Annotated in this window: 197 protein-coding genes, 9 tRNA genes and 1 other RNA gene (2 of these 207 cut by a window edge); 99 read left to right on the forward strand and 108 right to left on the reverse strand. The window is 35.4% G+C overall.

The window, feature by feature from the left end; all coding sequences use genetic code 11:
* From M2373_RS09745 to tuf, 14 genes are all read right to left on the reverse strand, one after another.
* Window positions 1-615: the 5' portion of a DUF5777 family beta-barrel protein gene (locus M2373_RS09745; RefSeq protein WP_259110137.1), read on the reverse strand. Its footprint begins 228 nt before the window's first position; the window shows 615 of its 843 coding nt (coding positions 1-615); it begins with the start codon at window positions 613-615; the stop codon falls past the left edge of the window.
* Window positions 616-747: 132 nt separating this feature from the next.
* The gene (locus M2373_RS09750; protein ID WP_259110139.1) at window positions 748-1,392 is read right to left on the reverse strand and encodes a Crp/Fnr family transcriptional regulator; all 645 of its coding nucleotides are present in this window, start codon (window positions 1,390-1,392) and stop codon (window positions 748-750) included.
* 171 nt (window positions 1,393-1,563) lie between these two features.
* Entirely contained in the window at window positions 1,564-1,869 is a 306-nt protein-coding gene (locus tag M2373_RS09755) for a DUF3467 domain-containing protein (RefSeq protein ID WP_027375539.1), read from the reverse strand.
* Window positions 1,870-1,953: 84 nt separating this feature from the next.
* On the reverse strand, window positions 1,954-6,219 hold the full coding sequence (rpoC, locus tag M2373_RS09760; protein WP_259110142.1) for a DNA-directed RNA polymerase subunit beta': 4,266 nt from the start codon (window positions 6,217-6,219) through the stop codon (window positions 1,954-1,956).
* An 82-nt stretch (window positions 6,220-6,301) separates the two neighbouring features.
* Window positions 6,302-10,123, reverse strand: coding sequence for a DNA-directed RNA polymerase subunit beta (rpoB, locus tag M2373_RS09765; RefSeq protein ID WP_259110145.1), 3,822 nt, complete (start codon window positions 10,121-10,123; stop codon window positions 6,302-6,304).
* 510 nt (window positions 10,124-10,633) lie between these two features.
* Window positions 10,634-10,999 carry a 50S ribosomal protein L7/L12 gene (gene rplL / locus M2373_RS09770; protein WP_259110148.1) on the reverse strand — a complete coding sequence of 122 codons (366 nt, stop codon included), beginning with the start codon at window positions 10,997-10,999 and terminating at the stop codon, window positions 10,634-10,636.
* A 45-nt stretch (window positions 11,000-11,044) separates the two neighbouring features.
* Window positions 11,045-11,638 carry a 50S ribosomal protein L10 gene (gene rplJ, locus M2373_RS09775; protein WP_259110150.1) on the reverse strand — a complete coding sequence of 198 codons (594 nt, stop codon included), beginning with the start codon at window positions 11,636-11,638 and terminating at the stop codon, window positions 11,045-11,047.
* A gap of 17 nt (window positions 11,639-11,655) precedes the next feature.
* Window positions 11,656-12,348: a 50S ribosomal protein L1 gene (gene rplA, locus M2373_RS09780; RefSeq protein ID WP_027380917.1), complete on the reverse strand. Its 693-nt coding sequence runs from the start codon at window positions 12,346-12,348 to the stop codon at window positions 11,656-11,658.
* 11 nt (window positions 12,349-12,359) lie between these two features.
* Window positions 12,360-12,806, reverse strand: a complete 447-nt coding sequence (gene rplK / locus M2373_RS09785; protein ID WP_027375531.1) for a 50S ribosomal protein L11 — start codon at window positions 12,804-12,806, stop codon at window positions 12,360-12,362.
* Between the two features lie 296 nt (window positions 12,807-13,102).
* A complete protein-coding gene (locus tag M2373_RS09790) occupies window positions 13,103-13,978 on the reverse strand; it encodes a hypothetical protein (protein ID WP_259110156.1) in 876 nt (291 codons plus the stop codon).
* Window positions 13,979-14,505: 527 nt separating this feature from the next.
* Window positions 14,506-15,048, reverse strand: a complete 543-nt coding sequence (gene nusG / locus M2373_RS09795; RefSeq protein WP_259110158.1) for a transcription termination/antitermination protein NusG — start codon at window positions 15,046-15,048, stop codon at window positions 14,506-14,508.
* A gap of 21 nt (window positions 15,049-15,069) precedes the next feature.
* Window positions 15,070-15,276, reverse strand: coding sequence for a preprotein translocase subunit SecE (gene secE / locus M2373_RS09800; protein WP_002976410.1), 207 nt, complete (start codon window positions 15,274-15,276; stop codon window positions 15,070-15,072).
* Window positions 15,277-15,288: 12 nt separating this feature from the next.
* Window positions 15,289-15,359, reverse strand: a tRNA-Trp gene (locus M2373_RS09805).
* Between the two features lie 57 nt (window positions 15,360-15,416).
* Complete coding sequence (gene tuf / locus M2373_RS09810; protein ID WP_202088548.1) at window positions 15,417-16,628, reverse strand: elongation factor Tu; 1,212 nt, start codon at window positions 16,626-16,628, stop codon at window positions 15,417-15,419.
* A 331-nt stretch (window positions 16,629-16,959) separates the two neighbouring features.
* On the opposite strand from tuf, the gene M2373_RS09815 reads away from it, so the two are divergent.
* Entirely contained in the window at window positions 16,960-18,459 is a 1,500-nt protein-coding gene (locus tag M2373_RS09815) for a DUF4394 domain-containing protein (RefSeq protein WP_259110164.1), read from the forward strand.
* Between the two features lie 86 nt (window positions 18,460-18,545).
* On the opposite strand, the gene M2373_RS09820 is transcribed toward M2373_RS09815, so the two are convergent.
* The 16 genes from M2373_RS09820 to rpsU all read right to left on the reverse strand — a co-directional run bounded on the left by M2373_RS09820 (window position 18,546) and on the right by rpsU (window position 29,757).
* Window positions 18,546-21,644, reverse strand: a complete 3,099-nt coding sequence (locus M2373_RS09820; protein WP_259110166.1) for an efflux RND transporter permease subunit — start codon at window positions 21,642-21,644, stop codon at window positions 18,546-18,548.
* A 240-nt stretch (window positions 21,645-21,884) separates the two neighbouring features.
* Window positions 21,885-22,970, reverse strand: a complete 1,086-nt coding sequence (locus tag M2373_RS09825; protein ID WP_259110168.1) for an efflux RND transporter periplasmic adaptor subunit — start codon at window positions 22,968-22,970, stop codon at window positions 21,885-21,887.
* A 9-nt stretch (window positions 22,971-22,979) separates the two neighbouring features.
* The gene (locus M2373_RS09830; protein WP_259110170.1) at window positions 22,980-24,236 is read right to left on the reverse strand and encodes a TolC family protein; all 1,257 of its coding nucleotides are present in this window, start codon (window positions 24,234-24,236) and stop codon (window positions 22,980-22,982) included.
* 198 nt (window positions 24,237-24,434) lie between these two features.
* Complete coding sequence (locus M2373_RS09835; protein ID WP_259110173.1) at window positions 24,435-25,799, reverse strand: HAMP domain-containing histidine kinase; 1,365 nt, start codon at window positions 25,797-25,799, stop codon at window positions 24,435-24,437.
* A 3-nt stretch (window positions 25,800-25,802) separates the two neighbouring features.
* A complete protein-coding gene (locus M2373_RS09840; RefSeq protein WP_259110176.1) occupies window positions 25,803-26,483 on the reverse strand; it encodes a response regulator transcription factor in 681 nt (226 codons plus the stop codon).
* Between the two features lie 150 nt (window positions 26,484-26,633).
* Window positions 26,634-27,203, reverse strand: a complete 570-nt coding sequence (gene aroQ, locus M2373_RS09845) for a gamma subclass chorismate mutase AroQ (RefSeq protein ID WP_259110179.1) — start codon at window positions 27,201-27,203, stop codon at window positions 26,634-26,636.
* A gap of 112 nt (window positions 27,204-27,315) precedes the next feature.
* Window positions 27,316-27,387 (reverse strand) — tRNA-Thr (locus M2373_RS09850).
* Between the two features lie 42 nt (window positions 27,388-27,429).
* Window positions 27,430-27,502, reverse strand: a tRNA-Gly gene (locus M2373_RS09855).
* Between the two features lie 86 nt (window positions 27,503-27,588).
* Window positions 27,589-27,669, reverse strand: a tRNA-Tyr gene (locus M2373_RS09860).
* 21 nt (window positions 27,670-27,690) lie between these two features.
* Window positions 27,691-27,764: transfer RNA gene (locus tag M2373_RS09865), tRNA-Thr, on the reverse strand.
* Window positions 27,765-27,857: 93 nt separating this feature from the next.
* Window positions 27,858-27,930: transfer RNA gene (locus tag M2373_RS09870), tRNA-Gly, on the reverse strand.
* Window positions 27,931-28,017: 87 nt separating this feature from the next.
* A tRNA-Tyr gene (locus M2373_RS09875) sits at window positions 28,018-28,098 on the reverse strand.
* 19 nt (window positions 28,099-28,117) lie between these two features.
* Window positions 28,118-28,191: transfer RNA gene (locus M2373_RS09880), tRNA-Thr, on the reverse strand.
* A gap of 111 nt (window positions 28,192-28,302) precedes the next feature.
* Window positions 28,303-28,593, reverse strand: a complete 291-nt coding sequence (locus M2373_RS09885) for an HPF/RaiA family ribosome-associated protein (protein ID WP_259110182.1) — start codon at window positions 28,591-28,593, stop codon at window positions 28,303-28,305.
* The gene (locus tag M2373_RS09890) at window positions 28,590-29,477 is read right to left on the reverse strand and encodes a tyrosine-type recombinase/integrase (RefSeq protein ID WP_259110185.1); all 888 of its coding nucleotides are present in this window, start codon (window positions 29,475-29,477) and stop codon (window positions 28,590-28,592) included. The genes M2373_RS09885 and M2373_RS09890 overlap by 4 nt, the downstream gene beginning before the upstream one ends.
* Window positions 29,478-29,559: 82 nt before the next feature.
* Entirely contained in the window at window positions 29,560-29,757 is a 198-nt protein-coding gene (gene rpsU, locus M2373_RS09895; RefSeq protein ID WP_062697349.1) for a 30S ribosomal protein S21, read from the reverse strand.
* Window positions 29,758-29,981: 224 nt separating this feature from the next.
* Here rpsU and ssrA point away from each other — a divergent pair.
* Window positions 29,982-30,382: a transfer-messenger RNA gene (gene ssrA, locus M2373_RS09900) on the forward strand.
* A 140-nt stretch (window positions 30,383-30,522) separates the two neighbouring features.
* Window positions 30,523-31,935 carry a hypothetical protein gene (locus M2373_RS09905; RefSeq protein ID WP_259110193.1) on the forward strand — a complete coding sequence of 471 codons (1,413 nt, stop codon included), beginning with the start codon at window positions 30,523-30,525 and terminating at the stop codon, window positions 31,933-31,935.
* Between the two features lie 63 nt (window positions 31,936-31,998).
* Here M2373_RS09905 and M2373_RS09910 read toward each other — a convergent pair whose 3' ends face one another.
* Genes M2373_RS09910 through M2373_RS09920 form a run of 3 tightly spaced genes read right to left on the reverse strand, consistent with a single transcriptional unit; the run spans window position 31,999 to window position 34,245 of the window.
* Window positions 31,999-32,478: a thermonuclease family protein gene (locus M2373_RS09910; RefSeq protein WP_259110197.1), complete on the reverse strand. Its 480-nt coding sequence runs from the start codon at window positions 32,476-32,478 to the stop codon at window positions 31,999-32,001.
* Between the two features lie 6 nt (window positions 32,479-32,484).
* Window positions 32,485-33,294, reverse strand: coding sequence for an AraC family transcriptional regulator (locus tag M2373_RS09915; RefSeq protein ID WP_259110199.1), 810 nt, complete (start codon window positions 33,292-33,294; stop codon window positions 32,485-32,487).
* Window positions 33,295-33,348: 54 nt separating this feature from the next.
* The gene (locus M2373_RS09920) at window positions 33,349-34,245 is read right to left on the reverse strand and encodes an oxidoreductase (protein ID WP_259110202.1); all 897 of its coding nucleotides are present in this window, start codon (window positions 34,243-34,245) and stop codon (window positions 33,349-33,351) included.
* Window positions 34,246-34,473: 228 nt separating this feature from the next.
* Here M2373_RS09920 and M2373_RS09925 point away from each other — a divergent pair, with 228 nt between their 5' ends.
* The 7 genes from M2373_RS09925 (at window position 34,474) to pyk (ending at window position 40,677) form a co-directional block, all read left to right on the forward strand.
* Window positions 34,474-35,298 carry an SDR family NAD(P)-dependent oxidoreductase gene (locus M2373_RS09925; protein WP_259110205.1) on the forward strand — a complete coding sequence of 275 codons (825 nt, stop codon included), beginning with the start codon at window positions 34,474-34,476 and terminating at the stop codon, window positions 35,296-35,298.
* A 20-nt stretch (window positions 35,299-35,318) separates the two neighbouring features.
* A complete protein-coding gene (locus M2373_RS09930; RefSeq protein ID WP_259110207.1) occupies window positions 35,319-36,209 on the forward strand; it encodes an AraC family transcriptional regulator in 891 nt (296 codons plus the stop codon).
* A 286-nt stretch (window positions 36,210-36,495) separates the two neighbouring features.
* A complete protein-coding gene (locus M2373_RS09935) occupies window positions 36,496-36,735 on the forward strand; it encodes an acyl carrier protein (RefSeq protein ID WP_002976354.1) in 240 nt (79 codons plus the stop codon).
* Window positions 36,736-36,769: 34 nt separating this feature from the next.
* Entirely contained in the window at window positions 36,770-38,014 is a 1,245-nt protein-coding gene (gene fabF / locus M2373_RS09940) for a beta-ketoacyl-ACP synthase II (protein ID WP_259110208.1), read from the forward strand.
* 9 nt (window positions 38,015-38,023) lie between these two features.
* Window positions 38,024-38,788 carry a ribonuclease III gene (rnc, locus tag M2373_RS09945; RefSeq protein ID WP_259110209.1) on the forward strand — a complete coding sequence of 255 codons (765 nt, stop codon included), beginning with the start codon at window positions 38,024-38,026 and terminating at the stop codon, window positions 38,786-38,788.
* On the forward strand, window positions 38,766-39,239 hold the full coding sequence (locus M2373_RS09950) for an IPExxxVDY family protein (RefSeq protein ID WP_259110210.1): 474 nt from the start codon (window positions 38,766-38,768) through the stop codon (window positions 39,237-39,239). Before rnc ends, M2373_RS09950 begins: the two co-directional genes overlap by 23 nt.
* Window positions 39,232-40,677 (forward strand): pyruvate kinase, encoded by a 1,446-nt coding sequence (pyk, locus tag M2373_RS09955; RefSeq protein ID WP_259110211.1) that lies wholly within the window; start codon window positions 39,232-39,234, stop codon window positions 40,675-40,677. Before M2373_RS09950 ends, pyk begins: the two co-directional genes overlap by 8 nt.
* A 161-nt stretch (window positions 40,678-40,838) precedes the next feature.
* Here pyk and M2373_RS09960 read toward each other — a convergent pair whose 3' ends face one another.
* From M2373_RS09960 to M2373_RS09980, 5 genes are all read right to left on the reverse strand, one after another.
* Window positions 40,839-42,134 (reverse strand): aldehyde dehydrogenase family protein, encoded by a 1,296-nt coding sequence (locus tag M2373_RS09960; protein WP_259110212.1) that lies wholly within the window; start codon window positions 42,132-42,134, stop codon window positions 40,839-40,841.
* Window positions 42,135-42,272: 138 nt separating this feature from the next.
* Window positions 42,273-43,187, reverse strand: a complete 915-nt coding sequence (gene hutG, locus M2373_RS09965; protein WP_259110213.1) for a formimidoylglutamase — start codon at window positions 43,185-43,187, stop codon at window positions 42,273-42,275.
* Between the two features lie 19 nt (window positions 43,188-43,206).
* Window positions 43,207-43,602, reverse strand: a complete 396-nt coding sequence (locus M2373_RS09970) for a hypothetical protein (RefSeq protein ID WP_259110215.1) — start codon at window positions 43,600-43,602, stop codon at window positions 43,207-43,209.
* A gap of 8 nt (window positions 43,603-43,610) precedes the next feature.
* Window positions 43,611-44,834, reverse strand: a complete 1,224-nt coding sequence (gene hutI, locus M2373_RS09975) for an imidazolonepropionase (protein WP_259110217.1) — start codon at window positions 44,832-44,834, stop codon at window positions 43,611-43,613.
* 40 nt (window positions 44,835-44,874) lie between these two features.
* Entirely contained in the window at window positions 44,875-45,240 is a 366-nt protein-coding gene (locus M2373_RS09980; RefSeq protein WP_259110219.1) for a four helix bundle protein, read from the reverse strand.
* A 173-nt stretch (window positions 45,241-45,413) separates the two neighbouring features.
* On the opposite strand from M2373_RS09980, the gene ruvB reads away from it, so the two are divergent.
* Genes ruvB through coaE form a run of 5 tightly spaced genes read left to right on the forward strand, consistent with a single transcriptional unit; the run spans window position 45,414 to window position 49,017 of the window.
* The gene (ruvB, locus tag M2373_RS09985) at window positions 45,414-46,436 is read left to right on the forward strand and encodes a Holliday junction branch migration DNA helicase RuvB (protein WP_259110220.1); all 1,023 of its coding nucleotides are present in this window, start codon (window positions 45,414-45,416) and stop codon (window positions 46,434-46,436) included.
* A 27-nt stretch (window positions 46,437-46,463) separates the two neighbouring features.
* Window positions 46,464-46,841 (forward strand): four helix bundle protein, encoded by a 378-nt coding sequence (locus M2373_RS09990; protein WP_259110221.1) that lies wholly within the window; start codon window positions 46,464-46,466, stop codon window positions 46,839-46,841.
* Window positions 46,842-46,869: 28 nt separating this feature from the next.
* Window positions 46,870-47,481 (forward strand): FMN-binding negative transcriptional regulator, encoded by a 612-nt coding sequence (locus tag M2373_RS09995; protein WP_259110223.1) that lies wholly within the window; start codon window positions 46,870-46,872, stop codon window positions 47,479-47,481.
* 24 nt (window positions 47,482-47,505) lie between these two features.
* A complete protein-coding gene (locus M2373_RS10000; RefSeq protein WP_259110225.1) occupies window positions 47,506-48,372 on the forward strand; it encodes an MBL fold metallo-hydrolase in 867 nt (288 codons plus the stop codon).
* A 9-nt stretch (window positions 48,373-48,381) separates the two neighbouring features.
* Window positions 48,382-49,017 (forward strand): dephospho-CoA kinase, encoded by a 636-nt coding sequence (gene coaE / locus M2373_RS10005; protein WP_259110228.1) that lies wholly within the window; start codon window positions 48,382-48,384, stop codon window positions 49,015-49,017.
* Between the two features lie 114 nt (window positions 49,018-49,131).
* Here the strand turns inward: coaE and M2373_RS10010 are convergent, their stop codons facing one another.
* The 12 genes from M2373_RS10010 to lpxB all read right to left on the reverse strand — a co-directional run bounded on the left by M2373_RS10010 (window position 49,132) and on the right by lpxB (window position 70,996).
* Complete coding sequence (locus M2373_RS10010) at window positions 49,132-53,601, reverse strand: GEVED domain-containing protein (RefSeq protein ID WP_259110231.1); 4,470 nt, start codon at window positions 53,599-53,601, stop codon at window positions 49,132-49,134.
* Between the two features lie 169 nt (window positions 53,602-53,770).
* Window positions 53,771-56,719, reverse strand: coding sequence for a reprolysin-like metallopeptidase (locus M2373_RS10015; protein WP_259110234.1), 2,949 nt, complete (start codon window positions 56,717-56,719; stop codon window positions 53,771-53,773).
* A gap of 192 nt (window positions 56,720-56,911) precedes the next feature.
* Window positions 56,912-59,803 (reverse strand): reprolysin-like metallopeptidase, encoded by a 2,892-nt coding sequence (locus tag M2373_RS10020; protein WP_259110236.1) that lies wholly within the window; start codon window positions 59,801-59,803, stop codon window positions 56,912-56,914.
* Between the two features lie 202 nt (window positions 59,804-60,005).
* Entirely contained in the window at window positions 60,006-60,665 is a 660-nt protein-coding gene (locus M2373_RS10025) for a DUF6048 family protein (RefSeq protein ID WP_259110239.1), read from the reverse strand.
* Complete coding sequence (locus M2373_RS10030; RefSeq protein ID WP_259110241.1) at window positions 60,631-61,107, reverse strand: DUF6452 family protein; 477 nt, start codon at window positions 61,105-61,107, stop codon at window positions 60,631-60,633. The genes M2373_RS10025 and M2373_RS10030 overlap by 35 nt, the downstream gene beginning before the upstream one ends.
* Window positions 61,108-61,140: 33 nt before the next feature.
* Window positions 61,141-62,553 (reverse strand): 23S rRNA (uracil(1939)-C(5))-methyltransferase RlmD, encoded by a 1,413-nt coding sequence (rlmD, locus tag M2373_RS10035; RefSeq protein ID WP_259110243.1) that lies wholly within the window; start codon window positions 62,551-62,553, stop codon window positions 61,141-61,143.
* Between the two features lie 109 nt (window positions 62,554-62,662).
* On the reverse strand, window positions 62,663-64,213 hold the full coding sequence (locus M2373_RS10040; protein WP_259110245.1) for a TlpA disulfide reductase family protein: 1,551 nt from the start codon (window positions 64,211-64,213) through the stop codon (window positions 62,663-62,665).
* Window positions 64,214-64,348: 135 nt separating this feature from the next.
* Entirely contained in the window at window positions 64,349-65,116 is a 768-nt protein-coding gene (locus M2373_RS10045; protein WP_039365171.1) for a succinate dehydrogenase/fumarate reductase iron-sulfur subunit, read from the reverse strand.
* 24 nt (window positions 65,117-65,140) lie between these two features.
* Window positions 65,141-67,153, reverse strand: a complete 2,013-nt coding sequence (locus M2373_RS10050; protein ID WP_259110252.1) for a fumarate reductase/succinate dehydrogenase flavoprotein subunit — start codon at window positions 67,151-67,153, stop codon at window positions 65,141-65,143.
* A gap of 15 nt (window positions 67,154-67,168) precedes the next feature.
* Window positions 67,169-67,831 (reverse strand): succinate dehydrogenase cytochrome b subunit, encoded by a 663-nt coding sequence (locus M2373_RS10055; protein WP_259110254.1) that lies wholly within the window; start codon window positions 67,829-67,831, stop codon window positions 67,169-67,171.
* Between the two features lie 144 nt (window positions 67,832-67,975).
* Entirely contained in the window at window positions 67,976-69,745 is a 1,770-nt protein-coding gene (locus tag M2373_RS10060; RefSeq protein ID WP_259110257.1) for a ComEC/Rec2 family competence protein, read from the reverse strand.
* Window positions 69,746-69,892: 147 nt separating this feature from the next.
* The gene (gene lpxB, locus M2373_RS10065; protein ID WP_259110259.1) at window positions 69,893-70,996 is read right to left on the reverse strand and encodes a lipid-A-disaccharide synthase; all 1,104 of its coding nucleotides are present in this window, start codon (window positions 70,994-70,996) and stop codon (window positions 69,893-69,895) included.
* A 167-nt stretch (window positions 70,997-71,163) separates the two neighbouring features.
* Here lpxB and M2373_RS10070 point away from each other — a divergent pair, with 167 nt between their 5' ends.
* The gene (locus tag M2373_RS10070) at window positions 71,164-71,673 is read left to right on the forward strand and encodes a DUF2480 family protein (protein ID WP_259110262.1); all 510 of its coding nucleotides are present in this window, start codon (window positions 71,164-71,166) and stop codon (window positions 71,671-71,673) included.
* A 121-nt stretch (window positions 71,674-71,794) separates the two neighbouring features.
* A complete protein-coding gene (locus tag M2373_RS10075; RefSeq protein ID WP_259110264.1) occupies window positions 71,795-72,454 on the forward strand; it encodes a DUF937 domain-containing protein in 660 nt (219 codons plus the stop codon).
* Window positions 72,455-72,519: 65 nt separating this feature from the next.
* Here M2373_RS10075 and M2373_RS10080 read toward each other — a convergent pair whose 3' ends face one another.
* Complete coding sequence (locus M2373_RS10080; RefSeq protein WP_259110266.1) at window positions 72,520-72,636, reverse strand: 30S ribosomal protein THX; 117 nt, start codon at window positions 72,634-72,636, stop codon at window positions 72,520-72,522.
* 186 nt (window positions 72,637-72,822) lie between these two features.
* Window positions 72,823-74,217: an MATE family efflux transporter gene (locus M2373_RS10085; RefSeq protein ID WP_259110268.1), complete on the reverse strand. Its 1,395-nt coding sequence runs from the start codon at window positions 74,215-74,217 to the stop codon at window positions 72,823-72,825.
* A 110-nt stretch (window positions 74,218-74,327) separates the two neighbouring features.
* On the opposite strand from M2373_RS10085, the gene M2373_RS10090 reads away from it, so the two are divergent.
* The 4 genes from M2373_RS10090 (at window position 74,328) to M2373_RS10105 (ending at window position 77,833) form a co-directional block, all read left to right on the forward strand.
* The gene (locus M2373_RS10090) at window positions 74,328-74,765 is read left to right on the forward strand and encodes an ankyrin repeat domain-containing protein (RefSeq protein ID WP_259110270.1); all 438 of its coding nucleotides are present in this window, start codon (window positions 74,328-74,330) and stop codon (window positions 74,763-74,765) included.
* 139 nt (window positions 74,766-74,904) lie between these two features.
* Window positions 74,905-76,659, forward strand: coding sequence for an aspartate--tRNA ligase (aspS, locus tag M2373_RS10095; RefSeq protein ID WP_259110272.1), 1,755 nt, complete (start codon window positions 74,905-74,907; stop codon window positions 76,657-76,659).
* A 32-nt stretch (window positions 76,660-76,691) separates the two neighbouring features.
* Window positions 76,692-77,219 (forward strand): hypothetical protein, encoded by a 528-nt coding sequence (locus M2373_RS10100; RefSeq protein ID WP_259110274.1) that lies wholly within the window; start codon window positions 76,692-76,694, stop codon window positions 77,217-77,219.
* A complete protein-coding gene (locus tag M2373_RS10105; protein ID WP_259110276.1) occupies window positions 77,216-77,833 on the forward strand; it encodes a hypothetical protein in 618 nt (205 codons plus the stop codon). Before M2373_RS10100 ends, M2373_RS10105 begins: the two co-directional genes overlap by 4 nt.
* An 88-nt stretch (window positions 77,834-77,921) precedes the next feature.
* Here the strand turns inward: M2373_RS10105 and M2373_RS10110 are convergent, their stop codons facing one another.
* Together M2373_RS10110 and M2373_RS10115 are read right to left on the reverse strand one after the other, a co-directional pair.
* Complete coding sequence (locus tag M2373_RS10110) at window positions 77,922-79,232, reverse strand: hypothetical protein (protein ID WP_259110278.1); 1,311 nt, start codon at window positions 79,230-79,232, stop codon at window positions 77,922-77,924.
* Window positions 79,233-79,556: 324 nt separating this feature from the next.
* Window positions 79,557-80,327, reverse strand: coding sequence for a hypothetical protein (locus tag M2373_RS10115; RefSeq protein ID WP_259110280.1), 771 nt, complete (start codon window positions 80,325-80,327; stop codon window positions 79,557-79,559).
* A gap of 177 nt (window positions 80,328-80,504) precedes the next feature.
* Between M2373_RS10115 and M2373_RS10120 the strand changes: the two genes are divergently transcribed.
* The 3 genes from M2373_RS10120 to ligD all read left to right on the forward strand — a co-directional run bounded on the left by M2373_RS10120 (window position 80,505) and on the right by ligD (window position 83,826).
* Window positions 80,505-81,290 (forward strand): Ku protein, encoded by a 786-nt coding sequence (locus M2373_RS10120; protein WP_259110282.1) that lies wholly within the window; start codon window positions 80,505-80,507, stop codon window positions 81,288-81,290.
* Window positions 81,290-81,892 carry a DNA polymerase ligase N-terminal domain-containing protein gene (locus tag M2373_RS10125; RefSeq protein WP_259110284.1) on the forward strand — a complete coding sequence of 201 codons (603 nt, stop codon included), beginning with the start codon at window positions 81,290-81,292 and terminating at the stop codon, window positions 81,890-81,892. The genes M2373_RS10120 and M2373_RS10125 overlap by 1 nt, the downstream gene beginning before the upstream one ends.
* Window positions 81,893-81,969: 77 nt before the next feature.
* Window positions 81,970-83,826, forward strand: a complete 1,857-nt coding sequence (gene ligD / locus M2373_RS10130; protein ID WP_259110287.1) for a DNA ligase D — start codon at window positions 81,970-81,972, stop codon at window positions 83,824-83,826.
* Window positions 83,827-83,857: 31 nt separating this feature from the next.
* Here the strand turns inward: ligD and M2373_RS10135 are convergent, their stop codons facing one another.
* The 5 genes from M2373_RS10135 to M2373_RS10155 all read right to left on the reverse strand — a co-directional run bounded on the left by M2373_RS10135 (window position 83,858) and on the right by M2373_RS10155 (window position 88,229).
* Window positions 83,858-85,384: a T9SS type A sorting domain-containing protein gene (locus M2373_RS10135; protein ID WP_259110291.1), complete on the reverse strand. Its 1,527-nt coding sequence runs from the start codon at window positions 85,382-85,384 to the stop codon at window positions 83,858-83,860.
* A gap of 42 nt (window positions 85,385-85,426) precedes the next feature.
* A complete protein-coding gene (locus tag M2373_RS10140) occupies window positions 85,427-86,158 on the reverse strand; it encodes an SDR family NAD(P)-dependent oxidoreductase (RefSeq protein WP_259110293.1) in 732 nt (243 codons plus the stop codon).
* A gap of 270 nt (window positions 86,159-86,428) precedes the next feature.
* Entirely contained in the window at window positions 86,429-86,797 is a 369-nt protein-coding gene (yajC, locus tag M2373_RS10145; protein WP_259110296.1) for a preprotein translocase subunit YajC, read from the reverse strand.
* Between the two features lie 9 nt (window positions 86,798-86,806).
* On the reverse strand, window positions 86,807-87,322 hold the full coding sequence (locus M2373_RS10150) for a DUF1573 domain-containing protein (protein ID WP_259110298.1): 516 nt from the start codon (window positions 87,320-87,322) through the stop codon (window positions 86,807-86,809).
* 1 nt (window position 87,323) lies between these two features.
* Window positions 87,324-88,229 carry a transcription antitermination factor NusB gene (locus M2373_RS10155; protein ID WP_259110301.1) on the reverse strand — a complete coding sequence of 302 codons (906 nt, stop codon included), beginning with the start codon at window positions 88,227-88,229 and terminating at the stop codon, window positions 87,324-87,326.
* A 91-nt stretch (window positions 88,230-88,320) separates the two neighbouring features.
* Here M2373_RS10155 and M2373_RS10160 point away from each other — a divergent pair, with 91 nt between their 5' ends.
* Entirely contained in the window at window positions 88,321-89,982 is a 1,662-nt protein-coding gene (locus tag M2373_RS10160) for an ABC transporter ATP-binding protein (RefSeq protein WP_259110303.1), read from the forward strand.
* Window positions 89,983-90,081: 99 nt separating this feature from the next.
* Window positions 90,082-90,417 carry a DUF3276 family protein gene (locus M2373_RS10165; RefSeq protein WP_034701927.1) on the forward strand — a complete coding sequence of 112 codons (336 nt, stop codon included), beginning with the start codon at window positions 90,082-90,084 and terminating at the stop codon, window positions 90,415-90,417.
* Window positions 90,418-90,668: 251 nt separating this feature from the next.
* Here M2373_RS10165 and M2373_RS10170 read toward each other — a convergent pair whose 3' ends face one another.
* The 13 genes from M2373_RS10170 to M2373_RS10230 form a co-directional block, all read right to left on the reverse strand.
* Window positions 90,669-95,705, reverse strand: a complete 5,037-nt coding sequence (locus tag M2373_RS10170) for a DUF4132 domain-containing protein (RefSeq protein ID WP_259110305.1) — start codon at window positions 95,703-95,705, stop codon at window positions 90,669-90,671.
* Window positions 95,706-95,796: 91 nt separating this feature from the next.
* Entirely contained in the window at window positions 95,797-96,231 is a 435-nt protein-coding gene (locus tag M2373_RS10175) for a hypothetical protein (RefSeq protein ID WP_259110306.1), read from the reverse strand.
* Window positions 96,232-96,554: 323 nt separating this feature from the next.
* Window positions 96,555-96,630: transfer RNA gene (locus M2373_RS10180), tRNA-His, on the reverse strand.
* A 35-nt stretch (window positions 96,631-96,665) separates the two neighbouring features.
* A complete protein-coding gene (gene bshB1 / locus M2373_RS10185; protein WP_259110309.1) occupies window positions 96,666-97,385 on the reverse strand; it encodes a bacillithiol biosynthesis deacetylase BshB1 in 720 nt (239 codons plus the stop codon).
* Window positions 97,386-97,467: 82 nt separating this feature from the next.
* Window positions 97,468-99,120, reverse strand: coding sequence for a tetratricopeptide repeat protein (locus M2373_RS10190; protein ID WP_259110312.1), 1,653 nt, complete (start codon window positions 99,118-99,120; stop codon window positions 97,468-97,470).
* Window positions 99,121-99,211: 91 nt separating this feature from the next.
* Window positions 99,212-100,087: a PstS family phosphate ABC transporter substrate-binding protein gene (locus M2373_RS10195; RefSeq protein WP_259110314.1), complete on the reverse strand. Its 876-nt coding sequence runs from the start codon at window positions 100,085-100,087 to the stop codon at window positions 99,212-99,214.
* On the reverse strand, window positions 100,077-100,274 hold the full coding sequence (locus tag M2373_RS10200; RefSeq protein ID WP_259110316.1) for a DUF308 domain-containing protein: 198 nt from the start codon (window positions 100,272-100,274) through the stop codon (window positions 100,077-100,079). Before M2373_RS10200 ends, M2373_RS10195 begins: the two co-directional genes overlap by 11 nt.
* Before the next feature lie 79 nt (window positions 100,275-100,353).
* Window positions 100,354-101,196 (reverse strand): energy transducer TonB, encoded by an 843-nt coding sequence (locus tag M2373_RS10205; RefSeq protein ID WP_259110318.1) that lies wholly within the window; start codon window positions 101,194-101,196, stop codon window positions 100,354-100,356.
* A gap of 24 nt (window positions 101,197-101,220) precedes the next feature.
* Window positions 101,221-101,790 carry a biopolymer transporter ExbD gene (locus M2373_RS10210; RefSeq protein ID WP_259110320.1) on the reverse strand — a complete coding sequence of 190 codons (570 nt, stop codon included), beginning with the start codon at window positions 101,788-101,790 and terminating at the stop codon, window positions 101,221-101,223.
* An 11-nt stretch (window positions 101,791-101,801) separates the two neighbouring features.
* Window positions 101,802-102,404, reverse strand: a complete 603-nt coding sequence (locus M2373_RS10215) for a biopolymer transporter ExbD (protein WP_259110322.1) — start codon at window positions 102,402-102,404, stop codon at window positions 101,802-101,804.
* Between the two features lie 59 nt (window positions 102,405-102,463).
* Window positions 102,464-103,327, reverse strand: a complete 864-nt coding sequence (locus M2373_RS10220; RefSeq protein WP_259110324.1) for a MotA/TolQ/ExbB proton channel family protein — start codon at window positions 103,325-103,327, stop codon at window positions 102,464-102,466.
* A 240-nt stretch (window positions 103,328-103,567) separates the two neighbouring features.
* Window positions 103,568-106,381 (reverse strand): leucine--tRNA ligase, encoded by a 2,814-nt coding sequence (gene leuS, locus M2373_RS10225; protein ID WP_259110325.1) that lies wholly within the window; start codon window positions 106,379-106,381, stop codon window positions 103,568-103,570.
* A gap of 183 nt (window positions 106,382-106,564) precedes the next feature.
* Window positions 106,565-107,032 (reverse strand): lipocalin family protein, encoded by a 468-nt coding sequence (locus tag M2373_RS10230; protein WP_259110327.1) that lies wholly within the window; start codon window positions 107,030-107,032, stop codon window positions 106,565-106,567.
* A 198-nt stretch (window positions 107,033-107,230) separates the two neighbouring features.
* On the opposite strand from M2373_RS10230, the gene M2373_RS10235 reads away from it, so the two are divergent.
* From M2373_RS10235 to M2373_RS10245, 3 genes are read left to right on the forward strand one after another with little or no spacing between them, the layout of a single operon-like run.
* On the forward strand, window positions 107,231-108,214 hold the full coding sequence (locus tag M2373_RS10235) for an acyltransferase (RefSeq protein ID WP_259110329.1): 984 nt from the start codon (window positions 107,231-107,233) through the stop codon (window positions 108,212-108,214).
* Window positions 108,215-108,232: 18 nt separating this feature from the next.
* On the forward strand, window positions 108,233-108,991 hold the full coding sequence (locus tag M2373_RS10240; RefSeq protein ID WP_259110332.1) for a glycosyltransferase: 759 nt from the start codon (window positions 108,233-108,235) through the stop codon (window positions 108,989-108,991).
* Complete coding sequence (locus M2373_RS10245) at window positions 108,991-109,617, forward strand: deoxyuridine 5'-triphosphate nucleotidohydrolase (RefSeq protein ID WP_259110335.1); 627 nt, start codon at window positions 108,991-108,993, stop codon at window positions 109,615-109,617. Before M2373_RS10240 ends, M2373_RS10245 begins: the two co-directional genes overlap by 1 nt.
* Here M2373_RS10245 and M2373_RS10250 read toward each other — a convergent pair.
* The 5 genes from M2373_RS10250 to M2373_RS10270 form a co-directional block, all read right to left on the reverse strand.
* Window positions 109,609-110,835 (reverse strand): 3-deoxy-D-manno-octulosonic acid transferase, encoded by a 1,227-nt coding sequence (locus tag M2373_RS10250; RefSeq protein WP_259110337.1) that lies wholly within the window; start codon window positions 110,833-110,835, stop codon window positions 109,609-109,611. The two genes, M2373_RS10245 and M2373_RS10250, sit on opposite strands and share 9 nt — an antisense overlap.
* Entirely contained in the window at window positions 110,832-111,308 is a 477-nt protein-coding gene (locus tag M2373_RS10255; RefSeq protein ID WP_259110340.1) for a DUF1648 domain-containing protein, read from the reverse strand. Before M2373_RS10255 ends, M2373_RS10250 begins: the two co-directional genes overlap by 4 nt.
* A 2-nt stretch (window positions 111,309-111,310) precedes the next feature.
* On the reverse strand, window positions 111,311-112,027 hold the full coding sequence (locus M2373_RS10260; RefSeq protein WP_259110343.1) for a C40 family peptidase: 717 nt from the start codon (window positions 112,025-112,027) through the stop codon (window positions 111,311-111,313).
* Window positions 112,028-112,110: 83 nt separating this feature from the next.
* The gene (locus M2373_RS10265) at window positions 112,111-112,758 is read right to left on the reverse strand and encodes an O-methyltransferase (RefSeq protein ID WP_259110345.1); all 648 of its coding nucleotides are present in this window, start codon (window positions 112,756-112,758) and stop codon (window positions 112,111-112,113) included.
* Between the two features lie 378 nt (window positions 112,759-113,136).
* On the reverse strand, window positions 113,137-113,970 hold the full coding sequence (locus M2373_RS10270; protein ID WP_259110347.1) for an OmpA family protein: 834 nt from the start codon (window positions 113,968-113,970) through the stop codon (window positions 113,137-113,139).
* A gap of 87 nt (window positions 113,971-114,057) precedes the next feature.
* On the opposite strand from M2373_RS10270, the gene tilS reads away from it, so the two are divergent.
* The 6 genes from tilS to M2373_RS10300 all read left to right on the forward strand — a co-directional run bounded on the left by tilS (window position 114,058) and on the right by M2373_RS10300 (window position 120,758).
* The gene (gene tilS / locus M2373_RS10275; RefSeq protein WP_259110349.1) at window positions 114,058-115,386 is read left to right on the forward strand and encodes a tRNA lysidine(34) synthetase TilS; all 1,329 of its coding nucleotides are present in this window, start codon (window positions 114,058-114,060) and stop codon (window positions 115,384-115,386) included.
* Window positions 115,387-115,392: 6 nt separating this feature from the next.
* Window positions 115,393-117,459 (forward strand): thioredoxin family protein, encoded by a 2,067-nt coding sequence (locus tag M2373_RS10280; protein WP_259110351.1) that lies wholly within the window; start codon window positions 115,393-115,395, stop codon window positions 117,457-117,459.
* A gap of 261 nt (window positions 117,460-117,720) precedes the next feature.
* Window positions 117,721-118,245, forward strand: a complete 525-nt coding sequence (locus tag M2373_RS10285; protein ID WP_259110353.1) for a biopolymer transporter ExbD — start codon at window positions 117,721-117,723, stop codon at window positions 118,243-118,245.
* A 59-nt stretch (window positions 118,246-118,304) separates the two neighbouring features.
* Window positions 118,305-119,087: an alpha/beta fold hydrolase gene (locus M2373_RS10290; RefSeq protein ID WP_259110355.1), complete on the forward strand. Its 783-nt coding sequence runs from the start codon at window positions 118,305-118,307 to the stop codon at window positions 119,085-119,087.
* A gap of 9 nt (window positions 119,088-119,096) precedes the next feature.
* Complete coding sequence (locus tag M2373_RS10295) at window positions 119,097-119,918, forward strand: hypothetical protein (RefSeq protein ID WP_259110357.1); 822 nt, start codon at window positions 119,097-119,099, stop codon at window positions 119,916-119,918.
* A 48-nt stretch (window positions 119,919-119,966) separates the two neighbouring features.
* Window positions 119,967-120,758 (forward strand): patatin-like phospholipase family protein, encoded by a 792-nt coding sequence (locus tag M2373_RS10300; RefSeq protein ID WP_259110360.1) that lies wholly within the window; start codon window positions 119,967-119,969, stop codon window positions 120,756-120,758.
* A gap of 23 nt (window positions 120,759-120,781) precedes the next feature.
* Here the strand turns inward: M2373_RS10300 and M2373_RS10305 are convergent, their stop codons facing one another.
* Together M2373_RS10305 and M2373_RS10310 are read right to left on the reverse strand one after the other, a co-directional pair.
* Window positions 120,782-122,071, reverse strand: a complete 1,290-nt coding sequence (locus M2373_RS10305; RefSeq protein ID WP_259110363.1) for a WG repeat-containing protein — start codon at window positions 122,069-122,071, stop codon at window positions 120,782-120,784.
* 19 nt (window positions 122,072-122,090) lie between these two features.
* Complete coding sequence (locus M2373_RS10310) at window positions 122,091-123,095, reverse strand: bifunctional oligoribonuclease/PAP phosphatase NrnA (RefSeq protein ID WP_259110520.1); 1,005 nt, start codon at window positions 123,093-123,095, stop codon at window positions 122,091-122,093.
* A gap of 226 nt (window positions 123,096-123,321) precedes the next feature.
* On the opposite strand from M2373_RS10310, the gene rpmH reads away from it, so the two are divergent.
* Together rpmH and M2373_RS10320 are read left to right on the forward strand one after the other, a co-directional pair.
* Window positions 123,322-123,480 carry a 50S ribosomal protein L34 gene (rpmH, locus tag M2373_RS10315; RefSeq protein ID WP_039365072.1) on the forward strand — a complete coding sequence of 53 codons (159 nt, stop codon included), beginning with the start codon at window positions 123,322-123,324 and terminating at the stop codon, window positions 123,478-123,480.
* A gap of 153 nt (window positions 123,481-123,633) precedes the next feature.
* Window positions 123,634-124,344 carry a cell division ATP-binding protein FtsE gene (locus M2373_RS10320; protein WP_259110373.1) on the forward strand — a complete coding sequence of 237 codons (711 nt, stop codon included), beginning with the start codon at window positions 123,634-123,636 and terminating at the stop codon, window positions 124,342-124,344.
* 85 nt (window positions 124,345-124,429) lie between these two features.
* Here M2373_RS10320 and M2373_RS10325 read toward each other — a convergent pair whose 3' ends face one another.
* From M2373_RS10325 to M2373_RS10335, 3 genes are read right to left on the reverse strand one after another with little or no spacing between them, the layout of a single operon-like run.
* Window positions 124,430-125,131, reverse strand: coding sequence for a tRNA1(Val) (adenine(37)-N6)-methyltransferase (locus tag M2373_RS10325; RefSeq protein WP_259110376.1), 702 nt, complete (start codon window positions 125,129-125,131; stop codon window positions 124,430-124,432).
* Window positions 125,131-126,585 carry a HAMP domain-containing sensor histidine kinase gene (locus tag M2373_RS10330; RefSeq protein WP_259110379.1) on the reverse strand — a complete coding sequence of 485 codons (1,455 nt, stop codon included), beginning with the start codon at window positions 126,583-126,585 and terminating at the stop codon, window positions 125,131-125,133. Before M2373_RS10330 ends, M2373_RS10325 begins: the two co-directional genes overlap by 1 nt.
* Entirely contained in the window at window positions 126,575-127,171 is a 597-nt protein-coding gene (locus M2373_RS10335) for a riboflavin synthase (RefSeq protein ID WP_259110382.1), read from the reverse strand. Before M2373_RS10335 ends, M2373_RS10330 begins: the two co-directional genes overlap by 11 nt.
* A 48-nt stretch (window positions 127,172-127,219) precedes the next feature.
* Here M2373_RS10335 and pdxA point away from each other — a divergent pair, with 48 nt between their 5' ends.
* From pdxA to M2373_RS10400, 13 genes are all read left to right on the forward strand, one after another.
* Window positions 127,220-128,311, forward strand: coding sequence for a 4-hydroxythreonine-4-phosphate dehydrogenase PdxA (gene pdxA, locus M2373_RS10340; RefSeq protein ID WP_259110385.1), 1,092 nt, complete (start codon window positions 127,220-127,222; stop codon window positions 128,309-128,311).
* An 84-nt stretch (window positions 128,312-128,395) separates the two neighbouring features.
* A complete protein-coding gene (locus tag M2373_RS10345; RefSeq protein ID WP_259110388.1) occupies window positions 128,396-128,917 on the forward strand; it encodes a DUF177 domain-containing protein in 522 nt (173 codons plus the stop codon).
* A gap of 65 nt (window positions 128,918-128,982) precedes the next feature.
* Complete coding sequence (gene rpmF / locus M2373_RS10350; protein WP_034678990.1) at window positions 128,983-129,186, forward strand: 50S ribosomal protein L32; 204 nt, start codon at window positions 128,983-128,985, stop codon at window positions 129,184-129,186.
* Window positions 129,187-129,312: 126 nt separating this feature from the next.
* Window positions 129,313-129,795, forward strand: coding sequence for an acetyl-CoA carboxylase biotin carboxyl carrier protein (accB, locus tag M2373_RS10355; protein ID WP_259110393.1), 483 nt, complete (start codon window positions 129,313-129,315; stop codon window positions 129,793-129,795).
* A 151-nt stretch (window positions 129,796-129,946) separates the two neighbouring features.
* Entirely contained in the window at window positions 129,947-131,302 is a 1,356-nt protein-coding gene (accC, locus tag M2373_RS10360) for an acetyl-CoA carboxylase biotin carboxylase subunit (RefSeq protein ID WP_259110395.1), read from the forward strand.
* 96 nt (window positions 131,303-131,398) lie between these two features.
* Window positions 131,399-133,204 (forward strand): WG repeat-containing protein, encoded by a 1,806-nt coding sequence (locus M2373_RS10365; protein WP_259110397.1) that lies wholly within the window; start codon window positions 131,399-131,401, stop codon window positions 133,202-133,204.
* 98 nt (window positions 133,205-133,302) lie between these two features.
* Complete coding sequence (locus tag M2373_RS10370) at window positions 133,303-133,560, forward strand: hypothetical protein (protein ID WP_259110399.1); 258 nt, start codon at window positions 133,303-133,305, stop codon at window positions 133,558-133,560.
* Window positions 133,561-133,609: 49 nt separating this feature from the next.
* Window positions 133,610-134,860: an ornithine--oxo-acid transaminase gene (gene rocD / locus M2373_RS10375; protein ID WP_259110401.1), complete on the forward strand. Its 1,251-nt coding sequence runs from the start codon at window positions 133,610-133,612 to the stop codon at window positions 134,858-134,860.
* 2 nt (window positions 134,861-134,862) lie between these two features.
* The gene (locus tag M2373_RS10380; protein ID WP_259110403.1) at window positions 134,863-135,624 is read left to right on the forward strand and encodes a glycosyltransferase family 2 protein; all 762 of its coding nucleotides are present in this window, start codon (window positions 134,863-134,865) and stop codon (window positions 135,622-135,624) included.
* A gap of 4 nt (window positions 135,625-135,628) precedes the next feature.
* The gene (locus M2373_RS10385) at window positions 135,629-136,609 is read left to right on the forward strand and encodes a hypothetical protein (RefSeq protein WP_259110405.1); all 981 of its coding nucleotides are present in this window, start codon (window positions 135,629-135,631) and stop codon (window positions 136,607-136,609) included.
* A 23-nt stretch (window positions 136,610-136,632) separates the two neighbouring features.
* Complete coding sequence (locus M2373_RS10390) at window positions 136,633-137,622, forward strand: hypothetical protein (RefSeq protein WP_259110407.1); 990 nt, start codon at window positions 136,633-136,635, stop codon at window positions 137,620-137,622.
* The gene (locus M2373_RS10395; RefSeq protein ID WP_259110409.1) at window positions 137,619-138,566 is read left to right on the forward strand and encodes a hypothetical protein; all 948 of its coding nucleotides are present in this window, start codon (window positions 137,619-137,621) and stop codon (window positions 138,564-138,566) included. Before M2373_RS10390 ends, M2373_RS10395 begins: the two co-directional genes overlap by 4 nt.
* Before the next feature lie 3 nt (window positions 138,567-138,569).
* Entirely contained in the window at window positions 138,570-139,781 is a 1,212-nt protein-coding gene (locus tag M2373_RS10400) for a glycosyltransferase (protein ID WP_259110411.1), read from the forward strand.
* A 6-nt stretch (window positions 139,782-139,787) separates the two neighbouring features.
* Here the strand turns inward: M2373_RS10400 and M2373_RS10405 are convergent, their stop codons facing one another.
* From M2373_RS10405 to M2373_RS10420, 4 genes are read right to left on the reverse strand one after another with little or no spacing between them, the layout of a single operon-like run.
* The gene (locus tag M2373_RS10405; RefSeq protein ID WP_259110415.1) at window positions 139,788-141,026 is read right to left on the reverse strand and encodes a glycosyltransferase; all 1,239 of its coding nucleotides are present in this window, start codon (window positions 141,024-141,026) and stop codon (window positions 139,788-139,790) included.
* A 3-nt stretch (window positions 141,027-141,029) separates the two neighbouring features.
* Window positions 141,030-142,058, reverse strand: a complete 1,029-nt coding sequence (locus tag M2373_RS10410; protein ID WP_259110417.1) for a glycosyltransferase — start codon at window positions 142,056-142,058, stop codon at window positions 141,030-141,032.
* A 5-nt stretch (window positions 142,059-142,063) separates the two neighbouring features.
* Window positions 142,064-143,311 carry a hypothetical protein gene (locus M2373_RS10415; protein WP_259110419.1) on the reverse strand — a complete coding sequence of 416 codons (1,248 nt, stop codon included), beginning with the start codon at window positions 143,309-143,311 and terminating at the stop codon, window positions 142,064-142,066.
* Window positions 143,312-143,334: 23 nt separating this feature from the next.
* The gene (locus tag M2373_RS10420) at window positions 143,335-143,679 is read right to left on the reverse strand and encodes a phosphomannose isomerase type II C-terminal cupin domain (protein WP_259110420.1); all 345 of its coding nucleotides are present in this window, start codon (window positions 143,677-143,679) and stop codon (window positions 143,335-143,337) included.
* Window positions 143,680-143,800: 121 nt separating this feature from the next.
* Here M2373_RS10420 and gltX point away from each other — a divergent pair, with 121 nt between their 5' ends.
* Together gltX and M2373_RS10430 are read left to right on the forward strand one after the other, a co-directional pair.
* Window positions 143,801-145,306 carry a glutamate--tRNA ligase gene (gene gltX, locus M2373_RS10425; RefSeq protein WP_259110422.1) on the forward strand — a complete coding sequence of 502 codons (1,506 nt, stop codon included), beginning with the start codon at window positions 143,801-143,803 and terminating at the stop codon, window positions 145,304-145,306.
* A 48-nt stretch (window positions 145,307-145,354) separates the two neighbouring features.
* A complete protein-coding gene (locus M2373_RS10430; protein ID WP_259110423.1) occupies window positions 145,355-146,311 on the forward strand; it encodes an acetyl-CoA carboxylase carboxyltransferase subunit alpha in 957 nt (318 codons plus the stop codon).
* A gap of 59 nt (window positions 146,312-146,370) precedes the next feature.
* On the opposite strand, the gene M2373_RS10435 is transcribed toward M2373_RS10430, so the two are convergent.
* Window positions 146,371-147,096 (reverse strand): DUF6759 domain-containing protein, encoded by a 726-nt coding sequence (locus tag M2373_RS10435; RefSeq protein ID WP_259110425.1) that lies wholly within the window; start codon window positions 147,094-147,096, stop codon window positions 146,371-146,373.
* Between the two features lie 147 nt (window positions 147,097-147,243).
* Between M2373_RS10435 and tsf the strand changes: the two genes are divergently transcribed.
* The 10 genes from tsf (at window position 147,244) to M2373_RS10485 (ending at window position 165,360) form a co-directional block, all read left to right on the forward strand.
* Window positions 147,244-148,071 carry a translation elongation factor Ts gene (tsf, locus tag M2373_RS10440; RefSeq protein WP_259110427.1) on the forward strand — a complete coding sequence of 276 codons (828 nt, stop codon included), beginning with the start codon at window positions 147,244-147,246 and terminating at the stop codon, window positions 148,069-148,071.
* A 254-nt stretch (window positions 148,072-148,325) separates the two neighbouring features.
* The gene (locus M2373_RS10445; protein ID WP_259110429.1) at window positions 148,326-151,670 is read left to right on the forward strand and encodes a gliding motility-associated C-terminal domain-containing protein; all 3,345 of its coding nucleotides are present in this window, start codon (window positions 148,326-148,328) and stop codon (window positions 151,668-151,670) included.
* A gap of 78 nt (window positions 151,671-151,748) precedes the next feature.
* A complete protein-coding gene (locus M2373_RS10450) occupies window positions 151,749-154,838 on the forward strand; it encodes a gliding motility-associated C-terminal domain-containing protein (RefSeq protein WP_259110431.1) in 3,090 nt (1,029 codons plus the stop codon).
* Window positions 154,839-154,973: 135 nt separating this feature from the next.
* Window positions 154,974-157,802 carry a gliding motility-associated C-terminal domain-containing protein gene (locus M2373_RS10455; protein ID WP_259110433.1) on the forward strand — a complete coding sequence of 943 codons (2,829 nt, stop codon included), beginning with the start codon at window positions 154,974-154,976 and terminating at the stop codon, window positions 157,800-157,802.
* A 113-nt stretch (window positions 157,803-157,915) separates the two neighbouring features.
* Window positions 157,916-161,314, forward strand: coding sequence for a T9SS type B sorting domain-containing protein (locus M2373_RS10460; protein ID WP_259110434.1), 3,399 nt, complete (start codon window positions 157,916-157,918; stop codon window positions 161,312-161,314).
* A 129-nt stretch (window positions 161,315-161,443) separates the two neighbouring features.
* Complete coding sequence (locus M2373_RS10465) at window positions 161,444-162,232, forward strand: hypothetical protein (RefSeq protein ID WP_259110436.1); 789 nt, start codon at window positions 161,444-161,446, stop codon at window positions 162,230-162,232.
* 203 nt (window positions 162,233-162,435) lie between these two features.
* Complete coding sequence (locus M2373_RS10470) at window positions 162,436-163,218, forward strand: DUF6759 domain-containing protein (RefSeq protein ID WP_259110438.1); 783 nt, start codon at window positions 162,436-162,438, stop codon at window positions 163,216-163,218.
* Window positions 163,219-163,314: 96 nt separating this feature from the next.
* Window positions 163,315-163,992, forward strand: a complete 678-nt coding sequence (trmB, locus tag M2373_RS10475) for a tRNA (guanosine(46)-N7)-methyltransferase TrmB (protein ID WP_259110439.1) — start codon at window positions 163,315-163,317, stop codon at window positions 163,990-163,992.
* A 199-nt stretch (window positions 163,993-164,191) separates the two neighbouring features.
* The gene (locus tag M2373_RS10480; protein ID WP_259110441.1) at window positions 164,192-164,914 is read left to right on the forward strand and encodes a DUF6759 domain-containing protein; all 723 of its coding nucleotides are present in this window, start codon (window positions 164,192-164,194) and stop codon (window positions 164,912-164,914) included.
* Window positions 164,915-164,922: 8 nt separating this feature from the next.
* Window positions 164,923-165,360, forward strand: a complete 438-nt coding sequence (locus M2373_RS10485) for a DUF6759 domain-containing protein (RefSeq protein WP_259110443.1) — start codon at window positions 164,923-164,925, stop codon at window positions 165,358-165,360.
* Window positions 165,361-165,441: 81 nt separating this feature from the next.
* Here the strand turns inward: M2373_RS10485 and rpsB are convergent, their stop codons facing one another.
* From rpsB to rplM, 3 genes are all read right to left on the reverse strand, one after another.
* Window positions 165,442-166,203 (reverse strand): 30S ribosomal protein S2, encoded by a 762-nt coding sequence (rpsB, locus tag M2373_RS10490; RefSeq protein WP_259110445.1) that lies wholly within the window; start codon window positions 166,201-166,203, stop codon window positions 165,442-165,444.
* 207 nt (window positions 166,204-166,410) lie between these two features.
* The gene (gene rpsI / locus M2373_RS10495) at window positions 166,411-166,797 is read right to left on the reverse strand and encodes a 30S ribosomal protein S9 (RefSeq protein ID WP_034678948.1); all 387 of its coding nucleotides are present in this window, start codon (window positions 166,795-166,797) and stop codon (window positions 166,411-166,413) included.
* Window positions 166,798-166,803: 6 nt separating this feature from the next.
* Entirely contained in the window at window positions 166,804-167,259 is a 456-nt protein-coding gene (rplM, locus tag M2373_RS10500) for a 50S ribosomal protein L13 (protein WP_007843275.1), read from the reverse strand.
* Between the two features lie 342 nt (window positions 167,260-167,601).
* Here rplM and M2373_RS10505 point away from each other — a divergent pair, with 342 nt between their 5' ends.
* Window positions 167,602-168,699 carry a DUF3667 domain-containing protein gene (locus M2373_RS10505; RefSeq protein WP_259110447.1) on the forward strand — a complete coding sequence of 366 codons (1,098 nt, stop codon included), beginning with the start codon at window positions 167,602-167,604 and terminating at the stop codon, window positions 168,697-168,699.
* Here M2373_RS10505 and M2373_RS10510 read toward each other — a convergent pair.
* Window positions 168,696-169,028 carry a hypothetical protein gene (locus M2373_RS10510; protein ID WP_259110449.1) on the reverse strand — a complete coding sequence of 111 codons (333 nt, stop codon included), beginning with the start codon at window positions 169,026-169,028 and terminating at the stop codon, window positions 168,696-168,698. The two genes, M2373_RS10505 and M2373_RS10510, sit on opposite strands and share 4 nt — an antisense overlap.
* A 186-nt stretch (window positions 169,029-169,214) precedes the next feature.
* Here M2373_RS10510 and M2373_RS10515 point away from each other — a divergent pair, with 186 nt between their 5' ends.
* Together M2373_RS10515 and M2373_RS10520 are read left to right on the forward strand one after the other, a co-directional pair.
* Complete coding sequence (locus tag M2373_RS10515) at window positions 169,215-172,562, forward strand: methylmalonyl-CoA mutase family protein (RefSeq protein WP_259110451.1); 3,348 nt, start codon at window positions 169,215-169,217, stop codon at window positions 172,560-172,562.
* A 170-nt stretch (window positions 172,563-172,732) separates the two neighbouring features.
* Entirely contained in the window at window positions 172,733-173,398 is a 666-nt protein-coding gene (locus tag M2373_RS10520; RefSeq protein WP_259110453.1) for a hypothetical protein, read from the forward strand.
* A 78-nt stretch (window positions 173,399-173,476) separates the two neighbouring features.
* On the opposite strand, the gene M2373_RS10525 is transcribed toward M2373_RS10520, so the two are convergent.
* Window positions 173,477-176,209 carry a pitrilysin family protein gene (locus M2373_RS10525; protein ID WP_259110455.1) on the reverse strand — a complete coding sequence of 911 codons (2,733 nt, stop codon included), beginning with the start codon at window positions 176,207-176,209 and terminating at the stop codon, window positions 173,477-173,479.
* A 124-nt stretch (window positions 176,210-176,333) separates the two neighbouring features.
* On the opposite strand from M2373_RS10525, the gene M2373_RS10530 reads away from it, so the two are divergent.
* The 5 genes from M2373_RS10530 (at window position 176,334) to M2373_RS10550 (ending at window position 181,729) form a co-directional block, all read left to right on the forward strand.
* Entirely contained in the window at window positions 176,334-177,047 is a 714-nt protein-coding gene (locus M2373_RS10530; protein WP_259110457.1) for a diphthine--ammonia ligase, read from the forward strand.
* Window positions 177,048-177,227: 180 nt separating this feature from the next.
* Entirely contained in the window at window positions 177,228-177,719 is a 492-nt protein-coding gene (locus M2373_RS10535) for a T9SS type A sorting domain-containing protein (protein WP_259110458.1), read from the forward strand.
* On the forward strand, window positions 177,716-179,965 hold the full coding sequence (locus M2373_RS10540; protein ID WP_259110459.1) for a carbohydrate-binding domain-containing protein: 2,250 nt from the start codon (window positions 177,716-177,718) through the stop codon (window positions 179,963-179,965). The genes M2373_RS10535 and M2373_RS10540 overlap by 4 nt, the downstream gene beginning before the upstream one ends.
* Before the next feature lie 102 nt (window positions 179,966-180,067).
* A complete protein-coding gene (locus tag M2373_RS10545) occupies window positions 180,068-181,198 on the forward strand; it encodes a serine hydrolase (protein ID WP_259110460.1) in 1,131 nt (376 codons plus the stop codon).
* A 3-nt stretch (window positions 181,199-181,201) separates the two neighbouring features.
* Window positions 181,202-181,729, forward strand: coding sequence for a 2'-5' RNA ligase family protein (locus M2373_RS10550; protein ID WP_259110461.1), 528 nt, complete (start codon window positions 181,202-181,204; stop codon window positions 181,727-181,729).
* Window positions 181,730-181,787: 58 nt separating this feature from the next.
* On the opposite strand, the gene M2373_RS10555 is transcribed toward M2373_RS10550, so the two are convergent.
* Together M2373_RS10555 and M2373_RS10560 are read right to left on the reverse strand one after the other, a co-directional pair.
* Window positions 181,788-183,152 (reverse strand): M64 family metallopeptidase, encoded by a 1,365-nt coding sequence (locus M2373_RS10555; RefSeq protein WP_259110462.1) that lies wholly within the window; start codon window positions 183,150-183,152, stop codon window positions 181,788-181,790.
* 2 nt (window positions 183,153-183,154) lie between these two features.
* Window positions 183,155-183,643 (reverse strand): hypothetical protein, encoded by a 489-nt coding sequence (locus M2373_RS10560; protein WP_259110463.1) that lies wholly within the window; start codon window positions 183,641-183,643, stop codon window positions 183,155-183,157.
* Window positions 183,644-183,744: 101 nt separating this feature from the next.
* On the opposite strand from M2373_RS10560, the gene ruvC reads away from it, so the two are divergent.
* Window positions 183,745-184,299 carry a crossover junction endodeoxyribonuclease RuvC gene (ruvC, locus tag M2373_RS10565; protein ID WP_259110464.1) on the forward strand — a complete coding sequence of 185 codons (555 nt, stop codon included), beginning with the start codon at window positions 183,745-183,747 and terminating at the stop codon, window positions 184,297-184,299.
* Between the two features lie 16 nt (window positions 184,300-184,315).
* Here ruvC and M2373_RS10570 read toward each other — a convergent pair whose 3' ends face one another.
* The 3 genes from M2373_RS10570 to M2373_RS10580 form a co-directional block, all read right to left on the reverse strand.
* A complete protein-coding gene (locus M2373_RS10570) occupies window positions 184,316-184,726 on the reverse strand; it encodes a hypothetical protein (RefSeq protein WP_259110465.1) in 411 nt (136 codons plus the stop codon).
* Between the two features lie 77 nt (window positions 184,727-184,803).
* Complete coding sequence (locus tag M2373_RS10575; protein ID WP_259110466.1) at window positions 184,804-185,265, reverse strand: hypothetical protein; 462 nt, start codon at window positions 185,263-185,265, stop codon at window positions 184,804-184,806.
* A 54-nt stretch (window positions 185,266-185,319) separates the two neighbouring features.
* On the reverse strand, window positions 185,320-187,215 hold the full coding sequence (locus tag M2373_RS10580) for a zinc-dependent metalloprotease (RefSeq protein ID WP_259110467.1): 1,896 nt from the start codon (window positions 187,213-187,215) through the stop codon (window positions 185,320-185,322).
* Window positions 187,216-187,441: 226 nt separating this feature from the next.
* Between M2373_RS10580 and M2373_RS10585 the strand changes: the two genes are divergently transcribed.
* The 13 genes from M2373_RS10585 to M2373_RS10645 all read left to right on the forward strand — a co-directional run bounded on the left by M2373_RS10585 (window position 187,442) and on the right by M2373_RS10645 (window position 194,935).
* Window positions 187,442-188,512 carry a DUF4407 domain-containing protein gene (locus M2373_RS10585; protein ID WP_259110468.1) on the forward strand — a complete coding sequence of 357 codons (1,071 nt, stop codon included), beginning with the start codon at window positions 187,442-187,444 and terminating at the stop codon, window positions 188,510-188,512.
* 138 nt (window positions 188,513-188,650) lie between these two features.
* Window positions 188,651-188,986 carry an RHS repeat-associated core domain-containing protein gene (locus M2373_RS10590; RefSeq protein ID WP_259110469.1) on the forward strand — a complete coding sequence of 112 codons (336 nt, stop codon included), beginning with the start codon at window positions 188,651-188,653 and terminating at the stop codon, window positions 188,984-188,986.
* On the forward strand, window positions 188,902-189,330 hold the full coding sequence (locus M2373_RS10595; RefSeq protein WP_259110470.1) for a hypothetical protein: 429 nt from the start codon (window positions 188,902-188,904) through the stop codon (window positions 189,328-189,330). Before M2373_RS10590 ends, M2373_RS10595 begins: the two co-directional genes overlap by 85 nt.
* A gap of 73 nt (window positions 189,331-189,403) precedes the next feature.
* The gene (locus tag M2373_RS10600) at window positions 189,404-189,892 is read left to right on the forward strand and encodes a hypothetical protein (protein WP_259110471.1); all 489 of its coding nucleotides are present in this window, start codon (window positions 189,404-189,406) and stop codon (window positions 189,890-189,892) included.
* 83 nt (window positions 189,893-189,975) lie between these two features.
* Complete coding sequence (locus M2373_RS10605) at window positions 189,976-190,257, forward strand: hypothetical protein (protein ID WP_259110472.1); 282 nt, start codon at window positions 189,976-189,978, stop codon at window positions 190,255-190,257.
* A gap of 60 nt (window positions 190,258-190,317) precedes the next feature.
* Window positions 190,318-190,800: a hypothetical protein gene (locus M2373_RS10610; protein ID WP_259110473.1), complete on the forward strand. Its 483-nt coding sequence runs from the start codon at window positions 190,318-190,320 to the stop codon at window positions 190,798-190,800.
* Window positions 190,801-191,304: 504 nt separating this feature from the next.
* Window positions 191,305-191,481: a hypothetical protein gene (locus M2373_RS10615; RefSeq protein ID WP_259110474.1), complete on the forward strand. Its 177-nt coding sequence runs from the start codon at window positions 191,305-191,307 to the stop codon at window positions 191,479-191,481.
* Entirely contained in the window at window positions 191,481-191,759 is a 279-nt protein-coding gene (locus M2373_RS10620) for a hypothetical protein (RefSeq protein ID WP_259110475.1), read from the forward strand. The genes M2373_RS10615 and M2373_RS10620 overlap by 1 nt, the downstream gene beginning before the upstream one ends.
* Before the next feature lie 248 nt (window positions 191,760-192,007).
* Window positions 192,008-192,595 (forward strand): hypothetical protein, encoded by a 588-nt coding sequence (locus tag M2373_RS10625; protein ID WP_259110476.1) that lies wholly within the window; start codon window positions 192,008-192,010, stop codon window positions 192,593-192,595.
* A gap of 31 nt (window positions 192,596-192,626) precedes the next feature.
* On the forward strand, window positions 192,627-193,022 hold the full coding sequence (locus M2373_RS10630) for a hypothetical protein (protein WP_259110477.1): 396 nt from the start codon (window positions 192,627-192,629) through the stop codon (window positions 193,020-193,022).
* A 154-nt stretch (window positions 193,023-193,176) separates the two neighbouring features.
* Window positions 193,177-193,365 carry a hypothetical protein gene (locus M2373_RS10635; protein WP_259110478.1) on the forward strand — a complete coding sequence of 63 codons (189 nt, stop codon included), beginning with the start codon at window positions 193,177-193,179 and terminating at the stop codon, window positions 193,363-193,365.
* A 227-nt stretch (window positions 193,366-193,592) separates the two neighbouring features.
* Window positions 193,593-194,036, forward strand: coding sequence for a hypothetical protein (locus tag M2373_RS10640; RefSeq protein ID WP_259110479.1), 444 nt, complete (start codon window positions 193,593-193,595; stop codon window positions 194,034-194,036).
* Between the two features lie 308 nt (window positions 194,037-194,344).
* Window positions 194,345-194,935, forward strand: coding sequence for a hypothetical protein (locus tag M2373_RS10645; RefSeq protein ID WP_259110480.1), 591 nt, complete (start codon window positions 194,345-194,347; stop codon window positions 194,933-194,935).
* A gap of 113 nt (window positions 194,936-195,048) precedes the next feature.
* On the opposite strand, the gene M2373_RS10650 is transcribed toward M2373_RS10645, so the two are convergent.
* A complete protein-coding gene (locus tag M2373_RS10650) occupies window positions 195,049-196,932 on the reverse strand; it encodes a zinc-dependent metalloprotease (protein ID WP_259110481.1) in 1,884 nt (627 codons plus the stop codon).
* 232 nt (window positions 196,933-197,164) lie between these two features.
* Here M2373_RS10650 and M2373_RS10655 point away from each other — a divergent pair, with 232 nt between their 5' ends.
* Together M2373_RS10655 and M2373_RS10660 are read left to right on the forward strand one after the other, a co-directional pair.
* A complete protein-coding gene (locus M2373_RS10655; protein ID WP_259110483.1) occupies window positions 197,165-197,632 on the forward strand; it encodes a redoxin domain-containing protein in 468 nt (155 codons plus the stop codon).
* A gap of 2 nt (window positions 197,633-197,634) precedes the next feature.
* Entirely contained in the window at window positions 197,635-198,153 is a 519-nt protein-coding gene (locus M2373_RS10660; RefSeq protein ID WP_259110484.1) for a DsbA family protein, read from the forward strand.
* 99 nt (window positions 198,154-198,252) lie between these two features.
* Here the strand turns inward: M2373_RS10660 and guaB are convergent, their stop codons facing one another.
* The 5 genes from guaB to M2373_RS10685 form a co-directional block, all read right to left on the reverse strand.
* The gene (gene guaB, locus M2373_RS10665) at window positions 198,253-199,713 is read right to left on the reverse strand and encodes an IMP dehydrogenase (RefSeq protein WP_259110485.1); all 1,461 of its coding nucleotides are present in this window, start codon (window positions 199,711-199,713) and stop codon (window positions 198,253-198,255) included.
* Window positions 199,714-199,868: 155 nt separating this feature from the next.
* Complete coding sequence (locus M2373_RS10670; protein ID WP_259110486.1) at window positions 199,869-200,369, reverse strand: DUF4252 domain-containing protein; 501 nt, start codon at window positions 200,367-200,369, stop codon at window positions 199,869-199,871.
* A 10-nt stretch (window positions 200,370-200,379) separates the two neighbouring features.
* The gene (locus M2373_RS10675) at window positions 200,380-201,645 is read right to left on the reverse strand and encodes a DUF4252 domain-containing protein (protein ID WP_259110487.1); all 1,266 of its coding nucleotides are present in this window, start codon (window positions 201,643-201,645) and stop codon (window positions 200,380-200,382) included.
* A gap of 67 nt (window positions 201,646-201,712) precedes the next feature.
* The gene (locus tag M2373_RS10680; RefSeq protein WP_259110488.1) at window positions 201,713-202,387 is read right to left on the reverse strand and encodes a hypothetical protein; all 675 of its coding nucleotides are present in this window, start codon (window positions 202,385-202,387) and stop codon (window positions 201,713-201,715) included.
* The gene (locus tag M2373_RS10685; protein ID WP_259110489.1) at window positions 202,362-202,871 is read right to left on the reverse strand and encodes an RNA polymerase sigma factor; all 510 of its coding nucleotides are present in this window, start codon (window positions 202,869-202,871) and stop codon (window positions 202,362-202,364) included. The genes M2373_RS10680 and M2373_RS10685 overlap by 26 nt, the downstream gene beginning before the upstream one ends.
* A gap of 291 nt (window positions 202,872-203,162) precedes the next feature.
* On the opposite strand from M2373_RS10685, the gene M2373_RS10690 reads away from it, so the two are divergent.
* Together M2373_RS10690 and M2373_RS10695 are read left to right on the forward strand one after the other, a co-directional pair.
* Complete coding sequence (locus tag M2373_RS10690; RefSeq protein ID WP_259110491.1) at window positions 203,163-204,569, forward strand: hypothetical protein; 1,407 nt, start codon at window positions 203,163-203,165, stop codon at window positions 204,567-204,569.
* 18 nt (window positions 204,570-204,587) lie between these two features.
* Window positions 204,588-205,079, forward strand: coding sequence for a hypothetical protein (locus M2373_RS10695; RefSeq protein WP_259110492.1), 492 nt, complete (start codon window positions 204,588-204,590; stop codon window positions 205,077-205,079).
* 177 nt (window positions 205,080-205,256) lie between these two features.
* Here the strand turns inward: M2373_RS10695 and M2373_RS10700 are convergent, their stop codons facing one another.
* On the reverse strand, window positions 205,257-206,417 hold the full coding sequence (locus M2373_RS10700) for a GlmU family protein (protein WP_259110494.1): 1,161 nt from the start codon (window positions 206,415-206,417) through the stop codon (window positions 205,257-205,259).
* A gap of 213 nt (window positions 206,418-206,630) precedes the next feature.
* Window positions 206,631-206,882, reverse strand: coding sequence for a type B 50S ribosomal protein L31 (locus tag M2373_RS10705; RefSeq protein ID WP_027375398.1), 252 nt, complete (start codon window positions 206,880-206,882; stop codon window positions 206,631-206,633).
* 182 nt (window positions 206,883-207,064) lie between these two features.
* On the opposite strand from M2373_RS10705, the gene M2373_RS10710 reads away from it, so the two are divergent.
* From M2373_RS10710 to M2373_RS10720, 3 genes are all read left to right on the forward strand, one after another.
* Complete coding sequence (locus tag M2373_RS10710) at window positions 207,065-208,477, forward strand: hypothetical protein (protein ID WP_259110495.1); 1,413 nt, start codon at window positions 207,065-207,067, stop codon at window positions 208,475-208,477.
* The gene (locus tag M2373_RS10715) at window positions 208,477-208,803 is read left to right on the forward strand and encodes a nucleotide pyrophosphohydrolase (RefSeq protein WP_259110496.1); all 327 of its coding nucleotides are present in this window, start codon (window positions 208,477-208,479) and stop codon (window positions 208,801-208,803) included. Before M2373_RS10710 ends, M2373_RS10715 begins: the two co-directional genes overlap by 1 nt.
* 81 nt (window positions 208,804-208,884) lie before the next feature.
* Window positions 208,885-210,108, forward strand: a complete 1,224-nt coding sequence (locus tag M2373_RS10720; RefSeq protein WP_259110521.1) for a 3-phosphoshikimate 1-carboxyvinyltransferase — start codon at window positions 208,885-208,887, stop codon at window positions 210,106-210,108.
* Between the two features lie 86 nt (window positions 210,109-210,194).
* Here M2373_RS10720 and M2373_RS10725 read toward each other — a convergent pair whose 3' ends face one another.
* From M2373_RS10725 to M2373_RS10735, 3 genes are all read right to left on the reverse strand, one after another.
* Window positions 210,195-212,024, reverse strand: coding sequence for an alkaline phosphatase (locus M2373_RS10725; protein ID WP_259110497.1), 1,830 nt, complete (start codon window positions 212,022-212,024; stop codon window positions 210,195-210,197).
* A 76-nt stretch (window positions 212,025-212,100) separates the two neighbouring features.
* Complete coding sequence (locus tag M2373_RS10730) at window positions 212,101-213,609, reverse strand: RagB/SusD family nutrient uptake outer membrane protein (RefSeq protein ID WP_259110498.1); 1,509 nt, start codon at window positions 213,607-213,609, stop codon at window positions 212,101-212,103.
* A 25-nt stretch (window positions 213,610-213,634) separates the two neighbouring features.
* Window positions 213,635-216,526: a TonB-dependent receptor gene (locus M2373_RS10735; RefSeq protein WP_259110499.1), complete on the reverse strand. Its 2,892-nt coding sequence runs from the start codon at window positions 216,524-216,526 to the stop codon at window positions 213,635-213,637.
* Between the two features lie 402 nt (window positions 216,527-216,928).
* Here M2373_RS10735 and M2373_RS10740 point away from each other — a divergent pair, with 402 nt between their 5' ends.
* From M2373_RS10740 to M2373_RS10775, 8 genes are all read left to right on the forward strand, one after another.
* Window positions 216,929-217,717 carry an SDR family oxidoreductase gene (locus tag M2373_RS10740; RefSeq protein WP_259110500.1) on the forward strand — a complete coding sequence of 263 codons (789 nt, stop codon included), beginning with the start codon at window positions 216,929-216,931 and terminating at the stop codon, window positions 217,715-217,717.
* Window positions 217,718-217,826: 109 nt separating this feature from the next.
* A complete protein-coding gene (locus M2373_RS10745) occupies window positions 217,827-219,404 on the forward strand; it encodes a hypothetical protein (RefSeq protein ID WP_259110501.1) in 1,578 nt (525 codons plus the stop codon).
* Between the two features lie 188 nt (window positions 219,405-219,592).
* The gene (locus M2373_RS10750; protein WP_259110503.1) at window positions 219,593-222,733 is read left to right on the forward strand and encodes a SusC/RagA family TonB-linked outer membrane protein; all 3,141 of its coding nucleotides are present in this window, start codon (window positions 219,593-219,595) and stop codon (window positions 222,731-222,733) included.
* Between the two features lie 17 nt (window positions 222,734-222,750).
* Entirely contained in the window at window positions 222,751-224,226 is a 1,476-nt protein-coding gene (locus tag M2373_RS10755) for a SusD/RagB family nutrient-binding outer membrane lipoprotein (protein WP_259110504.1), read from the forward strand.
* Between the two features lie 83 nt (window positions 224,227-224,309).
* On the forward strand, window positions 224,310-226,655 hold the full coding sequence (locus M2373_RS10760) for a phosphocholine-specific phospholipase C (protein ID WP_259110505.1): 2,346 nt from the start codon (window positions 224,310-224,312) through the stop codon (window positions 226,653-226,655).
* 234 nt (window positions 226,656-226,889) lie between these two features.
* Complete coding sequence (locus tag M2373_RS10765) at window positions 226,890-227,468, forward strand: hypothetical protein (RefSeq protein ID WP_259110507.1); 579 nt, start codon at window positions 226,890-226,892, stop codon at window positions 227,466-227,468.
* A gap of 101 nt (window positions 227,469-227,569) precedes the next feature.
* A complete protein-coding gene (locus tag M2373_RS10770) occupies window positions 227,570-228,370 on the forward strand; it encodes a DUF3324 domain-containing protein (protein WP_259110509.1) in 801 nt (266 codons plus the stop codon).
* Window positions 228,363-230,686: the 5' portion of a hypothetical protein gene (locus M2373_RS10775; RefSeq protein WP_259110510.1), read on the forward strand. 418 nt of this gene lie beyond the right edge of the window; only the first 2,324 of its 2,742 coding nucleotides appear in the window; it begins with the start codon at window positions 228,363-228,365; the stop codon falls past the right edge of the window. The genes M2373_RS10770 and M2373_RS10775 overlap by 8 nt, the downstream gene beginning before the upstream one ends.

The following is a 230,686-nucleotide window of genomic DNA, read 5'->3' on the forward strand; positions in this document are numbered from 1 at the left end:
GATTTTATAACGTCCGCCTAATCCTGTTAAAAATTGATTTTTGTCTTCAATGGTTGGTTCGTAAAGATTTTTATGAACGTACGAAGGTGTTAACTGTAGCGAAAACTTATCGCTAAATCTTCTTGAAATCAACGCCTGAGTCAGATAAGAAAGCCTGTCACCAAACTTCAGATAAGGATAGTTATCTTTATCCAGATCTGTATTCAGAGCCATCACATTATAGCCCACAATATCTACCGGAAAGTTTTCATTTTGTCTTACCAGCCTGTATTTGGCTCCTCCTTCAAAGGTTTTCATATTGGTTTCCCGTGAAAGGCTTAATGAAAGCCAGTCTTTAACGCCGTAAATAACCCCTAACTTTGTAGAAGCATCATCAAGGCCGAAGAAGTCTTTAAAGCCTTTGCTTACATCTCCAAAACGGTGTGCCACGACAATATACCATTCATTTTTTGCTGATAATTTCGTGGATTGCCCGGTAACGATCTGTAATGCTTTAAAAGCCGGTGGCTGTATGTTTTCAGTTGTTTGTAAAGTGTCAATATCCTTCAGCAGATCTTCCTGAGAATAGGCAAGACCTGAAGCTAACATTGACAAAAATAAGAGAGTTTTTGTCATATAAATTATTTATTAAAATATTTCTATGACAAACTTATAGACTTATGAATTCAAAAGTGTGTGATAAAAGTCACCGACTAAATTGTTTTTATCAATAACTTTTATTAAAGCTATTAAACTTTTTTATTAGATTCATCTAACACTCTCTTTTACAAGAGTTCCGATCCCACTTTTATTCTGAAAAATCTGACCTTCATTTTCAATTTTTTTCAGCACACGGCTTACCACTTCTCTCGAAGTTCCCAAATTATTGGCAATTTCTTTATGAGTAAGCTTAACGGGATTGTTGCCTGTAATCGAAATCTGTTGTTTAATATAATTTAAGACGCGGATATCCAACTTGTGGAATACCGCATCATTGACCATATTCATGACATCCGAAAATCTTCTGTGATATTCGCTGTAGAATACTCTGTTGATCTCCGGATATTTGATCAGCCATTCATGAATTACCGAAACCGGAATAAGCAGAACCTCGGAATCTTCTTCACACACAGCATATACTCTGCTTGTATAGTCTGTAAAAATCGAAGAAAAAGTCATCAGACAGCTGTCGTTTGGTCTTACATAATAGTAGATCAATTCTCTGCCGTCATTTAATGAAAAAACTTTAATAGAGCCACTGATCAGGAAAGGGACAAATTTATTTTTTTGTCCTTCTCTGATGATTTCAGTCTTTGCTTTTATATTCGTAAGGATCGCGTGTTTTTGAATTTCATCTGAAAAATCGCTACCCAGAAATCCGAATTTATTAAGAATAAATTGATTACTTATCATATCTGTTACCATATCCAATAAGCAAATATATAAAATTGAGCAATTGATCTGATATTTTTTTAATCTATTAAAGATATTTAATAATTATTGATATAAATATATATTCAATAAGCTTGGGGAATAAAAAAATGCCCCAAAAATTGGGGCATCTGATTTATTTAAAGAAAAATCTTACGCTTGTACGTTGTTTCCTCCTAATACGAAAGGCTCAACTTCTTTGATTTCTCCAAATTGCTGCTCATAGTTAGCAATATTTTGTTGAAGAGCAGAAAGTACTCTCTTAGCGTGAAGTGGAGCAAGAATAACTCTTGATCTTACTTTAGCTTGTTGTACACCTGGCATTAACTGGATGAAATCTACTACGAATTCAGATGGAGAGTGGTTTACTAAAGCTAAGTTAGCATAGATACCAGCAGCTACCATTTCGTTCAATTCGATGTTGATGTTTCCGTCTTGCGGATTTTGATTATTGTCCATTGTATAAATTATTTTTTTATTTGAAATTTTGAGGTTGTGAAAATATAAAAATAATTTCAAACCTCAAATTTCAAATCATTAATTTTAGTTAAGATCTTCGAATTCTTTTTTAGAACCTACGATCACATTCTGATATTCTTTAAGACCTGTACCTGCAGGGATTCTGTGTCCTACAATTACATTTTCTTTAAGACCATTCAGTTCATCTACTTTACCAGCAACTGCCGCTTCGTTAAGAACTTTAGTTGTTTCCTGGAATGATGCTGCAGACATGAATGACTTAGTCTGAAGAGCTGCTCTTGTAATACCTTGAAGTACAGGCGTTGCTGTAGCCGGTAAAGCTTCTCTTACTTCTACTAAAGCCTGATCTTCACGCTTAAGCTTAGAGTTTTCGTCTCTTAATTCTCTTGCAGTAATCATCTGACCTGGTTTGAATTCTTTAGAATCACCAGCTTCAGTAACTACTTTAAGTCCGAATACTCTGTTGTTTTCTTCTAAGAAATCAAATTTGTGTTCCAATGCTCCTTCAAGGAATTGAGTATCACCTCCATCAACGATAGATACTTTCGTCATCATCTGTCTTACGATAATTTCGAAGTGCTTATCATCAATTTTCACCCCTTGCAGACGGTAAACTTCCTGGATCTCATTTACAAGATATTCCTGAACTGCAGTTGGACCTTTAATTCTTAAGATATCGTCTGGAGTAATTGAACCGTCAGAAAGTGGCGAACCAGCTCTTACGAAGTCATTCTCCTGAACTAAGATCTGGTTTGATAATTTAACCAAGTAAATTTTTCTTTCTCCAGTTTTTGCTTCAACGATCAATTCACGGTTACCTCTCTTAATTTTTCCGTAAGAAACTACCCCGTCGATTTCAGTAACAACCGCTGGGTTTGAAGGATTTCTTGCTTCGAATAGTTCGGTAACTCTCGGAAGACCTCCGGTGATATCCCCTGCTTTTGCAGATTTTCTTGGGATCTTGATTAGGACTTTACCAGCCTTAATTTTTTCACCATCGTTTACCATTAAGTGGGCTCCTACCGGTAAGTTGTATGCTTTCTGCTCAACACCTTTAGAATCTACCACCTTCAGAGTAGGTACGGCTTTCTTATTTCTGGATTCAGAGATTACTTTCTCTTCAAATCCTGTCTGTTCGTCAATTTCTAACTGGAATGAAATACCCTGGATGATATCCTCATATTCTACCTTACCAGCAGTTTCTGCAATGATAACCGCGTTATACGGATCCCATTTACAGATAATATCACCTTTTTTCACTTTATCACCTGGTTTAACAGCTAATATAGATCCGTAAGGTACGTTAGCTACCATTAATGGAGTTCTAGACTCATTATCAGCAACCAATCTGAATTCTGTTGAACGAGAAACTACTACTTCAGCAGTATTACCGTTTTCATCTTCAGAAGTAATTGTTCTTACTTCATCCATTTCAACGATACCGTCTCTTCTTGCAACGATTGAAGGATTTTCAGAAACGTTACCTGCAGTACCCCCTTGGTGGAAAGTTCTCAACGTAAGCTGAGTACCAGGTTCCCCAATTGATTGTGCTGCAATTACCCCTACTGCTTCACCCATGTGGATTACTTTACCAGTAGCAAGGTTTCTACCGTAACATTTCGCACAGATCCCTTTCTTAGTTTCACAAGTAAGTGGCGAACGAACTTCTACTGCTTCTAATCCAGCTTGTTCAATTCTCTTAGCTAATGCTTCGTTAATTACCTGATCTGCTTCAGCGATTAATTCATCACTTTCAGGATCATAAATATTATGTAAAGAAACTCTACCTAAGATTCTTTCGGAGATTCTTTCAACGATCTCATCATTTTTCTTAAGTGCAGTAACTTCTGTACCTCTTAAAGTTCCACAGTCTGCTTCTGTAACGATAACATCCTGTGCAACATCTACCAATCTTCTCGTTAAGTAACCAGCATCGGCTGTCTTAAGAGCGGTATCCGCAAGACCCTTACGAGCACCGTGGGTAGAGATAAAGTACTCTAGAATCGAAAGACCTTCCTTAAAGTTGGCAAGAATCGGGTTTTCAATGATCTCCGCACCGGTAGAACCAGCTTTCTGCGGTTTCGCCATCAAACCTCTCATCCCTGATAACTGACGGATCTGTTCCTTAGAACCCCTCGCTCCAGAGTCAAGCATCATATATACAGAGTTGAACCCACCTTGGTCAGTTTTCATTCTGCTCATGATCATTTCAGTTAATCCAGCGTTGGTGTTTGTCCAAACGTCGATTACCTGGTTATAACGTTCTGTATCGGTAATTAGACCCATGTTATAGTTAGCTCTAATTTCGTCTACAGTTTCAATAGAAGTAGCAATCATCTGCTTTTTCTCAACAGGAACTACAATATCCCCTAATGAGAATGAAAGACCTCCTTTGAATGCATTTGAATACCCTAAGTCTTTCATTGCATCCAAGAACTTCACAGTGGTAGGGAAATCTGTATCAGCAAGGATCTTACCAATAACGTTTCTTAATGATTTCTTAGTAAGAAGCTCATTAATATACCCTGACTGCTTAGGTACGATCTGGTTGAATAAAATTCTACCCACAGAAGTTTCGATCAATCGTGTAACGATTTCTCCGTCTTCTTTAACCGGAAGTCTACATCTTACTTTAGCATTTAAAGATACTCTGCCTTCAGCATAAGCGATTTCCGCTTCTTCAGGAGAATAGAATGCAAGACCTTCACCTTTTACTTTCATTGTCTCAGTAGAGCTTAATTCTTTGGTCATGAAATAAAGACCAAGAACCATGTCCTGAGATGGTACCGTAATTGGAGAACCGTTTGCAGGGTTCAAGATATTTTGAGAACCTAACATCAATAACTGAGCTTCAAGGATCGCTTCTGGTCCTAACGGTAAGTGTACCGCCATCTGGTCGCCATCGAAATCGGCGTTGAAGGCTGTTGTTACTAATGGGTGCAGCTGGATTGCCTTACCTTCGATCATCTTAGGTTGGAAAGCCTGAATACCCAGTCTGTGAAGCGTAGGTGCTCTGTTCAGTAGAACAGGGTGACCTTTCATCACGTTTTCTAGGATATCATATACTACCGGTTCTTTTCTGTCAATAATTCTCTTTGCAGATTTTACTGTTTTTACAATCCCTCTTTCAATTAGTTTTCTAATGATAAATGGTTTGTAAAGTTCCGCAGCCATATCTTTAGGAATACCACATTCGTGAAGCTGTAAGTTTGGACCTACAACAATTACCGAACGCGCCGAGTAATCTACCCTTTTCCCTAGTAAGTTCTGACGGAAACGACCTTGCTTACCTTTCAATGAATCAGAAAGTGATTTTAATGGTCTGTTTGATTCAGATTTTACAGCTGAAGATTTTCTTGTATTATCGAATAATGAATCTACTGATTCCTGAAGCATACGCTTCTCGTTTCTCAAGATTACTTCAGGAGCTTTGATCTCCAATAATCTCTTCAAACGGTTGTTTCTGATAATAACTCTTCTGTAAAGGTCATTCAAATCGGAAGTAGCGAAACGTCCACCATCCAACGGAACCAATGGTCTTAGTTCTGGTGGAATAACTGGAAGCACACGCATAATCATCCACTCCGGTCTGTTGATCATTCTAGTATTAGCACCTCTCAATGCTTCTACAACGTTCAATCTTTTCAGAGCTTCAGTTCTTCTTTGCTTAGAACCTTCGTTGTGAGCTTTGTGTCTCAAATCGAAAGACAATGCATCAAGATCGATTCTTTTCAATAGATCTTCAACAGCTTCAGCACCCATTCTGGCGATGAATTTGTTTGGATCAGAATCATCAAGATATTGGTTTTCTACAGGAAGAGTTTCCATGATATCAAGGTACTCTTCTTCTGTAAGGAATTCCATATTGTCAAAATCAGAACCGTCTAATTTTTTAGCAATACCCTGTTGAATCACTACATATCTTTCGTAGTAGATGATCATATCTAATTTCTTAGAAGGAATTCCTAAAAGGTAACCGATTTTGTTTGGTAAAGAACGGAAATACCAGATGTGAGCGATAGGAACTACCAAATTGATATGTCCGATTCTCTCTCTTCTTACTTTCTTCTCCGTAACTTCTACTCCACAACGGTCACAAACGATCCCTTTGTAACGAATTCTCTTGTATTTACCACAAGCACATTCGTAATCCTTTACAGGACCAAAGATTTTTTCACAGAACAAACCGTCTCTTTCAGGCTTATGCGTTCTGTAGTTAATAGTTTCCGGCTTAAGAACCTCCCCTCTTGAGTCTTGTAAAATAGACTCCGGTGAAGCTAAACCGATGGTTATTTTATTAAATCTACTTGATTTATTTTTATTTGACATTTGTTAGATTTTAGATTTTGGATTATAAACTTTGGGTTATAAATTCTGAACTGATTCAAAACTCACATATCAAAATTTAAAATTATTCCTCAAGTCTTACATCAAGTCCAAGACCTTGTAACTCGTGAAGTAATACATTGAATGATTCCGGAATACCTGGTTCAGGCATAGATTCACCTTTTGCAATAGCTTCATAAGTTTTTGCTCTACCAATCACGTCATCCGACTTCACAGTAAGGATCTCTCTCAGGATATTGGATGCTCCGAATGCTTCAAGAGCCCAAACCTCCATCTCTCCGAATCTCTGACCCCCGAACTGAGCTTTACCTCCTAACGGCTGCTGAGTAATCAATGAGTAAGGTCCGATAGAACGTGCGTGCATTTTGTCATCTACCATGTGTCCTAATTTCAACATATAGATAATACCTACTGTCGCAGCCTGTGTAAATCTTTCTCCGGTACCACCATCATAAAGGTGAGTGTGACCGAATTTAGGAAGACCTGCTTTCTCGGTGTACTCAGTGATCTGATCAAGAGTAGCTCCATCGAAGATTGGCGTAGCGAACTTCATTCCTAATTTCTGACCAGCCCATCCAAGAACTGTTTCATAAATCTGTCCGATGTTCATACGAGAAGGTACCCCTAGTGGATTCAATACGATATCTACCGGTGTTCCGTCTTCAAGGAATGGCATATCTTCTTCACGAACGATTCTCGAAACGATACCTTTGTTACCGTGACGTCCTGCCATTTTATCCCCTACATTTAGTTTACGTTTCTTAGCAATATAAACTTTAGCAAGCTTCATAATACCTGCAGGAAGCTCATCTCCGATAGAAATTGCGAATTTCTCACGGTTTTTAACCCCTTGGATATCGTTGAATTTGATTTTGTAGTTGTGAATTAACTGTTTGATTAATTCATTTTTATCGTTATCAACCGTCCAGTCTGAACCGCTAACGTTTACATAATCTTCAACTGAAGTCAATAATTTATGAGTGAATTTCACACCTTTACCGATGATTTCCTCATCAAGGTCATTGGTAACTCCCTGAGAAGTTTTACCGCTTACCAGTGTATTTAATTTTTCAATTAACGTATTTCTCAACTCATCAAACTTAGCCTTGTAAGTGTTTTCAATCTCTTCAAGTTTAAGTTTTTCTTCAGTTCTTTTCTTTTTATCTTTAATGTTTCTTGAGAACAATTTTTTGTTGATTACAACACCTCTCAATGAAGAGTCTGCTTTCAATGAAGCATCCTTCACATCACCGGCTTTGTCACCAAAGATTGCTCTAAGAAGTTTTTCTTCAGGAGTCGGGTCAGATTCACCTTTTGGAGTGATCTTACCGATCATAATATCTCCAGGCTTCACTTCAGCACCAATTCTGATCATACCGTTTTCGTCAAGATCTTTAGTCGCTTCTTCAGAAACGTTTGGAATATCTGCTGTCAATTCTTCCATACCTAATTTGGTATCACGAACTTCAAGAGAATACTCGTCCACGTGGATTGAAGTAAACCAGTCTTCACGAACAACTTTTTCGTTGATTACGATTGCATCCTCAAAGTTGTATCCTTTCCAAGGCATGAACGCAACCACTAAGTTTCTACCAAGAGCCAATTCTCCTTTTTCAGTAGCATATCCATCGCAAAGTACCTGTCCTTTTTCCACTACATCACCTACTCTTACGTTTGGTCTTAGGGTAATCGTTGTACTCTGGTTGGTTTTTCTAAACTTAGTCAGGTTATATGTTTTAGTAGCAGACTCGAATTGTACTAAATCTTCGTCTTCACTTCTTTCATATTTAATAGTGATCTTATCAGCATCTACATACTCTACAGTACCTGTACCTTCAGCATTGATCAAAATTCTTGAATCTTTCGCAACTTGTTGTTCCAGACCTGTACCTACGATTGGAGCTTGTGGCTTCAATAAAGGAACTGCCTGACGCATCATGTTGGATCCCATCAACGCACGGTTCGCATCATCATGCTCCAAGAATGGAATTAATGAAGCCGAAATACCAGAAATTTGGTTTGGTGCAACGTCGATAAGGTTTACCTGAGATGGCTCAACTACCGGATAGTCACCATCCAATCTTGCAATAATTCTGTCTGTTAAGAATTCACCGTTATCGTTCAATTCAACGTTTGCCTGAGCAATTACTTTGTCTTCTTCGTCTTCAGCATTCAGATAAATAGGATCAGCTACAAGATCAATCTTGCTGTCTTCTACTTTTCTATATGGAGTTTCAATGAAACCTAGTCTGTTGATTTTAGCATAAATACCTAAAGATGAAATCAAACCGATGTTTGGTCCTTCCGGAGTTTCAATCGGACAAATTCTTCCGTAGTGAGTATGGTGAACGTCACGAACCTCGAAACCTGCTCTTTCTCTTGATAGACCTCCAGGCCCTAGTGCAGAAAGTCTACGCTTGTGCGTGATTTCTGAAAGCGGGTTGGTCTGGTCCATAAACTGAGATAGCTGGTTGGTACCGAAGAACGAGTTAATTACTGATGTTAACGTCTTTGCATTTACTAGATCTAAAGGAGTAAAGATTTCGTTATCTCTAACGTTCATTCTTTCCTTAATAGTTCTTGCAATTCTTGAAAGACCTACACCGAACTGTCCTGCTAACTGCTCACCAACAGTTTTAATTCTTCTGTTTGATAAGTGGTCGATATCATCAACTTCAGCTTTAGAGTTAACCAATTCGATCAAGTGTCTTACAATCGCAATGATATCTTCTTTTGTAAGAACCTCAGTTGTAGTCGGGATGTTTAGACCTAACTTTTTGTTTAGTCTGTAACGTCCAACTTCTCCTAATGAATATCTTTGCTCAGAGAAGAATAATTTTTCAATAATTCCTCTTGCAGTTTCCTCATCTGGCGGATCTGCATTTCTTAACTGACGATAAATATACTCTACCGCTTCTTTTTCAGAGTTAGTAGGGTCTTTTTGTAATGTGTTCTGAATGATAGAGAACTCATTGCTGTTTTCTTTGTGAATCAAGATAGATTTCACACCAGCATCCAAGATAAGATCCAAATGTTCTTTTTCAAGAATCGTCTCTCTATCCAAGATGATTTCGTTTCTTTCGATAGAAACTACTTCACCTGTATCTTCGTCTACGAAATCTTCGAACCAAGTGTTTAATACTCTCGCAGCCAATGTTCTTCCTTCTACTTTTTTAAGGGCAGCTTTAGAAACTTTCACTTCTTCAGCAAGGTCAAAGATCTGAAGGATATCCTTATCAGATTCAAAACCGATAGCTCTCAATAAAGTTGTTAATGGTAACTTTTTCTTACGGTCGATATACGCGTACATTACGCTGTTGATATCTGTTGTAAATTCCATCCAAGATCCTTTGAAAGGGATAATTCTTGAATAATAAAGTTTAGTTCCGTTTGCGTGGTAAGTCTGTCCGAAGAATACACCAGGTGAACGGTGAAGCTGCGTAACAATAACTCTCTCAGCACCATTGATGATGAAAGATCCACTAGGTGTCATGTAAGGAACCGGACCTAAATACACATCCTGAACTACAGTCTGGAAATCTTCGTGCTCAGGGTCTGTACAATACAATTTAAGTCTTGCTTTAAGAGGAACTGAATACGTCAATCCTCTTTCCACACACTCATCAATTGAATAACGTGGAGAATCTACCAAATAATCTAAGAATTCCAATACGAACTGGTTTCTTGAATCGGTAATCGGGAAATTTTCTTGGAACGTCTTATAAAGACCTTCACTTCTTCTGTCTTCAGGAAGAGTATCAAGCTGAAAAAACTCACTGAAAGACTCGATTTGGATATCCAAGAAGTCAGGAGTGATAATTTTTCCTTTCGCTGAAGAGAAGTTAATTCTCTGATTTCCCCTAGTTGTTGCTGTTGTTTTACTCATAAAACTTTTAAGAAAGGGTTAAAAAATATTTTGATTTATTACAAAAATATCAGAAAAAAGAACGAGGTCAGAATAGAAGATAAAGACTTTATAATGTTGGCGCTATTAGAAACAGTCTTTATTTTTTTCTCTTGATTCTCAGAATCTTAATCCTAACTGCAACGCTGGTATATCTTTTCACAGCGTAATGCAAAATATTTTTATTACTTTTGAGGCAGAGTCGCCGCAATATCTATAAATACGAAAGCCCTTTCATTTTAATGAAAGAGTTGATATTCAATATTTTATAGATTTACAAACAATTATTCGCGCCAAAAGAGAATGCAAATTTACAAAAATTTTTCCACAATTACAATTTTCTTATAAAAAAGAAGAACGTAAAATGCATTTATGCTTTAACTTACAGAATTCTGTGCGAACAAAAAAATAGATCCGTCTAATATTTCTTTATCCATCAACAAAAAAAGCCTGAGTAAAAACTCAGGCTTCATATTTTTAGGTAAACTAGAATTATTTCAATTCTACTTCAGCACCAGCTTCTTCTAATTGCTTCTTAAGAGCTTCAGCTTCGTCTTTAGAGATTCCTTCCTTGATAGGTGCAGGAGCTCCGTCTACGATATCTTTAGCTTCTTTAAGACCAGCACCAGTTAAATCTTTTACCAATTTAACGATAGCTAATTTAGAAGCACCTGCAGACTTAAGAATTACGTCGAATTCAGTTTTTTCTTCAGCAGCTTCTCCACCACCTGCAGCAACTACTACAGCAGCAGCAGCTGGCTCAATTCCGTACTCATCCTTAAGGATAGTTGCTAATTCGTTTACGTCTTTTACTGTTAAGTTTACTAGCGTTTCAGCTAAATTTTTTAAATCTGACATTGTTGTAATGTTTTTGTTGATTATGTATTTATTTTTTGAGTCTAATTATTCAGCAGCTGGCGTTTCGTCAGTGCTTTCTGCAGCAGGAGCTTCTGGAGCCTCAGCAGCAGGAGTTTCTTCCACAGCAGGTGCAGCTTCTTCAGCTTTAGCTTCTACTGTTTCAGGTTTGTTTTGAAGAGCAGAAACAACTCTTTGAATTGGAGATTGAAGTAATCCGATGATTTCACCGATCATTTCTTCTCTAGACTTGATGTTTGCTAACGCGTCTAGGTTGTTATCACCAACATAGAAAGTTTCCTGAACAAAAGCAGACTTCAAAGCCGGCTTATCTTCTTTCTTTCTGAACCCTTGGATTAATTTAGCCGGACCGTTTGCAGTCTCAGAAATCATTAATGCAGAGTTTCCTTTAAAAGTCTGGAACATTTCAGAGTAATCTACTCCTTCCATTTGCTCCATTGCTTTTTGCAAAAGTGTATTTTTTACAACTTTTACTTTGATATTTTGTTTGAAAGCTTGTCTTCTGAATTCTGAAGACTTAGCAGCGTTCAATCCGTCTAGATCTGCTACGTATACTACTTTTGCATCCTGAAGCAAGTCTTTGATCTCTTGTATTGCTACAACTTTTTGGTCTTTTGTCATTGTCTTAAGGATTTATATTAGTTTACAGATTTAGTATCAATTGCAATACCTGGGCTCATTGTAGAAGACAAATAAATGCTTTTTACATATGTTCCTTTAGCAGCAGTTGGCTTCATTTTGATCAATGTAGAAATTAATTCCTGAGCATTTTCTTTGATCTTAGCAGCATCGAAAGATACTTTACCAATACCAGCATGGATGATACCATACTTATCTACTTTGAAATCAATTTTACCTGCTTTTACTTCAGTTACTGCTTTACCAATTTCCATAGTTACAGTACCTGATTTAGGGTTAGGCATCAAACCTCTTGGTCCTAATACTCTACCCAAAGGTCCTAATTTACCCATAACAGCCGGCATAGTAACGATAACGTCAACATCTGTCCAACCGTCTTTGATTTTTTGTAAATATTCATCAAGACCTACATAGTCAGCACCAGCTTCTTTAGCTTCTGCTTCTTTATCTGGAGTTACTAAAGCCAAAACTTTAACATCTTTACCAGTTCCGTGAGGAAGAGATACAACACCTCTTACCATTTGGTTTGCTTTTCTTGGATCTACTCCTAATCTTACAGCGATATCTACAGAAGCATCAAACTTTGCAGTGTTCACTTCTTTTACAAGAGCTGAACCTTCTTCAAGGTTATAGATTCTTCCTTTTTCTACTTTGCTTAAAGCTTCCTTTTGCTTTTTAGTTAATTTTGCCATTTCTATTAGTTTTAAGCGTTAAAAGTTGGTTTAGTTCCTGTTACTCTTAATCCCATAGATCTAGCAGTACCTGCAACCATAGAAACTGCAGAATCCATTGTAAAGCAGTTAAGATCTGCCATTTTGTCTTCAGCGATTTTCTTCACTTGATCCCAAGATACAGAACCTACTTTGTTTCTGTTTGGTTCTCCGGAACCTCCTTTGATTTTAGCTGCATCCATTAACTGGATCGCTGCAGGTGGAGTTTTAATAACGAATTCAAAAGATTTGTCTTCGTATACTGTAATTACTACAGGTAAAACTTGCCCTGGCTTATCTTGGGTTCTTCCGTTAAATTGCTTACAAAACTCCATGATGTTCACACCTGCAGAACCCAATGCTGGACCTACTGGTGGAGAAGGGTTGGCAGCGCCACCTTTCACCTGAAGTTTTACCATTTTAAAGACTTTTTTAGCCATTTTTTGTTTTTTAAATTTGAATAATTAATGAGTTTGGAAGCATTTATTATTCAGTAGATTACCGACTCACATACAGTAAATCTACTTTTCGGATTGCAAAATTATGAAATATTTTTGAAATAGCAAATGGAATTTATTGATTTTTAGTAAGATTATGCATAAAAAAAATTCTTTGACGTAAAACAAAGGATTTCAATACAGATCCGAATCCATATCCCAGAGTTTTAGTACTAAAAAAATCCTCCCTAAAAGATATTAGAGAGGATAAAAACCACAAACTTAGAAAAAAAACTTCTTTACAGTAGCTTATTAATCAATAAGCGTGAATACTGTTTACTAATTCTTAAATCACTAAGATTCTGTACCATATTCTGTGTTCCGAAGGTCATAAACTGTAATGTTACTTTTTGTCCTGCCTTCAGCCATAAGGTTGCATTACTTATCTGAAAGAAAAGATTAGAATCACTGCTTATAGGCGAAGGATTCTTTGCTCCTCTGTAAATCACCCCGCTGGATGTAGCTACACGACCTCCATCAATAGCCAGAGTTGTAAATGCTGTTCCCGAGGTACCATCAAAAACTCCCGGTGCATTTTGTGGAGTATTAAACCCACACACCCCATACATTGAATACAGTCCGTCTCTTGGAACAGTAAATTCTCCGGTTGTAGCATCGTAGGCATTTAATGGATCATACTGTTCATTTAATTCCAGTGTTGTAAAGACATTATTTGTCCAGTCAGCAGCAGCATTCATATCTGCACCATTGGTAGCATCCAGCACTCTGTTTCCGGAATCATCAATTGAAAATAGATCTCCTCCGGCAGGTTTTATAATCCCTGAAGCATCAGTAACAAGCAATTTGTCTGATCCCGTTCCGGTAACACCGTTAAATAATCCTCTTACTCTAACACTTCCGCTGGCAATATCCAGTCTTTGTGTAGGAGAAGTAGTTCCTATTCCTAAACTTATTGAACCCGATCCCAGTCCGGAAGCAGTAACAACAGTTAAATCATTCGACTGCTGTACAATGGAAGGTGCACCAATCACTGGATTATCTTTTCCTCCATCGATATGGAAAATTCCTTGCGGATTAGTAGTATTAATCCCAACTTGGGCATTAACAAAAGAAACAACTGCTAATGCAGATAATAGTAATAATTTTTTTTTCATCTTTTTCCTTAATATTCGATCTAAAATTATACAGACAAGGAAAAAGAAGCAAAGAAAAAAGTCAGAAAATGAAAAAAAGACCAATTAAATCACAAATAAAAGAAATAAATGTAAAAACAAATTTAACCAAAGAACCCGACCAACATATATCAACAATACATGAATTAAATAAAAAGTTAAAATATATTAAAAATCACAAATAATTGATAAATATTTTTCTACATTCGATGTTTAAGGTGAAAAATAAAATAATTAACTAATACTATATTTTTAACAAAAAATAAACACTGCTTAAACGAAAAATTAATGCATATAAGAAATAAAACAAAAAAGAAAGAGTCTTGAAAAACACAAAAAAATAGCTCAAAGAGTCATATCAAATTATTTTATGCTAAAAAGCGATAATTCATAGCGTTTTATTCCTTAAGAAAAAAGAGATAAAATATTAAATTACAGAAACAGATGGCAAATTATAAAAACAAAAAAAGACCGCTAAAGCGGTCCTGATATTATTTGAGTATAATTGATTATACTTTTTCTACTTGCATATAGCTTAACTCCATTGGAGTCTTTCTACCGAAGATAAGAACAGAAACTTCAATTTTCTTTTTATCTTCAAGAATTTTTTCAATTGTACCATTGAATCCATTGAAAGGTCCGTCAATTACTTTAACGTTTTCACCTACGATATATGGAATCTCAAGGTCACTTGCAAATTCTGAAAGCTCATCCATTCTTCCAAGCATTCTGTTAACCTCAGATTTTCTCATTGGTACAGGATCACCGCCTTTTGTTAGACTTAAGAAAGAAATAACTCCCGGAATATTTTTGATAACGTGAGGAATCTCTCCCATAAGATCAGCTTCAATCATTAAGTATCCAGGATAGTAAGGTCTTTCTTTAGGAACTTTCTTACCGTTTCTAATCTGAATAACCTTTTCCATAGGAATAACCACCTGAGTAACGTACTGCTCAAACCCTAAACGTTTGATTTCTGTCTCAATATAGTTTTTCACTTTATTTTCCTGTCCGCTGATAGCTTTCAGCACATACCATTTCAATTCGCTCATTATGGGAAAATACTTTTATAATTAATTGAACAAGTTGATTAGCATTCCTATTATGTTGCTGATTGCTTTAGAAAACAATTCATCAACTCCAAAAGTAAATAAAGCCAGGATCACTGTTGCAATTGTCACTACAATAGTAGAAGACTGCAGATCAGCCCATTTTGGCCATTCAACTTTATGTCTGAATTCGTTATAAGAACCTTTTAAAAAATCGACAAATGAACTCATAATTTATATTTGCACGGGCACAAGGATTCGAACCCTGATCAACGGTTTTGGAGACCGGTATCCTACCATTGGACGATGCCCGTAGTTAAAAAAGCTTCCGTAAAGAAGTTCCTTACGGAAGCTTAATTTATTTTAAGATATTAATCTAAGATTTCAGTAACCTGACCTGAACCAACTGTTCTACCACCTTCTCTGATCGCAAATCTAAGACCTACGTTAAGAGCGATTGGTTGTAACAATTCTACAGTGATCTCTAAGTTATCACCAGGCATTACCATTTCTACACCTTCTGGTAAGAAGATCTCACCTGTAACGTCAGTAGTTCTTACGTAGAACTGAGGACGGTACTTGTTGTGGAATGGAGTGTGACGTCCTCCTTCTTCCTTAGAAAGGATATAAACAGAAGCTTTGAATTTTTTGTGTGGCTTAACAGAATCTTTCTTAGCGATTACCATACCTCTCTTGATGTCAGTTTTTTCAATACCTCTCAACAATAGACCTACGTTATCACCAGCTTCACCTCTGTCTAGGATTTTTCTGAACATCTCAACCCCTGTAATTGTAGAAGTTAATTTTTCATCACCCATACCAACGATATCAACAGGATCACCTGTATTGATAACACCAGCTTCGATTCTACCAGTTGCTACAGTACCTCTACCTGTAATAGAGAATACGTCTTCGATTGGCATCAAGAATGGCTTATCAGTATCTCTTGGTGGTTGCTCGATCCAAGTATCAACAGCATCCATCAATTCTTCAACGCTTTTGAACCACTTATCTTCAGTATCAGGAGTAGCTGCTGTAGCTGCTGTAAGAGCACCTAATGCAGAACCTTGAATTACTGGAGAGTTGTCTCCGTCAAATTCGTAAGTAGATAATAAGTCTCTAAGCTCCATTTCAACAAGCTCTAATAACTCAGCATCGTCTACCATGTCAACTTTGTTCATGAAAACAACAATTCTAGGTACGTTTACCTGACGGCAAAGTAGGATATGTTCTCTAGTCTGAGGCATAGGACCGTCAGTTGCAGCACATACTACGATAGCTCCGTCCATTTGAGCAGCACCAGTTACCATGTTCTTTACGTAATCCGCGTGACCTGGACAGTCAACGTGAGCATAGTGTCTTTTTTCAGTTTCGTATTCGATGTGAGCAGTATTGATAGTAATACCTCTTTCTTTTTCTTCTGGAGCAGAGTCAATTGCAGAGAAGTCTTTTTTCTCAGCAAGACCTTTGCTAGCTAATACAGCAGAAATAGCAGCTGTAAGAGTAGTTTTACCATGGTCAACGTGACCAATAGTACCAATGTTCAAGTGTGGTTTGTTACGATTAAACGTTTCCTTTGCCATGATTTAAATTATTTATTTATTGTTTATTCAAATTTTCGGTGTGCAAATATAATGAATTTTTAAATACCAAAAATCTTTTTATTAAAAAAAATCAATATTTAAATCCCAAAGAATTACAAACCGTACATTTTAATGTATCGAAGTGCAAATTTACACAAATTTCTTGATTGAAAAAATCCTTAGAACTCCTTTTGTATAAATTAGGGAGTATGTATTTAATTATGAATACCATAAAAAAACAGAAAAAAAAAATTTCCGAAAGAAATATCTGTAAAAAACCGCAATAAATCTTTTCTCGTAAATACTAAGTAAACCATTAAAAAATAATATTATGAGAAAATTACTACACTTGTGTTTAACATTATTTGTTATTACAACAGTTTCATCATGCAATGACTCCGAAGAATTTACCATGACCGAAAATATGGTTCAGGGTCCTGACCTTATGATTTTTGGTCTCACCTCAGCCAATGAGCTCGTTTCTTTTAACTCTAACCAACCTCAGCTGTTTACTTCTAAAACATCGGTTACAGGGATTACATCAGGCGAAAAATTATTGAGTATAGATTTCAGACCTTCTACAGGAGAGCTCTATGCGCTATCCAATGCAAGCAGATTATATATTATCAATACTTCTACGGCATCAGCGAGAGCGATAGGTACTACAGCCTTTTCTCCCTCCATTACAGGAAGTATTGCTTCTATTGACTTTAATCCTACTGTTGACAGAATCCGCTTGGTGAGTAACACCGGACAAAATCTGCGTCTACATCCGGAAACCGGTGCTGTAGCTGCTACCGACCTTAATATCAATGGAACAGGAAGTCCTTCTATAACAGGAATCGCTTATACCAACAGCAAAGCCGGAGCCTCCACCACTCTGTTATATGATATCGATCCTGCTACCGGAAAATTGTTCAAGCAGGATCCTCCCAACAACGGAACATTGGTGGAAGTGGGAAATTTAGGGACTACATTTACAGGACAGGCTGCTTTTGATATTAAACATGATAACAGTGCTGCTTTATTGGTTTTAAATAATAATCTGCATTCAGTAGATCTCAATAATGGTAAAGCCACTCATATAGGAACTCTTCAACAAGCTATTATTGACCTGGCTATTCCTACAGAAGCAGTGGCGTATGCAATTGACAATTCAAATAATCTTCAGATATTCAATCCAAACAGCCCGATGCCGGTTTCAAAAACAGTAACAGGATTGCAAAGTGGTGAAAACATTTTAGGTATTGACTTCCGCCCTCTGAATGGGCAGCTATATGCTTTAGGAAGTTCAAGCAGAATATATACCCTTAATTTAGGAACGGGTGCAGCGACTGCTGTTGGAAGCTCTCCATTTGCAACATTACTGTCCGGAACAGATTTCGGGTTCGACTTTAATCCTGTCGTTGATAAAATACGGGTAGTAAGCAATACAGGACAAAATCTTCGTTTAGATCCCGTTACCGGAGGAATCACAGCAGTCGACACAGTTATTAACCCTGTGGGAGCAATGATCAGCTCGGCAGCTTACACCAATAATTTTGCAGGAACAACAGCCACTACCCTTTTTGTTATTGATCATAATACTGATAAATTATATCAGCAAAACCCACCCAACAACGGAACTTTAGTAGAAACCGGATCTTTAGGAATCAATATTACAAGTACTAATGGTTTCGACATAGGAAGCATGAGCCAAAAAGCGTATCTGATGGCTTCCGTAAGCGGATCAACAAAAATATATTCCGTTAATACTGCCACAGGAACCGCCACGTCTGTTTCTGATTATCCAAATGCTGTAAAAGCCTTTGCAGTAGGATTAGGATTTTAAAAACTCATAATTTATTTTTTTCAAGAAGAAGCCAGAAAAACGAATGTTTTTCTGGCTTCAATTAATATAATATAAATGAAAGAAACTTAAATCTGCTGAGATTTTTTCGTTCTGTTAAAAATCCAGAAGATAATCGGGAAAATCAATAATGTCAATACTGTTGCAGTAATTAATCCACCGATAATTACGATAGCAAGTGGTTTTTGCGATTCTGAACCGATTCCTGTTGACAGGGCTGCCGGCATCAATCCGATAGAAGCCATTAAGGCAGTCATAATTACAGGGCGTGTTCTTGATTTCACTCCATTTAGTATCGCATTGTCCAGGCTCAGTCCGTTCTTAACATTCTGATGGAATTCTGTGATAAGGATCACCCCGTTCTGAATACAGATTCCCAATAGGGCAATCATCCCCACCCCTGCGGAGATTCCGAAATTCATGCGGGTTAAATGCAGTGCAATAATTCCACCGATTAAAGCAAATGGTACATTCGCCAATACCAGGAGAGAATCTTTCATGTTTCCGAAAAGGATAAACAATAAGAAGAAAATTCCCAGAATACTGATTGGTACCACCTGAGCCAGTCTTTTTGAAGCCCTCTGCTGGTTTTCAAACTGACCTGTCCATCCAATAGAATATCCGTCCGGAAGATCTATTTTAGCTACTTTTTTCTGGGCATCGGCAATTGTCCCTCCCAAATCACGATCACGAATAGAAAACTTAACTCCAATATAACGTTTAATATCATCTCTGTAAATAAATGCAGCTCCGTTGTCCTTCTCAATGGTACTGATTTCTTTTAACGGAATTTTCGCGCCGTCCTGGGTAGGAACCATTAATGAAGCAATATCGTTTTCATCTTTTCTGTATTCCTGAGAGTACCTTAATCTGATCGGAAACTTCCTTTCTCCGTCAAACATTTCTGAAGCAGTTTTACCCCCGAAAGCCATTTCCAGAACAGACTGTGCATCATCCGGCATTACTCCGTAAGCGGCCATTTTATCTCTGTCCAGCACCACACTTACTTCCGGCTGACCAATATTTTTAATAATTCCCGGATCTTTTACACCTTCAACTCCTTTTATCTCTTTCAATACTTTCTCTGCTAGTTTATCTAAAGTCTGCAGATTGTCTCCGTAAATTTTAATTCCGTTTTCAGCTTTGAAACCTGCTACTGCTTCGGCAACGTTGTCAGAAATAGGCTGTGAGTAGTTAAAGGTGATTCCCTGATACGTTCTCAGTTTTTTGTCAATTTCTTCAATCAGTTCATCATAGCTGATTTTACGTTTCCAATCATCTTTTGGTTTAAGATTAACGGCAAACTGTACGAATCCGAATCCGTTCGGGTCGGTACCGTCATTACTCCTCCCTGTCTGGGCAAGAACATCCGTAACCTCACCAAAGCTCATGATATCTTTCTTTAAAAGATCTGCGGTTTTTAAAGATTCCTTTAAAGATGAGCTCATAGGCATTTCTGCAGTAATCCACAATGAGCCTTCATTGAGCTGCGGTAAGAATTCTGTTCCTAAAAACTTTCCTGAGAATAAAGTCACCGCCAGAAAAGCAATAGAGACAATTAAACTCATTTTTTTGTGCTTAAAAGTAAAGTTGAAACCCTTTAATACAATTCGGTCCCAGAAATTAACAAAAGGATTGTTTTTTTCTTTTACATTTTTATTTAAAAGGATATGCGAAAGCACAGGAACTAAAGTCAGGGTAAAAATCAAAGCTCCCATCAATGCAAATCCTAAGGTAAAGGCTAATGGCGAGAACATCTTCCCTTCTACTTTCTGGAATGAGAAAATCGGAATTAATGAAGTAATAATAATTAATTTCGAAAAGAAAATAGCTTTTCCTAAACCGGTTCCTGTTTGCTTAATCCAACCTCCCTTAGACATTTTATTGAACTTTTCCTGTCCATATTTCAGCGCCTTATGATCCAGCATTACGAAGAGACCTTCTACCATAACGACGGCTCCGTCAATGATAATTCCAAAATCTACAGCTCCCAAAGAAAGTAAATTGGCACTCATTCCTGCAATTTTCAGACATAAAAATGCAAATAATAAGGATAAAGGAATAATAATGGAAACAATTAAAGTCGTTCTCCAGTCTGCCATGAAAATCAATACAATCACCGTTACCAGTACAATACCTTCCAGTAAGTTATGCATTACGGTTTCTGTTGTAAAGTCCATCAGATTATCACGGTCATAGAAAGTGACCATTTTTACATCTTTTGGAAGAATCTTTTCATTAAGTTCTTTAATTTTAGCTTTTACACCTACCAAAACTTCACGTGGATTTTCCCCTTTTCTCATCACGACAATACCTTCCACTGTATCTTCATGATTATTTAATCCGGCCTGCCCTACTCTAGGAAGCGATCCTTCATGCACATCTGCTACATTTTTAACTAAAACAGGGTTTCCGTTATCGTTCTCAATGGTAATATTTCCAATATCTGCAATAGATTTTACCAAACCGATTCCTCTTACGACATAGGCCTGTCCGTTTTTCTCAATAACATCACCTCCTACATTTAAGTTACTCTTCGTAACAGCATCGTACACCTGAAGCGGTGTCAGATTGTATTTATCCAATGCTCTCGGGTCAATACTTAACTCAAAAACTTTATCCTGACCTCCGAAAACATTGATATCAGCAACTCCGGGAACACCTCTCAAAGCACGGTCAATCACCCAGTTTTGTAAAGTTAATAACTCCCTGGAATCTTTGGTTTTACTTTCCAGTGTATATCGGAAAATCTCTCCGGTAGGTCCGTAGGGTGGCTGAACTTCGGGGTCTACCTCATCAGGAAGGCTTACAGTTCTCAATTGGTTATTGACCTGATTCCTGGCAAACATATCATCCACCCCATCGTCAAAAAGAATTTTCACAATAGAAAGCCCAAACATGGTGGTGCTTCTTACACTCGTTTTCTTCTGAACCGGACTCATCGCCAATTCGATGGGTGTTGTCACAAAGCGTTCTACTTCTTCTGCGCTTCGCCCATTCCATTGGGTAATGATTACAATTTGGGTATTGGTAACATCGGGAAAAGCTTCAATAGGCATGTTTTTGAAACTTATAAAGCCCGCGACCGCAAGAATAGCTACCCAAATAAAGGTAAATGCTTTATTTTTTAACGAAAAAGCAATTATATTTTTTATGAATTTATTCATGATAGATTTTTTGTGACCTAAAAAAGTCGTTGAAAGAAATTTTTAATTCTTCTTATATTAAATGCAAAGGTTCTTCTAATAATTAAATTTTCAATTGTCATCCTGAGCGCGAAGCAGTCGAAGGATCTTTATTAACAAGGCTTCGAGAACCTCAGCCTGACAACATCATTCAAAATAATTCTATTTGAAAAGAACAGTCTTTACATTTTTAAAAGTTTAATCAAATCTTAATGGTATAAATTAACTGTTCAAAGAACGATAGATCAACAACTGATTATTGGTAATTACCTGTTCTCCTTCCATCAGACCTTCAGAAACATAGGTCGTATCTCCTACCTGCTTCAAAACTTTTATTTCTTTCACTTTTACATCTGTGCGTGATTTATAAATCACTACAAAACTTCTGTTATCATCAAAAATAACCGCCTTAGAAGGCACAGTTAATGCCGTAGTATTTTCAGAACTTGACACTTTTATGGTCGCTTTACTTTCAGGAATCAGCAATCCGTTGGCATTATCCAAAACCACTCTTGCCTGCATAGCGTTGGTTTGTGGATCAATGATTTTAAATATTTTATCAATTTTTCCATCAAAAACCTTATCCGGATAGGACAAAGTAGAAACCTGAGCTTTCATTCCCAGACTTATTTTATCAATATCAGATTCATTTACGTTCATAATGGCCCAGACATTCGTTGTATTGGCCACATCAAAGATATTTTCGCTTCTGTCACTTCTGAGCTGCATATCTTTATTGATATTTTTCTGAACGATGTATCCGCTGATCGGAGCTACTACACTGTAAATATTCCCTTTCTTCACATTATAGACCGTACTTACCGCACTTGCTCTCTGCATCTGGTCCTGTGCTTTCTGCAACTGGCTTTTGGCTTCCAAAACATCTCTCTCCGTATTCAGTTTTCCTTCATACATTTCCTTTGCAACACGCAGATTATTTTGAGCAACGACCAAATCTGTTCTCGCATCACTTACATCTTTCTGAACTTCCGCCAGCTCCGTACTTCTGATGGTAGCCAAAACCTGCCCTTTCTTCACATGATCTCCCAACTCTACATTTACACTCAAAACATTTCCTCCAACCAGCGGATAAACATCTATATAACTATTTTTATCAGCCGATATTTTTCCGTAAAAATTATAATCGTCTTCTATATATTTTTTTTCAACTTTTGCTAAAGCAATAGAACTCAGCATCGTATTGCTCAGTTCAAAACCTTTTTTCGCCTGTGGTGCCTTTTCTTCCTGCTTTTTTGAGCATGATAAAATGGACAACGCTACCATTACCGGAATTATATATTTTTTCATTGTTTAAGTTTAATAGAAGATTTTCGTTTGTACTAGTTGATTTAATTGTTCTGCCGACTCCATAAGATCATTTTTCATATCATAAATCTGAAGAGCCGTTTCTCTGTAGCTGTCCATGAAATCTGCAAATTCGATAAGGCTTACATTGCCTTTTCTGAAATTAGTCAGCATTCCGTTGTATACCAGGTCCATATTATTAAGATCTGCAGATTTGATTTCTGCGAGCTGATCATATTGTTCTTTCCAGATTTTATAGGCAGATTGCACTTTGGTTTCAAGCGTTAATTTTTGAAATTCTGCATTTTTTTGATTTTGCTGAATTGCGTAATTGGCTTTTTCAACATTTCCTTTATTAGATTTCCACAAGGGCAGAGGAATTCCAAGCGTTAAATTAACTTCATTTTTAAAAGTTCCGCTGTTTTGATCATATTGCGCTCCAACATTTAAATCGGGAACGTTTAAAGATTTTTGCCACTGAGCATATAGCTTACTATTATCAATTAATTTTAAATTATATTGATAATCTGCATTATTTTCAATTGCTTTTCTTTTTAATTCAGCATCATCTCCAAAAGGCTGGGAAGCTAAAATATCTTTCGCTTCTGTTTCGGTAAGTTTTGGTTCGATATCTTCACCGGATCCTGTTAAAACTTTAAGGTTTTGTTCAAACTCAAGAATATTTTTATTAATTCCGACTTTATCATTCTTTAGCTGGATAACAATACTCTGAAGTCGTACTTCATCTTTAAGCGAAACATTTCCTTTTGCAGACTGTACTTTATAAGCTGCTAAAAGGTCGTTCATATATCCCAATTGTTTATTGGTATTCTCAAATTTCAGTTTTTCGTAATAAAGATTGAAATACGTCGTACGGAGCTGTGCTCTTAAGTCAACGAGAAGTTGGGAAAATTGGAGTTGAGCCAGCTCTTTATTAGATTTTGCAAAAGCAATTTCATTTTTCTTTTTACCGCCCATATAAATCAACTGGCTAATTTCTACTCCTTTTGCCTTTCCAACATCAAAAGCTCTTTTCCCTTCAGGATTATAAGCATTGATATATCCGCTGGCTTGTGGGAGTTCCCAGATTTTGGCCTGCAGAATATCTGCATCAGCCATGTTGATGTTATACTGTTCCGCGAGCAATTGAAGATTGTTGCTCTGAAAAGCCTGCTCACAATCTAAAAGCGACATCTGCTGTTGTGCCGCCATCAGAGAGGAAAAGACAACAAACAGCCCAGCAATTTTGTTTATTTTCTCAATTTTCATGAAACAAAAATGCCCTTCTGCTATTAAAATGCTCTTAAAGAATACTTAAAAAAAAATTAAAATTTGATTTTGGGGAATGATAATATGTTGATTTTATTAACATTGGATAAATATTCAACGTACAAACTGCTAAGTCGTATGAAATAAAATTATCATTATTTAATCGAAAAAATGATGTCTTTGATGAACTTTGTCATTTTATTTATTAAAGATCACACTGAATTTATTCAGCAGATCTCCCGGAGATGAATATCTGATTTTCGCCCCGTGGTATTCCAGAATTCTTTTAACGATTCGGAGGCCAAGTCCGGAACCTGAAATATTCTGAGAATTATTTCCTCTTGCAAAGGCTTCAAATAACTTCGTCTGCTCTTCTTTGGGAATTGTATTTCCGTGAGAAATTACATCTACCGTAAGATAATCATTGGTTTCGGTGATTAAAACATCAACTTCTGTATCATCAGAATATACCGCTGCATTTTTAAATAAGTTAATAAACACGATATCCAGTAAAGACTGAACTCCTTTTATTGTCAGCAAAGCATTTTCAGAAGTATTTTCAGAAATCAGAAAATCCATTTTAAGATTCGGATAGCTTTTTTCAACGGCTTCGAAAGATTCAAAAATAACCTCATCAATTCTTACTTCTTCATAAATAGTCTGAATGTTTTCTTTATCAAACTTGGTTAACAGGATTAATGAATTCGTAAGATCCGACAATTGATACACATCTTTCTGAATTTGCTTTAAAGAAGATAATGTTTTAGGAGAATGCTGCTCGAGTTTGATTAAATTCTCCAATTGAAAAGCCATTCTTGTAATCGGAGTCCTTATTTCATGAGAAGCACTTGCCGTAAAGTCTTTCTGGGACTGGAAAACATCATCGAGTCTTTTGATCATAGTGTTAAAAGACTGGGCAAGCACATTTATTTCATCATTGGAATCACGCACGGGAATCTGGGTCGTTAATTTATGAGCAGTAACTTCCGAAATTTCCTGATTCAACTCTTCTAAAGGTCTTAGAAACTGCCCCATAAAATAATAGCTGAAAAAACCAATCAGAAGCGTACTCATCACATAAGCCGTGATCAAAAGATATTTAAGATATTCCAGTTTTGATTTTCCATTGGTATCAAAGGCGCTTGTAAGAATATAATAGTTTTCCCCGTTGATCGTTCGGAGAGCAGCATATATTTCGGGAACTGTTTTTTCTGTATAGATAATTTTTTTCTCGTCAAGCTCTCTCAATAATGCGGTGTCCCATGTCACATTTCTGTCTTTGATGGTACTGTAGATTAATTCTTTCTGTCCGTTAAAAATTAAGATGGTTTCATTTAAAAGAATATTATCTGAGTTTTCATTAAAAAAAACAGGAGCTTCCTCTTCGAAATCTTTAGACTTAGCAATAAAATGCGATGTAAATTCCAGCCTCTGTCTGAATCTTTCTTTAAATTCATCTCTTCTGAAATCATTAAAAGACATATAGATGATCACCATCACAATACCAAAAAGCAATGAAAAGGCAATACTGAGATTGAGGGCTATCTTCCGTTTTAAAGACATCTTCTATAATGGACTTAAATAATACCCGAAACCGGAACGTGTATGAATCAGCTTCACTTTAAAATCTTTATCGATTTTCTTTCTTAAAAAATTGATGTACACTTCTACTGTATTCGTATTTGTATTAAAGTTATGTTCCCAGACATGTTCTGTGATCTGCTGCTTGGAAACCGTTCTTCCCTGCGCTTCTGCCAGATAAACCAGCAATTGAAATTCTTTCAGGGTAAGAGCAATTTCATTTCCTGCACGAAAAACCTTTTGTTCGGTTTTATTAATAATCAAATCATCGATCCTGATGATATCCTGATCTGTAGAATCCACCGGTGCTTTTCTCCTCAGCAGAGAATTCATACGCAGCAATAATTCTTCAAATTGAAAAGGCTTCACCAGATAGTCATCTGCCAGTCTGGTAAACGCATCTTTTTTATCGGAAAGATCTCCATATGCAGAGATAATAATGATGGGCGTATTTTTATCAAAAGAGCGGATGGTCTGGCAAACATCCAAACCGTTTATTTTCGGAACATTGATGTCAAGCAGATATAAGTCGTAGGTATTATTTTTAATCTGACGAAGAAAGGTCTCACCATCATAAATTTTATCACATGTAAAATTATTTGATTCTAAAAATTTACACAACTCTGCCGAGAGGATAAGGTCATCTTCTAATAAAAGAATATTCATCAATATTTATTTTATACGAATTTAACGAAATTTTCATCATAGTTTATTAAACAAAAGAGTAGTTTTAAGCTAAATTTAAGGTATAAGGTCAAATAAGATCGGGAAATTTTCTAAAGTTATACTTATTTATACGATGACATTTTAAAATCATCAGTTCCTGGTCTTACAATAATCTTCGATAGGCTTTACAGCAGTTTTCACAATATGATCATCAAATCTTATATTAATTATCTGTCTGGACTTTATTTTTAATTGATCCAAAGATTCTTGACGACAGGAATTGGGCTTGATTTTTTCAAGTTCTATCAATAATAAAGGGGTCAAACTGTCCAAAACAGGTCGTACCTGAGTTCCCAAATCAGGTACGGGATTAAATGGCATCTGATTCTGATTTTCCCATTGTTCGAGCAATTGTTTCTGAACAATTTTTCCGGCAGTAAATTGAGCCTGAAAAAAATTCCGTGCAAACTTTTTATCTACCCCAAGTTTTCCAGCTTTAACCTCCACACTATCCAATATATTTTTTTCACGTATAGGATCATCAATAGGAACTTTTGTATTCCATTTACTTTTTGCTACCAATGGAGCCACCTGTAATCTTTTGTCAATAAGTTTTAATAAAATACCTGTGTCGTATGTTTTGGAAATCCGATTTTGATTTGTACAGGAAAAAGCAGAGAAAAATATCCCCAGAGACAGGAAATAGGAAACTACTTTCATAATTTATGTTTGTTTAAAACAAAAATATAAAATATATCCCTCTTATCTCTGAATTGAGATGACGTATAAATAAAAAAAATATTACAACAATGTTGTAATATTTTTTTTGATGAGCCAACTACGGGACTTGAACCCGTGACCTCTTCCTTACCAAGGAAGCACTCTACCGCTGAGCTAAGTCGGCATTAAAACAAAAAATCACACTAAAAAAGCATGATTTTTATTGAGCGGAAGACGAGGGTCGAACTCGCGACATTCAGCTTGGAAGGCTGACGCTCTACCAACTGAGCTACTTCCGCAATTTTGTTTCCAAAACTATTGGTAAACGCTTTGCAAATTTAAGAAAACTTCTCGAAACCTGCAAGATTTTTTTTAATATAAAATGTGGGGAGAGCAGGATTCGAACCTACGAAGCCGAAGCAACTGAGTTACAGTCAGTCCCATTTAGCCACTCTGGAATCTCCCCAGATATTTTATATTAAAATTGAGCCTCCAGAGGGATTCGAACCCACGACCCCGAGATTACAAATCACGTGCTCTGGCCAACTGAGCTATGGAGGCAATTTTAATATTCTGACTGAAAGCTTTTGAGAAAATTCTACTCTGAGCTTTTCAGTAGTTTAAAAAAATTACTCTTTTTGAGTATTTTTTTTGAGCGGAAGACGAGGGTCGAACTCGCGACATTCAGCTTGGAAGGCTGACGCTCTACCAACTGAGCTACTTCCGCAATTTTGTTTCCAAAATCATTGGTAACGGTTTGCAAATCTAAGAAAACTTCTTGAAACCTGCAAGACTTTTTTTTCAAAAAAAACTGTGGGGAGAGCAGGATTCGAACCTACGAAGCCGAAGCAACTGAGTTACAGTCAGTCCCATTTAGCCACTCTGGAATCTCCCCAGGTTTTTATTTTAAAATGAGCCTCCAGAGGGATTCGAACCCACGACCCCGAGATTACAAATCACGTGCTCTGGCCAACTGAGCTATGGAGGCATTTAAATTAAAAAGAATTCAAAAGAACGCTGTTCCCTTTTTGCGAGTGCAAATATAGAACGGTTTTTTTGAATTCTCAAATATTTTAATGACTTTTTTTATCTTTTTTTTCTAAGCCAGTTCTTTTTTCTTGATTAGTAGCTTTTTAGCAGTATCAACGCACATATCCAAACTTTCTTCAAAACTCGAACTTGTCTTCTTTACGACGATATCATCGCCTGGAACCGCCAAAATTATCTCAGCTGTTTTATTCGCTCTATCCGAGTTATTTTCTACTTTTAGAAATATTTTGCATTCTTGAATTTTGTCATAAAAAGTATCAAGTTTACTTACTTTTTTTTCAATGTGTGATTCTAATGGTTCGTGTGGAGTTAAACCAATTGACTGTACTGTGATCTTCATAATTCTTCTTTTTTAGACGCTCTTGGATGAGCAAGATTAAACACTTTTTTCAATTGTTCAATATTAGCATTCGTATAGACTTGAGTACTTGCAAGACTGGAATGCCCTAATATTTTTTTTACTTTGGAGATCTCCGCCCCATTATCCAAAACGTGTGTAGCAAAGCTATGCCGAAGGATGTGAGGACTTCTTTTTTCTTTTGTTGTTATAAGACTAAGGTACTTATTAACTACCACATAAACAAATTTTTCGGTCAGTTTTTTTCCCTTTCTGTTGACAAAAAAATATGATATATCTTCTGTCTGTGGTTTCCTTATTTCTTTATAACTTGTAAGCAGATTTGACAAATCTTCAGATATGGGAATGTATCTTTCTTTATTCCCTTTTCCTATTATTTTCAATTCATTTCCGCCTAAGTTTACATTCTCAAAAGTCATACCACAAAGTTCAGCTTTACGAATCCCGGTTTGGTACAGAACTTCTACGATGCATTTGTCTAAAATATCAGTAACCTGATCAAAAACTTGATCATTAAGCACTTGCATTTCCTCTTTAGACATCGGAATCTGCTTTTCGGAATAAAATTTTAATGAAGAAATACTTTCGGTAGGCGAAATTTTTATTTCACCGATTTTCAAAAGAAAGAGATAAAAGCTCCTAAGTGAAGACAATTTTCGATTGATACTTCTTTTGGAAATATTATTTTCGCTTAATTCAACGATAAAATTCCGGATCACTTTTTTGTCGGCCTTCGCAATATCTTCTGAAGATTCTGTTTTAAGATAGAAATGAGAAAAGTCTTCAAGATCTTTTCTGTAGCTTGTAATCGTGTGAGGAGAATACCTCTTTTCGTGTTGTAAATATTCTAAAAATTTCTCCAGCATCATTTAGGTATAAAAACAAAAATTCATTCTTCAAATATAAACTATTTAAAGAATGAATTAGTATGCGATTTAAGAAAAATTCTTAAGCCTGCTCTTCTTTGCTAAGATTTCTTTGCTTGTGAGCTGCTTTAAGTCTAGCTTGTCTTAAAGTTACAGAAGGCTTAATAAACTGTTGTCTAGCTCTTAATTGACGAACTGTACCCGTTTTATCAAATTTTCTTTTATATTTTTTTAATGCTCTGTCGATGGATTCACCATCCTTTACTGGAATTATTAACATATATTACATCTCATTTTGGATTGCAAAAGTAAGAATTTTTTATTAAAATACAAACATAAATGTTCTTTTTAATGTTATTTCGTCTGAAACCTCCTGAATGAGGAGGCTTATTATTAGGTTATAAAAATACGCTATTGGTATTTTTAAAAACAAATAACAAAAAGATACAATCAATATTAATTGTATTTAAACAAAAGTAGTATCTTTGCATTCACTTTATTCACGGGGTTGACTGGTTTCGACAGCAAGGTCAGTGGGTAAGTAAGCATGCAGAGAACCGTAGCGCGATCTCTTTAATCCCTTGCTACAAAATTTTAACTGGCAACGAAGAGTTCGCTCTTGCAGCTTAATATCGAAGTATAGTAGATCAAGCGTTTTCCCGAAGATTTCAGTAGGGAAGCAAGATATTCCACAAACGCCCTGTTCTGCGGCTTTTGATTCTGGGATATAGGAATGCAGAAATAAGGTTTTAGATGCTTCGGCTAAAACACGAAAATTTAGAAGATAAGTTGGAAGTTGGGTGTCTGCTCTCTGCCTCCAGTCGAAAACCAATAGTAGAATAAGCATGTAGAAATCTTATGTATTGCTTGTTTGGACGAGGGTTCGAATCCCTCCAACTCCACTTTTTAAGCTAAAGAGAATTTGTAAATTACTTTTAAATAATTACAAATTCTCTTTTTTATTTATTAAACATTGTGGTTTCTGATCTTGTTTATAAATCCTAGGAAAATACTAACTTTACCCGGAAATTGTTAAAAAATAAAAATGGAGATTTCCCCGTTTCAGTATATTATAACGAATAAAAAAAATGATTTCCCCATAAACAATGGGGAAATATTTTATCATAACAACCTCAGCATTCAAGTACATCCTTCCAATAAAGAAAACTTAATCTGTAAGGAGGATGTTATCTTTTTTGGTGAATGTTTTGATTTTGAAAATCCAAAATTTTCAAACAAAGAGATCGTAGATTCTTTACTCCATAGAAGTATTGATCAAAAAATTGAAAAATTAAATAAACTTACAGGTTTTTTCACTTTTGTTTTTTTTAACAATGACAATATTTATATCTTCAATGATGCAGCAGGTCAGTTGGAGACTTATATTTTCAATGAGAATAATAAACTATACATCAGTGCACAGCCTAACCTTATTAAAAATGGCGAAAACATTCATGATGATAATGCACCGCGATATATTATTGACCGTAAAATAAACATATTCAGCAAAACACCTTTTAAATACATCAGTAAACTTATTCCGAACTTCTACTACGACGTAAAAAACAAAAAGTTTGTCAGATTTTATCCTGAAGATCCATTACCTCTTTTAGACAACAGCCGGGTAGCCAAAGAAGCTCTTGCCATTTTAGAAGCTTCTATTGAAAGTATGTCTCAAAGGAAAAATATCAGTATTGCCGTTACCGCAGGCTGGGATTCAAGAATTTTATTTGCTTCTTCATTAAAAAGCGCAGATAAAATAAATTATTATGTACTGAATCACAAAACTGAAGACGGAAAGCAGGATGTAAAAATTGCGGGAGAAATTACAGATACTTTCTCAAAAGAATTGAAAGTGATTGACTATGATATATCTTCTATAGAAGTAGAGGAAAAAAATACCAGCCTATGGAAAGATGATATAAAAAGCCGAAAAATGGCTAACCTTATGAATATTCATTTTTCCAACCGTTATCTGATCAACGGAAATATAAGCGAAGTAGCCAGAAATTTCTATGATCCTCTTCCCCGCTATCTTTCATTAAAAGACATCTGTTATATCTTAGGGCTAAAAGACGGAGCCTACGAAAGAGAAGCTATCAGGGAATGGAAAAACACAACTTCTCACAACATACACTTGCTGGACTACATTTACTGGGAACACAAAATGCCAAACTGGGCAGGAAGCTCAAAATCGATATCCAATGTTTACAATATCGTTATTTCACCATTCAATAACAGATATTTGCTCGGCTTATTACTTTCAACAAAAAGAAAAGACAGAGACAAATATTTTCACAAAATCTACGAGCTCATCCTGAAAAATGTAAGTGAAGGCTTAGCAAAAATCCCGATCAACCCTACAAAAAAACATCATCAGATTGAAATGATGAAAAAAGCTGGAATTTATCCGTTATACAGAAATATTTTTTTCAAACTAAGAAAACTTAAATTTTAGGGAGACTTTTCAAAAATAATATGAAACCCTCATTTAGTTTGAGGGTTTATTTATTAGTGAAAACTAAGAAACCTTCTTTTTTCTCTTACTTTTTCTGAAATCCCAAGGAGAAATCGCCTTTTTATCACTCCACAAACCTATTTTTTTTGCTCTAGCCTGAGATTCATAGGTTTTGAGATCCGTATTCTTTGAATACTGATGATACCACCATCCGAAGCCGGATTTTATAATTTCAGCAGACAAATATTTCTCATTATCATAGAAAATTTTAGCAACAGTTCTTTTATAACGGTCTTTTTTAACCCTGTAAAAAGTGATGTTTTTTCCAAAAACCTGTGAACTTGTAAATTGTTTGGCATTTTTCCCGAATGCCTGTTTGTTTTCAGGGCAATCAACATCTGCTAACCTTAGTGTTTCCTGCTTATTATTCGCCAATAAAGCTACCACGGTGTCTCCGTCTTTTACCGCTACAATTTTAGCTTTAGTCTGCGAAAAAATGACAATAGAAGAAAAAAGAAAGCTTACGTAAAAAGTTTTTATCATTATTAATCAAGTCGAAATTATTTTACTCGGTGACAAACCGTAGAGTTTTTTAAAAGCAAATGAGAAATGAGAAAGATCTTCAAAACCAAGATCCAGATAAATATCCGAGGCCATTCGTCCCTTTTCTAAAAGATAATGTGCTTCCTGAAGCCTTTTCTTCAATAACCATTTTCCGGGACTGATCCCGAATATTTTTTCAAAATCACGTTTGAAAGTAGCCAGGCTTCTTCCGGTGAGGTAAGCAAAACGGTCTAAATTGACATTGAAATGATAATTTTTATTCATAAAAGCTTCAATATCCAGTTTTCCGGGTTCATTGAAATCAAATAAAATATCTTTCAATTCAGGTTTTTCCTGAAGAAGTAAAATCAAAGCTTCTTTCACTTTCAGCTCTACAAGACGTGAATCTGAAAGCTGATCCGAAAATTGATAGATCAGTAATGTCTGCATAAAATTCTGCAACAAGGAACTGTCCGTTAACAACAGTAAAGAATGATCAAAGCACTTCTTTTCCGAGGTCAAACCATATTCAAGGCTAAAATCTTTTAAAATCTGCTGGCCAAGGTAGATAGATAATGATTTAAAATCACCACCAACTGCAGGTGGCTGTTTGATAAACTTCAGTAATTGATTTCTTCTTAAAAAACGAATCGTACCATCTGTGGCAGAATAATCATTAATTCCATCATTTAAAACCAAATCTCCGGCGATCTGATAACTCAATACATGATCAGATACAAAATGCTCTCCCTGCCGACTTACCTGTGTATAACAGGAATACACAATATTCCCAAAATCTTCTCTTTTAGATTTCATTTCAATACAAATATAATAAATGAGACTGCATTATCTACAGCCTCATTCGTTGAATTATTCTAAACTTATCCCTTTATGAGCCAAATACTGTTTTCCGTACTCCGTTTCAAAAATATTCACAGCATCGTCATGATCCGTTGAAACCGTCACATCCAGCCATTTTTCAAACTCTTCTTTTCTTTGTTCATCTGTTTTCCTTAAAATCGCCGCCGCTTCACTGCCCAACACCAAATGTAATGGCGGATTTTCATTTTCAACAATTTCAGTCATTACCTTTGCCGCTTTTGCAGGATCACCCATCGGCAGAAATTTCCCTGAGGTTAAATGAGCTTTCACTCCGCCAACAGTCGTTTCATAACCTTCAATATCTTTAGCAAAACTCATTGAAGAACCCGCCCATTCTGTACGGAAGCCTCCAGGTTCAATACAGGTCACTTTTATTCCAAGCGGAGCAACTTCTTTACTTAAAGATTCAGAAAAACCTGCCAGTCCAAATTTGGCAGCCTGATAAATCGTAAGTCCGGCATTCCCTACTCTGCCTCCGATTGAGCTGATCTGTAAAATATGTCCCGAACGTTCTTTTCTCATATAGGGCAATACCGCTCTTGTTATTTCAATAGGAGCATATAAATTAACCTCCAACTGGTTTCTGACCTGCTCTGCCGTAAATGCTTCTGCCGCTCCTGTAATTCCGAAACCGGCATTATTAACCAAGACATCGATTCTACCAAAGCGATTCACTGCTTCATCAACAGCTGAATAAATCTGATCTTTATTCTGAACATCTAGCTCCAGCGCCAGCAATTGATCCGGATACTGGTCCGCAAGATCTTTTAACTGCTTTGGATCTCGTGCTGTCGCGACAACATAATCTCCTTTTAACAATACTGCTTCTGCTAAGCTTTTACCAAGTCCTTTTGAACTTCCTGTGATAAACCAAACGTTTTTCATTTTTCATTGATTTTTATTGAGACAAAGTTCCGCCAAATCGGGAAGCATACGTTTTGTTAAAAAGCTCAAATATACTTTGTTTAAAAAGTCATCTTTCGATTATAAATAATTCTTATTTAATACGTAATTTTATAAATCGTACTTCTGTGCTGTTTTTCAGCTGAAATGAACTAACAGTCTGTTTTGCATGCCTGTAACTTTGCATCATTAATTAAACAAAATTTTAAAATGAGTAAAATAGTTTTTATCACAGGCGCATCCAAAGGATTCGGAAAGTTATGGGCAGAAGCACTTCTTCAGCGAGGAGATAAAGTAGCAGCTACAGCAAGAAATATTTCAGCACTGGCAGATCTGAAAGAAAAATATGGCGATCAGATTCTTCCCTTGAAACTTGATGTAAACAACCGCGAAGAGACATTTGAGGTCGCCGAAAAAATTGAAAAACATTTCGGAGGAATCGATGTTTTAGTCAATAATGCAGGATATGGATTATTCGGTACGACAGAAGAAACGACAGAACAACAGGCCCGGGAGCAAATGGAAACTAATTTTTTTGGTTCTCTTTGGGTAGCACAGGCAGTATTGCCGATTATGCGAAAACAAAAAAGTGGCCATATCATCCAGGTTTCAAGCTTTTTGGGATTAACGACATTACCATTATTAGGTATATATAATGCTTCAAAATTTGCTGTGGAAGGTCTTATTGAAACTATTGGAACAGAAACGGCCCATTTAGGAATCAAAACCACATTAATAGAACCCAACGGCTACGCAACAGATTGGGCAGGTACTTCTGCATTTCAGACTTCAGCAGACATTTCAGATTATAATCCCGTGCGTGAAAGTTTCTCTGAAGCAACAAACAGTCAGGACATTTGGGGGAATCCCGAAGCTACGGTACAGCCTTTTTTAGATATTATTGATACCCAAAACCCACCACAAAGATTATTATTCGGTAAAATTGCTTACCATTCTATTCATGAAATTTATACCAATCGTTTAAAAGATATTGAAAACTGGAAAGAAGTAAGCATTAAAGCCCATGGAGCATAGTATAAAGTGAAATATTACAGATGAAACATTTTAAAAATCTTACAGAATTACATTTACATAATCATTGGGATGCGCCACAGCATCCCCTTTTCAGTATGTTGGGATGCCTTTCAACCTGCACGATGGGTAATCAGGAATTTACAACAGATTGCTATGTAATCGCTTTTAAAAAAATAAAATCCGGTATTTTCATGTATGGAAGAATGCCTTATGATCATGATAACGGCAGTATGTTTTTTGCAAAACCTCGCCAGATTATTGAGATGAAAGACCTTCAGTTTGAAGAAAGAGGTTTTATGTTTTTTATTCATGAAGATTATTTAAATGGTCACCAACTGCATAAAATCATCGATCATTATGGGTATTTTGATTATGAAGTAACGGAGGCTCTTCATCTTTCACCCAAAGAAGAACTTATTATTCTTGACATTCATGATAAAATAGAAAACGAATATCAGAACAACCCTGATGAATACAGCCGCGAGATTATCTTAAGCCATATTTCTTCTATACTAACCTACGCGCAGAGATTTTATAAAAGACAATTTATAGATCGTACACAAATCGTCGGAAAAACAGCTTCTAAATTTAATGATGCTTTAAGAAAATATATTCATGACGGACAATTAAAAGAACATGGACTTCCTAATGTTACTCATCTTGCAGAACAGCTTTTTCTTTCTCCACGCTATTTAAGCGACCTGTTAAAGCAGGAAACAGGAAAAACAGCATTGGAACTCATCCACGTTTATTTGATCTCTGAAGCCAAAAATCTTTTGCGCATCGGTGAAAAAGGAGTTTCTGAAATTGCCTATGAACTGGGATTTGAAAATACATCTTACTTTTCAAGACTCTTTAAAAAACAGACAGGAATGAAACCTTTAGAATTTAGAAATATGAGACTTAATTGATGCTTAAATGCTAAATCTCATTAAATATTTAAATTAATTTCAGATCCGGCATATAAAAATATAATGAATTATCTATCAGACATAAAATCTGACCTATTCTATATTTTCAAATTATTATAAAAATAGACATTTAAAGCATTAAAACCTAACCACCTGAATATGAAAAGACTAAATACCCTGAGCACAAAATAAGGTTAGTCTACCCACAAAAAAGACTAAAAAAATGTTTTATCGTAAAGAATTTTATATATTTGCACCATCTAACAATTAAAAAAAATAATTTACTATGTCAGACATTGCATCAAGAGTAAAAGCTATCATCGCTGATAAGCTTGACGTTGAAGAAACAGAAGTAACTCCTGAAGCTAGCTTCACTAACGATTTAGGAGCTGATTCATTGGATACAGTTGAACTAATTATGGAATTTGAAAAAGAATTCAACATTCAAATCCCTGATGATCAGGCTGAAAAAATTACTACTGTAGGACACGCTATCGCTTATATCGAGGAAGTAGTAAATAAATAATATTCTTCAACAAAAAAGAAATTAAACAAAGTTTATGGAATTAAAAAGAGTAGTTGTAACCGGTTTTGGAGCAATAACACCGATTGGAAATAATGCAAAAGAATACTGGGAAAATCTTCTTAAAGGTGAGAGCGGTGCAGCTCCGATTACTCTTTTTGATGCCACAAACTTCAAAACCAAGTTCGCTTGCGAAGTAAAGGGTTTCAATCCATTAGACCATTTCGATAAGAAAGAAGCTAAAAAAATGGACAGAAATACCCAACTTGGGTTGGTTGCTGCTAAAGAAGCAGTGGCACACTCAAGAATCATGGAAGACAATGTAGACAAAAACAGAGTCGGCGTAATCTGGGGTTCAGGAATCGGAGGTTTAGAGACTTTCGAAACTGAAGTTTTAGGATGGGCTAATACAGACATTCCTAGATTCAACCCTTTCTTTATTCCGAAAATGATTGCGGACATTACTCCGGGACACATTTCTATTGAATATGGTTTCCACGGTCCGAATTATACAACTGTTTCTGCCTGTGCGTCTTCAGCAAATGCTATAATTGATTCCAAAATGCTGATCCAGTTAGGAAAAGCAGACGTGATTGTATGCGGAGGCTCAGAAGCAGCCGTTACAGCAAGTGGTGTCGGTGGATTCAATGCAATGATGGCACTTTCTACAAGAAACGATGATCCTAAAACAGCTTCAAGACCTTTTGACAAAGACAGAGATGGATTTGTGCTGGGTGAAGGTGCAGGATGTATCATTCTTGAAGAATATGAGCACGCTGTAAAACGGGGTGCTACAATTTATGCAGAATTAAAAGGAGGTGGTATGAGTGCAGATGCACATCATATGACTGCACCTCATCCTGAAGGACTGGGAGCTTACCTGGTAATGAAAAATTGTCTGGAAGATGCAGGGTTAACTGCTGATGAAGTAGATCATATCAATATGCATGGTACATCTACTCCATTAGGAGACATTGCAGAATCTAATGCAATTTCGAGATTATTGGGAGAGCACGCTTACGACATTCAAATTAATTCTACAAAATCAATGACAGGTCACCTTTTGGGTGCAGCCGGAGTTATTGAAGCTATTGCTGCGTTGGGAACGATTATTCATGGTATTGTTCCTCCTACCATCAACCATTTTACTGATGATGAAAATATCGACAGCCGACTGAATTTTACATTCAAAGATGCTGTGAAGAAAGATGTAAAAGTAGCCATGAGCAATACTTTTGGGTTTGGTGGGCATAACGCTTGCGTTCTATTTACGAAAATCTAAATTCAATGAATGGAGTTACAGAAATACTTTTCTAAATTCCTTCTCAAAAACAGAAAAAGAAAATTAACGGAGAGAGACCTCTTCCTTAGCACTACGCTTAATAAAATGCTTGGTACTGAGGTACAGAATGTTGCTCTTTACCGTGAAGCTTTTTCATTGAAAAACTCTTCTAAAAATCAAGACAGTAATTACGAAAGGCTTGAATTTTTGGGAGATTCTGTTTTGGGTACAATTATTTCTTGTCATTTGTTTCAGACCTATCCTCAGGCTAATGAAGGATACCTGACGCAGATGAAATCTAAGATTGTTAATAGGAAAAATCTTAATAAATTAGGAGAAGATTTAAAACTTACTGATCTTTTACAGAAATCGAGCGCTGCTGTAGCGCTGGGTGAGAATATCTCCGGAAATTTATTTGAGGCATTAATCGGTGCAGTATATTTAGACTTCCACTATGATACCTGTAAAAGGATCATTCTGGAAAGACTCTTAACGCCTACCGAGATTAATAAACTTGAGAACAAAATAGTAAGCTACAAAGGTCTTCTGCTTGAATGGAGCCAGAAGAAAAAAGTAAGTATAAAGTATGAAACTTGTGAAGAAATCCAGGTGAATAAAGCGATTGTATTCCGATGCCATGTATGGCTGGGAGAAGAAAAAATCGCCAACGCTACGGAGACTTCCAAGAAAAAGGCGGAAGAAAAAGCAGCACAGAGGGCATTTTATATTTTAAACAAAAAAGAAAATATACTTGGAAATCCAAAAACTTTATGATCTAGACGATATAGAATTTGAAGATATTGCCATAGGATTGGTAAGATTAGCAAAACATATACCCGATCATGAGTTTTTTTTTAAAATCAATCAAAATAACGATCTCAAGTTTTCGAGAAAGAAAGATCTGATCTTTCATGGGGATTATTATGATTATTATTTTCCAAGATTTGAAGCGTATCACAAGTTTACAAAAACATGTTTTACCTTCATTTCAAATAAATCTTCTGAAAGTAAACAAAAAAAATTACAGACTGAGCTCTTCACAGAAGAAGAAAACATTAAATTTTTATTAAATAATCAGGTTGAAGTGCAATATATTTTGCATAGTTCGGAACAGTTTCCTGATTTTTCCGTAATTTTGCTCCCTGAAAATCTTGTATTTCCAATTCAAGATTATACACTGAGTTCTGAGGAAGAACTTTATCAAATTATCCAGTATTATGAATAAGTATTTAAAAAAAACAAAAATTATCGCAACACTTGGACCGGCTTCATCGTCGAAGGAAGTGATGTTAGGGTTAATGAGAGCAGGTGTTGATGTTTTTAGAATAAATTTTTCACACGCAGACTACGACTTGGTTCGAACAAATATCGAAATTATCAGAGAACTTAATAAAGAATATGGGTACTCGGTAGGTATTTTGGGAGATTTGCAAGGTCCTAAACTGAGAGTAGGTGTTGTAAAAGAAGGTTCTTATCTAAATCCTGGAGATATTCTTACTTTCACCAACGAAAAGATGGAAGGAGATTCCACAAAGGTTTATATGACTTACCAACAATTTCCTCAGGATGTAAAAGTTGGTGAAAAAATACTAATTGATGACGGAAAACTGATGTTAGAAGTTATCGAGACCAACCAAATTGACACGGTAAAAGCAAAAACAATTCAAGGGGGGCCTCTAAGCTCTAAAAAAGGAGTAAACCTTCCGAATACAAACGTTTCTCTTCCTGCTTTAACGGAAAAAGATATTCAGGATGCCAACTTCATGCTAGACCAGGAAGTTGACTGGATTGCGCTTTCTTTTGTTCGTCATGCTCAGGATATTATTGATTTGAAAGAATTAATTGAAAAACATCCAAACGGTAAATTCAAGACTCCGATTATCGCGAAAATTGAAAAGCCGGAAGGGGTTAAAAATATTGACGAAATTCTAATGGAATGTGATGGACTGATGGTTGCCCGTGGTGACCTGGGTGTTGAAGTTCCAATGGAAGAAGTTCCTGCTATTCAAAAAACATTGGTTGAAAAAGCAAGATATTATTCTAAACCTGTAATTATCGCTACTCAGATGATGGAAACGATGATTAACAGCTTAACGCCAACAAGAGCGGAGGTAAATGACGTTGCCAACTCTGTACTGGATGGTGCTGATGCTGTAATGCTTTCCGGAGAAACTTCTGTAGGTAGATATCCTGTTCAGGTTGTGGAAAATATGGCCAAAATTGTAAAAAACATCGAAATGACCCATTTTTATCAACATAAAAATGAGCCTATTGAAAAAGATTTTGACTGTATCGACGAGAGATTCATTACCAACAGAGTATGTCTTGCTGCAGTAAGAATTGCAAAAACAACAAATGTTTCTGCTATCGTTACACTGACTCATTCAGGATATACGGCTTTCCAGCTGGCAGCTCACAGACCGGATTCTCATATTATCGTTTATAGCGGAAATAAAAGAGTGATTACAATGCTAAATCTTCTTTGGGGAGTTCATGCTTATTATTATGACATGAAAAAACCTACTGATGAGACCATCATTCAGGTGAATATGCTGACTCATAATCACGGTTATATTGAAGCCGGAGATTTTGTAATCAACATCAATGCGACTCCATCTTATGAAGGCGGAAAAACAAATACATTGAGATTGACTACGGTTTAATTAAGTAAAAAAGCAAAAAAGCTTTCTTTATAAAATAAAAAACTCACGAAAATTTTCGTGAGTTTTTTTGTTTTTATAGACTGGAAGCTAGAAGAGTGAAGCAGGAGGTTTATTAAGCAATGCTTTTGTAAACTTCCATCTTCCATCTCCCCTCCTAAAAATTAATAATTTCCTACGATCGTTCTTGCCGTCACAAATTCTTTTAAAGCCAATAAAGAAAGTTCAGTTCCATAACCTGATGCCTTTGAACCTCCAAATGGGAAACGAGGGTCAGAGCTTGTCATTCTGTTGATATTTACCGTTCCTGATTCCAGATTTTCAATGAAAAATAATTGACGGGTTTTATCTGCAGTCCAAACTGAATTTGAAAGACCAAAAGGAATATCATTAGCTATTTGTAAGGCATCTTCATCATCCTTGGCAACCATTACCATTCCAAGAGGCCCAAATAACTCCTCCTGTAAAATGGGATTACCTTTTTCCACTCTGATCAAACCAGGATTAAATTCAGTATCTGAAACTCTTTCCAAAGGAATGATGATTTCCGCGCCGTTTTCTAATGCCCTGTTGAATTGAGCTTCCAGTTCATCAGCTAGATCAGGTCTGGCCATTCCCGCTAATTTAGTTTCCTTATTTAAAGGATCGCCAATCTGATATTTTTTATATTCTTCAATGAATTTCGGTAAAAATTCGTCTTCAATTTTTTCATCTATAATAAATCTTTTTGCTGCAGTACAGGTCTGTCCACAATTCTGAAGTCTTGACTTTACTCCTGATTTTGCCGCTGCATCCAGATCTGCATCTTCGAAAATAATGAAAGCATCACTTCCTCCCAGTTCAAGTAAAGACTTTTTGATATTTAAACCTGCGATTGAAGCCACTTCTCCTCCAGCTTTTCCACTACCTGTCAGGCTTACTCCTTTTACGATATCATGCTCAAGAATTTCTTTTACATCTTTATGTCCCACTTCAAGATTCTGGAAAATTCCTTCCGGAAAACCAGCTTCCAAAAGAACCTCTACAATTGCATTTCCACTTCCGAAACAAATAGAAGCATGCTTTAAAACAACTGTATTTCCGGCCAAAATTGCAGGAACAGCAAATCTTAGTACCTGCCAGAAAGGAAAATTCCACGGCATTACACCTAAAATAACTCCTTTCGGAACATAATGAACTTCAGAATAAGTAAACTCCGAATCGACTTTTTCAGGTTTTAAAATGTTTTCTGCATCTGCATAATAATTCATCATTAAAGCACATTTTTCAACCTCAGCTATAGATTCTGAAATGGGTTTATTCATTTCTGTAGTAATGATTTTTCCAAATTTTTCAGATTGAGTTTTTAAAATTTCAGCGGCTTTTCTGATTAATCCCTGTCTTTCTTCAAACGACACTTTTCTCCACCCCGCGAAGGCCAAATCAGCTTGAATAAGCTTATTTTCAATTAATTGTTCCATAACGTAATTTTCAGTTTAAATTCAAAAAATGAATTTATAAATGCTTTTTTAGTAAAAGCATGATCAAAGCAACAAAATTTGTTCCTTTAAGTTAAATAATATAATGATTTTCTCTATCGGAAAAATATGTTTTTCTGTTTATACCATAAACCATTCATTCACAAGACATGCAGCCAATCTCGCCGTCCTATCCTGTATATCAAATGAAGGATTTACTTCTGCCACATCTAAGGCAATAAGTTTTTCGTTCTGTAAAATATGTCTGTAAAAATGCATAAAAGTAGCATCTGCAAAAATTCCGTTATAAGCAGCTGCCGAAACTCCCGGGGCAATGGAAGCGTTAAAAACGTCCATACAAATGGTCAAATATGCAAAATCCACTTCCTCCAAAAGATCATCAATACGCTGATAAATAGACGGCAGATTTTCGAAGAAAAGTTCATCAGCTAAAATATATTTCATTCCATACTGATGAGCCGTATCAAACAATTTCAAAGTATTTGAATTTCTCTGAATACCAATATGTAAAGAATTTATTTGTCCTTCCTGGGCAATTTGCCAGAATCCCGTTCCCGAGCTTGCTCCTACTCCATTTTCCGGCTGCCTGTTATCAAAATGAGCATCAATATTGATAATTCCTATTTTCTGTTCAGGAAAGGCAGTTTTTACTCCTAAATAATGGGCATAAGTCACTTCATGACCTCCACTGAGCACTAGGGATTTCCCTCCTTTTAATAAAACTTTGGAAACATTTTTGGCAAGATTATTTTGGGTATTTTCCAAATTTCCATCGTCACAGGTAATATTTCCAAAATCCAATAAAGAAAAGTCAGGAAGAATAACCGGAAAATTAGCCATATTTTTCCTGATGACATCGGGAGCATCTTTCGCCCCCAATCGTCCTTTATTTCTGCGTACCCCTTCATCAACAGCAAATCCGTGTAAAACGAAATCATTCGTTGAAATAGAATCGTAATTATTTTCTTCTTTTACTCTTTGAAATATTCTGTGGTAAAGAAGTTCTTCACCGTCTAATCTTCCCTGCCAAATCATTTGTTGTAAATTATTAAAATTATTCTCTAAACCTTCCTCTTAGAGTGGGTAATAATGTTCTGAAAAACAATACCAAAAATACTATTATTGCTGCACTTAATTTTATTCTTAAACTATTGTTATCATTAGAAAAAGTAAGTATTAAGCCCAGAACTATAATAACAATTAAATAAAGTATAGAATATAAATAACCGCCTCTATTTTCATACTTGAACTCTCCACCATTCGCTGAAAACATGTCATCCAGCATATTACTCGCTAAAGTATAATCTACTTTTCTGACATCAGAGGTTAAATTCTTTATGATAATATCTTTTTTAGTACCCGATTTTACAGCATTGAATGCGTAATCAAAATGTTTTTCGGGCAACCCTAAAGACAAATACTTTTCTTTAATTTCGATTAAGTTTTTCATATATAAACTTAATTTTCTTTCCCATCAATATAGATACTCTCTGCTTTCAGACTCCCCTGGTTATAAAGTACATTCTGGAAATTATTTGTCTTAAAAGTCACAAAATCAGCCTTAAAACTTTCTACTAATCTCCCTCTATCTTCGAGCCCTAGCGCAAATGCAGAACGGAAAGTGATTCCGGCCAATACTTCTGCTGTTGTTAATTTTTCAAATGTTGCCAAAATAGATGCCTGTGTAATTAAATTTCCCATCGGTGCAGAACCAGGGTTCCAATCACTTGCAATGGCCAAAATAGCACCCGCGTCCAATAATTTTCTTGCCGGTGTAAACTTTTCACCCAATCCTAAGCTAGCTCCCGGAAGGGCGGTAGCAACTGTATTTGACTGTGCTAAAAACTCAATATCTTCATCTATTGTTGCTTCCAGATGATCTGCAGACTGTGCTCCCGTCTCAACAGCGACTCTTGAGCTTCCCGGAGTGAACTGATCGGCATGAACCGTTATTTCAAAACCCAGTTCTTTAGCTTTAAACAGAAAATTTCTGCTCTCTTCAGGCTGGAATGCTGATTTTTCAATAAAGATATCCACACGGTTGGCAAGTCCCTCTTCTTTTACTTTAGGTAAAATTTCTGATAAAATATAGTGTAGATACTCTTCATTACTGCCTTCAAAATCTCTCGGTTTCAAATGGGCAGAAAGGCATGTCGGAACTAAAGTTGCCTTCGTCTGTTCCTGAGCCTTTTTAATCATTCTAAGCATTTTCAGTTCGTTTTCCACGTCTAAACCATATCCACTTTTCACTTCAATAGTAGTGATTCCCAGAGAAATTAAAAAATCTATTCTTTCCAAAAGGGTTTTTAGCAATTCTTCTTCCGAAGCACCTCTTGTATGCTGCACAGAGCTCCAGATTCCTCCTCCGCTCTCAGCAATTTCAAGATATGTTTTTCCAGCATTACGCATGGCAAAATCATTGGCACGATTTCCACCAAAACAGATATGAGTATGAGAATCTACGAAAGCAGGAAGGGCAATCTGTTCACCTTCAACGGTTTCAATTTCTATATTTTGATTTTCAGATTTTAATATTTCAAAATTTCCGACTTTTTGAATTTTATCATTGTTAATTAAAATTCCGCCGTCCGCGATAATTTCCAGTTGTTCGTCAGAAAGTTTTCCTCTTAAAGGAAGATTGGCAAGTGTTACCACTTGCTTGAAAGGACCAATTAATTTCATTTATTATGTTTAAGATTGAGATTAAGGTTGAGGCTAAGGATTAAGACCGAATATTATTTAGTCGGTTTGTTATTTTATTTAAATCGTGTACAACTTCACCAATCATATTTTTTATTTCTAAACACTCATTCTCTGAAAAATATTTTACCCTGTTTCCGTATATCAAATGGCTTTTCGTCTCAAATGCAGATCCTCTGGAAATATCGTAAAATCTACTTTTATCTTTTGGTGTTCTTCTTCCAAAACCTTCAGCTATATTAGCCGAAATACTTTCTGCAGATCTTCTTAATTGCGAAGCAAGTGCATAATCTTCTTTTTTGGGTAAGTTTTCAGATATATTGAAACATTTCTCAGCAATATCCATTGCTTTTTGCCAAACCGGCATTTCGGTAAAATCTTTTATCATTTGTTATTACTATTTCCCTCTCAAAAATACTTAAAATTTATCAATCTTGTAAATGATAAACTGCCTCGCTTACAATTTCAGTCTAAACCTCAACCTCAGCCTGAAATTAATCTCAACCTCAACCTCAATCTTAACCTAAATTTCCTATCTTTACGGTAAATGAAATAGAATTAATGCCAGATTTTTTACATCCAGATAAAGACAATTACTCCCGCGAAGAGCTCATGCAGGAAGAACAGATTCGTCCCCAGAGTTTTAAGGATTTTGCAGGACAGAGAAAAACTTTGGAAAATCTTGAAGTTTTCGTTACTGCTGCAAAGAAACGTGGCGGAGCTCTTGACCATGTGTTATTGCACGGGCCTCCAGGTTTAGGCAAAACAACATTAGCCAATATTATAGCCAATGAACTTGGGGTAAACTGTAAGATTACTTCGGGACCGGTATTGGATAAACCCGGAAGTCTGGCTGGTTTATTGACTAATCTGGAAGAAAATGACGTGCTTTTCATTGATGAAATTCACCGTTTGTCGCCTGTTGTGGAAGAATATCTTTATTCTGCGATGGAAGATTATAAAATCGACATTATGCTTGAAACAGGCCCGAATGCTCGAAGTGTTCAGATCGGATTAAATCCCTTTACCCTGGTAGGTGCCACTACGAGAAGTGGAATGCTGACAAAGCCAATGCTGGCAAGGTTCGGAATTCAAAGCAGATTAGAATATTATACCATTGAACTTTTGTCGATGATTATTATCAGAAGTGCACGGGTTTTAGGTGTAAAAATTTATGAAGACGCAGCCATTGAAATTGCCCGAAGAAGCCGCGGAACTCCAAGAATAGCAAATGCTCTGTTAAGAAGAGTCCGTGATTTTGCTGAGATTAAAGGAAACGGTGAAATTGAGATCAACATTACAAAATATGCTCTAAACTCATTAAATGTAGATGAATTCGGATTGGATGAAATGGATAATAAGATCATGCGTGTTATGATTGAGAACTTTAAAGGAAAACCTGTAGGGATTTCAGCTTTAGCAACATCCATTGCCGAAAATCCTGAAACATTGGAAGAAGTTTACGAGCCATTTCTTATTCAGGAAGGCTTTATCATCAGAACACCAAGAGGGAGGGAAGTAACTGATAAAGCATACAAGCATTTAAATATTACCATACCTAGAAATCCGGGAGAACTTTTTTAATAAATAATTAAAAATGAATAATTAATATTGGAAAATACAGAGAATTTTCAAGAAAAAGATAATGCTGTTCGAAATAAATCTTTTGATTTTTCAATTAGAATAATCAACTTGTATAAAGTTCTTTACAATGAAAGAAATGAAAAAACTTTATCAAAACAATTGCTTAGAAGTGGAACTTCAATCGGAGCAAATATAGAAGAAGGCATAGCTTCTTTTAGTAAAAAAGAATTCATTTATAAACTTCAAATATCATATAAGGAAGCTTATGAATCTTTTTATTGGATTAAACTTTTACATAAAACAGAATTCATCAATGACACAGAATTTAATTCTTTAAAAATAAATATTGAGGAAATTATAAAACTATTAACTACAATTTTGAAAACTTCCAAACAAAATTATTAATTATTCATTTTCACTTTTTAATTATAAAATGTTTATACCAAAATTATATAAAAGCGAAGATTACAATTTGATGAAAGAAATTATCAAAGAGAATTCTTTTGCATTATTAATTTCTTCTGTAGATAAGATAAGGGCTACTCATGCTATGATGATGCTGAATGAAGACGACAAAGAAAATATATGTATTGAAAGTCATATTTCAAAAGCAAATCCGCAAGCGAAAACCTTGAAAAGCGGAGATGAAGTTCTTTGTGATTTTCTGGGAGCACATACGTATATTTCAAGCAGTTGGTATGACCATATCAATGTTTCAACCTGGAATTATGAAGCAGTACAGATTTATGGAAAAGTTGAATTGATGAGTTCGGAAGAATTGTATCATCATTTAGAAAAACTAACAACTAAATACGAAAAATTTCAGCAATGTCCCATTATGGTAAAAGATATGGGAAGAGATTTTGTGGAAAAAGAAATGAAAGGTGCTTTTGGATTGAAAATCATTCCGACTGAGATTTTCATCAAGCAAAAACTATCTCAAAACAGAAAGGAAAATGATTTCCGGAATATTATTTCCAATCTTGAAAACGGGGATGACAATGGAAAAAAAATTGCTGAGAAAATGAAACTATTAAAAAAATAAATACATTATAAAACTTAATATTATATGAAACTATATCCAATACAATGTGGAAAATTTAAACTGGATGGCGGCGCCATGTTTGGAGTCGTCCCAAAGAGTCTGTGGGAAAAAACAAATCCGGCAGACGAAAAAAACCTGATCGAACTGGGAACACGTTCCCTTCTTGTGGAAGATGGAAAAAAACTTATCTTAATTGACTGTGGTCTTGGAAATAAGCAAGATGACAAATTCTTCGGTCACTATTCTCTTTGGGGTGATGATAATTTAGATAAAAACTTAAAAAAATACGGGTTTGTAAAAGAAGATATCACGGATGTATTCTTAACACACCTTCATTTTGACCATTGTGGCGGAGCCATTGAATGGAATGACGACAGAACAGGTTACAGACCTGCTTTCAAAAACGCACAGTTCTGGACTAATGAAAACCACTGGCAGTGGGCGACAGAGCCTAATGCAAGAGAAAAAGCAAGTTTCTTAAAAGAAAATATTATTCCGATTCAGGAAAGCGGGCAATTGAATTTTTTACCCCTTCCAACTACCGGAAATTATGGTTTTGCTCCAGATTTGAAAATGGATGTTATTTTTGTTGACGGACATACCGAAAAACAAATGTTGCCAGTTCTTCAATATCAGGATAAAACAGTTGTTTTCGCTGCAGATTTGATCCCTACAGCAGGCCATATCAATCAGGTTTATGTAATGGGATATGATACGAGACCACTTTTGACACTGGAAGAAAAAGGAAAATTCCTGAAACAGTGTATAGATAATGAATATTTATTATTCTTTGAACACGATGCTCATCATGAACTGGCCAGTCTTAAAATGACTGAAAAAGGAGTGAGACTAGATGAGACATTTAGTTTTAATGATGTTTTTGGATATTAATTTTTAAGTATGGAAGAATTACATTCGGAGACGCAAAAAGCAGACCCTGATCCGTTATCAACTCCCAAAATCATTGGATTAACGGGGGGAATCGGTTCCGGAAAAACAACAGTAGCAAAATTCATTGAAGAATTCGGATTTCCGGTATATTATTCGGATGACAGAGCGAAAGATATAGTGAATGATGACGACAATTTAAAGGCAAAAATCAAAGAACTTTTAGGTGAAGAAGCTTATGATGAAAATGGTCTTTATAATAGAAAATTTGTTGCTGAAAAAGTTTTTAACAATAAAGATTTACTTCAGCATTTAAATGAAATCATTCATCCGGCTGTTCGAATTGATTTTGAAAACTGGCTGAAGAAGCAGACCAAGTATTTAGTATTTAAAGAAACAGCGCTGTTATTTGAACTGAGACTTCATAAACAATGCTATAAATCTCTTCTGGTAACTGCTGAAGACAATATCAGAACTAAAAGAGTAATGGACAGGGACGGAAAAACCTACCGCGAAGTAGAAGCCGTCATGGAGAAACAGATGCCGGAAAAAGACAAAATAAAACTTGCAGACTGTATCATTTATAACAACACTAATGTAGAAGATTTAAAAGACCAAACGGAAAAAATAATCTTTGATATCGAATAAAAAAAACTCGTTAGAATTTATTTTCTAGCGAGTTTTTTTAGGTCTTTAAGTCTTTGAAAAAAAAATAAGCTCTCATTTCTGAGAGCTTATTCTATTAAAGTTAATTAAGAATTATTATTCTTTAATGAATTTCTTCTGAACAGTGATTTCCTCTCCATCCTGGATGTCTATAACATAAACTCCATTGATTAATGCATGAACGTCAATCTTATTATTCAAAATAATTCCGTTAGATACTAATTGTCCTGCAGAGTTGTAGATCTTATAATTTGCTCTTGGGCTAATATTTTTCACATACAATACTGAGCTAACCGGGTTAGGATAAATTACAATATCCGTCTGGCTGATCGCATTAGGTACAGGATTTTTAGAAATTCTTACTGTGTAGTCTTCAACTTCGCCATCCGGGAAGTTTGTACAGTTTACAGGGATACCGTCTTTCTGTAACGCCACTCTCATTACAACATATTTATAATCTGTCATACTGATGAATGCATCTGCCGGAACATTGAATGTTCCTGTAAGAGGCGTCGTAGAGTTTGCAGGAGAAGTATATACTCTTTCATTGATATCGAAATAGCCATTTCTGTTAAAGTCAATCCAAACTGCAATTCCTGCATTTGTACCAGACGCTAATTTTTTCTCAATCGTAATTTCATTCCCTGTAGATCCCTGGATCATTTCTATAAACTTAGCAGGATTTCCTGTGTAGTCTGTATAAGTAGAAGCTCCGGAAGCATTATCCATTACTGGTTTACCTGTAGGTTTTACAGTAACTTTTGCAATTGATGCACTTGTTGCACTCGCTGAAGACATCTGACAATAGATCACTGTAGGTGTTGTAAAGAAGTAAGGTTGAGTAAACGTACCTGTAGTATTTCCACTACAAACGTTTGCAACCATCATTTCATACTTCGTTAATTCTGTTAAACCTGTAAGTGTCAAAGTATTTGTATTTACAGCTACTGTTGTCCAGCTCGGAATTCCAACTTTTCTGTATCTCAACAAATAAGAAGCTCCCGGGAACGGATCCCAAACCACGACAGCAGATGTAGGCGTAAGGTTTGTAATTGTTAATCCCGGAGGAGGTAAATCACAAGTTCTTTCCGTTGTAAATACTTTTGGATTTGAGTATGGATTAATAACTGTATCTCCGATACATCTGTTAGCTACCTGAACTTCATACGTTGTATAAGGTGTTAAACTTGTCAAAGTATGTGTATTTCCAGGTGCCGCTACAGGATCAATTACTGTCCAAGGTAAAGTAGATCCTACAATTCTATATCTTAAAATATAGTTTGAGCTTGCTGCAATTGGTCCCCAAGATACTACAGCAGAGTTTGTTGTCACATTCGTGATGGTTACAGTCGGAGGAGTCGGATCACATTTTGTTGTGAATGTTCTCACTGCTGTAAATGTACCTGCAGTTCCACCACAAACAGCTGCAATCTGAACTTCGTACGTAGTAGCAGGAATTAATCCTGAAGCCGTAAGAGGAATATTACCCAATTGTGTTGAAGCATAAACCTCTGTCCATGGTCCAGCAGGAGGTCCCTGTACTCTGTATCTTACCAGATAGCTTAAGTTATTCGTTGCTCCGGTCCAGTTGATCACTGCAGAGTTGTGAGTAACAGTAAATGTCGGTAAGTTCGGCGTAGCGCTACTACAAGGTCTTAGCCTTACAGCATAATCTTCAACCTCACCGTTAATAGCATTCTGACACAACACAGGTGCGCTAGTACGTTTTAGTACCACTCTCATTGTTGTTGTCAAAGTACCTGTATACACTCCTGTAGCCGGTACACTGAAAGTATTGGTAACTGGAGTTGTTGTATTTGCAGGAGAGTTTAATATTTGTTCAGTCGCTTCAAAAATTCCGTTTCTATTATAATCTATCCAAGCACTTACTGCTTCATTATAAGTAGCACCAGACCAACCTTTCGCTACTGAAATTGTATTTCCTGTAGAACCAATGTCTAAATTGATCAAAGTAGCCGGTGTCGTATAACTGATATAATTGGTCTGAACTGAAGTATTATTCATTGGAAGTACTCCAGGGTTGGCAGAAGTAACTGTTACATTAGAAATATAATCAGTTGTTCCAGTACCTGTCATATTACAATATGATAATGCCGGAGTTGTAAATGTAGTCGTAGAAGAGAAAGACCCTTGTGTTCCACCACAAACTGTTGCTACCTGAACATCATATGCAGTCTGTTCTGTAAGACCTGTAATATTATAAAGGTTGATTGGCGGCGCAGTAACATTCACTGTAGTCCAAGCTCCACTTGGAGAAAGTCTGTATCTTACAACATACGTAGCACCTGTAGTCGGAATCCAAGATACCGTAGCCGTAGTAGCTGCAAGGTTAGAAATTGTAATGTTTGTAGGCGGCGCACTTGAACAAGGCTGAAGATCTATTAGTTTCACAGCATAGTCTTCTACTTCACCCCATGTGAATGTACCACAAGCTGTAGCTGCTGCAGATTCTCTTAAAACGACACGCATACGTGTTGTAAAAGTTCCTGAGTATGCACCAGCCGGAACAGTAAACGTTGCCGTTACAGGAGATGTCGTATTACTTGGTGAAGTTAATACCTGCTCGCTGGCTTCGAAAGTTCCGTTTCTGTTAAAGTCAATCCAAACACCTGTCCCAAATGAATACTGAGTTCCCGGCCAGGTTTTAGTTACAGAAATCTGATTTCCTGTAGATCCTCTTACCAAAGTCAATAATCTTGTCGCATCCGTACTATAATCTGTATAGTTACTGAAGTTTGAATTACTAGACATTACAATAGAGTTTGTAGGAACTACTGTAACATTACTGATATACCCATCAACAGTAGTACTTGTAGATGCCGCTGAACAATAAGAAATAGCAGGTGTTGTAAAGTTTACACTTGGGGAGAATGCTCCTTGTGTACCTCCACAAATTGTTGCTACCTGAACTTCATATGTTGTCTGCTCTAATAAGCTGGTTAATGTTGTATTATTAACAAGAGGTGTTGTAATATTAATGGTATTCCACGCTCCACTTGGAGCGACTCTGTATCTTACAACATAAGTAGCACCCAAAGCCGGCGTCCAGGATACAAATGCCGTAGTCGCTGTAATATTGCTTACCGCAATGTTTGCTGGTGGTGCTGTTGTACAAGGCTGTAACTGCTCTGCTACGAATTGTACTTTAGGAATAGCTGCATATCTGCTGCTTGCAGTAGGAGGTGCAGCCGGGTCAGGGTTTACACTGTCACTGTAATATAGTATACCTCTGTTTGTCCCTGCATTATAGCTTCCCCAGTATGCAGTACAAGAATAATCCGGAGCATTTTCATCAACAGCAATTACAATATTATCCGTTCCGTTCCATATGAATGGTGTCGTTAAAGGAATTTCTACCCAAGTACCGGCTGTCATAGTCGGCATAGTTCCTGAATAAACTTGTGTTAAAGTTGTTGATGGTACCCAACTCGTTGTTGTTGCGTAATTAGCCTGAGTAGTATTACCCATGTAAACTACCCACTGATTGTAATTAGCCTGAGTAGATGCCGGAGAATCTACATAAAATTTAATTTTTGTAATATAATTATTTGGACCAACAGCAGCTCCCACTTCGGCAGCAGTATAAATCTGTTGAGAATAACTATATCCAAAGCAAGAATAGACAGGAAGGTTACCTGTCGTCGTTGTACCTGTTCCAATTTGTCCCGGTGTAAATGCAGGGCCAGGTACCCAGGTACTTTTATCTGTACCTGAACATACAGATCTTACCCACCAGTAATGAGTTGTCCCTCCAGGCAGACCTCCAACAGTGGCTGTAGTTGCCGCAATTGGCGTTCCTGTCATAGTAGGACTTGGTGTCGTATTGGTTGTTGAAACATAATACTCATATCCATTTGCAGGTGCTGTTGCAGGTGCAGTCCATCCTAATGTTGCACCATTATACGTTACTGTAGGGACTACAGGAGCCGTAGGTACAAAACAGGTCGGAATAAATAATGAAATATTATCAATAGCAATCGGAGGGTTGGTTCCTACGATATCATCATTTCTCCATTCGAAGACAAGACGCATTGGTCCCCCTGCAAATGTACTGATATTCATTGTTGGCGAACTGTAAGTCTGCCATGAGTTCTGCTGGTTAAATTGCCCAACCTGTGTTCTACCCGCTGCAGGAGCAATCTGAACTCCGGGAGTTGGGGTAAAAGTAGCAGGAACTAACCAAACTCTTAAATAATCATAAGTACTTTCCCCGTAACCTTTCCAATCGAATGAAAAGCTTGCTAAAGTTGTACCCGCAGGAATCGTAATATCTCTATAGGCCTGTACCACACTTTCGTTGTTGATACCATAGCTATTAGAGACTCCATTATCATTCGAGATGTAAAGGGAGCCGCCGGGATTTCCTGTTACAGATCCATAGAACCATTGATTGGTCTGACCTGTGTTCAAAAGCGTCAAATCATTACCTGTCGTAAAATTCTGACTATAGGGTAATGTTGCTGGTGTTTGTCCGTAAAGCTTGCTGAGCAGCCCCACACTTAACAAACACAAAAGAAATAATAAAGAAGTAGAGATTTTCTTCATAATGTTCTCAAATATTATATTAATTACACAAATCTAATCATTTTTTATTACTAATTTAATAAATAAACTCATTTTTTTTGAGAAAATTTAACAAAAACAATCTTATGATTTGAAATAAAAAAAATCCCCAGACAAAGCCTGAGGATTCATTATTATTTAAAGTATTTTATTACTTTTTGATAAATTTAGATCTGAATAAATCTTTTCCTTTTTCGTCAACTGTGATAATATATGCTCCTTTGATTAATGAAGAAACATTGATTTTACCATCGTTGATATTTCCACTTCCAATTAATTGACCAGCAGCGCTGTAAATTTTGTAAGAAGCTTTATCTGTAACTTTAGTAACATTTAATACATCAGTTGCAGGGTTTGGATAGATTTGGATACCATCTTTAGGGTTAGCAAGATCACTTGTTCCTAGAGAACCTGTTATAACAACATTGTAATCTTCGAATTCACCGTATGTATTATATGTACCACAAGCAGCTCCAATATATTGTCCAGCAGTAGTAGTATATAATGAACCAACACGTAATCTAAGCCCTAATCCTGTAACAGCATTAGCAGGAACAGTAAACATTGCAGTAACCGGATTCGTAGCTGAAGTCGTTACCGTCATAATTCTTTCAGAATCTTCAAATGTTCCGTTTCTGTTGAAATCGATCCATGCTGAAGTTGCTCCAGGATAAGCAGTTCCGCCTAACCATCCTTTGGTTACTGTTAAAGTATATTGAGTACCTGCTACAAGATTTACCTGCAATGCAGAATTAGCAGCATAACTTGTATATGTACTTGCACTAGAGTTATTATTAACATTTGCTAATGTAACATTTGCGATATAGTCATCTGTAGCATTACCAGAAGCAACTGCACAATAAGTAAGTCCGGCAGTAGTAAAGTTACTTGAAGCTGAGAATGTACCAGTTGTACCTGAACATATTGTAGCTACCTGAACTTCATAAGCCGTTCCGTCAGTAAGGTTTGACAATGTTGCACTATTTGTTGTAACATTCACCTGTTGCCAAGTTGTTTCAGTTACTTTTTTGTAACGAACTACATAAGTAGCACCTGAAACCGGCGCCCAAGTTACAGTAGCACCACTAGTTGTAATATTACTTGTTGCAACACCTGTTGGAGCTGTACCATCACAAGCTGAGAATGTAGTTACCAATACAGATTTAACCGCATAGAATACATTTCCGATAGAAGAAATTCTTAACTTAATTGTCTGACCATTCAATGAAGAAGGGAAAGTAAGACTTTCTGATCCGTCATTAGCTGTAGAAGCTGTTAAAACAGTCCATGTTGTCCCGTTATCAGTTGTATAATCTATTTTAACATTAGCTACACTATAAGGAGCTGCTGCTGTATTTGCAACATCCCACTCTACCGTTGTAGCACTGTTTGAAGATGCAAACTGAGTATTTACTTTAAATGGACCATCATTACCTACAACAATTGTCTGCTCAGCAAACTGACTTTGCTGTTGAGCCGGGTCAGGGTTATTATCTCTAACAGTTACAGCAAACTTAGATGTTCTTGCTACCATAGAAACAGATTCCCAACCATTGTTTGAGTTATCTAAAACTCCTGCCAATACTGAAGATAATTTAGGGAAATATCTTGTAGGGTTTGTAGTCGGAGTAAACGATCTGAAAGAAGCACCATAGGTTGTTGTACCTAAGTTAGTCTTATTAATAGTCTGTGCAGCAGTCGTTCCACTGTCAACTTGTTCCCAAGTGTAAGTTAGAGGGTCATTTTCAGTATCAGTTGCTGATGCCGTTAATACGAATGCCGTTCCTTTAGGAATGTTATAAGTAGGTAAAGCAGCAATTACCGGAGCATTATTGTTCATTGTAGTTTCTACATCACAAGTCTTATTGATAAGGTTAGTCTGAACCTGACTAATACTTGCTTTGTGGAAATAAGCATCAGAGTGTGCCTGTACATCAGTAGTAGCACCAGTAATACCTGCATATCCCATAATTGTAGATCCAGAACCTGGCTCAACATTCACACCAGTTCCTTCGATAGCGTGAGAGAAAGTATGGTTTGCTCCTAACTGGTGACCCAATTCGTGAGCTACATAATCGATATCAAAGTTATCTCCTTGAGGAATTCCGTCAGCTGGAGAAGTGTATCCTGAACCTTTTCCTTTTGGAACAGCAGTAGTGGGGTTTATACAAACACAACCAATACATCCTGCGTTACCACCACCACCGGAAGCTCCGAATAAGTGACCGATATCGTAATTATCGTTACCTACATTGGCAGTAAGAGCCTGTTGCAATTCAAGATTCCAAGCACCCGCTGCACCTGTAGACGCAGCTGAATAAGGATCAGTACTTGCATCGGTATAAATTACATTCGGGAAACTTTGTAAAATTAATTTTAAAGCAAAGTCTTTTTCAAATACACCGTTTACTCTTGTCATGGTAGCATTGATTGCAGAAAGAGCTCCCGCAACAGTTCCTCCATGGTAAGCAGTATATTCACCCGTTACAGACATTACAAGTCTCATTGTTCTGTACTTCTTGTCAGACATTTTTGAGAAATCTGTAGGCTGGTTGGTAAATGATTTACCCTGATCATATAACTGATCAATCTGCTTCGTTGCAGCTACACCTTCATCTGTACTACAAACAAAACTTTTTGTTCCAGTTTGCTTTGTTTTAGGGTGTACACCATATACTGTTTTATCAGCATTCTGAGGTTCAATAAATTCATAGTTTCCATCTTTGATGATCATTGATTGGAAATCTATTGGAGAAACTGAAAATCTTAAATATTTCGTAGGATCATCAACTCCCACCCCAACATAAGATCCTAACTGATATTGATCAGCTAATGATTTTACAACAACCGGAGCACTGTATACAGCAAATTTTTCAATCTTACCATTTAGAGTTGGTAATGAAATTTCAACAGGCTTTGCATTAGGTCCTGTTTCCTGAGCATTCTTAAGCTGCTCTCTGATCTTATTAAGATCTAACTTGTAATAGCCACGCACCAAAGAGAATTCTGTACCTCTCTTAGGAGCCTGTGTAGGTGACCACTGCGCCATGGCAGAAGCACCTATCAAACTACAAAATAAAGTAGTAATGAGTTTTTTCATAAAAGGACTATTTTTTAACTTCTCAAAAATAACCACAGATTATCATAAAAACCAAAAAAAAAACTGATTATTTTACTTTTTTTTAAATAATATACTCAATACACCATCAAATGGACAATTTCACACACAAATAAAGCCCTGAATAATCTCAGGGCTTCATTTAATTTTAATGAAAAATTCACTTCATTTTTCTTATTTCTTTATAAATTTAATACTTTCAGAAATCGTATTATCTTTAATTGTTATAACATAAGTACCTCTTATTAAATCAAATACCATTACCTGATTATTATTAATCATTCCTTTTTTCACCAACTGCCCTACTGCATTATGAATTTCAAAATTAGCCTTAGCGGAAACTTTGCTGATATTTAAAATATCGGAAGTTGGATTTGGATACAACTGAATCTGTGTCTTAGGATTATTTAAATCCGCCGTACCTAATGAACTTGAAACAATTACTTTATAATCTTCAACTTCACCATATGTATACGAAGTACATGCATCCGGTGATGTATTATAACGTAAAGCAACTCTCATCTTTAATGATTTGTTCAATACAGCTGTTGCAGGAACTGTAAATGAAGAGCTTACTGTAGGAGTAGTATTTGCAGGAGAATTCATTACCATTTCACTTGCTTCAAACGTTCCGTTTCTATTAAAGTCTATCCAAACTTTCACTGCTTCTGAATATATTGTACCAGTCCATGTTTTGGTTACAGAAACTGAATTATTAGAAGAACCACTGATAAGGTTTATCGTTTTAGCTGGATCTGTACCATAATCTGTATAAGTTCCCGCTCCAGAAGTACTATTAACATTAGCCAATGTTACATTTGATATAAATTCATCATCTGAGTTTGAAGATGTTAATGAACAATAAGTAACAGATGATAATGTTTTGAACTGACTGTTTGTACTATAGGCCCCAGGTGTTCCTGAACAAACTGCCGCTACCTGTACATCGTACAGAGTTTCATCTTCCAGACCGCTTAAAGTAGCACTGTTAGTCGTAGAAGTTGTCTGCATCCAAGAAGCATCTGTTGATTTTTTATATCTGATTTGATAAGTAGCACCTACTACAATATTCCAACTCACCTCTGCAGATGAAGCTGTGATATTTCCAACCGTTACATTTGTAGGAGCACTTCCATCGCAACTAGAAGCTGTGGTCACTAATATTTGTTTTACGGCATAGAATACATTTCCGATTGAAGATATTCTTAATTTAATATTCTGTCCATTTAAAGCAATCGGAAAATTAAAGTTTTCTGTTCCGTCGTTTGGTGTTGATGCTGATAAAACAGTCCATGTAGTTCCGTTATTTGTAGTGTAATCTATCTTAACATTTGCCGCATTATATGGTGCTGCGTTTGTATTGGCTACATCCCACGTTACAGGAGATGAAATATTGTGATATACCTGTGTAGTATTGATTTTGAAAGGACCATCGTTACCCACAATAATTTCCTGTGTTTCAAATTCAGTCTGCTGTTGGTTGGCAGCTGGATTATTATCTCTTACTGTTACTGCAAATCCTGTAGTTCTTGGAACCATTGAAACAGATTCCCAGGTATTTCCACTATTATTCAATACCCCGTTTAATACAGATGTAAAATTAGGAAAGTATCTTACAGGGCTAGAATTTGGCACTGCAGATCGAAAAGAAGCTCCACTTGCAGTAGTTCCTAAATTATTTTTATTAACAGTAGTTAATGCGTCATCTATTTCTTCCCATGAATAGCTCAATGGATCATTTTCAGCGTCTGTCGCAGAAGCAGTTAATACAAAAGCAGTTCCTTTAGGAATATTATAACTAGGTAATGCTGCTATCAAAGGAGGATTATTGGTAATCGCAGTTTCAACATCACAGGTTGTGGATGCTAAATTCTGCTGAACCTGTACGATACTGGCAACATGGAAGTATGCATCTGAATGAGCTTGTACATCATTATTTGCACCGGTAATTCCGGCATATCCCATGATAGTAGAACCAGATCCCGGCTCCATATTAACCCCTGTTCCTTCCAGACTCATTGAAAAAGTATGATTAGCTCCAAGCTGATGTCCCATCTCATGGGCTACAAAATCGATATCGAAGTTATCACCTACCGGACTTGTACTTTGAGTAAAAGCAGATCCTTTTCCTTCTGGATCAGCCGCTGTAGGACTGGTACAGACACATCCGATACAACCAGCATTTCCGTTATTTCCGGCCGCATTAAATAAATGTCCGATATCATAGTTTGGCTCACCCACATTTGCTGTAAGTGTTTGTTGCAATTCTGAATTTAAATTAGTCGTATAAGGATCCGAAGCCGCATTGGTATATATAATCCCCGGAAAATTCTGAACATTTAAGTGCAATGCAAAATCTTTTTCAAACACACCGTTAACCCTTGTCATTGTGGCATTAATTGCTGCTAGAGCTCCCGCCACGGTTCCACCATTAAAAGCCGTGTATTCTCCCGTTACAGAAATTGCCAGTCTCATGGTTCTGTATTTCTTATCAGAAGATTTTGCAAAATTGGTAGGTTGATTTTTAAATGAGCTTCCAGCTGTGTAAAGATTTGCAATTTCCTGCTTAGATAACTTATTTTCATCGGTAGTACATACAAAGCCTCCTTTACTTTTATTCGATTTCGGATGTACTCCATATACCGTTTTATCAGTATTCTGGGGTTCTATAAATTCATAATTCCCATCTTTAATAATCATCGACTGAAAATCATTGGGAGCTACTGAGAACCTTAAGAATTTTGAAGGATCATCAATACCTACTCCTACATAAGAGCCCAATTGGTATTGATCAGCTAATTCTTTAACTACAACAGGAAAACTGTATACCGCAAATTTTTCAATTTTCCCATCTAATGTAGGCAATGAAATCTCCACGGGTTTAGCGCTTTTACCTGTTTCCTGAGCATCTTTAAGCTGTGTTCTGATTTTATTAAGATCAAGCCTGTAATAGCTGCGTATGTTGGAAGATTGCTCTGATCTTCCGTTAAATGCAGTAGGTGTCCATTGCGAAAATGCTGAAACACCGATCAAACTGCAAAATAAAGAAATAATAGTTTTTTTCATATAGGCATCATTTTTTTGTACTCAAAAATATCTATATGAAAAATTAAAAGCTAAAAAAAACGAAATAATTTAATATAAAGCATTAATTGATATCGAATAAATCATTTTTAACTAAAATTAATCATTATTAACAAAAAAAATCTTAAGAAAATTCTTAAGATTTAATCGAACATATCAACTGATTGTGAAAAAAGCTGTATTTCTAAAATTTATACCCGATATTCCATGCAAATCCCATATTGAACTTGGAAGAACTTCTTCCGAAACCCGGAATGATCATTGGCTGAATATCATCTTGTTTGGTTGTGAAAACCATATATCTAGGCTGAAGATTGACATCAATATAAAAATTGGACTCAAAAAGCTGAACCCTTCCTCCAAGAGTGCCTTCGAGCCAATAGGAAGACTGTGTAGAAGAAGGAAATGCTATAGAAGAGCTGCTTCCTCCGTATCCCCGAACCGGCACGGACATATACTCCTGTGTGTAAAAAGATCCGCCCAATTTTCCTCCTGCATAAAAACCGTTAAAAGCATTTTCTGCATCTTTTGCCAGCATATAAAATGCACCCAATTTCAAAAAAGGGCCATTCGCTTTGGCATCGTAGCCGTTTTTCTGATAAATGTTTTTATCAAAACCGGCCTCAATAACAGCATGCAAATCACCTTTTACTCTTGAAGAGATAAATCCCTGATACAGTTTTCTGTCGGAAAAGAAAGAAGCACCAAAATTAAGAACATCAAAACCTACCATAAAATTCGGTTCATACTTCCATTGTTCTTTTTTCACTTCTTTTTTATCCTGAGCAAACCCCAGCAGGCTTATAATGCTAAAAAAGAAGGTAAAGATTAGTCTTGTCTTCATTCTCTATTTGATTTAATCCTAATTCCAGCTTCTGAACCGGGCTAGGTGTTACTAATTCTGAACTTAAATTCTCATATGATTTCTTAATTCCACATCCTGGAGATACATAGGTATTTTTGGTGGAATAATTGACTCTTACTTTAGCTTCAGGGCCATTGAGCCTTGTTTTAAAATAAATATCTGTAAAAGGCGAATCGTCAACACGCAATGGTATTAATCTGGACTCATTATTAGCCGTTTTACCCAATGCAACCTTCCCGGATCCATAATCTACCGATACATACAGAGAATCAACAGTAAGAGCCTTTCCCGATTCTGCATTTTTGAAAGATATTTTCATTCTCGGAGTACCTTCTCCACTTTCGCAAATATCATCATCTCCTCCGCAAGAAATCAACATTCCTAAGGTACAGACTAGTAAAAGAAATTTAAAATACTTCATATTAAGATTTGATAAGTTTCAAATTTAAATAAATTATTTTTTAATCAACAACGCAATATTTTCCACGTGGTGTGTTTGCGGGAACATATCTACCGGTAAAATTTTCACCAGCGTATAATGATCTTTCATCAAAGCAAGATCTCTCGCCTGTGTTGCAGAATTACAGCTTACATACACTACTTTTTCCGGAGCGAGTTTTAATATCTGTTCAACTACTTTTTGGTGCATCCCATCTCTTGGCGGATCGGTAATTAAAACATCTGCTTTAGGATGATTTTCCAAAAATTCATCATTAAAGACATTTTTCATGTCTCCACAGTAGAATGTCGTATTGGTAAGACCATTTAATTCAGCATGTTCAATAGCAGCATCGATAGCTTCCTGCACAGATTCGATTCCGATTACCTGTTTTGCATTTCGAGCCACATACTGAGCGATAGTTCCTGTTCCGGTATACAAATCATAAACTACTTCATCGCCTTTCAGATCAGCAAATTCAAGGGTTTTTCTGTACAACTCCAATGCTTGCTTGTAATTGGTCTGAAAGAATGATTTTGGACCTATTTTAAATTTCAGCCCATCCATTTCTTCCATTAAAAACCCTTCTCCAAAATAGATATTCACATCCAAATCGTAGATAGAATCATTCGGCTTTGGATTAATGGCATAGACCAAAGTTTTAATCTGAGGAAATTGTCCTAACAGGAATTCAAAAAGGTTTTCTCTGTTTTCTTTTTCTTCTCTGTAAAGCTGGAAAAGAACCATCCATTCTCCCTTAGAATTCTGTCTCATCATTAGGGTTCTCAAGAATCCTTCCTGATTTTTAACATCAAAGAAATCAAGACCATGATCTACTCCGTATTTTTTTACAGCCAAACGGATTGCATTCGATGGATCTTCCTGAAGAAAACATTCTTTAAGATCCAAAATCTTACTCCACATTCCCGGAATATGAAATCCTAAAGCATCTTTACTTCCGAAATTTTCTTCAGAACTAATCTCATATTTAGTAAGCCAACGAGCGTTTGAAAAAGAAAATTCCATTTTATTTCTGTAAAAATACTGCTCTTCAGACCCTAAAATCGGAACGGTTTCAAAATCATCAATTCCCCCAATTCTTTTAATATTATTGTAAACCTCTTCCTGCTTGAAATCCAATTGTTTTTCATAGCTCATATTCTGCCATTTGCAACCGCCGCAAACGCCAAAGTGAATACATTTTGGTTCTACTCTGTAAGGGGATTTTTCAAGAACTTCAACAGCTTCGCCTTCATAATATTTAGACTTTGCTTTTTTAACTTTTACATTCACAATATCCCCGGGAATAGCTCCGGAAACGATCACAGTTTTACCTTCTTCCGTTCTTCCAACGGCTACACCTTTTGCTCCGGCGCTTAAAAGCTTTATATTTTCAAGAATTAAATCTCTCTTTTTCTTCCTACTCATTCTAAAATTTTCTATTTTTCTAATCGGAATCTTACGATTTCAGTTTGCAAAAATACAATAAAAAAAAACCTTATCCGAAGATAAGGTTTCTATATATAATCAATTTAAATTATTTTGTCTGAGCCGGTTGAGGATTTCCCTGCTGAGGAGCTGGTGCCGGAGCTACCTGAACCGCTGAAGGATCCATTCCCTGCTGCTGTAACTGAGCAGTAGGATCTACTTTCGGAGCTGAAAGCCCTGTCTGCTTATCCAATACCGTTACCAATTCAGGATCACCAAGATTTACAAATGATCTTGCTGCTATTTTTCCGTCTTTGTCTACGATAACAAAACAAGGAAGTTTAAATCCGTAAACACCGTATTTTTTAGCAATATCAGATCCTAATCCTCCATCTGCATATACATTTGTTCCAGGAATTCCTTTCAGTAAAGAATTGCTTGTTTTTGTGAATTGTTCTTTTGTATCATCTAAGTCTACAAAAATAAAATTCATTTTAGACTTATAGAAGTTAACCACTTCTTTCAAAACAGGTACAGTAGCTTCACCGATATAAGGATTCCAAGATGCATAAAATACTAACATGTATGGTTTTCCTTTATTTTCTGAAAGCTTGTATGCTTTTCCGTCTTGTTTAACCAATGATGCATCCTGAGCTAATTCTCCAACTTTAGGACCGTTAACAGCGATTTGAATTTTTTCTAAGTCACTTTTAATCGTAGCATCTTTGATATCCTCAGAAATGATTTTTTTAAGTTTATCTGTAGTTTTCGCCGGAGTTCCAGGGTGAATATCAGACTGAGCCATTACAAAAGCTAAAAGATAGTCTTTAGTAGTCTGAGAAAGATCTTTTTTACCTTTCAAAAATTCATTAAATAATTCTGAAGTGGTAATATCTGTTTTTCCTTTGCTTTTTGCTTCAGCATATTTTTGGAAATCAGGACTCATTTTTGATAAAAGGTAACTTCTGTACGCCGGGTTTTCTTTTACCATCTGATCTTTATTCTCCTGAAGTTTATTTTCATAATCTGTGAAAACTTTAGATACTTTGAAAGAAGGATTACCAGACATTTGACCTTTCATCATCTCATACTGACTCATGATTGAAAGAATAGTACTTGCAATATCATTTTTCTTCCAAGCTACCACTTCACTGTCAGGGCTGAACTTTTTAACATTTTCTTCAATGTTTTTTTCAACATCCTTTTGTACTTTCTCTACTCCCTGAACAAAAGTTTTCTCATCTTTTGTCATCAGCTCTTTCATATTTACTGTCTGAGCATAATTTGTAAGGTATTTTTGAGTAGCTGTGAAGAAATCATTGTTCTTCTTAGCATCACCCGTAATAACATATTCACTTGGGAAAGTCAAACCGTTTCCAGAAATCTCAAGAGTCTGACCACCTTTTAAATACACTAAATTTTGTTTTCCACCATAAGAAATCACATACATTCCATTTTTAGGAGCTTCAAAGCTTCCTGTAAATGTTCCGTCATTTTTCATTCCGATATTTGCCAACGGTAAAGTGGCCACACCTGAAGCTTCAATAAATTCGATTCTCTCTAATGGAGATCCGCCAGTGATTTTTCCTTTTACTTCAACTTTTTTAGAGCAAGACATCGCAAAAATCGCGATGATAAACAATAAAAGATATTTTTTCATTTTGAATTTTATAATTACGCAAAAATAAGTTTTTAGATATACTAAATGCAATTAAATAGCACTTTTATGAAAGATTTAACTAAAAAAAATCGCCATCCGGTGAGGAGACGATTTTTTATGGTATCTCAATATAGATTATCCTCTGTCAGCAAGGGCTGCCATGTATTCTCTATTCATTCTGGCGATGTTCTCAAGAGAGATTCCTTTCGGACATTCCACCTCACAAGCCCCAGTGTTTGAACAGTTACCGAATCCTTCTTCGTCCATAGCTTTCACCATGTTCAGAACTCTTCTCTTCGCTTCTACTCTACCCTGAGGTAAAAGAGCATACTGAGAAACTTTAGCTCCTACGAATAACATTGCAGATCCGTTTTTACAAGTAGCCACACAAGCTCCACATCCGATACAAGCCGCAGCATCCATCGCTTTGTCGGCATCTTCTTTAGGAACCGGAATTGCATTGGCATCCAGCGTATTACCTGAAGTATTAACTGAGATGAAACCACCTGCAGCCATTACTCTGTCGAATGCGCTTCTGTCTACCATTAAATCTTTAATAACCGGGAAAGCAGCACTTCTCCAAGGTTCAATAACGATCGTTTCACCGTCTTTGAACATTCTCATGTGAAGCTGACAAGTCGTGATACCCGTATCAGGACCGTGTGCTCTACCATTGATATAAAGAGAACACATACCGCAGATTCCTTCACGACAGTCGTGGTCGAAAGCGATAGGTTCTTTTCCTTCGTTAATGATATTTTCGTTCAAAATATCTAACATTTCTAAGAAAGAAGAATCTGTAGAAACATCTGATATTTTGTAGGTCTCAAACTGACCTTTAGTTTTGCTATTTTTTTGTCTCCAAATTTTTAGGGTAAGATGAAGGCCTTTTTTTGCACTCATAATGATTTTTTTATAGGTTGGAGATTATTTGTAACTTCTTGCTTTAACTTCAATGTTTTCGTAGATCAAGTCTTCTTTATGCAGAACTTCTGTGGTGATATCATCACTCTGATATTCCCAAGCTCCCACATATTTAAAGTTAACATCATCTCTTTCCGCTTCACCTTCAGGAGTAGCATGATCTTCTCTGAAGTGTCCACCACAAGATTCATTTCTGTGTAATGCATCAATCGCCATTAACTGTCCTAATTCAATGAAATCTGCCACTCTGAAAGCTTTTTCAAGCTCAGTGTTCATTCCATCGGCATCACCAGGAACTTTCACATCTGCCCAGAACTCTTTTTTCACCTGAGCAATTTCAGCAATAGCTTCTTTCAAACCTTCAGGAGTTCTTCCCATTCCCACCTTATTCCACATGATATGTCCTAATTTTTTGTGGAAATGATCTACTGAATGAGTTCCTTTATTATTTAAGAAGAAATCTACTTTATCTTTAATTTCTTTTTCAGCTTTGTCAAAATCTGCAGAGTTTGTAGGAATCGCACCTGTTCTGATGTCTGCAGAAAGATAATCTGCAATCGTGTAAGGAAGTACGAAATATCCGTCTGCCAAACCTTGCATCAAAGCAGAAGCTCCCAATCTGTTAGCTCCGTGATCTGAGAAGTTAGCTTCACCGATTACGAAACATCCCGGAATAGTAGACTGCAAGTTATAATCTACCCAAACACCACCCATTGTATAGTGTACTGCAGGATAAATCTTCATTGGCGTTTTATAAGGATCATCAGCTGTAATTTTCTCGTACATTACGAATAAGTTACCGTATTTCTCCTCAATCCAAGCCTTTCCTAAATCATAGATCTGCTGATCCGTAGGATTGTGAATATGTTTTTCGATAGCGGCTTCTTTACCTTTTTTGATGATCTCTGTAGAGAAATCCAGGTAAACACCTTCTTTAGTATCATTATTTTCGATTCCGAAACCAGCATCACATCTTTCTTTACCCGCTCTAGAAGCAACGTCTCTAGGCACCAAGTTTCCGAATGCAGGATATCTTCTCTCTAAATAATAATCTCTATCTTCTTCTTTGATATTTTCTGGTCTTAATTTACCTTCTCTGATCGCTACAGAATCTTCTTTTTTCTTAGGAACCCAGATTCTTCCTGAGTTTCTAAGAGATTCAGACATCAAAGTCAGTTTAGACTGCTGAGTTCCGTGAACCGGAATACAAGTCGGGTGAATCTGTACATAACAAGGGTTTGCGAAATACGCTCCTTTTTTGTGGATTTTCCAAGCCGCAGAAACGTTTGATCCCATTGCATTTGTAGAAAGGAAATATACGTTTCCGTAACCTCCAGAAGCAATTACAACAGCGTGAGCAGAATGTCTTTCGATTTCACCTGTTACCAGGTTTCTTGCGATAATACCTCTTGCTTTTCCGTCTACAATTACCAATTCCATCATTTCATGACGGTTGTACATTTTAATTCTTCCTTTACCGATCTGACGGCTCATTGAAGAATAGGCACCTAATAATAACTGTTGACCTGTTTGCCCTTTAGCATAAAAAGTTCTTTTTACCTGAACCCCACCAAATGAACGGTTATCTAACTGACCGCCGTAATCTCTACCGAAAGGAACTCCCTGAGAAACACACTGGTCGATAATATTTGCAGAAACTTCAGCTAATCTGTAAACGTTGGCCTCTCTCGCTCTGTAGTCACCACCTTTGATGGTGTCATAGAACAATCTGTAGGTAGAGTCACCGTCTCCCTGATAATTTTTAGCTGCATTGATCCCCCCTTGAGCTGCAATAGAGTGCGCTCTTCTTGGAGAATCCTGATAGCAGAATGCTTTTACATTGTATCCCTGCTCAGCCAGAGTAGCTGCAGCAGAACCACCTGCCAAACCTGTACCAACAACAATAATATCAATCTTATCTCTGTTGTTTGGTGCAACAAGGTTCATATGGTCTTTATGATTTTCCCACTTATCCTTTAAAGGACCCGCCGGAATTTTTGAATCTAATTTACTCATACTGGTATATTGATATTATTGAGTTACAAAGTGAAAAATTGCAATAAAAATAAATCCCGCAGGAACAATGATTGAAAACCATTTCCCGAAAGCTTTAATTACCGGAGTGTATTTAGGATGTCTTGCCCCGATTGACTGGAAAGAAGACTGAAATCCGTGTGCTAAGTGCAATCCTAATAAAACAAAAGAAATTACATACAAAGCCACTCTCCAGATGTCAGCAAACTTTTCGTGAAGCTCAGGCCAAAAACGTTCTGCATCAGGAGCGATTCCTTCTACATACTTATAATTGATTTCGTGTAACCAAAAATCATATAAGTGAAGCGCTAAGAAAGCCAATACAACAGCTCCGGAAATAATCATATTTCTGGACATCCATGATGAATTCACAGAAGGGTTGTTTGCTGCGTACTTTACAGGACGCGCTTTATTATTCTTAATCTCCAGAACAAATCCCATAATGAAATGAAAAAGAACTGCAAAACCAAGAATAGGCTGCATTAAGAACTGCACAAAAGGATTATAGCCCATAAAATCAGATGCCGTATTGAACGCATCCTTATTCAGAACTGATAACAAATTGGTCGTCAAATGCAGTATAAGAAAAACCAGCAAAAATAGAGCTGATAATGCCATAGCATATTTTCTACCTATCGTAGAACTCGTTAAACCTGCCATATAAGTTTAAATTTGAATTTCCCACAAAATTAAGAAATGTTAACTAAATCAAAAAGTGAGAAATCTCACAATTAGTCAGTTTGTAATCTTTCTAAATAAGAGCCCCCAGCTTTGTAAATAAGGGAAAAACAAAAAATATAACAATTAATTTATATCATAAATTTTACTATCATAAATAACCTTTCGAGCTGATTTTGAAAAAGTATTTATTTCAACATGTTTGACTCTTCTCGATGCGCAATACGGATTGATGATAAATTGTTTAATTTTTTGTTTATCAGAATTTTCATTAATCCAGAAACAGACCTTATTGCCTTTCTTCACAGAAAATATTTTACTTTTATGCCCGTTGTGAACCAGAATTTCTGTTTTTTGGTTTTCATAAAAATCAAAACCAATTCTCATGATAAAAAAGCCGAGTATTACCATTATCAATCTTGCAGAATTTTTAACATTAAATTTAATAATGGTAAACCTCAGCAGATAAATTATTAAAAACAGAAGCAGAACCTCAATAAGGTTTATTGAAATATTCTCAAAAAACAATGCATCAAAATCAGAAAACCAATGAATAATTTTCAAAAGCACCTGAATTACAAAATCATAGACCATATTAACGTAGCTAAAATCAAGTTTAAAAGCAATTAATATCGTCATCAAAAAAGAAAAAATGATAATTACTTCAGAAAAAGGAACAATGACAAGATTGGCAACAATAGAAATGAATGAAAACTGATGAAAATAGTATAATACTAACGGTAGCGTGGCTAATTGTGCAGAAACAGAAATAGAGACGGTATTAAAAATCAATTTTTTAAACCAATGATCCTGTTTTGGAAAATATTTTAAAATAGGCTGATTCAACCAGAAAATCCCTAAAACAGCCAGGAAACTTAACTGAAAACCAACATCAAAAATCTGCTGAGTATCAACAATCAAAATAATAAAAGCCGAGAGGGCCAAAGAATGTAATAAATCCGGTTTTCTCTGCAACAGCATGTAAATAAAATATACACTCAGCATAATACAAGATCGGACAACCGAATTTCCAAACCCTATAAATATTGCAAATAACCAGATAAAAAGCAAGCTTAAAACAATTGCATATTTTCTGAATTTTAAAGGTAAAAATCTAATTAGCAAAAAATAAAGCAATCCGTAAATAACAACAATATGCGTCCCCGAAATAGCAAGAAAATGCACCAATCCGGACCTGTTAAAATCCAGCACTGTCTGTGAATCTATTTCCGTACGATCGGCAAGAATAATTCCTTTCAGAAACTCCTGTGTTTTAGAAGATATCCCGGACTTGTTAATATTTTGCAGAACATTCAGTCTTCTTTGAGAAAATTTTTCACTTAAGCTCAGATCATTTCTTACTGCAAAAGAAACCCCATCATTAATATAACATTGGTATTCAATTTTTTTTCTATTTAAATATTTTGAATAGTCAAACTGAAAATTATATTGTGGCGGTTTAGGTTTTGTAATGTAAGCATTGGCTTTGTAATAATGTTTAAAATCTAACTCATCATGATCTTTTGGAATGTACAACACAGCATTAAACTGCTCCTTTCCAGCCTGTCCCAATGCCTCATATTTTTTATTTCTTTCATTTGTATTTAGTTTTTTGGAAATTTTAAACTCTATATTTTCATTTTTAGAAAGCAAGAATTTCTGTGGTGAAAAAGTATTTTGATGGTGAATAAAAATACCCATCAAAAAAAATAGACCCCCCAACAAATAAGGTCTGCTTCTAAATAGGAAATATGACTTTAAAGAAAAAGAAATTAAAATAATGACGCATATAGCCGCCATCAGAAAGTTAATATTTTCATCCAGATCAAACCAATCCTGAAAGAAAATCCCAAAGATAAAGCAGATAACGAGAATGAGAAGTGGTTGTTTATTCAATCGAATGAGTTGTGTTATTCAAAAATATTTATTGAGGCGAATATTTGCACATCAAAATTTCAGAATTTTCAAAACAGGACAACATTCATGATATAAAAGAAAAATCGCAGAAAAAACTTCTACGATTTATATAAATAATTCAATATTTTAAACCTTTAAAATAACCTCAGCGGCATGATCACTTGCCCCGCTTCCGCCAAGTTTCTCTCGTAAAAGCTCGTAATCATTTAATATCTGAGCTCTTTTTCCCCCCTCTATCACTTTCTTCAGTTCATCTACAAGATTCTTTGTATTGAGATCATTCTGAATCAGTTCTTTTACCACTTCACGATCCATAATCAAATTAACCAAAGAAATATAATTAATATTTTTAACCAACCTTTTTGCAATAGCGTAAGAAATTTTACTTCCCCGGTAGCAGACCACTTCCGGAATATTTAATAAAGCAGTTTCCAAAGTAGCTGTTCCTGAAGTTACCAATGCTGCCTTTGAACATCTTAATAAATCATACGTTCGGTTTGAGACAAAATGCACGTTTTCGTCCACATATTTTTGATAAAATTCTTTTGGAAGACTCGGAGCTCCGGCAATGACAAACTGATATTCTTTAAAATAAGGTCTTACGGAAAGCATAATTTCCAGCATCTTTTCCACTTCCTGTTTTCTGGAACCCGGTAAAAGCGCAATAATTTCTTTTTCGTTTAAACCATTTTCTGATTTAAAATCTTCTGTACTGATATCTTTCAGATTGGAGATCGCATCCAATAACGGATGTCCTACAAAATGAGAATGCACTCCATGTTTTTTATAAAAATCTTCTTCAAAAGGAAGAATAACCATCATCTCATCCACGTATTTTTTGATGATCTCGACCCTGCCTTCTTTCCAGGCCCAGAGCTGGGGCGAAATATAATACACCACTTTTATTTCAAGCTCTTTTGCAAACTTTGCAATACGTAAATTAAATCCGGGATAATCAACAAGAATTAAAACATCTGGTCGATGGTTTTTTATATCCTCTTTGCAAAACTTAATATTATTCAGGATCGTCCGCAGATTTTTTGCCACTTCCAAAAACCCCATGAAAGCGAGATCTTTGTAGTGCTTCACCAATGTTCCACCCTGTGCAGCCATCAGATCGCCACCCCAAAAACGAAATTCTGCCTGGGAATCTTTTTGTTTTAAAGCTTTTATCAAATTACTTCCGTGCAAATCTCCGGAAGCTTCACCTGCGATAATGTAATACTTCATTTTTTATGAAATGTCTTATTATTTTTATAGCTACCCAAAAACTCCTTTTTCACATTCATTCCATGAGATTATTTTGAATTATGGGAGGTTTCTATGATAGGAATAGAGAACAAATTAAACCTTTGTAAGATCTTAATTTGTAAATTTGTTCAAAGATAATGATAAAAATGTCAGAAGAATTTGAAATCCGAAATAAAGTTGCAGAAAGCGGTTTAATCAATTTTGATCTTACCGATCTCGTTCCTAAAGGTCCAAGAAAAGGGATAGATCTTAAAGATTTTCTTTTCATGGAAATGATTTTAAAAGAAAAAGATTTCCGCGAAAAAGTAGCAGCGATCAACACTGAAGAATACCAGGGGGCTTATGTTTATATTTACAATTCTGCAGATGCAATCGTTCCGCTTTGGGCTTACTTTTTAATAACAGCACAGCTCACAGGAGTAACTAAAAAAGTAGTTTTCGGAAATCGTGAAGACCTTGAAGTTCTTTTAATGCATAATGCCGTTCAGACGTATGATTTTGAAGAAATGAGAGGTAAAAGAGTCTTGGTAAAAGGCTGTTCTGATAAAGAAATTCCTGAAAATGCTTATATCGAGCTAGTAGAACAACTGCAACCGATTGTAAAGTCATTAATGTTTGGAGAAGCTTGCTCCAATGTCCCGATTTTAAAAAATTAAGCTAAAAATCAATACTTTACAGAAAACATTAAACTTTAACAGTAATTTTTGTTAAAAAAAATTATTCAGGAATATTTTTTGATAACTTTGGTTTGCTTAACAATTAAATAAACACAAAATTATGAGTTTAATCGACCTACTTACAGGAAATACCGGAAATCAGGTTGCTGAAAAGGCTGAAAATAAATTTGGGATCAGCAGAAATCAAATCCTGGCATTATTAGCTGTTGCCGCTCCGCTCATTATTTCTTATCTCAGAAATAAATCTCAGGACACTAAGGAAGCAGAAGCATTAAATAACGCTTTAGACAAAGACCATGACGGAAGTATTTTAGATGATGTTTCCCAGGCGGAATCAAGGGAAGCTGAAGGAGGTTCTATTATAAATCATATTTTCGGAAATGATAAACAAACTGTAGAAAACCAGTTATCATTAACTTCAGGTATTTCTATCGATAAGATAGGACCTATTCTTGCCATGTTAGCGCCTGTAATTATGGGTTATATTGGCAAAGAAAAACAACAGAACAATGTTGGTGCAGGAGGTTTAGGAGATCTATTGGGAGGAATTCTTGGAAACGCTTCTAATCAGGCTCAGACGCAGCAGTCAAATCCTCTGAATGACATTTTAGGCAGTGTTCTCGGCGATAGTGGATCTCAATCTTCAGGAAATCCGTTGAATGACATTTTAGGAAGTGTTCTTGGAGGTAACAACAGTCAGGAGAAGAAACAAGGCGGAGGCGGATTGGGAGATATCCTTGGAGGATTTTTTGGAAAATAATTTAATTTTGTAATATCAAAAAAGACCAAAGATTATCTCTTTGGTCTTTTTTATTTCTGTGCTAATTACTTTGCTTTTTCTTCTGAAGCTGCGTAAGATTTTGAAGCTTTCTTAGGTCTTCTTTTACCATAACTTCCATTGTTGATTTTTCCTCTTCTGGATTTTTTATCTCCTTTTCCCATAGTAATAAATTTTAGTTGATTTAATACGAATTTAGAAAATCCAGTTTAAAATTAAGGTAATTTAGGTGTTAAAATAATTATAAAAATTGGCTTGGAGTTTGAAGATGGAGGCTGGAGGTTTATCATTACACCGCAAATTTTCTTAGGTTTAAAAACTTCAAGCCTCCATCTTCAAACTTCCAGCCTTTAAACCTTCACTGTTTTCCACTTTCCTTTTCTAAACAAAATAAAGGCAACAATCGTAATAAAAGTTTCTGCTGCCGGAATTGATATAAAAACACCTTTCGGTCCCATTTCAAAATGTTTGGAAAGAAAATAAGCCAACGGAATCTGAAAAAGCCAGAACCCGATAAGATTAACCCAAGTCGGCGTCCATGTATCTCCAGCTCCATTAAACGCATTGATCATCACCATTCCGATCCCGTAGAAAATAAAACCTACACTCATGATGTGTAAAGCATTTTTAGCAAAGCTTTTAATCTCAACCTCCTGTGTAAAAAAACTTACAAGAAAATCTCCTAAAAAGAAAAATATAAGGCTTACCGTAAGCATAAAAATAACATTATACTTCACTGTTTTCATCACAGACTGCTCCGCACGCAACATTTCATTCGCTCCCATATTTTGTCCCACCAATGTGGAAGCGGCATTACTTAATCCCCAGGCCGGAAGCATAAAAAACATCATTAAACGGAGAGCCGTCTGATAACCCGCCGAAGCATTTTCACCACCCGTTGTCGCCACAAGCTGTGCCAAAAAAATCCAACTGCAGGATGCAATGACAAATTGAAAAATTCCCGGAGTGGCAATTTTTACGATTGATTTTATCATTTTAAAATCCGGAGTGAAATATTTCTGCTTAATTCTGATTTGCGAGTCGGCAACCAATAAATAATATAACTGGTATAAAACTCCGATACTTCTTCCAATTGTTGTCGCAAGAGCTGCTCCCGTCAATCCCATTGCAGGAATAGGTCCGAAACCTTTTATTAGCAAAGGGCAAAGAATAATGTTGGCAATATTGGCAATCCACAGACTTTTCATAGCAATGGCGGCATTTCCTGCGCCTCTGAAGATTCCGTTGATTAAAAACAACAGCATAATAATCACACTGCTTCCCATCATAATTCTTGTAAAATCTTTCCCAAAAGCGGCAGCTTCAGGTTTTGAACCCATGAGAATTAAAATTTCCTCAGCATATACCACGCCGATTATACTCAGAATAAAAGTCACTGCAAAAGAAACCAATATCACCTGTGCAGCACTTTTTGAAGCTTTTTCAGGATTTTTTTCACCCACCCTTCTGGCAACCAATGCCGTCGCTGCCATGCTCATTCCTATGGCAATGGAATACATGATAGAAAGTACAGATTCAGTCAGCCCAACAGTTTGTATGGCATAGCCGCTTTCTTTTAAGTGTCCCACAAAATAAAGATCTACCAAAGCAAAGACAGATTCCATTGCCATTTCCAGCATCATGGGAATTGCAAGCAAAAGAACAGCATTTCTTATGCTTACTTTGGTATAATCAACATGCTCTCCACTTAACGCTTTCTTTATAAAATCCAGATATTTCTTCATTTTAAATAAATTTTCTCATCGTTTCAAAAGTACAAATTCAAATCTTATTAAAACTTAGCAGGTTGAATCAAAAATTTACTTTAGTTTTGTATATTCATTAAAAATAGGTCATGAAAAAAACAGTATCTACAATTTTAATCTTTGGTATTTCAATTTTTGCTAATCTGTTATTGGCGCAGGAAATTTCAAAAGAACAAATGCAAGCCTTTCAAACAGATAATGTTGAAGCCTTTAAAAAGAATTTTTCGAAAGATGATTTTAATAAATGTTTTGCGGTAAAAGAAAACTCATTCAGCTTATTAAATTTAAGTGTAAAATATGATCGAAAAAACATTTTCAACTATTTACTGAACAACAATGCAGAAGTTAATAAAATTTGTGGCGGACAAAGTCCATTAATGATCGCCGGAAGATATGGAAAAGCTGATCTGGCTAAAACACTTCTAAAAAAAGGAGCCAGTAAAAATCTGAAAAATGAAAAAGGGGAAACGGCAAAAGACTTTGCGGTAAAATACAAACAAGAAGCCCTAACATCGGTTTTAAAATAAGAAAATATTCAAATACAATTTAAAAACTTCCGAAAGGGAGTTTTTTTGTTTCTAAAACCTTCAAAAATCTTATCTTTGCAAACGAAAATTAAAGGCTTAAAACTTTGGGCCTTCAACATTGAACTTTAAACAAATAATTATGTTTCGATCGCACACAAACGGAGAATTATCTCTAAAAAATCTTAATGAAGAAGTTACACTGTCAGGATGGGTACAAACTATCCGTGATAAAGGATTTATGATTTGGATAGATCTTCGAGATCGTTACGGAATTACTCAGTTGGTTTTCGATCAGGACCGTTCTACAGCGGAATTGATGGAAAATGCAAAAAAACTGGGACGTGAATTTGTAATTCAGGTTACGGGACGTGTCATTGAAAGAGTAAGCAAAAACCCTAATATTCCGACTGGAGAAATTGAAATTTTAGTTGAAAAATTAGAAGTTCTTAATGAATCTCAGCTTCCGCCTTTCACCATTGAAGATGAAACGGATGGTGGTGAAGAATTAAGAATGAAATACCGTTATCTGGATATCAGAAGAGCTCCGGTGAGAGATAAACTGATCTTCCGTCACAAAATGGCGCAAAAGGTTAGAAATTATCTTTCAGACGAAGGATTTATCGAGGTTGAAACTCCGGTTTTAATTAAATCTACTCCGGAAGGAGCGAGAGACTTCGTGGTACCAAGCAGAATGAATCCGGGACAGTTTTATGCATTGCCACAGTCTCCACAGACCTTTAAGCAGTTGCTGATGGTAGGCGGAATGGATAAATATTTCCAGATTGTGAAATGTTTCCGTGATGAGGATTTAAGAGCAGACAGACAGCCTGAATTTACACAAATCGACTGTGAAATGGCTTTCGTAGAGCAGGAAGACGTCATGAATGTTTTTGAAGGAATGACGAAAACTTTGATTAAAGATATTACAGGTCAGGAATTCGGAGCATTTCCAAGAATGACTTTCGCAGATGCGATGCAGAAATACGGAAACGACAAACCGGATATCCGTTTCGGAATGGAATTCGTGGAATTGAACGAATTGGTAAAAGGAAAAGATTTCAAAATATTTGATGAGGCTGAATTGGTTGTCGGAATCAATGTTGAAGGATGTGCAGATTATACAAGAAAGCAGATCGATGAGCTTGTTGACTGGGTAAAAAGACCACAGATCGGAGCTTCAGGAATGGTTTGGGCAAAATTCCAGAATGATGGTGTAAAAACTTCTTCTGTAAATAAATTCTACAACGAAGAAGATTTAGCAAAAATTATCGAGAAATTCGGAGCGAAAGAAGGCGATTTAATGCTAATTCTTTCCGGAAACGAACACAAAGTAAGAACTCAACTTTCTGCGCTGAGAATGGAGCTTGGAAACCGTTTGGGATTAAGAAAAGGAGATGTATTTGCTCCGCTTTGGGTAGTTGACTTCCCATTATTGGAATTTGACGAAGAAAGCGGACGTTACCATGCAATGCACCACCCTTTCACCTCTCCAAAACCGGAAGATATCCACTTATTGGAAACTGATCCCGGAAAAGCAAGAGCTAACGCTTACGATATGGTATTGAACGGAAACGAAATCGGTGGAGGTTCTATCAGAATCTTCGATAAAGAATTACAGTCAAGAATGTTTGATCTTTTAGGATTCTCAAAAGAAGAGGCTGAAGCGCAGTTCGGATTCTTAATGAACGCTTTCAAATACGGAGCACCGCCTCATGGAGGTTTAGCATTCGGATTTGACCGTTTGGTAGCTATTTTGGACGGCAATGAGGTGATCAGAGATTATATCGCATTCCCTAAGAATAATTCAGGACGTGATGTGATGATCGATGCGCCTGCAGCTATTGCTGATGAGCAGCTCGATGAATTGGAATTACAATTGAATTTAAAAGCATAAATTAGAAGCGGAGATTTTTTCTCCGCTTTTTTATGATGAGTACACTTATCTCGATACTTTCTGCCTTTGGATATATTTCTGCCGTAATCGGAGCTATATTTTTGTTAATAGCTTTCGCAAAGAAAATGCTTTACTATCCTCCTATCGTAAAAGAAAAAGTTTCAGATAAACTCTCAAAGAACTTTTATGTTGCAGGAGCTTTAATTACAATTAGTCTTACTTGCTTTTCAGGCGGAAAACAACTTATAAAATCCGATTTCAAAAACAGTTTACAGAACAATAAAATTATTTCTGCTGAAGTTAATGGTATATTTTTCAGTCAGGATGATTTGAAAGGTATTTTCAATAACTTTCAAGACACAGAAGGTCGTTACAGATGTGACCATTTTACGGGAGTTATTAATTTTGAACATAATGAAAGTATTCCTGTTGAAATAATCAGGCACTGTTATGAAAAAAACAGATATATCATTATTTCCAAAAAATATGATATGGATACCGACATTGGTGATATAAGAACATCTAAATTTGATTATCTTCAAAAAGATACAATAAAATGAGTAAATCAGAAGATAGGGAAAATTTTCCAATCCTGAAAAGTGAAAAATGGAAAACCTGGCAAATCCCAATAGGCATCCTTTGGTATACCGGACTGTTTATACTTTTTTATGGAATTGGTTATTCAAAAGACAAAGACAGCCTTGATTTTAAGGGTGGTTATTTTGTGATTGGAATTCTGATTGTCGCTCCCATTTATCTTTATATTCGATCGGTTATTGAAAGCGAAAAAGGATTTCCTCTCGAAAATTTCAATAAAAATATTGTTGTTCAGGATATAAAACGGTATAAGATCTTTGAGAATATAGATCTGACTGATGCCATGATAGAAAATTATGTTTTTGGTGTAGGCAAAAATCAAAATGATTATGCTAATATTTTTTATCATAAAAGTGATATTGAATTTGTAAAAACTAAAATCACTATTAAATATTATGATAAATCTTTACCCGCACTCACAGCATTTACAAATATTGATCAATTTAAAGTAAAGGAAATTTTTCAACAGCAAAACTCTACAAAAGTGTATTTTGATAAATATATTGCTACAAATTATTATCTTGATCTGGAGTTTTTGATTGATTTTGAGCTGAATGATAAATCTGAAATAATTTAATCTTACAAATCAAAATACTAGATAAATAAGGCTGTTGAATATACTGATAGGCATTACAAAAATACCCATCAGTATTATAAAACTTTTATTATTCTACATAACAGTCATATTTTGTCCATACTCCCTGAAAATCTCCACAATTTCTAGGTGATACATTCCAGGCTCCGGAATTATAGAACGGCTGAACCATACCAAATGATGTCGCAACTGATGAAACAATTAAATTAGAGATAGGAATTCCTGAAGTCCCAAATCCTATAACAGACGTTGTAAATCCGTGAACTTTAATAGAATTATAGTTTAAAGAAGATAACTCAGACCCTGTTCCTTCTACTCGAATACCTGTCGGATATCCTGTAATGACAGCATCATTTAAAATCAATTTTCCATTCCTTCTGATATGAATCCCATTCTCATAGACAGATCCCCAAGTAGAAGTTATATTGGTACCAGATCCTATTATGGTTAAGTTATTAATAGTCGGTTTAGTGATCAGTGAAGTCACAGTTCCTCCTGCATTATTATCAATCTCGATACCGTTAGTATCTGAAACAAAGCCGTTGTTCATACTGTGATCAGAATTATGATCCGCCAGTGCCAGTGCACAATTGATAGTTCCTGTATATCCACGGTCGAAATCAAAATTATCATCAGTAGGAGCGAAAGAAATCAAATTGGATGCATTGACAGTTCCTCCAAAAAACTCAAATGAATCGTCTAAAGCATAAGAAACCTGAATATGATTCAACGTAGTTCCAAATCCTACACCTCCTAAAGTAAGTCCATTGATTTCATTTCCTGAATTCCCGCCTACAAGATCATATCCTGCATGTTCAATCCGTACATATTTCAGAGTTCCAGCGTTGTGTCCAGGATTGTTGCCTCCAAAATAATAATCAGGACCGGATAATCCTTCTATTGGCATCCCTGCATCTTGATTAACAGGAGCATCGCCCAATATCACCACACCGCCAAAATCTCCTGAAGTAGCCCAGGTATCTTCATTGCCGTCCAACAAAGCATAGCTGGTAAAAATAATAGGTTGATTTTCCGTACCTGCTGCATTGATTCTACCTGTCTTTGCAATAACCAATACGCCTTTCGGGTCATTATTAAAATTAGGCTTCCCTTTGATAAAAGTTCCCGGCAGGATAGTTAATGTAGCTCCGTCCTTCACTGTTACGACCCCATCAAGCTCAATAACACCACTCCATGTTGTATTCGATGTAATCTGGCCACTTACAGTCGTTACAAGGGACATAGAAGCCGTTAAATACTCTCCACAATGAGATTCTCTTTTAGACAATTCAGACGATGAAGGTGAATCTGCTACCCAATCATTCTGATGACAAGATGAAAACAATAAAGTTGTAAAGGCAATTAAAATTAATTTTTTCATGGTTTTTAGATTTTTAATTTTTACAGATATCTGATATGCATACCTGTTTAATTATAAAACCGTTAAATGAAAAAAATTCCCTAAAAATCTTTTAACATTATCTTAATACTAAAAATAAATTATACCTGTTTTCTCACGAATACTCATCTAAACTTATTTTTAGTAATATACATTTAATATTCAGTAAGTTAAAATTCATATAAAAATAATGGACTTCCTTTTTATCCACATAAAAACATTTTATTTCAAAATTTATCAACAATCATAAGGTAAGGACATAAAAAAAGCGGAGAAAAATCTCCGCTTCCTATATTTAAATTTATTCTACAAATAATTATTCTGTACCAACCAAGCGGTAATTCTTTTCAGCGTAAGCAAATTGGGATCTATGCTGGAAGAAACAGAACCTATTTTATCTTTCTGCGGAATCTGAACTACTTTTCGGACACTGTCACGGGCTGTAAATAATTCAAAATTCTGCGCATTATTTCCTCCTGCAAAACTTACTTTAGCAACCATGACACCATCCGGAACGAAAAATTCATACGTATCCTGACCACCCATACTTCCTGTATAGTTAAAGAAACCTATCGTTTCCCCCTGTTCAATAGATCTGTCCTGCTTCAATTCAACCGGCCAGTTTTTATTACGGGCAACCAATGTATAATTAACAGCCGTTCTTGGAGATACTCCTTTTGAAGCAATCAATTCCGTTACTTTATTCGCGTTCAAGGTATTTCCATCAATAATTCCTCCTTTACCAATTAAATTAACGAATCCTTTTTCCATCCCTAATGTGGATAACTTAAAAATTCCAACCTGATTTGTCGGTAAGAAAGTAAAACGGTAATACATGGTCGTATTATCATTTCTGTCTCCTTCGAATTCGGTGCTCAAAACAGCGATGATCAGTTTTTCTCCTTCCATCGAATAAAGATTGAAATTTTTGGTAAGACCTAAATTTTGTTTCTGAACTTCAACTTTCCCTATTTTATTACCATCTACCGCGATGATATTATTTTTGTAATCTACCTTCTGTGCAGATAAAAAGATGTTTATTCCAAGTATAAACAAAAAAGTAAAAACTGTCTTCATTGAGTTATATTTATTTTGGCACAAATTACAAATAATAAGTTTATCCGGCTATGACTTTGTTTGATATATTTTCATCATTTTTCGGTGTTTATTTTTAATATTAATCATAAATACCACATTTAATAAATATTTTTCAATCGGCACAATGATTGCAAGTTCTTATCAAAACGTAAGACAATGAAAGCAATTTGGAACGGTGCCATTGGCTTTGGTTTAGTCAATATTCCCGTAAAAATTTATTCCGCCACAGAAACCAGCAAATTGGATTTGGATATGCTCGACAAATCCGATTTTTCGAATATTAAATTCAAAAGGGTCAACGAAAAAACTGGTAAAGAAGTCAAATGGGAAAATATCGTTAAGGGCTATCTCATGGATGATAAATACATCGTTCTCGATGAAGAAGATTACGAAGCTGCAAGTCCCGAAAAATCAAAAATATTGTCTATCGAACATTTTGTAAAGGAAATAGAAGTTGACAGTGTTTATTTTGAAAATCCTTATTTTTTGGAGCCTCAGAAAAATGGTGAAAATGCATACAGACTTTTACTAAAAGCGTTGTCAGACACCAAAATGGTGGGTGTGGGCACGTTTGTTCTTCGGGAAAGTGAAGCAATTGGGATGATAAGGCCTTATCATGATGAGATTTTAGTTTTAAACAGATTACGATTTGCTCAGGAAATAAGAGATTATAAAGATTTAAAAATTCCTGCAAAAAAATCCCCGAAACCTGCAGAGCTGAAAATGGCAAAGAATCTCATTCAGCAATTGTCTGAGAAATTCGATCCTGATATTTACAAAAATACCTATTCTGAAGAATTGCTTAAGATTATAAAGAAAAAAGCAAAAGGTAAAACAATAAAACTTAAAAAATCAGAACCTGCAAAACAGGGTAAAGTGATCGATCTGATGGCTCAATTAAAAGCCAGTTTACAAAGTCCAAAATCCAAAAATGCATCATAATGGCTCTCAAAGATTATAACGAAAAGCGCCGGTTTGATGAAACCAGTGAACCAAAAGGAAAAACAAGAAAGAGTAAAGACAAACTTATTTTTGTCATCCAAAGACATGCTGCATCGCGGCTTCATTATGATTTCAGATTAGAGATGGAGGGTGTTTTGAAAAGCTGGGCTGTACCGAAAGGACCTTCATTAAATCCAAATGACAAACGTCTGGCCATGATGGTAGAGGACCACCCATATGATTATAAGGATTTCGAAGGAAATATCCCCGAAGGAAATTACGGAGCGGGACAAGTTGAAATTTGGGATAGCGGAACCTATGAGCCTTTGGATGAAACCAGTAAATTATCCGATGAAAAAGAATTGCTGAAAGAACTAAAAGCCGGTTCCTTAAAATTTATTCTACATGGTAAAAAGCTGAAAGGTGAATTCGCATTGGTTAAAATGAAGAATGCTGAAAATAATGCCTGGCTTCTCATTAAACATAAAGACACATTCGCTGAAGAAAAATATGATGCAGAAGAAAATACAGCCAAAAATTCTTTGGTTACCCAATTTTTAGAGGAAAAAAAAAGCCTAAAAAGCAGCAAAAAGAAGTCATAGTTTCAGAAATTAAATCGAAATTTCAACGGTTTAATTCTTTAGGTGACGAAAAAAAGCTGAGAGATTTTATTAGACCGATGCTTGCAAAGCCCTATGAAAAAGCATTCGATGATGAAGAATGGATCTTTGAGATAAAATGGGACGGTTACCGAGCTGTTGCCGATCTCAGCAAAAAACAACCTCTCTTCTATTCCCGAAACGGAATTTCTTTTTTATCAAAATTTGAAAAAATTTCACAGGATTTCAAAAACCAAAAACATAAAATGATTCTCGATGGAGAAATTGTTGCCTATGATGAAAATGGAAAGCCTAATTTTCAATTGTTACAGCAGATTGGTGACAATCCCGATTTGGCTTTAACTTATCAGGTTTTTGACTTATTATGGCTCAATGGGCATTCTACAGAAGAATTGCCATTAATTCAACGGAAAGAACTTTTAAAAGAGGCCTTAACAGAAACTGAAGTTATCAAATATTGCGATCATATTCAGGCAAAAGGGACCGAGTTTTTTAATCAAATGCAAAAAATGAAACTGGAAGGAATGATTGCTAAAAAAGCAGACAGTCTTTATATTGAAAACCACAGAACTTCAGATTGGCTGAAAATAAAATTCACCAACACGGAAGAAGCTGTTATTTGTGGATTCACAGAACCCAGAGGTTCAAGAGAAGGCTTTGGTGCATTGATTTTGGGAAAGTACAGTAATGGAAAACTGATTTATGCAGGTCATACAGGAACCGGATTTAATAAAGAATCAATCGATCAGCTTCATGAAAGATTGAAAAAATTAGTTGTAAAAAATTCACCTTTTGAAACTGTTCCTAAAACCAATACGCCCGTAACATGGACAAAGCCTGAACTCGTCTGCGAAATCAAATATTCTGAAATTACAAAAGACGGAATTTTCAGACATCCTGTTTTTATGGCAATTCGCGAAGATAAAGATCCTGAAGATATTAATGAAAAACCTAGAGAAATGAAAGCTAAAACACCTCTGAAAAACACAAAATCTGCTGAAAAGGAAAAGGAAGTTACGCTGAATAAACATAAAGTAAAACTAACGAATCAGGATAAAATTTATTTTCCAAAAGATGGTATTACGAAAGGTGATGTTATAGAATATTATCAATCTGTAGCAAGTTATATTTTACCTCATCTGAAAAACCGTCCTTTATCATTAAACCGTTTTCCTAACGGAATTGAAGAACAGGGTTTTTATCAGAAAGATGCGGGAGACAGCATTCCTGATTGGATAAAAACGACGCAGGTTTATTCGGAGTCTAATGACAAATACATCGACTATATTTACTGCAATGATAAAGCAACGCTGGCCTACCTGAATAATTTAGGCTGTATTGATTTTAATCCATGGAATTCTTCCCTTCCTGATTTGGAGCATCCCGATTATCTGGTACTGGATCTTGATCCTTCAAAAAAAAATACTTTTGATGAGGTGATTGAAACCGCTTTACAGGTAAATGAAGTATTAAAATCTATAAAAATCAAAGGCTGCTGTAAAACTTCAGGAAGTACCGGAATTCATATATACATCCCAATGGGTGGACAGTATGAATTTGAGCAGGTGAAAGATTTTGCCCATATTTTAATGAAGCAGGTCAATGAAAACTTACCCAAAATAACAACACTGGAAAGAAGCTTGCAAAAACGAAATGATAAAAAAATCTACCTCGATTATCTTCAAAACCGAACCGGACAAACATTGGCAAGTGCTTACAGTTTGCGTCCCAAAGAAGGTGTTTCTGTCTCAATGCCTTTGGAATGGGATGAGTTGAAGTCTGGTGTGAAGCCCACAGATTTTAATATTTATAATGCACTGAAAAGAATTAAAGAAAAAGGAGACCTGTTTAAACCTGTTTTGGGAAAGGGAATTGATATGATGAAGACATTGGAATTATTGGAAAACAACAAATAAAAAAGCGAGAAGAATCCCGCTTTTCTATTATTTATTTCTTTATAATTTTAGTTGTTATATCATCAACTTTCAAGAAGTAAACCCCTTTTTGTAAGTTCTTAACATCTATTTTATTATTTTTAATTTCCGTTGTCAATATTATTCGTCCACTTAAATCAAGTACTTCTGCTTTTAAAAATTTATTATTTCCTGAAGTATTTATATTAATAAAGTCCTCTACCGGATTGGGATGAATCTTGAACGCTTCTTTATTGATATTATTAACAGCCAAAACATTATTATTATTTAAAATTTTAGTAATAATACCTTTATTCGGACTTTGATGATGTCCAAAAGTTATTATTTTATTATCATTTGTAACGAGTGCAGACCTTATATACTCAGAGTAGTTCAATTCAATATCGACCACTCCATTATTTCCAAAATTTTGATCCACAGTCCCGTTTGGTTTAAATTTTTTCACAAAATGATTATAATTTACCGGAGAAGCAGTCGGACTTACATTACAAGCTAAAAAGACATCATTATTTCCATCTAATAATAATTGAGGATAGAGAATATTACTATCAATTACATAATTATTATTGTTATTATAATAAGGCTCATTGACAATACCATTAGTTCCAAAACCACTATCTAATTCCCCATTTTGGTCAAGCTTCATTAGAGTAATAAGTGTCGGATTTGTTGCACTAGATGAAAAACCATATAAATAGACCATATTATTTCTTGCCACTGAAGTAATAAAATAAGTTCCATATCCCGATAAAGGTGTGTATGGAATGGATGAGTTGTTATATGTATTATCTAATACTCCATTTTCAGAATACCTTTTCTTTATAAAAGTAACATATTGCTTCTGGCCCACTATGACTAATTTGTTATCATTTTGAAGCAGCACATCTCCATTAGTACCTTCTTCCAGAATAACTCCATTATTACCAAAAGATGTATCAAATGTACCATTCTCATTTAAACGGATAACTCCAATTCTATCCTCTTGATTTTCTAAAGCAGAAAAACAAATTAAAAGTTTGTTAGAGCTACTTAATACAATATTTTTTACATTAAATGCAGATATATTTCTGGTACTAAAAAATTGGTTAAGGACACTTTTATCAATACTCCCATTACTCCCAAATGCTGTATCATAAATTCCATTTTCGTTTAAACGTATTATTTTATTAAATAACAAATCACAGAGTATGATCTTCTGATCTGATTGAATACACATTTTAGTAAATTGTGAATAGGGATGCATATTGTTTGGCGGCATCACTAATGTACTGAAAGTATTATCTATTGAACCATCGCCATTTAATCTCTGTACAACATTTGTTCTATAATTAGAAGGAGTATTTGGACTCGTATAACTACCACTTACAATTATCTTTTGCTGAGAGGTTAAAGCACCTGCATCATATACAAATCCGTATGTATTGTTTGGAGTGTAGGTAACAACTCCATTTGTTCCAAAAGTTGGGTCTAAAAATTGATTTTGCGCAGCTACTAATACTGTGGCACACGTCATTAAGCAAAGTAAAAATCTTTTCATCATATTATATTTTTTATTTATTGCAAATATAGTTCTAAAAATTTTCTAGGGAAGTTTGGCTACTAAGTTTTCCGGCAACACTTTCAAAATCAGATAAATGATTTTCCACTTAAAATTCGGAACAATCGTAAAAGAATTTCCTGCATTGACAATATGTCTGGCAACATAAGCCGGCTCCATAATTAATGACTTATTCAGCTGTAATCCTTCATTAATTTTTGTTCTTATATAGCCGATTACCAAAGCATTAACTTTAATATTTCTTGAAACCAATTCCTGTCTTAATCCGGCTAAATACGTTGTAAAAGCAGCTTTTGTACTTCCGTAAACAAAATTGCTTTTTCGTCCGCGGACTCCAGAAAGCGAAGATAATCCGATAATTCTTTCTAAATTTTTATTGTTTACATCTGTCGCAATAATATTTAAAATGGAGACAGCTCCCATATAGTTTACCAACATCATTTGCTGAGTTCCTTTAAAATCACTCAAAGCTTTTTCATTATCCACTAAAAAACCAGCAGCGTAAACAACAATATGAGGCTTTACAGGAAGATCATTGTAAAATTTCTGATGAGAATCAAAATCAACCGAATCAAAAGATAAAACCGTAACTTTTGAATTCAAATTATTTTCCTGAACAAAATGATCTAATGATTTTGTATTTCTAGAAGCCGCAATTACAGAAAATCCATTTTGAATATATTGTTTGATACATTGTTTGGCAACATCGGAATTGGCACCCAGAAGGAGAACGGTTTTAGTTGTGTTTTGATTCATAAAAGCAAAGATATTTTATTTTAATTTTTAAACACAGATTTCACAAATATTTTCACTAATTGACACTGATAATATTTATAAAGGTTTCGACTCCTCTCAACCTGGAAAATACTAATACGATCCGCCATTTTTATTCACTATACGGTTTGAGCGAAGTCGAAGCCTCCAATCCCCGATAATAGTATATTTTTACTTGAGAATGACATAAAAAAGTTCGGCGCGGTGAGCTTTGCTCACCGCGCCGAAACGTAATATTTTAAAACTAAAAAATTATTTCTTTTCAGTTTCGATTTCTTTTTTGTCTTCTGTTTTTTCGGCAGCTTTTGCTTTATCTCCAAAACGAGCTTCTGTAAACTCTCTTGAAATAGCCGCTTTCTCGAATTTCAACTTTCCGGATAATGTTTCAATAACAAAACCATCATCCTGAATCTGAGCAATTCTCCCGTGAAGACCTGAAGTAAGAACAACTCTGGTTCCGACTTTTAAAGTCTCCTGAAAGTTTTTTTCCTGCTTCTGCTTTTTCATCTGAGGTCTTATCATTAAAAAATAAAAACCTACAAACATCACCCCCATCATGATAAGCATCATAGGAGACGACGATCCCCCTCCTGGAGCTGCCTGTAAAAATATTGATAGCATATTCATAAATTATGGTTGAATATTCGCAGTGAATGTTAATTTAACAGGAGCTTTATCTACATTAGCAAAAACATCTGCATACTTGCTTACGTTTCCGTCAAAGTTTGAAGAGTCAAAATGTAATGTAATTTTTCCTTTCTTACCTGGTAAAATAGGGTCTTTTGTAAAATCAGGAGCAGTACATCCGCATCCAGGTTTTACTTCAGAAATTACTAAAGGATTAGTCCCTGTATTGGTAACTTCATATACGTGTTCTACTTTGTCTCCTTTTTTGATATTTCCAAAATCGAAATTGCTTTCTGATAATGCAATAGATGTTGTCGGCTGGTTTGAAACCGGAGCAGCACTTGCTTCAGTAGTCGCTGACGCAGCTGATGAATCAGTAGGAGCTAAATTTGTTGCAGCAGCTGTAGAATCTGTAATATTAGCAACTTCTGCACCTGCAGCTTCTTTATTTTCTTTTTTACAAGAAACTAAACCAAGGCCTATGATAGACAAAGCGATAATTGATAACGTCTTTTTCATGTTAAATTCTATTTTGATCTTTACAATATTTATCCAAAATTCCATTAATGAAGATATTAGATCTATCCGTAGCAAATACTTTTGCAACCTCAATATATTCATTAATCACAACTCTTGAAGGGGTGAAAGGAAAATTATCAAGCTCCGTAATAGAAGTAGATAAAATGACTTTATCCATTAACGAAACTCTTTCCAAATCCCAGTTTTCCAATCTTTCTGAAAGTTTTTTCTCATTAGCTTCCCAATTATTCAAAGTATCTCTCAACAATTTGGCTGCAAATGTTTTATCCTCTTCATCTTTAATCATTTTGATTAAAGTTCTGCTTTCTTCATCTTCTTTCAAAAATCCGATAGTCTTTTGTACCATTGAATTGGCAATATGAATATCATCATACCAGGACAATTCCTTATCTTCAAGATATTCATGAAAATCATCATTTTCAGCAATATATCTTAAAAATAGTTTCCCGATAAACTTTTGATCATCTTCAAAAGAATATCCATCTTCTTTCATGAAATCCTGATAGCGCTTTCCTGCAGTAATTCTTTGGAAAGTTTTCACCAATAAATCATCATGCAGATCCCATTTCAATTGCTTGTGCTGACCTGTGAAGAATAATCTTTCAGGATTTTCTTCCAGCTTACGCAAAACCTGGTTGTTGATGAATTTTTGGTTAGGGTTAATATCAGCATCGGTCTTAAGGTATTTGTTTTTCCCTATTTCGATCTGATTTTCTGCTAAATCTTTTAGTGCAACCAAAAAATTAAGCTGATAGATGTATAGATAATAGATTTTTTCTATCCCGGAGAATAGATTTTTCTCTAAAACATCAAACTTTACAGGATTCTGGTAGTAAGAATACACAGTTTGTACTACTTTTTCACGGATTTGTCGTCTTCCTAACATTCAAAGAGCTTTTTTATGGCTGCAAAGATACAAAATTTAAAATTGATGAAATTCTTAGTCTCCTTCTATTTTTGTAATTTTGCAAAACTTTATGAAAGCTTTAAAAACTCTGAACCCTTACTTCTGGAAGCACAAAATATTATTGTTTTGGGGGTTATTATTCATTATCGCCAGCAATTTCTTTAATATTTATAAAGTTCAGTTTGTAGGAAAATCGGTGGACGAACTTACGAAAGGAGGAAACCTCGGATTCAATAAACAGGTATTAATCTATGTGGCCATTATTGTCGGATGTTCCCTTCTGACAGGGTTTTTCACGTTTATGATGAGACAGACGATTATCGTAGCCTCAAGAAGAATTGAATACGAGCTTAAAAATAAAATCTACAGACATTATCAGGATTTATCTTTAACAGATTATAAGCAGACAACTATCGGAGATTTAATGAACAGATTAAGTGAAGATGTTGTGGCCGTAAGAATGTATCTGGGACCAGGTGTCATGTATGTGGTAAACTTAGTTGTTCTTCTTTTAATCACCAGTATTTATATGGTGAAAACAGATGCTTCCATGACGGTCTGGACTTTATTACCGCTACCTATTTTATCATACATCATATTTAAAGTAAGTTCGATTATTAATAAAAAGTCGAAGATCATGCAGAAAAGCCAGTCTGCCATTTCAACTTTTGTACAGGATAGTTTTTCAGGCATACGGGTAGTGAAATTTTTCGCAAAGGAAAAATATATCAAAAAAAATTATGGTATTAAAGTTACCGACTATCAGGACAAAGCTTTAGATTTAGCAAAAACTGAAGCATACTTCTTTACTATTATTTTATTCGTAATCGGATTATTAAACGTTGCTGTCATTTTAATTGGCGGACAAAAATATATTGCCGGAGAATTAAGTGTCGGGAAAATTGCTGATTTTTTCATGTATATCAATATCCTGATCTGGCCGTTTTCTATGGTCGGCTGGGTAACTTCTGTCAACCAAAGAGCCGAAGCTTCCATGCAGAGAATTAATGAGTTTATGGATAAGCAGTCTGAGATCTTCAATAAAAATTTTGAAAAATATCCTATTAAAGGAGATATTGAGTTCAGAAATGTATCTTACGTCTATCCAAATACCGGAATCAAAGCTTTAGATAATTTAAGCTTTACCTTAAAGGCAGGTGAATCTATGGCCATTATGGGGAAAACAGGAAGCGGAAAATCGACTGTAGCCCTGCTTCTTTGCCGGTTAATTGATCCTACCGAAGGTGAAATCTTAATTGATGGTAAGAATCTTAAAGAGCATAATTTGGAAAATTACCGAAATTTCATCGGATATATACCGCAGGAAAGCTATCTGTTCTCAGATTCAATTGAAAATAATATTGGTTTTGCCATTGACAATCCTACTCACGAAAAAGTAGTCGAATATGCTAAAATTGCTGATGTGGATAAAAATATCGTAGAGTTTAAAGAACAGTATAAAACACTCGTTGGTGAACGTGGAGTAATGCTTTCGGGTGGTCAAAAGCAAAGAATCTGTATCGCCAGAGCCTTAATTAAAGACCCAAAAATCATTATTTTCGATGATTCTCTGTCTGCTTTGGACACTGAAACCGAACAGAATATTCTTGAAAATATCGATACAAAAATTCATAATGCGACCTCTATAATTATCACACACAGAGAGTCTAGCGCTCAAAGGGCAGATAAAATTATTAATCTTACCGAAATTACCAATTCTGTAACTGCATAGCTCATTTGTTCACAAATGTTAAATAAATCATAAAAAAAATTTTGTGATTAAAAGAAAACTTTTATATTTGTTCTTAACAAGATTAAAAAATATCTAACAATGAGTGAATACAAGGAACGCCATGAAAATGAAATTTTCACGAAGGTGTTAAAAGCAGGAAGAAGAACTTATTTCTTTGATGTGCGCGAGACGAAAGCAGGAGATTATTATCTTACGATTACCGAAAGTAAAAAGAACTTCGGAGAGAATGGAGAGGCTACATTCGAGAAACACAAAATTTATCTTTACAAAGAGGATTTTAAAAGTTTTCAGGAGATGTTTAATGAATCCACAGATTTCATCATTAACGAAAAGGGTGAGGATGTAATATCAGAAAAACATGACAAGGACTTCAAAAGCAAATCTTTCACAATAGATTCTGACGACGAAGTCTAAGCCAAACAATACTTAAAAACACAAGCATCTGAAAAAGGGTGCTTTTTTTATAGACTAAAAAATAAAGATTCACTTATTATAACAAAACGGTACACTTTCAATAGTGTACCGTTTTTGTTTTTTAGATGGAAGATGGAAGTTTGAGACAGGAAGTGGGTTTAAGTCTTTCGATTAAAAATCAGACACGTCCCACTTCCTTTGATAACCACAATAAACTTCCAGCTTCCTTTCTTCTATCTTCCCGCCTAATATCACACAAATTCTCTCTTAATCTGAGAAAGTATCGTGGGATCCTGTATTTCATTGTCTTTAGCCAATAATAAAACTTTAGACAAAACCTCAGCAGATTTTGGATCATCGTCAGCAAAAGGTAAGAACAATCTTCCTCTATGCTGCGAATGAACAGGCAAAATAGACAGATACTTCCCCGGAACCTGATGAACGACTGCACTTCCCAAATGAACACTGTATTCCGCCATTTGACCTTTCACCAAAACATGAGAACCTTCTATTTTTACATTATCAAGCTTAAACAATCTGGCCGTTTCCTTCATCAGTACAGCGCGCATTTCAATAGATGAATGACTGGCTTCAGGATCTACTCCACCCACATGAGCCACAGAAACAACTAAGTCTATATCACGCATCACCTCCGAAAACAATCTCGGATTAATATCTTCAAAAGGAATATTTTTATAATCTTTCAGCGAATGAAACTCTATGGTTTCAAGCGTCGGGCTTTCCACATCGGCTGGTGAAAACCAATCTGCCAAAGCATATAATTTGACCTGAAAACCTTCTTTATGATATACTTTTTGTAATCCTTCTTCGTAATCGACCTTCCAGCCTCTTGTTTTTAATAGTGCTAATGTCTGCTTCGGCTGAACCTGATGCCCCGCATAACGACGCGAAACAGATTTTTCCTGCAGTTCATCCGGAGTTGGCACATACAGTTCTCTGAAAATCTGTTTAAATGGCTGAACCAATTTTTCCTTAAAGCAATAATGCTGAAAATCACTCCAGACAGAATGCTGATGCAAATCTACACAGTGGGCAATTCTTAGTGTATTATTTTCATGTAATTCATGAATTTCACCCTGAGCATCGACCAAATTTCCATCATGGAAAAATCCTATCTTATCATCGTCTGAAATAAATACCAGTTTCTCCAGATGCTTTACAATAACCGGATGCTCAAAAAGATTTTTGATTTCAGCATATAAAAACTCATCCCCTCTTATCATGGCTTCTTCCAGCCCTTTTCGGGAACGCATCCATTGCTCACGCATGATTTTACGGTTATTTCCCAATTCGATAACAGCTTTATCTTTTTTAATCTTCGGTGGAATAGATTTTAACTGTTTATCATCTCGGAAAACCACCAATTCAGCTTTTCCGTCATCTTCTATGATTAAACCTACCGTTACCCCATCAATTGTAACCTGAGTATCTTTAGACAACAGATTTTGAATTTGCTTCGTTTCCATGGCCCAGGTTAAACGGATCGGGTCCGGATATCCTGCATTTCTGGCCAGGTTTTCCAATGCCACACGAATTGCCAGTGCTTCACTAGCCTGCTTCATTGAGCCAAATTCTTTACTCTCTTTCTTGAATTGCTGAATATATTCGTATCTGCTTAATACGTCTTTTTCAGGATTTGTTTTGCTTAAAGGTACCAATCCGTACACTCGAAGATAATCCTGATCGCGCTTATCTTTTACTTTTGCCGTTACTTCTTTTATTTTCAGGCTGCCCGTTAACGTATCAGAATACAATCTTGCTCTTCGGTGACCATTTCCGTCAGAGATATATTTTGCAGAGTCATACAGCATTTCCCAACGTGTTTTCCCTAGTTCTTTATACGCCTTGGTAAACCAATCTTTATCTACAGCACCATCCTGAAACTCCTGAACATCTACCGAAGAATATTTTGCCACTTCACTTTCAAGACCTGAATTCTGCGCCTGATAAGATCCCGTTTTTGTATGGGCATGCATCCACCAAATTGCCGAATCTAAACCTTTCCAACCTAAATAATTACTGATGAATTTTTGCCATTGTGGAGCATAAACCGCCGCCTGAATTAAACGAAGCTCTGCAATTTTCTCTTTTTTCACCATTTCATTAAATGATTCCTGTGTATCGCTTTCTAACGGATAACAGTTGGATAAAAGATAAGAAAACAGTTTTTGCTTCGTCATACTGTCGCCGCTGTAGCTGTAAATATAATTGGCATACAGATTGGCTTTACCTAATCCTTTTAATATCTGAACAAAACGGTTGGCCCCGTAAATGGACTGAAATTCCTGCACAAAATAGGAAACCGAAGTATTGGCATCACCCCGAATGAGTTCTATATCCAAAAATTTATTCTGAATATCATCAATAATAGGTTTCAGGAAAGGGAAAGTATCCGGATATTTTTGGTTGTTATGATAGAATTTCGTTGTTGTAACTTCTCGGATTGCCCTTTCCGCCGTAAAAATCCCTTCATACAATTCATCTTTAGTAATAATATTAAGCTCATAGGCTTTGCAAAACAGATAAAAACCAGGAACGGTATGCTGAATATTCTCTTCCAGCCCGTTGAACTGCATCCATCGGTATAGATTCCATACTTTTTTAAACTGTTTATCATCGATGTTTTGATGATGAATCCCTTGTAAAAACACATTAAAAAATCCTAACTGCTGCCAACCATTACCATTATTTCCATAATAATATTCAGTTTGTTTTGCCTTATAATTGATGATGTCATCCGGTAGATCAGTAAATAAAGTACTGCAGGCATCAATCAGAAAATCTGTCTTTTCTTCAAATATAAATTTATATTCCAGAGACTGAAGAATGTTTTTAACAGGATTATTCCAGTAATAATCGTTTTTCAGAGGATTAGGAATTATATCTTTATGGTAGAACACATAATTTTCAAGGAAATCCCTGAATTTTTTACGATCGCAGTTATCCACAAATGTTAATAAAAACAAATCTTGAGGCTGCAATCCGGAATCCTTATACCATTGTTCCCAAACTTCATGCAAAGGATAATTGGCAGCTATTTGCTCACCTGTAAAACCATCGGTATTTCTTTTGATCTGGCGAAAACTGTTGCCCATTAATTCCTTGGTTAAAGAACCATTCCAGTCTTCCACTTCATATTCATGATCTTTATGCTGCAGAAAAAGATCATTCAGTTTTTTCAGTTCTTGTTTAATATGAACCTGTGATTGTGTAAAACCGTATTTATCCTTTACCGTTGCTTTTTTATACACTGAATCATCCTCTACTTTTGGTAAACTAAAATCTGATTTAACAGTTATGTCATAAAAACCAAAACCATTTTCAGTGGAAAGAATTTCTTTATCATCGGAAGGATTAAGCTGATCCAACAAGCCTTGCTCTCTTTCTGAAATTTTAGTTTTTTCCGAATATCGCTGTAGCCATTGACCAATCTGAGCCGGAACTCTTTTATCTTTCTGAAGCTGAAGCATGATATCTAATGAAGCGGTTCTTTGCTCCACATCCCCTTTCGTCGTTAATTCATCCACCAACGGTATCACTACTGAATCTTCCTGCTTCATCATCAGTTCAATAAGTTTTTTACGAAGATTTCCGCCTTTTCTTTTAAACAGATCATAGAAAGTCATTACTTCCTCTTTATTCAAAGGATCTTGCTGCAACACATTGATTCCTGAAGCAACTAAAGATTCTCCTCTGTCTTTGATGATTTTAAAAGCAAATTCTTTCTGGAAAGGAGTGACCGCTTTTTGCTTTTTCTCAAAATTGTAGGAGTAAGAATAGCAATAGAAATCACCGAGAAGGTTTCTTGTCAATTGTTCTCTTAAACTTAGTTCAAACTGATCAAAATATGACAGTACTAAATCTAGTTTTTCACTATCCTCACCTACCAGATAGAACATTGAGGCATACAAATCACTCTTCTTAAAGATCGCATTCTGCCATGAAAAAACTTTTCCTTCAAACTTCTTTTCTTTAACCTCTATTTTTTGTGTTAGTTCGTGAAGCTTTTCAAAGAAGTCCGGATAATCCGGATTGTTGATATAAAATTTTGACTTTACGTTGGCGCTTAACAGCGTACTTAGAGCATGACCTGCAAAAGCCAATACTTGTAGATCACCGTCCAGAACTGCTTTATAAAAAAGAGGCATTTGGATATAAGGATCTCTGGTTTCTATAGCAAATTTTACAGCCAGACATTTCTTTTCTATACTTCCTTTATCAAACAAATCATTCAGATAAGGAACGGTCTGTTCTACATCCCAAACACCCTGAACCCAAAGCGCCATGTAGACTTCATTGTTATTTTTGCTTTTTACCGCTTCGGAAATTTGTTCCGGATGATTAAAATACGTGTTCGCCAGCGAAATAATATTTTTCACGACCGATTCTTTTTCTGATTCCCAGCCAAGGCCTGTCCATGTTCCGATAGATCTTACGACAGATGAAAAACGGGTCAGTTTATTCTCTTCAATGACATTGATCATATACTGTAGTGCTTCAGTACCCGATTCATCCAAGGATTCCAGGATTGTCTGCCGCAAACCTTCCTGCCGTTGTGCCGCAAGCAAAAGTTTTTCCACAAGTTCCCAACAATGTTTTTGTTCACTGTTTAATAATGCTTTGATGATATTTCTCGACACTTTTCCTTCCGGGTGTTTATTGAAAATAATATCTTCAATCAGCTGATAAACTTCTTTATTTCCTGTATCAATAGCCGCAGCCCAAATGTAAGCCTGACTGGAATTGACTGATACCTGACCATCATAAATAATCTGCTCTTCCAATGAAAGATCATAAGACTGATAGCCCGAACCATAAGAATAAATACTTGGAAGTTCCAATAAAGTTCTTATGAAATTCACCTGATTCAGCAAAACAAACCTTTCATTATTCGGGGCACGGAATGAACGGCGATCATAGCCTTGCTGATACATTTTGAAAGGCATTTTGTTCCAGGCATATTTTACCAATTCTGCTCTATCACCAAAAAAATAGATCAGCAATTCATAATAATCTTGGTCTTCCCAAATATTAGTTTTAATATATTCTTTTATTTTTTCAGCTTGTGAAGAACCTAATGTAACTTCTTCGTAATAATCATTTTTACCAAGAAGCAGCAATCCAAATTCTGCAACTTCTTTTTTTAACTTGGATTTAGAAAAAAGTTTGGAAAACAATCCTTTTTCCGCCTGCTCTTTCAGATCTTTCTTTAAATTTTTGTGATAATCGACAACTTTTTTCGATTTTAATTTTTCGATGATATCCATTGATATTGTGATTTAGTATGATTTATGATTTTTTGGCTGGAAGATGGGTGCTGGAAGCTAGTGGTCTAGAAGATGCCTGCACAATTTGAATTTACCAATAACTTCCTGCCAGAAATGTAAGTCTGATGAAAGTAAAAGTATGTTGTGAATTTAAGTCTATGATTTGTGTAAGATTTTCGAGTTGCTCGTCATCGTAAAAGACAGTGAACATTCCATCTTTAAAAGCCTGCAAAGCATTTTCCTGTGCTTTTTCCAGATCAGCTCTTTTTTCATTGTAAATACTTCCGAATCCTGCTTTTCCAGTGTCTGTAAGAATATTTAAATAATTTTCCTGTGGAATTTTAGATACATCTTCGTCCTCAAGCTCAAATGATTTTGCATTGAAAGTCTCCACTTGTTGCTGAACGATCTGTTTTAAAAGATTTTCTAACGAAATATTATTTTCATAATGAGCAATATCAAGAATTTGCTCTGAAAGAACAGGGTGCTTCCTGCCCAGTTGCTTTACGCTAACTTTTATTTCCATATTTTGTTGATTGTGATTAAAAATAAGGAAATATTTTTTCTATTCTAATTGATATTTTTCATGTATTTGTAATAATAAACGAATATCCTAGCCCCGATTGCAGTGAAAATCCTTTTTTGAAAAAAAAGATTGCAACGAAAAGCGGGAAATAGCTTCAAAAATAAAATATAAATAATTTTTTAAGTCCACCGATCCCCAAGTTGATGTGTTGAATTGAAATTATGTCTAAAAAAATTCAGAATATTTGAAAATAAAGAAGTAAAATAAAATCTCAGATGAGTATGAAATAAAAAAGTACACTTTTTATAAAGTGTACTTTTATTGGGTGAATGAGGGGTCTCGAACCCCCGACCTTCGGAACCACAATCCGACGCTCTAACCAACTGAGCTACAATCACCGTTTTGTGAGTGCAAATATAGAGAAGATTTTTTAATTACCAAACAATTCCATCAAAATTTTTCAAAGAAATTAGCTTCTCAGACGTAAATCCCTCAGCATAAGTAACTCCCGAAAGTCTCCCTAAATCCTGAGCACGATAAGTAAGGCTTTCATAAAAGTCTTTTGATGTAATCGGAGTTTCCGGCTCCTTCGACGCTGGATCATAAAACTGAGTTTTGAATGCCATACACGCTTCAATTTTTTTATCAAGATGATTTGAGATGTCAATGACAAATTCCGGTTTAATGTCTTTCCACTGGATATAGTGAAAAATATGCTTCGGTCTCCACACTTCCTGATTCTCTCCTTCCAGAACTGTTTCAATTTTTCTCAATCCAGCTAAAAAGCATGCATCCGACACTAATTTCGCTCCTTTTGCGTGATCCGGATGTCTATCATCAATCGCATTAGCTAAGACGATTTCTGGCCTGTATTTGCGAACCATTTTTACGATCCTCATTTGATATTCTTCAGAATTTTCCAGAAAGCCATCTTTCATTCCGAGATTCTCTCTTGCCGCTACACCCAAAATTTTTGCGGAGTCTGCAGCTTCCAGTCTCCTCGTTTCATCTGTACCTCTCGTTCCAAGTTCTCCTCTTGTGAGATCTACGATAGCACAAATTTTCCCTTCCGAAACCAATTTGGCGATTGTTCCTCCACATCCTAATTCTACATCATCCGGATGAGCGCCAAAAGCAAGTATATCTGTTTTCATATTTTCAAATATAATCATAAAAACAAAAACTCCCCAAACATTACGAATGGGAAGTTTTGATATCTATAATTTAAATTTTAAATTATTTGTTGATTTCTGCATTTAATTTTACAGCATCCTGATAAGTAGGATCTAACTGTAAAGATTTAGCGACATAATCTTTTGCTTTAGCCATGTCTGACTCTTTTGATAAAAATGCTACAGCAAAATATGCATAAGAAAGTGTTTGCTTATTAGCTTCTACCTCTGCCGGTTTTACAGTCGTAATATATTTTTCGTAAGCTACTTTTGCAGCATCATTGTTTCCTGCCTGCTGATAAGCATAGCCCTGACTGTAATAAGCCGGAGCCCAATCAGGAAGAACATTGATCATTTTCTGCCATGTAAGGATTGCTCCATTCCAGTTTTTAGCATCCTGATAAGCAGTTGCCAGTTTATATAATGCATCAGAATCCTGAGCGTTTGCAGCTACCTGCTTTTTCAATGCTTCAATCGTCGGGTTTGTAGGTCCAGAATCAGCAGCAGACTGAGAAGCTCCTCCACCTCCTGCGATGTTTGCCAATTCCATATCCCATTTCATTGTTTCATCTTTTGCTGCTTTTGCAATCGCAACTTTTTGCTGAGCTTCAGTCATTAAAGCAGACTTTTTAGCGGCGTCTTTTTCATCTTTTGCCAAACCTGCAGCGATCAAACCTTGTAATCCCTGATCAGCAGGCTGCACTCTTGTCTTCTCTGCCTGAGAAACGAAAGTATCCATGCTTTGTTTAGCCTCAGCATATTTACCATCAGCATATAACTGGTATGCTCTTAATTTAAATTTAATAGGATCATCTACTTTATCAAAGATCTTATCTAAAACCTCCTTAGAGTTTGCATAATCTTCATTCGTGAAATAAAGTTTAGCAATTTCCAGTAATGTATATGGATCTTCATCAGCATATTTTGTATAGTTGATCAAATCTTTAGTCGCTTCAGCATTTTTCTGATATTTAATATCGAAAGCAGCTAAAGCTTTATATGCAGGAGCATAGGTCGCATCTGCTGCAATTGCCTGATCTATACTTTTTTTCGCCTGCTCCCATCTTTGAGCTGCCATCCATAAAGTACCCATTCTTGTGTAAACAGATGCTTTATTTTTAGCTAAAGGAAGTGCATTTTCGTAAGCACTCATTGCATCCCCAGGGATCTTTTTGATTCTGTATGCATCCCCTAATGTATAATAATAGTTTGCAGGAACTCCTTTTTTCTGAGCTTTTTCAATTGCCTTGTTTAAGAACTGAATAGCAAGGTCCGGAGCATTGTTCTTTTCAAATAATGTTAAAGCTTCTGCTGCTCTGAAAAGTACTTCTGCATCTTTCTCTCTTGAATCAGTTACTATTTTCTGAATTTCAGCAACAGCTGATTTATCCCCTTTACCTAGTTTTACAGCCGCTAAACCAATTTTGTTAAGATAGCTTTTTCCGTCTGCAGCAATACCTTTGTTAAAGCTTTCAGTAGCTTTAGCATAATCCGGCTCTACCTGCTTAAGATACGTATTTCCTAAATAGAAATAATTTTCTGCAGTAGGAGCTGTAGCAATCATATTTGTGAAATTTGTTTTTGCTTGAGCAAACTTATCACTGTCAATACTGTTAATCCCATCTTGCACTGTTTGCGCAAAGGCAAAGTTGGTAAAAAATACCACCGCTGCTCCAAAAGCAATCTTCTTTACATTCATAATCATTATATCTTTCATTTTATATTTTCTAAATCGAATTTTATATTGTACGCAATTTTTAGACCAAAATACTGTATTTATTTGGGGTATAACGTTAATTTAATATTTTTTAACGCATCTGAACCTCTCTTTTGTATATATTATAGGGTTGAAGACCTTCCTTCTGGACAATCATCTGTCCGAGTTGAGTACAAGAATATCTGATAAAACCATTAGCAATATTGAAGTTTCCTTCGTTGGTTAAAAAGTACAGCACTCTGGTAAACGGATATTTCATTTCTCTTAAACCATCCGCATCCGAAGTATATATTTTTCCTTTATCTGAAACAGGAAGAATTTTAACCATATTTCTAAGGTTTTCAGAAGTTTTATCATAAGGACGACTGAAGGTATTAAGTCCTATAACTCCAATTTTATTTGGATATTTTGCTAATTGCTCAATAATATTCTCATTCCCTGAAATTACGGAAAACTTAAGGTCTCCCGGAGCCTTATTCAGTTTTTGAGCCACAAAGTTTATATTACTTGAATTGGCACCATCGAAAATAAAATTTTTATCATCCGACAGTAGTCCGTTTTTGATTTCATCCATAGAAATACTTTCCTTTGGAGAGTCTTTCGGAACAATAAAAACAACAGCATCTGCAGCAAATTTAGCTGGTAAAAACTTTAAATCAACTTGTTCTTCGTAGGCTTTAATTTCTTTCGGAGACAATGTTTTTGACATAACCGCTATTCTCGCCTTGTCGTTGAGCAGATCTAAAAATCCAAGATCTTCTTTTTTCGTAACTACTTTTATCTTAGTTTCCGGATAATTAATCATATATCCATCAGCCAAAGCTTCTATGACGCTCTTAAAAGATTCGTCAGTAAGAATGGTAAGCTCACCTTTATGATAAGATGGTGATTTATCTTCTTTTTTACAGCTCGTGGAGAAAATACTGAAAACTATTACTAGTAAGAGAGCTTTAATACTATTTCTCATCGCTGGAATTTTTAATTTTTGCAACTGCTCTATAAATTCTGAATATTCCATAAAGAATAAGAAGCCCTCCCATTGCATACGCAATTGCAGGTTCCAGAATTGTGAAAAAGAATTTATAAACAATAACTACAATTCCTAAAATAATATAAAATAATCCTGTAACTAAGGATAACCAGTTGAACATCATAATAACAAAAATACCAAAAAAAATAAAAAGAGAAGCGATTGCTTCTCTTTTTTGTAATTATTTAATTATAAATTAATTTTTATTCGAAATTAATTGTAAATGGAACAGAGTAATAAGATCTTACACTTTCACCGTTTTTCTTAGCCGGCTTCCATTTTTTAAGTTTTGTAACAACTCTTTTAGCTTCGTTATCGAAATCTCCGTTTCCTGATTTAGATGTTACCTGAACACCTGAAACCGTTCCGTCTCTTTCTACAACGAATTTCAATTTTGCTGTTAACTTACCTTCTCCTTCAACACTTCCTGTATCAAAGTTATCTCCAAGGTATCTTCTCAATGCATCCATACCACCTGGATATTCTGCTGACTGGTCAACCACATCATATACTTCATTAGTATTCACAGGAGCTTTAACCTCTGCAGTAGAAGTTTTAGTACCTGTATTAGGAGGTGGCGGAGGTGGTGTATAAGCCGGAGCTTTTACCCCTTCCTGATTTTGCAAACCAGTCGTTGTTTCTAATTGCTTAGAAATCGGTGGCGGTGGAGTTTCAATTTTCGGAGCTCTTACAGGCTCTGGAACCACGTTCTGAATAACCTCTATTTTCTCCTCTTCTTTTGGAGGTGGAGGTGGTGGAGGTGGTTCTTCTTCTTTTGGCTGTTCCAAAACTTTATCTTCCTGAAGAATTTCTACCAAATCCGCTTTCACTTCTTGCTTAGGCGGTTCAGTAAGTCTTTTAATGGTAAGATAAATGAACGGAGACAATGCCGCAACTAGGAATAATGCCGTTCCAACAATAAATGATTTTGTCAGAAGCTTCGGATACTGATGTCTCAGATCGTATGCACCATACTCCTTGTTTCTATTTTCAAATACAATCTCGTCTAAGGTTAGATTTTGATTGTATACATTTTCATCTGCCATAGATTAACAAATTTTATGGTTAAATTACTTTGTAGCCGGCGCTGCAGGTGCAGGTCCTCCTACTTTCTTTTTATAAATAGCCAGCTCCCAAGGCTTCACATCGGTAACACCGTACTGTTCGCTTTTGGTAATAGCCATTTCATCAAGCATATCTACAAAGTTTTTATATACTGCATCGTCAGTCGGTTTGATAATAACTGTAAATTTAGTTTTATCTGCCGCATTTGCTCTTGCTTGCTCAATTATTTTTCTGATTCCCTCTCTATCAAAAGTAGTTTCATTAAGATTCTGATCTGTTAAAGATGTATTATCCTGTTGGTGCCAGAAAATCCTGTTGTCTTTACCTAATAATAAAGAAATAGAGTTAGAAAGTTTAATTTCTGTTGGAGGTGGTTTCGGCTGATCCTCTTTAGGTTTTGCCGGAAGCCCCAAATCCATAACATTCGGTTTACTAAATGTGGTTGTGAACATAAAGAAGGTAATCAATAGAAAACCCAAGTCAACCATTGGAGTCATATCTACGCGGGTATTCTGCTTCTTGGAACGAACCTTTCCGCCTTTCCCGCCTTTTTCCTGTACTTGTACTTCTGCCATTTCTAATGATATTAAGGTTTACCTTCTTGTGATGTGATCAACCAAAATTTAAGAAAATCAATATCTCTTAAACCCTCAAACAGGCTTTTAACTTTAGGATACTCAGTTGTAACGTCACCTTTGATTGCTAATTTGTAATCAGGATTTACGCTTAAACTCTGTTGTACCCAGTCAATTAATTGCTTATTTGTACTATCCATAGGAATCCCTTTAGGACTCTTAAAACTCTTCTGCTCCTCATCTGACAAATCAAGATAGCTTTTCAGTTGGTTCATAGGAACCCCAATTGCCTGTACTTTTTGGAATGCAGCTTTTTCTTTGTTATCAAAAGTCAAATTATACTTTTGTCCCATTTTTTCTAGAAGCTGTAATCTCTCTGATGCATTTTCTACCGGTTGGAAATAGAATTTTCCGTCTGGAGTAGCATTAATAGTCATTAAACTAGCATCAGGAAGTAACTTTTCTGATATTGAAGATGGCGGTTTGATCTGCTCCACGTCAGGTTTTTTAAACTGAGTGGTCAAGATAAAGAACGTAAGTAGTAGGAACGCAACGTCACACATTGCCGTCATATCCGTAACTACTCCATGTCTTTTTGGTTTGACTCTCGCCATTATTTTGAATTATTTTTAATTAAACTTCGTTTTACTTAATGCAAATTCCTTGCTAATTCTTAGTTGAATTCAGCGAAAGACTGCTGGATACTCATTGCGATTTCGTCAATCTTGTAAGTTAATCCATCAATTTTAGAAGTAAAGAAGTTATAAAGGATGATAGCGATAGCTGAAGTACCAATACCTAATGCCGTGTTAATCAAGGCTTCAGAGATACCAGTAGAAAGTGCAGCTGCATCCGGAGTACCACCTCCTGAACCTAATGCGAAGAACGCCTTGATCATCCCGATTACTGTACCTAAAAGTGCTACTAACGTTGCAACAGTACCTAAAGTAGAAAGGATCATCATGTTTTTCTCAAGCATTGGCATCTCAAGAGTTGTAGCCTCTTCGATAGCTTTGTTAAGCGCTACCATTTTTTGCTCTTTGTTAAGAGTTGTATCATGAGATAAAGCTTTGTAAGTAGTAAGACCTTCTTTTACTACGTTTCCAACAGAACCTTGTTGTCTGTCACACTCTTCTAAAGCTTCATCAACTTTGTTTTGGTTTAGTAAGCTTCTTACTTGTACAACGAAGTTGTCTAAGTTTCCTTTTCCAGCAGCTTTACCAAGAACGAAATATCTTTCAAAAGAGAATACGATTACAGTAATCATGAAAGTAATCAAGATAGGTACGATAACCCCTCCTTTGTAGATAATACCTAAGAACGATTCTGGGTGAATGTCTTTTCCTTCAACACTTGAGAAAGCTACAGAACCACCACCTAGTTTGTCTGCATCTTTAAAATTTCCTGGGTTACCAAGAACGAATAGATAAATAGCAACTCCTATTAGGAATAAAATAGGAATAATAACAGCTGGATTTAAACCTCCTGCCTTTCTAGCAACTACTTGCTCATCATTTTTTGAAACATTCATTTCCATATTTAACTAAATTATATTGTTTTAAAATTTTACAGGGTGTAAATTAAAGGCAAAATTAATTAAAATGCAAGAGTCTTAAATAAACATTTTGCTTTTTTTTGATAAAGAAATTTTAATACAATTTCGATATTATAATTATTTTCTCTTTTTTTGGCAATATTCCTCAATTTTAACAATTACGTTAAAAAATTAAAAAATTAAGCCCCTTATTTTTTTTAATTTGCCAATGTTAATTTTTTTTTAAATTACTATATTCACAATTCGGTGAGGGACAACAATGATTTTTTTCGGTGCTTTTCCTTCCAAAATCTGTTGCATTTTTTCATCTGCAATCACCAAATCTTCAACTTCTTTAGGAGACAGCTGTGCAGATAGGGATATTTTGAACTTCATTTTACCATTTACGCTCACCGGATACAAGATTTCGTCTTCCACCAGATAATCTTCGTTCAATATAGGGAATTTTTCGAATTCTATAGATTGATCGTGCCCAAGCATATTCCAAAGCTCTTCACAGATGTGAGGTGCATAAGGCGAAATGATAACGGCTAAAGGTTCTAAAATATTGCGTTTGTTACATTTTATTTTCTGTAATTCATTTACGGCAATCATAAATGAAGATACAGAAGTGTTGAAAGAGAAGTTTTCAATGTCATAAACTACCTTCTTTATTAAGGTATGTAACACTTTATACTCTGCTTTCGTTGGCTCTTCATCCGAAACCTCAAAAGTTTCTCCGTTGAAATATAAATTCCAGAATTTTTTCAGGAAGCCATAAACTCCGCTTAGACCTTGCGTATTCCAAGGCTTGGATTGTTCCAGCGGACCTAAGAACATTTCATACAATCTTAACCCGTCTGCTCCATATTCATTACAGATATCATCAGGGTTTACCACATTGTATTTAGACTTAGACATTTTTTCTACTTCACGACCTGTGATGTATTTTCCATCTTCTAAAATAAATTCTGCATCTGCATAGTCTGGTCTCCATGCTTTGAATGCTTCAGTATCCAACTCATCTGAAGTTCCTTTTAATAAAGATACATCAACGTGAATTTCCTGAGTTTTATAATCTTTTGCTAAATTTTTGGATACATATTGATGAGTACCATCAATTCGATATACAAAAGCACTCATCCCCAAAATCATTCCTTGGTTGATCAACTTTTGAAAAGGCTCATCATGATTAATATATCCACGATCTTTCATGAACATATTCCAGAAACGAGAATATAATAAATGACCGGTTGCGTGCTCGCTACCTCCAATATATAAATCAACCTGCCCCCAATAATCTGATAAATCTTTGTTCGTGAAAACATCATCATTATTAGGATCCATATATCTTAAGAAATACCAAGAGCTCCCTGCCCAACCCGGCATGGTAGATAATTCTAATGGGAACACTGTTTTATCATCTATTAAGTCTGTAGCCACTACTTTTTGGTTTGCTTCGTCCCAAGCAAAAGTTTTTGAATTTCCTAATGGCGGATCTCCATCTTCTGTCGGCAAATATTTTTCAACTTCAGGAAGTTCTAAAGGCAATGCTGAAACCGGTAATGTGTAAGGCATTCCTTCTTTATAATATATAGGAACCGGCTCACCCCAATAACGCTGTCTTGAGAAGATAGCATCACGCTGTCTGTAATTTGTCGTACCGTGACCAATTCCTTTTTTCTCAACAGCATCAATAACTAATGCTTTGGCTTCTTCATAGCCTAAACCGTTTAAGAAATCAGAATTTACACAAACACTTGTTTTAGAATCAAAAGATGCTTCCTGAACGTCTTCCTCAGTTTCTACAACTTTCTTAATTTCTAAATTAAATTTCTTTGCAAATCTGTGATCACGCTCATCATGCGCCGGCACAGCCATTACAGCTCCTGTCCCATAACCCATCAATACATAATCTGAAATATAGATCGGCATTTTTTCTCCGCTAAACGGATTGATTGCATAACTTCCTGTGAAAGCACCTGAAACATTTTTCACGTCAGACATTCTGTCTCTTTCAGTTTTTTTGGAAGTTTCTTCTATATAAGTATCTACCTCAACTTTTTGTTCAGCTGTAGTAATTGTTTCCACCAAAGGATTTTCCGGAGCCAATACCATAAATGTAGCACCGAAAATAGTATCGGGTCTTGTCGTGAATACTTCAACGAATTCATCATGACCATCAACATTAAATTTCACCTGCGCTCCCTGAGATTTTCCGATCCAGTATTCCTGAGAATCTTTCAACGGCTGTGGCCAGTCTAAAGTTTTTAGTCCCTGTAATAATCTTTCAGAGTAAGCAGAAATTCTCATGCTCCACTGCATCATTTTCTTTTGAAAAACAGGGAAGCCTCCTCTTTCAGATTTACCGTCTTTTATTTCATCGTTTGCTAAAACTGTTCCTAATGCAGGACACCAGTTTACCGTCGTTTCAGCTCTGTAAGCCAAACGATAGTTTAATAAAATATCTTCTTTATCAATATCAGAAGCACTTTTCCATTCTTCTGCCGTAAAATTTAATTCATCGTTTTGATTGGCATTTAAATCTTCGGTCCCTTTTTCTTCAAAATGTTTGATCAGGGTTTCGATAGATTCAGCCTTATTCGTATCCTTATTATACCAGGAATGGAACAGCTCAATAAAAATCCATTGTGTCCATTTATAATAAGAAACATCAGAAGTTCTTACTTCTCTGCTCCAGTCGAATGAGAAACCTATTTTTCTTAACTGCTCTTCGTATCTGTTGATGTTTTGTTCTGTTGTAATCGCAGGATGCTGCCCTGTCTGAATAGCATACTGTTCAGCAGGAAGTCCGAAGCTGTCATAACCAACCGGGTGGAGCACATTGAAACCCTGGTGTCTTTTATATCTCGCATAAATATCGGAAGCAATATATCCCAGCGGGTGACCTACGTGAAGCCCTGCGCCCGATGGATACGGAAACATATCGAGAACATAAAATTTAGGTTTGTCTGTGTTATTGGAAGTCTTATACGTTTGATTGTCTTCCCAGTATTTCTGCCACTTTTTTTCTATCTGCTGATGATCGTAAAACACTTTATTATAGATATTAGATGATTAGATTTTGATATAAGATTTATTTTAATCTCAATCAAAGATTCACAAATTTAATGATTTTAAAAGAAATGGAAATTTAATTTTTGATTAATTACCATGAAGTTATCAACAAAAAAATCTCATCCGAAGATGAGACCTTTATATTTTGAAAGTACAAACTACTTAGTTGTTATTTCTTTTGAAAGTATACGTTGTAGATTTATATTCTGTGGGATCTGTTTTATCTTCGATCGTGATATTCATTGTATTTTCAGTGAGCGAAGTTACTTTTCCCCTTTCCGGCTCTACAATCCCCTGATACTTGATTTCTATTTCCTTTGTATCTTCATTATAGTTATAGGTAAAGTTACGCTCGTAAGTCGTATCACATTGTCCAGGAGTAGCACTGTCACCTTTTTCAGTTCTTTTCCCAGTGTACTGATCAGGAAACGCCCATCTTGACTCTTTCTGACAGTCCGAATACAAAATCTCGTCTGAAACACCAGCTCCGCCAACCGGAACCGTTGTTCTCACTTCTTTTAAAGGCTGCCAATATCCGACAACGCCAAATTTTCTTTCAGTCTCGTCATCTTTACACCCTGTAAAAGCCAATAATGATAAACCTGCAAATAGTAATACTAATTTCTTCATGTATCAAATTTTTCAAGGGCTAAAATTATAATTTTTTTGATTTATTTAATAATATTTTGTGAAAAATTATTTCAAACTTATTTATTTTCAAAAATATATGAACAATTATCGTCAATATTGCCTTTATTTAACAAATATTGCCAGCGGTAATAAGCCTCTGTTTTATTAAAAAAACTATTTTTGCATAAAACAATGCAAATGCAGATGCAAGACATAACGAAAAATAATTTTGACTTCTTACGTGTTCTCCTCGCCTTTATCGTTTTCGTAGGACATCTGGGAGCTTTAAGCGCTTCTCAGGAGCTTAAAATTTTTGAACACAGCCCCGTAGAAATTGCCGTATTCGGATTTTTTGTTGTCAGCGGCTTCCTAATTGCAAGAAGCTATGACCGGTCTTCCAGCTTAAAGAGTTATTTAAAAAAGAGAATTAAAAGAATTGTTCCTGCGTATTTATTAGTCGTATTTTTATGTGCCATCTTATTAAGTTTAGTCAGCACTTACTCTTTTGCAGATTATTTCAGCAATACACAGGTTTACAAATATCTTTTCTGGAATTCTTTATTCCTTAATTTTAAAGCACCTTGGCTGCCCGGAGTTTTCGGAAATCAGGCTGTGAATGGCGCTTTATGGACACTTAAAATAGAAATGTGCTATTATTTCAGTGTTCCGTTGCTGTTTTTACTTTTTGGCAAGAATAACAAATACAGAAATATAAGCTTAATTATTATTTATTTCTTATCACTTATCTATTTCAATTATTTTGAATCATTGGGTAAAATTTCTCTTGCCAAGCAACTTCCGGGAACGATGTCGTTTTTCATCCCGGGAATGTTGATTTATTTTAATTTTGATAAATTTATTAAACATAAAAATCTACTGTTCATTATTGCCGTTCTTACGGTCTGGATTGATTTAATCACTGGTATTACTTTATTTTCCCCTATGATGATCGGTATTATTACACTTTATATCGCCTATTCATTCAAGTTCTTAAATAATTTCGGGAAATACGGAGATTTCACTTATGGAATTTACATTTTCCACTTCCCTATTATCAGAACATTTACGACATTAGGCTTATTTAAAGATTACAACCCTTACCTGATGGCTTTTGCATGCATGCTGGTAGTTATTGCCGTAGGAATCAGCTCATGGCATTTTTATGAGAAAAAATTTTTATAATTAATTGTTAAGACACAAATGAAAGATCTTGTTTCCATCATCACTCCATCATACAATTCTGCAGAATTTATCGAAGAAACGATACAGTCTGTTTTAAATCAAACCTATCAAAACTGGGAATGGCTGATCACTGATGATCTATCTAAAGACAACACTGTTGAGATTTTAAAAAAATATAACGATCCAAGAATAAAGCTTCAGGTCCTGGAACAAAACGGAGGTGCCGGAAATGCTAGAAATAAAAGCCTTGAAAGAGCCGAGGGAAGATATATTGCCTTTCTCGATTCTGATGATTTCTGGTATCCTGAATATCTGGAAAAAATGACTGGCTATTTACAGGAAAATAATGTAGAACTTGTATATTGTAATTACTCAAGATGTGATGAGCACACCATGGAACCCATCTTAAAAGATTTCATGGCTGATAAAATTGTAACCTTTTCAAATTTACTGAAAACCTGCAGACTGGCTCCGGTTTCCACCATTTACGACACCAAAAGAGTAGGGAAATTTTTCTTCCCGATAAAAAGCAAACGTGAAGACCATGTTATGTGGCTTAATTTACTAAAAGAAATCCCCAAAGGATATCCTTTAAACCAGACACTGGCAAAATACAGGATGCGTGAAAACAGTGTTTCAAGAAAAAAGAAAAACATCATTAAAGATCAATATCTTGTGTATAAAGATTTCATGCAGTTTTCTACCCTAAAGTCTTTGTATTATACCGCGAATTGGGCAGTAAACGGGTTTTTAAAATATTCTAAAATTTTCAACTAATGGAATATTCAAAAGAATTTAAAGCAGCATTAAGTGCTTTTTCGAATGTAGAAAAAGACCGCCTTATTTTCAGACTTCTGAAAAAGGACAAATTATTATCTAAAAAACTTTATTTCGAACTTATCGATCAGGAAACTACTGATAATAAGAGAGATTCAATGGAAGAAATTATTGGCGAGAAAATTCTTTTAGCTTCAGCGTATATTGGAAATCAAAAATATTTTTTAAGTATTATCCGAAAGCTAAGTGCCGAAGTTACAGAACACGTGAAGATCACTACCGATAAATTCGGAGAAGTTTCACTTAATCTTCTGATGGTCAACAAAATTTTAGAACACAACGGCGATCTCACCAGACAGAGGTTTGATAACGTGTACAAGCTTTATCTTTATTTGATCAATAAAATTGTTAAAGCTTTACTTCTAACGAAAAAATTAGACGAAGATTACTGGATGGAAATTGATGAAATACTTGAAAGCATTGAAGAAAAGGTTCATCAAAATACTTATCTGGAAAAATTATTCATCAATAACGGGATTGATTTTAACTGGCTAACCTCCGACAGAATTCCTGAAAACTTCGATCAGATCATTAAGGATATAAAAAGCCAGGGATTTTTACGATAAGATTTTCTGAATAATAAGCGCTGTAGAATTCGGCTTTCCACTTACAAATTCACCTGCATTTTGAGACATTGCCGTTAGCGCTTCATGATCCTCCAAGAGAAAAAGAACAAATCCTGCAGCTTCACCTTCAGTCTCAAAAGCTTTTCCTCCATCTGCAGAAATAAGATCATCCGCTTCAGGATTTTTTCGGTAATGATTTCCAAAAACCACAGGAATTCCAAATGTCGCAGCCTCTAAAATATTATGAAGACCCGCATCATGAAAACCTCCGCCAACTAACGCAATATCTGCATAAGAGTATAATTTTGAAAGCAATCCGATGCTGTCTATAATTAAAACATTCGAATCCGGAAAAGCTGAGTTTTTAATTTGAGAATACAATAAAGCTTCCGGAAAAATCTGTTGTAAATTATGCACTCTTTTCAGGTCATGGGGAGCAATGATTATTTTCGCATCATTTGTTTTCTTCGAAATCATCTCAGCTATTTTTTCTTCAGCCTGCCATGAGCTTCCGAAAACAATCGTTTTTTCAGCTCCGGTAAAATCTTTAATAAAATCTACCTGATTATCTCTTACTTTCAGTTGCTTCACCCTGTCAAATCTTGTATCACCCGTTACAGAAGACTGTATTAAACCAACACTTCTAGCCAGAGCAAAAGACATTTCAGTCTGATGAAAAAACCAATCGATATTTTTCTTCAATTGTTTCACCATCCATTTTCCATATGACGTAAAAAACGCCTGCCTTTCATAAAACAAAGCAGAGATCACGTAGGTCTTAACTTTTTGTTTCTTTAACTCTTCCAACAAGTTATACCAATAATCATACTTCACCGTAAAAAATAGTTCAGGAGTAAACTGAGAAATAAATTCTCTCACATCCTTCTTTCTGTCAAAAGGTAAATAACAGATTTCATCAGCGATATTCTTTTTCTTAATAACATTTTCATATCCCGATGGAGAAAAGAAAGTAACCAGAATTTTATGGGTGGGAAATTTCTCTTTCAGGCTTTCTAATACAGGAAGCCCCTGTTCATATTCTCCCAGACTTGCAGCGTGCATCCAGATGACCTTATCAAGCTTCGAAAAGACCGACTTTACCTTTCGTAAAGACTCCCCCCTTCCCTCAACTCCTTTTTTAGTTTTATCATTAAACAACGAAAAAACTTTCATCCCAAAAATGAGAAGACTGATAAAAATATTATAGAGAAATTTCAATTTTTAGTATTTAATATTTCCGTACGGCTTTCTTTAAGCATTTTGAAGATACAGAATCCCATAACCCCAAACATTAAAGCCAGTAAAACAAAAACAATATTGGTCATTTCCGCTAGTCGCCCCTGAGCGATTAAAATGCTTTCTACAACCGTATCTCCCAGTAAAAGAAGAACAGGAAGCAGCATACTGTACATATACAGCTTTAAAGTTTCTTTATTTCTAAAGCTCTGCGGAACATGCAATAGCGGTGAGTCTGGATTTCGGGAAACTCCTATCAAAGCCAGGAAAACAAATGTAGCAATAGCCGGCAAGAACCAGATTGTATTCTTAGCACTTTCACCATCTACCTTTCCATTAACAGCAAAATGCGATGGAACGATTTCCGGCAATTCCGCATACTTTACCCCTGTAAAAACCCAAATAAAAATAAGTAAAGCTATGTTGATAATTAATAAAAAAGTAGAAGTCTTCATATCTAAATAATCTTTTTAATGACTCTTAATTTATGAGTATGCTTATTCATTTCTTTGTTAAAAATACCAGTAGAATCAAGGATATCAATTCGCACCTTCCCGGAAGCATGAATGATTTTCTGATTTTCCAGCATAATTCCCACATGAATAATTTTCCCTTCAGGATTTTCAAAAAAAGCCAAATCTCCGGGCTGACTTTCTTCAACAAAAGTAAGCGACTCTCCCACTTCTACCTGCTGCGAGGCATCTCTGGGAAGCTTAATATTATGAACTTTATAAACCAATTGCGTAAAACCTGAACAGTCTACGGCAAAAAAGCTTTTTCCACCCCATAAATAAGGAACATTAAGAAATTCTCTCGCTGTTAAAGCAACACTTTCACGAACATCATGACTTCTTTGGGATGCTACAGCAGGAAATTCAACCTCAGAACCTATTGATAGTAGAGTTTTACCATCTTTCATTAAAACAGACGAAAAATCTTCAGTCACGACCGTTACTTTTCTGCCGGCTAATTCTTCTTCCGTTACAGGTTTGAGCTGTTTGGTATCCATCCATCCTTCATAGCCGTCATAATGCATTTTTATCTTGGTCCAGTTTTTATTGACTTCCAAAATATCTGCACTTTCGCCAAACAATATTTCCGTAACAATTTCCGCTTTATCAGAACCTTCTGCGCGTACCGGTGCCACTGTAACAATACAAATTCCTTTATTCATTAATTTAAGATTAAAGTTATAGGTTAAGGCTAAGGTTAAGCAATTCAAATATTAAAAAACTTAACCTTAAACTCAGCCTTATTCTATTTCCTTCTCAGAAAATTCACTCCGTCACGCAAAGGTAAAATAAGATTTTCAAAATCATCATCTTTTGCGATCAAATCGTTTAATTCCCTGATCACCTGAGTTGATTTCTGTTTTGAATTTTCTTCCAGTACTTTTCCATACCAAAGTACATTATCAAACATAACGACAGAACCAGATTTCGTGCGTGGCTTAATCAATCTGAAATATTCAGCATAATTTTCTTTATCTGCATCGATAAAAACAAGATCAAAAATCTCATCCGTCTCTCTCAAAAATTCTTTGGCATCCTGAAGTTTAAAATCAATCTGATTTGAATATTCACTTTCTGCAAAATATTTTCTCGGTAAGTACGCTAAATCTTCATTAACATCAAGTGTTGTAATTTTTCCGTCTTTCGCCAGACCAGTCGTTAAACAAAGCGTAGCATATCCCGTAAAAGTTCCGATTTCTAAAATATTTCTCGGCTGCAGCATCTGAGAGATGATCGTTAAAAGCCTTCCCTGCTGATAACCGGAAATCATATGAGGCTGTGTGGTTTTCTGATAGGTCTCTCTTCTTAATTTTTTCAGAATTTCAGGTTCTGAGGAAGCATGTGTCTCCAGATACCTGTCCATTTCAGGATTCTTTTCTTCAAAAAAGCTCATTCTACAATTTTTTATTATTCAAATTTACTTAAATATAAGAAATAAGAACGAATTTCCAAAACCTGGGAAAAACCCCATCTCAATTACCGTAAAAATACGGATGTTTTTCGAAGCAGATAATTCTACCTTTGCATAGAAGGGTAAAAACACTAAGAGAAAACCAAAATGAATGTAGGGGAAAACCAAATTAAAAAGGAGAATCAAACCATTGCTTTGTCAAATGACAAGGCAGATTCTTCTCCCAAAAAAACTAAAAACGAAATATCCAATTCATTTTTACAACGAATTATTTCCTTATTGAAGAAAGAAGAATTAATTTGATGAAAAACAAAATCCCGGACATGTCCGGGATTTTGTTTTTACATCTATTTTTTGAAATTACTTTTTAGGAGCAATATCCATTAACTTCATAAACTCATCCAGCTTAGGCATGATGATAATTTCTGTTCTTCTGTTTTCAGCTCTTCCTGAAACGCTCATATTCGTCGCTTTAGGGTTGTATTCAGAACGTCCACCTGCTGTAATTCTTGCAGGATCAACTCCAAACTGAGACTGTAAGATCTTAGCAATCGCTGTACCTCTTAAAGCAGAAAGATCCCAGTTATCTCGTGGTAAGTTGGCAGAATTTAAAGGTGCATTATCTGTATTTCCTTCGATCAATACTGAATATTTGTCATAATCATTGATTACCTTGGCAACTTTTCCTAAAACTTCCTGAGCAGCAGGCAAGATATTGTAGTCACCCGTTTTATATAACATTTTGTCCGAAAGTGAAATCATCACTACTCCTTTTAAAACTTTCACCTGAACATCATCATCCGCTACATTATCCAAAGATCTTTTCAGTTTGTTTGACAATGCTAAATTTAAACTGTCGTTTTTAGCGTTATTAGAAATCAACTGTTTGATATAAGAATTTGAAGAATTGATTTCACTCACCAATTTATCAATATTGGCTGAACTTTTTCCTGTGTTTGACAAGCAAGCATCAAGTGATGATTTTAAAGCATCATGCTGACTTTTTAGTAAATTATTCTCACCCGACAATGCCGAGTTCTGAGACTTTAAATCCTGGATTTCTCTTTGTCTTTCTCCAATATTCTCAATACATTGTTTGTAATTCGTACTTAAAGCATCGTATTGCTTTTTACTGATACAAGATGTCAATCCCAACACCATTGCAGAAACTGCTAAAATTTTAAAAATCTTCATAAATAATCATTTTTAGACGTTCCAAAGGTAACAAAATTGAATTGAATTATATGGATTATCTTTGTGCAAAAGAAATTCTCAACATAGATGTTGAAAAAATTAAGCGTTAAACAGCAATTAGAAAATCTTATTCAGCAACCTGAAAATCACACCTATCTTTTGGCTGTGAGCGGAGGTGCTGATTCTATGGTTTTGGCTCATCAATACCTTAATTCGGATTTAGTTTTTCAGGTAGGCCATGTCAATTATAAGCTTCGGGGAGAAGATTCTCAATCAGATCAAAAAGTAGTGCAGGATTTTTGTGAGAAAAATCATATTAAATTTCATTTATATGAAGTTTCAGAGAAAGATCAAAAACCTCAAAACTCGATCCAGCTCTGGGCAAGAGAATTGCGCTATAACTTCTTTAAACAAATCCAGAAAAAGGAAAATTTAGAATTTCTGGTTACTGCACATCATCTGAATGATCAACTCGAAACCTTCATCATCAACTTATCAAAGGCTTCAGGCATCAATGGCTTGAGCGGAATTCCGTCTAATGACAATCATATCCTGCGACCTCTTTTAAATTTCACAAAAGAAGAAATTTACACTTTTGCTAAAGAAAACAATATTGAATACCGCGAAGACTTATCCAATAAAAAAAGTGATTATTTAAGAAATAAAATCCGGAATGAGATTGTTCCGAAACTACTGGAGACTAACGATCATTTTCTTGAAAACTTTAAAAAAAGTTCGCTTTATTTAAATCAGACTAAAGATTTTGTACAAAAACAAATTGAAGATATAGAAAATCGTCTTTCCATATTTAACAAGTCGTACAAAATTCTATCAAAGGAAAAGCTGGATCTAGAAAGCGATTTTGTAAAATTTGAAATTTTAAAAAAATACGGCTTCAATCAGGAAGAGGAAATTCCAAAAATTTTCAAAGCAGAAAACGGAAAATCTTTTTTTTCGAAAGAGTATCAATTGATTGTAAATTATGATGAATTGCTTTTGATTAAAAAGGTGGAAGATGGAGGAAGTAATCCTGATCATGAAAAGGAAGAAGAAATTATTTTAATAGAAAATTTTGACTTTTCAGAAAACCAAATCACCATTAATCTCGAAAATAATATTGAAGACATTGAAGAAATCAATAAGACTTTCAAATGGGATTTTGACGCACAGAAACTTCACTTTCCATTACGACTGAGAAGACACCAGGATGGTGATGAATTTTATCCATCAGGGTTTTCGGGGAAAAAGAAAGTTTCTAAATTTTTTAGGGACGAAAAAATCTCTATTTTAGCGAGGCAAAAAATCTGGATTTTGTCTGATCATGAAAATTCCGTGCTAGGAATTATTCCTTTCAGGCAAGACAAACGATATGCGAGGGATGAGAAAACAAAAAATATTCTCAAAATTTTTAATTAAAGTAAAATGAAATTTAGAAACTGGTTTTTATTAGTTCTGCTATTTTTAGCAACAGGAATTAATGCACAAATCAAAAATCCTGTAAAATTTAAATTAACAGTCAACGATTTAGGAAACAATCAATACGAAGCCGTATTGAATGCAACTATGGAAAGCGGCTGGCATATTTATTCCAAAGATATTCCTGAAGACACTGGTATTCCTACAGAATATAAAGTTTCAGGGAAAAATATCGAACTTATTGGAAAGTTCACAGAGGTTGGTAAAAAACATGAAGAATTTTCTGAAGCATTCGGAGGTAAGATTATTTTTTATTCCAACTCTGCCGGTTTTAAACAAAAATTCAAACTGAAAGACGGAACAAAACCTGGAGATGTCGTTGCAGAAATTACTTATCAGACCTGTGATGACAGAGTTTGTTTAGCACCAAATACTTTAGAGTTTAATCAAAAGGTAACTCCAAAAGGAGCTCCTGAAGAAGCGGTAACTGAACCTGCAGAACCTGCAAAAGATTCTGCGAAGACTGTAGAAACTGTTGTAGAAAACCCTGTAAAAGGAGATATTACAGTCACACAAACTGCATCACTGGACCCCAAACAGCTGAAAATAGCGACCATAGATTTTCAAAAACCTTTGACAGATTGTGGAACAGGCTCTACAAAAGTGGAAGAAAACTATTGGACTTATCTGTTCCTAGGATTTATCGGAGGACTGATTGCATTGTTGACACCCTGTGTCTTCCCAATGATTCCGTTAACTGTTTCCTTCTTCACAAAAGGAAATAAAAATAAGGCAAAAGGTAAAAGAGATGCCTTAATCTACGGATTTTTCATTCTTCTCATCTTTGTTTTATTAAGTATCCCTTTCCATATTATTGATGGTATTGCAGGAAACATCTTCAATGAAATTTCGACGAGCGTTTGGCTGAACATCGCTTTCTTTATCATATTCATTTTCTTCGCCGGAAGTTTCTTTGGATATTATGATATTACATTACCCAGTTCTATTGCCAACAAGTCTTCAAAAGCTGAAGAAGCTGGTGGAATCATCGGGATTTTCTTTATGGCCTTAACTCTGGTTATTGTTTCTTTCTCTTGTACAGGTCCTATTTTAGGAAGTTTATTAGGAAGTGCAGTAACAGGTTCTGCTAACGTTCCGATGCTATTAACCTTTGCGCTTGCAGGTTTCGGGTTGGCATGGGCTATTATTTTCGGATTATTGGCTTTATTCCCGCAGGCACTGCAAAGCCTCCCGAAATCAGGAGGATGGATGAATACGGTAAAAGTAGTTTTAGGTTTTGTAGAATTGGCTCTGGCATTAAAATTCTTATCAAAAGCAGACTTAGTTTCAAAAACATTTTTCTTAAAAAGAGAACTTTTCATCGCTATCTGGATCATCGTTGCGATTGGATTGGCATTATACTTATTTGGATTAATCAAATTTCCGCATGATGACAAGAAGCCGAAAATTTCAATGACAAGAAAAATTCTAGGTGTTCTGGGAATTGGATTTGTGGTATATTTAGTTCAGGGATTAATTCCTTCTGAACGTCCGAAGCTGCAGTTATTAAGTGGTATTTTACCTCCGTTAAATGTAAGCTACTTCCATGATGAAAAAGACGGAATTCTAGGAATGCATCCTGAACACGACTTTTTCAAAGCTGTAGAACTGGCCAAAAAAGAAGACAAACCAATCCTGATTGACTTCACCGGTTATGGTTGTGAAAACTGTAGAAAAATGGAAGAATTCGTTTGGAGCGAACCGGATATTCTACCTATTCTTCAAAATGATATTGTTCTTGCGTCTTTATATGTTGATGATAAAGAAGAGCTTCCTGAAGATCAAAAAACTAAAATTGATTTAGGTGACGGGCAGGTGAAAAAGGTAAAAACAATCGGAGACAGATGGAGCTTGTTCCAGCAGGTGAATTTCAATAACAACTCTCAGCCTCATTATGTTTTAATCACTCCTGACGGGAAAGTTATAAACAGTCCGGTTTCTGGGTATATGCCAAAAGAGGACTTCAAGAAATTCCTTGAATGTGGTGTCAATTATTACAAAAAGAATAAATAATTTTTTTAAAATATTACATATAAACTCTCATCTATAAAGGTGAGAGTTTTTTGTTAATTAAATAATTCACAAATCTTTAAAAGCTCATAAAATATTACGAATTTAAACACACATAAACCGACAGAGTGTTAAATTTTCAATTAATTTGATATTTAATCAGCATTGTCGCAATTTAGGTATAAACTTTGTATAGATTCCTCCAAATAAAGAACAAAATCTCAGTCTTTATTGAAAACTGTTTAACATTAAAAAATATTAATTATGGCTGAAGTAATTGCACAAGAGAAATCCGGAGGAAAACAAAAGAAAAAACTGATTCGGGTAGACATGACTCCAATGGTAGATTTAGGGTTTTTATTAATTACCTTTTTCATGTTCACGACCAACTTTACAAAACCCAACGTAATGGACCTGGGACTGCCTGCTAAAGATCCCATTACTCACCCAAGAACAAATGAAGTAATTGACACTCAAAATCAGATTACGTTTATTCTTGGAAAAGACAACAGAGTGTTTTATCATCAACAGTCTGCTGAGGATTTAAATTCAAGCAATTTAAAAGAGACTGATTTTAACGGGTTAAATATTTCAAAAATCATATCTGAAGCCTACAAAAAAGCCCCAAAACAGGAAAACTTCACGGTCATTATAAAACCTACTGATGAAGCCAATTACAAAAATTTTGTAGATATCCTGGATAATCTGGCGATATCAAAAAAAGAACGTTACGGGATCACAGATATCAAACCATGGGAAGAAAAAGTGTATCATGAGGTAACAAAATAAACGAAAGAGCATTATAAAATGCTCTTTTTTATTTACATTTGAGTATATAATTTAAAACTATGCTCAACTTTGAAAGAAAAGGAAACGGAACTGAAACTCTGGTACTCCTCCACGGTTTCATGGAAAATCTTTCTATCTGGAATGATATGACTCCTCACCTTTCTGAAAATTTTTCGCTTTTAAAAATCGACCTTCCCGGACACGGACAGTCTGATACTTTAGCTGAAGTGCAGACCATGCAACTGATGGCTGAGGAGGTGAAAAAAGTTTTGGATCATGAAAATGCAGAAAAAGTACACTTACTGGGGCACTCAATGGGAGGTTACACTTCGTTAGCTTTTGCTGAAAAATACCCTGAGAAACTCAAAAGCTTAACTTTATTCTTCTCGACTTATTTTCCGGATGACGAAGAGAAAAAAGAACAGCGTATAAAAAGCTACAGAATTATCAAAGATGCCTTTCCGCACTATGCAAGAGCCGGAGTTCCCAATTTATTCAACCCGAACGAAAGAGACATCCTTGAAGGAAAAATTGAAACCGCTCTTGAAACCGCTCTTTCTACAAATAATTTAGGAGCCTTAGCATCAGTAAAAGGCATGGTAGAAAGAACAGATAAAAAACACGTTCTCGAAAACCTTGACGTCAAAATTCTTATTATTGCCGGAAAACATGACAATGCCGTAAAAACAGACGTCATGATCAAAAATCTTCCTGACAGAACCAACATCAAATCTTATGTTCTGGATTGCGGACACAACGGACATTGGGAAAAACCTAGCATCTGCGCCGAAATCATCAATACAGAACTCCTTCACAATATGCCAAAACATTTAGTATTTTAAATAATTAATATGAGAATTTGGATCTTTTCAATACTATTGCTATCATTTATAGGTTGCAAAAAAGAAACATTTGTTTCAAAAAAAAACCATCTGAAAGATTCTGTTTCCACAACAGAAAAAACACCAAAAGACAGTTTAAAAAGCAAAGACAAAAAAGAAGAAATCTTTTCTTTTGAAACCGAATTATGCAATAACAAAGGGCACTTTGATGCCAATAAATACTCAAAAGAAGAAATTGAAGGCACTTATAAACTCTGGTTTCAACTTAGCGGGCTTTTACTAAATACACCGCATGTTTTTAAACTGGAAGATCTGCAACAGGTAAGAAGAGACAAAAATCAGATTCTTGCCAAACTGGATAAAGAATTTGCTGAAAAGAAAAGTCTATTTGAGAACCTAAAAGTAGTCAATACTTCTTACTGGCAGAATCTGAAAACCCAGACCTACCAGGCCTTACTTCAGGAATACGAACTGGACAAAATACAGATCATGGCTTATTCTGATCCGTCAGTGTTACTCAGCAGTAAATTCAAAAGCTGCAATCATTTTGCAAGAGTTTTAAACTCCGGAGATAATGAGATTGTTGAAGAATGGCGGAAACTTCGGGAACAAATGAGCAAGAAAAACGGAGATCCACAGAGAATTATGGATGAATTTGAAAGCCATCTCAATTCTTCATACAAAAAAGATTATGCCGTTCTTGATCTGATTGTTTTCGGATGGGGAAACTGCGCCAATGACGAAATCAAGAGACCTCAGCGCGACGAAAAAATGAATAAAGAATTTGATGCACTCTTCTTAAAAATTGATGCCGATTGTGACGAACCATAGTAGATAGTTTATCAAAATCATGTATCTTAGTAGAGATTAATATTCTCAATGAGCTTATTCTCTTTAAAAAAAAAGAAACCTATAATCGGCTTGACTCTATCAGGCGGAGGGATGCGCGGAATCGCCCACATCGCTGTTTTAAAAGCTCTGGAAGAATATAATCTGAAACCGGATATTATTTCAGGAACCAGTGCCGGATCGATTGTAGGAGCTTTCTATTCTTTCGGAAAAACTCCGGATGAAATGATGGATATTGTGAGGCAAACCACTTTTTTTTCGAGATCATATCTGAGATTATCTAAAAACGGGATTTTTAGTTCGAATTTTATTTTAAAACTACTTCGGGATTACTTTCCTGAAGACAACTTTAACATTCTGAAAATTCCTGTATTTGTAACCGCTACCGAAATGACCCACGGAATTGTAGATTTCTTTTCGGAAGGAGAACTTTTTGCTCCATTATTAGCATCATCAAGCGTTCCGTTTGTCCTTCCTCCTGTAAAAATGGGTGAAAAAATATATGTTGATGGTGGGGTATTAGATAATCTTCCCATTGAACCAATTATCGATAAATGTGATTTTCTGATCGCATCCCACGTTAATTCCATCAGTTATGACAGCCTTGAAAATATGAGTTTAATGAAAGAATTTGACAGAATATTACACTTAGCAATAGCAAAGTCGGTATATTCCAAAGCCAGTTCGTGTGATATATTTCTGGATCCTCCTAAAATGACAAAGTTCAGTTTATTCAATAAAAAATCTCTTGACAGTATGTTTCAGCAAGTATATGAATACACCTGTAAAGAACTTGAGGCAAAGGGATATAGGAAAAATTAATTTTATTCTGTTCAAAAAAACAATTAAAAATAGTGCTCCAAAGTAAAATAAAAATTCTGCATTTTTTCTGAACCTGAATAGAAGTTTCCCGTGTATTTTGGGAAGCATAATCCTCCGACACATACCCTTATTACAACATCAGTTCCGTCAACATGGGTTCTATTACCTGCTTCTTCAATAGAATAATAATCACACCAATCAAATCCCTCTATTAAAGAATTCCAAATATTTTTATCGGTTTCTGTTTTTACAACATCCCCTTTAGAATTCTTTGAAATTACAAAATTTTTATCAATTGTCACTTCAGACCAATCTCCGTAAGGTGAGGCATGACTAATAAAAATTTTATCCGGTTTCTTATTATTATCAATTGAATAGTATTTTGAAATAGTCTTATTATCATTAATGAAGTAAATATCATTCCCAATAAAGCCTATATTCACACTTTCTGAAACCTTATCGAATTTAAAATCTTTAAAATCACCATTTTTGTATAGAACACCTAATGTCCCATCTTTTTTTACAGCTCCGATTATTTCACTGGAACCACTTGCGATGACATCAACTTTAAAGGATGTTTTTACCATAAGTTTCCCGCTCCAATCAAAGTAAAACCAATGTTTACCTTTTCTAAAACCTAAAAAAGACTGAATATTTCTCTTATTTTGTTTGTTAAAAGGAATTACTTCATCATACTCATAAGGTACAATAACCTGTGTAGAAAGATCTTCTAAGCCGTATTTCCCATTTATCTTTGCCAAAATAAAATTTTCTGACACAGAAACAACAGTATCATACTTAGCAGGAAACTGAAGTTCCCCCAATCTGTCCTGACAAGTGATTCCGTATTTAGAATTTTTAGATTTATATATACTCAAGGATCTGAGACTTCTGAATTCACTGCTTTCATCCTCCGATCTTTTTTTTATAGCATCATACGAATGAACATACCGATTATTAAGCCTGACTTCATTGGGATAATTGGGATTCAAGTGCGGTTTTCCTTTAATAAAATCAAAAATAGGTTCCTTTATCAAAAAATCACCTTTTCTGTTGATTACATTATATTTATCATCATATTTTACCACGGCTACATCCCGAAAAAAGGGATAAGCTTCCTGAAAATGTATCGGATAAATATTTTTCCCAGAAGAAATATTTATAAAACTAAAACCTCCGTCTTTATAAACCGGTTTTATTGTATCTGCGGTATTTGAATATTGTTCCAGAATATCCAGACTGAACGGAAAACAATTTTGTGCAAAAAAAGTTTCAGAAAATATGATGACAAAAAATAGAAATATCTTTTTCATTCACCAATATATTTAAATTTTACAGAGACTCTTCTTCTACCCTAGCTTTAAAAGTTTCGATTGTTTCCGGTAAGGACTGGTTAGATTTACCTCCTGCAGCATTAATATGCCCACCGCCATTGAAGTACTTTCTTGAAAACTGGTTTACATCCATATCATCTTTACTTCTGAATGAAATTTTCACAAAATCTTCATAAAGATCTTCCATAAAGAATGCAGACATTTTCACGCCCATGATACTTAGCCCATAATTTACAAAACCTTCTGTATCTCCTTTCTGGAAGCCGTATTCTTTAAGTTCATTTCTTGTTAATGATAAAATAGCAACCTTTCCGTCTTTTACCACTTCTATTCTCGCCAATACCAAAGCAAGAAGATGTAAACGGGAAACCGTATTTGTATCCCAAGTACTTGAGGTAATAAACGAAGGATCGGCACCTTTTTCAATCAGGTTTGCAATAATTCTGTGAGTCGCCGCACTGGTGGATCTGAAACGGAAACCTCCGGTATCTGTCATTATTCCTGTATAAAGACATTCTGCAATATCTTTATTGACTAATTTTTCATCACCCATCACTTCGATAAAGTGATAAATCATCTGGCAGGTTGCAGGAATTACAGTATCAGAATATACAAAATCAAATTTTTCAGGCTGCTGATGGTGATCAATTAAGATCTTTTTTGCCTTAGCATGTGTCAGCCAGTCTCCTAAAATTCCGATTCTGGAAGGAGAATTAAAATCTAAACAAAAAATAACATCAGCTTCATTAATAATATCAAAGGCTACTTTTCTTTTATATTCACCAATGATCGCTTTCTTGGATTCCGGCATCCACTTCAGAAATTTCGGAAAATCATTGGGTACAACGATTTCTGCCTCGATCCCTTTTGCTTTCAAATAGTGCTTCAGACCCAGACTGGAACCAATAGCATCACCATCAGGATTGTAATGGGTAAGAATAACTATTTTGTTGTCGGGAGTAAGCAGCGTATTGATTTCTAAAAGTTCCGCAGGTGTAAACATCATTATGTTTATTTTTTTGTTTAATTTTGAGTCTCCAAAGATAGAGCTTTTAAATAAATCATTAATATTATTTTTGAATATAACGGAATTCGTTTTCCAGTGAGGATTTGTAAGAAATTTGATAAAAAACATTCAAAAAAAAAGTATTAAAGTTTGCATCTTCTAAAAAATTCTATATCTTTGCAACCTGAAAATTAATAGATAATTACGATTTAAACATATAGTAATGAGTAAAAGAACATTCCAGCCATCAGAAAGAAAAAGAAGAAACAAACACGGTTTCAGAGAAAGAATGTCTACGCCAAATGGAAGAAGAGTTTTGGCTGCGAGAAGAGCTAAAGGCAGAAAGAGTTTAACTGTAAGTGCTGCACGCGCTAAGAGATAATCTTTTTATTATCATATACAAATCATGCTTGAAAAGAAGTTTTTCAGGCATTTTTTGTTGTTAAAATTTCCTAAAATATACTTTCTTTAGAGTTCTTTTTACTATTTTTAAAAGCTGAAAATATTTTTAGAAATAGTACTTTAAAATTGAATTATGCCACATACAAATATCGCCGGAGATAATATCATAAGTTTACAACACGCAAAAATTGCGCAAAAAAACTTCACTGTTCTTTCTGATGTTAATTTAAACATTAAAAAAGGTAGATTCTGCTATCTTATCGGAAAAACAGGTTCTGGGAAAAGTTCACTTTTAAAGACACTTTACGGACACATCCCATTGGCTGCAGGCCACGGTGCTGTAGTAGGTTTTGATTTGGAAAAAATGAGAACTTCTGACATTCCGAACCTGAGAAGAAAGCTGGGAATTGTATTTCAGGATTTCCAGTTATTATCAGACAGAACGGTAGAGAAGAATTTGAAATTCGTTCTTGAAGCAACCGGCTGGAGCGATAAAATAAAGATGGAAGACCGAATCAATGAAGTTTTATCAAGTGTAAATATGAAAAGCAAAAAGCACAAAATGCCTCACGAACTTTCCGGAGGAGAACAACAGCGTGTTGCCATTGCCAGAGCTTTATTAAACCACCCAGACCTTATTTTAGCAGATGAACCCACAGGAAATTTAGATCCTGAAACTTCAAACGAAATTATGACCCTGCTAAAACAGGTTGCTCTTGAAAACGGAGCTGCCGTAGTAATGGCAACTCACGATTATCATATGATCCAGAACTTTCCAGGTGAAGCAATCCGATGCGAAGATGGAAAGGTTTCCGTGCTGGATACAGCAGAATTATTTGAATAGTTTTTACATACAATCTATATCATAAAAAAAGAGTTGCATTGATCATATCGCAACTCTTTTTATTTTTAGTTTAAACGTTTTCGTTTTAAACGCTATTTTTAAAAACATGAAATTCTTTTGTAAGCTCCAGATATTGATCGGAATACTGCCTTGGGCTTTTTTCTATTATAAACTCCCGCTCCTCGAGCTCTTTAACCATCGAAGAAAATTCCAAAATCAGTCTTTTTATTTTTGAATTTTCAATTCCTTTAATGAAAATTCTTTTACTTAAAAATAAGCGATTTTTTTCAGCAATCTCTACAAAAACATCATCTGCTTCCACAGGAATGATTACAGAAAAAACTCCTTTTTCAGAAAGCAATATCGCTGATTTTGATATTAATTGCTGAAAATTAAGCTCCACTGTCTGCCGGGCAATTTTATCCTTTTCAGAACCAGATTCTTCAAAATAAGGAGGGTTTGAAACAATGAGATCAAATTTATCTTCAGTTTTGAAATTTTTAAAATCCTGAAAAACATTTTTTAATCTTAACTTAAAAGGTGAGTTTTCAAAATTGATCTTGGTCAGATTTGCAGCCTCTTCATTAATGTCAATTCCTAAAAATTCAGCATGAACATTTCTTTGAGCCAACATGAGCGAAATCAAACCTGTTCCTGTCCCTATTTCCAGAACTTTTTCAGCATGATCAATACATGCCAAGGCACCCAGCAAAACACCGTCTGTTCCCACACGGAAAACGTTTTTAGATTGCTGAATCTCGAATTGTTTAAATATAAAAGATTTCACTATAAATTGGTAGGCAGTGTAATCGTAAATGTTGATCCTTTTCCTTCTTCAGATTTTACGGTAATCTCACCTTTATAATCTTCCACCATTTTTCTTACCATTGATAAACCAAGCCCCATTCCACTGTTTTTTGAAGTAAAATTAGGTTCAAAAATCCTTTCATACATATTTTCTGCAATACCAATTCCATTATCCTGAACCGAGATCATAACCCTTCTTTGATGCTGTTCGACATCTACATTAATAATTAATTTACGTTCATCACTTTCTGCCTGCTTGGCATTGGTAACAAGATTTGTAATAATTCTGGACAGATAAATTCTATCCATATTAATCATAATATTACCTTTATTGGAATGCATAAAAATGCTGTCATCATTAAACACCCGCAGAATATCTTCAACTTCAGTATTTAAATTAATAACCTCATTATTCTTTTCAGGAAGCTTGGCAAATTCTGAGAATGCAGATGCAACAGTGGCAATCAAATCAATCTGATCGACCATTGTTTTACTCATCTGTCTTACTTTTTCTTTAATATTCGGGTCTTGAGGATCAAATTTTCTTTCAAAGTTCTGAATGGTGAGCTTCATCGGCGTCAAAGGATTTTTCACCTCATGAGCAACCTGTTTTGCCATTTCACGCCACGCTTCCTCCGAAGCTTTGAAACGAAGCCTTTCTTTCTGATCCTGAATCTGAAGAATCATTCTGTTATACGCTCTCGCCAGTGCGTTAAGCTCATCATTTTTATAGTATCTGATAGGATGCATATCATTTTCAAACAAAGTGATACGGGTAATCATATCAGAAAACTTGGTGATTGTTTTCGCAAGGCTGTTTGAAGTAATCCAGCTGATCCAGACACTAAAAAGAATAAGGAAAAAATCGACAAGTAAAATATACTTCACATACTGATGCAGAACATCATAGTAAGCAGATTCATTATGATAAAGCGGAATATAAATAATAGCAATCGGTTCCAGCTCATTATTTTTAAGAACAAGATAAGAGGAAGTAAAGACAGCATCTTTAGCCTGGTCATATCCTCTGATATCAACTCTCGCATCCGTTGCCAGAATTTTATTAACAATAGTAATCGGAATAGTCTTCTGCTCGATCAGACTTTCATCTTTATTGGAGAGAAGATAGTTTCCTTTTAAATCATAAATAACAATATCATGCTGATTGATGTCTGCAATTTCAAAAATTTTGTTCTCTAAAACTTTTGGAAGATCCTTTGTGTCAATAGTAGATCTGCTGACAGCATAATCCAGATAACGCATAACCGCCATCGTCTTATCCTGCATATCGATCCTGCTTTGCTGCAAAGAATTATTCCTTAGCACAAAATAAGGAACCAAAGAAACCGCAATAACACTTAAAAGACATACCAGCAAGAAACCGAAAAACACCCGATTTCTTAAGCTATATCCTTTATATTTATTAATTGCCATCCTGCTTTTTAATTAACTTAGCAATATACTTACCAATTATATCAAATTCTAAATTAACTTTATCTCCGGATTTTAAATGTTTCATATTGGTGAACTCCCAGGTATATGGAATGATCGCAATTGAAAACTGAGAATCTTCACTTTTTGCTACCGTCAAACTTATTCCGTTTACCGTGATAGATCCCTGAGGAACTGTTACAAAGCTCCCGTTGTCTTCGTACTTGATCGTAATGAAATAACTTCCGTCTTTATTTTCAATACTTACGACCTCTCCCGTCTTGTCAACATGCCCCTGAACAATGTGCCCATCAAGTCTTCCATCCATTTTCATGCAACGTTCAAGATTGACAACGCTTCCAACTTCCCAATTTCCAAGATTGGTTTTTTCAAGGGTTTCGTTGATTGCTGTTACTACATATTGGTCGCCTTCAATTTTCACAACAGTTAAACAACATCCGTTATGAGCAAGACTCTGATCTATTTTTAATTCATTCGTGAACGGGCAGGTAAGAGTAAAATCGATGTTACTTCCATTTTCTTCAATCTTCTCAATAACTCCAACTGCTTCAATAATTCCTGTGAACATATTATTTTTTGCTAAATTTGTAAATTATAATCTTCAAAGATAATCAAAATGAGCCCAAAAAACCATAAAGTACGAGTAGGAATTTCAATCGGAGATTTCAACGGCATCGGTCCCGAAATCATCATGAAATCCCTTGCAGACAAAACCATTACGGATTTTTTCACCCCGGTAATTTTTGGTTCGGGAAAATTATTTACTTATCAGAAAAACATTTTTAAGTTAAATCTTAATTTCAACTATATCAACGAGGCTTCACAGGCACAGGCAGGAAAACTGAATATGGTAAATCTTGTGAAAGACAATGTGACTGTAGAATTGGGAGCTCCCACGGAAGAATCTACCAAAATGGCGATTGATTCTCTGGAGGCGGCAACAGAAGCTTTATTAAAAGGCGAGATAGATGTTATTGTAACCGCTCCGATCAATAAAGACGAGATGGTGAAGATGGGCTTTAAACACACCGGACACACCGGCTATTTTGAAGAAAAATTCAATAAAAAAGGATTAATGTTTCTGGTAACAGAAGATCTTAAAGTGGCAGTTTCAACACACCACATTCCTATTGCAAAAGTAGCCGAAAACATTTCTAAAGAAAAAATAAAAAAACAAATCAGAGTATTAAACCAGACTTTGATTGAAGATTTCAATATTTCAAGACCTAAAATTGCTGTTTTAGGATTAAACCCTCACTCCGGAGACGGAGGTGTGATTGGAAGCGAAGAAATTGAAATCATAGGCCCTGCAATCAAAGAACTTTCAGACAATGGAATTCTTGCTTTTGGCCCATTCCCTGCTGACAGCTTCTTTCAACCGAATAAATACAAAAGTTTCGATGCTGTTTTAGCCATGTATCACGATCAGGGACTGGCTCCTTTTAAAACTCTAGCTTATGAAGAAGGAGTAAATTATACAGCCGGACTTCCATTTATCAGAACTTCTCCGGATCACGGTGTTGCTTATGATATTGCAGGAAAAAATATTGCTGATCCACAAAGTTTTACAGAAGCTATTTTCACTGCTATTAAGATTTTCAAGCACAGAAGTGAATACAATGACCTGATGAGTAACAGACTGCAGCCAAGAAAAATGGCTATGGATAATGGAATCGACGAAGATCTGCCGGATGAAACTGAAGGTTAATTTTTTAAAAGAAATTTTAAAGTAATTTGTTATAAATTTTATTTGTTATTATAAAAAAATTGCATATTTTTGCACACTCATTTTATGGACAAGTTAAGAAACTATGACGTAAGCTTTTCCGGACTTAAAACCGGCAAGCACGAGTTCAGGTTTGAGATAGATAAAGAGTTCTTTCAATTATTTGACACTGAACAGGAATTTACAAATCCTAAAATCACAGTAGATGTCTTATTAGATAAACATTCTACTTTTTTAGAATTTGAGATAAAAGTAAATGGAACGGTAGCATTAGTTTGTGATATTACAAACGAAAACTTCAATCATCCCATTGAAAATCAGATCGGCGTATTAGTAAAATTTGGCGAAGAATATGACGACAGCGAGGAAGATGTTATTACAATTCCTTCTAATGATCATGCTTTCAACATTGCACAACTGATTTACGAAAATGTGGCTCTTTCAATACCTATGAAAAAGATATCACCTAACGTAACTGATGAAGATCTGGAGATTCTTGAAAAATTCAGTCCAAAAGAAACTGAAGAAGAAGAACCTAAAAGTGACCCGAGATGGGATGCACTTAAAAATTTAAAGAATAAAAATTAAAAATAATTTAAAGATGATGAGATGATGAATCTCATCGCTCATCAAATTAAAAAAGTTATTACAAAATGGCACATCCAAAGAGAAGACAGTCGTCTACAAGAAGAGATAAGAGAAGAACTCACTACAAAGCTGTAGTTCCTCAATTAGCTAAAGATGCAACAACAGGAGAAATGCACCTTTACCACAGAGCTCACTGGCATGAAGGAAAACTTTACTACAGAGGTAAAGTAGTATTGGAAAAAGAAGTAGCAACTACTGAAGAAAACTAAGAGTCGTTTTTCATCGAAAAACACCCGTTTTAATACAAAAACCGTCCGATTTTGATAAAATTTGGCGGTTTTTTGTTGTTTTTTATGTTTTTTTGGTATCTTTGAAAAAAATCAAATATCAATTTTATGGACATTAAAGACATACAAAATCTTATCAAGTTTGTATCTAAGGCAGAGGTTTCTGAGGTGAAGTACAAAACTAAAGATTTCGAAATCACTATTAAAACTCCATTAGCTGGAAGCGAAGTTACTTATGCACAACCTGCAGTTTATCACACTGCTCCTCAACAAGTAGCTGCTCCTGCACAAGCTCCTGCCGCTGCTGCTCCGGTTGCTGAAAAAGCTGAAGCTGCATCTGATGACAGCAAATATGTGACGATTAAATCTCCAATGATCGGAACTTTCTACAGAAAGCCATCTCCAGATAAAGACGTATTCGTAAACGTTGGTGACGAAGTTTCTATCGGTAAAACGGTATGTGTAATTGAAGCAATGAAATTATTCAACCAGATTGAATCTGAAGTAAGCGGAAAAATCGTTAAAATTTTAGTTGACGATGCTACTCCGGTAGAATATGACCAACCTTTATTCTTAGTAGATCCATCTTAATTTAGAAGTTAGATGTTAGACATTAGATGTTAGAAGAAGGAGGAGGGAAATCAGATGCTGGAAGTTTACCAGCTTTGATTTTATCCCACTCACATCATCGCATCACCGCATTATCTAATTTTCAAATTATCTAATTTTCAAATTTAAGAAGATGTTCAAAAAAATATTAATTGCCAATCGTGGCGAAATTGCAATGCGTATTTTACGTACTTGTAAAGAAATGGGAATCAAAACTGTTGCGGTATACTCTACTGCCGACAAAGACAGTCTTCATGTAAGATTTGCTGACGAGGCTGTTTGTATTGGTCCTGCAATGAGTAAAGACTCATATCTTAAAATCCCTAACATTATTGCTGCTGCAGAAATTACAAATGCAGACGCCATTCACCCAGGTTACGGATTCCTATCTGAAAATGCTAATTTCTCAAGAATCTGCCAGAAGAACGGTATCAAATTCATTGGTGCTTCTCCTGAACAGATTGAGAAAATGGGAGACAAAGCAAATGCTAAAGCTACCATGAAAGCTGCAGGTGTACCTTGTGTACCTGGTTCTGACGGATTGATCGAGTCTTATGAGCACGCTGTAAAAACGGCTGAAGAAACAGGTTATCCGGTAATGATCAAAGCTACTGCCGGTGGTGGTGGAAAAGGAATGAGAGCTGTCTGGAAAGCTGAAGACCTTAAAGATCACTGGGAATCTGCTATTCAGGAAGCTGTGGCTGCATTCGGAAACGGAGGTATGTACATGGAAAAACTTATTGAAGAGCCTAGACACATCGAAATTCAGGTTGCAGGAGACCAATTCGGTAAAGCTTGCCACCTTTCGGAAAGAGACTGTTCAGTTCAAAGAAGAAATCAGAAGTTAACAGAAGAAACTCCTTCTCCTTTCATGACTGACGAACTTCGTGAGAAAATGGGTGAAGCCGCTGTAAAAGCAGCAGAATTCATTGGGTATGAAGGAGTAGGAACGATTGAGTTTTTGGTTGACAAACACAGAAATTTCTACTTCATGGAAATGAATACGAGAATTCAGGTGGAGCACCCAATTACTGAACAGGTAATCGATTATGATCTGATCAGAGAACAGATTCTTTTGGCTGCAGGAACTCCAATTTCTGGAATCAACTATTATCCGAAATTACACTCCATAGAATGTAGAATCAACGCGGAAGATCCTTATGCTGACTTCAGACCTTCTCCGGGAAAAATCACAGGATTAAACATTCCTGGCGGTCACGGTGTAAGAGTAGATACTCACGTTTATTCAGGATATACAATTCCATCTAACTACGACTCGATGATTGCAAAATTAATCACGACGGCTCAAACCCGTGAGGAAGCGATCGCAAAAATGAGACGTGCTTTGGAAGAGTTCTATATTGAAGGCGTAAAGACAACAATCCCTTTCCACAGACAACTGATGGATAATGAAGATTATCTTGCAGGAAATTACACGACAAAATTCATGGAGGATTTTGTAATGGATAAAAAATATGATAATCACTAAGATTATTTAATATAAAACTTTTTAATAATCCGTCTTACATTTATTTGTACGACGGATTATTTTTTCTTGTTATCTTTGATTTAAATGACCGTCTGTATGAAAAAAATTTACCTTCTTTTTCTATTTATATTCTCCATTTTAACCTATTCTCAATTCAAAAAAATTACACGAATCCATAACGATACAATTTTTAATACCAACAGCAATAAGAAAGAATATCCTTTCGAAGGAAGGTTTCTTCTGACTGGCGAATTCATGCCTGTAAAAAAAGATTCTACAATTAAGCTCGCTAAAGTTCTTACAGCTAATGGCTGGGGCTTGATCAATGAAAAAGGAGAAATCGTACTTGCTCCTCAATATTTTAATATTTCAGAATTTAGAAATGGCTTGATCAACGCAACTCTTCTCGTTCCGAATCAATCAGATAAAAATCAGTTGGACCAATGCCATGCCCTGTTCAACGTTCAAGGAAAAATGGTCACACCCAAATGTTATTACAGAAATGATATGGAAAATGATGGATTTGGAGAACTCCGTATCAAAAACACCTCTGAATTGGCAGAAGGTCTTATCAAAGTCCGTACGAATAAATTTATGAGTATTTATAACGATAAAGGAGAACAAATTATCCCTGCAGAATATTCAGATATAACATTTTCCGGAAAATATTTTTTAGCTCAGAAAGAAACTCCCAAAAGGCATTTCGACATTTATGACAACACAGGGAAAAAGATTAAAACAATAGAATCAGCAGATGTTTATATCACCGGACATCTTGCTCTGATCCGAAACAATTGGAAAACTTATATCGAAAATCTGGTCACCGGCAAAAAATATTTTGAAGATCAGATTAACAGCTTAAGTCCAGTAAGCTATGAACAAGACCGAGACGATGAGAAAATTATACTGTTTGCCACGAATTATGCTGATGGAAAATATGGAGATGTAAAATCTACTTCATACATTAACAAAGATTATGAAATCATACACCATAACATATTTACAAAAACGTTACAAAAAATTGGAAAAGAAAACATCCTTGCCGAGAATCCTGAAAACAAAGATATTGCTCTCTTAGATTATAAAGGAAAAATTGTACAGCAATACAGCTATGAAGAATTTAATAATTACAGTTCTTTAAGCAGTAACGGATATCAAAACGAAAAAAATCTGCAGGAAAATTTATACAAACATTTTCCATTATGGTCGAAATACTCGATGTCATCGCCAGCAACGGAATTAAAAGATTTTTATGTGATTCTGATAAGAAATAAAAACAATCCCAACAATAATGAAAATATATTCATTCAGAAAGAAAGCGGAAAAATTCTCCATCGAATTAAAAGAAACGCATGGTATTATGATACTTTTTCTAAAAGTAAATATCTTATAGCCCAAATCGAAAATTCTTACGCTATTACCGATATCAAAGGAAACATTTTAAAAACTTCAAAAAGCGGACAGGCTTTTCATATTTTTATGGATCAGCTTTTTATTGAAGAAAACGAATACAAATATCCAACAGATCAAAACTTTAATCCAATTTATACTAAAAAGTATTCCAACATCGAACAAATAAAATATTCTACCAATTACATTGCAACCCGATCACAGAAAACAGAAATCTACAATGGTAAAGGAGAAGTAATTCAAACCATTGACGGATCAATGCCGAATTATTCGGATTATTATTTTAACAGAGATTATCTGATCATCCACACCGATAAGAGCAAAGGAATTTTCAATAAAAAAACGATGAAACCTTTGTTGCAATTTAATTTTAAATCAACCTATGACGGTCAGATAGATGCCGGACTTTTCGTTCATGAAGAATACAACGACACATCCGTCATTAAGACTTACATTGATCCCTATATGAATGTGGTTAAAATCACGTATTAATCTTTAGATTTCAGTCTTATGAAATTATTGCACTTTGCTTTTCTTCTTTTATGAAATTGACAAAAAAAGATTATCTTTTGATTTATGACAGAAAAAATATGGATTTATTGATCTTAAAAATAAAAATGACCGATTATCATTATTTACAAAAGATAACAGTACCAAATCACAAAGCCTTAGAGGTGTTTGATATTATAAAAACACTTTTAAAAATACAATTCAAAAAAGATTACTTTAAAACGGGCAATATAGGATTTTATAAAAACGGGCTTTTTGTTTTCACGGAATATAATTTTGTTACCGATCAATATGGAAACCTGATAGATATGAGCCAAACAGAAGTATCTTTTAACTAAAGTAAATTTTAAAATATTTATCCTTAAATTTGTCCAAAACCAAATATATATGTCAACAGTAGAAACAGCAAAAAACTCACAATATTTTATTGACCTTGAAGACCAGTACGGAGCACACAACTATCATCCTTTACCAGTTGTTTTAGACAAAGGAGAAGGTGTTTTTGTATGGGATGTTGAAGGCAAAAAGTATTATGATTTTCTTTCAGCATATTCTGCTGTGAACCAAGGGCATTCTCATCCGAAAATTGTTGACGCTTTAGTTGAGCAGGCAAAAAAATTAGCTTTGACTTCAAGAGCTTTCTACAATTCAAAATTGGGAGAATATGAAAAAAAGATTACTACCCTTTTTGGTTTTGATAAAGTTTTACCGATGAACTCCGGAGCTGAAGCAGTGGAGACCGCTGTAAAATTAGCCAGAAAATGGAGCTACGAAGTAAAAGGAATATCAGAAAACGCGGCGAAAATCGTTGTTTGTGAAAATAATTTTCATGGGAGAACAACGACTATTGTTTCTTTCTCCAATGATCCGGACGCCAATCAGAACTACGGACCTTTTACTCCCGGTTTTATTAAAATTCCTTATAACGATATTACAGCATTAGAAGAAGTTTTGTCCAGAGAAGCCCAAAATATTGCAGCATTTTTGGTAGAACCTATCCAGGGAGAAGCAGGAGTATATGTTCCTGATGAAAATTTCCTAAAAAACGCTTCTGAGCTTTGTAAAAAATATAATGTCCTTTTCATTGCCGATGAAGTACAAACCGGTATTGCAAGAACAGGAAAATTAATAGCATGTCATCATGAAAACGTTCAGCCTGATATTTTAATTTTAGGAAAAGCGCTTTCCGGAGGAATGTATCCTGTATCTGCGGTATTGGCAAATAATGAGATCATGAACGTTATTAAGCCAGGACAACACGGCTCTACTTTCGGTGGAAATCCGATTGCCTGTGCAGTGGCAGTGGCTGCTTTAGATGTTGTTGAGGAAGAGAAATTATCTGAAAGAGCCGAAGAACTGGGACAATTATTCAGATCTGAAATTGACAAACTAATTGAAAAGACTGATTTGATTACGAAAGTAAGAGGTAAAGGCTTACTGAACGCTATTTTGATCAATGATACTCCCGACAGTTCTACAGCCTGGAATCTTTGTTTACAATTAAAAGAAAACGGATTACTGGCAAAACCTACTCACGGAAATATCATCAGATTGGCTCCCCCGTTGGTTATTACGGAAGAACAATTGCTTGACTGTGTAAAAATTATTGAAAAAACTATTTTAGATTTCAAAAAATAAATATGCCTGACCTCACTGAGAAAGTTAGTGGCTTAATTATAACATTCAACGAAGAAAAAAACATTCGGGAAGTACTCGAATGTTTTGATTTTTGTGATGAAATTGTCATTGTCGATTCTTTTAGTACTGATAAAACTTTAGAAATAGCCCAAACCTTTCCCAATGTAAAAATTTTTCAAAATAAATTTGAAGATTTTACAAAACAAAGGAATCTGGCCTTGGACAACGCCAGCTATGACTGGGTTTTATTCCTTGACGGAGATGAGCGAACAACTCCTGAGCTGAGACAGGAAATTATCGAAGAATTGAATAAAACAGATAAAAAGGATGCCTATTATTTTTATAGAAAGTTCTTTTTTGCTAAAAAGCCTATTCATTATTCGGGAACACAGACGGATAAAAACTTCAGGTTATTCAGAAGATCGAAAGCCAGATATATCGCTGAGAAAAAAGTTCATGAAACTTTACATGTGAATGGTACAATCGGAGAACTAAAAAATAAACTCCTTCATTTCTCCGTTAATGATTATGAGTCCTATAAAAAGAAAATGATTCATTATGGAGTTTTAAAAGGACAAGAATTGGCTGCTAGAGGAAAAAAATTCAGTGTAGTAACTCAATATTCCAAAACCACGTTCAAATTCTTTAAGGCATACATTTTGCGTTTAGGTATATTAGACGGAAAAGAAGGCTATCAACTTTCTTATTTGCAATCACTAAGTGTTTTTGAAACTTATGAATCATTAAAAAAGGAGCAAAATTGATTGGATGAAGATTTGTGTAATTAGTTTCGATTTTTGGGGATATGATGAACATATTGTAGAAACACTATGTGCAAAAAGTATTGACGCCCACCACATTAAAATAGGAGATGTAACGCATTCTAATTTTAGTGAAAGGGCGACGAATGCCGTAAGCAAAATTTTTCTTAACAAAAACCTAAAGACCGAAAAGAGACAAAAATTTGTATTGGAATCTCTTGAAAAACTGGGCCATCAGGATCAGATTTTAGTTTTGAATCCTGATACTTTTGATTTATCAACATTAGAAAAAATAAGAAAAAAATCGGACCGACTGATCACTTACCTTTATGATAGTCTCGACAGGTTTCCGGTGGAAAGGGAAAAACTGAATCTTTTTGACAAAATTTTCTCATTCGATATTGCGGATACTAAAAAATATTGTTTTGAAAAGTTAACCAACTATATCTACCTTCCTCATTTAGAAAATAAAGATCAGAAGACTAAAATGGATCTTTTTTATATCACCTCGTATGATAATAAAAGAGTGGCTTTCATTAAACTGCTAACCAAAAGACTATTGGAATTGTCATTAAAATTCCAAATTATTGTCATTGGAAAGAAAGGATGGAAACATCAGCTGAAAAACATTTTCCTTACGGTTCCTGAAAATCTCCATATTATTTTCAGCATTAAAAAAATCGGTCACTCAAAATTGCCGGAATATTATAAAAATTCAAAAGCATTGCTTGACCTTACCCGTGAAAATCAGTATGGGCTCAGCTTCAGAGTTTTTGAAGCAATGGCTTTAGAGAAAAAAATCATTACAGATAATGAGTTTATTAAAACGTATGATTTTTATAATCCCAATAATATTTTGGTTTTAAATGAAACCTGCAGTAATCTTGATAAATCTTTTTTTGAATTACCATATGTCAAAATTCCGGATAATATTTACTATAAATATACTCTTGACAACTGGGTAAATAAGGTTTTTCAGTTATCCTAAACACATTTTTTGAACAGTAACCCATGATTACGTATACGAATCAATCTAAAATTATCATATTTTGTCCACCCAACAGTGTTACAGGTGGGCCGGAAGCATTACATCAGCTGGCTGACAAACTCCATCATCTCGGTATCAGAAATGTATTCATGCATTACATTCCTCAAAGAAAAAATGCAAAGCCTCAAAATTATAATGTTTACACGACAACACAAATAGAAACGATAGAGGATAAATCCGACAATATACTTATCGTTCCCGAATCTATGACTTTCCTGATCAAAAAGTATCCGGAAAGCCAGAAAGTGATTTGGTGGCTGAGTGTAAATTTCTATAAAATCTTAATGGATCACAGAATCCGCAGGCAGAGCTTTTTCACCAGGTTGTTTTATCAGCAAAAAGACAGGGAATACTATTTTGAACATTTCCCGAATGTCTTTCAGTGGGCGCAGTCTTACAGATCATCAATCTATATAAAAGACCACGGAATTCCTGCAAGCCAGATCGATTTTGTTTGTGATTATATCAATCCGAGCTTCTTAAAAAATACAGAAAGAATAGAGAAAGATCTTACTAATAAAACAATCATATACAATCCCCGAAAAGGCATAAAAGAGATCTCTCAGATCATCAAAAGCTCGCCTGAACTTACATGGATTCCTATACAGAATATGAATGCCGGACAAATCCAGGAGATTATGGCCCGATCATTACTGTACGTCGATTTTGGAGAAAATCCGGGTCGTGACAAGATGTTGAGAGAGTCTGTATCTCAGGACTGCTGCATTATTTCGGGCAGAAACGGATCTTCAGCTTACTATGAAGACCTGATGATTCCTGATGAATATAAATTTAATTTCAGTGAAGACAAAATCCCTGAAATTATTGCAAAAATAAAGGACGTTTTAGATAACTATTCAGATCACATTGCACAATTTACTACCTATAAAAAAATGGTTCTGAATGAAGAAATCGCATTTGAAGAAAAACTGAAAGAAATATTTAAAAAATGACGTCAAAGAAAATTACTCTAATTTATCCTTTTGCGTACGGTTATCTTGATTTTGTGGTTCAGGAACTTAGGTCCAACCCTAATATTGAAGTTACTGATATTAAAACAGATACTATAAAATATACCTATCCCAATGTTTTTGTGAAGATATGGAATGGTATCACTAAATTATTTGGCAGTAACATTAAAAAAAAATATTTCAATCAGCAGGTTTTAGGTAAGATTAAGGAGAAGCAGGATATTATTTTTGTGATCAGACCTGATATGCTTGAAGATTCTTTACTGAAAAAATTAAAAGCCAATACGAAAACTTTTACCGCTTATCTATATGACAGTTGTAAAAAATTTCCAAGACAGCTTGATATTGCTCCTATTTTTGATGAAATTTATTCTTACGAAAAAGAGGATATTGCAAAATATAACTTTATTGAGACCTCTAATTTCATTTATGATGAAAGATTAGAGCCTGAAGAAATACAATATGATCTATTCAATGTTTCGTCTTACGATTCAAGGATTGATGAAATAAATGCTGTTTCAAAGATTTTGTCTGAAAGTGGATTAAAAATTCATTTTGTATTATTTTGGTTTGAAAAATTAGTGTACCCTCATTTGATTTCAACCACTCAATATCTTACTCTTGAAGAAACAAAAAAACTGATTGCTCAGTCTAAAGCCATGATTGACATTCAGAGGGAAGATCAGAAAGGCTTATCTTTCAGAACTTTTGAAAGTTTAGGATATCGAAAAAAACTCATCACTACCAATGCAGCGGTGAAAGACTATGCATTCTACCATCCGAATAACATGCTGGTTATCGATAGTCATCATTTAGATCCTGATGTAATTAAAAAATTTTTGGAACTCGACTATGTAGAAATTCCTGAGGACATTATCGATAAATATCGTGTTACCAATTTTACAAAGAAAATATTCAAATTATAAAACATGGGTATTAAAAGAAAAATAAAAAATTATATATACTTAAAAAGGCATTATCCTTTATCCGTAAAAAATATTACTCCCGATCCTGGTAAGAAAAATATACTGATCGTGGACAGCCAGATTCCGACCTTTGATAAAGATTCGGCATCTAACAGGATTACAGAAATTGCAAAATTTCTGGCAAAGCACTATAATGTATATCTGATGGACTGGAGAAAAGCTATTCCAAAGCTTGAATCCAAAAAATATATCCAGAACCTGAATGACCATAACGTAATTGTTTATACACCTTTTATAGGCGAGTATGGTATCATGAAGGGTAAAAAACAGTTTATCAATAATCTTCTTCCAAAACTTGATTTTGTATGGTGTCACAGACCTGAACTTTTTGAGCATTATTTAGGATTTTTCAGAGAAAAAGCTCCTCAGGCTAAGATCGTTTATGATATGGTGGACATCCATTATTTAAGAATGGAAAGAGGTCTTGAAATAAAATATGATAAAAACAGAGCCAAAGAGCTGGTTCATTATAAGCACATAGAAACTGAACTTTGTAAGCAGGCCGATAAAATCGCTGTGATCAGTGATAAAGAAAAAGAATTTATGACTGCTTTTGTAGACAAGTCAAAACTGTTTACCGTGAGCAATGTTCATAATTTAAAGGTTAAACCTGAAGATATGCCACCATTCGAAAAACGAGACGGTATTTTCTTCATCGGAACTTTTTTACATGATCCGAATGTAGATGCCGTAGAGATCTTATATCATCATATTATGCCTTTGGTGTGGAAAGTTTTACCGGATCTGAAAATCACCATTATTGGTTCCGAAGCTCCTGAGACCATTGAAAAAATGAACTCCGACAGGTTTGAAATTGCAGGTTTTGTAGAAAATATTATTCCTTATTACGAAAAATGTTTTGCTTCAGTTTCGCCATTAAGATTTGGAGCCGGAGTAAAAGGTAAAATCGGTCAGGCTTTAGAATATACTCTACCCGTATTAACTACCGAAATCGGTGCTGAAGGAATGTTCTTGGAAAACGGAGTTACCGCACTGATTTCAGGAAACGAAGACTATCAGAAATTCGCAGATAACATTGTTGAAATCTGCACAAATGAATCTACCTGGAATACACTGCATAACAATTCTGAAAAAGCAATTTATCCTTTCTCTATTGAAGCTCAGAAAGAAGAGATTTTCGAATTACTGAAATAATTCTTTTCACATAAAAGAACTGATCAATGTTTCCCATTTTTGGGAAACATTTTCTTTATCATATTGCTTCATTGACAAGTGAGCTTTTTTTCCTAATTTTTGCCTCAGTACATGGTCCTGGATTAACATTTCAAGATTATTGGTCATCTCTGTCTCATCTTTTGATAAAAATCCATTTTCCTGATCCTTTATAAGCTCGTTAACGCCTGAACAGGTTTTAAAACCAATACCCGGCAGTCCAACAGACATTGCTTCTGTTAACGCTAAAGGAAAGCCTTCATACTTACTTGGAAAAATAAATATATCCGCATTTTTCAGCTGCTCTAAAGGGTTATTCGTAAAACCTTTCAGAAATATACGGTCCTGCAGGTCTGCTGTTCTAATTTTATCACTTAAAAAATCATAATCAGTTCCTGTACCCCAGAAATACATATCCCAATCCGGATATTTTTGCGCAACTTTTGCAAAACTATTAATTGCTATATGCTGCTGCTTACAGTCTGTTGCTAATGAAGCGATGTTAATTATCGTATACCTTTTTTTTATTTGTAAATGATCTACAATCTGCTTTTCTTCAAATTGTGGGACAGGATTTGAAATTGTAACAGATTTCCCATGAAAGGTTTCCGGTAAAAAATCATTGTAGCTGTCAAACAGGATCTGAATTGCAGAAAGATGCTTATACGATTCTTTCAAAAGAGACATTTCTTTTTCACTTCTGTACCAAAGGATATCTGAGTAATCATAATCAGGTCTTCCATTGACAGAATTGATGATAGGAATGGTATATTCGTTCTGGTAAGTAATCTCGAGTAGAGAACCGATAGACATTGTAATAATAATGTCTGGCTTTATGGAATCAATATACTTTTTCCATGCTTCTGCTCTTTTTTTAAGATTGAATTCGAACAGACCATCTGCTCCACCCATTTTTTTCAGGAGACTTTTATTAAAAAACTTTGACTGCTTTTTTTTAATCTTAGAACTCAGCCACTGAAAAGGATTGTTTCCTTTATAATTATGAAGCTCTTGTAAATTTTCCTGAACAACATTAGGATCAAATATATTAGTCAGTTTAATCTCATTTGTCAAAGGAAAAACTGCACCTCCGGAAATATTTTCATTGGTAGCGATTTCCACATCATGATGCAATGCAGCAAAATTATTAGCTAAAAAACTGCATATTTTTTCAGTTCCTCCTGAACCGTTGATAAACCCGGAATGCTGTATTAATAAAATCTTCATTTTTTAAAATCTTTCACTGATCGATTTCCTAAGATCTCTTCTTAATTTTTTTAATGGAATCAATTTTATAAAAAACAAGTATAGTTTTTTCTTTGCTAACTGTTGTCTGGAATATTCAATATAAAATTTATCAAAATCAGAAGTATCATCAGTATTGATAAAATAAAGGAAAGGCTTACTAAGCAATCCTTTTTCCTCAGCTGAAAGATAAGGTAAAATTTTCAGCATATAATTTTTAATCAGGGTATGTAAAAAAGTTTTTTGCTGATTATTTAAAGGCATTCCCAAGTATCTGAACTCAAATGGTTCATGTTCCATAAATAAGGCTAAATGAAGCGCCTTTACTTTATAGAGATCATATCTTTCATAAAAATCCTCTAAAATTTGTAGCCAGACAGGAATCTGCTGAAGAACCTTATCTGAATTTTCATTAATTTTTAAATGATTTTGATTTTCGTGATGTCTGTAATGATAAATACCTTTCGGATTGGTACCTATATTCTTAGTGAGTGCAATGAGCTGATGTGAAAATAATCCGTCTTCACAAGGCTGAATGTTCTGAGGAAATTTTATATCCGCATATTTCTTCAAAAAATCCAGACGTAAAAACTGAGCACAAGTAGGCAGCGCCGGAACATTGGGCAGTCTTTTACAAAATTCCTCGCCTATAATTATAATATCACCATCCTTTTCTTTAGCAGCATCATAGGATGTTTTTAAAAATTCCTGATCTATCGTATCGTCAGAATCAAGAAAAAAAACATATTCACCACATGCATGAGACAGCCCAAGATTTCGAGCTACAGAAACTCCCGAATTGGCCTGATCAAAATACTGTATTCTGGTATCTTTTTTTAAATATTCCTCGCAGATTACAGAAGAATTATCAGTACTCCCATCATTGACCAAAATAAGTTCAAAACTATCAAAACTCTGATTCAGAACACTTTCAATGGTTTCTACTAAAAATTTCCCTGCATTATATACAGGGATGATAACAGATACGGAAACATTTTTTTTTTCAGTATTCATAGATATTATTTAGGAAGACATCCATCTAGCTTTGCTTTACTCAGCTGGAATTCTCTATACTTAAAAACACCAGTTTTGTAGGCAATAACAGCACCGAAATTAATATTCTCACTTGTCGTACTCATCGGGAAAATACAAGATCGGTACGTATTTTTTTCAACCAAAGGTTTAGGAAGTACTTTAAAATTAAGCCCATCTTTGGAGAAAGCAAGATAAAGACTTTCCGCAGTATATTTTTTCACCTCTCCCGCAGCGATACACAAAAAGTAATATCCGTCTACATAGGTTGCCTGAATATGCCATGGTGCATACTCGGCATTCACCTGTGTCCAGGGTTTATTGATAAAATTAACGACTTTACTTTCTTTAAATTTCGAAAAATCCAGTCCGTTATTGGATGTCCTCCGTATAATATACGAAGGATCACTCCCCGGAAAATTGGGACTGATATTGTTCTCCACTTCATAACTTATATAGCCCAGACCGTTGTATACAATACTTGGAGAAATAATGTGATTATTTTTTGGAGAATAGGGAGCATCGCTTGTATAAACAGCTTCCAGAGGAGTCCAGTTTATTCCGTCTGCAGAAGTTTGTCTTACAATTGTTCTCTGAGCATTTTTCACCAGTTTTTTGATATTATTCTGGCTTTTTGCACCTCTGCTTTTCAAAGCCACTGCTTTTATAAAACTTCCCCTGTAATACAATGAGAATTTACCATTTTCAAAAGTCCAGTCAACATCTGACCAGAACCCCTGCTTAGGTTCGTCTTTCTTTTCTGAAAAACTTTCGTTTACAGAAGGAGCTCTTTGTAAAGGACTTGCAACGCCATTAGGCCCACTCCAGTTGATTCCGTCATTAGATACCACCACCGTAGGATTTTCATATCTTTTAGACGTTTGAATATTTCCTACCGTCCCAAAATAGGGAGTAAAAACCATCCAATATTTATAGCCGTTAAAACCATTTGGAAAGTACTGAACATCCGGATGGCAATAGGCAAAATTAGGTGTACTTATATTTTTTATAAAAGCCTGATCATTTTTTCCCGGATGATTTCCATTGGCAATCACATTAATATTAAGTGTTCCGATATCTGTCAGATAATCTACGGTCTCACCATATTCGGTTTTATTATCAGGTGTAGTCGGCACATTTTCAGCAAATAAGCTGTCTTCCTGTTGAGAACAAGAAATCGTAAGCGTTATAAGCAGAAGTAATAAAAACTTCGGCTTATTGATATAAAGAGGCATCCTTAGTGTGTATGTATTATTTTTTATTGCCTGTCATAGTCATCCTCTATCCTCACGATGTCATCTTCACCAAAATAAGTTCCGGTCTGAACTTCAATGAAAACAACAGGCTTATCAGATAGATTCATCATTCTGTGTTTTGCGCCTAATGGGATGAAAATGCTTTCTCCATATTGTAAGCTGATTTCTTTATCGTCCAGAACCACAGTAGCATCACCTTCAATAACAGTCCATTGTTCCTGTCTTTTATGGTGATACTGATAAGACAATTTTTGTCCCGGATTTACTTCGATTCTTTTTAATTTGTAATTGGGCTCATCTGCCAATACATAATATTTCCCCCAAGGTCTTTCGCCTATTTCTAACATAATTTTAGTTATAATTAATTTTACAAATGTAAATATTAGAATCAAAAAAGCAATAACCCGTACATTAAAAATACTTAAAACATATAATTTAAGTAAATTTGCATCAAAATTTTAAATTGATATGGGGAAAGTAAGAGTACGTTTTGCTCCAAGTCCTACCGGACCTTTGCATTTAGGAGGCGTAAGAACAGCATTATATGATTATCTTTTTGCTAAGAATCAAGGCGGTGAGTTTGTATTGAGAATTGAAGATACAGACACTGCGAGATATGTAGAAGGAGCAGAAGATTATATTGAAGAAGCCCTGGAATGGTGTGGAATCATCGCTGATGAGAGTCCTAAAAAAGGAGGAAAATTCGCTCCCTACAGACAATCTGAAAGAAGAGATATTTATGACCGATATACAGCACAGATCTTAAAAACAGATTATGCTTATATCGCTTTTGATACAGCTGAAGAACTGGATGCCATCCGTGCTGAGTACGAAGCAAAAGGAGATGTTTTCTCTTACGATAATAAAACAAGAAACCGTTTGAGAAACAGCCTTGCTCTTTCTGAAGAGGAAGTTCAGCAATTGCTGGATGAAAAAACACCATATGTTGTAAGATTCAAAATGCCTGTTGACAGAACATTGAATCTTGAAGATATCATCCGTGGAAATTCGGCAGTGAATACCAATACTTTAGATGATAAAGTTTTGGTAAAAAATGACGGAATGCCAACCTACCATTTTGCCAATATCATCGATGATCATGAAATGGAAATCTCTCACGTAATTCGTGGTGAAGAATGGCTGCCATCTTTAGGTCTGCACACCTTATTATATGAAGCAATGGGTTGGGAAGCGCCTCAGTTTGCTCACCTTTCATTAATTTTAAAACCGGAAGGAAAAGGAAAATTAAGCAAAAGAGACGGTGATAAATTCGGATTTCCGGTATTCCCATTAAATTTTACAGATCCTGCAACCGGAAATATTTCCAAAGGCTATAGAGAAAGCGGTTATCTTCCTGAAGCGTTTATTAATATGGTTGCGCTATTAGGATGGTCTCCTGCAGATGATAAAGAAATTTTACCATTGGAGGAAATGGTTAAAGAATTTGATCTTTATAAAGTTCACAAAGCCGGAGCCCGATTCAGTAAGGAAAAAGCAGAATGGTTCAATCATCAGTATATTCAATTGAAGTCTGATGAAGAATTGCTTCAGATTTTAAAAGCTTCAGACTTAAATTTAACGATTGAAGATGAAAAATTACTGAAGATTATTCATCTGATGAAAGAAAGAGCTACTTTCCCGAAAGACATCTATGAAAATGGAAAGTTTTTCTTTGAAGCACCGACTTCATATGACGAGAAAGCATCGAAAAAAGCGTGGAATGATGAAACTTCTGCAATTTTAGGCGAGCTTGCATTAAAATTAGAATCTGCAGATTTTAAAGCTGAAACTTTAAAACAGACCATGCATGATCTGGCCGAGGAAAAAGGTTTGGGAATGGGGAAAGTAATGATGCCATTACGTTTAGCTTTGGTAGGAGAATTGAAAGGTCCGGACGTTCCGGACATACTGGAACTCATTGGAAAAGAGGAAAGTATCTCCAGAATAAACAATGCTATAAATAATTTTAAATAGGTTTTCATAATTTTTCATAAATTTGAAAGATTTAATTTACTTCAAGAAATGGAATATTTAAGTTTCGAACTTCCTATACAAGAATTGATGGATCAATACCAAACATGTTCTTTAGTAGGAGAAGAAAGTGGTGTTGATGTAAAATTAGCATGCAGCCAGATTGAGGACAAGATCATCGAAAAGAAAAAAGAGATCTATGGCAACCTTACTCCTTGGCAGAGAGTACAACTATCTCGTCACCCAGACCGCCCTTATACATTAGATTATATTAATGGAATGGTAGACAAAGGAAGTTTCCTGGAACTTCACGGAGACAGAAATTTCGCAGACGACCCTGCAATGATCGGTGGTTTAGCTACATTGGATGGTCAGAAAGTAATGATCATAGGAACTCAAAAAGGCAGAACAACTAAAGAAAGACAGCACAGAAGATTCGGAATGCCGAATCCTGAAGGATACAGAAAAGCTCTAAGACTGATGAAGCTTGCTGAAAAATTCAGAATCCCTGTGATCACTTTGGTTGACACACCGGGAGCTTATCCCGGACTGGAAGCTGAAGAAAGAGGTCAAGGTGAGGCTATTGCAAGAAACATTTTCGAAATGACGATGCTTAAAACTCCCATCTTCACTTATATTATTGGTGAAGGAGCAAGTGGTGGTGCATTAGGAATCGGTGTCGGTAACAAAGTATACATGTTAGAAAATACCTGGTATACTGTAATTGCACCGGAAAGCTGTTCTTCTATCCTTTGGAGAAACTGGGATCACAAAGAAGATGCGGCCAATGCTCTGAACCTTACTCCAAAAGATGCTTTAAGAGAGAAATTCATCGATGGAATTATCGAAGAACCCCTTGGAGGAGCACATTATGATCCGGAAACAACCTACTTAAATTTAAAAGCTTCAATATTACAGAATATTAAGGCTTTCTCTAAATTTACAGGAAAAGAACTTGAAACCCAAAGACAAGACAAATTCATTGCAATGGGTCAATTTAAGGGATAAAAAATAAAAAAGCGGTTAAGAAAAATTCTTAGCCGCTTTTTATTTTCAGTAATTGTCTCCTACTCTGCTACGTTCAGTGCAATCTCAATATCTTTATCGATCTTTTTCAGTGAAGAATAGGCAGCGTCGCATACCATTGTGCTTAAAGTATATTCTCCTTTATCTATTAAAATAAAATTCTGACTTTTAGCCGGAATATTCAGGGTATAAGATTTTCTGCCGCTTATTTTTACATTTAACGGGCATTTGGATTTATTCCGGATATTGATATAGGCTTCATTTTTATTGACATCATTATTAAAAAGATGCGTCAGCATAGCAGCCGTTCTTTTAGATTCATCCGAAGGCTCAGCTTTTTTATTTACTCCCGCAGTTTTAGAAGGACTTGAAACAGAAGCAAACTTTACTGTACGTTCAGCTTTTAAAGCAGCAACAGCATCATTTGAAGCTAAGGTTTTACTATTATCTTTCAAGTTATTTCCTTTTACAATACCTTCCGATTTACTTGTACTGACCGATTTACCGGCAAGCTTTACATCAGGAGAAGCATCAGCTAACATAACCTGCATTAGCTTTTTCTTAAAATATTCAGTCTTAGCGTGTCCGGGATTTTGTTTCAGGAATCCGGCGATCACACGGAGTTCTTTAGAATTTTCTGCTTCTTCTTCCGTATAAATGATGACCGTCTCTTTTTCTACAACAGCTTTTGTTTTAGCTTTTTTCTTCTTTTGAGAAAAGCCCAGTGTAAAAATACATAAGAATATAAGGAGAAATATTTTTTTCATTCGTTAAACATTTAAAATTTTTATTAAATATACAAATAACGCAAAAAGTCATTTTTTAGTTTATCATTAAAATCATTATCTTTGCACTGCTTTAAAATTAAGCTAAAAATTAATACTAATACTTACAATAAAAAAATAATAGATATTATGTCTTATACACCAGCTGCTGCAGACGTAGCAAAATTAAGAAACCAAACAGGTGCAGGTATGATGGACTGCAAGAAAGCTTTAGTTGAGGCTGAAGGAGATTTCGAAAAAGCGGTAGATATCCTTAGAAAAAAAGGACAAAAAGTTGCTGCTAACAGAGCTGACAGAGAATCAAGTGAAGGTGCAGTAATTGCAAGAGTAAACGAAGACAACACTTTAGGAGTTGTTATTTCTTTAAACTGTGAAACTGACTTCGTTGCTAAAAACGAAGCGTTCATCGAGCTTGCTTATGAATTAGCTGAAATGGCTATTTTTGCGGCAACTAAAGAAGAGCTTTTAGCTACAGATTTCCACGGACTTACTGTTGCTGATAAATTAATCGAGCAAACAGGTGTTATCGGTGAGAAAATCGAGATCGGAGCATTCGAAAGAATCGAAGGACCTTTCTTGGGAGCTTACATCCACGCTGGAAACAAAATCGCTGCTATCACTGCACTTTCTGCTAAAGTAGAAGGAGCTGACGAAGCTGCTAAAGCTGTTTCTATGCAGGCTGCTGCTATGAACCCGATCGCTCTTGACGAAACTAGAGTTTCTCAGGAAACTATCGATAAAGAATTAGAAATCGAAAGACACAAACTTACTGAAGAAGGTAAGCCTGCAAACATTATCGACAATATCTTGAAAGGTAAAATGCAGAGATTCTACAAAGACAATACTTTGGTACACCAGGATTTCATCAAAGACAGCTCTATTTCTGTAGCTGACTATGTAAAATCTGTAAACGCTGATCTTAAAGTAACAGGATTTGTAAGAGTAAGCTTAGCTTAATTATCTTTCAGATTAAAAATATTGATCCCGGTGAATTTTTCACCGGGATTTTTTTTGTCTGTAACTTAAATTAAATTGTATTCGCATTATCAATTTTTTTCTCCCCATTACAGAATATCTCCCCGACAATATTAACAGTGTATGAAATGAATTTTAATTTTTTAACAAAATAACTCTAAAAATGATTTCAATGAATTTTTTTAGGTAATAATTTGATTATTAATGATTACATTTGCGCCCCCTTATTAAAATTCATGAAAAAAATTCTACTAACTGTTTGTTTATTTATTGGTCTGTTTTTTAAAGCTCAGCTGGATACAGAACACTGGTTTGCTCCTATGTCTGCAAAAGCAGGGATTAATGGATTCGAAGGTTATTTATACCTTTCAACTGATGAAACAACTCCGTTTCCTGTGCAAATTTTCAACAACAATACCCTTTATACTACGGTCAATGTAAGCAAAGGAAGTCCCGTACAGGTCATCATCCCGAATCAGTTTATGGTTACTGCCACTCAATCTCAGCTGTTTACTCAAAACAATATGGGCCTGAATGTGAAAGGATCTAAAAAATTCTTTGCCAATTATAGATTCTCCCTCCCCAACCATGCTGAGATCCTTACTTCTAAAGGTAAAGCAGGATTAGGGACAACATTTTTTGCCGGAGTTGCTCCTATTTCCGGATCTGAAAATCACCTAAGTTCCACTATAGGCGTTACTGCTACTGAAGACAATACCACAGTAGTTATTTCAGGATATAATCCTAATATTACTTTTTCGGATGGGGTTTCTGCTCCTACGAGAACATTTACTTTAAACAAAGGAAAGTCTTACCTGCTAGATGTGGTAAGCTCATGGTCAAATATCAACAGGACAGGTCTGGTAGGTGCTAAGATCGTAGCCACAAAACCTGTAACTGTTACCAACGGAAATTTCAACGGAGCCTATACGAGTGTAAATCTTACCAACAATGACGTTTTAATGGATCAGGCTGTACCTGTGGACAGATTAGGAAAAGATTTCGTGGTTGTAAAAGGTAACGGAACCGTAACTTCCCAAATGGAGACGGCGCTTATTATTGCCACAGAAAACAATACTCAGGTTACATTTAACGGAACCGGAGCTACAACGAACCTTAATGCAGGTCAATATTATTTAGTACCTTCTAACAGATATCTGAATCAGGGAAATGGTCATTACAATATGAATATTTCTTCTTCTAAAAATATTTATGTATATCAATTATTATCGGGCGCAACCAATGGAAATGAATATGCTTCAGGCGGAATGAATTTTATACCACCTTTAAGCTGTTTCATGCCTAATAAAATCGATGAAATAGGTTTTATCAACAGAATTGGAGGGCAGACATTTGCTACCAGACTGAACATCATCACTCAAAGCGGAGCCGTTGTCACTTTAAACGGAAACCCGATCGCTACAACCAACGGACCTTATCCTGTAACAGGAAATCCAAACTGGGTAAGTTATTCTATTCAAAATGTTACCGGAAGTATTACTGTAAACTCTACCAAATCTTTAACCGCAGGAATCGCTGCAGGAAGCGGGGCTGTAGGTTATGGAGGTTATTTTGCAGGATTCTCCTCAGTTCCAGCCATTACAAAAACCGGAGACTGCTATACCGGAATTTTGCTTCAGGTTGATGCCGGATATGATGCTTACCAATGGTATTTCAACGGAGTCGCTATAACAGGAGCTACTTCGAACACAATAAATCCTGAATTATACGGCGCAGGAAGCTATACCTGCTCTATCACTAAAAATAATTGTGAAACAAGACTTACAGCAGAATACAATTACACTTTATGTCCTCCGATTTCTACAACCACTTATACAATAGGGTCTTGTAATACGAAAGTGATTTCTCCGGTTTTCACGAGTTCATCACAAACTATTGTTCCGTCGCTTACGAGTATTATCTCAGCTCCTACTTCAGGAACTGCAACAGTAAACCCTGTTAACGGACAGATCACCTACACTCCTAATGCAGGAACTACTGCGAATACAACCGATACTTTTATTTATTATATTCAGGGAAATGGTAACCCTTTCGATTTTGAATATTTTAAAATCATTATCAATACCAATGTTCTGCAAACCAATAATGCAGCATTGACATCATGCGCCGCTACCAATGGAAACGGAACTTATGATCTGACTTCGGTAAGTTTATCACCGGATGCAGGTACAACCGTACAATATTTCACAAATGCTAATTTAACAGGTCAAATTGCAGCTCCAGCAACCTATAGCGGTCCAGCGGGAACAATTTATGCTAACGTGACTTCACAATATGGCTGTTCAAAACCGGCACAGATTGTTTTGACTGCAACACCTTCACCTAACATCAATACCAGTAATTTCAATGCTACTGTTTGTGATGAAAATTTTGATGGAATTATCAATGTTAATTTCTCAACAATTACCCCTCAGATTGTAATAAATCCAGCCAATTATAATGTAAGATATTATTTAAGTCAAACGGATGCCAACGCAGGAAATACGAATACATTACCTGCCAACTGGACTTATACCTCAAATACTACTGTTTTTGTAAGAGTAGATGCTATTACAGGAACCTGTCCTTCAGTTTTCGGACAGATTAATTTTGCAATTGGCAACAAGGTAACCTTACTTTCCAATACCGTAAATATTGATATTTGTGATAATGACCTTAATGGTTCTGAAAATGCAAATCTTAATGATTATAAAAATGTATTTACAACCAACCCTAACGTTATTCTTTCTTTCTACAATACATTAGCTAATGCACAGGCCGGAACAAATCCGATCTCAAATTCACAGCTGATAACTTCTACAGGAACATTTTATATAAGATTTTCAAGCAATACAGAATGTCCTAGTACAGGGATTTTAACGATATCATTAAAAACACCTAAAAGATCTACAACACTGCGTGATCAGGTAATTTGTTCAAATGAGCATGTTATTTTAGATGCCGGTACAGGATTTACATCTTATTTATGGAGTACCGGAGCAACAACACACAGCATCACTGCAGGAGCGGGAACTTATTTTGTTGATTTAGGATTTAACGGATGTATTTACCGTCAGACCGTACAGGTTACCACTGCTCAGGCTCCAACTATCACTAAAATAGAAGTAACAGGAAAAAATGCAACTGTTTCTGTATCCGGAGGTACGCCACCTTATCAATATTCGTTAAACGGGATTGACTTCCAGACCTCTAATGTGTTCACAGATTTATCCAGAGGAATTCATACTGTTTTTGTACTTGGATCTGATGGATGTCAGCCTGTCACTAAAGAATTTTTAGTCCTTAATCTTATCAATGCCATTACCCCGAATGGAGATGGAAAAAATGATGCTTTAAACTATTCGGATTTAAGAATAAAACAGAATGTTTCCATAGAAGTTGTTGACCGATACGGAGCTCCGGTTTACAAATCTTCAGACAATACTTACCGATGGGACGGAAAGTCTGCAGGAAGACCTCTTGCAACCGGAACTTATTGGTATATACTGAGATGGGTTGAGCCGGACACAAAATTACCAGTTTCATATTCAGGATGGCTATTAATTAAAAATAGAGAATAATTTTTTAACTTTCTTTACAATTTATTAACAATATTTCAAATATTATTTTAATTTTGTAGAAATCCTAATTCCCAACATATGAAAAGATTTCTACTTAGCTTAGTATTAGTTTTTCTGTCAATTAATACTCTGTTTGCACAGAGGGATACAGAGCATTGGATTGCACCGTATTATGATTCTGCTGGCGGATATACTAACAAAATTTATTTATCGACAGATTCATTAACACCTTTTGTTGTAACAGTCTACAATAATAACCTTCCTGTTGGTACTGCTACTATCAGCAAAGGAGCTCCGGCAATTTATGATGTTCCCAACACTCAGATATTAGCCAGCTCAACCACAGAAGGTTTTAAAACAATTACAAAAGGTCTGTATCTGAAAGCTGACAAACCTTTTTACTGTAGTTTAAGATTAGCAACCAGTGTACATGGTGAAATTATTACGAGTAAAGGTAAGGCGGGTATAGGAAAAGAGTTTTATGTAGCTTCTGCTCCTAACACTTCTGCCAGTTCCATTCATAATTTCACAGCTGGTGTTATGGCAACAGAAAATAACACGACGGTTACTGCATCATGGTCTAATGCGGGGGTTACATTTTTCGGAGGCGTTGCTACGCCAGGGAATACGTATACTTTCACATTAAATAAAGGGGAATCTTTTATTTTTGCAGGTACCGGATCCAACAGTGCTAATTTAACCGGATTTATCGGAGCCAAAATAGTTTCAGATAAGCCTATAACCCTTACTAACGGTAGCTGTAACGGAAATTTCGGTATGGTAGGTGTCGGTGGTTCTGACCCCGTTTTAGATCAGTCCGTACCTGTTGAACGTCTTGGAAATACGTTTGCAATTGTAAAATCAAGATCTACCGATCCCGCTCAGAATATGGAAGGTGCGATCGTAATTGCAACACAGGATAATACAGACATATTCTTAAATGGCTCTGGTATTCCTGCTGCTACGATCAATGCAGGACAGTGGTACAGAATTAATGAAAGTAATTATATTACGCAACCTGGTGCAGGTACTCATGCTAATATGTTTATTTCAACATCTAAGAATGTATATTTATATCAATTAGTAGCAGTAGGAGCAAGTAATGCAACCTGCGGATACAATTATATACCACCATTGAACTGTTTCTTACCAAGAAAGATTGATGAGATTGGTAATATTAACCAAATGCCACTTACTCCTAACCCAACTCCTTCTGATTTAATTGTAAAATTAAATATATTAACAGAAGCAGGAGCGACAGTTTTAGTAAGCGGTATGCCAACGACTCCAGCTCAGGGACCGTATCCTCTAACAGGTAATACCAATTGGGTAACTTATGCTATTGAAAGTATTACAGGGAACGTTACGATTACATCTACAAAAGCAGTAACTGCCGGTATCAACGGAGGATTTAGCTCTGCAGGGTACGGTGGATATTTTGCAGGATTCTCTTCAATACCTGTAATTTCTAAAAAAACAGGGGAATGTGCTCCCGGTATTATTTTAGAATTGGATGACGGATATGAAACTTACCAATGGTTCTTAAACGGTGTAGCTATTGCCGGAGCAACGACCAGTACTTTTGCACCAACATTAGCAGGAAACTATACTGTAAAAGTAACAATGGGAACATGCCCACCGGTAACGACTCCTATTTATAAAGTATATTCTTGTTTAAAAGAAACAAATGCGGCTATTAACGCATGCGCATCAAAAGTAATCACTCCTACGTTTACGAGTTCAACTCAAACACCGGTAGGAACTACTTTAACCATTATTACGCCTCCAGCTCACGGAACAATCGGAGCAATCAACCCAACAACAGGAGTATTTACTTATGTTCCGACACCTGGATATACAGGTACAGATGTTATTGTATATCAGTTCTGTGGTAATGGTACAGAGTTTATCGACTGTGAAAAAGTAACTTTAACCTTAACAGTTGTACCTTTTGTACTTACAGATGTTACGATTAAAGCATGTCAGTATAACGGAAAAGGATTCTTTGATTTAACTACTGCGGCAGTTACACTTCTTGATCCGGTAGTTAAGAAATTCTACCCTACTTTGGCAGATCTGAATGCAGATACCAACCAAATCATGAATCCTACCAACTACAACTCTGCAGCAGGAGATGTATACGTAAGAGTAACAACAACTGAGGGCTGTACTGGGGTAGCAAAAATCACATTGGCATTTTTACCTGCACCTGTAGTACAGGAAGCAACATTAAGTGAGTGTTATATTGAAAATAATGAAACTAAAGCTAAATTTGATTTAACACAAGCTAACGTAACCAGCGAAACTCCTGTAACGAAAAGATTCTATCCTACTTTCACAGATGCAAGTAACGGAACGAATGAAATTTTAGTTGCTACAGATTTCATTTCATCAAGCAACACGGTATACGTTAGAGTATATAATGATAAAGGATGTTATACGATTGCTAAAATTACATTGACTGTAATTCCTCCAAAAAGATCGACAGTATTAACGGATAAAATTATCTGTATCGATGCAAGAACAACATTAGATGCAGGACCTGGATATCAGTCTTATTTATGGAATACCGGAGAAACCACTCAGACCATTTCAGCAATGGTAGGTGAATACTGGGTAATCCTTGAAGATAACGGATGTAAAGTAAAACAACTGGTAACTGTCAGAAAAGCACCAGAACCGGTAATCAAAGAAATTGAAATTTCTAACAATACCGCAACTGTAATCATGGCTTCAGGAAAATCACCTTATAAATATGCGGTAGACGGAACAGCAAACTGGCAAGATTCTAATGTCTTTACAGGTCTTTCAAGAGGTCAGCATACATTCTATGTAAAAGACGCTTACGATTGTAACCCTCCGGTTTCTGTGGAAATTACAGTTCCGAATTTAATCAATGCGATTACTCCAAACGGAGATAACAAAAATGATTATATCGATTACAGCGAATTATCATACAAAGAAAACCTTACTTTCACAGTATACGACAGATATGGAAATAAAGTATTCACAGGTGATAAGTTCAATAACTACAGATGGGACGGTAAACATTTTGATAAAAAACTGGTAACCGGTACCTATTGGTTCCATATCAACTGGAACGAACCAAACAAGGAAAAAACAGCAATTAAATACACAGGCTGGATCCTAGTAAAAAACATTAATTAAAATTTTAATTATAAAAATATTTAACCACGATTGCAAAATCGTGGTTTTTTTATGGGTTCACTCTTTTATTTTTTAAAATATTTTCAATACATATGGATTATTCCTTTATTTTTGCAAAATCCTAATTCCACGCTTATGAGAAAATTTCTACTAGGTTTTGTATTAATGCTATTAACCATTAATACACTTTATGCCCAGAGAGATACTGATCATTGGTTTGCCCCCTATTTTGATACTTCGGGGACAACCTATGCACATGGTCTTTATTTCTCGACTGATTCTTTAACACCTTTTGAGGTCAAAATTTACAGCAACAATGTCGTCATTGGCACTGTTAACATTAGTAAAGGAGCCCCACAGGTATTTACATTACCCGCCAACTTTATAAGAACAGCAGCTTCTTCGAGTGCAGCCACCCCCAATAACATGGGAGTTTACACTAAAGGCGAAAAGCCTTATTTTGCTTCTTTAAGAATTTACAACAGTGTACACGGAGAGATCGTAACTTCTAAAGGAAAAGCAGGCATCGGTACAGCATTTTACGCTGCTGCCACTCCGATCACCACCAGCTTATCCGGTGGTAGTTCAATGAATTTTACAACAGGTATCATGGCTACTGAAGATAATACTTCGGTAACAGTTTCAGGTTATGATCCAAACATCCAATTCATTAATAATACGACTCCTCCACTTTCGATTACCTTTACTTTAAATAAAGGACAATCTTACATTCTTGCAGGAATTGGCAATACAGTAGCCAATCAGGCAGGATTCATCGGAGCCAAAATTGTGGCCACAAAACCCATTTCTGTGACCAATGGAAACTCAAACGGGATGTATGCTACAGGAAACACAACATCAGGATCCGATCTTATTTTAGACCAGTCTGTTCCATTAGACCGTCTTGGAAATGAATTTGCTATGGTTCGTAGTTTATCTCCATTAACCAATCATTACGATATGGAAGGAGGTATTATTGTCGCTACGGAAAACAACACTCAGATTTTCCTTAACGATGCGACCACTCCAGTGGCAACGCTTAGTGAAGGAGATTATTACAGAATTCTGAATAGCGCCTATATCAACCAAGGTGGTGGGCATTACAATGTTTACGTACGTACAACTAAAAACGTTTACTTATATCAATTAATCGGATCTACCTCTACAAATACCGGAGGTTATAATTATATCCCACCTTTGAACTGTTTCTTACCAAGAAAAATTGATGAAATCGGTAATATCCAGCAGATGCCTACTTACACAGGTACTCTGACGCTGAAACTTAATATCTTAACAGAAGTAGGTGCCGCAGTAACGGTAAACGGAATAGCTCCTACTGCTGCTCAGGGACCTTTCCCTTTAACAGGGAATTCTCAATGGGAAACCTATGCGATTACGGGAATCACCGGAAACGTAACCATTACATCAACAAAAGCTGTTACTGCAGGTGTAAACGGAGGATATAGCTCGGCAGGATATGGAGGTTATTTTGCAGGATTCTCGTCAATCCCTCTTATTGCAAAGCAAACCGGAGACTGTATTCCGGGAATCGTTTTGGAAGTAGATGACAGCTACGATACCTATCAATGGTATAATAACGGAATTGCAATTCCAGGAGCAACTACCAATTCTTTCACTCCAACAGTAGCAGGAAATTATACGGTAAGAATTACAGTAGGATCTTGCCCTCCGGCTACAACACCGGTTTATAAAGTATTCACATGTCTTAATGAGACAACACAAAACCTTACTGTATGTGAAGGATATCAGTCGATTGTACCCACCTTTACAAATTCTACCCAGACCTATGTTCCGGGAACAGTAACCATCATTACCCCACCTGCTAACGGAACCGCAAACGTGGATCCTGTAACGGGAGTTATTACCTATATTCCAACTGTTGGATATGTAGGTCCGGACAGTATGGTTTATAAGTTTTGTGGAAATGCACCCGAATTTGTAGATTGTGAGCAGGTAACATTAAGCCTGACGGTATCCGAAAGCCCTGTTGTGAATGATGCAACTTTAAGATCTTGTTTTATTGAAACAAATCCGGCGACAGCATTATTCAATCTTACGGCTGCGGGAGTAACAGTAACACCAGGTATAACGAAAGAATATTACCCTTCTCCTACAGATGCCGTAAACGGAACAAACCAAATTACAACACCTACAGCCTATATCGCTCCAAACGGAGTAGCTTACGTAAAAGTTATTAACGCAAACGGATGTTACAGAGTGGCAAAAGTGACTCTTGTAGTACTTCCTCCGGTTTATTCAAATGTTTTAGAAGATAAAATCATTTGTATCGAAGACAAGACTACATTAGATGCAGGTCCCGGATTTGCATCTTACGAATGGAGCACAGGAGCAACAACCCAGGCGATCAATAATGCAGGTGTTGGAACGTATTGGGTAAAATTGAAAACCGGAGACTGTATCACACTGCAAACTGTAAAAGTATATGCTTCTGAACAACCTGTAATCTCAAGTGTTGATATTACAAACAATACAGTAACAGTATATGCAGTTGGCGGAACAGCTCCTTACAAATATTCAATGGACAATATCAACTGGCAGGATTCTAATATATTTAATGATGTACCGAGAGGAAACGGAATGATATATGTAAAAGATGCTTATGATTGTGAGCCGATAGATGTTGAAATTACAATCCCGAACCTGATCAATGTGATTACACCGAATAATGACGGCGTAAATGATCATATTGATTATTCTGCATTAGCTCACAAACCGAACCTTGTCGTTAGCATTTTTGACCGATATGGTGCCAAAATCTATCAGGCCGATAAAACCAACGGTTACAAATGGGACGGTACGACAAACGGCAGCAAAAAAGTATCTACCGGAAGCTACTGGTACGATATCAGTTGGAATGAGCCTAATAAAAAGAGTACCCCGATAAGATACACAGGATGGATCTTAGTAAAAAACAGAGAATAATCTCTAAAAAATAAATTCTTTAAAGCCACGATTTTACAATCGTGGCTTTTTTATTATTTTTTCGACATAATACTACATTTTATTATTAAATTTGTGATAAAAGCTGATACTAAATGAAGAAAATTCTATCTTTTTTATTTATATTTTGTATTTTCACGTTTACCTTTGCACAATTGGACAGAGAACACTGGTTTGCGCCCATGGTAGACAGAACCGGAAATCCGAATCCATATCAGAAATTATATTTATCAACCAACAGGACAACTCCTTTCCCGGTAAGCATTTATAACAATAATATATTAATAGGTACCGTAAATATCAGTAAAAACAATCCTCAAAAATTTGATGTTTTACGGGATTATATTATTACAACTCTGCAAACAGATGTTTTCACCCCTACTACAAAAGGCTTGTATGTAAAAGCCGACTTTCCATTTTATGCCAACTTAAGATTTTCAGTTTTCAATCACGCTGAAATTATTACTTCGAAAGGAATTCCGTCAACAGGAAAAAACTTCTTCGTCGCCAGTGCTCCTATTACAGTGAGCAACTCAATTCTGAATTTCATGACCAGTGTTCTGGCAACAGAAAATAATACAACGGTTACCATATCAGGATATAAACCTACCGTTCAGTTTTCAAATGGTACTACCGGTGCAACCAATCCCACGATAACTTTCACTTTAAATAAAGGACAGTCTTACATCATTGACGGTAACGGAATCAACACGTCCAATCTCGATGGTATCATCGGCGCAAAAATTACAGCTGATAAACCGGTGAATGTCACCAATGGAAACTTTAACGGACAATATGCAGGAAACTTTCCATCGAGTTCGGATATATTGATGGATCAGTCCGTTCCTGTTGAAAGACTCGGAACTGAATTTGCGTTAGTAAAAGGAAACGGAAATATTGGCGCCAACATGGAAGGAGTCATCGTTATTGCCACACAGGATAACACTCAGATTTATGTGAATGACGAAATTCCACCTATTGCAACCATTAACACCGGACAATATTATGTTGTTTCCGATACAAAATATAAACTACAGGGAAGCAATCATTATAATTTATATTTAAAGACCTCTAAAAATGCCTACGTTTATCAGATATTAGCAGGAGATTCTGCAACGGGCAACGAAACAGCTACAGGTGGTTTTAATTTTATCCCCGCCCTTAACTGTTATTTGCCCAAACAAATTAATGAGTTGGGATTCATTGATGAAAACTTTGTTCATTCTAACAACAACCCTTCCGGAATCCTTAATATCCCTACAAAACTAAACATCATTACGGAAAAAGGAGCTGTTCTTACCGTCAATGGAGGCACACCCCTTGCTTCAACAGGTCCTTTCAATATGACAGGAACCACCAACTGGGTCACTTATGGAATACCCAATACAACAGGAACCATCACCATCGTTTCCAATAAAGCCATCATGGCAGGCATCAGTGCCGGAAGTGATGCTGTAGGATATGGAGGTTTCTTTGCAGGATTCCCTACCCAACCGGTCATTTTAAAATCCGGAGGAGATTGTGTTCCAGGAATAGTCCTTACTGTTGACCCTATTATTTACGATACGTACCAGTGGTATCGAAACGGAATTCAAATTACCGGAGCCACCAACCCTTCCTACACTCCCACTCAGTCAGGATACTATACATGTTCTGTTACGATGGGAAGCTGTGCTCCTTTGGTAACCGAGCAATATAAAGTATTGAATTGCATGAAACAGAGTACTGCTATTTACGATGTCTGTACTTCAAAAACGATCACTCCGGCATTTACCACTTCAACACAAACGCCTGTTGTTTCAACAATAGCTATCACGACACCTCCTACATTAGGAACAGCCATTATTAATCCAACTTCAGGCATTATTACCTATACCGTAAACAATCCGGGAACGACAGGAACCGATACCTTTACGTACACTTTTTGTGGAAATGACCCTGAATTTCCGGACTGCGAAACAGTAACGGTAACCATCAACATCCAGGCTCTGACTACCACAGATGCTACTTTGTCAGCCTGTAATATAAACGGACTTGGGACATTTAATTTAACGACTGCTAATGTGACCAACAATTCTCCTGTAACAATCACTTACTATCCTACATTGGCAGATGCCCAGACAGAAAATCCGGCAGCTCTTATCGGTACTCCGAATACTTACTCAGCAGCTAACGGAACAATAGTTTATGCTGTTGTTAAAAATAATATCGGATGTAAGAATATTGCTAAAATCACGCTTAATCTTTTCAATCTTGCCATTGTTCTGCCTAATTACAACGGAAGTTTCTGTGATGACAATCTTGATGGAACAGTAACGGTAGTTTTATCAAATATAACACCTCTGGTTCTGAATAATCCCACCTATTTTACGAATGTAAGATATTATGCCAGTATCACTGATGCAAACGCGGGGAACAACAATACATTACCTAATAACTGGAGCTATACTGCCAACACCACCATATATATCAGAGTAGAATCTCCGGATGGCTGTGCAGCAGTAGTTCAGCCATTAAACTTCAATATCGGAGCAAAAATACAACTGATCAGAAGCTCTTTAACACTGGATTATTGTGATGATGACCTTGATGGAATAAAATCGGTTGATCTGATGCAGTATATTAATCAGTTTACTTTAGACCCAAATGTTACGGTGAGCTTCCACGGAAGCCTTACAGATGCACAAAATGACTTTGCTGCCATCAGCAATCCGGTAAATTTCACAGGGACACAAACTGTTTATATCCGTTTTGAAAAAATTGGAGAATGTCCACAGGTGGCTTCTATAACCCTTACTATTAAGATACCTAAAAAGTCCGATATTCTTGTTGATAAAATAATTTGTCCCAAGACAAACACAACTTTAGATGCCGGGCCCGGTTTTGACAGCTATTTATGGAGTACGGGAGCTACAACACCTTCCATTACCAATGTTCCTGCCGGAAGTTACTGGGTAGACCTTACATCAAACGGCTGTACTTACAGACAAAATGTAAACGTAACAGAATATCCTGTTCCCGTTATTGCTTCTATAGAAATCAATGATACCACCGTGACTATCGGAGCAAGTGGAGGGACACCTCCTTATGAATATTCTTTAGATGGAATCACCTGGCAGAGTTCCAATGTTTTTCAGAATGTTCCAAGAGGAAATCATTTAATCCATGTAAGAGATTCTCAGAAATGCGAGGAAGTGACAAGAACTTTTGTGATTATCAATTTGATCAATACAATAACCCCGAATTATGACGGGCACAATGATGATATCGACTACTCTGCTCTGATGGGAAGTGACAATCTTGAGTTCAGAATATTTGACCGCTATGGAGCTGAAATATTCCGGGGAACTCCTACCAACCGTTTTACCTGGGATGGCAAAATGGGAGGAAGACCTGTAAACACGGCTACCTACTGGTATTTTCTATCCTGGACGGAATTTGGAGGAACCACAACGGTAAAATATACTAGCTGGCTACTGGTAAAGAACAGATAATTAACTATACTTGAAAAATTTATAACATTCATTAACAATTCTATAATAAAGTTTAATATAACTTTAACCTCTTTACACTATTTAATTAGGTATAAATTGATGTATTTCTGCGTAATTTTGCCTTATTATATGAAGAAACTTATTACTCTATTTTTGTTGATTTTTATCGCAAAAATCAATGCTCAAATATACTCTGGAGAAATTTTTTTAAGAGATAACTCCATTTTATATCTTAATCAGGTTTATGTTACCAATCTGAACAGTCAGAAGACCGTTCTTACCGATTATAATGGTGATTTTAGAATCCAGGCCAATCCGGGCGATGTGATCCGTTTTACATCCATCGTAACAGAAAGAAAAGATGTAAAACTTACACCGCAACTTTTTGGTGTCAAGAACTTAGTAGAACTGAAAATAGCCTATAAAGAAATTCAGGAGATCGTTATTAATAAATTCAAGCCTACCGGAAATCTGAGATATGATGTGAATGCTCTGAAAAAAGATGATAAAGCGTATGCCCTCAAAAAAGTAATCGGGCTTCCGGAACCTAAAGGAGACGGAAATCCACCGGAACTTCCTGTGGCGGGCTTACGTGATGGAGGGCTTACATTTAGTCTAGAAAGTATTTATGATATTTTATCTGGAGAAAGAAAGAAAAAGCAACGCTATGTGGCTTACGAAAAAATGAATTCTTCAGTAACACAGATCCGAAATTATTTAGGAAAAGACTATTTCTTAAGATTTAAGATCCCTGAAAATTTAATTGATAACTTCCTTCAGTTTGTCTATACTTCAGAAAATATTCAGCCTTATATTTCGGCAGGTAATTTTGAAGCTGTAAAAATTCCCATCGAAAAATATCTTCCAATTTATCAGCGAAGACTTAGGAATTCTCATCTTCAGGATGTTATAAAATAATCAACTTTTACTTATAAATTTAAAGGGTGTATGTTATATGAATTTTATAGCATACATCCTTTAAATGTTTAAAAATATGTTTAATTTTAGCCATGCATATGGTGTTTTAAAAATAAAAACATAATTGTTCCGTTATCATTTTATACACCAAAAGTCCGGCACAAGTGAGAAAAGAACTGATGATTACAACTTAATATTAGTTAATGAAAAAGATACTTTTACTCTTTAGTGTGATCTTATTTGCCCATATTTCCGCACAAAGTAAAGGCAAAGATTACAGCAATATCCTGAAAAGCAAAAACATTTATGAGATAAATGCTTTCTTAAGAGATGCTCACCCCGATGATCCCCGCAGATCCGTTCTGAAACCAAGAGTAATGGATATGATGAAGGAGTACATTAAAAATGCAGCTCCCGGAGACCAGAAAGTGAGACAGATGCAGGACTGGCTTGCCATGCTTAAAAGAAGACCTTCCACAAAAATATCTTTCGATGAAATGAATGCAATCATCAGACAAAAACAGATTGCAAAATACCAGAAAGAGTTACAGGTCGGACAAGCCGCGATCGTTTACACTCCGAGTGCTCCCCAAAATGTGTATGCAGCAACAGCTCCTGTTGCCAAAACCGTTACTGCTATTCCGGATACCGAAGCATCAGAATTTAATATGCTGATGGGCGAAAATCCTATGGAGCATAAAAATAAGACAGTCAAAATATTAAATTCTTTATTTGACAATGATCCCAATGCAAAGGAATGCATCGTAATGATAGAAAATAAATCCGACTGCAATATTATCATGAGAATGGAGGGTATAGGAACTACAAAATACAGACTTCCCGTTCCTGCACATGGTGACAATTCAATAGTAGTACAAAAAGGAGATTATCTTTTCACAAGTATTGTCTGCGGTGCTCAGTATGCCTCTCAGAAAACAATACAAAAAGCAATTATTGTAGCCCTGGGAACTTCCAAAGCAAAATAAAATTTCAGTTCCCGTTATTTTAAAATTCGCAATTTATCCTTAAACAGTAAAATCATAAGTCTATTTTTAGTATTTTTGCAGGATTTTAATTATCTCATGGGAAAGAATAAAATAGCAAGATTCACTGAAAATAAAATATTACCGAATGTAATTCAACCTACAAGAGAAGAAGCTTTACAAGGTTTCGAACTTAAAGGAAAATGGAGAACAGAATTCTTTAAAAATGACAATCCCATTGTTCTTGAATTAGGCTGTGGTAAAGGAGAATATTCAGTAGGACTAGCCAAAACATTTCCCGAAAAAAACTTTATCGGAGTAGATATTAAAGGAGCCAGATTCTGGTTTGGAGCTAAAGAAGCAGTACAGAACAACATGTCGAATGTCGCTTTTTTAAGATCTCAGATAGAACTGATTGACAGTTTCTTTGCTGAAGGCGAAGTGGATGAAATATGGATCACATTCCCGGATCCGCAGATCAAATACAGACGTACAAAGCATAGATTAACCCATCCTGATTTTTTAAACAGATATAAAAAATTCTTGAAACCGGGAGGAATTGTTCATTTGAAAACCGATTCCGAATTCTTACACGGTTATACATTAGGATACCTTCAGGGAGCTGGGTACGAAATTGTTTCCGCGCACCATGATATTTACGGAGCCCCGGAATATGACCCTAATACTCCACACTTACGCGATATCAGAACGTACTATGAAGAGCTTTTTTCTGCTAAAGGAAAAACCATAACATATATTAAATTTAAAATTAATTAAAACAGCTATCAAATGATGAAAAAACACACCCTCCTTTTCAAAAAAAATCTCAGATAATCTGTAATATTTCTCAAGAATAAAGAAGCAGAATATGCTTTTTTATCATCAGGACTGTAATCTTTTACGGTCTGCATTTCCTGTATACATAAAAACACAAACCTAGAAAAATTAACCTAAAAATTAATTTAATTCTTACATTATGAAAAAAAATACAGTTATCATTCCCTTTTTTGTTCTTTTAATTTCCAATTTTTCTTATGCTCAAAAAAACAGCAGGCATATTTTGAAAAGCACCAATATCAAAGAAATTGAAGAATATCTGAAAAGCGCACATCCCGAGGATCCTAAAAGAGCTCTATTAAAATCAAAGGTTATTGCCTTAAAAAACGAAGAATGGACAAAAGGTAAAAAAGATGCTAAACCTATGGAAGCAAGGCCTGTTATCACAGAAATACCTAATAAAGTCCTACGAAATCCCAATTCGGAAGAAGCAGAAGAATTTAAAAAGCTGATTGGACTCAGTGCAGACGAGCATAAACAAAAAACAGCAAAAATACTGACAGCCATGTTTGATGAAGATATTACAAGTAAGGAAGCTATTCTTTTATTTAAAAATAATTCAGATTGCAATATTGTCTTAAGAATACAGGGGAAAGACTTTTATAACCTTGCTGTTCCTGCACAGGGAGAAAATTCTATTGTCATCAATAAAGGAGCTTATAACTTTAGCGCAAATGTATGCGATGTAAAATATAATTCGCAAAAAGACATTAAAAAAAGTATATTTGTAGCATTAGACAATCCTTCATATAAAAATACCAAATCCAGCCCTGCTTCAGCCACAGAACCTAAATCAGGCAACGATATAGATGTCAGTAAAGTTGCAGCAAATCCTTTAAAAAAGAAGAAAGGTAAAAAATAGATCGAAATATGAGAAAATTATTTCTTTTCGCCACATTAATTCTCATAACATACAGTTGCAGTGTAAATTACAATAATTACCCTGTAAAGAAAACCTATCCTTCCACCGGAAATACAAACAATTCATCCATCAATACAGAAGGGGAATACAGCGAACTTATTAAGACTTATAAACCCGAGACAACAGAAGTATTGAATGATCTCTTAAATGGCTCATCAGACCACTCTAAAACATCTGTTTCGGTTCATAATAAATCGAGATGCAATATGGTGCTTACGATCAATGGAGGCGGCTATTATAAAAAAATACCCATTACTGCCGGAAAAATAGGATATGCCATGGTACCCAAAAACCAAAACTACACACTTTCCGGAATGGTTTGCAGCTCTGCCTATAATAAGAAAACATTTATATCAAGCTCTTATTCTATTACACTTTCAAATTAGCCAAAAAAATCAAGGCAGATCAAAATAAAAAAACCACTAAGTAATCTTAGTGGTTTTTCTTATATTAAAGAAAATCTTTAATTATTCAGCATCGAAATCAGCATCTTTTTCAGCAGATACTTTTTCTCCTTCTTCTTTAGATTTTTCTTTATCAGCTTTTCTTTGAGACTGCCCTTCTTTGATAGAATCAGAAACAATGTTTAAGATCATATCGATAGATTTAGAAGCATCATCGTTTCCTGGGATAACGAAGTCTACTTTTCTAGGATCAGAGTTTGTATCAACAATACCGAAAACTGGAATACCTAATTTCTTAGCTTCAGTTACAGCAATGTGCTCTCTCATGATATCTACAACGAAGATTGCAGAAGGAAGACGAACCATGTCAGAGATAGAACCTAAGTTTTTCTCTAAGTTAGCTCTTTGTCTGTCAACTTGTAATCTTTCTTTTTTAGATAAAGTTTCGAACGTACCGTCTTTTTTCATTTTGTCGATAGAGTTCATCTTCTTTACAGCCTTTCTGATAGTAACGAAGTTCGTTAACATACCTCCTGGCCATCTTTCTGTAATATAAGGCATATTAAGTTCAGAAGCGTGTTTTGCAACTACTTCTTTCGCTTGCTTTTTAGTAGCTACGAAAAGAACTTTTTTACCTGCAGAAGTTAATTTTTCTAAAGCGCTACAAGCTTCATCCAATTTAACTGCTGTTTTATGTAAGTCTACAATGTGAATACCATTTTTCTCCATAAAAATGTATGGAGCCATATTTGGATTCCACTTTCTAGTCATGTGACCGAAGTGTACACCAGCCTCTAGAAGGTCTTTTACATTTGCTTTTGCCATGTTTTCTGTTTTTGTTAGTTTACTTTCCGTTTCTTAAACAATCAACAACTTCTTTAGATGGGAGAAGTGTTTGGATGCTAAACGTAACGGGCAATTGGCGGTTTGCTTTTTGCTTGTGGCAATTGGCTTTTCGCCGAGATTAAGTTTAAAAAAATTTTAATAAATTCCTGAAGCCAATAGCCAAAAGCCATTCGCCAACAGCAAATCTTAACGTTTTGAGAATTGGAATCTCTTTCTTGCTTTTTTCTGACCTGGCTTCTTTCTTTCCACCATTCTTGCGTCTCTTGTAAGTAAACCAGCTGGTTTCAAAGCTAATCTGAATTCAGCATTGATTTCGCATAAAGCTCTTGAAATACCTAATCTGATAGCTTCTGCCTGACCTGTATTACCACCACCGAAAACATTTACGGTAACGTCATACTGACCAACAGTTTCAGAAAGGATAAACGGTTGGTTCAACTTGTAAACCATCACGTCTGTAGAGAAATAAGTTGCAGCATCTTTACCGTTTACTGTAATGTTACCAGTTCCTGGCTTTACATAAACTCTCGCTACAGAAGTTTTTCTTCTTCCGATTTTGTGAACTATAGACATAATTAATTATTTAAATTCGTTAACATTAATTGTTTTAGGCTGTTGAGCTTCATGTTTGTGCTCAGTTCCTTCATATAAATAAAGGTTCTTTAATAAAGCAGATCCTAATCTGTTTTTAGGCAACATACCTTTTACAGACTTTTCTAATACTTTTAAAGAATCTTTCTTTTGAAGTTCAGCCGCAGTCATAGACTTCTGTCCTCCAGGGTAACCTGTATGCCAGATATAAGTCTTGTCGTTCCACTTGTTTCCAGAAAGAGTAACTTTCCCAGCATTCAAAACGATTACGTTATCACCACAATCTACGTGAGGTGTGTAGTTCGTTTTGTGCTTACCTCTCAAAATCTTTGCAACCGTAGAAGCTAGTCTTCCTAACGGCTGTCCTTCAGCGTCTACCACAACCCATTCTTTATTAGCAGTAGCTTTGTTCGCTGAAACAGTTTTGTAACTTAATGTATTCACACGTTTTAGTTAAAGATTAAACATAATTTCCCCCTAAAAGGGTGTGCAAAGGTACAAATTATTTTTGGATTGCAAAAACTTATTTTATTTAATCCGTAGATCTGTATTTTGATTAAACGATTCGACAGATTTCATCTATAACAATTATTTCTGGCATAAATATTGTAAAAGAAATTTCGATGAAAAAAATATTCTAAAAGATTCTAAAAACACGGTGATAAAGTAAAGAGTTTAGTTTTAAACTCTTTCTTTATTAACTTTTCTTTAATTATTCCAATAAAAGTTTACGAATTACAATATCATATTTAGTTAAATAATTATATTTGCTAAAAACATAAAAGCATGAGCCACGGAAAGTTAAGGGAAAATAAAAACTGTCTTAATTGCAATCATCAGGTTGAAGAAAGATTTTGCCCTCATTGCGGTCAGGAGAATATTGAGACCCGCCAGCCATTCCATTACCTTTTCACTCATTTTATTGAGGATTTTACACATTATGACGGGCAGTTCTGGCAAACGATTAAATATCTTCTGATCCGCCCGGGAAAACTGACTAAAGAATATCTTTCGGGGAAAAGACAAACTTATGTTGCCCCTGTGAAGTTATACATCTTCATCAGCTTCATTACCTTTTTAGTTCCTAATTTTTTCCCTCATTCTGAAAGTGGTGATCATAAAAAAGAAAAAACAATACAAGTAGATTCTAAAACAAAAAAAGAAGAGCAGGCACAAAATACGGAAAAGACTCTTGAAAATCTTACAAAAGAAGGTATCCTGTCTGAAAAGACAGCACAGAAAACAAAAAGCGTTATCGATTCTGCCAAAAAAGCCGATCCTACAGACGACCTTATTGACAGCTCATTATCTGACGAAAGTGCCCCAATTCTAAATGCACATAACATGACAGAATATGAGCAACTTCAAAAAAAAGACGAATCGGGCTTCTACTCGATTATGAAACCTCTGGCGAAGAAAATGTTTGAAATGAAGGAAAAAGGCTTAACTAAAAAACAAATTTGGGAAAAATACGGAGAAACAATTGTTCATACTGTTCCAAAGGCACTTTTTGTATACTTACCTATATTTGCATTTTTTTTATGGATTTTCCACAACAAGAAGAAATGGTGGTATTTTGACCACGGCATTTTCACCTTACATTACTTTTCTTTTTTGCTTCTGGCAATTCTAAGTTTTATTATTTTAAAAAATATAGTGAGCTATCTTCCTGATTACGGAATTATAAACTTACTCTACCTTTTAGCCTATACAGCACTCATTATATACCTGTCGGTTTATTTTTTCATAGCACATCACAGAGTCTATGAGCATTCCAGAACCATGAGTGTATTTAAGGGGATGGCTTTATTTATTGTAAATTGTATCGGGTTAACCTGTATGTTCTTGGTATTATTATATGTAAGTTTAATTACCATGCATTAATTGCGCAGAGACTTTGTTGCCCTGAAACTTGCAATTAAATAATAAGCGACAAAAACAGTAGAAAACTTCAGGATAGAAGGAATCGCCAATTCAATACTGAATAATAAAGTTCCGATCAGCACCAAAATTCCCATGGCCACAAAAGACAATCCAAGCTTTTGCGGTAAGGAAATATTTGGCGTATCAAGATAATAAGCAATTCCCCATGCAATACCGAAAGCCAGAGCATAAAATATATCAAGACCGAGGTTATCTGAGCTGTAAAAAAAATAATTAATTAAAAAACTCAAAACCGTACCCAACGCAAAATATAGCAATGCTTTTTTCATACCTTATATATAATATGGTGCAAAAGTAAAGATTTTAGTTATCATTTCTAAACGAATGTTTGTTATTTCAGGGAAGATTCAATTCATTGAAATCAAATAAACAATTAATAACCAATAAATTAAATATAAAATTCAGGTTCTTATTTTATTATTATATTTGGAATTCAGAAATTCTCTAGATTTTTTATGGAAACCCAAAAATATACTCCTAAAAACAAAGTAAGAATCGTAACAGCTGCGTCTTTATTCGACGGTCACGATGCTGCGATTAATATTATGCGCCGTGTTATTCAGGGAACAGGATGTGAAGTCATCCACCTTGGTCACGACAAGTCTGCTGAAGAAGTTGTAAATACAGCCATTCAGGAAGATGCCAACGCAATTGCCCTAACTTCTTATCAGGGAGGTCACAACGAATATTTTAAATATATCTACGACCTTTTAAGAGAGAAAAACTCCCCGCAGATCAAGATTTTTGGAGGCGGTGGCGGCGTAATCCTGCCTGAAGAAATCGAAGATATTATGTCTTACGGAATCGACAGAATTTATTCTCCGGACGATGGTCGTGAACTTGGTTTACAAGGAATGATCGACGATCTGGTGAAAAGATCGGATTTCGCAACAGGAAAAGATGTAGAGGCAAGTGATTTAGATTCAATTAGTTTTGAAAACTCTACGAGCATTGCAAAAATCATTTCTGCCGTTGAAAACTTCTCAGAAGAAAAACCTGAACTGGTAAAAGCAATTGATGAAAAATCAAAAGATTTAAATATTCCGATCATTGGTATCACAGGTACAGGTGGAGCCGGAAAATCTTCATTAACAGACGAATTGGTAAGACGTTTTATCCGTTCAAATCCGGATAAAAAAATTGCTATTATTTCCATTGACCCCTCTAAAAAGAAAACAGGAGGTGCACTTTTGGGTGACAGAATTCGTATGAACGCGATCAATGATCCGCGAGTTTATATGCGTTCGATGGCGACAAGAGAAAACAACGTTTCTGTTTCTCCGTTTATTCATTCTGCTTTAAATGTATTGAAGTTGGCTCATCCGGATGTAATTATTCTAGAAACTTCAGGTATCGGACAGTCCGGTTCGGAAGTTTCTGATTTTGCTGATGTTTCAATGTACGTAATGACTCCTGAATACGGAGCTTCGACACAGTTGGAAAAAATCGACATGTTGGATTACGCAGATTTAGTTGCTTTAAATAAATCCGATAAAAGAGGTGCTTTGGATGCGCTTCAAGCCGTAAGAAAACAGTTTCAGAGAAACCATTTATTATGGGAAAGCCCATTGGATGACATGCCGGTTTATGCTACAAAAGCATCTCAGTTCAATGATCATGGCACAACGGAATTATACAACAGATTAGTTTCTAAGGTAAATGATAAATTTGCTGATTTAAATTTAAAAGGTTTTGTTGAACAGGAAATTACAGACGAAGTAACGATCATTCCTCCAAAAAGAGTGCGTTACCTTTCTGAAATTGTTGAAAACAACAGACAATACGATGCTAATGTTGAAAAACAGGCTGAATTAGCAAGGAAAATGTATCATATTGAAGGCGTAAGAAACTTCCTTTCGAATGAAACATTGGATGCTGAATATCAAAAAGCTGAAAAAGATCTTCAACAGGAAAATATTGACTTCCTGAAAACCTGGGACGATACGAAAGATGCTTTCAAAGCTGAATTTTATTCCTATTTCGTTCGTGGAAAAGAAATTAAAGTTGAAACTTCAACAGAATCTTTATCACACTTAAGGATTCCAAAAATCTCTTTACCAAAATATACAGATTGGGGGGATTTGATCAAATGGAAAGGTCAGGAAAACCTTCCGGGAGGCTTCCCATATACAGCCGGAATTTACCCTTTCAAAAGAACCGGTGAAGATCCTACAAGAATGTTCGCCGGAGAAGGAGGTCCTGAAAGAACGAACAGAAGATTCCATTATGTTTCTGCGGAAATGCCTGCAAAACGTTTGTCTACCGCTTTTGACTCGGTAACATTGTACGGACAAGATCCAGCTTTACCACCGGATATTTATGGTAAAATCGGAAATGCCGGAGTTTCTATTGCGACTTTAGATGATGCTAAAAAACTATATTCAGGATTTGATCTGGTGAATGCATTGACTTCAGTTTCCATGACAATCAACGGACCGGCTCCGATGTTGTTGGCTTTCTTCATGAATGCTGCCATCGACCAGAATGTTGAGAAATATATTGCTGAAAATAAGCTTGAGGCTAAGGTTGAGGAAGTTTTAAAAGCAAAATTCGACGATAAAGGTCTAGAAAGACCTAAATATAATGGAGAACTTCCTCCTTCAAATAATGGCTTAGGGTTAAAATTATTAGGAATCACGGGAGATGAAGTTATTCCTGCTGAAGCTTATGCTGAAATTAAAGCTAAAACAATTGCGACAGTTCGTGGTACCGTTCAGGCTGATATTTTAAAAGAAGATCAGGCACAAAATACTTGTATTTTCTCTACTGAATTTGCCTTGAGATTGATGGGTGATGTTCAGGAATATTTTATCACAGAAAAAGTAAGAAACTTCTACTCGGTTTCTATTTCAGGATATCACATTGCAGAAGCGGGAGCAAATCCTGTTTCACAGTTGGCATTTACATTGGCAAACGGTTTCACGTATGTTGAATATTATTTGTCAAGAGGAATGGACATCAACGATTTTGCACCCAACTTATCATTCTTCTTCTCCAACGGTATCGACCCTGAATATTCTGTGATCGGACGTGTAGCGAGAAGAATCTGGGCAAAAGCCATGAAAATAAAATACGGGGCAGACGAAAGAAGCCAGATGCTGAAATATCATATTCAGACTTCAGGACGTTCACTTCACGCTCAGGAAATTGATTTTAATGATATCAGAACAACCTTACAGGCACTTTATGCAATTTACGATAACTGTAATTCATTGCACACAAATGCTTATGACGAGGCTATTACAACGCCGACTGAGCAGTCTGTAAGAAGAGCGATGGCAATTCAGTTGATCATCAATAAAGAATTAGGATTAGCGAAAAACGAAAATCCACTTCAAGGTTCATTTATTATTGAAGAATTGACGGATTTAGTTGAAGAAGCTGTGTATGCAGAATTCGACAGAATCACAGAAAGAGGTGGTGTTTTGGGAGCGATGGAAACAATGTACCAACGTTCGAAAATTCAGGAAGAATCAATGCATTACGAATGGTTGAAACACACTGGGGAATATCCGATCATTGGTGTAAATACGTTCTTAGGAAAAGACGGTTCACCAACGGTTCGTCCGGGAGAAGTTATCCGTTCGACTGAGGAAGAAAAGCAGGTTCAGATTGAAACATTGCATAACTTCCAGAGATCTAATGAAGATAAGTCTGAAGAAGCTTTGAAAACATTACAACACGCAGCAATCAATCAGCAAAACTTATTTGCCGTAATGATGGATGCAGTGAAATATTGTTCTCTTGGGCAGATTACCAATGCACTTTTTGAAGTGGGCGGTAAGTACAGAAGAAATATGTAAGTCCGTAGCCGGACTGGCAATTTATAAATTAAGCACCTCAGGGAATTTTCTTTGAGGTGTTTCTTTTTATATGAAAAAACTGAAATATTTCAGTATTGGAATATTTCTGAAAAAATAGCATATCTAATTTCTCGGAGTTTTTTATTTTCGCACCGAAATTAATGATAACTATGAAAAAATTATTTTTTGTTTTTGCAGCACTTAGTTTGTTAACAAGCTGCCTTCCTAAAGTTGCTTTGGCTCCGGAATACTGGAACAAACCCTCTAAAGTCGGAATATTAGTCAATGCTACTCCACCCGCAAAATATAAAGAAGGCTCTCAGGGACTTTTAGATATGGCTGTAACATCTGGAGATAAATACCAGGAAGCCCTGAATTTAATCGGTGAAAAAATACATCCAAAAGAAGAATTAATTGCAATGTATTCTGAAATTTTACAATCAAAAGGGAAAGAAATTGTAATCATTGATGAAAAATTTGATCCTAAGACAGCGACAAAATTTAGTGGGACAAAAGCAGAAGGAAAAAAGTATTCCCGATATGATTTTAGTGATTTAAAATCTAAATATAATGTTGATGAATTATTATTCGTTGATGTAAATCATGGCTTTATGATCTCCTACTATGGAATGATAGAAACCGGAAAAATGGCTCATACGTTTTTGAACACAAGCTTAATCAATCTATCAGATCAGAGTCTTGTAATGTCTAGCCTGAATATGAAAAACGTGGCCCTGAAAAAATGGAAAGACAATAATTACGAATCTTCAATACAGGGAGTGAGATCATCTCTGGATCAGGCGAAGGAAGAAGAAAAGAATATCAATCTGAAATAAACATGCAACAGTAATTAAATACAAAACCTCACAGCGTATTTGCTGTGAGGTTTTTATTTTAAAAAAAAATAAATTCTACTATTTCTTATTAAAATCTCCTGCAAAAACAGAAGTCAGTTTATCTTCACTGATGTATTTTCTAAGAACATCGTTGACCTGATTTACTTTTAAAGCCGAGGCTTTAGCTTCCAGTACATCATAATCCTCCAAAGGAATACCATACTGAAGCTGGCTATTAACAAGACCCATCAAAGTATTTTCACTTCCAAGACTCGTTTTTCTTGAAGTCAGCCATGAATTTAAATTCGATTTTAATTCTTCTTCTGTGAATCCTTCCTTAACTGCTTTATTCACCTCTTCTTTCAAAGCTTTGTTTACTGCATCTTTTTTAGTTGGGTTAAAGAATGCATACCAACCCCAGGATGCCACAGTATTATCAGAAGGAACACTGATATATGAACCCGCTCCATAACTGATTCCTTCTTTTTCACGAAGTCTTGTCGGAATTCTCGATGTAAGGAATCCCCCGCTTCCTAACATTTCGTTTGCAATAACAAACGCAGGATAATCGGGGCTGTTTCGGTCCATAGAGAAGCTGATTTTTCCAACACCAGCTCCATTCTCCTTATCCGGAGTTAAATATTCTTTATCCTGTTTTTTTGTCGCGAAAAGTTCAGGCTTTATTTTTTCGTAATTAGATTTTGAGTTCCATTTTGCAAAAGTAGTCTCCATTAAAGAAGATGCTGTTTTAGCATCCAGATCTCCGATCATTGTTCCTACCCCATTATTACTTCCTAGAATCTTGTTGTAGAAATCAACCAGTTCCTGTCTTTTAATCATCTTATTCGCTTCAATCTGCTCTTTGAAAGATGGTGTATAGAAAATACTTTCTTTAGGATAATTTTCCGTGATTTTTTCAATTTCGGTAAATGCCAGAGCCTGAGGATCATTTAATGAGCCTTCCAGATAAGTATTGTATTCATTGACAGCTTTTACAAGTTCAGTTTCAGGGAAATTAGATTCGGTAAGAATTTCCTTTAACAATCCCATTGCCTTTGGTAAATATTCTTTGTAAGTGCTTACATTCGCATACAAAGTCTGCCCATTAAATGAAAAATTGATACTTGATTTCCATTGATCGAGCATATCCTGAATCTGTTCTTTTGTATGAGACTTGGTTCCAGTTTTCAGGACCTGAGCCATCAAAGAGCCTACCAATGCCTTTCCGCTTAAATCTTTAGCATTACTTACAGGAAAACGGAAACTTCCCAAGACTTTGCCACCTTTAATTTCTTTTTTAATGAAACCATACTTCATTCCGTTGCTTAATTTTCCTTCAGAAAGGTTAGCTTTCAGGTTTTTAATGCTCGCTTCAAAAGGTGCCACTTCTTTTTCTAAAGCTTTCCCTTTGTAATCTTTGGTCAGCGTAGCAATCTGTTCATCGGAAAGTTCATTATTCTTAACCCTTATCTCATCTTTTGTAGGAATAAATACCCCAACTGTTCTGTTATTTGTTTTGAAATATTTATCTGCAACCCTCTGAATATCTGCTAAGGTTAATTTTTCAACATTATCGCGGTATAACATGCCAAGTTTATAATTACCCGCTCCTACAATTTCTGTTAAGCTAATTGCAAAGCCGATTGTATTATTCTTGGTATTTTCTATTTGTTTAAGAATTTTTGCTTTTGCTCTCAGAACATCCTGCTCCGTATATTTGATCGCAGCTACTTTATCCAGCTCTGCCCTGAAGTCATTTTCTATAGCTTTTACATCTTTATCAGCAGGCACTTCAAGACCGAAATACATAAATGCGGCGTCCCTCACAGTCGGCTGATAAGAATAAACCGAAGCAGCTTTATGAGAATCGATCATCGCCTTATACAAATATCCCGAAGGATCCGAAGTTAAAATTTCCGACAGTGCATCCAAAGCAGCATAATCTTTATCTGCATAAGGAGCAGTGTGATATAAAGCACCTACAATTTTACTGTCCCCTGAACGTTTCAGTTCTATCAGACGCTCGCCATCCTGAGCCGGCTCAACGGTATAGGTCTGGTCCAGAATTCTGGAAGGTCTTGGAATCACGGAGAAATATTGAGAAATATAATTTAAAGCCTGCTTTTCATCAAATTTTCCGGCAACGACAAGCGTTGCATTATCAGGCTGATAATGTTTTTCATAGAACTTTCTAAGCGTTGGTGCTTTTACTCTTTCAATATCTTCTTTGCTTCCGATCGTGCTGTTTCCGTAGTTGTACCACAAATAAGCGGTGGAAACAATACGCTCCATCAAAACGCTTCCGGGATTGTTTTCACCAATTTCAAATTCATTTCTTACTACAGAAAACTCCTTATCCAGATCAGACTGAAGAATGGTCGCGTTGATCATACGGTCGGCTTCCATTTCTAGTGACCATTTCAAATTTTCATCACTTGAAGGGAATACTTCATAATAATTGGTTCTGTCATACCAGGTTGTACCATTGGCATTTCCTCCTTTATCAGACAACTGTTTTTTAATATCACCTAATTTTTTAGTGCTCTTAAACAGCATATGCTCAAGCAAATGCGCCATCCCTTTTTCTCCATACCCTTCATGTTTTGAACCTACATTATAGATGATATTTACCACCATATTACTTTGTGAAGCATCAGGAATGAGAAGAACTTTCATCCCGTTACTCAAGGTATACTCCTTTACACCTTCGGTATTACTTACAAATTTTGGAGCTTCTGCTTTTTGCGAAAATACAGGATTAGAAAGACCTGTAAAAAAAAGGACCGCTGTCCCAACGAGTAAATTTTTCATGTGTTTTATTTAATGTTGTCAAATTTAATTGTTTTCATGGTATATTTATTAATTAGACAATTTAAATCACAGAAATGTTACAAATTTTGTCATAAAATTGCAATTCAAAACAGTATTATTTAAAATGAAACCAAAAGCCATCTTCAACTGGAGCAGCGGAAAAGATTCTTCTCTGGCACTGTATAAAATTTTAAAAGAAAATAAATACGAGATAAACTCTTTATTGACGAGCATTAATAAAGAATTTCAGAGGATTTCAATGCACGGAGTTCCGGTTTCGCTTTTAGAAAAACAGGCAGAAAGTCTAAACTTACCATTAATCAAAATGGAGCTTCCAAAAGAACCCTCCATGGAAGAATATTGTGAGATAATGAGCAAAACCATGACCGAAATAAAATCTCAGGGAGTAACTCATTCTATTTTCGGAGATATTTTTCTGGCAGATTTAAGAAAATATAGAGAAGACCAATTAGAGTCTATAGGAATGAAGGGAATCTTTCCTCTTTGGAAAATCAACACGACCAACCTCATCAACGAGTTTTTGGATTTAGACTTTAAAACCATTGTTACGTGTGTAAATGAAACCTATCTTGATAAAAGCTTTGCAGGAAGAGTTATTGATCGTGATTTTATTAAAGATCTACCCAAAAACGTCGACCCCTGCGGAGAAAACGGAGAGTTTCATACTTTTACTTTTGACGGACCTATTTTTGAAAATCCTATTCACTTTGAAGTGGGCGAAATTGTCAGAAAAACATATCCGAAACCGAAATCTGATGAAAGCGAAAAAGATGGAGAATATGCGTTCTGGTTCTGTGATTTGATCTCAAAACAATAACTAAAATTTTACATTTTAAAGCAAACTAATGAAAAGTAAAAGATATTTATATGTATTTGTAAAATAAATCAGATATCATTAAAAATTTCTCATTCACCGACACATTTTTTCTGTTTACCTCAAAATATTTTTTCATTGTGAAGTAGCGATTACTTTTGATTGATAAAAATCAAAATAACAATGAGAATACTAAAACTTTTCAGCCAATCCCTGCAGGTTTTATTATTCCTGTTCAGCATTATATCTTTTGCGCAGACAGGAATAAAAATCACTTACTACAACGGGACATCACAGGATTATACGATAGAAGCTTCCGGAAAATTATACTTTTCGGGAAGTAATTTACTTGTAAAAACGAATACGGCAGCAAGCAATGTTTCTATTCCTACCAGCATCATCCGAAAAATTACATTTGCCAATGCTACTTTAGCCACTCAGGAAATAGGGATCAATCAATCTCAGTTTGCATTATATCCTAATCCTTCCTCCGATTTTATAAGAATAACATCCGGAAAAAAGAAAAAATTAAATGTGAAGATTTACTCCGTAACAGGAAAACTGGTTCTTCAGGGAACTTATCAACCTGATGAAAATATAGATATCAGCAACCTGAGCTTAGGATTTTATTTTGTTCAGGTCAATCAAACCACTTTAAAACTGATCAAAAAATGAGAAAGTATATTTACATTATAGTGGCAATGCTTTTCTCCTTTGTCACAAAAGCACAGCAGAATATCGTCGTTCACAATTCGGGAAATACAATGTTCGGTTCTTCAACAGCTGTTGTAGACAGTATCACATTTGACACGACCTATTCGAAAATTAAACTTAATGGAAATCCGTCTAGCTTAAACATTCAAAAAGCAGTTATAGACAGTATTACATTTACCTCCAATACTGTAAATCTCGATAAAATTTATATCATTTATAACGGAACGGAAAACGCAACGATTATTAATCCATATTCAGCCCAGGGTGTTAATATTACCGCCAACGGAGGAACGGTTACTGTTGCAGCAACATCCGGAATCAGCAATCTTGAATATAATTTATTAGGAACAAGCAGTACAGGAAGCTTAACCATGAGTTCAGACGTTGCGGCAAAATTTGTCATGAACAACCTGAATATTACCAATGCTTCAGGACCTGCAATTACGATCACCGGAAATCAAACCCATACATTTACCCTTCAGTCCGGAACGACAAATTCTTTGACAGATGGGTCTTCCAGCACCAAAAACGGAACACTGCAGACCGATGGAAAAATTATTTTTGCAGGAACGGGGATTTTAAATATTAAAGGAATTAAAAAACACGGCATCTCCACTTCTTCAGCAATTGAAGTTCAGAACGGAACTGTTAAAGTGATTTCAGCGGCATCGGACGGCTTTCATTCTGAAGGTTATCTGATGAGTGGCGGAACAGTAAATATAACGGCAACTGCCGATGCTATTGATGCGGGAGATACTGCAGTTTCTATTTCGGGAGGTAATATTACAGCGATTTTAGCTTCTGCTGACGTCAAAGCTATTAAAACAGGAACATCTACCATCGGAATATCAGGAGGAACAATTAATCTCACTTTAACAGGTGCTCAATCTAAAGCCATCAGCGCCAAAGGAAATATTACATTCGACGGAGGAAATATCACCGCCAACCTTTCAGGAGCAGCTGTCCTTACGGCTTCAGGAAGTGGCTATGATCCCTCATATTCCACTGCCATAAAAACTGATGCCAGTGTAATCATTAATGCCGGAATTTTAAATCTTAGCTTAGCCTCAACAGCCAATGGAGGAAAAGGAATTTCTACCGATCAGAATATCACCATCAACAATGGAACTGTGACGATTACAACTGCCGGGAACGGCGCAACCTATATCAATACAACAGGGGTTACAGACTCTTATTCTTCTTCAGCGATCTCAGCAGACGGTAATATTTTAATCAATGCAGGATCATTGACGACGACAAGCTCAGGAACAGGGGGAAAAGGAATAAAAGCTGACGGAACGATCACCATCGGAACTGCAACCACTAGCCCTGTCTTAAATATTAAAACAACAGGATCTCGATTTTTAGTTTCAGGAACAGATTACAGCCATCCGAAAACCCTTGTTGCTACAGGAGCCATCATCATTAATAATGGAAATAATACGTTTAATTCAACTGATGACGGAATTCATTCTGACACATCGGTAACAGTAAACGGAGGCGCCAATACTGTTTCCGCTATTTCAATAGTTTCCGGTGTGGGTGAGGGTGTTGAGGCTCCAATCATTACCTTTGCGGGCGGAGTCAATAATATTACAGCATCCAATGACGGGATCAATGCTACTTACGGAACTGTTTCAGGAGGTACAGAAGCTAATGACGGAAGCCATCTTTACATCACCGGAGGTATCGTAATTGTTGCAGGAAGTGATGCAATCGACAGCAACGGGAATATTACCATTACCGGAGGAACCACGATTGTCAACGGACCCACCAGCCAACCCGAAGAAGGTATTGATTATAACGGGACTTTCTTAATGAACGGAGGATTATTAATTTCCGCAGGTTCCAACTCAAACATGACAAAGGCGATGGGTGCTGCTTCTACTCAGGTGGGAATGTACTTAAAATCCAGTTCGCAATTGGCAACATCGTCTATGCTTCATATAGAAAATGCTTCAGGAACAGAAATGGTTACTTTCAAACCTAAAAACGGGGTGTATTACTTTCATTTTTCCAGTCCGAACCTTAATAAAAACACTGCATACAAAGTGTATTTCGGAGGAAGCTATTCAGGTGGAAGCTATGTTGGAGGATCTTCGGGATGGGGATTGTACTCAGGAGGAAGCTACTCTACTTCCGGGGGAACTTTAAAAAGTACATTTACAACCTCAGCAACGAATAATGTCAATACAGTAAGTTTTTAATCGATCTTAAAAAATATTTACCCCTAACCTCTTAAGTAAAATTAAGAGGTTTTTTATATTTTTGATGGATTATTTCACCTATCAATTTAAAACACACTCCTAATGACAAAAAAATTATTTTGCCTTCCTTTGCTATTTTTCATCCTGATAAATTTAATTTCCTGCGAAAAAGAACAACCTGTAAAAGTAGTTGATAAAAAAGTGATTGCAGATTCCGCTGTCGCCGTTTTTGAAAAGAAATTAATTTCAAATCAAATTGATTCTGTCTTCAAAAAATATCATTTTAATGCCAGTGTCGCTGTTTTCAAAGACTCTGTTGAAGTATATAGAAAAAATAATGGATTTTCAGATTTTGAAACTAAAACTAAAATTAATAATCAAACTATTTTTTCCATAGCCTCCATCAGCAAGCAGTTTACGGCAGCACTTATCTTGCTTCAGGCAGAACAGGGAAAGCTTAATATAAATGATAAAGTTTCAAAATATTTAAAAGAATTTCAGACAAAAGACTATGCCTCTATTACTATTCATCAGCTTTTAAATCATACTTCAGGATTAAATATTCTGGGAAACCAGCTGATGTTTAAAAGTGGTAGCGGGTTTTACTATTCCAACGATGGATTTAATGCTTTAGGTAAAATTGTAGAAGCTGTATCAGGGAAATCTTATGATCAGAATGTTAAGGAACTTTTCAATAAAGCAGGAATGAAAAATTCTTCAACCGGAAATCTTTTTAAAGGAAAAAACTTTGCCCAAACCTATCTTGGATCACAAAAAAATCCTGAAAAGATAGAAAATATGCCCAAAAGACTTGCCGGCAATGACATAGGAATTCCCGCGGGAGGAATTCTATCTACCATTGACGATCTTCACCAATGGAATACCATGTTATATGGCGGTAAAATTCTAAACCCTGAGACTTTAAAAAAATTCACTTCAAAAAGCGCTGAAAGACAGCATCCTGTTTTCGGAAAAATGGGTTACGGCTACGGAATTATGATGAATATCGGAAAACCGCTTGCTTACTTCCACAGCGGGTATGTGAAAGGAGCTCCGTCTCTGAATATTTACTATCCAAAAACCAAAACTTCTGTTATTATCTTATCTAATGTTGCCGATCAGGAAAAAGGAACTGCTTTTAAGCCTCATATTGAGATCAAAAAAATAACAGACCTTATGGAAAGTACAGTTGAAAGTATAAAAAGTGATACCTTAAAACCCAAGCTTCTTTAAGCCATGAAAAAATTATACTTCATAGCAATCTATCCACCTCAGCAAATCATTGATGAAGTAAGAATGTTCAAAGAAGATTTTGCACAGAATTATAACAACTCTAAAGCTTTGAAAAATGAGGCACATATTACTTTGTTTCCTCCATTCTCAAGAGAACTGGAATTAGAAAATGACATTATAGAAGCTTTTCGGAAAATCGACACTCATATTTCTCCTTTTGAAATAGTACTGGATGGCTTTGGCAGCTTTCCCAACCCAAAGAATCCTGTGATTTTTGTACATCCCGAAGAGAATGATCCCCTTAAGGATTTACACTCAAAGGTAAAAAAGCAATTCAACTTTATCAACACATCATTCAATCCACATGTGACGGTTGGCTACCGGAATTTAAGTTTCGACAACTACCTCAAAGCATGGGAGATCTACAAGAACAAAGAATATAAAACTAATTTTATAGTTGATAAAATAACACTCCTTCGCCATGATGATAATTGGGTCCCGATTGATGAGAAAAAATTAGCTCCTGTTTAAAATTAAAACAAAAAAATCGACTTATACAGTCGATTTTTTTATGTGGAAAAGATAAATTTTATTCTTTAATAATCTTTTGTGAGATAATCTGTTCTTTATCCTGACTTACATTTAGTATATAAGTTCCCGTTGGCAGATTATTAATGTCTACACGCAATGTCTGAGCGTCTTTAAGCTCAGACTTCACAGGAATAAGTTTTCCGGAGGCATCATACAAAACGACTTCAGTATTTTTTGAGAAATCCTGTTTTCCTTTGATATAAAATTCATTGTTGGCAGGATTAGGATACATGCTGAACCTTCTTTCTGTAGCTTTTATTTCTGATGTTTTCAGTGTTGATGATTTATTTAAAAGCCATGTGATATTGGTAATATGTAATGTGCTGTGGTTATCTACTTTTAACAACGCCGTATTATCGGTAACGGAAAACAGCAGGATATTATTACCCGTATTTAACTGACCCGGAGAAATCGTTATTGCATTTCCTGTAGCTGCAAGAGCAGTACCATTCAGTTTCCAGGTGTTAACCAGAGTATTTGGGATAGGAAGAATTTCATTGACAGTAAAAGTTACACTTGAAGAACCATCTATTGTTGTGTTGTTCGCTGGAGTATATGAGTCTACCGGAGACACCAATGTGTGTATTCTTTCTATGATAGCCTCTTTACATACAGAACAAAACTGCTGGTTAAGATATCTCATTTCACAACTTTGATGAGGACGGAACCAGCTCGGACTTTCGGCATGAGAATATACTCCTACTCCATTCAGGCCTACCCAGTTTTTCCATTTTATCGTTGCCGGATTGGAAGTCTGGGTTTTATTGGGAGACTCACCGGAACCGGAAAACCAATATTCATCAGCCAGTTTTCCAAAAGAATGTCCCAGTTCATGGACTACAATTTCATTAGCCGATCCATTTAACGAAGCAAAAGCATATGCTCCTCCACAACCTCCGTACTCTGTGGAATTTCCTAAAATATAGGTGAGATCATAATCCGGAACATTAGCTGCAAGAACCTGAGCCACTTTGTTGGTAGAATTACTGTATATGCATCTGTGAACTCCGAAGTCGAAAGATGATCCCAAATAATTATTAGGATTTGAAACCGGAATTACCGGCTCAGTAACATCTGTTGCTGTGCCCGGATGCTTTACTCCGCTATCTGTAGAAACTACCTTCACTGCATAGGCATTGAAATAATTTTTATATTCTGTATAAGGACTTTTTGTGAAAAGATAATTGATAGTAGACTGGGCAGAATTTATAAAAGCATCCTGCTGAGCAGTGGTAAAACCATCTCCCAACACGGCTATGTTAAGGCGCTTGTCATTCGATCCGTTTTGCAGAAGAGGAACAGTCTGAAAGACCTGAGCAAAACAGAAACTGCTTATAAAAAGGGAAAATAAAGTTTTTTTCATGATTAAAGTTTTTGTGTGAATAGAAGCTGTCTTCCTGTATTGGTTACTTTTTCAATTTTTACCATCTGAATATTCTCAGAATGTACATATCTTATACTGAATTCGGCATTTTGTAAAGAGACTTTATTTCTGCTGATGGTATCTTCATAGACTTCCATAACCGGATTCAGAGGATCTTCCACAATTTGTTTCACCACCTCCTTACCTCTCGTATCTGTCAAAGAGATTACAAAGTCGCCAACCTTCAACTCTTCTTCATCAAAAACAGGATTTGATTTCAGTTTTCCGCTGACCATTTTTTTATCTTCCAAAATGATTTTTTCAGTATTCGAAGTATTTTTCTCAACTTTAAAAAACAGATAAACGATCTTATCACTTCCTTTTAAATGAAATGTTTCCTTCCCGACATCATTGTTATTTAACAATTTAGTTTGCAGAAAATTACAAAAAACCATAACGGGAACCGTTAATAGAATAAATAAATTTTTCATGATTATTTTTTATTAAAGTTAAAAAAGATTTCAATGCCTTTTTCCTATTTTAACTCTTTTTTTCATCGCTAAGAAAAATTAGAAGCCCTATCTTTGGCGCAATGATTTCAGAAAAAATAATTTTGGGCATAGATCCGGGAACTACCGTAATGGGATTTGGGATTATTTCCGTTAAAAAAGGTAAAATGGAAATGATTTCCATTCATGAACTTTTACTTAAAAAGTACCCGAATCACGAAACGAAGCTTAAATATATCTTTGATAAGACGTTAGCATTAATTGACGAATTTCATCCTGATGAGGTCGCATTGGAGGCTCCTTTTTATGGAAAAAATGTTCAGAGTATGCTTAAGCTTGGGCGCGCACAGGGTGTTGCTATGGCAGCTAGCTTATACCGGAATATTCCTATTACCGAATATTCTCCTAAAAAGATAAAAATGGCGATCACCGGAAACGGAAATGCGAGTAAAGAGCAGGTAGCGGGAATGCTTCAGAATTTATTGGGTCTTAAAGAATTTCCAACAAAATATCTTGATGCCTCCGACGGATTGGCCGTGGCAGTCTGTCATCACTTTAATTCAGGAACGATTTCCGATACAAAAGGATATACAGGCTGGGCAAGCTTTTTAAAACAAAATCCGGATCGTTTAAAATAACATCCGGATTTTTTTATTATTTGGCTTTATATTCTGCAGGAGTAACATTGAAGTCTGCGGTAAGTTTCCCGTTTTTATCGTAATAAGAGTATTTAAGTACAACATCATTATCACGGAACTCCTGTAAATCAGCAGAAGTTTTTACGGCTTGTAAAGCGCCTTCTTTAGCTTCTTTTTTAAAAGTCTCTATTTGCTCCGGCGTTACATTTTCTTTCACATCATCTGTCAGCGTATAATTATATTTAAATACCTTGTTAGGCTCTGTAGAAACACTGTCTAAACGTATTCCGTCATTAAGAATCTGAGGCGTAAGTTTGTTCATGCTTGCGGCGGCTTCTTTAAGCTCATCATCAATTGTTTTTTCTTTTTTACATGAAACTACAATTAATAGAAGTAAAACCAATGAAAACTTTACTACATTTTTCATAATTTAAAGATTTTGAGTTTGATATTTAAAGATAGGATTATTTAAATAAACAGATATTGTACTTTCTTATAAAGTGTTTACTGTTTTTCATAAGTATCTTCAATTTCCCTCACCTTACCATCAAGAATATCACTGTAGCGTATTGAAAATTTATTCTCGGAAAGAATTTCATATTGTTCTGTTTTCTTTAAATCGCCTTCCCAATAAGAAAAACAGCATTCATTTATACTGATCTTTATTGGACCTCCTGAACTCTTGACAGAACAGTCTTTACCCGTAGCATAATTTTTAGTCAGAAACCAGTTTCCGTTTTCTTTCTTAAATACCAGAGTATATTTTTTCATGCAATCATGTGAAGGATATATTTTTTTCTCATTCCCTTCAGAATATTTCTGATCCACAAATCTCCAGCTTCCGGTAAAATAATGCGCATTATTTTTTACAGATATTTCAGGTTTGTTTTTTAATTGTTTTTTGGTCTGCGACTGACAAGAGCATATCAGCAGGCACAATAAGAAACAACTTATTACTTTAGCCATATTTAAAGATATTATCAACAAAAAATAAGCCCTTAGAAAAGGGCTTATTTTATATTAGTTATTAAAAAATTTCTTAGAATCTTTTTTATCTGAATAATTAATAATATATGCTCCTTTTACTAATTCCTGGTTGATCTGAACTTCATTTGTTTTAGAATTCCCCTGTTGAATAAGTTTTCCGCTTAGGTCATATATTTGATAGTTTCCGAATATCTTATTCTTGGCTCCGGCCAGTCTAAGTTTATTCTCGCTCTTTATATATACAATCTTAGTATCCGAATGATCTTTAACCTCAGATGTTCCTAAATTATCCAGAATTTTCACTGCATAATCTTCCATCTGACCATATTGCAACTGAGAACATGCCGTAAAATCAGGAAGCGCAGCTGAACCAAATGTTGCAGCATCTACTGCTATTCTCATTCGTAAATAAGTATTTTTCACAGCCGATGCAGGCGGAGTAATGTTATTGGTAAGCGTTATGGTTGCTCCCGAAGCCATTGCCGTTGCTGATGTATTGTTAACAACCAGTTCAGACTCTTCAAATGCCCCGTTATTATTATAATCTATCCAAACCTTTGTTCTGAACTTATCAGACTGTGAAAAGCCGTTCATATAGGTTACTTTTAGCGGAGTACTTGTATTTGATGCAATATCCGTATAATAAGCAGGTCTTATACAAGTAGCTGTAGAATAATCTGCATAATAAACCGGAGAAGCCTCATCTGAGTCATATCCGTTTGTCATACTGCTGATCGATGCAAAATTAACTTTATAAGGACCTATGGCATAATTATTATTCGTAGGATGAACAATTCCTGCCGGATTACACTGCGCTGCAATAACAGAAACAGGAGAAGGAATAACTACAGAAGGATCTTTTCCTGCAGTGGAATTAAGTAGATTTTTTCTGTATTCCATCATTAACAATACAGCTCTGTCTCTTTGTCCATCAGTAAATTTACGTTCCACATTCGTGTAGTTCATGATATTATACTGAGTTCCGTCATAGTTTTGCCCCGTACAAGGATCTGTTGCAGAATTATTAGGAACCGACATTCCATACATACTTCTTGATGGCGAAGTATCACAAACTCTGTCACCGTCTGTTGCGCAATTATTATTAACAGGACAAGATGTCTGGCTCGTGTAAGAAACTCCTTGGAAGGTATGATAAAGACCGAACGCATGTCCCAACTCGTGCGTCAGCGTCGTATCATTTGAATTTTTTATAGTCGCTACCTTCATGAAACTTTCATAGCTGTAATCATAAGTATCCGGGAACATTGCATATCCCATAAGACCATACGAAAGCTGCTGCTGTCCGTCAAAACCAATCACTACATAGATATTAAAATAAGACGTTTCCGGCCAGTGTGGTGCCAGCTGACTTTTGATTTCGTAATCAGCTGCCCCGCTATTCCCCTGCATTTTCACTCCATAATTATCATAAGAAGGAAGTGTACTCCCGTTATATCTTACAATACCTGTTGTAGGAGTACAGTTTGGAGCCCTTTTTGCCAATACAAGCCTAAACGGCATTACAGCGCCACCCGTAGGCCCCGAACCTTCCGGATAAAAACCGTTACCATACGTAGTCGCATACATTTTGTTGGCTCTGTCGATCCAGTTGATGATTTCCTGATCTGTCAACGCCAAATTAGAATTTGCAGAAGCCTGAGACTCAATCACGTGCACGACAACAGGGATCTCGTAAATTTGTCCTGTATAAAGACCGTTCCATGATGTTGTAGCTCCTACTTTGTTTAGAGAAGACTGTTTGTTGATATTAGCAAGGTTCAAATCAACCTCTTCTCTTTTTTTCTTAAAATCTGGATATCGGTTATCCATTTTCTTCATAACGACATCAAATCCACATTCTTTTTGTTGATTTTGGGAAAATGCATTAATAAAAAACATTAACGTAATAAAAATAATAATTTTCTTCATCTTTTATATTTTTGTTGTTTTATTGTCAGCAAAACTATATTTTTTTTATCAAAATGCAAATTAAAATTTAAAAAAAGAGCCTTAGAAATCACCAAATTTTGACATAAATATATAAATCACTCTATTTCAGTATAATAAAAACAAATTCAATCTTACTTGGTAAAACATAATACTATCTTTAACATTGGTATGATTTTTAGTATTACATTTGTATAAATTTTCTATCATGAAAAACAACCAACAAACTATAAATCAAGTGAATCATCCCATCAATTGGTTCCAAAAATTTCTGCTGATATGCTCTGGCGGAAATGTACATATACTAAGAAAAACGCCAAGTGAATGGAATAAATTTTCGGGCATTGGAGGCATTGTTCTTTTTACGGCGATATTTGCTACACTTTCTGCAGGCTATGCGATGTACACTGTATTTGACAATATCTGGACATCCATCGGTTTTGGAATTTTATGGGGATTAATGATTTTTAATCTGGACCGCTATATCGTTTCCTCTATCAAAAAGACTGGAACCTGGTGGAATCAGATCTTAATGGCAATTCCACGTCTGATTCTGGCCACCTTTTTAGGAATCATTATTTCTAAACCTTTGGAACTTAAAATATTTGAAAAAGAGGTGAACAAACAGTTAAATACCATCATCCAAAGAAACAAAAAACAGCTTCAGGGTGAGATGAGCGGACGAATTCTTCAGCAAAGCGGACCTTTTGAAACCGAAAAAAAGCAGATTTCAGAGAAAATTCTACAATATCAGAAATCTTATGATTCTGCAGCCGTAGAACTTGAAAAAGAAATATTAGGAAAACAATCCGGACTTACCAGTGGGAAGGAAGGCTTTGGACCTAATGCAAAACGTAAGCAGGAGCTCAAAGAACAGCGCAGACAGGATCTTGAAAACTATCAAAAACAGGTTGCTCCAAGAATTGAATATTTAGATAAAGAAATATCGAAAGTCTATACCAATCTGGAAACAGAAAGAAAATCCACAGAAACTTTTGAAGATAAGTTCAATGGATTTGCAGCAAGATTGCAGGCTCTGGATGAGCTCGGTAAAAATTCTGCAATCATCGGACTTGCTGCTACTTTCATTATGGGACTTTTTATCTGTCTGGAAATTTCTCCGGTTCTGGTAAAACTGATCTCACCCGTTGGACCCTATGATTATCTTCTGGAAAAAACTGAAAATGATTTCCGTCTTTATGCTAAAGAAAAAATTGAAAAAGGAAATTTTCTCACCGATTTCAGGATTGAGGATTTTAAAGAAAATTTGAGAAAATAAATACTCTTTGATAGTAGTTACAAAGCTTTCGGAATTCCGAAAGCTTTTTTATTACAACCTTTTACAAAATAATTGCATCTCTATATTTAATACGACACTTTTTGTCGCTTAACAATAATACTTTTGTCATTCAATAGTATGGGGAAGGAACTGCAAGAGACTGGTATGTATGATTATGAGACAAGGTTTTACATGCCGGATATTGGAAGATGGGGTGTTGTTGATGAACTTGCGGAGAAATTTAGTCGTCATAGTCCATATAATTATGTTGTCAATGACCCTATTAATGGTTTTGATCCCGATGGAAGAGATGTAATATTTCTTGCGGATTCTAAGGCTGTTCCTGCAGCAGGGCATGGGGCTGTAATTGTTGGAAACTCACGAGATGGTTGGTACTATTATTCAATGAATGGACAGGAGAAGGGAGTAGTTCATATGGTGACGCAAAAAATGCGGATGTTGGTACTTTTTTAGGAAAAGGATTAAGCCCAAAACAGGCAGTGTTAAAAGCACGTGTTATAAATCCAAAAGAGCAACATCATTATGATAAGTATGTTACCATTAAAACCACTAAGGAAGAAGATGAAAAAATAAAAAGTAAAACAGCAGAAGCTGCCAAAGCAGAAAAATATTGTGTTATTGGGCAGTCATGTGCAAACGTGATGTTAAATGCATTCAATAAAATTATAGAGATCAGGACAGATAATGCGTGGTATCTACCAAAACAAGTAAACCCCGCTCCCAATGCAATTATAGATAACTTTGAACGTGGAATGAATTATTATAATCGTTTTTTATCTCTTCTGAAAATAAAATAGAACCTCGTAAACAACCAATAATAACTGTTGGACCTTTAGTGCCTATCGATGAAAATGGAAAAGAAATAAAAAAATGAAAAAAATAGCAATTGTTTTTACGGGGCTATGCTTGATTGGTATCCTATTATATTATTTATTCGGCTTATTATCTTCTGCTGTTGGATGGTATGGTTACCAAAAATGGAAATATAGAGTCGGAACCGATATAATTAATGAATCAAAAGATAGAAAAATTTTTGTGAAAGCATTAAATTATAAAATTGTTGATTCAAGTAATTTAAAAGGATTTCATTTTAGACCATATATTGAAAAAGGATTTAGATATGGCTATCATTCTATGGAAGAAACAAGAATTGATACTTATACTAAATATCCATACAATTTGAGTTATGAAAGAAATAAAAAAGATTTTATTGTATTAAATATTTTTCCAGAGGATAGAGTGAAATTAGATAGTTCAGATGTAAATTGGGGGTATTTAAAGCAACCATATTTACAAGATACCATTAGAATAAAGATTGAAGGGGTTACAAATCAGAAAGGTATAATAAAAATATGGTAAAATCATTCTGCGACGTATAAGAACTACAAGTATAACGGCAAGGAGTTGCAGGAGACGGGAATGTATATGCCGGATATTGGTAGATGGGCGTTGTAGATCCCAAAAATGAATTATTAGAAAGTTCTTCACCATATGTTTATGCTTTAAATAGTCCGATATTATATCTCGATAAAGATGGGGAATTACCAATTTTAATCAATGGCAGAGTCGAATCAGATTCTGAAAGAGGAAATGCAAGCTATTGGTCGCAGGAAATTATAAATACAATTAAAGGAGCTGGTATTGCAAATCCTGGTGGGCAGTTTCATTTTGTAGATGGAGATAGATATACAGGACAAAACTTATTTGGCGATTGGAGTATGTGAAACGGAAGCAATATAGGAGGAAATACACCTGAAAACAGAATTGCGGCAGGCAGAATCGCTATGAATAATGCTGAATTCCAAAATATTTTATCTAAACTTGCAAGAGATCCTAAAACTGGAAAAATAATAGAAAAAATACAAATATATACTCATAGTAGAGGAGCTGCTTTTGGACAAGGTTATTCAGAGCGTTTAGTTCGCATGATTAAAGAAAATGCTGATCTTTTTGCTGATCCAGATAATGTTGTTGAATTTTCTTACAATATGGCTCCTCACCAATCCGGAAGATTAAAAGCTATTGATGGAATTCCCACCTATACAGAAGATGATCTTTCGGGAAATAGAATGAAAGGTGTTAAAGCTGCTTTTACTTCTGATCAAGGAAAAGGTATAAAAAATGCACATACAATTAAGCCTTTCGGTAAGGATTTGTCAACATTTACAGCATCCTTTAATAAAGGGAAAACTATTCAAAATATCATTAATGATTTTGTAAAAACAATGAAAGCTAAATATAATATAACCGTAACAGTTGTACAATGAAAGCAGTAATAATATTTATATTGAATGCAATGAGTGTTTGGCTAGTTTATTTTTTGTACTCTGTTAATATTTTTTTAATAAACGGATCTGGAGCCAGTTACAATAAAAATATTGAGTATTGGAAAATTGGATTTGGATTAGTGGGGATTTTGCATATTTTGTTAATATGGAAATACTTTAATAGCAAATTGAAATATTTTTCAGTCCCTATCTTAATAATTTTATACTTTTATTTTGGAGTTTACAAGTTGTAAATAGTGTGTCTCTTCGACAATTTTCAAAAGTTAATTTCCTTGCTGCGCAAAGTCTCCCGACTTTGCGCAGATAAAATAAATAAAACCCCATCGCAATTGCGATGAGCTTTGTTTTTTTATAGTACTACAATATTTTTGATGAATATGAGGAAAGGGAAATTGAGTAGTTTTATGCTAAAATGGGGAATTTCAGAGGTAGATTTATGAATTAGCAAAGGACCTCAGGCTAAACATAAATAGTCCCACTACAATGAGTATATTGGAAAATGCAGATAAAACAGTACAAGAGTTTATATCAACACATAGACAAGGAAGTATAAAGTCAGTTTTTCCAGCAGAGCATTTAAATAGCACCGTTAAAGAGGCATTGCAAAGCGGTAATACAACTGTACGTAAACTATTAACAGATAGTAGATTTTTAAAATAATGATAAATAACAAAAGTTCAGAAATAAATCGTTTGATAAATTCTATAGAAGTTGAAAATATAATAGGACTTGAGATTGTAGATTTCTGGGATTCCGATATTACAGCGATAGGATTCCGATTTGGTGAAAAGTTACTTTATATCTCTTCATATAACTATTTTGATACCGAAAATTACAATGTAATTATTGAAAATTTTGACACAGGCGAAATAATAGAACCTGAAAAAGAGGTAGATTTTTATGGCATTTTAGCTAAGATTAAAGAACTTTCAAAATAAGTATATTCGGGATGAGCTTCCGGAATCTACGGGTACGGGTAAGGACCGGGTATGACGTGATCGCAATATCTTATAACTATAAGTCCAACAGTTAGGAATTGTAGGAAACAGGGATATATGATTATGGTGCGAGGTTTTATATGCCGGACTTGGGAAGATGGGGTGTGGTAGACCCAAGAAGTCAATACACTCAAGAAGCATATAGTTAAGTTTGGAATAATCCTATTTTAAATACAGATCCTACAGGTATGCAGGGAATGGTTTTTGGCTTTGACGGTGGACCAGGAGATTCTCCTGATAATCATGTAAAAATAGAAACTATTACGCTTACTGTTTATAAACCCATTAAAACTGAATCTCGTGGTTTTGATTTTTCAGGAACTGGTATCATAAGCGGTATTGCTATGGCAGGAAGTCGCTATCCAAATCCATACACTCTTGCAGTAGCAGGAATAGCAGCTATAATTCTGTGGAATACTCTTCAAATTTATCATGCAACAGAAGCATATAGAAAAGAAGAAATTCCTCTTGATTTATCACCTCAAGCTCTTCCAGTTCATTTTGCCCAAGGACAAGATAAGGAAGAGGAGGAGACGGATGTAAATGATGCCCCAGTTCCTAAAGATGGAAAAAGAAAAAAGAATAGAATACCTGATAAAGGAAAACCTAATACAGTAGAAACAAATAAACCTGGAACCACTTCTAAAAAATATGGTCCAGATGGAAATGTTCAAAAGGAATATAATAAAGGACACGGACCTACTTATCCTGAAAATGCGCAAGATGATCATATTCATGATTATATATACCTAATCCACGAAATCCATCAGGGCTAGGAGATAGACAAACAGGTAGACCACCTAAAAAATGGGAATTGTTAAGAGACTTTGGGATAAAAAAATAATATTTATGGATATAACACAAACAGCAACAGAAACATTTATTAATAATAATTCATTAATAAGTACAATTATAGAAGAAATAAAACTTAGTAAGGATGAATTTGGAGAATTGCAAATACAAATCACAATAAGTAAATTTTCTAAGAAAAGTAATTTTTCCAAAATAAATTTACTATTTAATGATATTGTAGAATTTAATTTTTATTACAATTCCGACTATAATTTTTATAATATTGAAGATTATAAATTATTATATTTTAATAATCAAATTTATTTAAGTTTGGATCCTGATCAGAGTATAAAGGATAAATCAGAACATGATTCTGATTTTATACTGGCTAAAAGTTTAAAATTATTATAATCACCCACCAGTACGAGCATATTTCTTGTATTCGGTATATAAAAATAAACTCACCGCAATTGCGGTGGGTTTATTTTTATAACATTGCAATATTTTTAAATTTGAAAGCTTGTATAAAACCGTCCAGAAGCAGAAGGAACTCATCACACACAGCTTGGTACAAAAGAGGGAGGAAAAGGAAAATACCAAAAAGGGAGAGAATGGAATGGAATGGAATGGAATGGCAACAGCTCCTGCTATGCTGCCTATACCATTATTGTCCGCTGGTACAAAAACAAGTATTCATCTTCATCCTGCAGGGATCTTTGAGCAAGGTAATTTGATTTTTCCTTTAATGCCTTAACTCCGACAGTTGGAGTCGATGATAGAGTTTTTTCACAATATTCAACCAATATTATAGTTGGAAGAATTGAAGTTGCAAATGGTTTAAATGTAACAAAAAATTCAGATGGTAGCTTTAATGATACTAGAGAAATTGGAGCTGCTGTATATAATGGTAATAGCACATTGAGAACGAAATTAAATGTACCAGTAATTAGAAATATTTTAAATAGAAATTCAAAATAGATTATGAAAAAGACAATAATAATATTCTTCACATTCATCGCATTTTTATACAATGCTCAAATAAGAAAAAGTAATTTGCTTATTATGATTGATGAAAAACCTTGTTTAATAGTAAATAATTTACAACTGGAATCTCAGACTATGAAATCAATTAATGCAAACTATGTTGTTGGAACAATTGATATTTCAGAAAATGATTATACTCGGTTACTTACAGATCAATCTATGTCATTTAATCTAAATTTTGAATCAATTTTAGCAAATCACTCTTTATCATCGAAGTATGAAGTTACGATTCCTAAAATTTATTTAAACCAGAAATATATTATAATTAATATTTTTAATATGAATATTAAGAACTATAGAAAAAAATATTCAGAACTAATTAAAAATAACAAAGAATATTATGTAGTTATAGAAACTCCAAATTCTATGAAATTTGATTAAAAACTTGTTTTTATTTTTCTAAGAACAAAATAGAGAAAGCTAAATGTAAACTTATCTAAGTTATATTTAAAGTTTTAAATCTACCTCCAATAGGGCCTTGAAGCGATCTAACCAAGCATTGGCTTTTTCTATTTTTAATCTTCTTTTATATAGCTTTTCATCGAAATAATGGTCAGCTTTCTTATTTTCATTTCGAAAATTTGATTATTCATGTATAATCCTGATTATACTTCTGGTCCCAAAATATCAACTTATAATACAAAACAAGTTACATCTATTAAAAATGGATACTACATAAAATAAATAAAATGGAAAAAATAATAATTTTAATATCATTTTTGATATTTTCTCATTATTCGGCGCAAAATAAAGTAGAAAAATTGGGAAAAATAACGAAAGAAGCAATGAAGCTTTATGTGAAAGATACTTTAAAAAGACCTTTTAAATATGGGGATTATATAGCCATAAGCATATTTTCAGATTCGACTTTTAATAAAATTGGTTTATATATAGAAACATTAGACAAAGACTTTAAACTTTATAGAAATACCATTAATTATAAATGGTTTACATTTCAAAACAAGAACATTATTGTTTTTTGTGGCTTTGATTCAGCAAATAAATGTCAAGAATATTTTGAATCATTAAATTTTAAAGTTGATGAAGAAAACAATACTGAAATATCAGATAAGGAAACCTATTCTGGTAGATTGGACGAAAATACTAATCTTTGGATTATTGGTATAAATAAAGACTATAAAATTACTGATATTAATGGTAAAATGATTGAAGCTGAAATTGCTAATTCTCGAGAATTTAAAAAGTTTTTAAGCAAGTTTTCGTTATTAAAGATGTTTCAATTTTACGAAGGTGGAGAATTAATTGATATTAAAAAATAATATAGATTTAAATGTTTTTCTAATCTCGCGGATTTATAATCCGTGAGCAGATAAAAAATAAGAGGCTGTCTCACTTTTGAGACAGCCTCTTCTGCTATATAGCAATCTAAAAATTACTTAATAATTAATTTAGAAGTTTTGATTTCATTTCCATTAGAAATTTGAACCATATAAACTCCTTTTTCTAAAGTTTGGTTGATTCTGTAGATTCCTGTGTTTTCTTGTGTCAATGAAGGATTGGCAACTAATCTTCCAGACATATCAGAAATAGAAACTTTAAGATTTTTAGCATTTTTAGCTTTAATAAATACCTTATCCCCACTTGCTACCGGATTTGGATAAAGTACTAAGTCATTATTATCAGCTTTTAAATCATTTGTACTAAGATTATTTACGAATGTTACTGAATAATCTTCAATTTGTCCAAAACCTAATTGCCCGCACGGAGAAAAAGAACTTGGGCTATTTCTATCAGCTAATACTCTCATACGAAGAGGAGTATTCATTACAGCTGTTGAAGATGGCGTAAATGTAGCCGTAAAAGTTCCGTAGCCATCAGGATTAGCAGCAACATTATTACCAGAAGCAACCAATTCAGAAGCTTCGAATGTTCCATTGTTATTGTAATCAATCCAAACTCTTAATGATTGATCAGCAGTAGCTGCCTTTAAGAATCCAACCTCTACTGTTTGTTGCTGATTGATATTCAACAAAGTATGAGCGTTTGCCAGACAAGATTTAGTAGTATAATCTACATAAAAAGCTGGTGCTCCCGGCCACGTTGATGCAGAAGCATTATTGATATCTCCCAATTTCACATATGTAGGTCCTGAAAGATAAGCAGAGCCTGTACTTGGATTAGCAATACCTGTAGGGTTACAAGTTGCTGCAATAGGAGTTGTATTTACGGATGTTGATGGAAGTACTGTAGCTCCTTTAGAAGTTGTTAAACTACTTCTGATCAACATAAATAAATCTTCAATTCTATCTCCTTGTCCTGCTGTAAATTTCTGAGCAACAGAGTTAGAATAATTCATCATATTATACTGTACCCCTTGATAATTTGCTCCTGTACAAGGATTTATCTGAGAGTTTGTAGGCACTGGCCAAAGTTGATATCCACTCCCTGCTCTTTCTGTATCACATACCTCATCATCATCATTAGCACAAACACCCGTCGTTGGAGGACAATAGTCTGCTGCCCCCGGCAATGCTGCATAATTTCCACCATCAAAAGTGTGATATAATCCCATTGCATGTCCGAACTCATGAGCAAAAGTAGTATCATAAGGATTGGTAACTACTCCTGACTTCATAAAAGATTCATAGTTTGAATCTAAGTTATTAGGAAATGCAGCAAATCCCATCAGACCTGCATTTGGAGTTGCATCACCATCAAACATACTGATTACATAAATATTAAAATAAGAAGCTTCCGGCCAATGTGGAGCAATTCCCTTAATAGCTGTTCTTGATGCTCCGTTTGCAGACTGATAAGCCATACCAGATTGATTATATCCTGCCAATGTTCCGCCATCATACCTTACAATACCTGTAGTCGCATTACAGTTAGGATCTCTTTTTGCTAAAACCAATCTTATAGGAAATACAGCCGAAGTTCCGAAATCTGCAGGAGTACCTGCTGCCGGCCACGCATATGTTCCTGCATACATTTGGTTTGCATTATCTAACCAAGCCTGAATTTGAGCATCAGTTTTATTATAAGTAGTACCTATTGCTGCTCCCGATGGGTGAACTAAGTGTACAACTACTGGAATCTCATAAACACCATTTACAGTTTTTCCGAAAGCAGAAGAAGGACTATTCTTCTTTTGAGCATGAATATTCTTGATAATTTTGTCAAAAGTATCTCTCAAGCCAGGATTCGTTTTATCCTGTACGTCTAAAGTTTGGTCAAAACCACAGTTTCTTAGCTGTTGCTGAGCAGATAGCGAAAGCGAAAATAATACCGCTCCATAAAGGAAAGTTTTCTTCATTTTTTTAATTTTTAAAAAAGTCTTCAAATTTAGGTTCATTTTTAATACTATTAAATTTCATTAAACTGGGCTAATAAGATTAAAAATTTTAGAATATGTCCTTCCAACACCCTATTTGTTACATTAGTTTTAAATTTATTTTAATATTAAATTAAGTAAACGATTACATCTAATTAATTTCTTATTATTAATTTTAATATGAAAATTATTAATTAACACAATCTCAAATCATATGATATTACAAAAAGGAAGTCCGGCACCGGAATTCGACCTTCATTCGACTCCTGATCAAAAGTTAAAACGTTCTGATTTTCTCGGAAAAAATTTAATCCTTGTTTTTTATCCTGCAGACTGGAGTCCTGTTTGTGGGGATCAGGTGACTTTATACAACGAAATGCTCAGTATCTTTCATAAATATAATGCCGATATATTAGGAATTTCTGTTGACAGTGCCTGGTGTCATGATGCTTTTATGGCAGACCGGAAATTGCATTATCCTCTTCTTGCAGATTTTAACCCTAAAGGAGAAATTTCTGAAAAATACGGAGTTTATAATGACGAAAACGGAACTTCAAAAAGAGCCTTATTCGTTATCGATAAAGACGGAATTATCCAGTGGAGCTATCTTTCACCGGACGGAATCAATCCCGGCGCTGATGGGATCATCGATGCACTGGAAAATTTAAATCAATCTGAATAATTATGTCTACTTTAAGAGTTCCTATAGGTCCCAACGACCATGTGAAGGGCAATCCCGATACTGCAAGAATTATTTTGGTGGAATATGGAGATTATCAATGTCCTTATTGCGGGCATGCTTTTCCACTAATCAAAAAATTTACTGAAGAATATGGTGATGATGTCGCTTTTATTTTCAGAAATTTCCCTTTAACTGATGCTCACGAATTTGCAATGGCCGCTGCAACAGTTGCAGAAGGGGCCGGACAACAGGGAAAGTTTTGGGAAATGCATGACCTTATTTATAATAATCAGGATTTATTGAGTGAAGATATGCTGAAAGAATGTGTTGCTGCCTTGCACTTGAATTATAATAAAATTGAAAATGACATCAATACTTCTGATTTACAGGAGAAAATTGAAGCAGACTTTGAAGGAGGAGTACGAAGTGGTGTGAATGGCACACCTTCTTTTTTTGTGAATAATCAAAAGTGGGAAGATTATGACGGAACATACGACTCCTTCGTTGACCTAATTTCTTAGTTGAAGGATTACTACGTAGGTTTGGGCTAAAGGCTCTCCATAAAAAATAAGGCTATCTCAATGTTGAGATAGCCTTATTCACTATATTTAATTTATTATTTACAAAGAATAATTCGGAGCTTCCTGCGTGATGATAACATCATGAGGGTGAGATTCTTTCAATCCGCTTCCTGTAATCATTACCATTTTGGTTTCGGTTTGTAAAGCTTCAATATCTTTAGCGCCACAATACCCCATTCCTGCTCTAAGACCTCCCGTCAACTGGAAGATAACCTCTTCCAAAGATCCTTTACTCGGAACTCTTCCTTCAATTCCTTCCGGAACGAATTTTTTAGCCTCACTTTGGAAATATCTTTCTTTTCCACCTCTCTTCATAGCTGAAAGGCTTCCCATACCTTGATATGTTTTGAATTTTCTACCCTGGAAGATAATTTCCTCACCCGGAGCTTCATCAGTTCCTGCTAAAAGCGAACCCAGCATTACTGCTCCGGCTCCACTTGCGATTGCCTTTACAATATCTCCCGAAAGTTTGATCCCTCCGTCAGCAATTACGGCAACATTTTTAGATTTAGCATATTCGTAAACGTTATAAATAGCAGATAACTGAGGAACACCAACTCCCGCAACAACTCTCGTTGTACAGATGGAACCAGGCCCAACACCTACTTTAAGAACATTAGCACCTGCCTTTATCAAATCTTCAGCTGCTTCAGCCGTTACGATATTTCCACCAACGATATCCAAATCCGGATAAGCTTGTCTGATTTCCCTGATTTTATTTAAAACCCCGATAGAATGACCGTGAGCAGAATCAATACCGATAATATCAACTCCAGCATTTACCAAAGCTTCAATTCTATCCAAAGTATCTTCTCCAACACCTACACCTGCACCTACGATAAGGCGCCCTTTCTGGTCTTTGTTTGAGTTTGGATATTCTAACTGATTGTCGATATCTTTAATCGTGATCAATCCAACTAATTTATTTTCTGAATCTACGATAGGAAGTTTTTCCACACGGCTTTTCAAAAGAATTTCTTTAGCCTTTTCAAGGTTTGTATTTTTATCAGAAGTGATCAGATTTTCTTTCGTCATGATCTCTTCCACCTTCATATCAAGATTTTCCTGATACTTTACATCTCTGTTGGTAATAATTCCGATTAAAACATTATCAGCATCTACTACAGGAAGACCGGAAATTTTATATTTGGCCATTGTTTCCTTAGCCTCAGCCAGTGTATGATCTTTAGAAAGAGTAACAGGGTCAGAGATCATTCCGTTCTCAGAACGTTTTACTCTGTTTACTTGTGCAGCCTGTTCCGCAATCGTCATATTTTTATGAATGAAACCCAAACCACCCACTCTTGCCAGAGCAATTGCCAATTCAGCCTCTGTAACGGTATCCATTGCCGCAGAAACGATCGGAACATTAAGCGTAATTTTGTCGGTAAGTCTTGATTTTAATGAAACCTGGTTAGGTAAAACTTCAGAATAAGAAGGGACTAGAAGCACGTCATCGAAAGTGATGGCTGTCTCTACAATTTTGTTATGAATAGACATCTTTACTTTCTTGCAAAATTAAGACATTTTGACGACATACGAAAATCGATTTTGATAGTTTAAATAAAACTTAACAATCAATAACTTAAATCAAAAAACCGTTCCTTTTCGGAACGGTTTGGTTGTACAAAATAATAAGTTATATGAATATGAAGCTACTTGTCAGTAGCAGAATTGATCATTTTTGAAATGTCATCAGCTGTAAAACTTCCTTTTATATCTACAAAAACAAGCTCTTTATCTGAGTTTACAGTGATCAGCATATTTTTGATGGCATCGCCTTTTTGTTTTACCCGGACATTCACGTTATCGCCATCATGTTTTATCGTTGCCCAGTCTTCATAATTATTATCATTTAAATAACTTGCAAATTCTTTCAGCATAGTCCGATCTCCATTTTCTACCGTCAGAACTTTAATTTTTGAAACTTTTTTAACAATATTAATGACCTCTTCACTTTCACCATCTTCTTTCAACGCTTTTTTAATGTAAGGTTTCGCTAAAAACACCGGCACATTAATACTTACAAACTTCGCGCCTTTAAAATCTCTTCCGGAATCTGAAAAGTAGGCCATATTGGGTTTCTCTGAAACAATACAGGACTGTAGAAGGACCACGGCACAAACGGTCAGAAAAATGTTTTTTAAAGTTTTCATGGTGATTGTTTTAATTGATTGGCTTTAAAGTGCCTCCAGATGTCTTACTGATATTAGCATCGATCTTAGGATTTCCTTTGTATTTTATAGTTCCTCCGGAAGATGCTGTTGCTTTCAACATCTCGCTTGCATGTGCTGAAGTAACTGCTCCTGAAGTAGATTCGGCTTTTAAATTCGTAAACTTAAGACCTTCGGCATTACAGACAGCACCACTGCTTACATCAATAGATCCCATATTGGCTTTTCCGGTAAGATTGGCTGCGGCACCACTTGATCCTTTAATGATAATATCTTTCGAATTGATTTCCGAGTTGATAACTGCTCCTGAACTTAAAGCTACTTCAGCATTATCTGCATTCAAACTTCCATTCACCACAGATCCCGATGAGAGGTCGACCTTGATATTCTTTTCACGTATATCGCTGATACAATTGAAAATAGCACCTGATGAAGTTTTGATGTTATCCATTCTTGGGGAAGAAACATTTACACTGATATTTTTAAACTTCAGTTTTTTCTGTCCTTTATTATCAATATAAACGTTCAGAACTCCATTTTCAACTTTTGTAACGATATATTGAAGCTTGTCTGCATCGGCAATAACCTTCACACTAGTCGGGCTTTCCTGATTGAAATTAACAATTACACCAGTGCTTACCTGAATTCCTGAAAATTCTCCTACATTTCTGGATTCACCGCTTAAATAAGAAGTATTGTCTCCTGAAGTCAGGTTATTTTTAGTATTCGTTGCAGAATTAATCTTGGTCTCACTGGAGCTGATGATCTTATTCACATCATCCATTGATAATCTCCCGTCCAGTTTAACAAGGATATTCTCTTCTCCTCCACTGTCAATACTTAATAAGAGGTCATCTAAAATTCCATCTTTACTGGCTTCCGCTGAAAGAAATTTTATTTTGGCTCCATTACTATTCATGGTCATGATCTCGTTGTAATTCAACGTTTTCAGATAAGAAGAAATATCTTTATTGATTTGAGCCAATTTCTGGCCTTTTGCTGATTTTCCGTCCGCCGATTTTTCAGCGATTAAGACTTTCAAACCATTAATTTTTGCCAATAAAGGTTTGATCTGATCCAATTCAGCATCCCCAAGATCCAGATTGTTCAGCATTCCGAACATGGGTTTTGCGATTTTGATAGAGGTCACCCCTTCCACTTCCTGGTATTTTTCAAAAAGCTGGTCGAGTTTATCTTGCCCGTATGCATTAAAGAAATGAGAGAAAGCAAGGGCGAATATTATGATTATTTTTTTCATGAGTCAATTTTTATTTTCTTTGATTATTAGTGCCTGATCAGGTGCATAATCTTTCTTGAAGGGTTAATTAATAATCGTCATCAACGACTTTTGGCTGTACTATTTTTTCACTGACGTTATTTGCAAATATCTGGAATGAATACTTAGTCACATTAATTGCTTCTTCTACATTTTCAATTCTTTTACCGTTTACAATTACATAAGAATCTTTGTAACCTGTAGAATCTTTTGAAGCTTTTTTATAATTTTTAAAAGTGGAATTATCAGCATACTTCGGCTTTTTTTCCTTTTTCAGTCTTCCTCTTTTAGGTAAAATATCATCTAAAACATCTTTTTCTGCCATTGTATTTTCCTGAAAGATTGAATCTTTTTTAGGATCAGAAATAGAATCATTGATATGATTTATGGCGACCTGAGTCTGATGCTCATTATTTTCCTCAATGAAGTCTTTTTTCTGCTGCTTAATCTGATTTTCGACAAGCTGAGCCTGATCTTTAATACCCGAATTCTGATTAATCATAAAGCCAATCCCGAAAACCAGTACAACACAAGCTGCCATCCAAAACCATTTCGGAAAAGAAGGTTTCGCTTTTGTAGCCAAAGGAATGATCGGACTTTCTCCAGCATCTGGCTCTCCGTCTTCAGCTTTTTTAAGGAAGTCTTCAAAATCCCAGTTCATTTTCTCTTCCTTTATATTCTGGAAGATTTCATCATATTTATCTTGAAATTTGTCTTTGTTCATAATCCATCAATTGTGAGATTTGTTCTTTTACTTTTTGTCTTGCCCTCATAAGATTTACTCTTACTGCATTTTCTTCCATTTCCAGCATTTCAGAAATTTCAGAAACTTCATACTCTTCTACATCTTTCAAATGGATGACCATTTTTTGTTTCTCAGGAAGCTGGTTGATAAAACCGATAATCTGTTCTTTCAAATTATTTACCTCCATGCTGTAGAGCTCAGACCGGTGAAGCTGCAAGTCTGCGAATCCTAATTTTACATCGTGATGCTTCAGCCTGTTGAGACATTCGTTCCGGACGGCTTTCAAAGCATAGGATTTTAAATTCCCGAACGGCTCCAGTTCTTCTTTTTTCTGCCAAAATTTGATCATTAAATCCTGTACTACATCTTCGGCTTCATCACTGCTCATGACAAACCTTTTCGCAAAGCGATACATCTCGTTTTTGAGAATAAATACCGTATTCTTAAAGGTCTCTTGGGTCATAAGTTTTGTTTCTATAAGTAAGACAACCAGATTTTACATTTCATTACATCAAAAACAAAAAAAACTTCAAAAAATTTTTAATTTCTATTTTACATAAAAATTGTTTGATTTTTTTCTGCATATCAAACTCTTTATTCTTCCATACACTGATATCAAAAATACATAATTATTCTTTTTAGAAAAATACTACGGAAATCAGTAATTTTTCACTGTATTCTGCCAAGTTATTTTTCACACCTTTGTAGAGTAATTAAAAAATTAATATCTTTATCCTCTAAAAAACAAATGCTTATGATGAGAAAAACTATTCTCAGGCTTGTTCTACTACTAGCCGTCAGCGTAATGCTGTATTCCTGTGTACATGATGAGATCAATTCATCTACTAATCCTACTAACTCAGAATATTCTTCCAAAACACTATGGAAAGAAGATGAGGTCTACATCAAAAATGTAATGAAAGTCTATCGGGAGCACGAAACCGAAATTAAGAAAATGAGTGGAACTCCTTTCTGGGACTATGCTACGACATTAGAAAACTACGACGAAAGCTTCCTGATGGTACCTATGGTAGAAAACAACAAAGTGATCTCTGTAATACAGGTCCCGAGACGCGGTGAAAAGATTTACTTTTATTATACAAATTACCAAAGCCATCTTGATTTTTTCCAAAACCTGATCTTTTCTAAGTATAAAAAAGTGCTTCCTTCCGAAAAATCACTTGGCAGCAATGGAAAAGGAATGAGTTGTACAAGAACTTTCTATTCTGTATGGATGCCAAATAATGAAGGAAATTATAGCCCCGGAAACGGTGATGGACATTGGAATACCTACTCCGTAGTAAAATGCAGAATGCTTATGGATCAATGCATGGGAACCGTAAATGAGTATGGAGAATGTGGAGGTGGTGGAGGTGGAGACGGCTTTCCTTATCCAGGAGGCGGAGGAGGAGAGAATCCAGAACCCGAAACTCCTGATCCTTGCACTAATACAAAAACTTCAATTAATAACGCTAATATTGTTTTGAAAAATAATGTAATCAAACAAAAAATGGATGCTGTCCTAAAAGGAAAAACTTTAGCACCCAACGAATGGGCTGTAGCGATAGGTCAAAATACCAATGGTATATATGAGGTTACAAATCCTAGAGAAGGAGACTCTCATAGTGTAGTTGTTCCTAATGAGCAAGTCTTAGGAACATATATTGGTGATGGGCACTCTCACGCAGGAGGTTTTGGAACTCCATCAGCTGGCGATTTATATTCTCTACTTACATCAATGGTTACATATACAAATGTAAAATATAAATATGTATATGGAGACTATTTCGGGACTCCTGAGATTTATGTTTTAATAGCTAACGATAGAGATCTGGCGCTTACCTTTCTAGGAGAATATCCAAAACATGAAAATTATAATCCTTCAACCCATTCTTTTTTAGATAATTCTGCAGTTGGAAATGCGTTTATAAGTGTTAGTGATTTATATGGACAAGGAACTTATACAAGCTCTATGGGAGATATCCGAGGATCCACCGCTGGGTTGGCATATATTTTAGACAATTTTAATACTGGAATAAGCTTAGCTAAAGTAGATAACAATGGTAATTTACAAAGAGTTAACGCTAATATAGAAGACATTATAGTACCTGGAGGAAACGGAATGCCTAAATCAGGAATCAAAATTTCTAACTGTCCTTAAATAATTAAATAAAAATATATGAAACTTATACTAAAAATATTATTTATCTCTTTTTCTGTCATGGCATTGCAGATGTGCAAAGCTCAAGAAGCAGAGTATTCAAAATTTTATAATACAATTACTCCTAAACTACAAAATGTAGCTGATACGAAAGCAGAATTTTATAATCAAAGATTTTCAAAATTTTATACTGTTTTACAACATAAAAATATTAATATTTTTATGTTTGCATATGATAGTAAAATGTTTAATAGTAAGGATAATTATATTTTAAGAATATATTTTACAGACAATGAAACTAGATTATATACATCTAATAATCGTTACCAATTTCCAATTGTATCGATACAATTCAAAAACAAAATTCCTAACGAAATAGAAAAATTAACGAAACAATATCATGGAGAATGGAACGAGGAAATGTTTAAGTTTTTCTCAAATATGGAGATTGAAAAAATAGATTTCTATGGAATTAATGGAATGAAGAGCATGAATAGAAAAGCACGATAGCTATAACTAAAGTTCTTTAGAAACAATTAAATTTTTCTTACATTTCTTAAATATTACTAGAGAACATCATAGTTATATCTTATAATTTATTTAGGATTATATAGCTTCCTCAGACTGAAGATTTAATTCCCATAAACAAATAACAAAGCTTCCGAAATTCCGGAAGCTTTTATTTTATTAATACGTATCAAAAATATATTTTAAAATCGCTTTATCATGATCCGTTAAAGCGACTTTTCTTCTTGCCATTGCTCTTTCTGCAACTTCGTAAGCCTTGTCCAGCTTAAATCGCTCATCATCTTTAAAACCACCCCACGAAAAATTTTCTATCAGATTCGGAGGAAAGCCTTCTTTAAAAATATTGGAAGCAACGCCGACTACAGTTCCTGTATTCAATTGAGTATTGATAGCCGTTTTAGAATGGTCTCCCATAATTAAGCCCGCAAACTGTAAACCTGTATCTTCAAAAGACTTGGTTCTGTAATTCCACAGTTTTACATTTCCATAATTATTTTTCATATTGGATGAATTGGAATCTGCACCGAAATTACACCATTCTCCAATCACAGAATTTCCGATAAAACCATCATGTCCTTTACTGGAATAGCCAAATATAATGATATTATTTACCTCACCTCCCACTTTACATTGAGGACCGATTGTGGTTGCTCCGTAAATTTTGGCTCCTAAATTAAATTTAGATCCTTCCCCTAACGAAATAGGGCCACGAAGATGGCAACCTTCCATGACTTCAGTGTTTTTCCCGATATAAATTTTTCCGGTTTTTGTATTGATCGTAGAAAACTCAATAGAAGCTCCCTCTTCAATAAACAGGTCTTTTTTATCTCCTAAAAAACCGTTAGTCGAAGAAAGTCCCTGCGAAATTCTTCCTTTAGTCAATAATTCAAAATCGAAATCTATTGCTTTATCATTAAACGTAAAAAGATCTTTCGGCTTTTTAAAGAAAATAAGCTCTTCTTTAATATCAGTCATTTTTTCGATCTGATGCAAAGAAAAATCTTTCATATTAATTTTAGCTGCCACCAGTTCATCTTCATAAACCAGTGCCTCTCCCTGCTTCAAATCTTTAATCTGTTGAATGACATTCTCAGTCGGTAAAAAATTGGTCACCAAAAACAGGCTTTCTTTCTTTTCCGGTTCGCTGAATTTATCCTGTAGATAAGTTTCTGTAAAATAAGAAACCTCCGTATTCTCTAAAATTTTCTGCCATCTTTCGGAAAATGTAAGAATTCCGCATCGCATTTCTGCAACAGGTCGGGTAAAGGTAAGCGGAAGAAAATCTTCCCAATATTGTGCATCTGAAAATACTAATTGCATTTTTATTGAAGTTAGAAGTTAGGGGCTAAAAGTCAGAAGACGAAGTTCAAAAATCATTTATAAAACTTTTCATCTCAATCTTCTTTTCTAGTTGAAAGCAAAAATACAAATCCTGAAACTAAATTCTAAGCTCTATTATCTAAATTCTATGTTAAATCAATAAAAAAGTCTTCCAAAATTTGGAAGACTTTAAATATTTTTAATGACAAAAAATTATTTCGCGAATTTTTTGTATTTGTTCATGAACTTATCAACTCTACCTGCAGTATCTACTAATTTTACTTTACCAGTGTAGAAAGGGTGAGAAGTTGAAGAGATTTCCATTTTGATCAATGGGTACTCCTGTCCTTCGAACTCGATAGTGTCTTTTGTTTCTGCAGTAGATTTGCAAAGAAACACCTCGTCGTTACTCATATCTTTGAAAACAACAAGTCTATAATTTTCTGGGTGAATTCCGTTTTTCATAATACAATTTTTAAAAAATTAAGGTTTGCTTTCGAAATAGTAATGGATATTTCTCTGCTAATTTTAGGGTGCAAAAATACAATATTTTTTCTAATTTGCAAATACCTGCCCAATATTTTTTTCTTCATAAGAAATTCAAAGTATTTTCGTTAAATTTGAAATCTATTTAAACTTTAATTTCGATGAAATTCAAATTATTACTGGCTTTTTCTTTTTGGATGCTTCTGATGGCGGTATCTTGTAATAAAGACGACATTAGTTTTGATGCACCTTCCCAACAGCTAAGTTTCTCAAGGGACACTGTATTTTGTGATACCGTTTATCATCAGGTCCGCTCTGAAACATATGTTGTAAAAGTATATAATAATGAAGATAAAGATATTCTGATCCCAAGAATTCAATTGGAAAAAGGAGCTGCTTCTTTATATAAGATCAATGTAGACGGAAAACCCGGCTATGATTTTAAAGATGTGCCTTTAAGAAAAAAAGACAGTCTTTATATTTTTGTTGAAATTGCTCCTGAAGCCACAGGACCTGAAGCTATTGCTGAAGATAAAGTTTTGTTTGACAGTCCTGCAGGACAGCAGCATGTAACTTTATTCTCTGTCGTTCAGGATGCAGAGTTTTTTATTCAGACTCCTTCAAATCCAAATGTAATCGCCAATCATACAGTATGGAATAATGATAAAGCTAAAATCATTTATGGCGATCTTACTGTAAATCCAAATGTAGTTCTGGACATTCAACCCGGCACAAAAGTATATTTCCATAAAAACAGTGGAATGAAGGTTGCTTCCGGTGCCACTTTAAATATCAACGGTGCATTAAATAATGAAGTCATCCTTCGTGGAGACCGAAATGATCCTAAATACGACACCATTCCTAAAAACTGGAATTCAATCAAAATGGATGTTAACTCTACCTTGAATATGAATTATGCAAGACTTTTCGGAGGGACAAGAGGATTGGAAATGAAACAGACAAATGCAACCATCAGTAATTCATTTATACACGCTTTTCAGGAGTATGGAATTTATGCTGTAGCTTCTACGGTAAATGCTAAAAATCTTGTAATGAATAATTGTGGAGAATCGTGCATCGGAGTTTTCAAAGGCGGAAACCACAACTATGTGCATTCTACAATTGCCAACTATTCTGACCTATTAAGCAACCTAAACCGCATCGGAATTTTTGCAACCAATGAATGGACCAATGATTCCGGACAGACGGAACAGGGAGCACTGGTACTGAACGTAAGAAACAGTATTATATATTCCGACCGTGATAATTCTATTAATTTTGAACAGACTCCCGGACAGCAGTTTAACTTCCTTCTGCAGAACTGTCTGATAAAATATTCAGGTGCTACAGAAGCTGGATTCACTTTTGATGGAAGCCCAAGTGTTGTTCAGTGTATTAAGAATGACGATCCTTTATTTGTCAATTATTTTGCCGCTCATCAGAATTTGAGAGTAAAACAAAATTCACCCGCTATCAATAAAGGAAGCGTTGCAGTAGCAGGAACAGTGCCTTTTGACATTGTAAATGTATCAAGAACAACCAATCCTACATTAGGAGCTTATCAATATGAATAATGGAAATTACAAATCTGCAGCAGCAAGTTGACGAATGGATCAAGACTATCGGTGTCCGTTATTTTAATGAGCTCACCAATATGGCAATGCTGACCGAAGAAGTAGGTGAAGTAGCCAGAATTATTGCCCGAAGATATGGCGAACAAAGTGAAAAAGAAAGCGATAGAAGTAAAGACCTGGGTGAGGAATTAGCAGATGTTTTGTTTGTAACTTTATGTTTGGCCAACCAAACCGGTGTCAACCTTCAGGAAGCTTTCGATAAAAAAATGAAGATAAAAACTGATCGCGATAAAGACCGTCATCAGAATAATGAAAAATTAAAATAATGCTGGAGGATGGAAGCCGGAAGTTTAGCACAATACAAACTTCCGATTTCCAGCGTCCAGCTTCCCAACCTAGAAGAAATAATGAAGAAGCTAGAAAAATCAAAGTTAACAGCCCATAAAACAGTACAGATCAGCGGTTCGAAAAGCATTTCGAATCGTTTATTGATTTTGGAAAGTTTATTTAAAAATATAAAAATCGGTAACCTTTCAAATTCTCAGGATACTCAATTGCTTAAAAAAGCTCTTTCAGAGAATACGGAAACGGTAGATATTCACCATGCTGGAACTGCCATGCGTTTCCTTACGTCTTATTATTCGATTTTTGAAGGGAAAACGACGATACTGACTGGTTCAAAAAGGATGAAAGAAAGGCCGATCAAGAATTTGGTGACTGCGCTTCAAAACTTAGGTGTAGAAATTGAATATCTGGAAAATGAAGGCTTTCCGCCTTTGAAAATTACCGGAAAAAAAATCACTCAGAAAGCGGTGGATGTTCCGGCCAATATCTCAAGCCAGTTTATCACATCTCTTTTACTGATTGCCGGAAGGCTGGAAAATGGTCTGGAGATCAATCTTGTAGGTGAAGTCACTTCAAGATCATATATCGAAATGACTTTGGATATTCTGACAAAATTTGGAATTAAAAACAGCTTTGAAGGAAATACCATCAAGGTAGAGCCATTCGAGATAAATGATGAAACACCAGTGGTACATTATGAAGTCGAAAGCGACTGGAGCTCTGCCTCTTATTTCTATTCGATTGCAGCATTGGGAAGACAGACCATTCATCTGAAAAGTTTTTATAAAGAATCCACTCAGGGAGATTCTGCCATTGCAAAAATTTATGCGGATTTTTTCGGAATTACAACTACTTTTACAGAAGAAGACCATAAACTGACGCTTCAGCCAAATCCTGATTTTCAGTTTCCTGAAAAGATTGTTTTGGACATGAACAACTGCCCGGATATTGCACAAACCCTTTGTGTAACGGCCTCAGCACTTAAAATACCTTTTGACATTTCAGGACTGGGAACTTTACGAGTAAAAGAAACCGACAGACTTCAGGCTTTATATAATGAACTTAAAAAATTAGGTACAGAAACTGAAATCACTGATTTAACGATAAAGTCGGTTAGTTTTAACGAACCTGAAGAAAATATTATCATCAAAACATATCAGGATCACAGGATGGCAATGAGTTTTGCACCATTTTGTCTGATCAAAGAATTGAATATTGAAGATGAAGATGTGGTAGAAAAATCTTATCCTATGTTTTGGGAAGATCTTTCTGATATTTTGATTTAATTGAAATAGGTAAGGAAGTGGGAATTGGGAAGCTGGACGTTATTTGCATCCTTCTTCCCACTTCCAACCAACATACTTTATATGCTCTACTGCCTCTGTATTCCGTATGCTTTTAAAATCTTATTAAAAATTTCCGTATTTTCAAATAATCCCATGAACTCCTGAGAATTCGGACCATAAGCAAAAACACTTGATGGAATGGAAGTATGATCATTCGTGCTGAAATTTCCAAATATCCAGCCATCCTGCAGACTTCCGTCAAGAAGCGTTAAACCTCCAGTTTCATGATCCCCCAAAACGACCACCAGGGTTTCTTTATTTTCATCTGCAAACTTCATGGCTTTTCCTACCACCTCATCAAAATCCAATAATTCGGTCACCAACTGTTCCAGATTATTACTGTGCCCTCCGCCATCCGTCTGAGATGCTTCCACCATCATAAAAAACCCTTTCTTATTTTCTTTCAGGCTACTCAAAGTAAGGTCAAAAGCGTCGGCAAGCCAATTTCCTCTTCCATCGGTTATTCTTTTTGAAGCCAGAGGATCAATGATCAATGTTCTGTTATCAATTTTGGCAACAGATTTCAGGTCCTGATAAAAATCTATTTTGCTGTCTTTTATTTTCTGCAGATTATTTTGTGTTAATCCGTTTGTAGGACCACCAATCAGGATTTTTGTTTTAGATTTCACAAAATCTGCTAAAATAGGCTCGGAACTGTTTCTGTTATCCGAATGGGCATAAAAATCTGCCGGTGTGGCATCAGTGACATCACCTGTTGAAATTAATCCGGAAACCATTCCTTTATCGGCAATAATATCAGGAATCTGAGCCAGAGATTTTCCTGTACCGTCAACTCCTACAAAGGTATTTTTAGTTTTTACTCCTGTGGCAAATGCCGTGGATCCGGGAGCAGAATCTGTAATATAAGCATTCGAAGAATTTGTTTTTGATAATCCGGTAGCTTTCATCTTGAATACGTTCAACTTCCCTTTATTTGCTGTAAATGCCGCGTAATATTGAGGTAATGAAGTCCCGTCCGGAATCAGAAGGATCACGTTTTTCACTTTTTTACTGATCCCATCTGTTTTATAAGTGGGTATATAAGTTTTATAGTCTTTTGTATTTTTATAAAAATTTTTAGGAATTGTATTCATAAATTTTTTGAGGTCAGGAATATGATCAGTATTAATATAATCTACTCCCAAATCCATAAGATTGACCCAGGCATTGGTAAAATCAGGAGCTCCGTAAAAACGAATTGGCTTTTGCAGGGCATGCGCTTTCTCTACCGCATTTTTTACCTTTGCTGTTTCCTCATCTCTCGGTATTCCTTTTCCGTTCCATTGTATCAGATCCGGAAGATCAGCACTGAACATCCCAATTCTTTTTAACTCCTCTTGGGTATAATTTTTATCAAGATCTCCGTCAAAATAAAGATATTCAGGATAATTTTTAAATTCACCCGGCTGAGGTCTTCCTCCCGTAATCACGATCTTTACCCCAGAATTTCCTGTAATTTCAGGATATTTTTTCAAGGTACTGATTAATGCTTTCAACGTCGTTTTGTAGTCCTGCTTAACATCAATCAATAGCTGAAGCTTGTTATGGACATCAGGATAAATATTTCCTTTATTCAGTTTAATTTGCTTTGAAATATGATCTAAATAAAGGCTCTCCAGTGTTCTGTCAGAGGACAGCTCCTTCTCTGAATGAGCAACCCATAATTTACCTTTCACTAAAAAAACATCTGCTTCAATAGAGCCAAAATTGGCATAGTAAGCCTCCCAAAAAGGAATCTTCTGTGCATAATCATTATGAGAATGCGCATTGTTTACACTATAATTTAAATAATTCTGAGCCTGATTTTCAGAAAAAAAAGCCAGGGCTGCCAGCATCAAAACTTTTACCTTTTTCATAATTTTTATTAAAAAACGATATCATCACAGAAGTTTCTGTAATGATACCGCTTATATTGATTGTTATATTATATGGCTACCAACCTTCATTTTGTTTAATGATTCCGTGGCTGTTGACAATTTCAACCTGTGGCACTGCCCATACATTATGTACAGCGGGATTAAAATTTCTTACTGCCCAGACCTGCTGTCCGTTTACTCCGTGAAGAGGCTGTGCATAAACATTTTTGGCATCTCCCCAACGTACCAAATCTCTGTGTCTGTCTGCCCATTCACCTGCTAATTCGCAACGTCTTTCATGTTTAAGATCAGCCAGTGTACATCCGTTTTTTGGAGCTAAGCCGGCGCGAGTTCTGATCATATTGATTTCCAGATCGGCATTTTGCCCCAACATGATTTTGGCTTCTGCTTTGATAAGAATGACCTCAGCATAACGCATAATCGGAACTGCAAGATCCGTACACGGATAATCTCCATTGGCACTTACATGTCCGCTGTTTAAAGGATATTTAAAAGCATCCATATATTTATTAAACTGATATCCTGTAAGAGAATTGGTAGAAGCATAAGTTCTCTGAGTACCGTTAAAAGTAAACGTATCCCCCAACCTCAACACGGTTGCACTTCTTCTTTTATCCCCTGCTTCATACTCATCATACAATTCTTTTGTCGGCTGAAAATATCCCCAGCCGTTATATTCTCCCCACCCTTTATTTTCCAGCATCACGCCTGGAAGAATACTTCCCCAGGATGTAAACTTCGGTGTTCCCGGAATAGACCAGATATATTCTGAACTGTAATTATTTTCAGATTTGAAAACATCTGCATAATTTGCCAACAAGGCTCTGTTTCCCTGTGTCATTACTTCATTAGCCCAGAAAGCAGCATTCTGATAATCTTTCATAAACAGATATACTTTTGCTAACAGTGCCCATGCCGCCGCTTTATGAGGTCTTCCAAAATCTTTTGCAGGCAATTCTTCCTGTTTAGGTAATAATTCGGCAGCTTTTTTAAGGTCGTTTACGATGTAATTGTAATTTTCCATAACATTGGCAGCTCTTGGAGTTGGATTTGGATCCGGTTCTTTTGTACGGTCTATAATAGGAATTCCGGCTTTTTCATTTCCGTAATTGTAAGCAAGTTCAAAATACATGCGGCTGCTCATAAACAAGGCTTCACCGAGGTATTTATTTTTTACCGCCGCTGAAGTCTGAATGTTATCAACATTCCGGATCACCCGGTTGGCTACTCCGATCACATTATACCTTTTATTCCACTGTGTTTCCAGATCTCCTGCTGCAATATAATTACTGCTGAAGTTTTTAGCATTATCAGCCTCACTTCTTGCTCTTCCTGTTACCATATCATCGCTGGCATTGATAAACCAGAATAAGCCTCTTCCGTAAAACTCCTCATCAAACAAAGGTTTATACATAGCGTTGGCTCCGGTGATCAGGTCGTTTTCTGTTTTCCAGAAGCTGGCTTCCGTAGGAGTTCCTTCAGGCTGAACATCCAGCTCACTGGTACATGATAAAGTTGTGGCTGCAATTCCTGATATCAGTATTATTTTATATAAAAATTTCATCTTTTATTATTTTAATCGTTAAAAATTATAATCCGGCTTCAATCCCGAAAATGAATGAACGGGCTTGAGGATATCGCCCGGTGTCCACCCCATAAGAATCCATACCTACTTCAGGGTCAAAGCCTGTATATTTTGTTATGGTAAACAAATTGTTGGTCGTTACATAAATTCTCAATCTGTTTATATTAAGCTTTTTATAAAGGTCTTTTGGTAAAGAATACCCTACTGTAAGGTTTTTAAGTCTCAGATATGATCCGTCTTCTACATAAAAATCAGATACTTTCGAATAGTTCCCGTTAGGATCGCCATGAACTAATCTAGGAATATCGGTATTGGTATTTTGTGGGGTCCATGCATTTAATATATCGCGGTCCATATTATAATTCTGCCCTGTTCCACCCGGATTTAATGAAATAAACTTCAGTCCGTTGAAAATTTTATTTCCATAAACGCCCTGGAAAAATACATTAAGATCAAAACTCTTCCAGGTCATGTTATAAGAGAATCCATAAGAAAACTTAGGATAAGGATTTCCAAGATTCACAAAGTCATTATTATTTAGAACTCCTGTATTTCCTTCTTTTTTCAGAAATTTGATATCGCCGGGTTTTGCATTGGGCTGTATAAGATTTCCATTAGCATCCTTATAATTGTTGATTTCTTCCTGTGACTGGAAAATACCATCGGTTTTATATCCATAATAAGAATACAGCGACTCTCCCACTTTGATTCGGGTAGGCTTCAGAACGCCTCTTACACCATTGCTGTTAATAAAAATTTCGTCTACGTCTGCCAGCTGTTTAACCGTATTTTTTAGTTGACTGAAGGTAGCTCCTATAGAATATGAAAAATCCCCAGTTCTTTTGCTGTTATAATTAATTCCTAATTCGTATCCTTTATCCTGAAACAGCCCTGCATTGATATACTGACTATTATAAGTTGCTGTACTCGGTAAGCTTACATTAAAAATCTGATCTCTGGAATTTTTCACAAAATAATCAAACTGAACAGAAAGACTGTTCTGTAGAAAGGAAGCATCCAAACCAACATTCCTCTGCTCAGATTTACCCCATTTTAAGTCCGGATTAGGGCGTATTGTCGCATAGTAAGCGATATTCTGAGAAGGATCCTGACCAAAAATAACATTATTATCTCTGATCATTAACGGATTTACCGCCTGTGAAGAAATACCCCCCAGATTTCCTAAGATCCCGTAACTTCCTCTCAGCTTAAACATAGAAATCCATGAAATATCTTTCACGAAATTTTCTTTAGATACTACCCAGGCTCCGGAAACTGCATAATAATTGGCAAAACGATTCTGCTTTGCGACCAATGACGATCCGTCTCTTCTTCCCAACAAACTGATGATATACTTACCTGCGTAATCATAATTAACTCTTGCCAGATAAGATACTAAAGACTGCTGGTACCGGTAGCTGGAAACCTCCCTGTTTGTGTCTGCTGCATTTTGGAGATATTGGAAAACTTCGGCTTCGCTTCTGAAATCATAGGATTTTGCTAAAAAACCTTCATCAACTGTTTTCTGGAAAGTAAAACCAGCCAGAAAATCAAAATTATGTTTATCAGCCGCTATTTTATAAGTAAGAAGCTGCTCTGCGAGAGCCGTTGATGAGTTGTTCGACTGATATTCTAAATTATTTGTATCAAATATTTTTCCCACTTCCGGCACTCTGGCAGTAAAATTCTTGATATTTCCAAGCCTGAATGTTTGTGAAAAATTGGAGCGGAATTTAAAATCTTTTGCCAGACTAATTTCTGCATAAGGATTAATTAAAATCTCGTGAGTAGGATTCCTGATACTGATCCTTTTAAGATACGCTACAGGATTAATCATATCTCCGTAACCTCCGGCTACATCAATCGGCAATCCTGAAAAAGCACCTGTTGGCGTATATACAGAAACGTTGGGGGGGTAATACATCGCAGCCACAAGAGCTCCGGTATATCCGCTTTTGGTATCGGCTGTATTTCCATCAGAGTAGTTATAATACATATTTTCCCCGATCATTAACCAATCTTTTACTTTATGCTCCGAATTAACTCTGAAATTGTGTCGTTTTGCCTGGGTATTCAATAAAATACCTTCCAGGTTACGGTGGTTCATTCCTACAAAAAACCTGGATTTATCGCTTCCGCCACTCAGATTAACATTATATTCCTGAATCGTTCCTGTACGAAAGATTTCTTTCATCCAGTCGGTTCTTGTGATTCTTCCGTCAGGATATTTTTCTGCATTAAATGCCAATGGCAAATTATTCAGTTTTCCTGCATTTTCATATGCCTGATACATCACATCCTGAAATTCTGCTGCATTTAGAGATTTTTTAAGCTTCCATGCCTGATTAATGCCATATTTTACATCAAAATCTACGGTCAGACTTCCCTTTTTTCCTCTTTTTGTAGTGATCAGAATAACTCCCCCCGAAGATCTTGCCCCATAAATAGCAGCCGATGCATCTTTAAGCACAGAGATATCCTGTATATCATTCGGATTAATAGAAGGAGTTCCATTAAAAACGACCCCATCTACAACATACAAAGGTGTTTCTCCATTAATTCCTCCTAAACCACGGATATTTACTTTAGGTGAACCGTTTGGATCTCCTCCTTCATTAACGACAGTGACTCCGGGAGTTTTTCCCTGAAGAACCTCCCCAACACCCGACAATGATCGGGAGCTCAGTTTATCGAGTGAAGTTTCGGAAACAGCCCCTGAAACTTTGGTTTTTTTCTGTGTTCCATATCCTACCACTACAATTTCGTCGATGGATTTTTCTTTTAAACTGTCCTGTTTTTGCTGGGATAGCAATACCGGTGAAATAGATATTGCGCCAATTAAAAGTCCCCGGCCTGCCAAGTAAGATACGGAGACAGGGATTTTAAATAAATTCATGTCATCATTTTATTAAGATGCAAAAATAGATTGCACATAACGCTATTTTCATTAACACTTTCTTATGTTTTCATTAAAAAACCATTAACAAAACCAATCCCAACTAGCGCAAAACTTACTGATTTACAGCAATATACAACATAAAAAATCATTTAGTTTTATATATTTGATTAATAATTTATTATCTTTTTTCAGATGTTATTTACTTAACATAATATTATTCTTATTTTTCATGAAAATATTTTCAGATATAAATAATATTAAGAGAGTTCACTTTTCTTTTTTACATTTGCTGAAAATTAATATACCAAGCATACAGTAAAGACTAAGAGATCAATATTTCAAAAATTCTTCTCAAAACTTTACAGCAAACCCTATAACTCTAAAAGTAATAAGAAGTAAATGACAATAATCATTACAGGAACCTCATCAGGAATCGGTTTCGTTTTAGCAGAATATTTCGGCAAAAAAGGTCATCAGGTATATGGCTTAAGCAGAAAACACACCGAAAGTCAATATTTTAAATCTATTCCGACTGATGTTACGGATAATGATGCGGTTCAAAATGCGATTGCCGAAGTTCTGAAAACAGAAACGAGAATTGATGTTCTCATTAATAATGCAGGAATGGGAATGGTAGGAGCTGTAGAAGACTCTACCAAAGAAGATATTCTGAAATTATTCAATTTAAATCTTGTAGGGGCTGTTCAGATGATGAGTGCTGTATTACCGAAAATGCGTGAAAACAAATTCGGACAAATCATCAATGTTTCAAGTATAGGAAGTGAAATGGGACTTCCTTTCCGCGGATTTTATTCAGCTTCAAAATCAGCCTTAGATAAAGTAACCGAAGCGATGAGGTATGAAGTTTACCCATGGAATATTCATGTTTGTTCTCTTCATTTGGGAGATATTAAAACAAACATTGCTGAAAACCGTGTAAAAACAAAAGTATCCGAGCCTTATACAACTGTTTTTGAAAAGGTATACGCTTTAATGAACTCTCATGTGGGCGATGGAACTGAGCCTTTGGAAGTTGCCGAGTATGTAGATACACTTTTAACTAAAAATAAATGGAAAGCTCATTATTATTTCGGTAAATTCGGGCAGAAAATCGGAGTTCCTCTGAAATGGATTCTTCCACAGGGAACTTATGAAAATTTAATGAAGAAATATAATAAACTGGCGTAGTTCCAGTTTAACTTATTTAAACTTTATTTTTAATTATAAATATTACCTAAAATAAAAACAGTATTTTAAAGCTTTATATTAGTTGAAGTTATTTCTGAAAATATTTTTTGTGCTGTTTTGCGTTTTTATTCAAGCGCAAAAGAAACAGTATTGGCTTATTGATACCGAAACCAAGGTTAAGAAAAAAGTAAAGGATTCCGTTTCTGCTGTAAAATTTTTGGATTCTCTTACTCAGAGCAATTATTTTTTCACCCAGCTAAAAGAAGTAAAAGTAAAAGGAGACAGTACCGAGATCTTTTACAACAAGGGCAAAAACTTCAACGAAACCTATGTGAATATTTCCGATTCTATTTCACATAAAATAAAATCTCAGAAAGAATTTTTTACTAAAAATCTGGATTCTACAAAGAAGAATATCAACAAAGCTTATATTGATGACGGCTATTCATTCAGCAGAATCAAGACAAAATATAAAGGACAAAAAAACGGTTATCCCATTGTAGAACTGGACATCAACAAAAATGATAAAAGAAAAATTGATGGTTTTGTAGTAAAAGGCTATGAAAGAGTTCCCAAGAGATTCATGAAAAATCTTGATAAAGAATTCAAAGGTAAAACCTACGATGACAAAAACCTGATTGCCATTAATAAAAGTTTTCAGAGCCACCAGTTTGTAACCCTCGAAAGACCACCACAAACACTTTTCACGAAAGATTCTACGCAGATCTATCTTTTCATGGAGAAGAAAAAAACGAATAGCTTTGACGGGGTGATTGGTTTTGGAAATGATAAAACAGATAAATTCACCTTAAACGGAACCCTGAATGTGAATTTCAGGAATATGTTTAACGGTTTCGAAAACGTGAATCTATATTGGCAGAGAAACCCTGACAAAGGGCAGAATTTTGATCTCCAGACAGATGTTCCGTATCTTTTTAAGTCCAATATCGGTCTAAATATGAAGGTAAATATCTTCAGACAGGATTCTACTTTCGCCAATGTAAAAGCACTCCCTGCTTTGTATTATCATATGAACAGCCGGAATAAAATAGGACTCCGAGGAACTTTTGAGAGCTCAAGTATCATCGACAGTCTCTATGTTCAGGGGAAAGATTACAACAAAAAAGGAATCGGTATCTGGTTTGAAATGGTAGAACCTACAGATATTGATCTTTTTCTATATAAAACAAAAATTAATGCCGGATATGACTATCTGACAACTACTTATACAAAAGACAACATCAAATCTCCGCAAAACCAATTCTACTTCTTTGGGGAGCATAATTATCATATCAATGGCAATCATTTCCTCAATATAAAAGCGGAGGGTGCGATGATGGACTCTAAAATTGAGTTTTCCGCCAACGAATTGTACCGCTTCGGGGGCTGGAATTCTATGCGGGGTTTCAATGAAAACTCCCTTGCCGCCGATTTTTATTATTACGGAAGTTTAGAATACCGGTACCTCATCGGAAATCAGGCGTTTTTTGATGTCTTCGGACAATACGGACAGCTCAATAATAAATCTTTAAATGTAAAACCTAAGCTCTACAGTGTGGGGCTCGGATTCAATTTCTTTATCCCGATCGGGCTGATGAGTTTCCAGCTTTCGAATGGAAACGAATTTGGAAATCCTTTTAAATTTAATGACATTAAAATCCACTGGGGAATTCTGAGTAGATTCTAATCTCAAAGTACCTTGATCTCTATTATAATAATACTATTTAAAAAAAGTAAAAATTTGTGAAACCATCACTGTTTTGAGCTTTATAATTTTATTAAATTTATTATTGTCTCAGGCTGAAATCATATTTTTATCTTAATATCACATTAAAATTCAGGTAACAGTGCACTGCTAAATTTGCCTTCAAAAAAATGAAGAAAACTTTAGCTACGTTTGCAGTTTTTTTACTTCCACTCTATTTTACGGCTCAGGAAATTAATATCTCGGGAAATGTAAGGTCTGAGAATGGCTCCAGTGTTTCCGGAGTGAGCATCACCGATAAAAACACCGGAAAAACAGCTACGACTGACGAAAACGGGAATTTTACAATTTCAGCCAACACTAGAGATATTCTTGAATTTTTCTCGCCGGACTTTTCTACCTCAACCATTGAGGTTTCAGACAGAAAAAATTATTCAGTCGTTTTAAAAAAGATTAATGAAAAACAGATCGAAGGGGTTGTTATTACCGCTTTAGGTATTGCGAAGAAGAAAGAGAAAATCGGGTATTCCACTCAGGAAGTTGGTACAAAACAATTTGAGACCGTTACGACTCCAAGTATTGGAAATCTATTCTCAGGGCAGGTTGCCGGATTGAATGTTTCAAATCCTACAGGAATGCAGCAGGCTCCGCAGTTTACATTAAGAGGAAATTCCAATCTGGTTTTCGTAATCGACGGAGTGATTGTTGAGAAAGAAGTTTTTCAGAATTTAGATCCTAATAATATCGATAACATCAACGTACTTAAAGGAGCAACAGCTTCTGCGTTGTATGGGGCAAGAGGACGGTATGGAGCCGTTTTAATTACTACAAAAAGTGCGAAAAAGAAAGGCTTTACCGTAGAGTTTTCACAAAATACAATGATCACAGGAGGATTTACGAATCTTCCAAAAACACAGACTGAATACGGAAACGGTTCACACGGAAAATATGAATTCTGGGACGGAGCAGATGGTGGAGTAAATGACGGAGATATGATCTGGGGACCAAAATTTGTTCCCGGAACGAAGATCGCTCAATGGAACAGCCCGATCAGAGATAAGCAGACCGGACAGGTTATTCCCTGGTACGGAACCGTAGCAGGAAGTCAGTATAATGACAAATCCCGATACGAAAGAGTACCGATCGACTGGGAATATCATGATAACTTAAAAACTTTCATGAAGCCCGCAGTGATCAATAACAACAACTTTTCGATCAGCTATAAAAACAATAAAGATATCTACAGGCTTTCGGGAAATTTCATGAATTATGATGACAGAATACCTGAAGCATATCTACAGCGTTACGGAATCAATTTCTCTTCAGAAAATCATATTGGCGAAAAATTAATCTTTGATACGAAGTTCAATTTTAATCAGACATTCACTCCCAATATTCCGAACTATGATTATAATCCGAGTGGTCACATGTATACTATCCTGATCTGGATGGGAGGTGATGTAGACGGAAGAGACTTGAGAAATCATATGTGGGTTCCGGGGCAGGAAGGTAAAACTCAAGCTAACTGGAATTATGCATGGTACAATAACCCTTGGTTCGGGGCCGAATATTATAAAAATAAAAACAGAACCAACATCATCAATGCACAAACCGGTTTAGAATACAAAGCGACTCAGGATTTCTCGATAAAAGGGAAAATCTCCATTGTTGAGAACCATAATAAGCAGGAAATTTTGAGTCCATATTCTTATTTCAATTACAGTGCGCCGAGAAGCGGTGGATATATCCTGAATGATACCAAAACCTGGAACCTCAACTCAGATATCTTAGCAACTTATAAAAAGAAAATTTCAGAAAACTTTGATTTCACAATCAATGCCGGAGCTTCTACATTTTACTATAAAAATGATGTTGACAATGCTTCAACTGACGGTTTGAAAATTCCGGAGCAATATTCGTTAGACAATTCGATAGGAGCCGTAAAATATTACGATTATTTAAAAGAAAAATTAATTTACAGTGCGTATACAACCATCGATATAGGTTTATATAATGCTTTCTTTATTAACGTTTCCGGACGTAACGACTGGTCATCAACACTTCCGAAAGCCAACAGATCTTATTTTTATCCATCCGCTTCATTAAGTGCTGTTGTTTCTAATCTGGTGAAACTCCCCGAATCGATTAATTTACTGAAATTATCAGCTTCCTGGGCAAAAGTAGCCTATGATTTCCAACCTTATTCCGTAAGAAATTATTATTTGAATAACAGCGGCGTAACCTATAACGGAAATCCTACATTCTACTACCCGACTACTCTGAATTATGAAAATTCATTAAAACCTGAACAGACAAAATCTTATGAATTAGGATTAAGTGCAGGATTATTTAAAAACAGGCTTACGCTGGATGCAACCTATTTCCATACACTGGATTACAACAACATTCTACAGTTCCCAAGCGCTCCGTCATCAGGCTTCACTTCACAATATGTGAATGGTAATGAATATACAACCAAAGGTCTTGAAATTTCATTAGGTATCGTTCCTGTAAAAACAAAAGATTTCACCTGGAAAGCCTTAATTAACTGGAGTACGTATGAACAAAAACTGACTTCCATTTATGCCGATATGCCCAATTACAACAATATCAAATTAGGCGAAAGAATGGACAGTTATTATGATACAACCTGGCAAAAATCTCCGGATGGAAAAGTGATTCTCAATGCCGAAACAGGTATGCCGACGAGAGCGACGACTCCGACTAATTTAGGTCATTTCAATCCGGACTGGACCTTCGGTTTCAACAATACCTTCAAATATAAAAAATTAAGCTTAACCGTAGGAATTGACGGAAGTATAGGCGGTGTGATGAGATCTCAGGTCGTAGAAAAAATGTGGTGGGGCGGAAAACATCCCAATTCAGTGGCATACAGAGATCTTGAATATGCCAACCCCGGAACTTATTATTTCGTACCGGATGGTGTAAATTACAATGCAGCCACAGGAACTTACACCCCACATACTAAGGCAATCAGTTTTCAGGACTGGGCACAGAACTATCCTTATCAGGCAAGAGTTACCGAGGACGAAAGCGAATTGTTTGCTAATGTTTTCGACAGAACTTTCGTGAAACTGAGATCTGTCATTCTGGAATATGATTTCTCTTATCTATTGAATCCAAAAGGGTTTGTAAAGAGTTTCACGGCAAATGTATCAGGATATAATCTTGCCATGTGGAAAAAATCAAAAAACCTTTATTCAGATCCGGATTATAAGATCGGAACTGGAAATGACATTCAGGATCCGTCGAGCAGATGGTTCGGAATCGGATTTAATCTTAAGTTTTAATTAAAAGAATCATCAAAATGAAAAATAGTATAAAATCATTATTCTTTGTCGGATTATTAGCATTGACCTCTTGTGAAACCAATCTGGACACCATCAATGAAAACCCTAATGATCAGGCAAGCATCGATCCGAAATTTCTTTTAACATACGTTTCAAAATCAGCATTCCAGGTAAACGGAGACAATATGTACGCTTCAAGAATGATGATCGGAACAGACGGAGAAAATACTTACCAGTATATGAAATGGAATGACGCTTCGTTCGATGTTTATACTTCCGGTCTTCTGAATACCGTTAAAATGATGCAGGAAGCGGAAAAAATCAATAATAAAAATTATCAGGCGATCGGTAAATTTTACAGAGCCTATTACTTCTATAATTTAAGTTTAAAATTTGGAAGCATCCCTTATTCCGAAGCCGTGAAAGGTGAATCCGGAATTACACAGCCCAAATATGACAGTCAGGAAACAGTGATGGCCGGAATTTTAGGAGAACTGAAAGAAGCCAATGATCTGATTAATTCCAACGACAAAATTGAAGGCGACATCATTTACAATGGTGATGCTACAAAATGGAAAAAACTGATCAATTCTTTCCGTCTGAAAATCCTGATCTCACTTTCCAAAAAAGCAACGGTAGGCAGCTATACCATTGCTACAGAATTTGCATCTATTGCGGGAAGCCAGACTTTGATGTCATCGATCACAGACAACGGAGAACTGAAATTTGCAGATGCTGCCGACAGCAGATATACAATGTTTAATAACAGTGGATACGGTTCGAGTCTGTATATGGCAGACTATTTTATCAATTTCTTTAAAGCCAGAGAAGACCCTCGTTTATTCACTTTTGCGGCACAAACTACAGCCGCTAAAGAAGCAGGAAAACCCATTACAGATTTTACAGGATACAACGGAGGAAATCCTACTTCCCCATATTCTGATAATGCAGCTTTGGTTGCTGCCAAAAATATTTCTAAAGTAAATGACCGTTTCTATAAAGATGCGACAAATGAACCATCATCTGTTTTAAGCTATTCTGAATTAGAATTTATATTAGCTGAAGCCACTGCAAGAGGTTGGATTTCAGGTTCTTCAAAGGCACATTATGACAATGCGATCAAAGCAAGTTTTACATTTTATCAGACTTATGTAAAAAATCCAGATCAGTATTTCGGAGGTTTTGATGTGAACCAATATTTAACTAAATCTTTAGTTTTATATGATAATTCAGCTCCATTAGCTACTCAACTGGAAAAAATTATGACTCAGAAATACATGACAATGTTTCACCAGTCTCAATGGACTTCTTATTACGATTATCTGAGAACAGGATATCCGAATTATCCTTTACAAACAGGAGTTTCAGCTCCCTTAAGATTCAGATATCCGCAAGCTGAGTACAATTATAACAGCGCTAATTTACAGGCAGCACTTGCAGCTCAGTATGGAGGAAATGACAATATCAATTCTAAACCTTGGTGGCTGCAGTAAAAAACTAACTATTTTTTAACATCAAAATAAAAGAAATCGCAAGAAAACCAATTAACTTGCGGTTTCTTTGTATTACTATTGAAATGGACAGAAGAGAATTTTTAGAAAAATCAAGTTTACTTTTAGCCGGTTTAGGAACTTCAGGGGTTTTACACCCTTCTATTTTAAAGGCATTAACCATCGAGCCTGCCGCGCAATCTACTTTTTATGATGCAGAACATGTAGTAATTTTAATGCAGGAAAACCGCTCTTTTGATCATGCTTTCGGGGCTTTGAAAGGAGTAAGAGGCTTTTTAGACCAGAGAGCCTTTATAAAGCAGGATGGTCATTCGGTTTTCTTTCAGAAAAATGACACCGGAAAATACGCTTCTCCGGCACGTTTGGATTTAAGAAATACAAAATCTACCTGGATGAGTTCCCTTCCCCACTCTTGGGATAATCAGCAAAAAGCATTGAATAAAGGGAAATATGATCAATGGCTTCAGGCAAAAGCTTCGGGAAATAAAGATTATAAAAATATTCCGTTGACATTGGGATATTATAACCGCGAAGATCTTCCTTTTTACTACCAATTGGCAGATGCATTCACTATTTTCGACCAATATTTTTGTTCTTCATTAACAGGAACAACCCCCAACCGTCTATTTCTTTGGTCGGGGACCCTTCGTGAACAGCAAAACGGAAAAGTAAAAGCCAATGTTTATAATGAAAATATTGATTACGATAAAGCCAGACAGGCAAAGTGGAAAAGTTTTCCTGAAATTTTAGAAGAGCAAAATGTTTCATGGAAAATTTATCAGAACGAAATCAGCCTTCCAAAAGGAATGTCCGGTGAGCAGGAAGCATGGCTGAGTAATTTTACAGACAATCCAATTGAGTGGTTTTCAAATTTCAATGTGAAGTTTTCAAAAGGATACCATGAAAATATTCCCAACATTATTTCTTATCTAAAAAAGGAAATCGAAAAAAATCCGGGCCAGAAAGAAAGACTGGAAGGAATGATTACCGAGCTTGAAAATGATTTGAAAGAATATAAACCGGAAAATTTCGCTAAACTTTCTCAGCAACAAAAGAATCTTCACGAAAAAGCCTTTACCACCAATTCAGGAGATCCTGATTTCTGGAATGTAGAAATCGGACAGGATGAAAACGGGGAAAGACTGGTCGTTCCTAAAGGTGATGTTCTGCACCAGTTTAGAAAAGATGTAGAAGAAAAAAAATTACCATTAGTTTCATGGCTGGTGGCTCCAGAGCATTTTTCTGATCATCCCGGATCGCCATGGTATGGAGCATGGTATATCTCTGAAGTCTTAAATATCTTAACCAAAGATCCGGAAACCTGGAAAAAAACAATTTTCATTATTAATTACGATGAAAATGATGGTTACTTCGATCATGTTTTACCTTTTGCTCCACCCATAAATCCAAGTCAGCCTGTTGATATGAATGGAAAAGACGGAGTGGAATATGTAAACAAAAATCAGGAATACATGGCTTCACAAAAGCTGAAGGATCATGAAAAAATCGAAGGTACTGTTGGCTTGGGATACAGAGTCCCTATGATTATTGCCTCTCCCTGGACGAAAGGAGGATTTGTAAACTCTGAAGTTTCAGACCATACTTCAGTCTTACAGTTCTTGGAAAAATTCATTCATAAAAAATTCAATAAAGAAGTCACCATTGACAATATCAGTGATTGGCGCAGAGCTGTTTGCGGAGATCTGACTTCAGCCTTTAATTCATCTAGTGTAAAAATTCCGCAGATGAATTATCTGGATCAAAAGGATTATGCAAAAACTATCAATTCTGCGAAAAATAAACCTGTTCCCAATTTAAAATGGTATTCTGAAAATGAACTGAAAAATAATTTACTGGAAATTCAGGAAAGAGGTCTAAAGCCTTCAAATCCGCTTCCCTACAATTTTCAGGTAAATTTTGAAAATGAAAAAATTAAAATGACCAACCTGAACGAAACAGGAATTCCTTTATTAATCTATGACAGAACAAAATTCGACAATGGTGATTTTCATTTCTCATATGCTTTGTATTCAAAACAGGAGCTGTCTCATACTGTAAATACAGGAAAATATAATCTTGAAGTTTTTGGTCCTAATGGGTTTTACAGGAATTTCAAGGGTGGAGAGATTCCTGATCTTGAAGTTTTACTAATCAATAATACCTCAAAAAATCAGGTCGAGCTTATTTTCAGAAAAGGAAACAAAGGAAACATTACCATTACCTTAGAAAACTTTTACGAGAAAAAGCAAAAGAAAATTTCTTTGCATCAACCTGAAGAAAGACTGATCATAGACCTTGATAAAATGAAAGGATGGTATGATCTGAAGCTTATGTCTGAAAATAATATCTGGCATTTTGCAGGTAGAATAGAATCAGGAAAACCTTCTACTTCCGATCCTCACTGGGCTTAGTCTTAAAAATTCATTCTAATAAATTAAAGTCTTACATCATCATGTAAGGCTTTTTTTATTCGGTGATTTCATTTATAAAGAATAAAACTTATTTTCATGAAATTTATATGTCCGATTTTTAAGCCGTATTAAAATATTGAAAATGAATAAATAAGAATTAAAAAAAATAGCAAAAACTATTTCATACTTATTTGAATTTTATTAACTTCACTTTACCAAAATTATAAATTTACCATGAAAAAATTGAAATTCACTTTAGCTACATCTTTTGTTGCATTAGCATTGTCTACAAGCCTACATGCACAAGATACGAACACAGACAATCACACAATAACCATTTCTGTACCGGAAGTTGCATTGGTAGATATTGAACCTGCCGCTACAAAAAACATAACTTTAGGGTTCACAGCTCCTACAGAAGCAGGTAATCCATTGGTTGCAAATGCAGCTAACACTACGCTTTGGCTTAACTACTCTTCTATTAAATCTGTGGCAGATCCGACGCGTAATGTTTCTGTAAAACTAAATGCTATCATTCCTGGAGTTGACATTCATGTAACCGCAGCAGCAGCTACAGGTGCAGGAGGAGGAACATTAGGAACTCCGTCTGCTCAACTTACATTAAGTGCCGCAGACCAGACAATTATCTCAGGAATAGGAAGTGCTTACACAGGTAACGGAGCCAACAACGGCCATAACCTGACGTATGCATTAGCTCCGGGAAGTGGTCCTGGCGGAGTGGCAGCCTATGCAGATCTACAGGCGACTGCTACTACAGTAGCAACAGTTACCTATACTATTTCGGACAACTAACCTGTCCTAATTTCATCTTTATACAAGCAAGAAGAAAAAGATATGCTATTTCTTCTTGGTCTTGTATTATCAATGTTTTAAACACCAAACTTTACATAATTATGATAAAGCGCATTTTCCTATTGGCAATTTTCATCCTTCAATTCTGCTTTTTTAAAGCCAGTATTGTTGTCCTTAATGGCCTTTCCCACACCTATCAGGTAGAAAACGGAAAGGTATATAAAGGGAAAATTGCGATAGAAAATACCGGTAATCAATCTCAAAGCGTAAAATTATTTCTTCAGGATTACAGCTACAATGCTAATGGTACAAGCAATTATTCTGTTCCTCATACCAATGATAAGACCAATTCTGACTGGATCAAGATGAACACCAACTTGGTTACTCTTAAAGCAAAACAAAAAACAGAAATCTATTATGAGATTACTGTTCCTAATACTGTTTCAGAACCGGGAAGCTATTGGAGTGTAATCATGGTAGAACCTGTGGAAGAAATAAAACCTAATGATAATAAACAAGGTGTAAATATTACCTCCATTATACGATATGCCATTCAGGTCATTACAGATGTTGATTCGGAAAAAGCAAAACCTGATTTAAAGTTTGAAGGGGTAAAAATTGAAAAAGAAGATGGAAGGCAGATTCTGAAAGTTGCCATTGCCAATAAAGGAAATCTCTATTGCAAACCAACGGCGAACATAGAAATTTACAATAAAAAAGACGGGCAAAAGCTCGGAAATTTTTCCAGTCAGGCTATGGGATTATTACCACAAACCTCAAAATCTTTCCATATTGATATCAGCAAAATGCCTCCCGATAAATACAATGCCGTATTGATCGCTACTGATGAAGATGAAAATGCTTTCGCTCTCAACGTGGAATTAGAAGTAAAGAATGATTAAAAATTGTGCTTTATATCTATTCATATTATTCCCAGTATTCATTTTTGCCCAAAAAGAAAATTTTGTCAACAAAAAAGATAGTCTGCTGCCGGGAACGTCTACTTCTATTTGGTTTAAAATAGAAAATAAGACGTCCGAAAATAAGCTGTATGATATTAAAGTAGAAACAACAAGCCCCCATATTTCCCCTATTCTGACCAATGGAGAACTTAAAATTTCTGCCAATGAAAATAATGTTTATATTGTTCCTTTAAAAATTGCCACAGAAACTCCTCAAGGAAAATACTCCGTTATTTTAAACGGAACAGAAAAAAATACAGGCGAAAAATTCATACAAAAAACAGAATTCTTAGTTTCAGGAAACCGAAAATTAACATTAACGGCTTTACATTCCCCGGAATTTGTGAAAGCAGGGGAAACAATTATCTCAACATTCCTTTTGAAAAATAGTGGAAATGTGCCCGAAAACTTAATCCTGGAAAGTAAAAATGCAGTCGTAGATGAAGGAGCCTCCTTGCTTTTGCCACCCGGAGAAAGTAAAATAATCACTGTCAGCAAAATTACCAACTCAAATCTTGGAAAAAACGAATATCAAAATTTAAATCTATCCGTTTATTCCAAAAATAACCAGACTGAAAACCAAACCGCTTACAGCAGCGTAAAAATAATTTCTATAAAACCTGTTGAGGAAGATATTTTTCACAGATTTCCGGTTGCGGCTTCGCTTTCTTTTATTGGGATGAGAAACCGGGGTGAGTATAATGATGGCTTTCAGGGAGAAATTTATGGAAAAGGAACTCTGGATAAAGACAACAAAAATCAGCTTGAGTTTCATGCGGTAACAAAAAATCCTGTAGAATTCAGTTCTTTTACCCAATATGAAGAATATTTCATCAATTATAAAAGAGAAAACTTTTACGTTCATTTGGGAGATAAAAATTATTCATCCTCTTTTCTCACGGAATATGCAAGATATGGTCGTGGTGCAGAAATTCGTTTTGATTTAAAAAAAGTAAGCTTTGGAGGTTTTTATAATCATCCGAGATTTTTCAGGGATATTAAAGATGAGTTTAATGTCTATTCAAAATTCAAACTCGCTAAAGAATCTGAAATCACCGCCGGATATTTATATAAAATTCCGAGAACAGAAAATGTAGGATTAAGTTTTACAAATGTAAGATTAGATTCCAATGCCCATCTCCCGTATATTACAGGAAAATTTAAATTAAATAAAAACATTGAAGTCTCCGGAGAAACCTCTTACAGTAAAACCGATAAGACGGATGGAACAGCCTTTATGCTTCAAACCATCGTTAATTTTGAAAGATTGAGTGGAAATGTAATGTATATGCGCGCCAGTCCGGAATATGCCGGATATTTTAACAACACAAATAATTTTAACGGAAATATTCAATATAAACTTACAAAAAGGATTAATCTTTTGGCAAATTATGTTCAGGATGCCAGAAATTTTCAGCGCGACACTTTATTTTTAGCAGCTCCTTACCGGAAGTTTTTACAGTATGGACTTCAATATCGATATTCAAACAGAGGATCATTTATGCTTTACAACGGATTCCAAAGATATGAAGACCGCCTGATGCCAAAAGAATTTGATTATAAAGAACGTTTTTTCAGAGCAACACTTGATCAGCAGATCGGAATTTTTCAACTCAATCTTGAAGGGCAGTTCGGAAAAACCGACAATTATCTGACCGGATTTTCAGGAAATTCAAGTTTTTATACGGCCAATATCGGATTTGAAAAATTCAGAACCTCTTTTAATGTATTCGGAAGTTATGCGATTACTTCACGGTATCAGATGCAAAATCAGAAACAGTTTTATTACGGCGTAAGAATTTTAAATCGTTTTTCAGATAAAACAAGCTTCAGCCTATTTTATCAGAATAACTATATGCCGGAAGATTATTATACTGACAGAAATCTTTTTGAATTACTTTTTCATCAGCAGCTTTTCCCGGGTCATGAGTTTGATCTTTCCGGCCGATATGCTTTACAACGCGGTGAGTTGGGAAATAAAGACTTTATTTTCTCACTCCGGTATACATTAAGAATGAATGTTCCAACTCAAAAAATTGCAGACTATACAACACTTTCAGGAAATATTGATAATCTTGGCGTAAAAAAAGTCGACGGAATCCGGCTACAATTAGGAAGTCATTTATCTGTGACCGATAAAAACGGAAATTTTATATTTAAAAATGTAATCCCCGGTGATTATGTCCTGGAAATTGACCGATCTACCACAGATATTAATGATATCCCCAACGTAAATGTTCCTGCCTCGTTGGTCTT

This window comes from Chryseobacterium sp. JUb7 (assembly GCF_024806495.1).
Lineage (GTDB): Bacteria > Bacteroidota > Bacteroidia > Flavobacteriales > Weeksellaceae > Chryseobacterium.

What these genes read in the sequence shown, in the direction of transcription:
- M2373_RS09750 (WP_259110139.1), bottom strand. Translation starts at nt 1,392, where the DNA reads ATGATAAGTAATCAATTTATTCTTAATAAATTCGGATTTCTGGGTAGC.
- M2373_RS09755 (WP_027375539.1), bottom strand. Translation starts at nt 1,869, where the DNA reads ATGGACAATAATCAAAATCCGCAAGACGGAAACATCAACATCGAATTG.
- rpoC (WP_259110142.1), bottom strand. Translation starts at nt 6,219, where the DNA reads ATGTCAAATAAAAATAAATCAAGTAGATTTAATAAAATAACCATCGGT.
- rpoB (WP_259110145.1), bottom strand. Translation starts at nt 10,123, where the DNA reads ATGAGTAAAACAACAGCAACAACTAGGGGAAATCAGAGAATTAACTTC.
- rplL (WP_259110148.1), bottom strand. Translation starts at nt 10,999, where the DNA reads ATGTCAGATTTAAAAAATTTAGCTGAAACGCTAGTAAACTTAACAGTA.
- rplJ (WP_259110150.1), bottom strand. Translation starts at nt 11,638, where the DNA reads ATGACAAAAGACCAAAAAGTTGTAGCAATACAAGAGATCAAAGACTTG.
- rplA (WP_027380917.1), bottom strand. Translation starts at nt 12,348, where the DNA reads ATGGCAAAATTAACTAAAAAGCAAAAGGAAGCTTTAAGCAAAGTAGAA.
- rplK (WP_027375531.1), bottom strand. Translation starts at nt 12,806, where the DNA reads ATGGCTAAAAAAGTCTTTAAAATGGTAAAACTTCAGGTGAAAGGTGGC.
- M2373_RS09790 (WP_259110156.1), bottom strand. Translation starts at nt 13,978, where the DNA reads ATGAAAAAAAAATTATTACTATTATCTGCATTAGCAGTTGTTTCTTTT.
- nusG (WP_259110158.1), bottom strand. Translation starts at nt 15,048, where the DNA reads ATGAGCGAATTGAAATGGTATGTGCTGAAAGCTATCAGCGGACAGGAA.
- secE (WP_002976410.1), bottom strand. Translation starts at nt 15,276, where the DNA reads ATGAGTTCATTTGTCGATTTTTTAAAAGGTTCTTATAACGAATTCAGA.
- tuf (WP_202088548.1), bottom strand. Translation starts at nt 16,628, where the DNA reads ATGGCAAAGGAAACGTTTAATCGTAACAAACCACACTTGAACATTGGT.
- M2373_RS09815 (WP_259110164.1), top strand. Translation starts at nt 16,960, where the DNA reads ATGAGAAAATTACTACACTTGTGTTTAACATTATTTGTTATTACAACA.
- M2373_RS09820 (WP_259110166.1), bottom strand. Translation starts at nt 21,644, where the DNA reads ATGAATAAATTCATAAAAAATATAATTGCTTTTTCGTTAAAAAATAAA.
- M2373_RS09825 (WP_259110168.1), bottom strand. Translation starts at nt 22,970, where the DNA reads ATGAAAAAATATATAATTCCGGTAATGGTAGCGTTGTCCATTTTATCA.
- M2373_RS09830 (WP_259110170.1), bottom strand. Translation starts at nt 24,236, where the DNA reads ATGAAAATTGAGAAAATAAACAAAATTGCTGGGCTGTTTGTTGTCTTT.
- M2373_RS09835 (WP_259110173.1), bottom strand. Translation starts at nt 25,799, where the DNA reads ATGTCTTTAAAACGGAAGATAGCCCTCAATCTCAGTATTGCCTTTTCA.
- M2373_RS09840 (WP_259110176.1), bottom strand. Translation starts at nt 26,483, where the DNA reads ATGAATATTCTTTTATTAGAAGATGACCTTATCCTCTCGGCAGAGTTG.
- aroQ (WP_259110179.1), bottom strand. Translation starts at nt 27,203, where the DNA reads ATGAAAGTAGTTTCCTATTTCCTGTCTCTGGGGATATTTTTCTCTGCT.
- M2373_RS09885 (WP_259110182.1), bottom strand. Translation starts at nt 28,593, where the DNA reads ATGAAGATCACAGTACAGTCAATTGGTTTAACTCCACACGAACCATTA.
- M2373_RS09890 (WP_259110185.1), bottom strand. Translation starts at nt 29,477, where the DNA reads ATGCTGGAGAAATTTTTAGAATATTTACAACACGAAAAGAGGTATTCT.
- rpsU (WP_062697349.1), bottom strand. Translation starts at nt 29,757, where the DNA reads ATGTTAATAATTCCAGTAAAGGATGGTGAATCCATCGACAGAGCATTA.
- M2373_RS09905 (WP_259110193.1), top strand. Translation starts at nt 30,523, where the DNA reads ATGGAGATTTCCCCGTTTCAGTATATTATAACGAATAAAAAAAATGAT.
- M2373_RS09910 (WP_259110197.1), bottom strand. Translation starts at nt 32,478, where the DNA reads ATGATAAAAACTTTTTACGTAAGCTTTCTTTTTTCTTCTATTGTCATT.
- M2373_RS09915 (WP_259110199.1), bottom strand. Translation starts at nt 33,294, where the DNA reads ATGAAATCTAAAAGAGAAGATTTTGGGAATATTGTGTATTCCTGTTAT.
- M2373_RS09920 (WP_259110202.1), bottom strand. Translation starts at nt 34,245, where the DNA reads ATGAAAAACGTTTGGTTTATCACAGGAAGTTCAAAAGGACTTGGTAAA.
- M2373_RS09925 (WP_259110205.1), top strand. Translation starts at nt 34,474, where the DNA reads ATGAGTAAAATAGTTTTTATCACAGGCGCATCCAAAGGATTCGGAAAG.
- M2373_RS09930 (WP_259110207.1), top strand. Translation starts at nt 35,319, where the DNA reads ATGAAACATTTTAAAAATCTTACAGAATTACATTTACATAATCATTGG.
- M2373_RS09935 (WP_002976354.1), top strand. Translation starts at nt 36,496, where the DNA reads ATGTCAGACATTGCATCAAGAGTAAAAGCTATCATCGCTGATAAGCTT.
- fabF (WP_259110208.1), top strand. Translation starts at nt 36,770, where the DNA reads ATGGAATTAAAAAGAGTAGTTGTAACCGGTTTTGGAGCAATAACACCG.
- rnc (WP_259110209.1), top strand. Translation starts at nt 38,024, where the DNA reads ATGGAGTTACAGAAATACTTTTCTAAATTCCTTCTCAAAAACAGAAAA.
- pyk (WP_259110211.1), top strand. Translation starts at nt 39,232, where the DNA reads ATGAATAAGTATTTAAAAAAAACAAAAATTATCGCAACACTTGGACCG.
- M2373_RS09960 (WP_259110212.1), bottom strand. Translation starts at nt 42,134, where the DNA reads ATGGAACAATTAATTGAAAATAAGCTTATTCAAGCTGATTTGGCCTTC.
- hutG (WP_259110213.1), bottom strand. Translation starts at nt 43,187, where the DNA reads ATGATTTGGCAGGGAAGATTAGACGGTGAAGAACTTCTTTACCACAGA.
- M2373_RS09970 (WP_259110215.1), bottom strand. Translation starts at nt 43,602, where the DNA reads ATGAAAAACTTAATCGAAATTAAAGAAAAGTATTTGTCTTTAGGGTTG.
- hutI (WP_259110217.1), bottom strand. Translation starts at nt 44,834, where the DNA reads ATGAAATTAATTGGTCCTTTCAAGCAAGTGGTAACACTTGCCAATCTT.
- M2373_RS09980 (WP_259110219.1), bottom strand. Translation starts at nt 45,240, where the DNA reads ATGATAAAAGATTTTACCGAAATGCCGGTTTGGCAAAAAGCAATGGAT.
- ruvB (WP_259110220.1), top strand. Translation starts at nt 45,414, where the DNA reads ATGCCAGATTTTTTACATCCAGATAAAGACAATTACTCCCGCGAAGAG.
- M2373_RS09995 (WP_259110223.1), top strand. Translation starts at nt 46,870, where the DNA reads ATGTTTATACCAAAATTATATAAAAGCGAAGATTACAATTTGATGAAA.
- M2373_RS10000 (WP_259110225.1), top strand. Translation starts at nt 47,506, where the DNA reads ATGAAACTATATCCAATACAATGTGGAAAATTTAAACTGGATGGCGGC.
- coaE (WP_259110228.1), top strand. Translation starts at nt 48,382, where the DNA reads ATGGAAGAATTACATTCGGAGACGCAAAAAGCAGACCCTGATCCGTTA.
- M2373_RS10010 (WP_259110231.1), bottom strand. Translation starts at nt 53,601, where the DNA reads ATGAAGAAAATCTCTACTTCTTTATTATTTCTTTTGTGTTTGTTAAGT.
- M2373_RS10015 (WP_259110234.1), bottom strand. Translation starts at nt 56,719, where the DNA reads ATGAAAAAACTCATTACTACTTTATTTTGTAGTTTGATAGGTGCTTCT.
- M2373_RS10020 (WP_259110236.1), bottom strand. Translation starts at nt 59,803, where the DNA reads ATGAAAAAAACTATTATTTCTTTATTTTGCAGTTTGATCGGTGTTTCA.
- M2373_RS10025 (WP_259110239.1), bottom strand. Translation starts at nt 60,665, where the DNA reads ATGAAGACAAGACTAATCTTTACCTTCTTTTTTAGCATTATAAGCCTG.
- M2373_RS10030 (WP_259110241.1), bottom strand. Translation starts at nt 61,107, where the DNA reads ATGAAGTATTTTAAATTTCTTTTACTAGTCTGTACCTTAGGAATGTTG.
- rlmD (WP_259110243.1), bottom strand. Translation starts at nt 62,553, where the DNA reads ATGAGTAGGAAGAAAAAGAGAGATTTAATTCTTGAAAATATAAAGCTT.
- M2373_RS10040 (WP_259110245.1), bottom strand. Translation starts at nt 64,213, where the DNA reads ATGAAAAAATATCTTTTATTGTTTATCATCGCGATTTTTGCGATGTCT.
- M2373_RS10045 (WP_039365171.1), bottom strand. Translation starts at nt 65,116, where the DNA reads ATGAGTGCAAAAAAAGGCCTTCATCTTACCCTAAAAATTTGGAGACAA.
- M2373_RS10050 (WP_259110252.1), bottom strand. Translation starts at nt 67,153, where the DNA reads ATGAGTAAATTAGATTCAAAAATTCCGGCGGGTCCTTTAAAGGATAAG.
- M2373_RS10055 (WP_259110254.1), bottom strand. Translation starts at nt 67,831, where the DNA reads ATGGCAGGTTTAACGAGTTCTACGATAGGTAGAAAATATGCTATGGCA.
- lpxB (WP_259110259.1), bottom strand. Translation starts at nt 70,996, where the DNA reads ATGAAGTATTACATTATCGCAGGTGAAGCTTCCGGAGATTTGCACGGA.
- M2373_RS10070 (WP_259110262.1), top strand. Translation starts at nt 71,164, where the DNA reads ATGTCAGAAGAATTTGAAATCCGAAATAAAGTTGCAGAAAGCGGTTTA.
- M2373_RS10075 (WP_259110264.1), top strand. Translation starts at nt 71,795, where the DNA reads ATGAGTTTAATCGACCTACTTACAGGAAATACCGGAAATCAGGTTGCT.
- M2373_RS10080 (WP_259110266.1), bottom strand. Translation starts at nt 72,636, where the DNA reads ATGGGAAAAGGAGATAAAAAATCCAGAAGAGGAAAAATCAACAATGGA.
- M2373_RS10085 (WP_259110268.1), bottom strand. Translation starts at nt 74,217, where the DNA reads ATGAAGAAATATCTGGATTTTATAAAGAAAGCGTTAAGTGGAGAGCAT.
- M2373_RS10090 (WP_259110270.1), top strand. Translation starts at nt 74,328, where the DNA reads ATGAAAAAAACAGTATCTACAATTTTAATCTTTGGTATTTCAATTTTT.
- aspS (WP_259110272.1), top strand. Translation starts at nt 74,905, where the DNA reads ATGTTTCGATCGCACACAAACGGAGAATTATCTCTAAAAAATCTTAAT.
- M2373_RS10100 (WP_259110274.1), top strand. Translation starts at nt 76,692, where the DNA reads ATGATGAGTACACTTATCTCGATACTTTCTGCCTTTGGATATATTTCT.
- M2373_RS10105 (WP_259110276.1), top strand. Translation starts at nt 77,216, where the DNA reads ATGAGTAAATCAGAAGATAGGGAAAATTTTCCAATCCTGAAAAGTGAA.
- M2373_RS10110 (WP_259110278.1), bottom strand. Translation starts at nt 79,232, where the DNA reads ATGAAAAAATTAATTTTAATTGCCTTTACAACTTTATTGTTTTCATCT.
- M2373_RS10115 (WP_259110280.1), bottom strand. Translation starts at nt 80,327, where the DNA reads ATGAAGACAGTTTTTACTTTTTTGTTTATACTTGGAATAAACATCTTT.
- M2373_RS10120 (WP_259110282.1), top strand. Translation starts at nt 80,505, where the DNA reads ATGAAAGCAATTTGGAACGGTGCCATTGGCTTTGGTTTAGTCAATATT.
- M2373_RS10125 (WP_259110284.1), top strand. Translation starts at nt 81,290, where the DNA reads ATGGCTCTCAAAGATTATAACGAAAAGCGCCGGTTTGATGAAACCAGT.
- ligD (WP_259110287.1), top strand. Translation starts at nt 81,970, where the DNA reads ATGCTTGCAAAGCCCTATGAAAAAGCATTCGATGATGAAGAATGGATC.
- M2373_RS10135 (WP_259110291.1), bottom strand. Translation starts at nt 85,384, where the DNA reads ATGATGAAAAGATTTTTACTTTGCTTAATGACGTGTGCCACAGTATTA.
- M2373_RS10140 (WP_259110293.1), bottom strand. Translation starts at nt 86,158, where the DNA reads ATGAATCAAAACACAACTAAAACCGTTCTCCTTCTGGGTGCCAATTCC.
- yajC (WP_259110296.1), bottom strand. Translation starts at nt 86,797, where the DNA reads ATGCTATCAATATTTTTACAGGCAGCTCCAGGAGGGGGATCGTCGTCT.
- M2373_RS10150 (WP_259110298.1), bottom strand. Translation starts at nt 87,322, where the DNA reads ATGAAAAAGACGTTATCAATTATCGCTTTGTCTATCATAGGCCTTGGT.
- M2373_RS10155 (WP_259110301.1), bottom strand. Translation starts at nt 88,229, where the DNA reads ATGTTAGGAAGACGACAAATCCGTGAAAAAGTAGTACAAACTGTGTAT.
- M2373_RS10160 (WP_259110303.1), top strand. Translation starts at nt 88,321, where the DNA reads ATGAAAGCTTTAAAAACTCTGAACCCTTACTTCTGGAAGCACAAAATA.
- M2373_RS10165 (WP_034701927.1), top strand. Translation starts at nt 90,082, where the DNA reads ATGAGTGAATACAAGGAACGCCATGAAAATGAAATTTTCACGAAGGTG.
- M2373_RS10170 (WP_259110305.1), bottom strand. Translation starts at nt 95,705, where the DNA reads ATGGATATCATCGAAAAATTAAAATCGAAAAAAGTTGTCGATTATCAC.
- M2373_RS10175 (WP_259110306.1), bottom strand. Translation starts at nt 96,231, where the DNA reads ATGGAAATAAAAGTTAGCGTAAAGCAACTGGGCAGGAAGCACCCTGTT.
- bshB1 (WP_259110309.1), bottom strand. Translation starts at nt 97,385, where the DNA reads ATGAAAACAGATATACTTGCTTTTGGCGCTCATCCGGATGATGTAGAA.
- M2373_RS10190 (WP_259110312.1), bottom strand. Translation starts at nt 99,120, where the DNA reads ATGAAAGATATAATGATTATGAATGTAAAGAAGATTGCTTTTGGAGCA.
- M2373_RS10195 (WP_259110314.1), bottom strand. Translation starts at nt 100,087, where the DNA reads ATGAGAAATAGTATTAAAGCTCTCTTACTAGTAATAGTTTTCAGTATT.
- M2373_RS10200 (WP_259110316.1), bottom strand. Translation starts at nt 100,274, where the DNA reads ATGATGTTCAACTGGTTATCCTTAGTTACAGGATTATTTTATATTATT.
- M2373_RS10205 (WP_259110318.1), bottom strand. Translation starts at nt 101,196, where the DNA reads ATGGCAGATGAAAATGTATACAATCAAAATCTAACCTTAGACGAGATT.
- M2373_RS10210 (WP_259110320.1), bottom strand. Translation starts at nt 101,790, where the DNA reads ATGGCAGAAGTACAAGTACAGGAAAAAGGCGGGAAAGGCGGAAAGGTT.
- M2373_RS10215 (WP_259110322.1), bottom strand. Translation starts at nt 102,404, where the DNA reads ATGGCGAGAGTCAAACCAAAAAGACATGGAGTAGTTACGGATATGACG.
- M2373_RS10220 (WP_259110324.1), bottom strand. Translation starts at nt 103,327, where the DNA reads ATGGAAATGAATGTTTCAAAAAATGATGAGCAAGTAGTTGCTAGAAAG.
- M2373_RS10230 (WP_259110327.1), bottom strand. Translation starts at nt 107,032, where the DNA reads ATGAAGAAATTAGTATTACTATTTGCAGGTTTATCATTATTGGCTTTT.
- M2373_RS10235 (WP_259110329.1), top strand. Translation starts at nt 107,231, where the DNA reads ATGCAGATGCAAGACATAACGAAAAATAATTTTGACTTCTTACGTGTT.
- M2373_RS10240 (WP_259110332.1), top strand. Translation starts at nt 108,233, where the DNA reads ATGAAAGATCTTGTTTCCATCATCACTCCATCATACAATTCTGCAGAA.
- M2373_RS10245 (WP_259110335.1), top strand. Translation starts at nt 108,991, where the DNA reads ATGGAATATTCAAAAGAATTTAAAGCAGCATTAAGTGCTTTTTCGAAT.
- M2373_RS10255 (WP_259110340.1), bottom strand. Translation starts at nt 111,308, where the DNA reads ATGAAGACTTCTACTTTTTTATTAATTATCAACATAGCTTTACTTATT.
- M2373_RS10260 (WP_259110343.1), bottom strand. Translation starts at nt 112,027, where the DNA reads ATGAATAAAGGAATTTGTATTGTTACAGTGGCACCGGTACGCGCAGAA.
- M2373_RS10265 (WP_259110345.1), bottom strand. Translation starts at nt 112,758, where the DNA reads ATGAGCTTTTTTGAAGAAAAGAATCCTGAAATGGACAGGTATCTGGAG.
- M2373_RS10270 (WP_259110347.1), bottom strand. Translation starts at nt 113,970, where the DNA reads ATGAAGATTTTTAAAATTTTAGCAGTTTCTGCAATGGTGTTGGGATTG.
- tilS (WP_259110349.1), top strand. Translation starts at nt 114,058, where the DNA reads ATGTTGAAAAAATTAAGCGTTAAACAGCAATTAGAAAATCTTATTCAG.
- M2373_RS10280 (WP_259110351.1), top strand. Translation starts at nt 115,393, where the DNA reads ATGAAATTTAGAAACTGGTTTTTATTAGTTCTGCTATTTTTAGCAACA.
- M2373_RS10285 (WP_259110353.1), top strand. Translation starts at nt 117,721, where the DNA reads ATGGCTGAAGTAATTGCACAAGAGAAATCCGGAGGAAAACAAAAGAAA.
- M2373_RS10290 (WP_259110355.1), top strand. Translation starts at nt 118,305, where the DNA reads ATGCTCAACTTTGAAAGAAAAGGAAACGGAACTGAAACTCTGGTACTC.
- M2373_RS10295 (WP_259110357.1), top strand. Translation starts at nt 119,097, where the DNA reads ATGAGAATTTGGATCTTTTCAATACTATTGCTATCATTTATAGGTTGC.
- M2373_RS10300 (WP_259110360.1), top strand. Translation starts at nt 119,967, where the DNA reads ATGAGCTTATTCTCTTTAAAAAAAAAGAAACCTATAATCGGCTTGACT.
- M2373_RS10305 (WP_259110363.1), bottom strand. Translation starts at nt 122,071, where the DNA reads ATGAAAAAGATATTTCTATTTTTTGTCATCATATTTTCTGAAACTTTT.
- M2373_RS10310 (WP_259110520.1), bottom strand. Translation starts at nt 123,095, where the DNA reads ATGTTTACACCTGCGGAACTTTTAGAAATCAATACGCTGCTTACTCCC.
- rpmH (WP_039365072.1), top strand. Translation starts at nt 123,322, where the DNA reads ATGAGTAAAAGAACATTCCAGCCATCAGAAAGAAAAAGAAGAAACAAA.
- M2373_RS10320 (WP_259110373.1), top strand. Translation starts at nt 123,634, where the DNA reads ATGCCACATACAAATATCGCCGGAGATAATATCATAAGTTTACAACAC.
- M2373_RS10330 (WP_259110379.1), bottom strand. Translation starts at nt 126,585, where the DNA reads ATGGCAATTAATAAATATAAAGGATATAGCTTAAGAAATCGGGTGTTT.
- M2373_RS10335 (WP_259110382.1), bottom strand. Translation starts at nt 127,171, where the DNA reads ATGTTCACAGGAATTATTGAAGCAGTTGGAGTTATTGAGAAGATTGAA.
- pdxA (WP_259110385.1), top strand. Translation starts at nt 127,220, where the DNA reads ATGAGCCCAAAAAACCATAAAGTACGAGTAGGAATTTCAATCGGAGAT.
- M2373_RS10345 (WP_259110388.1), top strand. Translation starts at nt 128,396, where the DNA reads ATGGACAAGTTAAGAAACTATGACGTAAGCTTTTCCGGACTTAAAACC.
- rpmF (WP_034678990.1), top strand. Translation starts at nt 128,983, where the DNA reads ATGGCACATCCAAAGAGAAGACAGTCGTCTACAAGAAGAGATAAGAGA.
- accB (WP_259110393.1), top strand. Translation starts at nt 129,313, where the DNA reads ATGGACATTAAAGACATACAAAATCTTATCAAGTTTGTATCTAAGGCA.
- accC (WP_259110395.1), top strand. Translation starts at nt 129,947, where the DNA reads ATGTTCAAAAAAATATTAATTGCCAATCGTGGCGAAATTGCAATGCGT.
- M2373_RS10365 (WP_259110397.1), top strand. Translation starts at nt 131,399, where the DNA reads ATGAAAAAAATTTACCTTCTTTTTCTATTTATATTCTCCATTTTAACC.
- M2373_RS10370 (WP_259110399.1), top strand. Translation starts at nt 133,303, where the DNA reads ATGGATTTATTGATCTTAAAAATAAAAATGACCGATTATCATTATTTA.
- rocD (WP_259110401.1), top strand. Translation starts at nt 133,610, where the DNA reads ATGTCAACAGTAGAAACAGCAAAAAACTCACAATATTTTATTGACCTT.
- M2373_RS10380 (WP_259110403.1), top strand. Translation starts at nt 134,863, where the DNA reads ATGCCTGACCTCACTGAGAAAGTTAGTGGCTTAATTATAACATTCAAC.
- M2373_RS10385 (WP_259110405.1), top strand. Translation starts at nt 135,629, where the DNA reads ATGAAGATTTGTGTAATTAGTTTCGATTTTTGGGGATATGATGAACAT.
- M2373_RS10390 (WP_259110407.1), top strand. Translation starts at nt 136,633, where the DNA reads ATGATTACGTATACGAATCAATCTAAAATTATCATATTTTGTCCACCC.
- M2373_RS10395 (WP_259110409.1), top strand. Translation starts at nt 137,619, where the DNA reads ATGACGTCAAAGAAAATTACTCTAATTTATCCTTTTGCGTACGGTTAT.
- M2373_RS10400 (WP_259110411.1), top strand. Translation starts at nt 138,570, where the DNA reads ATGGGTATTAAAAGAAAAATAAAAAATTATATATACTTAAAAAGGCAT.
- M2373_RS10405 (WP_259110415.1), bottom strand. Translation starts at nt 141,026, where the DNA reads ATGAAGATTTTATTAATACAGCATTCCGGGTTTATCAACGGTTCAGGA.
- M2373_RS10410 (WP_259110417.1), bottom strand. Translation starts at nt 142,058, where the DNA reads ATGAATACTGAAAAAAAAAATGTTTCCGTATCTGTTATCATCCCTGTA.
- M2373_RS10415 (WP_259110419.1), bottom strand. Translation starts at nt 143,311, where the DNA reads ATGCCTCTTTATATCAATAAGCCGAAGTTTTTATTACTTCTGCTTATA.
- M2373_RS10420 (WP_259110420.1), bottom strand. Translation starts at nt 143,679, where the DNA reads ATGTTAGAAATAGGCGAAAGACCTTGGGGGAAATATTATGTATTGGCA.
- gltX (WP_259110422.1), top strand. Translation starts at nt 143,801, where the DNA reads ATGGGGAAAGTAAGAGTACGTTTTGCTCCAAGTCCTACCGGACCTTTG.
- M2373_RS10430 (WP_259110423.1), top strand. Translation starts at nt 145,355, where the DNA reads ATGGAATATTTAAGTTTCGAACTTCCTATACAAGAATTGATGGATCAA.
- M2373_RS10435 (WP_259110425.1), bottom strand. Translation starts at nt 147,096, where the DNA reads ATGAAAAAAATATTTCTCCTTATATTCTTATGTATTTTTACACTGGGC.
- tsf (WP_259110427.1), top strand. Translation starts at nt 147,244, where the DNA reads ATGTCTTATACACCAGCTGCTGCAGACGTAGCAAAATTAAGAAACCAA.
- M2373_RS10445 (WP_259110429.1), top strand. Translation starts at nt 148,326, where the DNA reads ATGAAAAAAATTCTACTAACTGTTTGTTTATTTATTGGTCTGTTTTTT.
- M2373_RS10450 (WP_259110431.1), top strand. Translation starts at nt 151,749, where the DNA reads ATGAAAAGATTTCTACTTAGCTTAGTATTAGTTTTTCTGTCAATTAAT.
- M2373_RS10455 (WP_259110433.1), top strand. Translation starts at nt 154,974, where the DNA reads ATGAGAAAATTTCTACTAGGTTTTGTATTAATGCTATTAACCATTAAT.
- M2373_RS10460 (WP_259110434.1), top strand. Translation starts at nt 157,916, where the DNA reads ATGAAGAAAATTCTATCTTTTTTATTTATATTTTGTATTTTCACGTTT.
- M2373_RS10465 (WP_259110436.1), top strand. Translation starts at nt 161,444, where the DNA reads ATGAAGAAACTTATTACTCTATTTTTGTTGATTTTTATCGCAAAAATC.
- M2373_RS10470 (WP_259110438.1), top strand. Translation starts at nt 162,436, where the DNA reads ATGAAAAAGATACTTTTACTCTTTAGTGTGATCTTATTTGCCCATATT.
- trmB (WP_259110439.1), top strand. Translation starts at nt 163,315, where the DNA reads ATGGGAAAGAATAAAATAGCAAGATTCACTGAAAATAAAATATTACCG.
- M2373_RS10480 (WP_259110441.1), top strand. Translation starts at nt 164,192, where the DNA reads ATGAAAAAAAATACAGTTATCATTCCCTTTTTTGTTCTTTTAATTTCC.
- M2373_RS10485 (WP_259110443.1), top strand. Translation starts at nt 164,923, where the DNA reads ATGAGAAAATTATTTCTTTTCGCCACATTAATTCTCATAACATACAGT.
- rpsB (WP_259110445.1), bottom strand. Translation starts at nt 166,203, where the DNA reads ATGGCAAAAGCAAATGTAAAAGACCTTCTAGAGGCTGGTGTACACTTC.
- rpsI (WP_034678948.1), bottom strand. Translation starts at nt 166,797, where the DNA reads ATGTCTATAGTTCACAAAATCGGAAGAAGAAAAACTTCTGTAGCGAGA.
- M2373_RS10505 (WP_259110447.1), top strand. Translation starts at nt 167,602, where the DNA reads ATGAGCCACGGAAAGTTAAGGGAAAATAAAAACTGTCTTAATTGCAAT.
- M2373_RS10510 (WP_259110449.1), bottom strand. Translation starts at nt 169,028, where the DNA reads ATGAAAAAAGCATTGCTATATTTTGCGTTGGGTACGGTTTTGAGTTTT.
- M2373_RS10515 (WP_259110451.1), top strand. Translation starts at nt 169,215, where the DNA reads ATGGAAACCCAAAAATATACTCCTAAAAACAAAGTAAGAATCGTAACA.
- M2373_RS10520 (WP_259110453.1), top strand. Translation starts at nt 172,733, where the DNA reads ATGAAAAAATTATTTTTTGTTTTTGCAGCACTTAGTTTGTTAACAAGC.
- M2373_RS10525 (WP_259110455.1), bottom strand. Translation starts at nt 176,209, where the DNA reads ATGAAAAATTTACTCGTTGGGACAGCGGTCCTTTTTTTTACAGGTCTT.
- M2373_RS10530 (WP_259110457.1), top strand. Translation starts at nt 176,334, where the DNA reads ATGAAACCAAAAGCCATCTTCAACTGGAGCAGCGGAAAAGATTCTTCT.
- M2373_RS10535 (WP_259110458.1), top strand. Translation starts at nt 177,228, where the DNA reads ATGAGAATACTAAAACTTTTCAGCCAATCCCTGCAGGTTTTATTATTC.
- M2373_RS10540 (WP_259110459.1), top strand. Translation starts at nt 177,716, where the DNA reads ATGAGAAAGTATATTTACATTATAGTGGCAATGCTTTTCTCCTTTGTC.
- M2373_RS10545 (WP_259110460.1), top strand. Translation starts at nt 180,068, where the DNA reads ATGACAAAAAAATTATTTTGCCTTCCTTTGCTATTTTTCATCCTGATA.
- M2373_RS10550 (WP_259110461.1), top strand. Translation starts at nt 181,202, where the DNA reads ATGAAAAAATTATACTTCATAGCAATCTATCCACCTCAGCAAATCATT.
- M2373_RS10555 (WP_259110462.1), bottom strand. Translation starts at nt 183,152, where the DNA reads ATGAAAAAAACTTTATTTTCCCTTTTTATAAGCAGTTTCTGTTTTGCT.
- M2373_RS10560 (WP_259110463.1), bottom strand. Translation starts at nt 183,643, where the DNA reads ATGAAAAATTTATTTATTCTATTAACGGTTCCCGTTATGGTTTTTTGT.
- ruvC (WP_259110464.1), top strand. Translation starts at nt 183,745, where the DNA reads ATGATTTCAGAAAAAATAATTTTGGGCATAGATCCGGGAACTACCGTA.
- M2373_RS10570 (WP_259110465.1), bottom strand. Translation starts at nt 184,726, where the DNA reads ATGAAAAATGTAGTAAAGTTTTCATTGGTTTTACTTCTATTAATTGTA.
- M2373_RS10575 (WP_259110466.1), bottom strand. Translation starts at nt 185,265, where the DNA reads ATGGCTAAAGTAATAAGTTGTTTCTTATTGTGCCTGCTGATATGCTCT.
- M2373_RS10580 (WP_259110467.1), bottom strand. Translation starts at nt 187,215, where the DNA reads ATGAAGAAAATTATTATTTTTATTACGTTAATGTTTTTTATTAATGCA.
- M2373_RS10585 (WP_259110468.1), top strand. Translation starts at nt 187,442, where the DNA reads ATGAAAAACAACCAACAAACTATAAATCAAGTGAATCATCCCATCAAT.
- M2373_RS10590 (WP_259110469.1), top strand. Translation starts at nt 188,651, where the DNA reads ATGGGGAAGGAACTGCAAGAGACTGGTATGTATGATTATGAGACAAGG.
- M2373_RS10600 (WP_259110471.1), top strand. Translation starts at nt 189,404, where the DNA reads ATGAAAAAAATAGCAATTGTTTTTACGGGGCTATGCTTGATTGGTATC.
- M2373_RS10605 (WP_259110472.1), top strand. Translation starts at nt 189,976, where the DNA reads ATGGGCGTTGTAGATCCCAAAAATGAATTATTAGAAAGTTCTTCACCA.
- M2373_RS10610 (WP_259110473.1), top strand. Translation starts at nt 190,318, where the DNA reads ATGAATAATGCTGAATTCCAAAATATTTTATCTAAACTTGCAAGAGAT.
- M2373_RS10615 (WP_259110474.1), top strand. Translation starts at nt 191,305, where the DNA reads ATGAGTATATTGGAAAATGCAGATAAAACAGTACAAGAGTTTATATCA.
- M2373_RS10620 (WP_259110475.1), top strand. Translation starts at nt 191,481, where the DNA reads ATGATAAATAACAAAAGTTCAGAAATAAATCGTTTGATAAATTCTATA.
- M2373_RS10625 (WP_259110476.1), top strand. Translation starts at nt 192,008, where the DNA reads ATGCAGGGAATGGTTTTTGGCTTTGACGGTGGACCAGGAGATTCTCCT.
- M2373_RS10630 (WP_259110477.1), top strand. Translation starts at nt 192,627, where the DNA reads ATGGGAATTGTTAAGAGACTTTGGGATAAAAAAATAATATTTATGGAT.
- M2373_RS10640 (WP_259110479.1), top strand. Translation starts at nt 193,593, where the DNA reads ATGAAAAAGACAATAATAATATTCTTCACATTCATCGCATTTTTATAC.
- M2373_RS10645 (WP_259110480.1), top strand. Translation starts at nt 194,345, where the DNA reads ATGGAAAAAATAATAATTTTAATATCATTTTTGATATTTTCTCATTAT.
- M2373_RS10650 (WP_259110481.1), bottom strand. Translation starts at nt 196,932, where the DNA reads ATGAAGAAAACTTTCCTTTATGGAGCGGTATTATTTTCGCTTTCGCTA.
- M2373_RS10655 (WP_259110483.1), top strand. Translation starts at nt 197,165, where the DNA reads ATGATATTACAAAAAGGAAGTCCGGCACCGGAATTCGACCTTCATTCG.
- M2373_RS10660 (WP_259110484.1), top strand. Translation starts at nt 197,635, where the DNA reads ATGTCTACTTTAAGAGTTCCTATAGGTCCCAACGACCATGTGAAGGGC.
- guaB (WP_259110485.1), bottom strand. Translation starts at nt 199,713, where the DNA reads ATGTCTATTCATAACAAAATTGTAGAGACAGCCATCACTTTCGATGAC.
- M2373_RS10670 (WP_259110486.1), bottom strand. Translation starts at nt 200,369, where the DNA reads ATGAAAACTTTAAAAAACATTTTTCTGACCGTTTGTGCCGTGGTCCTT.
- M2373_RS10675 (WP_259110487.1), bottom strand. Translation starts at nt 201,645, where the DNA reads ATGAAAAAAATAATCATAATATTCGCCCTTGCTTTCTCTCATTTCTTT.
- M2373_RS10680 (WP_259110488.1), bottom strand. Translation starts at nt 202,387, where the DNA reads ATGAACAAAGACAAATTTCAAGATAAATATGATGAAATCTTCCAGAAT.
- M2373_RS10685 (WP_259110489.1), bottom strand. Translation starts at nt 202,871, where the DNA reads ATGACCCAAGAGACCTTTAAGAATACGGTATTTATTCTCAAAAACGAG.
- M2373_RS10690 (WP_259110491.1), top strand. Translation starts at nt 203,163, where the DNA reads ATGATGAGAAAAACTATTCTCAGGCTTGTTCTACTACTAGCCGTCAGC.
- M2373_RS10695 (WP_259110492.1), top strand. Translation starts at nt 204,588, where the DNA reads ATGAAACTTATACTAAAAATATTATTTATCTCTTTTTCTGTCATGGCA.
- M2373_RS10700 (WP_259110494.1), bottom strand. Translation starts at nt 206,417, where the DNA reads ATGCAATTAGTATTTTCAGATGCACAATATTGGGAAGATTTTCTTCCG.
- M2373_RS10705 (WP_027375398.1), bottom strand. Translation starts at nt 206,882, where the DNA reads ATGAAAAACGGAATTCACCCAGAAAATTATAGACTTGTTGTTTTCAAA.
- M2373_RS10710 (WP_259110495.1), top strand. Translation starts at nt 207,065, where the DNA reads ATGAAATTCAAATTATTACTGGCTTTTTCTTTTTGGATGCTTCTGATG.
- M2373_RS10715 (WP_259110496.1), top strand. Translation starts at nt 208,477, where the DNA reads ATGGAAATTACAAATCTGCAGCAGCAAGTTGACGAATGGATCAAGACT.
- M2373_RS10720 (WP_259110521.1), top strand. Translation starts at nt 208,885, where the DNA reads ATGAAGAAGCTAGAAAAATCAAAGTTAACAGCCCATAAAACAGTACAG.
- M2373_RS10725 (WP_259110497.1), bottom strand. Translation starts at nt 212,024, where the DNA reads ATGAAAAAGGTAAAAGTTTTGATGCTGGCAGCCCTGGCTTTTTTTTCT.
- M2373_RS10730 (WP_259110498.1), bottom strand. Translation starts at nt 213,609, where the DNA reads ATGAAATTTTTATATAAAATAATACTGATATCAGGAATTGCAGCCACA.
- M2373_RS10735 (WP_259110499.1), bottom strand. Translation starts at nt 216,526, where the DNA reads ATGAATTTATTTAAAATCCCTGTCTCCGTATCTTACTTGGCAGGCCGG.
- M2373_RS10740 (WP_259110500.1), top strand. Translation starts at nt 216,929, where the DNA reads ATGACAATAATCATTACAGGAACCTCATCAGGAATCGGTTTCGTTTTA.
- M2373_RS10750 (WP_259110503.1), top strand. Translation starts at nt 219,593, where the DNA reads ATGAAGAAAACTTTAGCTACGTTTGCAGTTTTTTTACTTCCACTCTAT.
- M2373_RS10755 (WP_259110504.1), top strand. Translation starts at nt 222,751, where the DNA reads ATGAAAAATAGTATAAAATCATTATTCTTTGTCGGATTATTAGCATTG.
- M2373_RS10760 (WP_259110505.1), top strand. Translation starts at nt 224,310, where the DNA reads ATGGACAGAAGAGAATTTTTAGAAAAATCAAGTTTACTTTTAGCCGGT.
- M2373_RS10765 (WP_259110507.1), top strand. Translation starts at nt 226,890, where the DNA reads ATGAAAAAATTGAAATTCACTTTAGCTACATCTTTTGTTGCATTAGCA.
- M2373_RS10770 (WP_259110509.1), top strand. Translation starts at nt 227,570, where the DNA reads ATGATAAAGCGCATTTTCCTATTGGCAATTTTCATCCTTCAATTCTGC.